The following is a 172,482-nucleotide window of genomic DNA, read 5'->3' as shown; positions in this document are numbered from 1 at the left end:
CCTGGTCCTCTCAATGGGCCAGAGCTTACTTCAAAATGGATTATTTCAACGGGGCAAGGTCACTGGAGACCACGTATGAGCTTCATTTGAATGCCCGCGACCTTAAAGGGGTTGGCGGTTTCCTTGGAGATGAGCGCGGCGCCAGTATGGATGCGACCACAGCCGTCCAAAAGGGGTTGCTCACCATCGCCTAATGTGAGGCTGCCTCATTGTTACCGTAGAGGTGATGCGGCCGGATCCTTCTCTTTTCACCAATCACCGATCGACTTCCCTATTCAGCGCCGTCTCCGTCGGATGTCTCGATTGCTAGATCGTGGAGCGCTTGGGCGTCCTCCGACGCATACTCAGCAGACAGGATGATGGTGAGAAACGCCGCTCGAGCGATTTCTTTTTTCGAAGCACTTGGATGTCTGGCCTTGACGGCTTCGATCAGCGCTTTTGGCCTCATCCCCGGGACCGCCAATTCCCGGATCGTTTCGGAGATGGTTTCGGTCTCACGAAGCTTTTTCTCTCGCATTGCCACTCCAAATGCTGACGAGAAATATTCATATCGTAGCTACATAAGAGAATTGTGATTTCAGCCGGCTGGCTGTGCCAGAGCTAGCTAATCGTCTGGAAACCCTACCGTCGGTCTACGCCGCGCCCTGCGGCGGAACCAAATAGAACGGACATTTGCTGCCCGTCATCGCATCACCAGACATGCACAAGTATCGCATTTCTGCGTGAGCCAATTGAGCCGGCCAACCTTTCGCTTACGCCGCGAGGCCGTTTACTGTCGCTTCGGTCAATAAGAAACCCCTAAAATTACGGGGAACAAAGATAGTCAAGGACCAGAACGAAGGTGCAACCATGCCGACTACGACGAAGCAGGCCTCACAACAAAAAGTGGAGCTACTTCGGAAGGAAATCGTCGCTATCATGAGCCCCCATAGCGTGCGAGAGCCGCTTCATGGCGGCGCAATTTGCGAAAGCGCGGCAACCCCGTACCAAGGTCCTCAGCAGCCTTCGCCGCCGCTAACCGCGTCTAGTCCGCATGCCGTGCCGCCCACGGCCTCAGCAACAGTTCCCATCGCTGCAACCATTCCTTTCTGCGCCTGCATCTGAAGCGTTGGCGAGTACCACCCTTCCGAGCCAAGAATGAAAACCTCTTCCTGTCGCTTGGACCCGTTGCGCGTCATCATGTCGGCGGCTGAACTCATAACCTGGCCCTGTAGAGTATTGCCGAGCGCTGAGATCATCTCTTTCGAGCGACGGTAGGTCAAATCTGCCACGAAAGCGCATGTATAGCCTTGCCCGCCTTTGACGCAGCGTTCCTTGTGCATCCCGTTGATCTCAATTTCCCACGCCGTATCGGCGAACAGGCCATAGGTGAAACTGCGAAACCCAGTCTGCTTTCCGTATTGGGCATAGGCGCGCATGAAGGCTAGCCCGATCTCTCGCTCGTCCGGCTCCGTGTAGTCGGCTGGCACCACGATCGTCTTTCCATCAGCCATCAGGCTTCGCTCACGCCGCGAATGTGCGGCTGTCTCCAAATGCTCGGCCGCAGTCTTGCTGCCAAGTTCCGCGGCAATCTCAAACAGGCGGTCGGCCTCGTCCCTGTTCTCGGGTACACCCTTTCCGAGCTTGTAGTGCATTGCAATGCTGAAGTAGCCGGACGGGTCGTTCTGGTCGGCTGCCAGCTGATACCATTCCCGCGCCTTTTCGAATTCTCCACGCGCCTCAGCCTTCTGCCCCATCCACCATTGCGCCTTTGCATTCCCTTGCTCGGCGGCCGCCTTCATCCACTTGTGGCTTTTCGCTTCATCAAGAGCGCCGAAACGTGGCTCCTGATGAAGGAATGCAAGCACGAGCTGTGCTTCGACATCGCCGGCCTTTGCTGCTTTCTCATACGTGGCTGGCGTGACAGCGTTCCGGGCTGCCTGGCGATACCAGTCGGATACATCCTTGCCGATCGTCCCTTCGTTCCTTCTCGCCAGCCCACCAGCGTTTGAGAACGTATACAGCGCAAACCGGATATCCTGCTTTGGGCCTGGCGCCATGTAGGCGCGGGCTCGCCGAAATTCGCTTGCGTGGTCCTGCGGGTTTAAACGCGCCGCCTCGTCGCATGCTGTCGTCGCCGCGGACGTATCGATAAATGGAAGATCGACCCCGATCTGCTCTTTGTTGTTCGGCTCCTCGACAGATCCAGCCAATCGTCGACATTCATAAACCGGATCAGCCGCGTGAGCATCTGCGAAGGCAAGCCCTGCTAGCAGGCTCCACGCGGCAATCCTTGGAAAATCTACGACGTCCATTCGATTCCTCCATGAAAAAGGAGCGAGGCGAGTATCGCTTGTCGGACTGAACTGGCGCGATGCACAAAAGACGCTGGTCTAAGGGGTCAACAGATTTGGTCCGAGCTTCACATAGTGCCGCTTTTCCACGGAAGTTGAAGTAGACACTATGGGCTAGCTTCACAGCGGAAGCGCCGCGACCACTGTTGCGGGGGAAGGCGCCTTCATCTGGAAGCGGGAAAAAGATGGGGTTAGGCTGCGAGGTCGAGCTTTGATTGTTTGAGACAGCCGCCAGCGACGGCGGCTACGAGTTGTTATTATTTATAGTGTGAGGTTTGCTCAACCGCCCTCTGAATGCACTTGGCAACCGAAGGCCTTTGGCTCCATCCCCCCGCCCGGAGATCGCACCTTTCATTAAACTCGCCGCTCGGCGCGTGGCGTCGCGAAAACAGCTCCAGGCGCAACGTCAAGGCTACATCGAATAGGCGAATTGTTCAGCCCTTCGCCTCGGGTGATAATTTCCGAGCGTGCGAATGGAGCCGGGTTATGAAGATAATGCGTGCAATATCTTCGTTCGTGTTCCTCCGGCTCTTCGTTCTCTCTATTCCGCTCCTTTGCTGGCCAGCTGAGCAAGTGGAGGCTTCGGGCAGCCGGTTATGTATATCCAACATTGGGAACGCGACTGTGAAGGTCGCCGTGATCTACAGTGGCGCGTGGGGGGGCTGGCTGGCGGACGGGTGGTGGGAGATTAAGCCTCAAAGCGGCTTTCTTGAGGGTTGCACGCATGTGCCAGAGAACGACAATCAAGGAGCAGATTTTCATTACCTCGCATTCCGCCAGCAAGGTCCTGATGGGAGATGGTATGAGGCAGCCTTTGACGTCAAAGATGTAAGCTGGACGGAGGACGGATCAGATACCGTGGGAGGTAGCTATACGCTTGTTCCGAGGTCTACGCACGATAGTCGCCAACTGGACGGCCCATTCGGGAGGAGAGACCTCGGGGGAACCAAGTTCATAACGTGTGTTCCGAAACTGGGAACCAAAAAACTCTCGACGCTCAAAGACCATTGGTCCTGTTCCCCCTACGATATGCTCGCGTTATTCGGGACGCAGCTTTACACGCCTACTGACGGCGGCTTGCTGCAGATAAACGACTATGATGTTTACGTTCGGACAAGCGTGGACGCGAAACTCTTCGATATCAATCCATCTAGTTCTGGCAAAGCCAATGAGAAGAACCAGAAGGTGTCACCTGGACCTCCGGAATCTGGAGAACCAGATCTCCTCCTGGGGTCGCAGGGGTATGGCTTTTACTTCATGCTGGCTCATCTGCTATTGTTTTATCACCCACTCGGCGTAATCGTTCTCGTGGGTGCCTAGGAACGCGCCTCGGTCTATGGTGCCTACGAAGAGTGCAGTCCCAGAGAATCCATCCGGTTGTTCAGGCCAGGTCTTCCGCGAGCTACAAGACGGCCATATGATAAACTAATTCATGTCGGCCGCCTCGTGGCACCCTGCAGCAAGGACACCGTTGGGGGCTATGCGATTTTTCGCGTCCTGGTGCTGATCCTTGCTCTCATTGCATATCTGTTGCGAGCCGCCTCATTGCCTCCGGAAATAGAGTAGCTTCTATCACCACCAGCGCACACGCGCACCGTCTCACGAAGTCATAAACGTCGAGACTTCGGAGGTCGGCGCAGATGATTGAGCCCCCGCAGGGGGCGGAGGCTCAATCAAGGTGCGCGTTCGTAAATTGAGGAATTGCGCGGCAATAAAAACCAGCACGGATCTCATTTTTAACGTGTGCTTTGTGGGTGCGCAATTACAGGTATATTGTTGCAAGTGAGACGCTGAATAGCAATGAATTTATAGGGGCTCTGGCTAATCAATTCGAGTTACGCAGCAACCGCCGGGCTATTTCAAGGATCCTCGATTTCAACCGGCGTCCAGCGGAGGCGGGATCATCGGCGAACCCAGGGATGGAGAGGGGCCTCTGACTTCGGAGACATACACCTCGTGGCCGAAGTGGGGGTCCTGGCTCAGGTCCGGACCATCAAACCGATCTATAAATTCTTCAAGATCCGTCTGGTGCGAGAAGCCCATCGCAACGGCAGACATGCTTTCGACTTCGCCGCCCTGGTCCTCATAAGTCGCACTCATTTCGAGGACACCTAGCCGATCGAAGTTTGCTTGCATGTGAAATGAAAGCCAAACCAGATATTCTAGCGGATAGCCGGGATTGCCTGCATATGTCACGACATAGGGGTAAGCCAAACGAAATCGTTCGGCCAACGCTACGCCTTCGGAGGCAAAGACAAGAAGATCACTATCCTCCTCGACGTCGTGAAGTTCGATCGTCAGATCATGCTTGCGCAAAGCGACGTACGCGCCAAGTCGGTCGGATGGCAAGGATGCGAATATGATGTCGCGCCATCGTTGGATGGCTTCATCGAGATCGGTGCGGACCAAAAACATGAAGCATCCTCAGCAAAGCCATCCCATGATCAAAAGCTTGGAGCGGTGCACAGTGCAATTACAGCTAGTAGATATTAGGTGGAGCTAAATTTCAAGCTCGGCATAAGGTGTTTGCGGAGTGACATGCAACGGTCACTGGCAAGGTCGTGAAGCGTATAACCCGTTACGCCGCCATTAAGCCCGGATGGAGGATGAACTGCGCGAGCCATCTTCAGTCAGGCAAGAACAAGGCCCGGGCTCGCGCTACCTGCCCCGAGCGGTCAACGCCGGTGACCCAGGTGCGAAGGGCCATGGTTGACCTCTGTGCACCCTAGTTGCGGTACTCTTCACGTTCTGGGCTAAAATGTTTGCGTAAATATCGACTGGAAGAGGATAGCGCCCGGCATATCGTGAGGCTTGAAACTCACCATACGCCGCGCGTCTTTTGCGTCACTTGGTCATACGTCGAAAGTCCTTGCGGTCCCCTAAAACGCGGCCGATCAGACTTGGGCCTGGCCACCGTCGGCGAAGAGTTCGGAGCCGTTGACGAAGCTTGCGTCGTCGGAGGCAAGGAACAGGGTGGCCTTAGCGATCTCCTCGGACTCGCCGACCCGGCCGAGCGGGATACGCGAAGCGAGATAATCGAGGAGACCCTGCTGCTGTTCCTTGTCGTTGCCAGCCAGTTCAACGAGGCCGGGGGTGCGTGTGGCCCCCGGGGAAACCACGTTGACGCGAATGCCGGTACCCTTGAGGTCAAGCGCCCAGGAGCGAGCCAGGTTGCGGACTGCGGCCTTGGAAGCGGAATAGACCGAGAAGGCGGCGGTACCTTCGGTACCGGCGGTCGAACCGGTTAGCACGACCGACGAGCCGTGACCCAGCAGTGGAAGCGCTTTTTGCACGGTAAAGATGACGGCCTTCACGTTGCGACTGAAGGTATCGTCGACCTGCTCCTCGGTGATCTGCCCAAGCGGGAGCATGCTGCCTCCACCGGCGTTTACGACAAGGACGTCAAGGCGTCCGTGTTCCGACTTCACCTGGGCAAAAAGCTTGTCCAGGTCTTCGTTGCTCGATGAGTCGGCCTGCACGCCAACGGCAGCCTCGCCGATCTCCGCAATTACCTTGTCCAAGGAGTCCTTGCGGCGGCCCGTAATGTAGACGCGGGCGCCTTCGGCTGCAAAGAGCTTGGCAGTCGAAAGTCCGATGCCGCTGGTTGCTCCAGTTACCACGGCAATCTTGTTTGCAAGTCTGTTCGTCATCTTATTCTCCTAATGCTGCACGCGCGAAAGGATCCAGTCCGAATGCGCGGCCTGTGGAAGTTTTTGAAATGTTCGTAGGGGGCTTTGGCCTTCGCCCGCGTCGCCTTCCGATGGGACGAACGTAGTTGGTCTCCCCGTCGGCGAGAAGCCGCTCGGGATGGAGACATTATCCATCTGGATGAATGGTCTCGGTCGCAGAACTGCGCCTGGCATCGACGCGCTCGAAAACGCCCGTCACCCAATCGGCGAAGGCCCGCAGCCTCGGATTGGGAAACCTATCTCCCGGATAAACGAGATGCAGTGAGTGGTTTTCCGGCTTCCATCTGGGGAGGAGCTCGACGAGAGCGCCGCGCTCGATATGCGGCTTTGCCAGAAAGCCGAAGCTCTGACCGATGCCCAGCCCGGCCACGAGCGAATTTAAGTGAGCAGTGCTTTCGTTGACCGAAATGCCGTTGGATGTCGATACATATTCAGTTCGCTCATTTCCTCGCAGGAACCGCAACGGAAAACGCTTTCCTGACGATGCTGAGAAATAGCTGACGACTCGATGCGCCTCGATCTCGTCTGGACGCGTCGGTAGCTCTCGACCTTCCAGGTAGGTAGGTGCCGCGCAAAGAATGTAATCGAGTTCGCATAGTTTGCGGGCCTTTAGGCTTGAGTCTGCAAGAGAGCCGCCGCGGATTACACAATCTATCCCTTCCCCAATCAGATCGGCGGAGCGATCACTGACGCCGAGCATGAGATCGATGTCCGGGTATTGCCGTTGGAAATCCGAAAGAGAGGGTATGATAATGTGGTTCGCAAGCACAGAGCCGACGTCCACACGCAGTCTTCCCTTGGGGGTGCTGCGCGAGCCGGCGACAGTGCCGTCCATGTCATCGAGATCCGCGAGCAGGCGAAGTGCGCGCTCATGATAGGCGGCGCCTTCCGTGGTCACAGTCACAGTTCGGGTCGTTCGTTCTACGAGCTTCGTCCCGAGATGCGCTTCGAGATCCTGTACGAGTTTGCTGACGGAGGACCGGGGCAAGTTCAGCGTGTCTGCGGCTTTTGCGAAGGATCCCGCTTCGGCAACGCGGACGAAGGTTCGTATGGCGAGTATCTGATCCAATTTAATGGCCTTGGTGATCGGAACTTCGACAATATACCGAGGGCGACACTTGACGCCATGGATGTTTCTTCGACGGGCCTTGCTTCCGGTCTAAGGCGTTTGGAAGGGCTTCGAGGGTGACTGGAGCCGCCAAGTCCGCCTAGACCTCAGCTCCCTGCCAGGTGACAGCCGCCACCATTGATCGAGTCCTCGCCTCGGTGAACCGCACTCCCGCGCGCGTGCCAGCGCTGTGCGTCGCAAGTTCAAGGTTGGGTGTCTCGTTTGAAGCGGGCCCTAAGGCTAATCGACTTCGCTAGAGGCGTTCGTGGTTTCTGGGTATCGGCAACGCGGCTGAAGATCGTTATGATCTCATTTATTGCGGAACGGCCTGGATCGCGGGCGGCTTCCAATGCCCGTCCAACGCTGACGCCGTGGGCAGATAGAGCCTCATGACCGCATAGAAGGATTCGCTCGGCGCTGGGAGCCAATTTGATTCCAACGCTGCTCCTGGGCTTTCGTGCTGCAAATACAGAACGATCTTTCCGTCGGCGCTTTTCTGAAGGCTCGCGAGCATGGGCGAGTTGATCAGGTAGCGATCGACAGGGTTGTCGACAAGGAACTGCTTCGGTCTGTCATACATGGTCAGCGACCAAAAGGCCTCGACCGGTGGCAGCGTCTCAGGGGTCAAGGTGAGAGTGTATCTTGCTCTACGTCCGTCAAGTGGCGCCTCCTGTGCGTCGACGGCATAGATCACATAGAGTGCCTCTTGCACCGAGTTGCCGTAGATGCCGCCTTGCGCCGCCGCGGCGCGGACCATGAACCTGCCCTTCATGAATTCCGGCGTGCCGAATAACTTGGACGAATCTGTCAACCGCGCGGCCTCGTCTCGAATCTCCTTCTCGGTCGCGACCGCCACGGCATTCATGAGCTTCACTGTCTCTGGTGAAAGATCCGCCCCGGACCAGGTCGCTCCTTTTTGGACGCCAAGCTTGGCAAGGTTAGCCCGTGGCGTCTCGTCACCGGGATAAGGTGGTGCGAACTGCAGCAGGAATGCGGCAAGCGCCCAGTAGTTCGTAATCATCAAATCGTCTGAGATTGGAAGCCAGTCAACGGATGGCGGAGGAGCGGAAGCCGGCGTTTCCGCGTAGACTGACAGCAGCGTAGCCTTGTAGCCCGCCTGGATTTGCTCCACGTTCTCAAGATCGTCGGGCGAGAAAAGCTGCGTCCGGATAATGCCTATGGCAAGCGTGGTCGGCATTTCGACCACGCGCTTGATCCTCGTCGGTATATCGCCCTTCCAGCCTGGGCCGGTGATCAGAAAATCGCCGCCGTCGTTGCCGTCCACCCGCGTGCCTGGATAGTCGACGTTGTTCGTATAGAGGTCGATGAGTTGAAGCGAGTAGTAGCGGTCTTTCTCGATCGGTGGCATCGTCACGACGACAGGTTCAGCCCTAAGATCGAAGACAATGAAGGAATAGGGGGTGTCGGAATTCGGCGTGATGATTGCCGTATCTTCGGGCGTGTAAACCCTGGCGACGCTGACCAGTGTGTTGAGCGGCCCCTTATACTGGCCGCCACCCGGCTCCAGTGCGTACTGGTACATGGTGAGGTAGTTCTTCACCATCGGATAGGTGTAAATATACGCCTCTCTGGCGATGGCCCCGATGTCATCCTGCGCGAATGCCTCAAGAGGCGGCAGCAGCATTAGCGCAGTGGTTCCTTGCAAGAAGGTGCGGCGCTTCATTCCTTCACTTCCTCTGCGGCCGGAAACTTCCAGCTTCCCTCAAGAACTTGCATCTCGGGCCTATACAGGCGGACCATGTAGTTCCATCCCTCGGGTGTCGGCAGGCAGTTGGCCACCTTGCCATCGCAGCCTCCGAACTGGACTGTGACCGAGCCATCCTGGCTCTTCTGCGCGGTCACGTTATTCAGGGAATAGGCATTGAACGCGTTGGGCGTAAAAAAGCCTTCCTTGTTGTAGACCGTGACCGACCAGAAGTCTTTGACGGGGACATCCTTCACCGTGAGCCGGTAAACGCTGTCGCCGTCGTTCTTTTCCGGCGTCACGTTGAGGTAAAACGCTTCCTTGTCTGGGTTTCCGCCCCATCCAAGTGCTGCTCCAATCAGGTGCCGGACCGGATCGACTTCATCGCGCGGTCCAAACATTTTCGCGGTGTTTGGGAGCAAAGCTCCGAGATCGAGCAGCGCGCGGCGTGTGTTGTCACGACTTTTACTGTCCCACTCCGGGATCTCAAAACTACCCTGTGCTGACTGCTTGAACGTTACCGCATCTTGAAGCGCATGAACCTTCTTCATGTCCTCGGAGCTGTTGGGGTCAGCAAAAAAGCGAAAGGCCAGCACGACATAGCGGGTACCTATATCCTTGCGAGTCAACGTGTACGAGCCAGCCCCATAGAATACGCCATGGGCGTAGTGGTCCTGGTCGATCACCAGAAGCGACACGAAGCGGTCGTCGGTGTCCGGCACATTGATCGTCACCGGCCCCGCATCGAGATCGAACACGGCGGAAGAATAAAGCGTGTCACGGTTCAGGCGGAAGATAGTCTGCTTGTCGAGCGGTACCATTTCGCGCGTATGATCGAACTTGCCAAAGCCACCATTTCCGGCGATGCCGGAGAAATAAAGGTCGCTCTCAGCGCGCACGAAGTTGTCGCTGTTGACGAGGATCGGGTCGGCAAAAGCCGGCAGCGCAGCAAGCAGTGACACCGCAGCAATCGTCGAGCAGCTCAATTTTGCAAGAGACATGGAAGCCCACCAAGTTGAAATTAGAAAAGCGGATTGACCGGCGAACATTAAAAGCGAACGACGAGTCCAAGGATCGGACCTTGTTGCACGGCGTCGAAGATAAAGCCGTCGTGGCTGTAATCGACGCCGAGCGCGCGATAGCCAGCGATGGTTGAGATCCTGTCTCTGAACTCGTAACCGATTCCTATGGCGAGATCCCAATCAAGATCCGCCTGTCCTGCCCCGGCCAGGCCCCAGGCGCTCAGATAGAAGTGGTCCGTCAGGAAGTAACGACCGCGAACGCCCGCTATGGCGTCCACCCATGTGGCGCTGTCACGGCTCGAAACTCCACTCAGAAACCCGCCGGAAAAGGAGATCCGCGTACTCGCATGCCAGATACGTGCCCCGGCCACGACGTCGACGTTACTGCGGCCATCTTGAAAGATGGCATAGCCCATACCAACGAGACCAGCGAATGTCTCCGACGTGGTGTCGACCCCTCGGGCAACGACGCCGAGCGGCGTGGCAGTTTGCGACGAAACCTTGGTGTAGATCACGTCACCAAAGACGCTGAACCGATCGTGACGCGCTTCACCGATCGCCATGAAGCCAACGTCGAGATCCTTCAGGATATCGCCGAAATCGGACACAACATGAATTGCGGGTAGACCGAACTGTCCGAAATCACCAGAGATGCCGGCGACCCAAAAATAAGGGCTTGCGGTATAGCTCCAACCTTCGGCATTGGCTTCAGGGACAAGGAATGGCTGTTGAAGGTCCGCGCTGTTTGCGGACGAAGAATGCATCAAAGCGGTGAACAATGCTGCCGCCAAGAGAAAAGATTTCATCGCCTTGGCCCCACCATCGAGTGTGGCTGAACACTGGTTTGCGGTATCGTCAACTGGGACGGCAACCGACGCTGCCTGTTGTGGGCGAGGTGCCAGCATTGAAGGCTCACGATGACGACATCGCGGGGGCGCGGAATTTCCTTACGGCAGCAGTGTGAAGCTATTGAAGAGCTCAAGTTTTATGTAACCCATCGATCCTCGGCGATAAGCTCACATGTGCACATGTGTCGACCACAGATTGTCCGGATCCAGACAATTTACGAAATTTTGTGTTCGATCAGCGAAAAACGTTCTGTCCAGACCGTGCATGTGGAGGGATCCCGTTGGAGTTGACACGAGAGAAGGCAGAACATGTCCTGTGCCAGGGGCCTTGGCTCGCACATATGAGCGCGCAATTTCGGACGGAGCTGCTGCGCCAAGGGCATTTGCAGAAATTTTCTCCCGATCAAATCATCTATCGATATGGCGACGCGGCTGGTGGAATGTATGGCCTTGTCGCCGGTTCTCTCACCATCAACTCGGCGCCTCCCGACGCGATCCCGCGTCTAATCCATCTCGGAATGGCGGGCGCATGGACGGGGGAAGGGCCTTTCCTCACCGGCCAGCCCCGCAGGGTTGAGTTGAGAGCCCTTGGTGAGACCTGGATGATGCACGTGCCATTGGACGCATTGGAGCAGATGGCGGCACGGGATCCCGCCGTATGGCGTGCGGTGGGTTTGAACACCGTCTTAACCGTGGATGTCCTCGTCCGTATTATTCATGACCTACAAAAGCGCAATGTCGAATGCAGAATAGCCTCCGTGCTTCAGCGAGCGGGTTGGCTCGGTGACATGGCCATCCCGTTGTCCCAGAGCGCCCTTGGCGTCATGGCGAATGCATCACGACAGCAGGTCAATTCCGCAATGAAGAGTTTCGCAAGGGCAGGTTGGGTCAAATACACCTATCGTTCCGTAACGATCTTAGACACGCAAGCGCTGAGACGGTTCTCCGACGGAGATGGGTCGGAGTAGTAAAAACACGAAACCATCCCTCTTCTGGGTTCCGTTCTACTCAGGGCGATAGGTTTGAAGTTGGCTCTCGGGCTCCAAGCGTCCATCCTGCTCGCATTCCGGAATGATAGTCCGACGCCGGGTCGTCGGGGCGTGGCGTTCGCCGGTCGCGCCCCGTCACAAAGTTCGATCACCCCGCCGGAATTTGCTACAATGGTTCTTTGGGGTGGATGCCATGGGTATACTTGACCGCCTGCTTTCGTCGCCATACCCATTCATCAGCGATGGTGGCATGGAGACAGACCTTATCTTCCACGAAGGCGCCGAAATGCCGCTTTTCGCCTCCTTCGTCCTGCTCGACAGCCCAGAGGGGCGCGAGATGCTGCGGCGCTACGCGGTATCGTATTTCGAGTTGGCCCAGGCCGCGAGTCGCGGGTTTGTGATGGGCACGCCGACCTGGCGCGCCAATTGCGGCTGGGGGCCGAAGCTCGGGCTCGACGACGCAGGGATCCGGGACGTCAACCGGCGCGCTATTGCCTTCGCCCGCGATCTGCGGGGCGCCCATCCCTGGCGGGACCATATCCTGATCGAGGGGGTTCTCGGGCCGGCAGGGGATGGTTACGCACCCGACCAGCTCCTGACCCCGACAGAAGCGGCCCGCCTGCACAGCGCCCAGCTGGAGACCTTTGCCGAGGAAGGTGTGGACATTGCGTCGGCTTTCACAATCACCCATCCAGGTGAAGCCATCGGCATGGTCAACCGCGGGCGCGACCTTGGCCTGCCTTTAGCACTCTCATTCACGGTCGAGACCGACGGGCGGTTGCCGACCGGGCAGGACCTCGATTCAGCGCTCTGCGAGGTCGAAGCCGCGACTGGCGGCTACGTTTACTACTATGGGATCAACTGCGCCCATCCCGAGCATTTCTGCAAACAGTTGCCATCGCGCTGGCTCAACCGGATTGGCATGGTCCGACCAAACGCTTCTCACCGCAGCCATGCCGAACTGGACGAAGCCACCGAGCTCGATGACGGCGACCCGCAGCAGTTCGGCGTGCTTTGCGCCGACCTGGCAAAACGGCTCCCTAAACTGCGCGTCGTCGGCGGATGCTGCGGCTCGGACATGCGGCACATCAGGGCTCTAATCGCGGCGGGCATCTGAGCGCCGGGTGATGCATTGAAGAAAGAACGTGCCCGCTTCACCTTCACAGCGAGATCGACACTGGAGCGCTGAAGTGTGAGAAGATCCAGAACCTCTCTGCGAGCACTATTTCTCCGAGGTGTTCGATACCCATGGTCTGACCGGCAACATTGCCTAGCTGTGACGACACTTTCTCGTTGGTGTCGCTCGTCTCGACCGGCCTCGGCATCGGCTTTGTGCCGGAGTGGACAAGGGATTTGGCGAACCGCAACTTCGTGCTTTGTCCTGTAGGGCGTCGGTCCGGCCGCTGGCACGGTGGGTGTAGTCATCAGGCACAATGAACGAGCCGAGGACCTGATATAGCCTTTACGCTACATCCGTTTCATCGCGACGGTTCCTGAACAGCCGCGGCCTGCACCGGATCCCTTGAACCTGCCGGTCCCTTTGTCTCCCTTTATCACTCCCGTCAGGGTGTTGCCTCCTTTCCTTCCTTTATGGATGAAAGTGTTGGTCATGTTGACGGTTCCGTTTCGGGAGACTTTTCCCGAAAACCCAGTGCTAGACGACACGATACCGTTTCGTACGAAAATGAGTGTCGAGAGTTCGCGCCAGTCGCCGCAGTCTGTCTTTGCATACCGTGTTAAGTACCAAGCGCCGTCGTAAGCACTCAGGCCGGGCTCCACACAACGGTTGTCGCGGACCTCCATTCCTTTGCCGCAGATGAGTGGACAGACACGGTTGCCGATCGCTTTCAGGTCGTTCAGAAGCTCTTCGGTGGGGGCGAGCGAAGCCAGCTTGAGCCCCTTGCGCTCGGCATAGGCCTGCAGGGCCTCCCGACTGCTCTCACCCCACTTGCCGTCGATCTGGCTGAGGCATCCAATCCGCGCCAATTGACTTTGGGTGGCAAGCGCGAGGTCGGCGGCGGTCATGTGCCCGCCGGACGAACCTGATGCTTTGGCCATTGGGTAAAGCGACGTCGGTTTGGCCGGCGTCTCCCGGGTTTACGGCGCGCTCCGCGATTGCTGCGATCTTCAACCTCGCAAGCGTCCCGAACGCTCCATTTGGATATTCCTGTAGGTACGCTTCAAAGAAGCTGCTTGCGGTCAAATCCTTGATGGAGTTCCAGTAGGCAAGCTCCACGGTTCTGTCCGTAGCGGTCGTCGCCGCCGGGCTCGTCGTTGTGTCCGGAACTGGCGATAGATTGAGGACGACGGGGCCTGTCAGGGAAGAGCTGTCCCAGGGAACCTGTTTGCCATCTGTTGCCTGCAGAACGGTGCGACGCACTGCAATCAGGTCGTCGGTTATGCTTTGCCCGCGGGTGCCGAGGTGTTTCAGCAAGGCCGTCGTGAACGGGGAGTTCCTGCCGGCTCCGTCAAGGGCGACGTTTCCGGGCTGGGTTGCGAACGCAATCAGCGAGCCCACACCCGTATCGAGTTTCGCCAATCCCCGGCCGACGACCGAGGATCGGGTTCCCTTGGAACGGGCCAATGTCGCTGCAAGTGGATTGTCGCGGCATGCGTCCAGGAAGACCAAGTTGACCTTGGCGTTGCGCTCCATAGCGGATAGCACAAGCTCGATCGGCAACGCTTCAAAATCCAAATCGTTGTTTGAGCGAAGCTGCGCGTCGACAGGGATCAAGTAGTTGCCGCCGTTTACCTGAAGCCCGTGACCGGCATAGAAAAAGAGCGCCACGTCGGCGCCCTCGACTTTGCTGACGAACTCGCGGATCGACTGACGCAATCCCGTCAGGTCGAGGTCGCGGCCCGTGACCACCACGAACCCCAGTCCTGTCAATTTCGACGCCATGTCGCTGGCGTCATTTTGGGGATTGATAAGCTGCGGCGCATGCTGATAGGCCGAGTTTCCAATGACCAGCGCGACGCGCTTTTCGGCCCACGCGTAAGGGCTTAGGAAAATGAGCGAAAGCACAATGGCCGCACGAAGGTAGCGCATGGGAGCGAGCCCGCATTACCGCCACTTTGGTGTGCGCTGCGCGTTGTTCAGGAGTTCGCGGGCTGTTGCGAACAGTCCAAACAGCCTTGTGAGGCGGCGTTCCTCCTCCACACAAAGGCGGTGCCTTTTGCAGAAATCATGGACGGACCAGACCTTCGTGGCAGCGTCGGTTTCGAGCCTTTCGGCTTCCAAGCGTTCCATACTTGCCTCCTCCCTGCGCACTCTCATTCTACTAAAGTCTAATGTAGTTGAAAATAAACTAAGGCGTAGCCCGATCCGGTTAGAACCCGTTAGTGACCTCCCACCCCGTCAACCGAGCAGGAGATCTCGTGCGCCAAGACGCCTGCTGTCTAGGACAAAGGTTGAGCAGAGTGGCCACTTTACATTCTGTCGAATTTGACAGCTATCGATTGACGTATACGACGATTTCTAAAGTCATTGCGCTGTGGTCAAACGCACTCGTCAGCGCATTTCTAGTAACTGATCCCTTCGAAACGAGCGTCGATAGAGGCTCTCACGACCAAATTCGCCCTTTCGCGCGCGACTTGCCTCATTCCCTGGTTGTGGGGGCGCGAGCTTTACAGACGGCCCTATGAGCGGGCGAGAAGCTCAGTGCGTGCCATACCGATGGCAGCCGTGCGCACATGCGGGAGACGCAGCTCTGAAGCTGGTCGGGGCCGGTCGCGAGTTGCCTATATGCATAAACGAAAAGCGGCTAGCCGCGGTGATCCTTTCGCTGATCGAAACCGCCTGCCGCGCGTGGCATTAGGCGCCAAGCTCAATGACATCGATCCATAAGCGTGGCTCGCCGACGTGCTCGCTTGCATCGCCGACTGCGCGATCATCAGGCTGTCTAACCCGCCGCCTTGGCCGGATAGGGCTTTACCGGCATTTTGCGCGCGCTTGCGTGTTCCAGCGCCGATAGCGCAACGGCGTCCCATTGAGACAGGATGTGAGCCGCATCATAGCGCCGGACGTTGGCCTCGGCGTTCGCTGCAAGGCGGGCGCGCAAGGCCTCGTCGGCCATCAGGTTGGACAGCGCATCGGCGAGCGCAGCGATGTCACCGTTTGGCACGAGGATGCCATCCTCGCCGTTTGCGATCATGTCGGTCGGGCCCCAGTCGCAGGCAAACGAGACGACGGGGAGGCCGGCGGCCATGGCTTCGAGCAGGACGATGCCCCAGCCCTCGTAGCGGGATGAGAGAACGAAGGCGTCGGCGGTTTCGAGCCAGAGGCCGGGCCTTGGCGTGAGGCCCGGCATTTCCACCCGGTTGCTGAGGCCGAGCGCGTCGCGCTGGGCTTCCAGTTCCAGCCTTGCTTCGCCTTCCCCCCAGATGACGAGCTTCCAGTCGGGATGGGTTTTGGCGATCCTCGCGAAGGCCTCCAGCAGCAGATCAAAGCCTTTTTGTCGGGTTAGCCGGCCGACGGCCGTGAGCATCTTGTTGCCGCGTCTGTTTTCCCAGCCGGCGGGCAGGTTGATGGCGTTGGGGATTACTCTTCCGTGGCGGCGGACCTCAGGCGAGAAGTAGTCGAGCGCCCCTTTGGTCATCGTCACGAGAGCGAATGCGCGCGGATAAAGGCGAAGCTGCAGCCATTTCCAAAGGGGGCCGAAGGGCTGTACCGCCGGGTTGTTGCGCTCGGAGACGATTACGGGAAGCCCGAGGCCGCGTGTCGCGACCAGCGTCAGGACATTCGTCCGGGTCAGGAAGCTCAATACGAAGTCGGGACGGGAGCGGGTGATCGTCGAGCGCAGACGATAGAGCCGTCGTGCCACCAGCCATGCGGCACGCAACTTTGTGGCCTTCTCAGTCGGCACGTCGAGCCGCTCGATGGCGACGCGTGGATCGAACTTGTAGTAGGGTTCGGAGGCAGGCGCTTCGAGGGTAATTACGGTGACGGCGCAGCCGAGCCGCGCCCAGTGACTGGCGACAAGGCTGACGACGTGTTCAGTGCCGCCGGCGCCGAGTGCTGAAACAATGATGGTTATGCGCGCACCGGCGATGCCGGCTGCTCCGACGATGTCGGCACCCTTACCCGTATCCAATTTGGCTTGCCACCTCGCTTTCCCAGCTACTTTTGTTAACAACACCTTAAATTCGGGCGATCGGACTTTCGCAGCGTAGTAAACGCGCTACTGGAATAACCGGTCGCGACGGGTCAGTGCCCGGGAGAGACACCAAAACTATCCCGCGCGGGATAAGATAGATCGTGATGCGATATAAATAAAGCGGCGTTCGCTCCCTTGTATCCGTGGTCACGAGGCGGAACGGTCCAAATCAGGTCGCTGGAATGAGCAAGCTGTCGGCGGTCGAGCGGTCAAGCCTCGGAAAAAGGGTCTTTCGTCTGCAGATTGCCGAGCAACTCTATCAGGCGCGGGGCCATATGACGGATTTCGGTCAGATGAATGGCGCTCAATCGCGTGAGGACGTCTTCAGCCTTGACGGTAAGCGCCAACGTCTGGCGGCGCTTGTCGGACGGATCGGGCTCCCGCGTCACATAGCCTGCCCCCACGAGCCGCTCGACGAGTTCGGAAGCGGTGTGCCGGGCAACGACGAGGCGCTCGGACAAGACCCCGACTGTCATGGGCACTTCGCCGCGATGGCCTTTGATGGACAGCAGGGCCTGGTGTTGTTGACTGGGGAGCCCCTCCTGCTGCGCTGCGGACGTCGAGAAGTCCATAAAACGACGCAGGATGTAGCGCAGGTTAGCCAGCGCCTCGTAGTCGGCATCCGTAAGTGCGTCTTGTTTCTTGGCCACAGACTTTGACACCAGTACTGTTTCAGCTGGCTACGTCCATACCCGTCTAGGCACCGTCTGCCAACTCCGTCTTGATTTATATCGTATTACGACATATTAGCGCTGCGGTCGATCACACCCACCGTTCCGCCGGCTCAGCAGGTATACCGATGTCATCGAAATCTTCCCGTCCGCATCAGCACGATTTCATGGGCGGCCTTGCACGCCGCGAAGCCGGCGACTTCACCACCGATAGGCGCGTGCTCCTGTTGATCGGAATGGCGCTTATCGTCGGAACGGGCGGCGCGTTTGCGGCCTGGTTCCTCGTCAATCTGATTGCGCTTGTCACCAACATCGTCTGGTTTGGGCGGGTGAGCACGCAGGAGGCGCGGATAGCCGACGTGATCTTCTCACCCTGGATGGTTTTGATCCCGGTGGTGGGTGGGCTCGTCATCGGCCTGATGGCGCGCTTCGGCTCGGAGAAGATCCGCGGGCACGGTATACCGGAAGCGATAGAGGCCATCCTGATCGGCGGCAGCCGTATGTCGGCAAAGGTCGCCGTGCTGAAGCCGTTGTCGTCAGCCCTTTCGATCGGCACGGGAGGACCGTTCGGAGCAGAGGGGCCAATCATCATGACCGGTGGCGCCATCGGCTCGCTGTTTGCCCAGTTTTTCCACATGAGTGCGGCAGAGCGAAAGACGCTGTTGGTCGCAGGGGCGGCGGCAGGCATGACGACGATCTTCGCCTCTCCAATCGCTGCCGTGATGCTCGCGGTCGAGCTTCTCCTGTTTGAATGGAAACCCCGCAGCTTCATTCCCGTCGCGGTCTCGGCCTGCGTCGCCATCTCCTGGCGCCCGCTGCTGTTCGGAAGTGGACCGCTGTTCCCGACGCATTTCCAGATCGATTTTCCGTGGTGGGGTATTCTGCTTTGTGCCGGAGTGGGGATTATTGCCGGCCTTCAGTCCGGGGTGCTCACGACTCTCCTCTACAAGATTGAAGATCTGTTCGAGCGCCTGCCGATCCACTGGATGTGGTGGCCGGCGCTCGGGGGACTTGCCGTTGGGCTTGGTGGGCTGATCGAACCCCGTGCTCTTGGTGTCGGCTACGATGTCATTGAAGGGTTGCTGAAAAACAGCCTGCCGACATCGACTGTGGTCGCCATCCTCTTGGTGAAGGCCACGATCTGGCTGATCGCTCTCTCGTCCGGTACATCAGGAGGTGTGCTGGCTCCCTTACTGATCCTTGGAGGCGCCCTTGGATGGCTGACGGGCTTGGTGCTTCCCGGAGATCCGGGATTCTGGGCGTTGCTCGGCATGGCGGCGATGATGGGTGGCACCATGCGCGCGCCGTTGACGGGAACGTTTTTCGCGATCGAGATCACCGGTGATCTCAACACGCTCATTCCCTTGCTGGCCGCCACGGTTGCCGCTTATGCGGTGACTGTTCTTCTCCTGCGACGGTCAATCCTGACGGAGAAAATTGCGCGGAGAGGCCAGCACATCAGCCGAGAATATGGTGTCGATCCATTCGAATTCGCGCGCGCTCGCGACATTATGGTCAGCACCGTCGACACATTACCGGCGACAATGTCGGTGACCGAGGTCTGTGCGCATTTCGCCGCGGCGGACGATGCACACCGGACCTATCCGGTGGTTAACGAAGCCGGTGCGCTTGTCGGTATGGTTTCGCGTGCAGACGCGCTTCGGTGGCAGCGAGGTCCGGACATCGGGGCCGACATCCTGGCTGACAAGGTATCGGACGCCTCGATCCCGATCGGGCACCCCGATGATACCGTTGGTCACATCGCGGACATCATGATTGCGACTGATGTTGCGAGGATCCCCATCACCGATCCGCTATTGGGGACCTTGGTCGGTCTTGTCACCCGCAAGGACCTGCTTCGCCTGAGGCAATCCTATAAATCCACTGAGCTGGAACGGCGGCCCTATCTTGGAAGGGTGCGGGGTCGTTGACTGATGTGGTCCGGCGGGGCGCTTGCACCCTGCTTGCCTGCGGCTAGCGGAAGGCCCCGGCTTTTTTTGGTGACCGGTTTACGTATGAAACGCGGCCAGGTGCGCGGGCAGTTGCTCGCCCTCAATGCCGCGTTCCCAACTCCTTAGCGCGACGAAAGAGCTGGTCGGCGAGCTCCAAGTCGCCCTTGAGCTGCGCCAGCAAGCCGAGATTGTAGTTTGCTTCCGGATCGTCCGGGCGGAGGCGGAGGGCAGTCAGGTAGTGTTGCTCCGCAGCAGCAAGTTCTCCGTTTTCGTGCAGCAGAACGGCCAGATTGTTGTGTGCCTCGGCATACTCCGGACACGCACGAATAGCGGCGCGGTAATGCTCCTCGGCCTTGGCCCCGTCTTCGCGTTCAAGCAGCATCGCGTAGTTGTAATGCGCTTCGGCGTAGTCAGGACGTAAATTGAGTGCTTGGGTGTAGTGGCGCTCCGCGCCCGACGTGTCTCCGTGTTTCTCCAGAAAGATACCGTAATTGTTATGCGCCTCGGCAAAGCCAGGTCGAAGGCGGATGGATTCATTGTAGTGTTGTTCGGCTCCAAACCTGTCACCAGCGATATCGAGGAGGCCGGCATACCGCAGCAATGCATCCACATAGTCGGGACGAAGTTTGATCGCCTGACCGTAATGGTACGCAGCCTCGGCTCGGTTTCCCATGGTTTCAAGGAGAATGGCTAGATTGTAGTGTGCCTCGGGGTACTGCGACCAAAGGCGAAGCGCCTCGTGATAGTGCTGGATGGCCGCGTTTGGATCTCCGTTCGCCTTGAAGAGGATACCCAGATTGTTGTGAGCTTCCGGATAGTTGCTACGAAGCCGAAGGGCTTCTTGGTAGCATCGCAGTTCCTCTTGCGAAACGCTGCCATGTGGATCCGAAAGACCGACCCCTTTCAGAAACCAGTCCTCCGCCGTCAGCCTGTCTTCGGGCCGCGCTGCAAGCGCTGCCCTGTCAACTGATGACAGCCGATAGAGCAGTCTCGTCGGAAGAAAATCTCCTCTCAACTCAAAGTACCCAGCCTCGCTGAACTCGTAGATGGGAAGGTCGACGAGTTCGAGGATCGTCTGTGTGACGAAAAGCGAATCCGGCTCAGCGCTGGATTCCACACGCTTGGCGAGGTTGATCGCCCGTCCTACCCAGGCATCTTCTTCTTCCATCTGGGAGCATTCGCCGAAATGACAGCCAACTCTGACCGGCAGATCTTGCGCGCCCGGGACAGAGAACAGTGAGCGGCGGCGCTGCTTCCAGTAGGCGATGAGCTTCAACGCGAAATGGACGGCCACATCCGCAGACTCAAACAGATAGAGATGACCGTCACCGGTGAAGTTCTCGTGTCGGCGGCCATACTGGCCCGCGAGAGAGCGCGATAGATACCGATACTCGGTGATGACGTGGGTGACGGTGTCGCGAGATACCTTATTCCACACGGCGGAGTGTCGAACCAGGTCCGTGAATACAGCGGCGAAGTAAATACTCATACCGTTCACCAGCGGAGCGCGCTATTATTTAGAGGATGCGCATATTGACAAGGGTTTGACAACGCCTTCGCTGAAGCTGAAAGGGAGCCTCATCATGCCACAATATATGGTCGAGCGACACTTGCCGGGGATCACACCAGAGCAGCTCATGGCCGCCGCTGGGCGCGCAAAGGCGGTGACCGCCGAGATGACGCAGCAGGGAAAGCCCGTGCGCTATCTGCGCTCGACGTTCGTGCCGTCGGAGGAAAAGTCCTTCTGCCTCTTTGACGCGCCCTCAGCCGAGCGAGTGCAGGAGGCGAATGAGCTTGCGCAAATTCCGCTGTTGAAGATCACCGAAGTGGCGCACATCGCCTCAGAAGATTTGGCCTGAAACCGAGGTTGGCAGCGGGCGAGCATATGACGGTTTCTTCAACCGCACCAACTATGAAGCGCCAGTTGCCAAGGCAACGGCAGATTCAAGGCCGCCGCGATTGATCGCCGAGCGCAGAGTTCGTTTATCGAGGGCCGGTCGCAACCGCGACCGGCCCTTATAGTGACTGCTATGGCATCGGCATCAATGTCGCCGCAACACTCGAAGGCTGATCCGGGAGGCGTGGTCCTGAGGCTTTGTTTGGACACTCTCCCTACACAGCCGTAAAATGTGACAAGATATTTGGCGGAGAGCAGGCATCAGCCATGGACCTTCGGCGAAGATTAGCTGCCATCGTAGTGGCCGACGTGGCTGGTTATAGTCGGCTGACCGGCCAGAATGAAGAGCTTACCCTTGCCACGTTGAAGGCTTATCGTGAGATCATTGATGGCCTGATCGCACGTCATGAAGGCCGCGTCTTTGGCAGCGCTGGCGACAGTGTTCTCGCGGAGTTTGCGAGCCCTGTCGAGGCAGTGCGCTGTGCCACCGAAATCCAACTGGAGATCGACACCCGGAACACCAACCTGCCCGAGCCGAGCCGTATGCGATTTCGTATCGGCATCAACCTCGGTGACGTGGTGGCGGACGGCGACAATCTTCTGGGCGACGGAGTAAACGTCGCTGCACGCTTGGAGGCGCTTGCCCCGGCCGGCGGGATATGCGTCTCCGAGGCGATCCATGCCCAGGTTCGCGATCGGCTCGCCCTGGATTTTGTGGACCTTGGTGAGCACAAGGTGAAGAACATCGCTCGGCCTGTGCGTGCTTATCGTGTGCCTCTTGTGTCGGAGGAGCGTATCAATTCACCCTTCCGTGGCCTTGACGCCTTTGAGTTCGAACACGCCGATCTCTTCTTCGGCCGTACACACGCTATCTGCCTCTGCATCGACCGGCTGGAACAGCTAGCGGCGAACGGCAAGTCTTTCTTGCTGATCTATGGAATGAGCGGGTCAGGAAAATCCTCTCTCCTGCGTGCGGGGCTACTCCCTACGATCACACGACCTGGCGCGGTGGCGGGCATCGCTCTGTGGCGGCGTTGCCTGTTCCGGCCGTCAGAAGGAACCGACGCGATCGCGTCATTGGCCGCCGCATTGCTTCGTGAAGATGCTTTGCCGGAATTGGCGCAAGAGACAACGGTGACGGATTTGACGCAGTACCTTCGTAGCGCACCCGAGCGCGCCCTTGGGATGATCCGCGCCGCACTTGCCAAAGCTACTATGCCTGCGCACGCCAGTGCACAGGCGCGGTTGGTGGTCGCTTTAGATCAAATGGAGGAGTTGTTCACGACTGAGGCGGAGCCGATGTCCCACACGGAACTAGTGCGAGCGCTCGCGACGTTTGCAGGAAGCGGGTTCGTTTGGGTGATTGGCACGATCCGGTCTGATTTTTTTCACCGCTGCAGCGAGGTTCCCGGTTTCTGGACGCTGAAGGATGGGCTCAGCAGCTATGAACTGTTGCCCCCGACTGGCCCGGAAATCGCTCAGATCATCCGCGAGCCGGCACGCGCAGCCGGTTTGCGCTTTGAGGAGGACGCAGATCAGGGGCGGCTCGAGGACGTGCTGCAGGAGGCAGCGGTTGCAGATGCCAGATCATTGCCCCTTCTCGAATTCATGCTGGAAGCGCTCTTCCAGGCAGGCCGAGAGCGCCGTCTGCTCACATTCGCGGCGTATAGAGCGTTTGGCGGCCTTGAAGGCGCGATTGCACGTCGCGCCGACGAGGTAGTCGGGTCGCTTCCCCCTGACGTACAGGATGCCTTGCCGGCCGTGCTCACCGCTCTGACTACAGTACGCCTCGACGAAGAGGCGATCACGGCGCGTCCTGCCTCGCTCTCGCAATGGAGCGGCCGGCCGGCGCAAATCGTTCTCGTCAACGCCATGATGGCCGCCCGGCTCCTGGCCAGCGACGAAAATCCTGCGGGCGATGCAGTTGTGCGCGTAACACATGAAGCGCTTCTCACTCGCTGGCCGCGAGCGCGGGACATTGCGTATGCGAACCGGAATTTCCTCGAGACACGTGCGCGCGTGCAGGCGGATGCTCGCCTATGGCTTTTTGACAACAAGAACCCAGACCTTCTGCTGCCCCCCGGCAAGCGGTTAGCAGAGGGCGAAGAACTTCTGTCGAGACGTGACGAGGTCGAAGACGAGATCGTCGCCTACGTCGAAGCCTCGTTGCAGATGCACCAGACCAGGCTGGCGAAAGAGCGTCAAGTTGAGCGCATGCGCATAGAGGCGGAAGAGACCACGAAGCGAGAGCGTTTGGAAAGTGAGGCTGAACGCCGAAGCTTGGCGGCCGAGGCCGCGATACGCCTTGCGCGGCGCACGCGTTACGCAGCCATCATCGCGATAAGTTTGGGCGTCATCGCCGGTGCTGGTGCGATCGCCGGATTCCATGGGCAACACGAGGCGAGACGACAGGCTATGGTGGCGCAAGTCAATGCAGACCAAGCCCGTGCAGCGGAGCGGAAGGCCATTGAGGCGCGTAACCAGGCGCTCCGCAATCAATCCCTTTCCCTCTCGCTTCTTTCTCAGCAGACCGCTATGACCGGCGACACCGAAGCCGCCATTCTGTTGGCGTTGGAGGCGTTACCGAAGGACGTTGCTGCCCCGGAACGGCCCTATGTGAAAGAAGCGGAATTTGCCCTTTACCAGGCGCTGTTCCAGCACCATCAGACCATGATATTCCGCCATGATGCTGGCGTGACATATGCCGCTTTCAATGCAGGCGGAGACCGTATCGTAACGTCGTCTTACGACCGGACCGCGCGCATCTGGAACGTTGCAAACGGGACGGAAATGGCCGTCTTGAGGGGCCACCAGGGCGCGGTCGAAAGCACTTCCTTCAATCCGGACGGCAGTCGTGTCGTGACGGCCAGCCGCGACGGTACGGCGCGAATCTGGGACGTCGCGGCAGGCAAACAGATCTTCGTCCTTCCCCAGCCTGGCCACGTTCACACCGCGATGTTCAGCCCTGCCGGCACGCGGGTGCTCACCGGATCGGATCAAGGAGCTTTGACTATCTGGGATACAAAGACCGGCGGAAGAACTGAAATCGCTGAGAGCTTCGGGACAACGTCGGCTGCGTTCAGCCCTGATGGTCTGAGTGTCGCGGCCGGCAACGGGCATGAACGTTCTGTTCGCATCTGGAGGATTGAGAACCGTCAGTTAATCAGAAGCCTGGACAACCAGTTTTGGCCCGATGAGGTCGTATTCAGTCCCGATGGCAGCAAGATCCTGGCAGCCTCATGGGGCACAATAACATGGACCATGGCGTCCCGCCTTTGGGATGTGCCGAGCGGAACCCTGATTGCGTCACTCCTCGGTCACACCAGCGATATTCATGGTGGCACCTTCAGCCATGACGGCCGCTATATTGCGACGGTCTCCCTCGATGGCACGGCGCGTCTTTGGGATGGCATATCCGGCAATATGCGTCGCGCGCTGGGGCAGGAAACCGGTGGACTCAAGCTGTCTGCTTTCCAAGCCGCGGATGGCGACCAGAAAATGAATTGCGCATTCAGCCCTGACGACCGGCTCCTCGCCACCGCTGCAAAGGAGAATGCGGTCCGCATATGGGATGTTGAGAGTGGCACTGAATTCGCGACTATCAGAGGACATCGTGGGCCAGTCACACACGTGGCTTTCCGTCCCGACGGTAGTGGTCTCCTTACGGCCTCGTACGACGGTACGGCCCGACTGTGGGACATCGATGGCGTCCTGGCGACTACCTTACGACACCAACACCGACCGGCGTTTGCTGTATTCAGCCCGGATGGAAAGCGCGTCATGACCGGGGATACCATCGCCCGCATTTGGGATGTGGCGAGCGGCCGCGAGACTACGAGACTTGAAACCGATGGCGATGCGGTCGAGTACGGGACCTTCAGTCCGGATGGCCGCGTCGTTGCGACCGCTTCTTCGTACGGCCGTATTACGCTTTGGGACGCCGAGAGCGGGCGCGCGACACGTCGGTTGGCCGTCAACGGCACGGCAGTCGTCCATATTCAGTTCAGCCCTCGCGGCGACCTGCTGGCATCGGCGTCCGCGGATGGAACGGCGCAGCTATGGAACACGTCGACGGGTGCCAAAGTGGCCGTTCTGACGGCAAGCGCGAACTTGCGGAAGGTTCTGTTCAGCCCCGATGGCAAGCTTGTAATCACAGCGTTGACAGACGGCACGGCGCGGCTGTGGAGGACGGACGGAACCGAGGTGGAAATTCTGGCTGGGCATCAGAAGCGGATCACGGCGGCCGTCTTCAGTCCCGATGGAGGTCTGGCTGCGACCAGCTCGCTGGATGGGACCGCCCGCGTCTGGTCCACTACAGATGGCAGTGTCGTCGCCACGTTGAGAGGCCATGGCGATGGGTTGACAGATATCGCTTTCAGCCAGGATGGACGATCAATCGTGACCGCTTCGCGCGATGGTACGGCCCGCATTTGGAATGTTCCCGATGGAACGGAGCGGCAAATCCTCAGAGGGCACGATGGCGCGCTGAACTACGCCGCATTCAGCCGGAATGGCTCATTCGTTGCAACGGCATCTTTTGAAGACCACACGGTGAGACTGTGGGACGTGGATGCGGGCCGTCAGGTGATGCTCCTTGACAATCAGCGGGATGCAACGGACACGGAACCAAGTTCAATGAGGCCAGCCTTTAGCTCTGGTGGAACCGAGATCGCAGTCGCTTCCGCGTACCGAAAGGTACAGATCATTCGGGTTTTTCCGACAACTGGGGAGCTCATCGCTTTTGCCCACAGCATCGTACTGCGCGACCTGACCCCCTGCGAGCGAAAGCGCTTCTTCTTGCCGGTTGACGGTCAACGGGCAGAATGCCGGAGCTAGGAGAACCGGGAGCAATGCAAGAAAGTTTCCGGTCGGAAAACAGATCGCTGCCGCTCATTAAATCCGGAACGACGCTCGGCGCAGCTGCAAAGATATTGACGAATTCCACCTAAGACACGGCTTTCGCCACCGACACGAACGGTCGCCGCATCGGACTGGTGACACTTCGCCAGATCACGTCAGCTCTGTCATCCGCTGTCGAGGAGCCACAGGCGGCCGTTGCTTAAGGGGACGGCCGTTCGTTTCTTTGCAGATCCACAGGGCTGAAGCCTTGTGGATCTGCACATGACCAACTTCCGTAGTGCCCGGCACGCATACGCCCGACGCCAGCTTTCTGATGAGTTCCATAAACCGGAAAGCGGCCGCCCCGGTCGAATTGAGGGAACGTGTGAGTTGGTAACTCCGCGCACACCCTACATCGCCGTCTACACGTTGACAGTCGCCCGCGTTAAACTTGGGAAATGACTGCACGGGGACTATATTGCAGTCAATGAAGGCACCTGCGAGGGTCTGACTATGGCTATTCTGACAGCACGAAATGTACCTGATGAAGTGCACCGGGCTTTGCGCGTTCGGGCGGCGAATCACGGCCGTAGCACAGAGGCGGAAGTCCGCGAGATTCTGGAACGTGCGGTAAAGCCCGAACAGCGTATTCGCATCGGCGATACCTTGGCTGAGTTGAGCGGGCGGCTTGGCTTGACCAATGATGATTTTGAAGTGTTCGACCAGATGCGAGACAAAGCGCCGGCGGAGCCAATGAGGTTTGAATGATCGTCCTGGACACGAATGTCGTCTTGGAGGCGATGAAGCCGGCTCCGGATTTGGCTGCGCGCAATTGGTTGAATGACCAGGTAGCCGAAACCTTGTACCTGTCCAGCGTAACGCTGCGGAACTGCTGTTTGGCATCGGTGCGCTACCGGAGGCATCAAGTTTCTAGGGCAGCAAAACCGACAGATCAATCGCGCGGCGGCTGCATAGTGCCTTGGACCTTGACGCACCAAAGCGGTTCTCCCATAATCAAGGTGAACCAAGGAAAGTCAGGCCTCATGACAGCTGCGTTTACCGTTCGTGTAAAAGATGAAACCGCGAGCAAGCTGGATCAACTCGCTGAGAAGCTGGATCGGTCTCGCTCTTATATGGCTGCCGAAGCCATCGAAGCTTTCGTTGAGCAACAGGAATGGCAGCTTGCCGAGATTGAAGCCGGGTTGGCGGAGGCCGATCGGGGTGAGTTCGCCAGCGAAGAAGATGTGGCGAAAGTCGTCGCGAAGTACGTCAAGTCCGCTCGGCAATCATGAGTCGGAAGCGTATTCGCTGGACGATAAGGGCGTTGCGGCGAATTGATGAGATCGGTGCGTATATCGAAAAAGACGATCCGGATGCGGCAGCTCGCGTCGTGGCGCGGATTGTCACTGCCGTGGATGCGTTAGCGGAGTACCCTGCCAGTGGGCGGCCCGGTCGTATCAAGAGCACGCGCGAGCTCGTGTTAGCCGACATTCCCTACATCATTCCCTACCGCGTAAGTCGCGACGTCGAGATCCTCACCGTCATGCACGCCCATCAGCAATGGCCGCGGGTACTCTAGTCACGACCAACCGTGCCGGGTTCGCTGGTCCGCCTTCGTCAGCGCGAACCCGCGCGTCTCGTCGTCGAAAATCGACTCGACCAGGAAACGACTGTCCACCGGCATGGTATCCGACTTCCCAATGCCATGGACGGCGTGCCTGGCCTGACGCAGCCGCCGATCAGGCCGGGAGAAAGCTTCATCTACGAGTTCACGCCGCCTGATGCCGGAACATTCTGGTATCACCCGCACGCCAACAGCCTCGAGCAACTCGGCCGCGGCCTCACCGCAGCGGTGATCGTGGAGGCACGCCAACCCGTCGCCGTCGACAGCGACCTCGTCTGGATGCTTTCGGACTGGCGGCTGACCGAGGACGGCGGCAACCGGATGGAGGCCGGGGTGTCCGGCCGCGTCGGCAATACGGTGTCACTTAACGGCCGGGTGTCGGAGGCTGAAGCTTTCCGGTCGGGCGAGCGCGTCTGCAGCAGCGCTTCAAGGGAAGGAGTAGACACCGTGGTCGACGCAACGGGTGCTGCTCCTTGCTATCGAGACGGTAGATCGCTCCACTCTTTTGGAACCGGCTTGCAAATGTGCTCTCCGCACGTGGAGCCGTCTTGAATGGGCCGATGATCAGCCGCGCATTTCTCGTGCAACAGTTTTCAGGCGGCCAAGATCTTCAAGGTGACGCGCCATGTAGCGCGACGCTTCTTCGTTTTTCCCCGCAAGGATGAGATCCAGGAGCTCGATATGCTCGAGGCAGCGTTCGCGCGCGCTGTTGCGATCGAGCATCTGGCGGTAATCGATCAGCCGGCGTAGGCGGTCGAGCCTGTTCAGCGCATCGATGAAGAAGCTGTTCTGGCAGCATTCGATGATCGCCTCGTGCATGCCGCTGTTAAGCCCAAACAGCTTTGCATCCGAAACGGTCCAGATGCCGCCGTTGACCAGCCACTCCTGTTCCTCGCGGCAGCGCAGAAGTGCTGGGCGGTTCAGCTTGAAGGTCGGCTCCAACAGTGCGGCGGGTTCTATCAACAGGCGAAATCGGTAGCTGTCCTCGTAGGCCTGGAGTGAAGTGAGGACCGGCAGAAATGCCCAGCCGTGGCCTGGCAGTCGCTCGATCCAACCCTCATTGGCCATGCGCAAAAGGATTTTTGAGAGCTGGCCTTTCGTGAGATCGTAGCGACGAAGAAACTCGCTTTCCGTAATCTTTTCCGGAAGTCGGCCGTGCAGCCGGTCGTCGGCGATCGTCAGATAGATCTGTTCGTCATCCTCCGTTGAAGCCGATTCCCGAGACAGTTTCTCGGCCGCCCCGACATCGGCGATCATGTAGCCGCCGCCTTCGCCCTGTTTCAGGACACCTGCTTCGTGCAGGAGCTTCATGGCCTTTCGCACCGGCGAGCGTGATACGCGGAGCTGTTCGGCAAGCTTGCGTTCCACCAGGCGATCGCCCTCGGAAAGCTTGTCGGTGCGAATATGCGCGACGATCTGGTCGGCGAGGCTGACGATCAGCGGGGTGGTCTGCAAAGCTAAGCTCCCGATTTTGCTCATCTATGCCACAACGCCGCGGCGACGCCAAGAGTTTTTGGTTTTTCTCTATTGCAAAATACCAAGCGGGGGCGTATTTGGTATTTTAGAGGAGAAAAAGACCAAGGCGGTCTGGAGGACTCCAATTCGATTTTTGCTTGCTCGACGCCGACGCGAAGTCGGCGAACGATCTCGCGTGGCCTCCGCCATCTCCTGAACGGTGAGGAAGACATGACGATTAAACTTCTCGTACTGCCGGGTGATGGGATCGGTCCGGAGATCACGTCCGCGACCTTGGAGGTGCTGAAGGTCGCCGCGGCCGCAACGGGCGTGGGGCTCGACTTTGAGTTCAAAGACATTGGCCTCAAGTCCCTTGCCGAGCAGGGCACGACGCTTCCGGATGCGGTGATGAAGCGCGTGCCCGAGGTGGATGGGGTCATCCTTGGGCCGGTCTCGCATTACGAATATCCGTCGCGCGACAAAGGCGGAATCAATCCGTCTGGCGAGCTAAGAACCAAATTCGAGCTTTACGCCAACATTCGCCCCTGCCGCTCGCGTGATGGGTTGACGATCCTTCGTAAACCGATGGACCTCGTCCTGGTGCGCGAGAACACCGAAGGCTTCTACTCCGATCGCAATATGTATGCCGGTACAGGCGAATTCATGCCGGATCCGGATATGGCCTTTTCGATCCGCAAGGTGACTGCCAAGGCTTCCTCTCGTGTGGCCAAGGCGGCTTTCGAACTGGCACGCCACCGCCGCAAGAAGGTGACCGCGGTGCATAAGGCCAATGTGGTCAAGCTCTCCGACGGCCTGTTCCTGCGCGAAGTGCGGAAGGTCGCGGAAGCCTATCCGGATGTGCATTTGGAAGAGTTGATCGTCGATGCGGCGGCCGCCCATCTCATTCGCTCGCCGGATCGCTTCGACGTCATCGTCACCACCAACATGTTCGGCGATATCCTCTCGGATGAGGCATCGGAGCTTTCGGGAAGCCTTGGACTTGGTGGGTCCATCAACGCCGGTGACGACATTTGCGTCGCACAGGCACAGCATGGATCGGCGCCAGACATTGCCGGCACAAACGTGGCGAACCCGACCTCCCTCATTCTTTCGGCCGGCATGTTGCTTGATTGGCTCGCTCACCGTCGAAACGATCCGCGCCTCGCGCGCGCCGCGGCACTGATCGAAACAGCGACCGACGCCGTTTTGCGGGACCCGCATTCACGCACGCGCGACGTCGGGGGAGGCCTCGATACCGATGCCTTCACCGCGAAGGTGGTGGATGCCATTCGCGCCGCCGGTGCTTCGACATCGGTCGCCTGACGACACCTGAAATCCCCGCAAGGGCAAGCCGGGACTGTGTTCCGGCGATCCTGGAGGAGGGGGCCGAATGGCGGCCCCAGGGATCGAACAACACAGAGACATGGATGGAGGAGTTTCCATGAAGAAGATCACACGACGCGCCTTTTCAACGCTGCTTGCCGCTGCCGCGACAGTGGTTCTGGTCAACCAGGCGGCCGTTCCCGCCTTCGCGGACGAACAACTTAAATCCCTGCACATCATGGCACCGAGCAGCCCGGGAAGCGGCTACGACCAGTTGGCCAGAACAATTCAAACGATACTGCAGGAAGACAAGTTGACGGGGCCCGTTGAGGTCCAAAACGTGGCCGGTGGTGGCGGAACGGTCGGCCTTTCGCAGTTTGTCACCACCAAACCGCGGCATCCGTCGGCTATGGTCATTGGTTTTGCGCTGGTCGGCGGCGTGTTGACGACCAAGTCGCCCGTGACGCTCGACCAGACTGTTCCAGTCGCAAGACTCATGGGCGAGGCCGATGCCATCGTGGTGCCGGCGAACTCCGATATCAAGACGATGGATGACCTGGTTGCACGTCTGAAGACAGATCCGGCGAAGGTCTCCTGGGCCGGTGGTTCAATCGGCGGTATCGATCATGTCGCCGCAGGCTTGATCGCCAAGACCGTTGGCGTCGATCCGAAGAAGATCAACTACGTGGTGCATGCCGGTGGCGGCGAGGTGCTGGCCTCGACCCTTGGAGGCCATGCCACCGTTGGCATCAGCGGCTATGAGGAGTTCCGCGCGCAGGTCGAGGCCGGCCAACTTCGCGCCCTTGCCGTTACCGGTGACACTCGTATTCCGGGGCTCGAGGTGCCGACGCTGAAGGAGGCAGGCGTTGATCTCGCCGTCATGAACTGGCGCGGAATCATGGCGCACCCGAAGCTTTCCGACGAAGACCGCGAAGGGCTTGAGAAGGCGATTGCCGCCCTCGTCAAGACGCCCGAATGGAAGGCTGCTCTCGAGAAGCGCGGCTGGATCGACACCTATCTACCGGCAGACGCTTTTGCTGCGTTCCTCGCCGACGAGCAGAAGCGCGTCGAGGGCGCATTGAAGGAAGTCGGGCTGCTCTGACCGGCGTCCACCTTGGGAGGTGTCATCATGTTGAAATCGGCCAATTTCCGTATCGGGGAGACAATCCTCGGACTTGCGTCGCTCAGTCTCGGTCTTTTCATCGGTTTCGAGACATGGTCGACGCCTCCCATCGCAGCGCAGACGGTGATCGGGCCAGGTCTGTTTCCTGCCCTCATCGCCACGGGACTGATCCTCGTTGGCCTGCAGCTTCTCTACGAGGCTTTCCTTCATCGCTTGCAGGCGGAGGAATTTCCAGAGCTCGACTGGAAAGCCGTCATCCTGGTGGCTGCTGCCTTCGCGTCACAGCTCGTGTTGCTTGAGAGGCTCGGCTGGATCGTCTCCGGCACCTTCCTCTTCGTCGTCTCGGCAATGGCCTTCGGCAGCCGGACCCATCTGCGCAATCTCATGATCGGGCTGTTGCTGACCGCGCTGACGTATCTCGTGTTCGACTATGGGCTCGACCTCGATCTGCCGACTGGCAGCTACATCGAAGACCTGATCGATCTTGCCCGCGGCTCCGTTTGAAGTCGCGCTCGGTTCGAATGTTGAAACCATAGATCTAGCCGAAATTCTCATAGCCCAAGGGCGGAATGAACATGGATACCCTAGCAGCACTCTTCCACGGCTTTGCCGTTGCCGCCACGCCGTACAATCTGTTCTGGTCCCTCGTCGGCGTGACACTTGGAACGGCAATCGGCGTTCTTCCCGGCATCGGACCGGCGCTGACTGTCGCCTTGCTACTTCCCGTCACCTACGGGATGGAGCCGACGAGCGCCTTCATCATGTTTGCCGGCATCTACTATGGCGCCATGTACGGCGGATCGACCACCTCTATCCTGCTCAACACGCCGGGCGAGTCCGCGTCCATCGTCACGGCGCTCGACGGCCACGCCATGGCGCGCAAGGGCCGCGGTGCGCAGGCGCTGGCGACGGCCGCCATCGGCTCCTTCGTCGCCGGCACCATCGCGACGGTCGCGCTCACCTTCGTCGCGCCGCTGATGGTAAAGATGGCACTGCTTTTCGGCCCGACGGAATACTTCGCGCTGATGGTGCTTGCGCTCACCACGGTCACCGCGGTGCTCGGCGATTCGCTCTCTCGGGGTCTTGCGAGCCTGCTGTTCGGTCTCGCTCTCGGTCTTGTCGGGATCGATCTGCAGACGGGCCAGGCCCGCTTTACGCTCGGCATCTCGGAGCTGCTCGACGGCATCGACGTGGTTGTCGTCGCCGTCGGCCTCTTCGCGGTTGGCGAAACTCTCTTCACCGTTGCACGCCACTGTTTCGAGACCGAGGAACTCTATCAGCTCGAGGGCTCCAAGTGGATGAGCCGTGAGGACTGGCGTCGCTCCTGGAAGCCGTGGTTGCGTGGAACGGCGCTCGGTTTTCCGATCGGCGCGCTGCCGGCCGGCGGCAGCGAGATCCCGACCTTCCTGTCTTATCTGACGGAAAAACGCCTTTCGAAAAACCCGGAAGAGTTCGGTCATGGTGCGATCGAGGCGGTCGCCGGACCGGAAGCTGCCAACAACGCTTCAGCCGCAGGCGTGCTTGCGCCTCTTCTGGCGCTCGGTCTGCCGACGTCTGCGACCGCAGCGATCATGCTGGCTGCTTTCCAGCAGTACGGCATCCAGCCGGGTCCGCTGCTCTTTGATAACAATCCCGAGCTCGTCTGGGGACTGATTGCCAGCCTCTATATCGGCAACGTCATGCTGCTTTTGCTCAACCTGCCGCTTGCCGGGGTCTGGGTGAAGCTGCTCGCGATCCCGCGTCCGTGGCTTTACTCGGGCATCTTGCTGTTTGCGACGATGGGTGCCTATACGCTCAACAACAACATCGTCGATGTCGCGCTGCTCTGGATCATTGGCGTCATCGGCTTTGGCATGCGGGTGCTTAACGTCCCGGTCGCGCCTTGCATCGTTGGCCTGATCCTTGGACCGCTCGCCGAACAGCAGTTCCGTCGCGCCCTGACGATCAGTCAGGGGGATGCCAGCGTCTTCTTCACCCATCCGATCTCGCTCGCGCTGATTGTCATCGCTGTGACGCTTGTTCTCGTGCCCACCCTTTTGCGCTGGCGTGCTGCACGCCAGGCAGGCGAAGCCGCAAACCAAGCCTGAGCCTTGCCGTCGGTCACTGATCAACCAGGAACATCGCCATGTCGAAAGTCACATACTTCTCCGTCGACGAACTGTCTGCCTTCGCGACGAAGATATTCACCGGCACTGGAATGTCAGAGCCCGACGCAGCCACGATCGCCCGCGATCTGGTGAAGGCCAATCTGCGCGGTATCGACTCCCACGGGGTCTCGCGGATCCCGATGTATGTCGAGCGGCTGCAGCGCGGGCTTGTGAACCCAATACCCAAAATCGGTATCCGCAAGGTTGCCGGAGCCGTGTCCCTTGTCGATGGCGACAATGGCATGGGGTTCCTTGCCTCCCATAAGGCCACCGCAGAAGCCGTTGAACTCGCGAAAGCCAACGGCATCGGCCTGGTCGGGGTTCACCGCAGCACCCACTTTGGCATGGGTGCGCTTTACGCACTGCAGGCGATCGAGGCCGGCTATATCTCGATGATCTTCACGAATTCATCGCCGGCGATCCCAATGTGGGGCGGGCGTACCACCTTCCTCGGCGCAAGCCCGATCGCTGCGGGCATCCCGGGCGGTAAACACGCGCCCTATGTTATGGATATGGCGATGACCGTCATCGCCCGCGGCAAGATTCGACTTGCCGCAATGAAGGGCGAGGCCATTGCGGAAGGACTTGCACTCGACGTGGACGGCAATCCGACGACGGATGCGGCCAAGGCGTTCGAAGGCGTCTGCCTGCCGTTTGGCGGGGTCAAGGGATCCGTGCTTGCAACACTCATGGACCTCATGTCTGGCGTGCTCACCGGCGCGAACTTCGGCGGCGACGTAAAGAGCCTCTATTTCGATCACAGTGAGCCGCAAAACGTCGGCCACCTCTTCTTTGCCATCAAGCCTGATCTCTTCATGTCGCTGGAGAACTTCGACGCGCGCATGGACGCGTTCTACGAGCGCATCAAGTCGCTGCCGAAGGCAGCCGGTGTTGAGGAAATCATGATGCCCGGGGAACCGGAACAGCGCCGCGAGGACGAGCGGCTGAGGACTGGTATTCCGATCACCGACAACGTGGTGGCGGACCTGGCGAAGGAAGGTGAACGCATTGGCGTGCGTTTCCCGACCGGCCGGGCGCCCGGCGAGGCGGCCTGATGAACCGCTTGTCAGCCCATATCGGCTACTTGTTCACCGAACGTCCGCTTCCGGAAAGGATAGAAGCAGCGGCCGGCGCCGGCTTCACGGCGATCGAGCACCCCAGCCCATGGCATGTTCCCGCAACTGAAATGCGGTCACGTATGGTCGCAAACAGCCTCTCGTTCGCGCAGCTGTGTGCGGCTATCGGTGACGCCAGCAAAGGCGAAAAAGGCTTGGGCGCACTTCCTGGTCGCGAGATCGAGTTTCGCGAGCGTTTCAACCGGGCGCTCGATTATGCGGTCGCGGTCGATTGCCCCTTCGTGCATCCGATGGCTGGCGTTCCGGGCATTGCCGACATGTCGGCTGCGGCTGAAACCTATCACCGCAATCTCAGCTATGCCGTGGAGCGGACGACCGGCACCAAGGTCAAGATCCTTATCGAAGCGATCAGCGAGGCGGCGGTGCCAGGCTATTTCCTGTCCACGCTCGATCACGCCAGCCTTGTTCAGGACATCTTCGGTCCCGGCAACCTCGCGCTGCTGGTGGACACATTCCATGCCCGCGCGAACGGCGTTGATCTGGTGCCTTGGATAGAGGCCAACGCGCATCGGGTCGGGCATGTCCATGTCGCCGATCATCCGGGCCGGCACGAGCCCGGAACCGGTGCGATAGACTTCGAAGCGCTCCTCGAGGCCCTTGCCGACCAGGCCTACGAAGGCGCGATCGGCTTCGAATACATCCCTTCTAATACCACAATTGAAAGCGCCGCCTTCCTTCCCCGCTGGAAGCAGTTGATCGGCGCCAAGTTGCAGCAGAGGCAAGACAGGAGGCTCGCATGATCACAGCAATCAATCCGGCGACTGGCCAGGAACTCGGACGCTACGAAGGGCATGACGATGCCTTTGTCGATGCCGCCCTTTCTGCAGCCAGCGCCGCCCAGAAAGCATGGCGCAAGGTGCCCACCGAAGACCGGGTTCGTTTGCTTGCCGGCATGGCGGGGGTGCTGCGCGCCGGCAAGGCGCGATATGCCGAAATGATCACGCTTGAGATGGGCAAGCCGATCGTCGAGGCCGAAGCCGAAATCGAGAAATGCGCCTACAATTGCGACTTCTACGCCGAACATGCGCCGAAGTATCTTGCGGACGAACCGGTCGCGTCGAACGCGTCCGAGAGCGTCGTCGTGTTCGACCCGCTCGGCGTCGTTCTTGCCATCATGCCGTGGAACTATCCCTTCTGGCAGTTCTTCCGCTTCGCAGCACCTGCGTTTGCGGCTGGTAACGGCGCGATCCTCAAGCATGCCAACAACGTGCCGCAATGCGCGCTGGCGATCGAAGAGATCATGAAGGAAGCTGGCTGCCCGGAGGGGCTGTTCCGCACGCTGCTGATCGAGCCGCAAAAGGTCGCGGGTCTCATCGCTGACGACCGCATCGCTGCGGTGACGCTGACTGGCTCGACCGAGGTCGGTGCGATTGTCGCCGCGCAGGCCGGCAAGGCGCTGAAGAAGCAGGTGCTGGAACTCGGCGGCTCCGATCCGTTCATCGTGCTTGCCGACGCCGATCTCGAAGAAGCGGCCGCCGTTGCCGTCAAGGCGCGCTACATCAATGTCGGCCAATCCTGCGTTAACGCAAAGCGGTTCATCGTCGAGGACGCGGTTGCTGATCGTTTCGTCGAACTGTTCTGCTCGGGGGTTGCGAAGCTGAAGATCGGTGATCCCCTTGCGCGTGACACCAACATCGGACCGATGGCGCGCGCCAATCTCCTGAGCGGCCTGCATGCGCAGGTAGAAAAGACCATTGCCGCCGGCGCAACTCTGAAAATGGGCGGCAAGCCGATCGATGGCCACGGCTTTTATTATCCCCCAACGGTGCTCGATCATGTGACTGCGGAGATGACCGCCTTCCGCGAAGAAACCTTCGGCCCCGTTGCGGCGATCATCCGGGCAAGAGACGCAGAGGAAGCGATCCGCCTGGCGAACCAGACCGAATTCGGGCTCGGCTCGGCGATCTGGAGCCGCGACATCGAGCGGGCGCGCAAGCTCGCCCGCGACCTCGATGCCGGCGCCGTCTTCATCAACGGTATGGTCGCTTCCGACCCACGCTACCCATTCGGTGGCATCAAGCGTTCCGGCTATGGCCGGGAGCTCGGGGTCTACGGCATTCGCGAGTTCGTCAACATCAAGACCGTCTGGATCGGTCCAGCCGTCGCAGCAAAGTAAGGAATGCTTTGATGACGAAACCAGCAATACTCCGCCCGCGCGACCTGCCGACGAACGACCGCGGCGGTGGTGCGCGCACCACGCCGTTGGTCACGCGTAAATGCGGATCGACCAGCATGATCAACGGCATCACCGCCTTTGATCCGGGTGCAGCGATCGGGTTGCACAAGCACAATTGCGAAGAAAGCGTGATGGTCATCGAAGGCCGGGCGATCGCGGAGATCGACGGTGTCCAGCATCATCTCGACACGAATGACACGACATGGATTCCGGCAAATGTGCCGCATCGCTTCATCAATCCGACCGATAAGCCCATGCGCATTTTCTGGGTCTATGCGTCCGTCGATGCGACCCGCACGATGATCGCAACTGGCGAGGAACGGTCGATCGACGCCGAACACGGTCACAAGCCGGCATGAGGTTCCTATGATCTATGAGGTTGCTGAAATTGCAGTGAAGGCCGGTCAGGAAATAGATTTCGAAAAGGGGGTCGAGCAAGCGGCTCCGCTTTTCCTTCGTGCAAAAGGCTGTCACGGCCTTTCACTCCACAGGGTCCTGGAGAACCAGTCCGTGTACCGTCTCCTCGTGAAATGGGAGACCGTCGACAACCATCTCGTCGATTTTCGCGGTTCTGACGATTTCCAGGAGTGGCGCCGTCTCGTCGGTGACTTCTTCGACGGGCCACCGGTGGTGACCCATTCTTCGTCTACGGCGCGATACGGAGCCGAATGACCAGAATGAAGCTGCTGGCCATTGCGACGTTTCTGCTGACGCTTTCAATCGGAGGGGTCGGTGGATGGGTAATGTGGCATTTTCATATGCCACTCGCCTGGCTTCTCGGCGCGATGATATTCTGCGGGCTTGCGGCATTGGCGGGACTTCCCCTCGCCATGCCAAAGTTTGCGCGCCCTCCGATGACCGCTACGATCGGGGCAATGTTGGGGACGTCGTTCTCGCCGGCCGTCTTTGAACATGCCGTTGTGTGGCTCATGTCTCTTGCCGGACTCGTTTTCTTCATCGCTGCCGCAGCGTCGGTTGCCTACGTCTACTTCCGTAAGGTCGGGAAATTCGACCATCCGACGGCCTTTTTCTCAGCCATGCCCGGGGGACTGGTCGAAATGATCACACTCGGTGCCGAACGGGGCGGCGACGAGAGGATGATCTCGCTCATCCACGCGGCGCGCATCTTCCTCGTCGTCCTCTCGCTGCCATTTGTCATCCAACTGATATCGGGGGAAGAGATAGGTCGGAGCGGGTCAAGCTACGTTCCATTTTCAGCCGTTGAGGCCATGGACTTAGCTTGGTTTGCAGCCGCTATTGGGTTGGGAGTGGCGGCCGGCATTATCCTGCGTCTTCCCGCGCGATACCTGCTCGGGCCGATGATTGTAAGCGCGGGGCTGCATCTGTCGGGCGTTTCCGATTTCCAGCTTCCGAGCGTGTTTCTGGCGGCGGCGCAGGTGGTAATTGGAACCACGGTCGGCTGCCGTTTCGTCAACACCGCGCCTATGTTGATCCTGAGGGTGATCGGGCTATCCGTCGGTTCGACGGTGTTGCAGCTCTCCATGTCGCTTGGGTTCGCACTGCTTGTCTCGACCATGACCGGCGATCGTTTCGTCGGAACGGTCCTCGCGTACTCGCCGGGAGGGGTCGCCGAGATGAGCCTGATAGCTCTTTCTCTCGGGATAGAAGTTCCCTTCGTGGTGTTTCACCACATTATCCGGGTCTTGTTGGTGGTGGCCGGTTCCGCCACCGTTTTCCGCCTACGTATCGATCCGTTCGAAACCAAATAACACGCCTCTCGCTGGCGCTCTGCGCCACGATCACAATCTCGGAGCATCCAAATGGACATGTTCACAGCTGCTGGCCTGTCGGCACTGATGCAGGTCATCGCCATCGACCTTGTTCTTGCTGGCGACAACGCGGTGGTGATCGGCCTCGCTGCAGCCGGCCTAGAACCAACGCAACGTCGCAAGGCAATCATGGTGGGCATCTTCGCCGCCACCGTTCTGCGCATCGCATTCGCTACGGTCGCAGTGCATCTGCTGGCAATTATCGGGCTGCTGCTTGCAGGTGGCCTGTTGCTGCTTTGGGTCTGCTGGAAAATGTGGCGCGAGCTGCGGGCAGGCCACGGTGACGAAGAAGGCATGGCTAACGAGAATGCGCCCAGGAAGACATTCTTCCAGGCTGCGACACAGATTGTTGTCGCCGATGTCTCTATGTCGCTTGATAACGTACTCGCCGTCGCCGGCGCGGCGCGCGAACACCCAAGTGTTCTGATCGTGGGGCTCGGCCTTTCGATCGCCCTGATGGGGATTGCAGCGAACCTTATTGCCCGCCTGCTGACCAGGCACCGCTGGATCGCCTACGTCGGTCTGGCGATCATTCTCTATGTCTCACTGGATATGATCTATCGCGGCACGCTCGAGGTCGCGCCTTTTGTCCAGGCTGCCGTGCTCTGAAGATGCGCTAAGGGAGAGCTACCGGCGGAACCGTTGTTTGCCGGCGAACTACGGTCGCCGGATCGGACCCTTTCAAGGCGAGGGATAGCCGGCGTGCTGCCGACTTCCGGTCGTCGAGTGGAGAGTTTGCGTTGCTTCCAATGATCTGAACGCCCGAGGAGCTCAGGAGCGGACCTTGGCCCGCGTGATCCGAGCGTCTCAATTGGGGCCGGAAGCTGACTGTCCGCTGCTAAGTCGGTCATTGCAAAAAGCAGACATTCGAGGCGTCAGTGCGGAGGTCTGGGATCAGCCCATGCCCAACGCTCTCGGAATGCTGTGATGTCCGCCCGCCGCACACGACCTATGGCACGTGTTGCATTATGATTTGCGTGTGCAGCATCGGCGCCTCGCTGCCGAAATAGGTCTCCAGCAGCGGCAGGAAATCCTCCGAAAGGTAGAAGTCTGTCAGCGCGCGGTCTGCCAGCAGGCGGAAGTCGGCGTCGTTGCGACGCATCGCGATCGCATAGGGTTCATGCGTGATCAGGCGATCGCCGACCTCGAGCGAGGATGGATCGCGCGCCCGCTTGGCCAGGTTGATGAGCAGCACCTGATCGGCGATGTAGGCATCGATCCTGTGGTCCTCCAGTGCCTTGAGCCCGTCCTCATGCGTGTTGAAATCGGCAAGCTTTGTCTTCGATTCTTGGATTGCGAGTGCCTCGCGAAGCGTCCCTGCCGTCGTCGTGTTTGCGCGCATACCGATGACGTTTGTGGCAACGCGCTCGCTGACGGCGTGAACGGCCGGCCCGTTGAGAAAGAGCGCCTGCAGGTAGCTGGGCGAATCCTTGCGCAGCAGCGCGCTCGCCCCGGTGAGGAAGATCGGTTGTGAGAAATCGACGATTTCCCGCCTCTTCAAATTCACAGTGATGGAACCGCAAAGCAAGTCGATATCTTCATTCTCTACTGCATCGAAGCCATCGGCGAGCGTCACCTCAACAAATTCTCGTTTTAGTTGCGGAATTTGATCTTCGATCTCGTCAGCAATCTTGCGGCACAGGTCGATGGCATATCCCACCGGTTCGGCCCCTGGCTGGCGGGTGGAAAATGGTGCTTGATCGGAGATGTAACCGATACGCACGGTTCCGCTCTCCATAATGGAGTTTAGCGTTGCGGCGGCGGACGCCAAAGCCGAAAAGCAAAGGGCGAGGCTCACGAACAGAAACCGCCTCATGCGCTTGGCCATACTTGTCTGAGGGGCACCTGCATGATCCCTATCTCCGGAAAACGGTGTCGATCTCAAAGGCGTTGACCCAGCTTATGGGCTGCCCCTCATATGTCAACCAACGACGCATGGCGTCGCACGGCCGCTTTGTCACAATGGCAAGGTCGACCGGCCTCACGTCCGTCTTTTTTGCGCGAACATGCCGCCGCGCCCGATCCACCATGTATCTGCTATCGGAGATCGGCTAGCGGATGCCCAACGGCCGGGATTAAGGCGCCAAGCAGAAGGCGGAAGGGTAGACATGCCTATTTAGGCGCGACCTCGAGGCGCTGTTTTAGGAGCCAATTCCAAAGCTCCGGATCATTTAAGGCCGCCCACTCAACGCCCGAATGGTCAACGCCTTCCAAGACACTTAAACGGGCATTTCGCTTTAGACCGACAAGTCGTTCGTAAAGCACGACCGAATCCGACAAAGGAATGGTGTCGTCGCTGGTGCCGTGGAACACCCAAAAGGCTGCCTTTTCATTTGTCCTACTCAGGTAGTGACGATTCCCACCGCCAGCGATTGGAACGAAAGCCGCAAATTTATCGGGAAACTGTTCTGCCATGGCCCAAGTACCGAAACCGCCGCGGCTGAAGCCCACGACATAGACCCGCATGCGATCGACACGATACTTCAACATGACCTCCTCAAGAGCTGCCTCCACTTTCTCGATCGGGTAAAGGAGTTCGTCACTTGGATTCTGAGGCGAAAATACCAGGAACGGGAATGTCTTGCCCTCCTCGATCAACTTCGGAATTCCGCTCGATCTAACTTTCTCGATATCAGTCCCACCCTGATCGCCGCCGTGAAGCCACACGACGAGTGGGTACGTTTTGTCGGAAGACGCATAGTCGTCTGGCGTGTACATCAGATAGTTGAGATCATTCTTTATGTTGCTACGCGATGTCGCGGCCAACTGTTCGGCGTGGGTCACTCCCGCGCTGCACATTCCCCATACGGCCGCAAATATCAGCGCTATGTTGTATCGCGTCATTCGATCACCTCCTCCATGATGTTGAGCGTGTAGCCAAATCAACATGGAACCGAGGTAGCGAAACTCAAGCTTTGGCTGCCAAAATGTGTTCGCTAAGAGGTTTGACCTCAATGCGATGAAGACGCCTTCCAACGCCCTTGACCAGCGCGACGCATGGCAATCCGTTCGAATGGCACCATTGCTAAAATCCACCCGCACCATCGTCGAGCGGCTCGGCGATGTGGTCTTATCAGTTGAAAAACTTTAGCGCACTCATATTTACTTTTATAATTATATAATGCAAATTCCGCGCACGGCTCAGGAGGTGAGCCTTACCAGCAGGAGGAAATCGCTGTGCGCAATTTTTTTAAACTCGGGCTTCTCGCAGCCGTCGTCGGCAGCACATTGGGATTTGGAACGCTGCAGGCTTCTTCGCAGGATCTGGAGCTAACCATCATGGCGCCCGCCGGTGCTGGCGGCGGATGGGATTCGGCGTCCCGCTCGATGCAGGAAGCCATGATGGCCAGCGGCAACGCGAAGAGCGTGCAGGTCATCAACGTCCCCGGCGCAGGTGGCACAGTCGGTCTTGCCCAGTTCATCGGCTCCGCCAAGGGCAATCCCAGCCAACTTCTCGTCGCAGGCATCACGCTCGTCGGCGCCAGCATCTCCAACCAGTCCCCGGTCGATTTAACCCAGGTCACTCCGATCGCTCGTCTGACCGGCGATCCGCTGGTGATCGTCGTTCCGAAGGATTCGCCGATTCAATCCATGGACGATCTGCTTGCGACAATTAAGAAGGACGTCGCGACGACGATCTGGGTTGGCGGATCGGCTGGCGGTGCCGATCATATCCTCGCAGCGCTCGTTACCAAGGCAGCGGGTGCCGATTCCAGCAAGATCAACTACGTAGCGTATTCCGGCGGCGGCGAGTCGCTTGCAGCCATGCTCGGTGGTCAGGCGACCGCGGGCGTGTCGGGTTACGGCGAATGGGAAGGCCAGATCAAATCCGGCGACCTCAGAGCACTGGCGATCTCCTATCCGGAGCCGATCCAAGGCATCGAAGCAAAGCCGTTGAAAGCGCAGGGTCTTGATATCGAATTGGTAAACTGGCGCGGTATCTTTGCCGGTCCTGGCGTAGAAGGCGCTGATCTCGATGCGCTTAAGTCTGCAGTCGAGAAGACGGTTAAGTCTGCCGAGTGGCAGGCAATCCTGAAGGCTCGCGGCTGGACCGACTACTATGCTCCTTCCGACGAGTTCAAGGCTTTCATCGGTTCGGAAACGGAACGCGTGAAGACCATCCTTACGTCCATCGGTCTCGCAAACTAACCTGACGAAGCACGCGGAAGTCGGCAAGCGCCGCTTCCGCGTGCGACGAGGACACCATGACCCAGAAAACTCTTCGCATACCCAACCGTCCAACGGCGGTGATCGCTGTCGTCCTATTTGCAATTGCCTTCATTACGTATTGGGATGCCAGTCACATGAAGGTGCGGGCAACCTATGGGATGAGCGCGAGCGCGGCATCGTATTTCGTGGCGATCCTATTCGTAGCCCTTGCCATCGGTCACCTTGTCAGCGCTTTCAAGCCATCGGACATCGAAGTCGAGAGCGCCGACTGGTTGGCCGTCGGCTGGATCGGTTTTGCTCTTGCTGGGTTGATCGGATCGATCTGGATGGGGGGTGGCTTTATCCTTGGGTCCACGCTTCTTTTCGCGCTGACCGCACGGGCGTTCGGTCGCAAGGCCATACTTGTCGATCTCTGTCTCGGGGCCGTTATCGGGGTACTGGTTTTCCTTCTCTTCAATAAGCTCCTGACGCTCGCGCTGCCGCAAGGCCCGCTTGAGCGCCTCTTCTGAGGTCGCCTTGATGGATACTTTTTCCTTTTTGATCGATGGGTTCGCGCTGGCCATTCAGCCTGCGAACCTGATCTACGCCGCCATCGGCGTTCTGATTGGAACGGCCGTCGGTGTTCTGCCAGGTATCGGCCCGGCACTGACGGTGGCACTTCTGCTTCCCGTGACCTTTAAGCTGGATCCTGGCGGTTCGATCATCATGTTCGCCGGAATTTACTACGGCGGCATGTACGGTGGCTCAACAACCGCGATCCTGCTTAATACGCCTGGAGAAAGCGCATCGGTCGTCACCGCGCTCGAGGGCAACAAGATGGCACGGGCAGGACGCGGGGGACCGGCGCTCGCGACCGCGGCTATCGGTTCGTTCGTTGCCGCGCTGATCGCAACAGCCGGGTTGGCCGTCCTCGCACCCTATCTCGTGAAGATCGCCGTCAAGTTCGGTCCCTGGGATTACTTCGGCCTGATGCTGATTGCGTTCGTGACGGTATCGGCAACATTCGGGTCATCGCCGCTGAGGGGCCTGACAAGTCTGGCCTTTGGGCTCTGGCTCGGACTGATGGGCATCGACCAGTTGACGGGGCAGGCCCGCCTGACGTTCGGTGTTCCCGAACTGCTGGATGGCGTCGAGGTGACAACGCTTGCCGTTGGTCTGTTTGCGATCGGTGAAGCCTTCTTTGTCGCGTCTCGTCATCTCTACAAGCCCGAAAAGCCTATCCCGGTTAATGGGTCGATCTGGATGACCAGAGAAGACTGGAAGCGCTCCTGGAAGCCATGGCTTCGCGGAACGGTGATGGGCTTCCCGATCGGCGCACTTCCCGCCGGCGGCGCTGAAATTCCCACTTTCCTGAGCTATACAATCGAGCGCAAGCTGAGCAGGAAGCCGGAAGAATTCGGTCACGGAGCGATCGAAGGCGTTGCTGGTCCCGAGGCTGCAAACAATGCCTCGGCCGCGGGCACGCTGGTTCCGTTGCTGACGCTTGGACTACCGACTTCGGCCACCGCAGCCGTCATGCTTGCGGGCTTCCAGCAATACAACATCCAGCCGGGTCCCTTGCTGTTCACACAGCACGCCGACCTCGTCTGGGGACTGGTCGCCAGCCTGTTTATCGCCAACGTCATGCTGCTCGTTCTCAACCTGCCTTTGGTCGGGATGTGGGTGAAGCTTCTCAAAATTCCCCTACCGTGGCTCTACGCAGGCATTCTCGTGTTTGCATCGATGGGCACGATTGCGGCGAACCCCTCGGTGACGGAACTTCTGCTGCTGACGGGTTTCGGTGTCGTCGGATTTGTGATGCGCCGCTACGACTATCCCATCGCTCCGGCGGTTGTCGGTCTTATCCTTGGCCCGCTTGCAGACAGTGCCTTGCGTCGCTCTCTGCAGATGAGCCTTGGCGATCCGATGATCCTGCTCCAGCACCCGAGCTCAGCCATCATGATCGGCATTGCCCTTGTTGCCTTGTTCGCTCCATTTATGTTCAGAGGTCTCTCGAAGTTCCGTCAGGACGAGGATTGATGGCGCAAATCTGTTTGACTGCGCCGGGCGGCGCACATCACTGTGGCAATTCGAACTGAAAGAACAGGACGCACGGAAAAGGTATGGCCAGGAACAGTCTCTCACCCCGGATCAGCACGGACATTATCGAGTTCGTGAAGTCCAACGCGATGCGAAAGGGAGATCATCTGCCTCTACAGATGCTGGCCGACAATTTTCGTGTGTCCCGTGCTCCGATCATGAGCGCTCTTCAAAAGCTGGAAGAGAGGGGCATCGTACGAGCCGAGCCGAACCGCGGCTATTTTCTCGCGGTGAACGGCGAGGCAATCGACGATCTTGAGCCCGAAAATGGCAAAGCTACCAAAGGTGACGATGCGATCTATCTCAGGATCGCGGACGATCGTCTGTCCGGGAGGTTTGCCGAGCGCGTCAGTGAGAATGAATTGATGCGGATCTACGGGGTGCCAAGAACCAGACTTTTGAAGATCCTTCACCGGATCGCCGACGAAGGATGGATCGAGCGCCTTCCCGGCAACGGTTGGTCGTTCAAGCAGACCCTTATGTCGAAGAAGAGCTACGAGGAAGGATATGTGTTCCGTGCCGTGATTGAGCAGCAGGCGATGCTGCTGCCGACGTTCCAATCGGATGCGGACGGTTTTCGCAGGGCGCGAGAGACACAGACGGAACTTGGAAATGGCGGATACGAACATTGGTCGCGGGCCGAGATCTTCAAAGCCAACAATGACTTTCACGAAATGCTTGTCGCGTGCTCCGGAAACGAATTCTTCCTCGACGCGATAAAGCGCATCAACAGATTGCGACGCCTTCTGGAGTACCAGATCACCATTGATCGCAGCCGCCTGCCGAAACAGACGGCAGAGCATCTGCACATCCTTGATCTTCTCGAGAGTGATCGACGATCAGAAGCGGCCGCCTTCCTTTACACCCACATCATGGGCGCCAGCAGGATCAAGACACCGCAAGTGTAAAAACAGGGAATTCCAGGCGCGAAACAATGCGGTCACACTTGAATTACATTTTATTATCATAAGATGGAATTTTCTGGATCGACCTCGCTCCCGTGAGCCTGAAGTTTTTCGCTCCGAACACAGAAATGCGATGAGAGACTAAGGATGAGCACGATATCAAAATTCACGGTCAACGAAGTTGTATACGACATCATCGACCTGCCAGCAGAGGCTGGGCATCAGCTTCGGTCGCTTCCATACATCCATCGTATCCTGTTGGAGAATGTTCTGCGTACAGCAGGCAAAGATGATGCGCGGGCCAAGGCTGCGATCATCAACTGGCTCGCAAAGGGTTCGAGCGAGCTGGAGATCCCGTTTCTTCCCAATCGTGTCATGATGCACGATACCACTTGCGGTCCTGCACTCGTGGATATCGCGGGAATGCGCTCGGCTCTTGCGGAGGCGGGACATGATCCGGCGCTTCTCAATCCGGTTGTCCCGGTGGACGTCTCCACGGACCACTCCTTGGCTGTAGATGCCTTTGGTGGCTCTGCGTCGCTTGAACTCAACATGAAACGCGAGTTCGAGCGCAATGCCGAACGGTATCGCTTCATGAAGTGGGCGACGAATACGCTGACCGGGTTCCGCGTTCATCCGCCCGGTACCGGCATTATGCACACGCTCAATCTCGAGCGCCTCGCGACGGTCGTCTCGACGATCGAGAAAGACGGTTGTCGCTGGGCCGCGCCCGACACGTTGATCGGTACGGACAGTCATACGCCGATGATCAACGGCATTGGCGTCCTTGCATGGGGTGTCGGCGGCCTGGAAGCAGAAAGCGTCTTCTTTGGGATGCCTGTCTCGCTCCGGGTACCGGATGTGGTTGGGGTCCGGCTGACCGGTCATCTTGGCGATGGGGTGCTTGCGACGGATTTGGCGTTGACGGTGACGCATATCCTTCGAAAGATCGATCTTCAGGACAAATACGTAGAATTCTTCGGCCCCGGCGTGGCGGCACTGACGGCCGGCGATCGGTCTGTGGTCGCTAACATGACACCGGAGTTTGGCGGTAATTCCGGATACTTTCCGATCGACGACCGTACGCTTGATTATCTTCGGACAACTGGTCGGACTTCTGAGCAAGTGGAGCTGGTAGAAGCATATACCAAGCGCGTCGGGCTTTGGTTCAATCCGGACGACAATCCCCGCTACACACACGTCGTCGAGATCGACCTTTCGGCGATCGAACCCAGCCTTGCCGGTCCCACGCGCCCTCAGGACAGGATATCGGTTGGAGAAACGGTTGCCGCGATTTCTTCGATGAAGCGCGGAGCGGTCGCAAGTGCCGACCCCTCAGAACCAAACGATGGGGCGGTTGCCATCGCGGCCATTACAAGCTGTACCAACACGTCCGATCCGCGACTCGTGATCGCGGCAGGCTTGCTGGCACGAAAGGCGCGGTCGTTTGGTCTTCATCCGGCGCCTTGGGTGAAGACATCGCTCGCGCCGGGATCGCCCACGGCGGAACGATACCTCCAGCGGTCCGGGTTGTTAGAGGATCTCGAAGCGGTCGGTTTCGGAATCGTCGGTTACGGTTGCACGACCTGTATCGGCAATTCCGGACCATTGACCGAACCGATCGCCGTCGCGATGAAGGATCGAGGAATCCTTCCGGTCGCCATTCTCTCGGGCAATCGGAATTTCCCTGGTCGCGTGCACCCGCAGCTTGAGGCAGGTTTCCTCGCGTCTCCTCCACTTGTCGTCGCATTTGCGCTGGCTGGAACCGTCGAGCTGAATATTTTGAGGGATCCGATCGGATACACGGCCGATGGGCGGGCCGTGACACTGTCGATGTTGTGGCCGACGAGCAAGGAGATTGACGAAGCAGTTGCGCTTGCCTCCGATGCGGTTGATTTCAAGCCAGCTTATGACGAAGCGGAGGCCAGCAAGGCTTGGCGCGAACTCGAGGCGCCGGCGACGACATTGTTTCCATGGGACGAGACGTCGACCTACATCCGCAGGCCGCCGTTCGCAGGCTTCGGAAAAGGCAGCTTACTCGGCACGTATGATGCGCATCCGCTGATCGTTGTCGGTGACGACATCACGACGGACCATATCTCGCCAGCCGGGGCGATCCGGGCTCAGAGTGAAACCGGCCGATATCTCATCGAGCGAGGGGAAGTCCCGACCGACCTTAATGTTCATGCTTCGCGGCGGGGCAACTGGGAAGCGATGGTTCGGGGCTTGTATACAAACCGGACTGTTCAAAATCTTTTGGGCAGCGAGATCCCACCAGGATCGACGATCCATGCGCCCTCAGGTGAAGTCCTCCCGCTCTGGTGCGCCGCAAATCGCTATGCCGAGAGCAGGCAGTCCGTCGTGATTGTCGCTGGCGAGCGTTATGGAATGGGTTCCTCGCGAGATTGGGCAGCCAAGGGAGCATCCCTCCTCGGCGCCCGCGCGGTCTTGGCTGTAAGCTTCGAAAGGATTCACCGTTCCAATCTTATCGGGATGGGCATTCTGCCAATGAGACTGCCGGAGGGTTTGGGACCAGATGATCTCGCTCTAAAGTCAGGTGACCTCATCGAAATAAATGCCAACGCAGGCCTGATCTCGCCGCGTTGTCCGATCGACATTGCCATTAAACGGTACAGGGGCGAGGCTACCACGTTCAAAGCGGTCGCGGCGATCGAGACGGCCGCTGAGGTCGATACGTTGAAGGCGGGTGGAATTCTGCCGCTGATGCTGAAGAACTTGGTCGAATCCCAACGCGGTACGATCTAGGGCGCTAGAATCGACATTTGCGTTGTGCGGGCAGGTGTGCGTTGTCGGTTCCGGACGTTATTTGATGAGCAGACCGACCGCTTTCATAGGCTCGCGGAGCAATCAGCTTTTTGGCGGCGAGGTCGACGATATCCTTTCATGCGGCGATTTCACCGACATCTTAAGTGGCGGAGCCGGCGCAAATACGTTCGTCTGAGCTGGCCAAGCAGGCAAGCAGGTAACACGCAAGGCGTCGATCGTATCGTCGACTTCGATGTGCAGGGCCGCGACGTCCTCGAATTCACCGGCCATTCTCCAATCGTCGAATACACCTGTTGTTCAACCAGGTTGACGATGCAGGATCAGGAAGCCGTCGCTCAAAGAACTTTGCGTATCGGTGTGATCGTTGCGGTCGCGATCCTGCTTGCGGCGATCCAGTACGTGGTGTCTTCGCAAGGTCTCTACTCGGCCCTCTCAGAGAAAGCCGCGACTTCCTAAAACTTCCCGATCGGGGTGAATTTACGTTTCAGAGGCCGATACTTCCCGATCGGTAAGGATGACGTTGAAATTCCGAAAATCTTCCGACCTCGTCCGTCCGAAACATCGGGTCCTTGCGCGTCTTCTCGCTCGCGCATGGGCGCTATCTGCGCGGTCGCAACAGAGCCCGCCCGCCGGCGCTCCGAAACAAGATCGACATCAAGGACATTGGTCGCCGCCGTCAGGAGATCTCGACAAGTCTTTCGCGGCGCCCGAAGGAAAGCAGTTCGCGCGTATAGGGATCGGCCGAGGCCGCGATGACGTCCTTGGTTTTTCCGAACTCGATGACGTCGCCGCGCCGCATGACCAGAAGCGCGTCGGAGACATGTGCGACGACCTTCAGGTTATGGGTGACGAACAGCATCGACAGCCCGCGGCTTTCCTTGAGATCCGAAAGCAGATTGAGGATCTGTGCCTGTACCGAGACGTCGAGCGCCGATGTCGGTTCGTCGAGGATGAGAAGGCTCGGTTCCAGAGCCAGTGCGCGGGCGATCGCCACGCGCTGTGCCTGCCCACCGGAGAGTTCGCCTGCGCGGCGATCGAGAAAATCGGCCGGCAACCCGCAGTCTGACAAAAGGCCCGCGATCTTGTCGCGCATCGCGGCGTCCTGTCGGCCGCCTTGCGCCAGGATTGGCTCGGCCAGGATATCGGCGATCGCCAATCTCGGGCTCAGCGACAGGAACGGGTTCTGCAGCACGACCCCGATCTTCTGGCGTTCCCGACGCAGAGCGCTGCCCTTCAGCGCCAGCCAGTCCTGTCCTTCAAGCCGGATCTGCCCGCTTTCCACCGGAAGAAGCCGAAGGATGGCGCGCAGGAGGCTTGTCTTGCCAGATCCGCTTTCGCCGACGATCCCGAGGGTCTCGCCTCTGGCCAAACGGAAGCTCGCACCGTTGACCGCGGGTTTTGGCCGTGTCGCGAAGAGGCCGGCGTGGTAGCGGATGACGAGGTTGTCGACGTCGAGTATCGGGGCCGTGGTCATGCAGCGTCCTCCGGCAAATGGCATAGCCAGCGATGTGCGGCCCGGTTGCGCCCCGGCGGTGGCGTGGCTGCGCACTGCTGGAGTGCCTGGGGACAGCGCGAGGCGAAGGCGCAGCCGGCTATCGCCGAGCGCGGCGGCGGTATCGAGCCCTCGATGGCCGCCAGCCGTGCGCCAAGCGGCGCGGCGTCCGGAAGTGCGGCGAGCAAGGCCCGGGTGTAGGGATGCCCGGGACTTTGCAGCACGGCGTCGACCGGGCCGGTCTCGACCGAGCGACCTGCATAGAGCACGGTGGCGCGATCGCAGGCCTCTGCAATGACGTCCATGTCGTGGGTGATCATCAACACGGTGAGCCCGCGCTCCGTTACCAGCTTGCGTAGCAATGCCAGGACTTGAGCACCGACCGAGACGTCCAGCGCAGTGGTCGGCTCGTCGGCAATGAGGAACTCGGCGCCGGTCGCCAGCGCCTGCGCGATGACCACACGCTGCTGCATGCCGCCCGAAAGCTGGTGTGGATAGCTACGGAGCACTCTCTCCGGGTCAGGCAGCCCGGTTGCGGCCAGAAGTTCAATCGCCTCGGTGCGCCGGCCCCGATGCGACAGGTCCCGATGGGCGCGGATCACGTCGTCCATTTGCCTGGCGATGCTGAGCACGGGATTGAGGGCGGCTGCGGGATCCTGGGCGATCATGCCGATGCGCCGACCACGCAGTTGCGTGGCCCGCTCGCGAAGATCCTCGCCGTCGAAATGGAACCGATCGGCAACGATGAGGGCACCCTTCGGCGCAAGGCCAAGTGCGGCCATCCCGGTCATGGTCTTGCCGCAGCCGGACTCACCGATCACGCCGTGGATCTCGCCGCGCTCGATCTCGAGGCTGACGGCACGCACCGCGTGAACGTCACCTTCCGATGTCGGGATGCTGACCGAAAGATTGCGGATATCAAGCAGAGGCACGGCCAGTCCCTCCCTTGCGATCACGAAGCGCATCGCCGAGCACGCTGAAGGCGAGCGCGATAGCGAAGATGGTCAGGCCCGGCATCGCAGAATACCACCAGCGCGCGGGGAAGAACTTTCTTCCAGCGTCGACCATCTGGCCCCAGTCGGCAGTCGGCGGCAATACGCCAAGGCCGAGGAAGGAGAGAGCGGCGGCGGTCAGAAGCGCTGGTCCGACATCGAGGGCTGCCTGCACCGTCAGCGGCCTGCCGGTTGCCGGCAGGATGTGGCGCAGGATGATGCGCCAATGCGAGACGCCGGAGAGCTGTGCCGCCTCGACATAGGGCTGGCCACGCAACACCAACACCTCCGCACGGGCGAGTCGCGCATACCAGGGCCACCAGGTGACGGCGACGGCGATGACGCTGTTGAGAAAGCCTGGGCCGAGGGCTGCGGCCATCAGCACCGCCAGCAAGAGCGCCGGGAAGGCGAGGAAGACGTCGGTACCGCGCATCAGCGCTTCATCGATCCACCCGCCGAAGTAGCCGGCGGCAAGACCGATCGGCAGCCCGATCAGCAAGGAGAAGGCGACGATCAGCATGCCGTTCGTCAGGGATACCCGCGTCCCGTAGACGATGCGGCTCAGAATGTCCCGGCCGAGATGATCGGTCCCCAACCAGTAGTCGGCAGAGGGCGGTGAAAGCTTGGCGGCGACATTAGGCCCGCCGGCCCCCTGCAGGGGATAGGGCGCGATCCACGGTGCGAGGAGCGCAACGAGCACGAAGATGAGAATGACAGCCAGTGCGAAGGTGCCAGGCCAGCCGAGGCGTTTGACAAGCTTTTTCATGACAGCGCCACCCGCGGGTCGACAAGGGCCTGAGTGATGTCGATTAAAAGGTTCATCACGACGTAACAGATGGTCACGACCATGGTGACGGCGGCGATGACCGGAAAGTCCTTGGCAAGGATCGCTTCGGATACGTAACGGCCAAGACCCGGCCAGGCGAAGATAATCTCGATGAGCACCGCGCCGGTCAGGGCATAGGCGAAGGAAAGGCCGATCACCGTCAGTGCGGGGCCCATGGCATTCGGCAGCGCGTGACCGAAGAGGATGCGTGGTTCGGAAAGCCCAAGTGCGCGGGCAGCAACGATATGCCGGCGCTCGAGGATTTCGATCATGGCCGAGCGGGTCAATCGCATGGCGACGCCGGCAGGATAGGACGCGAGTGTCAATGCCGGCAGGATGAGGTGCGTCAGTGCGTTGCCGAATGCCTCAAGGCGCCCGGCGATGAGTGCGTCGATCAGGTTGAAGCCGGTCACCATCGGCAGCGGCGCCGAAATCGCGATCTCTCTGGAAAGTCGCCCGGAGAGCGGGAGGATGCCCAGCCATTGCGCAAAGATGAGCTGCAGGATCATCGCCAGGAAAAAGGTCGGCATTGCGACGGCGGCGATCGAGCCGAAACTGCAGAGCCGGTCTGCCCAGCCGCCTTGCCGCGCGGCAGCAATGACGCCGAACGGAATGCCAATCAGGAGCGCAAGGCCGGTCGAAAAGATGGCGAGCTCGAGAGTGGCCGGAAGATAGGCGCGGAGATCCTCCGCGATGAGACGCCTGGACTTGTAGGATATGCCGAAATCGGCGGACGCCATGGCGCCGGCGAACGTCGCGAAACGGGCAGGGAGAGGCGCGTCCAGATTGAGTTCCTGGCGCGCCTTTTCGATTTGCTCGGCCGTGGGACGCGGGCCCGCATAGAGCGATGCGGGGTCCGACGGAACGACCTGTGCCACCACGAAGACCAGGAAGGTCACGCCCACCAACACGAAGGCGGAGAGAAACGTGCGGCGCAGGATGTAGCGTAGAAGTTCCATCAGACCCCCCGCGTGCCCTACCGGCTCAGATCGTTGACGAAGGCGATGTGACCATAGGCCGGATTGTCGGCGTAGCCCTTGATGTCAGCGCGGATGATATGGACGTTCGGCTGGTCGAGCATGAAGATCGCTGCAGCATCCTCGATGATCTTGCGCTGCGCCTCGATAAACAGCGCCTCGGCGCGCGGGCGGTCCGTGCCCGAGAGCTTGGCCGCTTCATCGATCTTGGTGTCCACCTCGGCATTGGAATAGTAGCCGAGATTGAAGTTCGGCTTCTCTTCGCTGTGGAACAGGTTGAAGAGGTAGTCGTAGGGGGTGACGAAGGTCGGCCACCAGAACATGACGAAAATGTCCTGCGCCGCCTCGGGGTTCGATTTGCCGAGCTGCCATTGCGCTTCCCATGCCATCGGCTGGAGTTTCAGGGTGATGCCGAGCGTCTCCAGGTTGGCCTTCCAGAGCTCGCCTGCCACCGCCTCGATCGCCTGGGACGTGGAATAGGTCATGACCAGTTCCAGGCCCGGCTCGATGCCCTCTTCGGCAAGCAATGCCTTGGCTGCTTCCAGATCGGTCTTCGGGATCGGCGCGTTGGCATCGTGGCCCCAGATACCGGCCGGGACGACACCCTTGGCGCGGGTGCCGAAGCCGCTCGTGCCCGCCGAGATCACGTCGTCATAGGGAAAGGCGAGCGACAGGGCCTGACGCACCTTGACCTTGTCGAGCGGCGCACGCTTGACGTTGTAGAGGCCGAACAGCGTTTCGAAAGAAGGGTTCACGACCACGTTCAGGTCGGGATTGGACTTCAACGCCTCCAGATTCTCGTAAGGGAGGCTGTAGGTCCAGTCGGCCTGGCCGCTCTCGATCATGTTCTGGGCGAGCGTCGCATCCTCGACGATTTCGAAGGAGATCGTCTGGAAAGCGCCGTCCGGCACCTTGCCCCAATAACCTTCGACGCGGTCGAGGACAGCGCGCTGGCCGGGCTCGTAGCGCGAAATCTTGAACGCCCCGGTCCCTGCATCGTTGCCGGTGTTGAACCAGGACGCTTCCTTGTCGTGCGAGGAAGGCGCGTAGATCCAGGCGGCAAAGCCGGCCGACGCGATGAGGTCGAGTGGCTGCGGCTCGGAGAGCAGGAACACCACCTTTAGTGGCTCCGGTGTTTCGATGGACGCAACCGGCCCCCAGATGAAGGACGCGCCACCACCGATCTTCTTGGTCCGCTCGATCGAGCCCTTGACCGCCTGCGACGTCAGCGGGCTGCCGTCATGGAACTTCACGCCATCGCGCAGGGTGAACGTCCAGGTCTTGCCGTCTGCGCTCACGTCCCAGGAGGTTGCGAGCAGGGGCTCGATTTTGGCTTCGGCCTTGTCGGTCGCGGGAATGTAGCGCGTCAGCCCTTCGTAGACATTGGCAAGCACCGCGCCGTCGTTGGAAAACGAGGTAGCCGGGTCAAGGTCCGGAAAGCTCGTCGGATAGGCGAGCGTGAAGATGCTGCTGGTACCCTCGGCCATCGCAAAATTCCAATGCGATGCGGCGGCTGTGGCGAGAGCGGTGAGGGCGGCGGTTTTCAAGAAATTGCGGCGGTTCATGTCGGGCTCCCAATCGAGTTCTGGAGGGGCGGACGCTTAGGCGTCTTCTTTGTAATGGGGTACGGCAGGCGCATCCGCAGACACGCCCATCGGCACAAAGTCGAAATCGTAACCAAAGGCACGCGGGCCGACGGAGGCGAGCGCGATCTCGCTGCGCAGCAGCACCGGTGCAGGCATGGACAACACGTCGATGCGCAGGCCGTAGCGCAGCTCTTCCGTGCCGATCGCCCGGCCGGTTTCCGAATCCACGATGCAGATCAGGTCCGGCACCATGGTGATGATCTCTTCGCCTTCGCGCGCGATCAGATATTCGTTCTGGATGTCGACGGTGAGTGTCCGGCCTGCGTCGGCATCCAGGCCCGCAACCGTGAGCTTGCCGCGGGTGAAGCCCGCCATGACGCGGCGGCTGATATCGGTCACCTTGCCGCGCATCAGCCGTACACCACCGGACTGCTTCAATATGGCCTCGACCGGGTCCTCATTGGCCGCGCGCGCGTTCATGACGGCGTCTCCGAGGCTCCACGCCTGGCTGGTGGTGTGGGGCACGCCGAAACGGCGGACGAATTCACCGGACATCGGCGCAGTCGTCATCAGCGCGGTGCATCCCATGGCAATGGTGCTGGCGCGTAACAGCTTCTCCAGCATCTTCGGCGTCGTCGCGTCGGTGACGACGAGCACGTTGCCGTCGGCGTCGGCAAGGGCCGCCGGCTGCACCGCCTGGCCGTGGATGAAGAAGGTCGTCATTTGCACTTCGGGGAAGGCCCGGCCCATGCCGTCGGCATCGACGACAGGCAGATCGACCATCGCTGCCGTCAGCATCGGCGCAATGCCGTTGCCGCCACCGACCTCGTCACCGAGCACCGCATCGACCTTGCGGCCGAGATGCCGTTCGAGCGCGTTCAATAGCCGGACGCCCTCGCTGCCTTCCGGGATCTTTTCGATGCCCACCGTCGGGGCGCCGATGCCGCCGATACCCAGGATCTGCGCATCCGGTGCCATGTCGGCGGGGCGCACCATGCGAATGCGCTTGCCTTCGCGCAGGAGCGCCTTGGCGCGCAGAAGGCCATGGTAGGTGCTGCCGCCACCGCCGGTTCCGAGAATCCCGCAGCCGATGGCGATGCGATCGATATCCGCTTCGCTGAGCGTCCAGTACTTCATGCCCGCAACTCCCCTATCACTTTCGCGGCGACGCGAACGGCATTGCCGGGCAGGTACGCCAGCGGCGTTTCTTCGATTTCGGCAAGGGTGGTCGTCTCGGCGTCGGCGCCGGCCTCGACGGCGCGCGCCCGTGCCTCAGCGACGATGGATTCCAGTGCGCGTTCCCGGGTGGTGCCTTCCAGCGAAACCACGCTGTCCACCTCGCCGGAGACCTGGGCAATTGCCGCGCCGATGGCGTTGGCCGAGCCGAAATGATCCGGCTTCAGCGAAACGGAGGTTCCCTCCAGCAGGCCCTCGACCAGCACTGAGCCGCCGCCGACAAGAATGGCGGGGATCGGATCGGCGCTCGGCTTCATGCGGTCCAGCACCGTTTCGATGCTGGCTTTCATCTGCGCCAGCATCTGTTGGGCAAATTCCGGCGTGATGCGGCTGAGGCGGTCGCGCTCGCCAAGGTCGACATGGCCGGCAGCAACGGCGACGTCGGTGGCCGTCAGCGTGTCCCCGCCGAAGCAGAGAGCCTTTTCCGGCAAGCGAAATCCGACCGAATCCGGGCCGATCGTCGAAGACGAACCGGGGCGTATGATGCTGCCGCCGCCGAGCCCGAAAGAGTAGACGTCCGGAACACGGAAGTTAGTCGGCACGCCGCCGATCTCCGCGCCCTCGCTGCGGGTGCGCGGGAAACCGGCGACCAGCATGCCGATATCCGTGGTGGTGCCGCCGATGTCGATGACCGCTGCGTCGGATAGCCCGGTCAGGAAGGCCGCACCACGCATGGAGTTGGTCGGTCCGGACGCGATCGTGAAGACCGGATAGCGCTCGGCGAACTCGGCCGCCATCAGCGTGCCGTCGTTCTGCGTCAGGTAGAGCGGGCAGGTGAGGCCGAGCGCGGCAAATGCCGCGCGGAAGGCGCCGACCGTCTCGCGTCCGAGCGTATGGAGGCTCGCATTGAGGATGGTGGCATTTTCGCGGGGCAGGAGGCCGGTGCGACCGACGCGGTGCGACAGGCTGATTGCCACGCCGGGCATTTCCTCGGCAACGATTTCCGCCGCGTCGTTTTCCATTTTCGGATCGACCAGGGCAAAGACCGAGCAGATCGCGACGGCGGAGATGCCGCGCGCCCGCCAATCGCGGCATGCCGCGCGGATCGCCACGTCGTCGAGCGGGGCAATCTCAGAACCATCGTAATTGACGCCGCCGCCAACCAGAGCGGCACCCCCGTCGACGACGGGGCGAAGTGTATCCGGCCAGTCGATCATGGGTGGCAGGGAGCGCGTCGCCGCACCGCAAAGGCGCAGAATGCCCACCTTTTCAAGATGCCGACCCTCGACGATCGCATTGAGGAAGTGTGTGGTGCCGATCATTACCGCGTTGACCGCGCCGGCAGCAACGCCTGCTTCGGCCAGAACGGTGCGGATCGCCGCGCTGACGCCCGATGTCACGTCCGCGGTGGTAGAGGATTTCACCGTGGCCAGGACCTCGGCGCCGCGCAGCAGCGCCGCGTCCGTGTTGGTGCCGCCAACATCCACTCCGATACGAAGCATGGTCTATCCCTTTTTCTTGCCGCCGAGGTCCGTACCGCGGCTGATCGCGGTCGTCCTCGTGCCGAATACCTTGTAGAGGCGCAGCACGACCGAGCTCGTGACGCGCCTGATGCCAGGCAGTTTGCCCATTTCCTGATCGATGAATTCAAGCAATGCCGCGTGGTCGGCCACGAAGAGCGAAGCACTGAGGTTCGCCGTGCCGCTCGTGGCGGCGAGGTAGCCGATCTCGTCGTACTCTGCGAGCAGGATGGCGACGTCCTCCTGTTTGCCGGGCTCGACCTCGATCAGAAGTTCGACCTGGACATCGCGTCCGAGCGCGACCGGATCGGGAATAGCGCCGATGACGATCATCTTGGCCTGCAGCAGTCCGGCAATGCGGTTGCGGACTGTGCGCTCCGAGACGCTGCCGATCCGGCCGGCGATCTCGGCCGCCGAAAGGCGCCCGTCTTCGGAGAGATAACGGATAATCTCGCGGTCCAGATCATCGACGAGGTAGCGTTGGGTCATCACCGTTTCCATTTCGGCCTTGATAGGCAAAGTAAATTTCCGAAACGGAATTATGTCAAGAATATTTCAGTCGATACCGTCGAATCGTTTCAAAAATATCCCGATTTAGGCGGTATTCATGCAGAGTGTTACCGAATCGGCATCTGCAGTGGATCGCGGGCTTTGTCGGCGGCGACAATTTCAGCCAGCCTTGGCATCGCCTTTTTCCTGGAACGGGCGAGGGATCTGTCGAACCGCAGCTTCGAGCGCCGGCCCGAGCGCGGCGTCCGGTCTATTGGGACAGGCGACTGTTTGGCGCTTGATTGTCTGGCCGACGGTGCTACGGCGGTGCGACACCAGACAAATACACGGGCCGCTCGCCCCTGCTTTCGCTCCGCATCGTTGTAGTAGCGCGCCGCCTGCGTCACCGATTTTTGCAACGACTGCTGCATAGCTTCAGGCAGCGGTATGCCGCGATTGGCCGCCGCCTGAGGCGCATCGGGGCCTGTCTGTACTAGTACGGAAATGGCAATGCATAGCGCTCGCGAATGGTTTGTTCCTCGTAACGGTTACGATAAACACCGCGGTCCTGGAGGATCGGGACGACCTTCTTCACGAATTCTTCGATGTCATCAGGTGCCCGGGGCGGCTGAAGCGTGTAGCCGTCGACGGTGCCGTCCGCCCAAAGGTCGATAAGCGCATCGGCGACCTGTTCCGGCGTCCCGAGCAGCAGGCGGTGGTGCCCTTCCGAGCGGCGCACAGCCTGCCTGGCCGTCAACTTCTCATGTGTCAGCAGATCGGAGAGACCAAGGCCCATTCCGACCGCCTGAAGACGGTTGGGATCCGGAACGAAACGCTCGGCATCCAGAATGGCATCCGGATCGAAGCCGTTGGGATCAATACCGTTCTCCCTGACGAAGCGTGCGATCAGGCCGTCCTCCGAGCCCGCGCCGCTGAAGAGTTCGTGTTTTCGCAACGCCTCCTCTTTCGTCTCGCCAAGGATCACCACCACCCCGGGCACGATCTTAATGCCCTTCGGGTCGCGACCGATGGCTGCAGCGCGATCCCTGACCTTCTTGCCGAAGGCCTGGCCAGCAGGGCGGGAGAGGATGTTGCAATAAATGATCTCGCCATGGCGGGCGGCGAGCTCGATACCGCCTTCGGATGCGCCTGCCTGCGCGATCACCGGATGGCCTTGCGGGCCACGCGGCACGTTCAGCGGTCCCTTCACTGCGAAATGATCGCCTTCGTGGTCGATCGCATGCGCACTCGCCGCATCCCAGAACCGTTCGTCGGGCACATGGCCGTCGCGGGCGGGATCCCAGCTTGCCCAGAGTTTCTTGGCAACATCGAGAAATTCGGAAGCTTTGGCGTAGCGCTCGGCTCGTGGGGGCAGCGGCGCCGAGCCGAAGTTGGCTGCCACATTCGGATTGAAGGACGAGACGATGTTGATGATCAGCCGGCCACCGGCCACGATATCCGTCGACTGGGTGCGGCGGGCGAGATTATAGGGCGAATTGTATGTGGACGACATGGTTGCGACGAAGCCGATGTCGGGCACCTGTGCTGCAAGCGCCGTACAGAGGATGAGCGGGTCGATGGTATGGAATGGTCGGCTGTTCGGGTCGGTCATCAAGGCCGGATGATCGGAAAAGAACACGGCGTCGAACAGGCCTTTGCGGGCGAGTTCCGTCAGGCGTCTGTAGTATTGAGGGTCATAGATGTCGTGGCGGCTCCCGCTGCGATATTTCCAGGCGGCCGGCAGATAGCCTGTCGTGTTGATGCCGACATTGAGATTGAGCGTGCGGGGCATGCGAATTGAGGTCCTTCAATAGGCCGCGGTGAAGCGGCGGCGGATGAACTGTCCCTTGTCGAGTTCATCGAGAATGGCGACGGCGAAATCGGCTTCGGAAATCCGGCTTTCGCCCGTATCGTCTCGCAGAAGCGCATCCTCGCCGAGCCTGAAACGGCCGGTTCTTTCGCCGGCCTTGATCGAAAGAGGCGGGGATACATAGGTCCAGTCGAGATCGTGCTCGCCGCGTTTCAGACTGCGCAGGATCTCTCGGTTGCGCAGCGTGTGAGCCTTGTGGTCCGCCGGGTAGAAATCACTGTCGACCACGTCGACGCCGGGGCTTGCCTGGAGGCTTCCGACGCCGCCGACGATGATGATGCGGCGGACGCCGGCGCGCTTGACGCCTTCAAACAGGGAAGCATGTGCATTCTCGATGAGAACCGCGGCATCTTCCGCCGAATGGCGGCGCAGACCGGGACTATAGGCACTGATGACCGCATCGTGGCCGGCGGAGATCTTTGCCACTTCCTCCGGATCGGCAATGTCCGCCTTCAGTGCCGTGAGACGCTCGGCAGGCTCCAGGTTTGAAGAGCGCGTCACGGCTGTCACGCGGTGATTTCGCGAAAGAGCTTCCTTGCGGATGTTGCTGCCGATGTTTCCTGAGGCGCCGAAGACGACAATGGACATGATCGATTTTCCTGAGGCTAGAGGGCAGGTATCGCCTTGAGCGGTTGATTGGCGCCGACATTGCGCTGCATGGCGGAAAGCGACGACCGCACGGCCTCGTAGCCGTGTTCGCGCATGGCGTTTTCGTAGTCGTTTAGGGCCGCAAGCAGTGGCTTGCCGTGGCGCCTTGCGGCGACGAGTTCGCGTACGAGCAATCCGGAATCGTAGAGGGCGGTGTTGCCGCCAAGCGCGCGGAAATAGGTCATCGCGTGGATCGCGTCGCCGAGTAACGTCACCGGACCGCTTTGCCATATCGCGCCGGGCGTGGAGCTCTTGACCTTGAGGAAGGCGACCGTCGACGGGTCGCTGTGGCGAATGAGGTTCAGGATGCGCTCGTCCCAGCGACGGATACGGTGAAGCAGCGTTTCGATGAGGGCCGCGCCGTTGAGCCGTTCGAGCAGTTCGTCTGGCCCGAGTTCATCCGTGTCATAGGCCGTGTTCCACCAGGTGTAGCTGGTGGAGTTGTTGAAGTGGAAGCCAGGGATATCGGCATGGCCGGGATCTTCCCTGCCTATGAAATCGTGACGCGCATAGGCAGACGGATCCACCCGATGGCTGGTGATCATCAGACCACGACCGTCGCGCGGGCGGATGTTGGTATTGAACTCGGTCAGCAGCGGTGAAATGCCCTGTCGTTCCGCCTCGTCGATCGTGATCTTGCCGGCCAACCTGCGTACCCCAGTGTCGATGCTCTTGAGGTCAGGCAGGAGTTGGCGACGCACCGCCGATCCCGCCCCGTCGGCCCCGACCAGAAGATTGGCGTGTACGGCCGAGCCGTCGGAAAAATGCGCAAGCACGGTTCCGTCGGCAAGCTGCTCATAGCGTTCGAACCGGTTGCCTGTGTGAAAAAGGCCGTCGAGCCCGGACAGGAGGATCTGGCGCAGCGTGATGCGGCTGACCGATTTCTCGATATGCGTATCTTCGGGTTCGCCTGACCCCTGGCTCGTGTTTTCGAGCCTTTGGAATGTCTCATCGAGAACAAGGTTTTCCGTCGGCGCAAGCCCGAGCGTATCAAGGAAGGCTTGAAAGAGGTGCGCCGGAAGGTTCGCCTGAAGCGCGTCGATGCCCCGTTGCCGGATCCGCATGCGGAAACCCTGCACATAGTCCGACCGGACCTGGTCGCGCTCGAAGACGGCGGTGTCGATGCCGTTCTTCTTGAGGCCTTGCGCCAGGGCGAGCCCACCCGGTCCCCCACCGATGATGGCGACGTCGATGAAGGGTATGGTCATGGCTGGTACTCGGGGACTGCGGTTTCGGCGGTCACTTGTTCGAGGATGAAGTCGGCGACGGTACGGGGCGAACGGCCAAGCAGCGTTGGAACGACGTCGGTCGTCCTTGCTGCGCGGCCGGAAGCGATCAATCTTACGAATTGCGCAACGGCGCGATGTTCGAAGTCACCCTCTTTTGGAACCGTCTGGGGCGGCTTCTCGAGGGCAGCAACCGGCCGTTTCAATGCAGCCGTCAGCAGAGCGGCGACCTGCCGGAACGACACCACGTCCGGGCCGGTGAGGTTGAGCGTGCGCCCCCGAATGCGATCGGCCAGAAGTTGGTGCACTGCGACATCGGCAATATCGCGCGCGTCGATGTAACCGATGCCGGCGTCGAGGTTGGCTGCGACGACCTGACTGTTCGCGATCGCGTTCCGGATGGTGTTGGCGAGCGAGACCTGCATCCAGGCATTGGGACGAAGCGAAACAGCCTCGGTCGGAAGGCCATTCAAGTGCCGTTCCACGGCAGCGTGCGCTTCACCGGAGATAGAATTCCCTGGCGGCTCGATCGTCCAGTCGGAGCCCGAGATCTTGACGATGCGGGCAACATTTGCGGCGACGGCAGCATCGGCGACGGCGACCTGGTCCGTGACGAGCCTCGTGCTGATGGGGGATAACAGAAGAAGGCGTCCGACGCCTCGAACGGCGGTGTCGAGCGCGGCGCGGTCGCCAAAATCACCTGCGGCAATCTGCAGAGTTTCACCGAACAGGGCACGTGCCGTCTCCGGCCGTCGGGTAAAGACGCGAACCGGTTGTCCGCGTGCGAGAAGTCGTTCGACAACGAGGCGCCCAAGCTTGCCGGTGGCGCCGGTAACGAGGATCGGCCTCTCACTCATGCGGCGGCCCGCTGCAAGGCGGCCTCTAGCGGTCGGCGATCAATCCAACTGAAGACATTGAAATCGGCCGGAATGAACTGCCAATCGAGAAGGAAGCGCTTGAAGTGGTCGAACGCGGCAATCTGGTTTTCGTCCAACGCCAGACCGAGATGACGGTGGACGTCCGCGCCGTTCGCTGCCCAGACGGCGTCCTCGCCGACGCCGATCTCGTTGGCGATGAACCGAACTGCTGTGTCCGGGTTCGAGGCCGCCCAATCACCAACACTGGCGACGGTCGACACAAGATCGACGACGAGGTCGAAATGCTGGTCAAGAAAGCGGGCGTCGACTGTCAGCGGCCTTGGCGTGCCATTGTTGATGCGGATCTTTGGATCCGGATGGAAACCGAATTCCGCCACCACAACTGCACCGATCTGATTGGCGAGCACGATGCCTTCTGCACCTTTGACGAAGAAAGCGTCAATCTTGCCCGAGGCCAGGGCCAAGAGTTCCTCGCCATAGGGATATCGGCGCTTCAGGCCCAGGAAGGCGGCGTTGCCCCGTTCGATGAGGTTGCCCTCGTTGGTGTCGAGATAGACGAGTTCGACATCACCGTGATCAAGGCCGTCGAGCGAAAGCGCCGAGACGATGCCTTTCAAGGCGGTGGCCCGCTGGAAGTCGACGACGTCGGAACTGGGCTTGCGTGGTACACCGATGCGGCGGCCTTTCAAGTCCTTCGCGACAGCGATCCCGGAACCTGGAAGCGCGATAATCGCCTGGAACTCGTCTGTCGTGGTGATGCCGACAACGCGTGTGGCGCGGCCGCCGGACCGCGCCCAGATCGGCGGAATGTTGCCGCCCTGTCGGAACGAGTAATCGAGCGCATGGGTAAAATGGCTCTGGCGGACCGACGGATCCTTGCTGTCGCGGATCGAGCGGACGGCAACGCCGGCGTTCTCAAACTGTCTGTCGATCCAGCCGAGCTGATGGGCGATCGACAATGGTGTCGGGGCGGGGCAGCGCGTGTACCAGACGGAAGAGAGGGAAGACATCAGGGAACTCCTAGCGGCCGCCGACGACGGCAAGACGGGGTTGCTGGGGAGGTCGAACGGGGACCGGCTCGAGCGCAACCGCAGGTGTTGCGGCATGCCGGCTGAACGCCGCCTTGGCAAGCATCGTCCGGATCAAGTTGTTTTGCGGCGCGTGCGCTTTGCCGGAAAGCGCATCGCGATGATGGCGTTCCAAGGGATTGTCGCGACTGATGCCGGGGTTACCGCCCAGTTCGAGCGCAAGGGTCGTCACGGTGATCGCGTTGGCGATGACCGTGTGCTTGACCGCGGCGGCATCGGCGCCGAAGGGGCGCCCCGCATCGAAATCCTCGGCGATCGAGCGCAGGAGCCGGCGGTTGACCGTCAGCAAGACCTCGATCTCGCCAAGGCCATCCTGGATGCGGGGAACGGTGGAGAGCGGTGCGCCGAGGCTTGCCGGTGCGCGCGAGGTCGTAAACTCGATCAGCCAGTCGCGTGCCCCGCGGGCTGCACCGTCGTAAATCGCCGGCACGAGGCTGAAGTACCAGGCGCCCATGCGCTCGTCACGTTTCAGGCCTTCGCTCGCCGGCGCGATGTCGAGAACATCGGCGAGCGGGATCGCGACGTCGTCGAGGATCAGGTCGTCGCTGTTGGTTGCTCGCATGCCCGTTGCGTTCCAGGTTTTTTCGACGCGGATGCCATCGGCCGATGTCGGAACGAGGAATGAGCCCAGCCTCGGCTCAGGCTCGTCAGTAACCGCAAGCACAGCCACCCAGCGCAAGAGCGGGATGCCGGTGGCGTAGGTCTTGTGGCCCGTAATGCGCCACTGATCGCCAACGCGGCGGGCAATCGTCTCGGGCAAGGAACCATGCGATGGCGAACCGACGCGCGGCTCCACCTGTGCCGCATTGATGAGCGCGACACCCTCGCGATTGGCGCGGGTGACACGCTCGACAAGGTGGGGCGGCCACTTGCCTGAGGTTCGCACCGAAAAGTGCTGATTGTAGTGCATTGAAAGAACGAGAGCGGTCGATGGCTCTCCGCGCGCGATTGCCGAGACGGCCGCCAGCGCTTCCGTCAGTCCACCGCCGAGGCCCCCGTGTTCGAGCGCTGTGACCAGGCCAAGCAGCCCCGCCTCGTGCAGCGCGTCGAAATTGGCGAAGGGGAATTCGCCGGTTTCATCATAGTGGCGTGCTGTCAGAGCGAAGCGTTTTCCGAGTTCTTCGGCCTTGGCAATCACCGGTTCGAAACGTGTGTCGGTCATCGGTTTTACTCGTTCAGGCGACAGCGCGCGCGTCGAGTTCCGCCCAGGGGCGCTGGTCCACCCATTGGTCGATGTCGAAGTTGCTCGCGAGGAACCCCCATTCATGCAGGAAGTCCTTGTAGTGTCCGATTGCCGCGACGAGTTCCGGTTGGAGGCCGATGCCGAGATGTTTGTGGAGATCCGGGCCGTTAGCCGCAGCCACGACCTCTTCTGAGGCGCCGACTTCGCGGGCAACAAAGCGACGCACCTCGTCGGGGTGCTCTTCGGCCCATGAGCCGGCCTGCTTCAAGGTCGAGATCAGCTTGGCGACGAGATCGGGGCGATCTTCAGCGAGCCTTTCGTCGACGGTCAGCACCCGAGGGGAGCCGGAATTGATGCGGATCTTCGGGTCCGGGTGGAAACCGAATTCCGCGACCGTGTGAGCCGCAAAGAGATTGGCGACGGCAATACCGGGCGTGCCTTTGACATAAATCGCGTCCACCTCACCGCGCAGCAGTGCGGCCGCTTCCGGCCCGTAGGCCTGCCGGTTTCTGAGGCCGTGGAGCTGCGGGCCCTCCCTGCCATCAAGAACACTTTCGGAAAGCGGGATATCGACGATCTCGACATCGGAGGGCGTGAGCCCTTCGAGAGACAGAGCGGAAACCAGGCCCTTCAGCGCCGTTGCTGCCATGAAGTCGACGATACCGGGTGGTCGGCGCGCAATGCCGAAGCGCCGGCCGACAAGATCGCGCGTCGTTTTGATCCCGGTCTCGGGCAACGTGATGATGGCCTGGAATTCGTCGGTCCAGGTGATGCCGACGAGCCGCGTCGGGTTGCCTTCCGAGCGGGCGCGGATCGGCGGGACGTTGCCGCCATGGCGAAACGAATAATCGAGATGGTGATCGAAGTGGCTGGATCGGACGGAGCGGTCCTTGCTGTCGATGATCGAGTTGAGCGCAATGCCCTCCGCGGCAAACGCCTTGTCGAGCAGGCCGAGCTGGGTGGCGAGCCCCACGGGTGTCGGGACCGGGCAGCGCGTGTACCAGATTTGCGAGATGGCATTTTTTGTCACGAGGTTCTCCGCTGTCTTCGATGGGGTGTGCCGGGAAGCGTTTTTCGTTGGAGTGGCTCTTCCTAGTCGGCCATTGCTATTGGCTGTACTGATTTCGGATTGGATTTCCCAGACTGGCGCCGTTCACGACATATTGTAGGAATGACGTTCCTGCTAATGGTCACTCTCAGGGTGAAATTACTAAAACAGATTTGACAAAGCCTATGTAATTAGTCAACTATAAAAATCATCCGCGGCGACAAGGTCAGGCCGAGGTGAAGGTTCGCTGTTGGCGGACAGCCAAACGGAGAGGCGACATCGATGCCGGTGCTGATCAGAATTGCGCGAACGCTTCGACGAACGCTTCTGCAGGCAGTTCCAACGATCCTTGGAATTGTGATCCTGAACTTTTTCCTTTTGCAGCTGGCTCCCGGCGACGCGGCCGATGTGCTTGCCGGCGAGGCGGGTTCGGCGACCGAAGAAAGCGTTGCGGCACTGAGAGCCCGCTTCGGCCTGGATAGTCCGGTGCTCGAGCAATTGGCCACCTATCTCGGCAACCTCGCGCAATTCAGCCTTGGATTTTCCCCGCGCTACGGCATGCCGGTCGCCGACCTGATTGCGCAGCGCCTGCCCGGAACATTGACGCTGATGGCGGTGGCACTCGTCATCGCGATCGCTCTCGGTGTCATCCTCGGATCGCTGATGGCGACGTTTGCGGGGCGGATCCCCGATCGGCTTTTGTCGATCTTCTCGCTGCTCTTCTATTCGATCCCGAGTTTCTGGATCGGCCTGATGCTGATCGTGCTCTTCTCGGTCAAGCTCGGCTGGTTGCCGACCGGGGGTGCAGGCACGATCGGATCCCAGCTGAAAGGGTTCCCGGCGCTCTTCGACAAGGCCCGCTACATGGTGCTCCCGGCAACGTCGCTCGCGCTTTTCTACGTCGCGATCTATGCGCGGCTGACGCGCGCCGCCATGCTCGAAGTCAAAAACCAGGACTTTGTCCGCACCGCCTTTGCCAAAGGGCTGACGCCTTATGGCGTCACCGCGAGGCATATCTTGCGAAACGCGCTGATCCCGATCACGACCATGGCCGGCATGCACATCGGCGGCATGCTCGGCGGCGCCGTGGTGGTGGAAACCGTCTACAGCTGGCCGGGCCTTGGCAGGCTCGCCTTCGAGGCGGTCATGGGCCGGGATTTCACCGTGCTCCTCGGCATCCTGCTTCTGTCCTCACTTCTCGTCATCATTGCCAATGCCACGGTGGACCTTGTCCACGCCTGGCTCGACCCTCGAATTGGAGCGCGCTGATGTCCGCCACCGACTTCGGAGCTTTCCCAGCGGTTACGGGCGGCGCCTATGCCGCTCCTGCCACGAGCGAGCAGGCTACCGCGCCGGAGCGCCCGTCCTGGTCCAACGTAAAGGCGCCCGATGCGCGCTCCCAGCAGAGCACTGCGGTCGCCATTACCAATGGGCGAAGGGCCCTCAAGGTCTTTCTGGCCAACCCCAATGCCCTGTTCGGAACGGCCTTCCTTGCGCTTGTGATCGCCGTCGCGCTGCTGGCTCCAGTGCTTTATCCCGACGACCCGCTGTCGATGGTCGGAAAACCGTTCCTGTGGCCGGGCCAGGATCCGGCTTTCCCGCTCGGCACGGACGCGCTCGGCCGCGACGTGCTCGCTGGCATCCTGCATGGCTCGCGCATTTCCCTGTTCGTGGGGCTGATGGCAACAGCGCTCGGTCTCACCTTCGGCGTGATCGTCGGCGCGATCGCCGGTTACTTCGGCGGCTGGATCGACGATCTCCTGGTGCGGCTGATCGAGATCTTCCAGACCTTGCCGAGCTTCGTGCTGCTCGTCGTTCTGGTCGCGATCGTCCAACCCTCGGCATCAACGGTGACGCTTGCGATCGCGGTCATTTCCTGGCCGACGGTGGCAAGGCTGACCAGGGCCGAGTTTCGTGCGATCCGAGAGAAGGATTTCGTCATGGCCGCCCGCAGTCTCGGCTTTGGCCATGGACGGATCATCTTCCGCGAGATCCTGCCCAACGCGCTGCCGCCGATTATCGTGACGTCATCGGTCATGGTCGCCACCGCAATCCTGATGGAATCCGCACTTTCCTTCATGGGGCTCGGCGACCCCAATGTCGTGAGCTGGGGCTCGATGATCGGTACCGGTCGCGAACTGGTCCGGACCGCCTGGTACCTGACGGCCCTTCCGGGCCTCGCCATCGTCTTTACGGTGCTTGCGCTCAATCTCATCGGCGACGGGCTGAACGATGCCCTTAACCCCCGTTTCACTGGGGATCGCTGACGATGGCGCCGCTGCTCCAGGTCGAAGACCTCACCATCGGCTTTCCGCGTGCCGAGCCAGTCAGAAATCTCTCGTTCGAGGTGGGGGCGGGGGAGACGCTGGCGATCGTCGGCGAGTCCGGTTCGGGCAAATCGTTGACCGCGCTCGCGCTAATGCAGTTGCTGCCGCGCGCAGCACGGGTGACCAGCGGCCGCATCGTCTTTGACGACCGCGATCTTCTGGGGCTCGATGCGCGTGAGATGCGGCAGCTGCGCGGGCGCGACATCGCCATGATCTTTCAGGAGCCGATGACGAGCCTCAATCCGGTCATGTCGATCGGCCGGCAGATCGGCGAAGTGCTGAAGGTGCACGAGAAGCTTTCAGGTCGAGCGGCGCGGGAACGCGCGATCGAACTTTTGAAGCTCGTGCGTATTCCTGCCGCCGAAAAGCGGGTCGACGATTATCCGCATCAGTTGTCGGGCGGTATGCGCCAGCGGGTGATGATTGCCATGGCGGTTGCGTGCCGGCCAAAGTTGCTGATCGCCGACGAACCGACGACGGCGCTCGACGTGACGATCCAGGCGCAGGTGCTCGACCTGCTCGACACGCTCAGGCGCGAGCTTCAGATGGCTGTGGTGTTGATCACCCACGACCTCGGCGTCGTCGCGCAATGGGCCGACAAGGTCGTCGTCATGTATGCCGGCCGCAAGGTCGAGCAGGCCTTGCCCGGAGATCTCTTCAACGATCCGCTGCATCCCTATACGCGCGGGCTGCTTTCGGCCTCGCCACGGCTAAAGAACGACCTTCACTATCTGAGCGGCCGCTTGACCGAGATCCCCGGGTCGATCGTCTCGGCGGCCGGCGAGGCCGGCTGTCCCTTCAGGCCGCGCTGTCGCCAGGCGCGTGCGAGCTGCGGCCATCAGGTGCCGCCGCTGATTGCTCAGACGCCGGAGAGGCTCGTTGCCTGCCCGTTCACTTCGTCCCTCAAGGCCGTGCCCGATGCCGCTCATCTCAGCCTCTGATCTGAAGACACACTACAAGACGCGCGACGGTCTCTTGCGCTCCGTCGATGGCGTCGATCTCGTGGTCGAGCGCGGTGAAACCGTCGGGCTTGTCGGCGAAAGCGGCTGTGGCAAGTCGACGCTTGGCAAGACGCTTTTGCGCCTGGTCGATCCGACCGAGGGGCGGATCGAATTCAAGGGCGAAGACATCACGAGACTTGACCAGGGTCGGCTCAGGAACGTGCGCAAGTCGATCCAGATGATCTTTCAGGATCCCTTCGCGTCGCTCAATCCGCGCCACACGATCGGTGAAATCCTGGAGGCGCCTCTGATCGTGCACAGGGCCGGCAGCCGAGCGGAGCGGCGTGACACCGTTGCCGGCATCATCTCCAAGGTCGGGCTGCCCGCCGATGCCATCAATCGCTATCCGCACGAATTCTCGGGCGGCCAGCGGCAAAGGATCGGCATTGCCCGCGCGCTGCTGCTCAACCCGGACCTGATCGTTTGCGACGAGCCCGTATCGGCGCTCGACCTGTCGATCCAGGCGCAGATCCTGAACCTTTTGGTGGAGATGAAGAAGGAGTTCGGTCTTTCCTATCTTTTCATCAGCCATGACCTGTCTGTGGTGCGTTATTTCTGCGACCGGGTTCTGGTCATGTATCTCGGCCGGATCGTGGAAAGCGCCGACAATGAGACGCTCTGGTCGGACCCGCGCCATCCCTACACGCGCGCTTTGATGGCCGCGGTTCCCGATCCCTCGCGGCCGCGGCAGGCGGCTCCCCTTGGCGGCGATCTGCCGAGCCCGAGCGACATTCCGTCGGGCTGTCGGTTCCACACCCGCTGCCCGCTGGCGACGGACCTCTGCCGCGTCACCGAACCCGAATTCCGCACCATCAAACCGGGCCATCAGGTGGCCTGTCATGTCGCGGACCAGATCAACTGAAATGGAGAACTTGAATGGTTGAGTATCGCTATCTTGGGCGCAGCGCCCTCAAAGTGTCGCCGCTGACGCTCGGATCCATGATGTTCGGCAACCAGACGCCTGACGACGTTGCCTTCCGCATCATCGACAAGGCGCGCGAGCAGGGCATCAACTTCATCGACACGGCCGACGTCTACCACGACGGCAAGTCGGAAGAGGTGGTCGGGCGCGGCATCAAGGCCAACCGCGACCATTGGGTGGTGGCAACGAAGTTCGTCAATTCGCGTGCGAAGGGGCCGAACCTCGGGGGCTATTCGCGCAAATGGGTCTATCAGACTGTCGAAAACTCGCTGCGCAATCTCGGCACGGACTACATCGACATCCTCTACTTTCATCGCGCCGTCTTCGATGCGCCGCTCGAAGAGCCGGTGCGGGCGATCGCCGACCTGATCAAGGCCGGCAAGCTGCGCTATTTCGGGGTCTCAAACTTCCGGGGATGGCGCATTGCGGAAGTCGCCCATCTCGCCGACCAGCTCGGCATCGATCGGCCGATCGCAAGCCAGCCCCTCTATAACATCGTCAACCGCACCGCCGAGGCCGAGCAGCTGCCGGCGGCTGCAGCCTATGGACTGGGTGCTGTGTCCTACAGCCCGCTCGCCCGCGGCGTTCTGACGGGCAAGTACAATCCCGGCGAAGCGCCAGCTGCCGATACCCGCGCCGGACGCGGCGACAAGCGCATGCATGACGTGGAGTTTCGCGAAGAATCGGTGGCGATCGCCAAGGAGATTGCCGCACACGCGAAGGCCAAGGGAATTGCTGCCGCCGATTTCGCGCTCGCCTGGGTGCTGAACAACCGGCTGATCACCTCGACCATCGCAGGGCCCCGCACGGAAGAGCATTGGGATGGCTATATCCGCGCGCTGGACGTCAAGCTCGATGCGGAAGACGAGGCGCTGGTTGATCGCCTGGTCGCGCCCGGTCATCCGTCGACACCGGGCTTCACGGATCCGGGCCACCCGCTCGAAGGCCGTGAGCCGCGGTCCGGCGCGGGCGAAGCCGAGATCATCCCGCTCGCCCGCTCGCAGCGCGTCGCTTGAGAGGGTCCTGGCTGGGTACCTCCCGACCAGTGCCATCCTGTTGCAAAGAGCCCCGGATCATCGATCCGGGGCTTCGTTTTGCGCGTGACTATTCCGCAGCTACGGCCTGCTGGTGCCTGAGGCCGAGAAGGCGCCGGGCGTTGCCGCCAGCAACGAGACGTGCCTCCTGATCGCTTAGCCCGGCTTGCTCCAAGCTCTGCCGCAACGCGTCCGCATCGAGCGCAGGAAGAATTGGCCAGTCCGTGCCGGCAAGCACGCGGTCTGCGCCGAAAAAGCCTGTCAGCGTGCGTACGATGTCCGGATCATGCCCCATCGTGTCGAAGTAGATATTGGGCCGTCGCCCCGCTTCCCTGGCAGAGCGAGCATAGATGCCGGCGCGTGCCGCCTGGACAATTGCGCCCAGACCGAGCGTTGCAAAGACCAGATGCAGGTCTGGCAGTTCCTCGAGCAGCGGAGACTGGATGACCGACAGGAAGGCGACGCCGTTCATCAATCCACGCCCGAGCGAGTTGCCGAGATTGCCGGCGCCGTCGATCAGAACGCCGGCGTCCGGGTGGGCAACGGGATGCACGAAAACCGGAACCCTGTGGCGCGCCGCAACTTCGAGCGTGGGGCGGACGGCGGGATCGGCGATGAACTTGCTGGCGCGTGAACTGTCAATCACCAGTCCTGAAAGACCGAGCTCGACGATTGCCCGCTCGGCTTCGCGGGCCGCTTCGTCGCCGGCAAAGGCATCGACGACGGCAAATCCGGTGAGGGTAGAATGCTCGCGCGAAAGCGTCGCCAGCCAGTCGTTGGCCTCCCGGACGGCTTCAAGCGGTATGCTTGCCTCCAATCCGAAGAGGCTTTCGATCGTCGCCGTGACCACAGCGAGCGATACGCCGCTTTGTTCAAGTTCGTCGACCAGCGCCTGAGGCGTCGTGATTTTTCGATGTATCTCCGGCGAAAATGCGCCAGCGGGCTTTTCGTATTTGCCTCCGGGACGCCAGGCTGGCGGCCAGAGATGGGCATGGATGTCGACGATATCGAGCGGAGCGGTCATTCGGCGGCGACCTTTCTCGCTTCGCGTTCAGCAATGCCAGCTTTCACCAACGGCACGACATCACGCCCATAGGTGACGGTATCTTCTGTCGGGTAGAAGCCACGAACGAGGAAGTTGGAAACGCCCGCGTCGTAATAGTCGAGGATGGCGTCGGCGACCTGTTCGGGTGTCCCGACAAGAGCTGTCGAATTTCCGCCGGCGCCACTCGCTTCTGCGACTTCGGTCCAGAGCCGCTTGTCCAGCACCTTGCCGCGGCTGGCGGCCTGCCGCAGGCGAACAGAACCGACGTTAGATGGCAGCTTCTCGCCGTTGCCGCCGGCCGAGCGCGCGACCTGTGACTTGACCTTCTCGAGGATATCGGCCGCCTTTGCCCAGGCGGCGTCTTCGGTCTCAGCCACGACGGTGCGAAAGGCGAGGGTGAAGCGGATATCGTCTGCCGCGCGACCATTGGCAATCGCCGCTGTGCGTACCTTGCCGATGGTTTCCCGTGCGCCGTCGAGCGGTTCGCCCCAGAGCGCATAGATATCGGCGTGCTTACCGGCAACGGCGATCGCCGCATCGGACGAACCGCCGAAGGAAATCGGGATACGGGGCTTCTGGAACGGCTTTACCTGGCTATAGGCGCCCTTGAACCTGTAGAAGCGCCCCTCGTGATCGAAGGGCTGATCGCTCTCCCAGACTTTCCTCAGCACCTGCAGATACTCGTCGGTGCGGGCATAGCGGGTGTCGTGATCCTCGAAGTCGCCGTCGCGAGCCTGGTCCGTGTCGGATCCGCCGGTGATGATATGCACCCACAAGCGGCCCTCGGAGAACTGATCGAGGGTGGCAAGCTGGCGCGCGCCGAGTGTCGGGGCCATCAGGCCGGGCCGGTGGGCAAGCAGCGCCCCGATCCGGTCGGTCTGGCTGAAGACATAGGCGGCGATCTGGTTGTTGTCGGGCCATTGCGCGAACTGGCCGATCAGCAGACGATCGATGCCGGCGGCCTCCGCGGCCTGCACGTGATTGCGAATATAGGTCTTGTCGATGACCGGACCGGAGGCCGGCACGATGTCGGACCCTTCCCTGTTGGACGTATGGCCGATGAATTCGGGACGCATGGAGAACTCCTTCAGAATGCTGGGCGCGCAGATCGCAATAATCTATTTATCATATGTATTTTGTCGATTGCTTTTTGCCCGCCGATCTTGGGATGGATTGTCGTGCGATGGGCCCTTCGGGAACTTTTCCTCCACCAAGGCGGCTTTTACAGACACTCATCCTGTCTGCGTGCACATCGCCGGTCCGGCAAAGGCTTCGGCGTGAGTAGCTTTTTTCAGAAAAGCCCTGGACTTTAGAATTACACTATCTCGATAAATATAGTAGATTTTATAAAGTCTGGCTAACGCCCTGACAGGGGTGCTGGAGAAATCGGCGTTGCCTGTGCTTCGCCTGCTAGGGGATACTCAGATGACAGCAAGACACAACGGGACTTTCAAGCCGACGCGGCGCGCGTTCCTCCTTTCCTCCGTTGCGCTGGCGAGCGCGATTGCCGTTCCAATGCTGCCGGTGCCCTCGCTCGCGGCAGACGAGCCGCCGCGCGGCGGCAGCGTATCGATCAACATCGGCACCGAACCGCCAGTTCTCGTCCTTATCGCCCATAGCGCCGGCGCTGCCTACTACATCAGCGGCAAGGCGACCGAGAGCCTGCTCACCTATGACAAGGACTTCAATCCTCAGCCGCTGCTCGCCACCGAGTGGACGGTCAGCGAAGACGGCCTGCGCTACTGGTTCAAGCTGCGCCAGGGTGTCCGTTGGCACGACGGCAAGGATTTCACGGCCGAAGACGTCGCCTTTTCGATCCTGGCGCTTAAGGAAAACCACCCACGTGGCCGGGCGACCTTTGCCCATGTGAAGGAGGCCAATATTCTCAATTCGCATGAGGTCGAATTGATCCTTGCCAAGCCGGCTCCTTACCTTTTGACCGCCTTTGCAAGCTTCGAGGCGCCAATCGTCCCGAAGCACCTCTATGAAGGCACAAAGATTGCGGAAAACCCGCACAACGTCGCGCCTGTCGGCACCGGCCCCTACAAGTTCGTCGAATGGGTGCGCGGAAGCCATGCGCTTTTCGTGCGCAACGAGGACTATTGGGGTTCGCCCAAGCCCTACCTTGATCAGATCATCTTCCGCTTCATCATCGATCCGGCGGCAGCCGTCGCTGCGATCGAGACCGGCGAGGTGCAGGTCTCGACGGCCAACCTGCCGCTCACCGACATCGACCGGCTGAAGGCCAACCCGAACCTCGTCGTCGATACCGATCCGGCGCCCTATTCGCCGAGCATCGCCCGCGCCGAGTTCAATCTCGAAAACAAGTATCTTGCCGACATCAAGGTGCGCCATGCGATCGCGCACGCGGTCGACAAGGACTTCATCGTCAATACCGTCTACCTCGGCTATGCAACGCGGCTCGACGGGCCTGTCAGCCCGGATCTCGCGAAGTTCTACACTCCGGACCTTCCCAAATACGAGTTCGACCCGGCCAAGGCCGAAAAGCTCCTCGACGAGGCAGGTTATGCGCGGGGCGCCGACGGTTTCCGCTTCAAGCTGTTCATCGATCCGACCCAGCCTTCCGGTCCTCCCAAGCAGACCGCGGAATACATCGCCCAGGCCCTTGCCAAAGTGGGCATCAAGGTAGAGCTGCGAACCCAGGACTTTGCGACTTTCGTCAAGCGCGTCTTCACCGATCGCGACTTCGATATCGCGATTGAAGGCATGAGTAACCTCTACGACCCGACCGTCGGTGTTCAGCGGCTCTACTGGTCGAAGAACTTCAAGCCGGGCGTGCCCTTCACCAACGGCTCCAAGTATTCGAACCCGGACGTCGATCGACTGCTCGAAACGGCCGCCGTCGAGATCGATCCGAAGAAGCGCCTGCAGCTCTTCAACGAGTTCCAGAAACTGGTGGTTCAGGATCTGCCGACGCTCGACATCGTCACCCCGGCTGTCATCACCGTCTACGACAAGCGGGTAAAGAACCTGAAGCTCGGCGTCGAGCATCTCTGGAGCAATGGGGCAGGCATCTATCTCGACGGGCAATCGTAAATGATCTCGACGACGTAGTCGTCGAAGGCGCGAGTGCAGCCGGAGCGGACCCTGGCTGCACTCTCTTTTTCTTCAGTGTCGGAGTTGACGTGTGACGATAACCAAGGTGCTGACCGTTTCCCGCCCAACACGCGCGCAGCTTCTCGCGCGCATTCCCGGCTTCGTGGCCGAAGTCGCCAAGGGCGCGTCCGAACGAGACCTCTCGCGTCAACTTCCCTTCGAAGCCTTCAAGCTTTTCCGCGAGCTGGAACTTGGAACCCTGCGCATCCCGGCGGTGCTCGGCGGGCCGGGCGGTTCTGTTGCCGATTACATCGAGATGATCGCGGCGATCGGTGCTGCCGATTCCAACGTCGCCCACGCGCTCCGGTCTCATTTCAACTATGTCGAAAACGTTATCCTCAGCGAGCCTCGTGAGCGGGATGCCGGTGCAGTCGAGCTTATTCTGAGCGGCAAGCTTTTTGGCGGCGCCCATACAGAGCAAGGCACGGCTCGCCCCGGCCAGGTGACGACGACGATCGCCAGAAAGGGCGACACCTACAGGCTCAACGGCCGCAAATGGTATGCCACGGGAACAGCCTTTGCCGACTTCGCTTCGTTCAGCGCGCTGGACGAGGAGGGGCAGGCCGTTGGTGTTCTCCTGCCGGTCGACCGGCAGGGCATTACCATTCTTGACGATTGGGATGGCATGGGGCAGCGCCTGACCGCCAGCGGCGGCGTCATCCTCGACAATGTCGAGGTGTTTCCGCACGAATTGGCCCGGCGCGCCCTCGACAATCTCGTCGGTCGCCACTGCTCGACGCTGCGCCAGTTGCATCTGGCGGCAAGTGCTGCCGGCGCGGTGCGAAACGTCCTTTCGGACGGCCTTGCCTATGTTCGCAGCCAAGCGCGATCTGCCGCCCACAGCAGCGCCGAAACGGCCAATCAGGATCCGTTCGTGCAGCAGGTGATCGGCGAAATCGCCGCCAATTCCTTCGCGATCGACACGGCGGTTGCCGCCGCCGCGGTTGCGCTCGACCGGACGGTTGCCGCCTTGGGCAGTAGCAACGATGCCGCGATCGAGGACGCCTTGATCGAGAGCGCGCTGACGACAGCGCGAGCGCAGCTTGTCCTTGGCCAGCTCGGCTTGCGAAGCGCTGAGCGCATGTTCGAGCTCGGCGGCGGCTCGGCGACTTCGCGCGGCAACAACTTCGATCGGCACTGGCGCAACATCCGCACCGTTCTCAACCACAACCCGCTCCTGCATAAGTCGCGTGTGCTGGGCGACTACCTGCTGAACGGCACGACCACGCATCTGAGGGAAGGAAGGGTGTTTTGACTGCACACACCTGTCTGGCAGCGCCTGCGGTCTGGTCGGCTTGCTGACGGTCGCTTCGGCGCTCAACTGAGCCGATGGTTGGAAGCTCTATCGTCGCAAAGTCCCAGGCGTGAGGAGAAAAAACTACGCGCGGCGGTAAGCTTGGAAAGGGCGCTCTAGAATGAAGGTGAAATCTATCGATTATATGTGCTAATATACACCTTTCGCACAGGAGAACGTCATGATGATTTCCAGACGCCTTTTCTCGATAGCGCTTGCGGCCCTGTTTACGGTGCCGCTTCTTGAGGTCGCTCCCGCAGCAGCCTCCGACAAAGTGATCCGCATTGGCTACCAGAAATACGGCACGCTTGTGCTGCTCAAGGGAAAGGGTCTTCTGGAGAAGAAGCTGGAGAAGATCGGCTACACGGTCACATGGGCAGAATTCCCGGCGGGCCCGCAACTTCTCGAAGCCTTGAATGTCGGCGCAGTCGATTTCGGTACGACGGGAGAAACGCCGCCGATCTTCGCGCAGGCGGCCGGCGCGCCGCTGGTCTATATCGCCCATGAACCGCCAGCGCCGCGCGGCGAGGCGATCCTCGTGCCGAAGGGTAGCCCCATCCAGAAGGTTTCGGATCTGAAGGGTAAGACCGTCGCCCTTAACAAGGGTTCGAACGTGCACTTCCTCCTGGTGAAGGCGCTGGAGGAGGCTGGTCTCAACTATAGCGACATCAAGACCTCCTTCCTTCCGCCCGCCGACGCCCGCGCTGCCTTTGAACAGGGCGCCGTCGATGCCTGGGTGATCTGGGACCCGTTCCAGGCTGCAGCCGAGCTCGCGATCGAGGCACGCGAACTTCGAAACGGCGAAGGGATCGTACCCAACCACCAGTTCTACCTGGGCGCAAAGCCATTCGTGGACGGCCATCCCGAGGCCGTCGATACGGTGATCGAGGCCGTTGCAGAGATCGACGAATGGGCGAAGGCCAATCCGGCCGCCGCGGCCGCCGAACTTTCGCCTTCCGTTGGCATTCCCGCGGACGTGCTGGCCGTCGCGCTGCAGCGACAATCGTACGGCGTGAAGGCTCTCGATGAGGGCATCGTCAAACAGCAACAGACGATCGCCGATACCTTCTTCGAACTCGGCCTGATCCCGAACAAGATCTCGATCGCGGACGTCGTGCGCAAAGGCGGTGCCTGATGGTGGACGTGTCGGTAGCCGGTATTGCTACCGGCGAAGCCCGCAGGCCCAATCTGAAGAACCTGTGGAGCGGGCTGGCTCCATGGGCTCTTCCGCTTGCGCTTCTCGTCGTTTGGGAAATTGCGGCGCGCACGGGTCTCGTCACCGCCCGCCTCATGCCGGCGCCGACGACGATTGCTGCGGCCTTCTGGCGGTCGTTGCTTGATGGCTCGCTTCTTTTCCATACGCTCGCCTCCACCCGTCGGGCCTTCATAGGCCTTGCGATCGGCGGCGGGCTCGGCTTCGTCGCCGGCGTCGTTACCGGTCTGTGGAAACCGGCCGAAACCCTCCTCGACAGCACCGTCCAGATGGTGCGCAACATCCCGCATCTTGCCTTGATCCCGCTCGTGATCCTCTGGTTCGGTATCGATGAAACCGCCAAGATCTTTCTGGTTTCGATCGGCGTCTTTTTCCCGATCTACATCAACACCTTCTATGGCGTGCGAACCATCGACCCTCAGATCGTTGAAATGGCGTCCGTCTACGGGCTCGACCGCAGGGCGCTGATCCGCCGCATCATTCTTCCCGGCGCGCTGCCCTCCATCCTGGTCGGCCTGCGCTATGCTCTCGGTTTCATGTGGCTGACGCTGATCGTCGCTGAAACGATTTCATCGACGAACGGCATTGGATACATGACGATGAACGCGCGGGAGTTCCTGCAGACGGACGTCGTCCTGCTCGGCATTATCGTCTATGCGCTTCTCGGAAAATTCGCTGATGTTGTGACCCGTTCGATTGAGAAGCGCGTTCTCGTATGGCATCCGGCCTATCAGTTGAAGCAGGGGGGCCGACAATGAGTGCCCTGCAGGCCCATGTGAGGGATAGCGACGGCGGTCTCCCGATTTCGCTGTCGCGGGTCGAAAAGTCTTTCGGCCAGCTCAACGTCCTCGACAGTTTCAACCTGGAAGTTCCCGCGGGCCAGTTTCTTGCCGTCGTCGGAAGGTCGGGTGGCGGCAAATCAACCTTGTTGCGGCTGATCGCCGGTCTTGATGCGGCAACGGCGGGCCGCGTCAGTATCGCCGGGCAAAAGGTTGACCGCACCCTTGCGTCCGTGCGCCTGCTTTTCCAGGAGGCGCGCCTTGTTCCCTGGCAGCGGGTTATCGAGAACGTCGGCATCGCCCGCGGCCAGAACTGGCAAGAAACTGCCCGTCGAGCGCTCGCGGACGTGGGGTTGGGGGGACGTGAAAACGATTGGCCGAGTGTACTTTCCGGCGGCCAGCGTCAGCGCGTGGCTCTCGCCCGCGCCCTCGTCAGTGCGCCGCAGATCCTGTTGCTCGATGAACCTTTCGGCGCGCTCGATGCGCTCACGCGCATTGAAATGCATCGCCTGCTCGAGGGGATCTGGACGGGTCGAGGTTTTACCACCGTGCTGATCACCCACGACGTCGCAGAGGCGGTGGCGCTGGCCGACCGTGTGGTGGTGCTGCGGGAAGGGGCAATCGCGCTCGATATCGACATCGATCTCGAGCGTCCGCGGCGGGAGCTGGCTGACCCCCGTGCGGTCGATTTGCAGCGTCAGATACTTGAGGCCGTGTAGCGTTCGATTTGACTGCCGGCGAGAGCGTTGGGGTTTGCGACCACGATCGTGGGCGCCGGGTGCGGACGTGCGCTTCGTCGCCCGGCCTTACGGGCGTTGGCGCGCGTTCGTGGGGACCTCGTTCGGCTGCGACAGGGTCCCCATCGAAATGCCAAGGCAATTTATTGCGTGTGCGGGGCCCCCACCTTCCTAAAATGGTCGAACCATCAAGGAGCGCCCATGATCGCTATCAGTCTCAAGGTCAATGCTGCACGCAGCAGTCTCGCTGTCACGTGGGACGATGGGGCGGTTTCTCATATCCCGGCGACCGTGCTGCGGGCGCGCAGCCGCGCTGCCAGCCAGGTGCGCGCGGATATCGAAGGGCGCGCTGGTTCCTATGATGCCGTCACACTCAGCGGTGCAGAGCCAATCGGCACCTACGCGATCCGGCTGGTTTTTTCCGATGGCCATGATCGCGGCATCTACCCCTGGCCCTACCTGCGCGCGATCGCCGACTCTACGTTTTGAGGAAGAAGCATGGACGATTTTATTGACGGCCTGTCGGAAGTTGCCTGCGATGTCCTGGTGATCGGCGGCGGAACCGCCGGTCCGATGGCGGCCTTGAAGGCGAAGCAGAAGAACCCTGCGCTGAACGTCGTGTTGCTGGAAAAAGCCAACGTGAAACGATCCGGCGCAATCTCGATGGGCATGGACGGGCTGAACAACGCCGTCGTGCCGGGCTATGCGACACCGGAGCAGTACACGAAGGAAATCACGATCGCCAACGATGGCATCGTCGATCAGGCGCCGGTCTTCAACTACGCATCACGCTGCTACGACATCATCCAGGAACTGGATCGCTTCGGCATCCGCTTCCAGAGGAATGCCAACGGCGACTACGACCTGAAGAAGGTCCATCACCTCGGCACTTATGTGTTGCCGATGCCGAATGGCGAAACGGTCAAGAAGGCGCTCTATCGCCAGCTGAAACGCGAGCGCATCCTGATTTCCAACCGCTTCATGGCCACGCGGTTGCTGACGGCGAAGGATGGTCGCATCGCCGGTGCCGTTGCCGTCAACACCCGCACTGCGGAATTTCTCGTGCTTCGGGCCAAGGCGGTGATCCTGTGCATGGGAGCGGCCGGTAGGCTCGGCCTGCCGCATTCGGGCTATCTGTTCGGCACCTACGAGAATCCCACGAACTCCGGGGATGGCTATGCCATGGCCTATCATGCCGGGGCGGCGCTCGCGAACCTCGAATGCTACCAGATCAATCCGCTGATCAAGGACTATAACGGTCCCGCCTGCGCTTACGTCGCCGGTCCGTTCGGCGCCTACACCGCCAACAGCGAGGGCAAGCGGTTCATCGAAAGTGACTATTGGTCCGGGCAGATGATGCAGGAGTTTTACAATGAGCTGCAATCGGGAAAAGGCCCTGTCTTCCTGAAGCTCAACCATCTCCATCCCGACACGGTCGGCGAGATCGAAGACATCCTGCATCGGGTCGAGCGCCCCTCCCGTGGGCGGTTTCATGCGGCGCGTGGCACCGACTATCGCGACAAGATGATCGAGATGCACATTTCCGAGATCGGTTTCTGCTCCGGCCACAGCGCATCAGGCGTCTTCGTCGACGAATATGCGCGCACGACCGTGCCTGGCCTTTATGCTGCCGGCGACATGGCAAGCGTGCCGCACAACTACATGCTCGGAGCCTTCACAAACGGGGCGGTGGCTGGAGAGCATGCGGCAGAGGTGGCATTGGAAACCGACCTTCCGGACTACGATCCCGACTTCGTGCGGCTCGAGCGCGAGCGCGTTCTGGCGCCGACGCGTCGTGACGACGGAATTCCCCCCAACCAGCTCGAATACAAGGTGCGGCGCCTCGTCAACGACTACCTGCAGCCGCCCAAGGTGACGGTTCGGATGCAGATCGGCCAGGCGCGATTGGCCGAGGCCAGGGACGACCTTGAGACAGCCCTCGTCGCGCGCAACGCGCATGAGCTGATGCGGTCATTGGAGGTGTCGTCCATCCTCGATTGCGCGGACATGGCCGCCCATGCATCGCTCTATCGGACCGAAAGCCGCTGGGGCCTTTATCACAACCGGATCGATTATCCCGAAAAGGACGACGAGAACTGGTTCTGCCACACGCTGCTTCGCAAGATGAATGGCCGCATGAGCTCCGAGAAGCGCGCCATTGAGCCCTACATCGTTCCTATCGAGACCGAAGAGCGGGCGGCCTACGAGCGTCTGCGCGTTTCGAACCAAGCCTGATCGAGGAGAGCCATGCCGCTTGCACTTTCCCCCACCACAGTTCCCGTCGTCGTCGACGAAGCGAAATGCATCGCCGACAAGGGCTGCACCGTCTGCGTCGAGGTTTGCCCGCTCGATGTCTTGCGTATCAGCGACCTCACCGGCAAGGCCTACATGAAGTTCGACGAATGCTGGTATTGCATGCCGTGTGAGACGGATTGCCCGACGGGCGCCGTTACCGTCAACATCCCCTACCTGTTGCGCTGACATGGCGACGTTCGATCCATTCGAGGATTTCGGCAATGCCGATGAAATTGTCGGCCGTCTCGCTGATGCGGATCCCGCCGTTCGCCGCCTCGCCGTCATCGATCTTGCCGAGACGGCGATGCCGGACAGTCTCCTGCATCTGCTGGCGATGGTTGGAGACAACGATGCGACCGTGCGCCTTCAGGTGGCGATGGCACTCGGCGATTTCGACACGATCGATGCCGCCAGCGGGCTGGCGAAACTCCTGATTGATCTGGATAGACCGGTGGCTTCTGCTGCGGCGGACAGCCTTGCCGAGTTGAAGGATCCGTCTGCGGTTCCCGCGCTCCTTTCGTTGCCTACACATCCGGACCCTTTTGTGCGCGCGTCCGGTTTTCGCGGAATGAAGGGACTGCGCTCACGCGCAGCGCTTGGTCCCGCACTTAAAGCAATGTCGGACGAAAGCGCTCAGGTGCGGGCCGAGGCGCTGGGAGTGATCGCCTATCTCAAGCTCGAAGAAACGCTGCCATCATTGATCGCAGCCACGCGCGACGCCGACGCTTCTGTCCGTGCGGAGGCGGTCAACGCCTTGTCGTTCACAAAACAGGTCGCAGCGGCCACCGCAGTTGCTGCGGCGCTACGGGACGATGTCTGGCAGGTGAGGGCGGCCGCGGCGCAATCGCTCGGGAGGATCGGCCAGGCATTTGCCGTCGGCGGTCTCGTTGCGGGATTGGCGGACGACTACTGGCAGGTCCGCCAGAAGTGTCTTGGCGCGCTCGGGAGCCTGAAGGCGCAATCGGCCGTGGCCGATATAGCGGCGCAGCTTGCGAGCGACCTGCCGTCGCTCCGCAAGGAGGCCGCGGCAGCGCTCGGCGAGATTGCCGATCCATCGGCTCGCGAGCCGCTGATGGCCCATGCCTCCGACACGGATCCGGATGTGCGAAAAACGGTGCGCTGGGCGCTGACCCGGATTGGTTGATTGCGATCGAAGCGCAATCTCACGCGCCGCGCTTCGACACCATCTCCATCAAGGCATACGGGCGCTCGATGCGAATGTGGCGCGGCGACACGGATACAAGTCCGTCCTTCTGGAACCGCTTCATCATCATCGTCACCCATTGGCGGGTCGAACCGACCATGGCCGCGATCTGGTCATGGGTGACCTTCGCGTTGATGATGATGGCTCGCCCGTCCCGCACCCCGTGCAGATCGCCGAGATTGATCAGGAACTGGGCAAGGCGTTCGATGACGGAGCGGGTGCCCAGCATCTGCGCCATAGCCGAATAGCACCGTCCCTTGGCGGCCAGCCCCTGCAGGAGACAGAGCGCGAAATTTGGCATCTCGAGGACCAGCTTCTTCAGCGCTGGCGCGGGAAGGAAGAGGATACGACAGTCGCTAAGAGCTTCTCCCGACCAGATGTGCACCCCGCCGCCCGTCATTTCCGGGCCGCCGATAAAATGGCCCTTCGTCCAGTAGGCCAATGTGATCTCGCGCCCCGACGGTGCGGTATAAAAGACCCTGACGTCGCCGGCTTCGATGATGAAGATACCGCCGTGCCCGTCGCCCTGGTTGAAGATTGCTTCACCCGTTCGAAACGAGAGCTGGCGGCCCTGCGCTCTCAGCCTCGTCCATTCGTCGGGGGCGAGGGCATCGAGAAAATGCGCTCCTTCGTCGAGCCCGCCGATACCTTCACTCAAGAAGAGGGCCTGATCACCGGGAAGAATGGCCGGGGCCGGCAGATCAACCGAGGGGGTGTGTTTCGGGCGTGCATCCTGATTGGCGGTCACGCGGACGTCGAGGCTCACATCGCTCTCCTCCCACAGCGTAGATCGCCCTTAAATTATAGAAAATCTACCAATTAAGAAGAAAAATAATCGCGGTTTCGGAACTGGACGTGGAAGATTTTCGTCGAATAGATGTTTGAAGCGCCAGAGTCAGGAGGCCTTCCTGGGGCCCCGCACGCTCCCCCCCTGTGAAAGTCGCCACGCGTCTGCTCGTTTTGCGAAATGAGCCTGGCCGCGGGCGTGGTTCGCGCCTGGACCGATTGTTGTCCGCTCATGCGCCGTAGAATTTCGCGAGATCGACCGACGCGCGCGCTGCCAAAAGACCGCCACTCCGAAACGAGAATCCGAGCCTTGTGTCCTTGCGCAGCAAGATTATCTCCGCGGCCTGCAATCCGGAGAAAATTAATATCTATAAAATATATATGTTTTGTGAGGTAATATTTCTATTGGCTTGCCAGGAGGATACCATGCCCAAAACCGAATCCAATCCCATTACACTTGGAACCCGCGCGGCGGACTTCACGTTGCCCGATGCCGATGGCAACCTGTTCACGTTGGCCGAGTTCAAGGACAGCCCGGCGCTGCTCGTCGCCTTCATCTCCAACCGCTGCCCCTTCGTGGTGTTGATCCGCGAGGAACTGGCGAAATTTGCGCGCGACTATGCCACGCAGGGGCTTGCCGTCGTCGCGATCAACAGCAACGACGCCAAGGCGCATCCGGAAGAAACGCTGGAGCGGATTGGTGTAGAGGCAAAGACTCACGGCTATGGCTTCCCCTATCTGAAGGACGCGTCGCAAAGTGTCGCCAAGGCCTTTGGTGCGGCCTGCACTCCGGACTTTTTTCTCTATGACCGAGATCGCAAGCTTGCCTATCACGGCCAGTTCGATGAAGCCCGGCCCGGCAACGGCAAGGATGTGACGGGTGCGGATCTGCGCGCTGCGGTCGACGCGGTCCTGAAGGGCGAAGCTGTCGGCGCCGGCCAGGTGCCCTCGATCGGCTGCAACATCAAGTGGTCGGCTGGCAACGAACCGTCCTGGTTCTCCACCGCAGCCTGATCCGCAATCGTGAAACGGCCGGCCGTACAGCCGGCCAACGCTTCCTTTTCTATACCGGGACATCATGGCATCGCGTCGCAAGGAACAGCCCACCGAAGACGGGCGCCACATCGAAACGGACGTGCTGGTTGTCGGTGGGGGCCCCGCCGCCGCCTGGGCGGCGCTTTCCGCTGCCGAGACCGGCGCGCGCGTCGTCTTGGCTGACAAGGGCTACCACGGCACGAGCGGTGCCACGGCTCCGTCCAACACGGGAACGTGGTGTGTGCCGCCGGGAGAAGGGCGCGCAGCCTCGGTCGAGCAGCGTTTCAAGCGCACTGCCGGCCTTGCCGATCGTCGCTGGATGTTGCGCGCGGCTGACCGCGCCTACGAAAACCTCCTGAAGCTCGTCGAATGGGGCTATCCCTTTCCGAGCGAAGAGGATGGCAACCTCTATATCGCCAACCTGCGCGGTCCTGACTACATGCGCTTCATGCGCCAGCGTGTGCACAAGGCCGGTGTCACGATCCTTGACCACCATCCTATCCTGGAACTGCTTGGCGACGATCATCATGTCGGCGGGGCTGCGGGGCTTTCTCGCCGCAATGGCGCAAGCTTCTCCGTATCGGCCGGTGCCGTCGTGCTTGCCACCGGCGGCTGCGCCTTCTTCGAACGCATCCTCGGTGGCACGGGGCTCACCGGTGATGGCTATCTCTTCGCCGCAGAGGCCGGCGCGTCCCTTTCCGGCATGGAATTCACCGGCAAATACACGCTCGCCCCGCACGGTTCCTCGCTGAACAAGGGTTTGCCTTTTCGCTGGGCGACCTTCTACCGAGAGAACGGCGAGGTGCTGCGCGACGCCCGCGGTGAGCCGGTGACGAACGGTATCGGCGGCGGCGAGCGGCAAGTGGCCGAGGCCCTGCTGTCCGGCCCGGTCTATGCCCGGCTCGATCTTGCCGAACCCGCGATGCAGGACTGGCTGCGTCGTGGCCAGCCGAACTGTTTTCAGCCTTACGACCGGATGGGGATCAATCCCTTCGAGCACCTGTTCCGGGTCGACCTCAAATACGAGGGCACCGTGCGCGGCACCGGCGGTATCCGCATCGTCTCGTCCGACTGTGGCTCCGGCATTACCGGGCTTTACGCCGCCGGCGACGCGGCGAGCCGTGAAAACGTGACGGGTGGGGTTTCCGGTGGCGGGGCCATCAATGCCTCCTGGGCGATTGCCAGCGGCTGGTGGGCCGGTCACGGCGCCGCCCGGCATGCGAGCAGCAGAAAGTCCCGTGATGCGGCGCGCTTGCGGCCGCTCGGCGCGACGGGTTTGCGCGGCGCCGGCGAACGTGAAGACGTCAATCTCGCGGCCGCCGCCCGCGCGGTGCACGAGGAGATCGTGCCGCTCGACAGGAGTTATTGGCGCAAGGCCAGCGCCCTGGAGACAAGTCACCGCATTCTGGAAGGCGTGTGGGCCGGCCTCAACCAGGCAAAGCCCGCGGTCGGCATCGACCGACTTCGCGCACGAGAGGTGGCGTCGGTTACGGCGAGCGCCCGCTGGACGGTCGCGGCTGCGCTCTTGCGCACGGAAAGCCGGGGCGTGCACCGCCGGAGTGACTTTCCGACCGAGGACGACGGGCAGGCGAGCCGCATCGTCGTCTCCGGGCTCGATCAGGTGAGCGCCGTGCGTGAAGACCTCGCTTTCGAGACGGTTCGGGAGGGCTGAGCGATGATCGAGGTTATCTCCGTCGACCGCTGCATCCGCTGCGATATCTGCGAACGGATCTGTCCCGCCTTCGTCTTCGATCGCGACGAAACGGGTCTGCCGATCATTGCCCGGCAAGACGACTGCCAAACCTGTTTTCTCTGCGAAATCTATTGTCCGACGGATGCGCTCTATGTCGCCGAGGCGGCGCACGGACCAACAGGCATCGCGGAGGCCGAGGTGCTGGAACGCGACCTTTTTGGCGCCTACGCCCGCTCGCTCGGGTGGAACCGCGGCCGCGCCGGCGGCGCGCAAGATGATCCGACCCGTCACATCCGCGTGGCGCAGGTTTGAAGGGAGTTCGACCATGGAACGCATAGCCGTCAGCGCGCTGCGCAAGACCTTTACGCTCAAACAGGGCCAGACCGTAACGGTGGACGGTGTCGCCTCGAGCCGCATTGCGGTGCTGGATGGCGTCGACCTGACCATCAAACGCGGCGAATTCATCACGCTGGTCGGGCCGTCCGGCAGCGGCAAGTCGGTGCTGCTCGATGTCATTGCCGGATTGACCGAAGCGACCTCGGGCGTCGCTCGCATCGACGGCATCGAGGTCTCCAAACCGCATGCCCGCACCGCCTATGTCTTCCAGCAATATGCGCTTTTTCCCTGGCGAACAGCGCTGCAGAACATCGAATATGCCCTGGAGGTGCGTGGTGTGCCGGCGGCGGAGCGTCGCGAGAAGGCACGTCATTTCCTGCATCTCTTCGGCCTCAAGGGCTTCGAAGACCGCTTCCCCTCGCAGCTTTCCGGCGGCATGCAGCAGCGCGTGGCAATCGCCCGGGCGCTCTCCACCGATCCGCAGGTGCTGCTGATGGACGAGCCCTTCGCGGCTCTTGACGCCCAGACGCGCGACATCCTGCAAAGCGAACTGTTGCGCATTTGGGAACAGATCAAGACGACCGTCGTCTTTGTCACCCATTCGATCGACGAGGCGATCTACCTCGCCGACCGCGTGGTCGTGATGACAGCGCGCCCGGCGAGCGTCAAGGAAATCGTCGAGATTGACCTGCCGCGCCCGCGCGACCTCGATATCCGCAACAACGCGGCCTTCAATGCCTATCGGGGCCGCGTCTGGGAAAGCTTGCGTGACGAGGTCGTCAAGGCCCAGCGCGATTGGGCGCTCGCATCCAACTATACCAACTAAGGGAGGATCCGATGAGTCTGATCGCCGACCGCAACCTGCCGCTCCGCCGGACATTATCATCGCGCCGAAAGCGTGCCGCGGAGAAACCGCCGACGGTTCTCGGTGAAGCCTTCTCAACCATTACGCTGGGCCTGCCGGCGCTCGTCGCCTTCGCGCTTCTCTGGGAGATCGCGCCACGCGCCGGCTGGATCAACGCGCTGTTCTTCCCGCCACTCAGCCAGGTGCTCTCTGTCCTGTGGGAGATGATCGCCTCGGGTCAGCTTGCTGACCACATCGGCATCAGCCTGCAGCGCGCCGCGATCGGCTTTTCGCTTGCCGTTGTTGTCGCCGTACCGCTTGGTCTTTTGATGGGGCGCTATCCGCTCTTCGAAAAGGCCTCGGACTTTCTCGTCCAGACCCTGCGCAATACCTCGCAGTTCGCGCTGCTGCCGGTCTTCATCCTTTTGCTCGGCATCGGCGAGGCGTCAAAGATCGCCATCACATTCTACGCGGCCGTCTTCTTCCTGCTGATCAACACCATCGTCGGTGTGAAGTCGGTCGATCCACTGCTGGTGAAGGCAGCGCGTTCCATGGGAACGTCCGACTGGGATCTCTTCAAGAAGGTCATTCTGCCCTCGGCCGTTCCCTCGATTGTCGCGGGCGCTCGGCTTGGTGTGAAGACCTCGCTCTTTTCGGTCATCGCCGCGGAGATGCTCGCGGCCCAATCCGGCATCGGCTACCTCATCCAGAATTCGTCGCTGATGCTGGAAACAGACCGGATGTATGCCGGCATCCTGACGCTGACGATCATCGGCCTCCTGCTGAACTACTTGCTCGTCGCTGGGGAACGACGCGCCACCCGCTGGCGCGGCGACGGCGAAAGCGGCCCGAACTGAGCCCCAGCCTCTCTTCCAACGAACACGCGATTTCGAAAGGATCCATCCATGACAGCCAATCCACTCCGCCGCACATTGTTGAAGCTCGCCTTGGCGCTATCGGTCCTGCCGGTGGCGGGTGCCGCGCCGGCCTTTGCCGACGACGCGAAGCCCGAGGTCATCCGCATCGGCTCGACCGCGCCGGGCCACCTGAAATTCATCCTTTATCGCAACAAGAAACTGCTGGAAGACGAGTTCGCCAAGGACGGCATCAAGATCGAGCTGACGACATTCGATGGCGGTTCCGCTGCCACGGTTGCGCTCGGTTCGGGAGCGATCGACTTCACCTATATCGGCAACAACCCGTCGCTTCGTCTGGCGGCGACCGGGGCCGATGTGAAGCTCATCGGCCTTTCGAGCTGGAACCGTTCGAACGAGACGCAGATCGTCGTCAAGCCGGAGTCTGCGATCCAGAAGATTGAGGACCTGAAGGGCAAGAAGGTCGCCTATCTCTCAGGCACGGTGCGTCACTCGACCTTCGCCAAGGCCCTGCAGGCCGCAGGTCTTTCCCTCGCGGACGTGGAAAGCCTGAACCTCGGTATCGACAGTTCCGGCCCGGCGCTGGCCCGTGGTGACGTCGATGCCATCGTGGAAAGCACCGGCCCGGTGCAGACGCTTGTTGAAAAGGGCGGAGCGCGGGTGATCTTCGACGCCGGCGTGTCGGGCAGCCCCGATTGGGCGGTTCCACATCTCCTCAGCGTCAACGGTGAATTCGCCCGCAAGTATCCTGAAATCGTGACACGTCTGCTGGCTGTCGATATTGCGACTGCCCGCTGGGCCGACGCCAATCCGGAAGAGACGACTACGATCTTTGTCAAGGAGACAGGCAGCAGTGACAAGGCAGTCCGCGCCACCTACCCGGATGGAAAGTTCTTCCAGGACCCGGAAATCACGGATGCGGCAGTGAAAGCGCTTCAGGGGGAGGAGGCCTTCATGGCCGAAGCCGGGCTGCTGAAGGGTAAAGTCAATTATGAGAGCTGGATTGACCGCTCCTTCTACGACGCAGCTCTAAAAAGAGTTGCTGCCAGCAACTGATCCTGTAGGTTCGGGCGGCGGCGCACCTGCGTCTCCGCCCTCTCTTCTTCTTGAATGATGTCCTCCATTTCCTCTTCTCCACTTCCGTTTCACCGCACCCGCATCGTCCCGGCCGTCGTGGCGGTGGCCTTTTTCATGCAGATGCTCGACAGCACGATCATCGCAACCTCGCTGCCGGCCATGTCCAAGGCCTTCGCGACGGATGTGGTGACGCTCAACATTGGCTTCACCGCCTATCTTCTTGCGATGGCCGTGTTTATTCCGCCGGCCGGATGGCTCGCCGAGCGTTTTGGCGCGCGAGAGGTCTTTCTTGCCGCTATCGCGCTGTTCACGCTCGCCTCCGTTGCTTGCGGCTTCTCGGCGTCGCTTGGTCAATTCACCGTGGCTCGGCTCTTCCAAGGTGCGTCCGCAGCGCTGATGACGCCAGTTGGGCGTCAGCTCGTACTGCGCGATGCACCGAAGGCGGAATTGGTGCGGGCGATCGCCACCATCACCTGGCCGGCTCTGATTGCCCCCGTTATCGGCCCTCTGATCGGTGCCTGGATTACAACCCACGCCGGCTGGGAGTGGAACTTCTTCATCAATCTGCCTCTCGGCATATTCGGTGTCGTGATCGTTGCCTTTTTCGTGCCGCGCGTGCCTGCGGAGGGAGCGCGACCCTTTGATGTGACCGGCGTCTTGCTGACTGGAGGCGCGCTCGCACTCACCCTTGGCGGTTTGGAGCTTTCCAGTTCATCCTCGGGTGGGACCGCTTCACTTGGCCTTCTGGTCGCCGGTCTTTTCGCCGGCTTTTTTGCAGTCCGCCATCTGCGGCGCGCTGCGCATCCCCTGCTCGACATGACAGTGCTGAAGATCCCGACTTTCGCCTTCGCAACGCTTTCGGCGGGCACCGCCGGGCGGCTTGCCGTCAATGCGACGCCATTTCTGCTGCCGCTGCTCTTCCAGGTTGGTTTGGGTTTCAATGCGGTGGAGACGGGCTCGCTGGTCTTCGTCTACTTTCTCGGCAACCTTTTGATGAAGAGCGTCACCACACCGGCTCTGCGTCTTTTCGGCTTCCGCAGCCTTCTTGTCGTAAATGGCATGATCGCCGCCACGACGATCGGTGCCTTCGCATTCGTCGACGGAGAAACGCCGCGCATTGTCATGTGGGTGCTGCTGATTGCCTGCGGCCTTTCCCGCTCGATGCAGTTTACGGCGCTGACGACAATCGCCTTCGCGGATGTACCGCCTGCTCAGCGAAGCGCGGCGACGACGATTTCGGCGATGCTGCAGCAACTCTCCCAACTGCTTGGCATCGCCGTTGCCGCAGCCGTCATTCGCTTCGCATCCTATCTGGGCGGGGGAGGAGGCGATCATAATATGCTTCCGGATATTCGCGCCGCCTTCCTCTTTATCGCCGCCATAGGCTTCGTGTCGGCGCTTCGCTTTCTCGCACTGTCGTCCGACGCGGGTGCTGAGGTTTCCGGCCACCGTGGTCGCCCTGTCGTCGGATAAGGCGGCGTAACAGAAACCGCGAGCCACTGGCGACTTTTGAGCGGAGATCGCCGAAGAGCCGAGGAAAGACCGGCGGAGGCGCCGGGCGAAAACTTCCTTCCCATTTTCAAGGCTAGAAGTTTCGCCTGACCTCCCGGTCTGCGGTTCGTAAGCAGGGTACGACATAAATCGGCGGCCGGGGCGAAGCGCCGGCTTTGGTTCGCCTGCGAGGGTGAGTTCGCCTTCGATGCGATTCAGCCATCGTTTCGCTTCCGCCGCTGACACCCAAATAGACGGTGCTCTTTCATCGGTGCGACACAGTCGACGAACTCGACTTTTTATTTCCGCCTCTGATCGCGAAGAACGGGCAGATATGCCCTAGGTCGGGAGGGCGGAACCATTCGCTCGTAGCCTCATTTTACCGAGGTATCAGAGATGGAGCGGACCAACGGCACGCCCCAGATTGCGCCTAGTGTCGACCAGCCCCTCACGGCTGCGTCGCCTGTCTCGCGTCTCCACTGCGCATTGCGGTCGCGTGTCGAGTTGCAGTCGATGGTGGACGGGATGGGAGATGGAGTAGCAGCGACCGTTAAAGTCATGCGCTGGTTGGCAATTACGATGTTCTGTGCGTTCGGTGGAGCCTGCACCACGACATCTACGCCCGGCATGACCAGCCTGAACGCATTCTCCCGCCACGCTGCACCGTGTCTATGTCAAAATGCCAGATGCTTCCGGTAAAAGAACCTCGCAGCGTGTCGGCCATTATACTGTCGGCAAGCCTTACGTGGTCAAAGGCAAGCGTTACTATCCGAAGGAGGAACCGGGCTACGATCGAAGCGGCATTGCCTCCTGGTACGCTCGGGGGTTTCAAGGGCGGCGGACCGCAAATGGCGAGACTTACGATCCGGGCCGCCTCTCCGCCGCGCATCCGACACTTCCCTTGCCCAGCTACGTGCGGGTGACAAATCTCACAAACGGCTCGTCGGTCATTGTGCGCGTCAATGATCGTGGCCCTTACCACAAAGGGCGTTTGATCGATATTTCCAGCAAGGCAGCAGAGATGCTGGATACGACGCGCCGCGGGACAGCGTCCGTCCGGGTACAATATGTGGGGCGCGCCGCTCTAAACGGAGATGATATGGCGTTTCTCATGGCGTCACAAAGGAAGCGCCAAGGTCCCCTTGGCGTCAATCGGCCAATCGGCGCGCAGGTCGCCGGCAAACCGCTTACCAACTACGGTGAGCGCAGCACCCTGTTCGTCGGCTCGAAATCTGCCGGTAACTTTCTGGCTGCCTCTGGTTTGCGGGGACGGGCGGCGTCGTATGTACTCTGGGCTTCCCAGGCACACCACTTGGCACCCCTCGGCAAGGCAAGTATTGCAAGGGAAACCGCGATTTTTGCCGAATGCTGTTTGAACAAGGAGCGGGTGGGCGAGAAATCTGTGTTGCAGGCGTTTCTCCCGGCAGCTTTCGATCGCAAAAGCCACCGGACTGGAATGACTGGCCGACGATCGCCAGCAAGGCGACGACGGGGAGACCCGGAAACCGGCCATATCCGGTGGTGTGAACGTTGCCAGAGCGCGTGGCGTGCGTGTCGAGGGTGAGCCGGAAGCTTCAGAGAAGTTAGCCGGACCAGAATTATGCGCTCAGTTTCCGTTTTGTGCGTTGGGATCGCCTGCAAAAAAGGAGGACCCGACGGCCTCGCGAGACGACATCATAATATTTCCCGGCCGCTGGCGCGGCCGGGAAAGTGAGGGAATGCAATCAAGCGAATTCCCGAAGCTTGGTATCCGAAGTTCAGGCTGACCTGACGTTTTCGGCCTTCGATTTTCCGGTCTTGCGGTCCTGGCCAAGTTCATAGCTGACCTTTTGACCGTCGCGCAGTGACGTTGCGCCCTCAAGCGCCGACACATGGACAAAAACGTCCGGTCCGCCATTGTCAGGCGTGATGAAGCCAAAACCCTTGTCCTGGTTGAAAAACTTTACGGTACCGGTTGCCATAGTCATCCTCGTCAGCTGAGTGCTCTGCGTTTTGCCGGAGCACCATATCCAGCGCCTGCCTTAGCGGCAATCGCGCATGTTGGCAAAACTTAATTTGCTGAGCCGGACCTTCTTCCTTCATACCAGGGGCCGTTTAGACCCTGGATAAAGGCGGCAATGGCGACGGCGCGACAGTCACGACGTTAAACGCGGCCGCGCGGATGTCCGGCCATCGCGCTCTCGGCTTGAGCCTTCCTCAGATGGAATCGCACGAAATCATCGAAGAGGGGCGCAGGATCAGACCTGGTGGCGGGAGATCACTTGGTTCGACGTTCACCTGCTCCAATCGCGCCAAGAGCAGGTTGACTGCGGCTCCTGCCACCTCACCAAGGTGCAGATCAACTGCGGTCAGCGGAGGGGTGGCGAGTTTGGCGCGCATGCCGTCATAGCGGGTCGCGATCCGAAGGTCGTGCGGGATCTGGCGACCGGTGGCGCGGGCCGCGTTGAAAACGCCTGTCGCAAAGGCGTCGACCGGCACGCAAAGGGCCGAGATGGAGGGATTGGCGCGCAGCAAGCTTTCAGCAGCGATTGCTGCCGCTTCTTCGCCCCCCTGTTCGTCGATGCGGATGGCGCGTGGCGTAAAGCCGCTTCCGGCCATGCGCTGCGCATACACAGCCTCCATCTCGATATAGGAATTGCGCCTTTGTTCACCCGTTATCAAGCCGACCTGACCGTCGCCCGCAAGCAGGTGATCGAGCAGCAGATGCGCCGTTGCGGCGCTCTGCAAATCCACGAACGGAAGATCGTCCCGGCCGGGCGCACGCCCGATGCACACGACCTCGGTCCCGCGGGACGAAAAGAAATCCAGCACCGGGTCGTCTCGTTCCGGCTCCACGACGATGGCGCCGTCCACCTCAAGCGCGTCGAGGCGGTCGCGGGGCCCGAGTGGAGGAACGAGGCAAAGGGAAATACCCCTGGCAAAAGCCGTCACGGCGGCGGCAGCAGCAATTTCCATGAGGAAGCCCAGCCTCGACGGTCCGGCGGCCACCGCAAAGGGCATCGATGAAACCAGTGCGATAGATCCGGCTCTGCCGGTGCGCAAACGCTGCGCACGGTGATTGGGACGATAGCCCATTTCCTGCGCCAGCGTTTCGATGCGCTTGCGCGTTTCCGGCTCGACGTAACGTCGGCCGCTGAACGCGTGCGAAACAGTTGTGACCGAGACTCCAGCCGCCTTGGCAAGGTCGGCGATAGTAGGTTTTCCCATCAGCCCTCCGATGAACGTCTTTTATCACGCCGATCGCACCGAAGCAAAACGATTTGCAAAGGCGCGATTGTGTGTTAGTGGATGCGCATGCAAAACGATTTGCATAACGGCTTGAGGAGGCCGGGAGGAGGAAAACATGCAGAGTGAATTGAATGGAGTGGTCGAGCCGGTCGATGAGGGGCTGCCGCTTCGCAGCCTGTTCCTGTTTGGCCTTCAACACGTGCTGGTGATGGCCGCGTCTCCCATCACCGCCGTCTTTCTTGTCAGCAAGGCCCTTGGGTTTTCGGACGCGGTGACAGTCTCGCTCATCAGCGCAACCTTTTTCGTCTGTGGCCTTGGCTCGATGCTCCAGAGTTTCGGGCCAAAGGGGTTTGGTGCACGCCTGCCCTTCGTGATGGTGCCGGGAGGCGCGCCAATTGCCATCTTTCTGGCGATCGCCCAGCAGACGGACATCCAGACAGCCGTCGGTGCCGTCATCGTAACGGCTCTCTTTTACTTTCTGGCGCTGCCGGTCTTCCGCAGGCTGCTGCGTTACTTTCCGCCGATCGTCGTTGGAACGATGCTGTTGCTGGTCTCCGTCAATCTTGTGCGCATCTATGGCGTGACCATCACCGGAAAGCCCGGCAGCGAGGGCTTCGCAGCGCCCGTCGAGGTCGGACTGGCACTGATCACCATGATCCTTACAGTCGCTGCCGCGCGGGTCTTTTCTGGAACGCTCCAGCGGCTCGCCGTCATGCTCGGACTGGTCGGTGGTGCGCTCGTCGCGCTCGCCATCGGCCACATGGATCTGTCGGGTGTGTTCACCGGGCCGGTCATCGCCGTTCCGCAATTATTTCCCTTCGGCATGCCGAAGTTCGACCTCGTCGCAGCCATCCCGCTGATCGTGTTCTCGATCATTTCCATGGCGGAGGCGACCGGTCAGACGATCGCGACGGCTGAAATCGTCGGCCGCCGGGGAGATGCCCATGCGATCGTGCCTTCGACCATCCGCGGCGATGCACTGATGTCGCTCGTCGGTGGCCTGTTCGGCACATCGCTGATCATCACCAGCGGCGAGAACGTCGGTATCGTGCGCGCGACCGGCGTCAAGTCTCGCTATGTGACCGCGATGGCGGGCGCCATCCTCGTTCTCATCGCGCTCTTCGCCCCGATTGGCCGGATGGCCACGGCTTTGCCTGAGGCCGTCGTCGGCGGCACGGCAGTCATCGTCTTTTCGATTATTGGCGTCATCGGGATCGACCTCCTGCGTCGCGTCGATCTGCGCGAACATGGCCCCATGTTCACCCTCGCGGCCGCCCTCTCGATGGGTCTGCTGCCGATCCTGGTGCCCGGTGTCTACAGCCAGTTTCCGCAATGGACGCAGATGATCCTCGGCAACGGACTTGCCGCAGGCACGATCACCGCCGTCGTCGTCAACGCCATCTTTTCACATTGGGGCCAAGCCGGACGATCCGAAATTGCGGCGGCGCCCCTGCAATCCACCACTCAAGGAGCAAGCGAGTGAGCGCAATCCGCCAACAACTATCGACCGCCGGCGACCTCATGCTGCGCCCAGGACAAGTTCTTCTGCCGGATGGCCCGCGCACCGGAAAAGCCATCGTCGTGCGCGATGGCGTCTTTCAGCGGATCGATACCGTGGAAGCGATCGCCCGGGACTTCCCCGAGATTGTTCCGATCGACCTGCCCAACCATCTCCTGATGCCCGGTTTCGTCGATACCCATACGCACCTGACCCAGTCGCTTGGCAAGGCCCTCGTCTTTGGAGAACCGTCGGAAATCTTCCGGCGGATCTGGGTGCCGCTGGAAGGCAGTCTCAACGAGCGCATGGTCTATCTCTCGGCAAAGCTTGCCGCATTGGAAGCGCTGCGTGGGGGGTTCACGACCGCCGTCGATGCCGGCACCCGCTCAAAGGGTCATGTCGGCGCTCTGGTGCGGGCTGCAGGGGAGGTGGGGCTTCGCAGCGTCGTCGGCTTTATCTGCAACGATCTTTCGGGAAGTGCGCAGATCGCCGAACCCGGCATCATCCTGCGCCAGGCGGAAGAGCACGTCTCCACCTACAGGCAGGACCCGCTGATCCATCCCTCGCTGGCGATTTCGATCCCGGAGGCCGCAACTGACGGAATGCTCAAAGCGGTTTCCGAATTGGCAGCCGCGTCCGGGGTGGTGTTCCAGACCCATGTCAACGAACACCTTGTTGCCGTCGAACGCTCGTTGGCAGCGAAAGGATTGCGACCGATCGAGCACCTGGCGCATCTGGGCGTTCTTGGCCCTCAGGTCCTCCTCGCGCACGCGACGCTCGTCACGCCGCATGAACTCAATCTTTTGCGCGAGACAGGCACGGCTGTCGCTTACAATCCCGTCGCCACCCTGTGGAAGGGGAATGCCGTCGCACCAGCCCTGCAAATGGCAGCGCTCGGCATGCGGTTCGGGCTCGGAACGGACGGAACCCGCGCCGACGCGTTCCGTCTGATGGACGCAGCCGAGGGCCTCCAGCGCGCGGGGTTTGGTCTTGCAACGGGGGATTCTTCCTGCGGCGGCGGCTGGCTGTGGCTCGACCGGGCAACATCCGGCGCCGCAGACGCCGCAGGCCTGTCTCATGTGACCGGCTCGATCACCGAAGGTCTTGCCGCCGACTTCCTGCTCGTCGACCTCGATCGGCCCGAGTTCACGCCCTCGCACGATCTGACGTGGGAGCTTGTCCGCTACGGCAATCGCGATCAGATCGACGCGGTCTTTACCAGCGGCCAGCTTCGGCTTTGGCAAGGCTGGCCGATTGATTGGGACGCCCGGGCACTGCTCGAAGAGGTGAGAGGCGAAACGACGACCGCCATTGCCGAAGCGCCGATCCAGCGCATTCATCCGCTCTCCGAAGCACATCGCCGCCTTGGACAATACCGATGAGTTTTGGTCTTCTTGCCGTTCTGGCTGCCGTGACATTCGTTTCGGCCTTCATTCAAGGGGCGCTCGGCATTGGCTTCGCCCTGATCGTCGCGCCGATCGTCGGTATGCTGAAGCCCGATCTTCTGCCGGTGACCCTGCTTTTGCTGATGCTGCCGCTCAATCTACATGTGGCAGCGCGAGAGCGTGCCCATGTCGACTGGTCAGGCGCGACCTGGATCACGATCGGACGCTTCGCGGGAACGTTTGCTGGCCTTTGGCTGCTGGCAGCGCTTTCGATCGAACAACTGGATCTTGCCGTCGGTGTGTTCACGGTGGTCGCAGCCGTCACCGCGCTCATAGCCCCGCCGTTCACGCCGAACAGGCCGAGTGCGCTCGGGGTCGGATTGTTTACGGGCGTCACCGAAACTGCCACGGGTATCGGCGGCCCGCCGCTTGCGCTGCTCTACCAGCATGCCAAGGCGCCGGTGCTAAGGGCAACGGTGGCCCTTTGCTTCTTCGTCGGCGAGGTCATGTCCCTCGTCGTGCTGGCCATATCCGGGCGCGTTGGGTCAGAGCAACTGCTCGTCGCCCTCTACCTGACGCCGGCGGTTCTGCTCGGAAGTGCGGTCTCAAAGCACGTGCATGGCCGCATCGGCGGCCGCGGTCTTCGGATCGCCGTTCTGGGCTTTGCCATCGTCAGCGGGTTGTTCCTTATCGTCCGGTGAACGACGCTCTCTCGTTAACCGGCCGTTGGCAGACCACCGGAGCTAGAAACGTCCATAGGCGCCGCCGGCGCCGCTGATGGCCGTGAGGAAACTGGCAAGTCCGGCAGAGCGAAGCGGCAGGTATTGTTTTTGCTGCTCGCGGCAAAGGCGTTTGACCAGGCCCACCGCCGTGTGACTGATGTGATCGACCGGAAAGAGGATCGTCGCTGCCTGCCCGACGAGGGCGGGCAAGAGCGTCGTGCTGTCTTCCATGCCTCCGTCGTGGAGGAGGAGGTCGATGTTGCGCACTCTTGCGCAGGCTCGAAGATGATCAAACAGATTGCGTCGGCCGCCGACATAGAGCACGGGGCCGCTGAGCTGTGCGGGCGGCGCGCTGCCGTCGTCTCTGAGCTGAGCTGTGATTGCCGTCTCGAGGGCTTCGTTTTCGCGTAGGACCGCGTAACGCAGATCCTGCATCTGCTCCAGTTCCCGCTGAAGGGCATCGGATTTCTCCTCAGACGCGGCAAGGCGCTGGGCGAAGGCCTCGTTGCGCGTCACGTCCGCTTCGTTGCTTGCGGATAGACCCCTCGTGCTTTTTGCAATGCGCGCCAAGGGTGCGACCGACGCGGCGATTGCTTCGGCGTGGATCGCTCTCTCCTCCAATTGCCGGAGGCGCTGTTGCAAGGCGATACGCTCATCGGCGGCCGCCTTCAGACGCGTCTCCTGCCGGGCGGTTCGTTCGCGTTCCTGTTCGAGTTCCCTTTCCAGCTCTGTCAGCCGTGCGATGTCGAGCCGACTTGCGCTGCCGACAAGGTGCGACAGCATATGCACTTCTCCGAAGATCTCGCGCATTAGTGCTGGCGATGTTCCCGGATGGCTCATCAGTGCCCAATACGGGCCGGCGATGTCGCCGCGCTCGAAGGAATTGCGCCAGATGTTTCGGAGTTCGTCTTGATCGGCCTGCCGGGGAATGCGCTTGATGCTGCTCTCGTGGCGCTTGTCGAGCGCCTTGTTGAGCAACTTTGCCGCCTGATCCCGTTGACCAGCAAGCCACACGCCTTGACCGTGCAGGGTATGGTCCGTCGCAGTGCGCACATCGTCTTGTCCGGTCCTGATCAGGACCTGGCGCAATTCTCCCGCCGTCAGGCAGGTGCCGATGATCGAGCAATGAAATGTCGAGGCAATGTCCCAGGTCCGCAAGCGATGGGCATTGATCTTGGGTGTGTGGCCATCCGGGGATGCAGCGAAGGACAAGGCTGCGGCAGGCAGGGGGACACCGTGGGATTTGAGACGGGGCAACGTGGGCATGGGCGTTCCGGAGCTAGGGCAGTTGCTGGCACTTCGCGACGCGGCCGTCCGCATTGCACATCCGCGAACGGGCCTTTCATCACAGGTAAACCCAATTATCGTTATGTTTCAAGAAATATAACGATAATGGAAAACGCGCGCCCGAACGGGAACCACAGATGTCCCGTGCAGTTTTCGTCATTGCGTCGTTCAGCGAACAAACGTGCATGTCTGAAACGGAGCGCTGCCAAGAGGTTTCCCGCACAGCAATTGGTGTGAGTTCAAGCCTTTGCGTGTAGGAGAAAAGTGCCCGGACGGCGCTGGGCAGCGAGACGACCGGCCGTTTCCCAGGCCTCAGACCTGTTTCGCAACGCTGGCGATGAAGGCCGCTTTCAGATGCTCGGCGGCGGGCGAAAGGCTGTGGTGGCGCCGTTGAAGCAAAGAGACGTCACGCATGACAATGGGGTCAATGAGATCGACTGTCGTTACACCGACGGCCGAGGCGAGCTGTCCGGAGTTTTCCGGTAGCACCGAAACGCCCATTCCGGCGGCAATCATGCTGATCGCCGTTGTCGAAAAGCGTACCTCGTACTTTGGCCGGTAGTTCGGCACGACGCGAATGAGGTTGTGCTCGACGATGTTGCGCAAAGGGTTGGAGGCGGCAAGCGTGATTAGCGTTTCGTCCTTGAGCTCGGCCCAGCGCACGGATTTACGCTTGGCAAACCGGTGATCCTCGCGGCAGACGAGCATCAGTTTGTCGCGCAGCAGCGGGGTGGCGGCGATTTCGGGGTCTTCCTCCGAAAGGGTGCCGACGGCGATATCGACCTCGTGGCGCTTGAGCGCCGGGGTTATCTGCTCTTCCGGCATGTCGCGAATGTTGACGGAGATCTCCGGATACTTGTTCAGGAATCTGGCGATGATCGGCGGTACGACCGTTGCGGCAAGCACGATCGCCGCGGCGATCGTCACTTGCCCACGCTTCAGCGAAGCGTTGTCGCGCACGTCGCCAACGGCAAGCTCGAGGTCCTTCATGATCTTGCGCGCCTGGGGCAGGAATTCCTGGCCGACCAGGGTGAGGGAGACCATGCGCGTGTGCCGGTCGAACAGGCGCACGCCGATCTCCCGTTCCAGATCCCGGATGAGGATGCTGACCGCGGACTGGGTGAGATGGAGGTTGCGTGCGGCGATGTTGAACTGGCCGAGCTCGGCCACAGCAATGAAGGCCCTGAGTTGCCGCAGGGTTATGTTCATGTACGCGCGGCCTCCCGTTACATCGCTCCCATCAAAGCCTGCCAGACCTCGGCTTGTCTACCCCGCAAGTGCGGCTTGCTCTTTGTTGCCGGCCATGAGCAGGCCGAGTTCGTCGAGACGGGCGCGGTCGGGCGGTAGTTCGCCAAGGATTTCGCCGTGGAACATGACGACGATGCGGTCGCAGATTGCAAACAGCTCCTCGAGTTCCGTGGAGATCAGCAGAATGGCGCGGCCGCTGTCGCGCTGGCGCAGCATCTCCTCCATCACGAACTCCATCGCGCCGATATCGATGCCGCGCGCGAGCTGATTGACGAGGATGAAATCGGGATCGCGCGCCAGCTCCCGCGCGACGACGAGCTTTTGCTGGTTGCCGCCTGAAAGTGCTGCGATCGGCTGGTTCTCGTCCCGGCTCTTCACGCGAAACCGCTTGATCAGGTCGCGGGTGTGCTCGCCGATGACCTTGCGGTTGAGCATGCCCCCCGTCGCGAACGGTTTTTGGTCGTAACGCTGCAGAATGGTGTTTTCGCTGAGCGACAGCGGCAAGACGATGCCGTGCTTGTGGCGGTCTTCCGGAATGTGGGAAAAACGCCTGGCATTGATTTCTGCCGGGTCGAGCCCGGTTATATCGTTTCCGTTGAGAACGACGCGCCCGGAATCGACCGGCAGCAGGCCGGAGAGCGCGAGCGATAGTTCCGTCTGGCCGTTGCCGGATACGCCGGCAATGCCGACGATTTCGCCGGCGCGTACATCGAGGCTCACGCCGCGCACGGCCGGAAGGCCGGTCTCGGCGCGGCAGGTGAGGTTTTCCACCGAAAGCACGATACGACCTGGCGGTTTGGGGCTGCGCGGCAGCTCCATGCGCACCTCACGACCGACCATCATGCGCGCGAGCTCACGCGCATTTGTCTCCCCGACCCTGACCGTATTGACGACGCGGCCGTCACGCATGACGCTGACGCGATTGCTGACCCGCATCACTTCGTCCAGCTTGTGCGAAATGAAGACGACGGTCTTCCCATCCTTCACCAGATCACCCATCAGCGAAAGGAGGCGGTCGGTCTCTTGCGGGGTGAGAACGGCGGTCGGTTCGTCAAGGATGAGCAGGTCGATACCGTGGAATAGCACCTTCAGGATTTCCACCCGCTGCTGCTCGCCGACCGAGAGGTCTTCGACGATTGCGTCGGGACGCACGTCGAGGGCGTAGCGCTCGGAAAGCGCGCGGATCTTTCGGTGGACCTTGTCGATATCGGATATGACGCTGAGCGCCGAACCCTGGCCGAGGATGTAGTTTTCTGCCACGGTCAGGTTCGGTACCAGCATGAAGTGCTGGTGCACCATGCCGATCCGCTGGCGGATCGCGTCGCGTGGGCTTGTAAAGCGCACCGATTGTCCCTTGTAGACGATCTCGCCTTCATCCGGCCGGACCATGCCGCAGATCATGCTCATCAGCACGCTCTTGCCGGCGCCGTTTTCGCCGAGCAGCGAATGGATCTCGCCTTCCTCGATTTCAAGCGAAACGCCGTCGCTGGCGATGATAGGGCCGAAACGTTTGCGGATATTGTCGATGCGCAGGAACGGTTTTGCCGACATGTCGATCACCTCATCTCGTAGGGCTGGCCAAGCTTGCTGGGTGCGGCACCCTTGCCGCGGAAGGCGACGAGCGTGACGATCGTCATGATGTAGGGAAGCGCCTGCAGCACTTGGTAGGGCACGACGATCGATGCCTGCGCCTGGAGCATGAGCTGCAGGGCGTAAAAGAGGCCGAAGAGCAGCGAGACGAAGAAGGCGCCGATCGGCGACCAGCGGGCAAAGACCACGACGGCAAGGGCGATGAAGCCGCGGCCGGAGGTGATGCCTTCGACGAACTGGTTGGAATGGCCAAGCGTGAGGAACGCGCCACCGAGCCCTGCAAGCCCTGTACCGACGAGGACGGCGGCATAGCGGTAGCCAACGACACTGCGACCGGCGACGTCGACGGCCTTCGGGTGCTCGCCGACGGCGCGAAGCGTCAGCCCGAAGGAGGTGCGATAAAGCACCAGGGTGGCGAGTATGGCGACCAGCACGGTCGAATAGACGATGAGGTTCTGGCGGAAGAACGCTTCTCCGAGAAAGGGCAGATCGCTCAGCCAGGGTATGTGGACCGGCTGGGCGATCTCGATGCCCTTGCCGGTCGAAACGTAATAGGTGCGAAAGAGGAAGGCCGTCAGGCCCATGCCGAGCAGGTTGAGGGCCGCCCCCACCACGATCTGGTCCGCCTTGATGGTGATCGTGAAGACGGCGAAGACGAGCCCGAACAGCATGCCGCCGGCAACGCCGGCCAACAGCCCGAGCGGAATGTTGCCGGTGGCTGCGGCCGCAGCGAAGCCGCAGAAGGCGCCGACGAGCATCGTGCCTTCGAGCCCGATGTTGAGCACGCCGGCGCGCTCGGAAAAGACCTCGCCGATCGAGGCGAAGATCAGGGGGGTGGCAAGCCTCCAGGCGGCGCCGACGAGCGCTGCGAGAAAGGTGAGAGAAATCATGTCGTCCATGGGTTCGACCCTCCAGGAATATCGCCAAAGTTTTGTTTTCCCGCGGGCGGTCTACGGCGACGCGGGAGTTTCCATGCTTTCAAGCCGCAGTCCTGAGGATGTCGCGCAGCTTTGCGAAGGCGACGACCGAGAGGATGACGATGCCCTGAATGACCAACACCAGGACCTGCGGGACCTGTGAGGTGATCTGGAGGACTTCCGAGCCGGAGCGAAGCGTCGCAAAAAGCCCGCCCGACAGGATTGCCGCCAACGGATTGTTGCCGGCCAAGAGCGCCACCGCGATGCCCTCGAAGCCATAACCCGGCGAAATGTTCTGGTAGAGCCGACGTGTGACGCCCGCCACCTCGAAGGCGCCGGCAAGGCCTGCCATCGCGCCGCTGATGCACATCGCGATCATGACGTTCCTGGCGACGTTCATGCCGGCATAACGGGCGGCATGCGGGTTGAGACCGACGACGCGCAGCGCAAAGCCGCGGCTGCTTCTTCGCAGGAAGATGTACAGCGCAACCGCCAGAACCACCGCAACGAGGATGCCGATGTGAAGCCTAAGGTCGGTTACCAGGCGTGGCGTCCAGGCCTCGCGCACCAGCCTTGCCGATTGCGGATAGGCGGCACTCGCATCGCGCATCGGACCGGTGACGAGATAGCTCGTGAGGATGAGGGCGATGTAGTTGAGCATGATCGTGGTGACGATCTCGCTTGCCTGAAAGCGCACCTTCAGATAGCCGGCTATGCCAGCCCAGGCGGCGCCCGCAAGCGCCCCCGCCAACATCACAAGAGGCGCATGCACCCAGACGGATAGGCCGTCGATGCTGGTGCCGACAAGGGTTGCGGCGATCGCTCCGACATAGAGCTGGCCTTCGGCGCCGATGTTCCAGATCGAGCAGCGAAACGCGACGCACAGCCCTGCACCGATCAGGATCAGCGGCGTCGCCTTCAGGAGAATTTCTCCGACCGAGCGTATGTCCTGGAACGAGCCGAAGACCATGACGGTGACGACGTCGCTGCCGTTGAAGCCGTTGAGCCAGAGCAGCAGGGCGCCGAAGGCGAGTGCGACGAGAACTGCCGCGATGGGTGTCAGGGCGCTGATCGCAGCCTGCGAGAGTGTCCTGTAGAAAGCTTGGGCTGCTTGAGAATTCACGGTCTCACGCACTCCCTGGTTTATCTCAGCCATGGGTGTGTCCATTGGTGTGATGCGGGAAGTGGCTGCGGCTGGATATCCCGCCGCAGCATGGAGGCAGCTATTCTGCGCCGGTCTTGATCTCGCCGGCGGCGATCTTGGCGCTGATTGCCTTGACCTCGGCGCGGATATCCTCCGGCACGGAGACCGGACCGTCGTCGCGGAAGGTAAACGAGATGACCTTCGGGTCCTTCAGTCCGAAAACCACGTTCTCCGTTGGCGGGTGGCCTTCCTTGATCGCGCGAACCACTTCGACCACGCCTTGAGCATAGTCGGCGACGTAGAGCCCGAGAATGTTGTTAGGGGCAACCTCGGTAAAGTCGCTGAAGATCGAGAAGGAGCGCACGTCCGGGCCGGATTCGGCAATCGCCTGGTAGCCGCCGACGGTGGCGCCGGAAGCGTTCGGTACGACGAAGTCAGCGCCTTGCGAGATCATGCTGAGCGCCGCTTCCTTGGCGGCGGTCGTATCGGTGAAGTTGCCGATATAGGCTTCGCTGATCGGGAAGTCCGGATTGATGCTTTTTGCGCCGTTCTTGAAGCCGGCGAATGCCTGCTGGATCGGCGGGATTTCCATGCCGCCGACAAGGCCGGCCTTGCCGCCCATTTTCGCAGCGATCACACCCATCAGGTAAAAGGGCTGGCTGGTATCGGTATTGAGCCCGATGACGTTGCCTTCGTGGATCGCGCTCGACGAGATCAGGAAATAGGTGTCCGGATAATCGAGCGCGACATCGCGCGCGGCGTCCTGGAACTCAAAACCGTGGCCAAGGATGACCTTGTAGCCCTGGCTCGCATAATCTCGAAACGCCTTTTCGAAGGAGGCCGGGTTCTGCTGCAGCTCGACATAGCTGATCTTGGCGCCAAGCTGTTGCTCAACGCCCTTGAGCGCGTTGTAGCCGATCCGGTTCCATCCTTCTTCGGAAACGCTGCCGGGCACGAGAAGGCCCATCTTGAAGTCTTCGGCGTGCGCGAGGTCCTGCCAGAGTATTCCGGTCAGGGCCATTCCGAGAGTGGACGCAAGCAGCAAACGACGTGAAATTTCAGTTATCATTTCATTCCTCCCATTAGATTGAAGTCCCAATCCCCCCGGAGCAGCCGTTCCTTTTTATGCGTTCTCCTTCAGGCGGATGTTTTCAGTAGTGCTCTGCGAGACCAGGCGCCCGTTCGAAAAGACGAAAGCCCGATCTGGCCCGCCGGCAATCAGCGTGTCGGTATCGATGCAGTCGGTAATGACGAAGTCGGCGCGCGCGCCGGGTCTGAAACCGTAGTCCTTGCCAAGCCCCATCAGTCGGGCAGGGGCCGTCGTGATCATGCTGTGCGCGGCTGAGAGCTCGTCCCCGCGCAGATGGCCTGCAAGCAGTGTCCAGCGGGCGATTTCCAGCATGTCGCCCGAGCCGGTCGGAACGAACGGATCCTGGATATTGTCCGAGGCGGTGGCGATGGTGATGCCGGCGCGATGGAGTTCGGCGACACGCGTCAACCCGCGTGGCGGCAGCATCTCGTAGTCGCGGCCCTGTAGATAGAGATTTGCGGCCGGCAGTGTCACCACGCCGACATTCAGTTTGTCCAGGCGCTCGGCTATCCGCTGGAACTCCCGGCGCGGCAAGGCGCTCAACACCGAGACGTGGCTGAAGACGGTGCGCCCCTGCATGCCGAAGCGCTCGACGCGTTCGAGTGCGGCGTCGATGAGATGCACGCCGGCATTGAGGTGTTCGTCGAGGTGCAGGTCGATAGGCTTGCCGGATTTCACCGCGGCCGAAAACAGGATGTCGAGGTAGCGCGGCGGGTCCTCGGAAACGGCGGGCGTTCCGCCGACGGCATCGGCGAGCGCAACGGCGCCGTCGATGTTGTTGCCGAGCCACTCGAAGTCTTGGCCCGGATGCGGCGTCATGAAGGCGACGAGCTGAAGCGTGATGCGGTGCTTTTCGGCATCGCGAATGGCGGCCAGCGTCTCGATGCCATGGAAACCGGCATCCTTGTCGACGTTGATGTGGCTGCGGATCGCGGTCGTGCCGCGCGAAAGACATCGCCCGATCGTGCGCGTCGCGCGCTTGTGAATGTCGTCGGGGCCGGCGGTGCGGGCGTATTTCGCAAAGGCTTCGCGGGCGCCCTGGAGCGTGCCGGAGGGATTTGGCGTAAACCGCAGCACCCCCGTCTTGTCGAGATGCTGGTGCGCGTCGACGAAGCCCGGCGAAACGAGCATGCCGGAAATGTCTATGCAGGCGCCGCACGAACCGGTGTCGAGAAAGGGCTCGACGACCGTGATGCGCCCGTCGGCGCCGACGATAATGTCGCTTGCCGACTGCGAGCCGTCATCGTTTATGACGGTACCGCCCGTGAGGGCAAAGGACTGACCGGGGATCAGTCTTGCGAGCAACGCAGCTGGATTTTCACGTACCATGTCGTCCCCACCTTGTTGTTATGGCGGGAAACTAAGCACGCGCTTTTAATTCAAACAAATTCATTATTTCAATTATTTGATAAATGGATCGTATTAATTGCCGATCGCCAGGCACCGTTCGAGCGTGGCCAACGTCATGGAAAGAGACGCCTGATCAACTGGTTGACCGGCAATCTGGAACGGGCCGATGCGGTCGGCTTTTGGCATCGGCCCTGGTTCGCATTCAGTGCTTGTATTGCGGTTCCTCGGCGTCGAGTTGCCGGCGAATGGCGGCAAGATGGGCCCGTGCCGACTCCGGGTCACCCTCGCGCATCTGCCGGTAAGCGGCCTCAGCGATCTGTGGGGCGACGGGCAGGACTTCCCGTCCGGTGGACATCGCAAGCACCTGCACTTCGGCCGCCCGTTCCAGATAGTAGAGATCGTCCCAGGCATCGGCGATTGTCGGCGCCAGGACCAGCACGCCGTGGTGTTTCAGGAAGACGATATCGGCGTCGCCCGCTGCAGCAGCAATGCGAGCGCCTTCCCGATGGTCGAGGGCAAGGCCGTTGTAGTTTTCGTCGACAGCGGTGCGTCCGTAGAATTTCAGCGCAGTCTGGCCGGCCCAGATCAAGGGGGCGCCCTCGGTCATGGATAAGGCGGTCGCATACGGCATGTGCGTGTGGAAGGCGACTTTTGCGCGCGGCAGCCGGCGGTGGATTTCGGCATGGATGTAAAAAGCGGTTGCCTCCGGCTCACCGTCACCGTCGATGACGGTGCCGTTGAAATCGCATACCAGCAGCTTTGATGCCGTCAGCTCGCGAAAGGCATAGCCGTAGGGATTGACGATGAAGAGATCGTCATGGCCGGGTACGACAGCCGAAAAATGGTTGCAGATGCCCTCTTCGAAGCCGTTGCGCGCCGCCATGCGGAAGCAGGCCGCCAGATCTTCCTTGGTGCTGCGGATGGCATCTGTGGAAAGGTTGGGCCGGTTCGACCGTGCCGCTTCGGTGCTGCTTTTCAGGGAATGCGCCATGAGTTGCTCCTGGTTTGGCTTGAGCTGGGAGCGGCGGCCGGCCGAAAGCCCTCCGCGCGCAGCGAAGGCTGCGCCCTGCCTGCCCGCCGTTCCGCGGTCCAGCAGCGCGCCCAGATAACGCCGGAAATTGCGCGTGGTCAAACGCAAGGTCGCGTCTGAATACAAGACGTCTTTCCATGGAAACGTCAGTGCACGGATTTCAGCAGGAAGTCGCGAAACCGCCGGGCGGCGGGAGAGAGGGAGCGCGTGCGTTTCTGGATCAGGCTGACTTCGCGCTTGATGTGCGGCTCGGTCGGCGTGCGCACGACGAGGCCCATGGAGGTCGCAAGCCGTGTGACCGCCGATGTCATGATCGCCACCCCGAGCCCGCCTTCGACCATGCCGATAATCGTCAGCGGCAAGGCCACCTCCTGCATCGCCTTGTCGAAGGGCAGCACGATACCGTTGCGTGCCAGCTCGTTTTCGAGGCGGTCCCTGATCGGATTGCCGCGGTGCGGACCGATCAGCTTGCGGTCAACCAGGTCGGTCCAACGAATTTCACGCAGCCTGACCAGCGGGTCGTCCGCGTGAAGGACGATGAGGAATTCGTCGGTCGTCAGCCGGGTACCCATCAATTCGGTATCGTCCTCCGGCACGGTTCCGATCCCGAGGTCGACCGAGCTGTTGGTCACCTGTTCCAGGACGGCGATCTCCGCCACGTCATGGAGAGCGACGGTGATATCGGGGTAGAGCCGGGTGAAGGCGTTGACGAGCTGCGGCAGCATCAAAGCCGCCTGCACGGTGCCCGCTGCAATCGAAACCTTGCCACGTCTCAGCGCATTCAACTCGCGCGAGCTCTCCACCATGCCATCGATGTCGGCGACGGCACGTGCGGCAACCGGCAAGATGTCCATGCCGGCCTGCGTAAGCCGCAGAAGACGTGTATGCCTGTCGAAGAGACGCAGCTTCAAATTCTGCTCCAGCTGCCGAACCAGCGTGCTCACCGCCGACTGCGAGGAGCCGAGCCTGTCGGCGGCGAGGGTGAACTGCCCCAGATTGGCTACGGTGACGAAGGCTCGAAGCTGTTTCAGCGTGATGTCCATGCCGGTCCATTCATTCAATTACTATATGAATAAATATGATTGTGCCGATTGTTTGCTGATTTGGCCAGCCGCATGATCCGCTTTGTACGGCGTGCGGTGACCAGATCATGAGGCCGAAGTTGCCCTCCCACCGCGCCGGAAGCTGTTCGCTGGGAGGAAAGCGAATGCATAAATCCGATACGACTGATCCTGTCGAAAAAACCTACCCGATCCCAAGTTTGATGGCCCTTGGCCTACAGCATGTTCTCGTCATGTATGCCGGAGCGGTCGCCGTGCCGCTCATTGTCGGCAGCGCACTTCAATTGCCCAAGGAACAGATTGCGATGCTCGTCAGCGCGGATCTCTTCTGTTGTGGCATCGTCACCCTCATCCAGGCGCTCGGCATCTGGAACATCGGCATTCGCCTGCCGATCATGATGGGGATTTCGTTCACCGCCGTACCCTCGATTATCGCGACGGGTACCAATCCCGATCTCGGCATGCCGGGCGTCATCGGCGCGGTCATCGGCTCCGGGGTGTTCACGATCCTGGTCGCGCCGTTCTTCGGCCGCTGGGTACGGTTCTTCCCGCCTGTTGTCACCGGCACGGTGATGCTGGTGATCGGCCTTTCGCTGATGCGCGTCGGGGTAAACTGGGCGGCAGGCGGCCAGCCGATGATCAAGGGTCCGGACGGCATGATCCCGAACCCGGCCTACGGCGCGCCGTTCGCGCTCGCCGTGGCTGCCATCGTGCTCATGTCGATCCTGCTTCTCACCCGCGTTCTCAAGGGCTTCATGGCCAATCTTGCGGTCCTGATCGGGATCGGGATCGGCTTCGTGGTCGCGATCGCTGCCGGCAAGGTGGATTTCCACGGCGTTGCCGAGGCCGACTGGGTGCGCATCATTCACCCGCTCGCCTTCGGATGGCCGATCTTCGAGTTCTGGTCGATCCTGTCGCTCTGTGCGGTCATGACCGTCATGATGATCGAATCGACCGGCCAGTTCCTGGCTGTCGGCGACATGGCCGGACGCAAGATCACCGAGGCAGAACTGACCCGGGGTTTGAGAACCGACGGTGTCGGTAACATCATCGGCGGCCTGCTCAACACCTTCACCTATACGACCTATGCGCAGAACGTCGGACTGCTGCAGATCACCGGCGTGCTCAGCCGCTTCGTGGTGGCAGCGGGCGGCGCCATCCTGATCCTGCTCGGCTCGCTGCCGAAGGTTGCCTTCGTCAGCGCATCGATCCCGAGCTATGTCGTCGGCGGTGCGGCAATCGTGATGTTCGGCATGGTGTCGGCGACGGGGGTGAAGATCCTGTCGAAGGTGGATTTCGTGGCCAATCGCCGCAATCTCTACATCGTCGCCGTCAGCGTCGGCCTCGCCATGGTGCCGGTCGTTGCCGAAAACATCTTCGATCAGCTGCCGGCGGCGATCGAGAAGTTCCTGCACAGCGGCGTGCTCGTCGGCACCTTTGCGGCGGCACTGCTCAACATTCTCTTCAACGGCGTTCCGGCGAAAGAGCCGGAGGAGGCCGAACTCGCGGACGGAGCGCCGGCTGCCGACCCTGCCTAGAGAACAACACCATTAGTCCGGCGGCCGCGCGCCGCCGGAGCCCCCAACCCCAAGAGGATTCCATGAGACGCTTCGACTATCATCGGGCGGAAACGCTGGAGCATGCCTCCCGTCTTCTCACCGAGCTCGGCGACGACACATTCCTGTTCAACGGAGGCACGGACCTTTTGGTCGAGATCCGCGAACGGCTGCGCCGCGTGCGCAACGTCGTCGACATCAAGCAGATCCCTGGTTTGTCCGACATCACCTATGACGAGACGCGCGGACTGACCTTCGGTGCGCTGGTGACCGTCGGACGGCTGGAGAACCTGTCGCTGGTGCGCCAGCGATATCCGAACCTGCGTTCAGCACTCGCCTCGCTCGGCTCCATCCAGGTGCGCAACCGCGCGACCGTCGTTGGCAATATCTGTCGCGCCTCACCGTCGGCCGATACCATTCCGCCCTTGGTGGCGGACGGCGCCTTCGTGCACATCTACAGCCGCACCAACATGCGTGTGGTGCCGATCTGCGAGTTCTTCACCGGCCCCGGCAGGACCGTTCTCGCCAAGGGCGAAATCGTTACCGGCATCACCGTGCCGCCGGCGGGTGACAATACCGGCAAGGCCTATCTCAAGCACGGCCGTCGAAAGGCGATGGAGTTGTCCACCGTCGGCGTCGCCGTCAGCCTGGCGATGGACGATGGCGTCTGCAGCGACATCCGCATCGCGCTCGGTGCGGTCGGCGCCACTGTTCTGCGCGCGCCGCAAGCCGAAGCCATGCTGCGTGGCACGAGGCTCGATGCTGAGACGGTCAGGAGTGCGGCCGACAAGGCGATGGAGGAATGCACGCCGATCAGCAACGTGCGCGCCAGCGCAGACTACCGTCGCGACATGGTCGGCGTCCTGACCGGTCGCGCCATCAAACAGGCATTGGAGACTTTCGCATGAAACGGATGGTCGAATTCACCGTGAATGGCGAGGCGCGCGAGATGGCCGTCGATGGCTGCTGCTCCCTGCTCGATGCGCTGCGCAACGAGGTCGGCCTCACCGGCACCAAGAAGGGCTGCGATGTCGGCGACTGCGGCGCCTGCACCGTGCTCGTCGATGGCGAGCCGGTCAACGCCTGCCTGATGCTTGCCGTGGAAGCCGAAGGCCGTGCAGTCGAGACGGTCGAAGGGCTCCAGCCGGGTGTCGATCGACTGCATCCGCTGCAGGATGCCTTCATGCGGCACGGCGCCTCGCAATGCGGCTTCTGCACGCCCGGCATCCTGATGATGGCGAAGAAGCTCATCGACGACAATCCGCACCCGACTGACGAGGACATCCGCTTCGGGCTCTCCGGCAACATCTGCCGTTGCACGGGATACACCAAGATATTCGACGCGATCAAATCGGCCGCGCGCGAGATGGAGGCTGCAAGACCATGAACATGACCACCCCCATTGAACAGCGCGAGTTCAAGATCGTCGGCAAGAGCGTCAAGCGCGACGACGTGCTCGAAAAGGTCACGGGCGAGGCGCAGTATACCGGCGATATCAAGCTGCCCGGAATGCTGCACGGCAAGATCAAGCGCGCGGCGATCGCCCATGCGCGCATCAAGTCGATCGACGTCAGCAAGGCGCTCGCCTATCCGGGCGTCAAGGCTGTGCTGACCCACGAGACCGTGCCACGCGTGCTGCACTATGGGTCGCCGCATCCACGCTCGGCCTCCTGCACCAAGGACCAGTACATTCTCGACGACAAGGTGCGGTTCTGGGGCGAGGGCGTCGCCGCCGTCGCCGCCATCAGCGAAGAGATCGCCGACGAGGCGCTCGACCTGATCGAGGTGGAATACGAACCTTTGCCGGCCGTCTTCGAGCCGGAGGACGCCGCGCAGCCAGGCGCACCACTGATCCACGACGTTGGGCCGGGCGGCAATCTTGTACTCGACCCGGTGCGCGTCAACCGCGGCGACATCGATAAGGGTTTTGCCGAGGCGGACTTCGTTCTCGAGGGCACGTTTGCCGGCGGGCGGCCGCACCCGGCCTACATGGAGCCGAACGTCTGCATCGCCGACTGGGACGGTTCCAACAAGCTGACCTTCTGGACCTCGACCCAGACCTCTTTCATGGTGCGCGGCATCCTTGCAGAAGTGCTCGGCCTGCCGCTCACCAAGGTGCGCGTGCTCGTCGACCATATGGGCGGCGGCTTTGGGGCCAAGCAGGACCTGTTCCAGCACGAGTTTCTCTGTGCGCTTTTGGCGAAGGAAACCCGCCGGCCGGTGAAGATGGAGTTCACCCGCCATGAGACATTCGTGGCCGGTCGTTCCCGTCACCCTTGCCGGATCTGGCTGAAGCAGGGCTTCAAGAACGACGGCACGCTCGTCGCCCGCGACATGAAGCTGGTCTACGATTCCGGCGCCTACGGATCCCATGGCCCGGGCGTGACCATCGTTGGAACCACCGCCGCTACCTCGCTCTATCGCTGCGAGAACGTGCGGCTGGAGGGGCGGTGCGTCTACACCAACACCCCGATCAACGGCGCCTTCCGCGGCTACGGCGTGGTGCAGAGTTACTATGCGCTCGACATCCAGATGGACGAAGCGGCCGAACGGCTCGGCATGGATCCGGCCGAACTCAAGCTGAAGAACGTGGTGCGCGCCGGCGACATCGCGCCATCCGGCCATCCGATCCTCGGTCACGGGCTTGAAATCTGCCTCAAGCACGGCATCGACGTGCTCGACTGGAAGGCGCTTTGGAACCGCGACCGGGCTCCAGATCCGAAGCGCCCGCACATCCGCAAAGGGTGGGGCATCGGCTGCGAGATGCACGGCTCGTCTGCCTATCCCGGCATCAAGGAACAGGGCAACGCCACGGTGAAGGTCAACGAGGACGGCACGGTGACGCTGCTGACTGGCGCTGCCGGACTTGGCACCGGAGCCCATACGGCGCTGGCGCAGATCGTTGCCGAAGAGCTCGGGGTCCGCTTCGAGGACGTCGGCGTCATCCATGGCGACACGGACGTGGTTCCATGGGACATCGGGGCCTTTGCCAGCCACACGACCTACCTGGTCGGCACGGCCGCCAAGATGGCGGCCGGCAAGGTCCGCGCCGCCGTGCTCGAACGGGCAGCGATGAAACTTCAGGTCTCGCCCGACGAGATCGACCTTTCCGAAGGCAAGGTCTTCCTCATTGCCGAGCCAGATCGCTCTATGACGGTGTCGGAGGCCATGGGGCCCTCACGTGGCATTCCTGCCGCCAATATCGTTGCCAACGGCACTTACGAGCCGACGAAATCCTACTCCTTCGCCGCACATTTCACCGAGGTGGACGTCGACACGGAAACGGGCATCGTCGAGGTCAAGCGCGTCGTGCCTGTGCACGACGTTGGACGCGTCATTCACCCGATCGCGGCGCAAGGCCAGATCGAGGGTGGCATCCAGCAGGGCATCGGCCACACGCTGACCGAGGACTACGTCATCGACAAGAAGACCGGGCGCTCACTCAATGCGGGCCTGGTCGACTACAAGATGCCGCTGTCGATGGACATGCCCGACATCGAGACGATCATCCTCGAGGCAGCGCCCGACCCGGGTGGTCCCTGGGGTGCCAAGGGTGTGGGCGAAGATCCGATCATCGCCATCGGCCCTTCCATCGCCAATGCCATCCACGACGCCATCGGCGTTCGCTTCCACCACTATCCGATCACACCGGAAGACATCCTGAAAGCCTTGAGGGAGAAGGGCGCATGAACATGCATATCGAACCAGCGAGCCAGCAGAAACTCCCGATCACGATCCTCACCGGTTTCCTCGGATCAGGAAAGACGACACTGCTCAACTACATTCTCACCGAGCGTCACGGTCACCGTATCGCGGTGATCGAGAACGAATACGGCGAAGTGGACGTCGACAGCGACCTGGTACTCGCCTCGGACGAGGAAATCTTCCAGATGCAGAACGGCTGCATCTGCTGCTTCGTCGACGTGCGCAACGACCTGATCGACGTGATGAAGAAGCTCCTGAGCCACAAGGACAAGTTCGACCACATCATCGTCGAGACCTCGGGTCTTGCCGACCCGACGCCGGTCGCCACCGCCTTCTTCGTCGACCGTAGCGTGGCCGACGAGGTGGAGCTCGACGCCGTCGTCACGCTGGTGGACGCAATGCACATCGACCAGCATCTCTACGATCCGGTGCTCGACGGCAGCGACAACCAGGCGGTCAACCAGATCGTCGCGGCCGACCGCATCCTCGTCAACAAGATAGACCTTGCCGGGGAGGATGCCCTCGGTTCGCTGGAAACATCTCTGCGCAGGCTGAACCAGACAGCACCCATCCTCAGGTCCAGCTACGGCAAGGTGGATCTCTCCAACATTCTCGGTGTCAAGGGCTTCCGGCCGTCCTATGTGCGAGAGCGGGCGGAAATTCTCGACATCGACATGGATGACGATCGCGATGCCGAGCACCATCATCACCATGATTGCAAGGAGCCGTGTTGCGATCACGCCCATCACGACCATGGGCACCACCATCATCATGACCATGGACGCGAGCACGCAACCCCCCTTCGGCCGCACCAGCATGACGCGACGGTGAAATCCCACTCCTTCGTCTATCCCGAAGCCTTCGACGGCGAGAAGCTTGCAGGTTTCCTCAAGGGCTACCTCGGCGAGCACGGCGACGACATTTTCCGCACGAAGGGCATCGTTTCCGTTGCCGGCGACGACCGCTTCTTCGTGCTTCAGGCCGTGCACAAGCTCGTCGATTTCCGCCCGGACCACGCCTGGGGCGAAGACAAACGGAAGTCCAAGTTCGTGTTCATCGGCCGCAATCTCGACCGCGAAAGTATCGACAGAAACTTGCGTGCATGCCTGGTGCCTTAGCAGCGAATCTCCACGCCGGACGGCGCTTGCGTAAGCCTTTCTGTCTGAGCCGCCCGCGCCCCTCCAGCGCGGGCGGTTGCTGCTGCTTTCAAGGGCAAAAATCGTTTTAAAAACAATTGTTTAGCTCATTTTTTTGAGTTGACAAGAATCGCGCGAAGTGGTTCCTTTGAAGGCGAGTAGAAGCACCGACAATTGCTCACCGTCTGTTGGAAGATGAGGCTGCGATGTCGATGCTGATCACCAAAGGAACACCCGGTTGCCCCGCCCTGGGAGCTTATGCGCCGGCCTGTTCCCTCCGTCTTCGGCATTTCCTGAGATCGCGGATCCAGGCCTGGCTTTGGCCGGCATGGCGTTCATCGCGCGGCCCCGCATCGACCGGACCCTCTACGACAGGAGAAACCTATGATTATTGACCTGAGCTGCTATCCCACCGATCTGGTGGACCTGGCTTGGCGACACGACGGACCGCCGTTCACCGGCGACAAGCTGCTGAAGATGATGGATGGCCCCTACTATGTGAACGGCAAGCCGCGCCGGATCGACAAGGCCTTCATTCAGCCGCCGCAAGGCAACACCATCTACACCCACGAGGTGATGGATCTCGAGGGCAAGGCCGCCATCCGCCAGTACATGGCCTACACGGAAAAGATGGTGACCGAGCACCCCGACCGCTTCCTCGGCTGCTTCGTCTACAACCCGCGCTACGGCACCCAGAACGGCGCCGAAGAGATCGAACGCTACGCCAAGGAGTTCGATTTCAAGATGGTGCAGCTGCAGGCGAACATGCACGCCTACCGCCCGGACCGCGCGCTCGACTGGCTGCGACCGGCACTGAAGAAGTGCGCGGATCTCGGCCTGATGGTGAAGGTGCATACCGGTGACGGACCGTACTCGATCCCGACGGAGTTCTATCCGATCATCCGCGAGTTTCCGGAGGTCAACTTCATCCTGGCGCATTTCGGCGTTCAGACCGGCGGCGTCTACGTGTTTGAGCCGATGCAGATGGCACTCGACACACCGAGTGTCTACGTGGAATCCGGCTGGTGCCTGCAGTCGCGCATCGTTGAATTCGCCAAGGTTCTGCCCAAGCACAAGATCCTCTTCGGCTCGGATACGCCGCCGAACGAACCGGGTATGTGGATCAACCTCCTGGAGGTTCTCTGCCACGAGCCGCCGCAGGGCCTGAACCTCGATGAGGATACGCTCGAAGATTACCTCGGCAACAACGTCGCCCGGATGATCGGGCTGGAAGCGACGAAGCCACCGGCCACCGTCGAGGAAGCCGAGGCGTATCTGCGCCAGCACGGCGTCGCCCTTGCCGCGTAAATTTGAACGGAGTGAACAATGATCATTGATACCCATCTTCACCCGACCAACCTCGTCGACGAGGCGTGGCGTCACACGGGCGAGCCCTTCACCGGCGAGCGCATGCTGAAGCTGATGGACGGCCCCTACATGATCAACGGCAAGCCGCGCCGGATCGACATGGGCTTCATCCAGCCGCCGCCGGGCAACACCGGCTACCGCGACGGCAACCGCAAGGGTCGCGACGGCATTCGCGACTACATGGCCTATTGCGCCGAGCTTTGCCAGAAGTACCCGGACCGCTTCATCGGCAACTTCAACTACAACCCGCGCTGGGGACCTGAAAACGGCGCTGCGGAGCTGGAATTCCACGTCAAGGAATACGGTTTCAAGATGTTGAAGCTGCACGCCAACATGCACGGTTATCGCCCCGACCGCGCGCTTGATTGGCTGCGTCCGGCGATGAAGAAGTGTGCCGAACTCGGCGTCGTCGTGCTCATCCACACGGGCGACGGCCCGTACACCATCCCGACGATGTTTTATCCGATCATTCGCGAGTTCCCGATGGTGAACTTCATCATCGGTCACTTCGGCATCCAGACCGGCGGCAACTATTCGTTCGAGTCCTTCTGGATGGCGATGGATACCCCGAACGTCTATTGCGAGTCCGGCTGGTGCTTCCAGTCGCGCATCGTGGAGTTCGCCCAGCAGTTGCCGAAGAACAAGATCGTCTTCGGCACGGACAGCCCGCCGAACGATCCGGGCATGTGGCTGCGCGAACTGGAAGTGCTCTGCAAGGATCCGCCGCACGGCATCAATCTCTCCGAGGACGATCTCGAAGGCTATCTCGGCAACAACATCGCCAAGCTCGTCGGCATCGATCCGTCGCCGCCGCCGCGCGACCTGAGGGACGCTCAGGCGCGTCTGAAGGATAGCTATGCCGGTGTCGACCGGGCCACGGGCAAGCACAAGGAATTTGCCTGAGTAAAGACGACGGCGCCCATTCCGGGCGCCGTCACCCCCCAGTCGCGTCGAGGCTAAGATATGACCCAGTACCACAAGCAAGATGTCCGCAGCTTCCTCGCCGACTACAGGGCGGAGCACCCCGAAGATATCATCACCATCGACCAGCCGGTCTTAGACGATCAGGATGCGACAGCGCTGATCTGGAACCTGGCTGAGCGGGGGCGACATCCCATGCTGCACCTGAAAGATGTCAGCGGCGTCGGCAGCGAGGTCCTCTGCAACATCTTTGCCTCACGCGATCGTATCGCCCGTCTGCTCGGTTCGACCGCCGACAGGTTGCACGAGGCCTACCAGGCGCGCGCCAACCGGCCGTTCACGCCGGAAGTCCTGAAGGAAGGTCCGATCACCGAGGAGATCGTCTCGGGTGATGCCGTCGATCTCAACGCGTTGCCGATGCTCAAGCACTTCGACACGGACCGGGCGAAATACATCACCAGCGGCATCATCATCGGCGAACATCCCGAAACCGGCGCCGGCAATCTCAGCTACCACCGCGCGATGATCCATTCGAAGAATTCGCTCGCCACCTCGCTGCATTCGCGTGGCCATCTCTGGCGGCTGATGAACATGGCCAAGGAGAAGGGCAGGCCGATGCCGGTCGCGATGGTCATCGGCGGCCATCCGCTCTTCATGATCGCCGCCTCTGCCCGACTTGCCTTCGGTGAAGACGAACGCGATGTTGCCGGCGGCCTGATGGGCGAGCCGCTTCAGGTGGTGCGGACGCCAAAGCACGGCATTCGTGTTCCCGCCCATGCCGAGATCGTGCTCGAAGGTGTGCTGGATCCCGAGGCGCATGTGGAGGAGGGGCCGTTCGGCGAGTTCACAGGCTATTCCTCCGACCGCTCGACCAACAACCTTTTCACCGTCGAAACCGTCATGCGCCGGCGCAATGCCATCCTTGTCAGCGTGGCCGGCGGCAATTCGGCCGAACACCTCAATCTCGGCCGCGTGCCGCGCGAGGCCGAGGTGGTGGAGAAGCTGAAGGCGCGATTTCCTTCGATCACCGCGGTACACTACCCCTCGTCGGGCACGCATTTTCACGCCTACATCGCCATGAACCAGACGCGTGAGGGGGAGGCGCGGCAGGTCATGCTCGGCCTTCTCGGCTGGGACCAGTACCTGAAAACCGTGGTCGTGGCGGACGCGGATGTCGATATTACCCGCGACAGTGAGGTGCTCTGGGCGCTAGCCACTCATTTCCAGCCGCACAAGGACGTCGTCATCATCGAAGGCCTGCCAGGCAATGCGCTCGACCCCTCCGCCAGCGGCATCGGCACGACCTCGCGGATGGGGCTCGATGCGACGCGCGGCCCGAATTTCCATGGCGTGCGCGCCCGCATCAGCGACGAGGCCTGCGCGCGCGCCGCAGCACTCCTGAAAAGCGCGGGATAGGGCGATGACGCATCCAAGACGCATGATCGTTGGCATTTCGGGCGCGTCGGGCGTGGTCTACGGCAAGCGCATCCTCGAACTGCTGCGTGACCTCGAGATCGAGACACATCTGATCATGTCGCGTGCGGCCTGCATCACGCTTGCGGCCGAGGCGACGTTTTCCAGACAGGACCTCGAAGCGTTGGCGACGACCACCCATTCCAACAAGGATATCGGCGCCGTCTGTTCCTCTGGCTCCTACAAGACGCTCGGCATGATCGTCGCCCCCTGTTCGGTCAAGACGCTGGCCGAGATCGCCACGGGCACGACGGACAACCTCATTTCCCGTGCGGCCGACGTGGTGCTGAAAGAACGTCGTCGCCTCGTCCTGATGCTCAGAGAAACGCCGCTTCATCTCGGCCATATCCGTAACATGGCGCATGTGACCGAGATGGGCGGCATCATCTATCCGCCTGTCCCAGCCTTTTACGCGAAACCTCAGTGCATCGAAGACATGGTCGACCACACCGTCGGCCGCGTGCTCGATCTCTTTGATCTCGATCCGGGTATCGTGCGCCGCTGGCGGGGAACGCAGGGAGTGGAGTGAGATGACGATCCGCATCGCCGCCGATCCGGAAACGCTTTCGCCAGAACCGCGCGCTGCCTTCCTGTCGGACGATGCAATCGAAGTACTGTCTTTCGCCGCTCGATCGCTCGAAGAGGGGCAGTCAACGGCCCTCATCACGCTCGTCGAAATTCGGGGCGGCGCTGCGCGCGCCCTCGGCGCGCAAATGGTCGTGCGCAGTGACGGTCTCTATTGCGGTTTCGTCTCCGGTGGTTGCACCGAAGCGGCCGTGGCCGCCGAAACCATCACCGCTCTTGGAAAGGGCCTTGATCGCACGCTTCGACTTGGCGAAGGGTCCCCGTTCTTTGATATTGTCCTGCCCTGTGGCGGCGGCATTACCCTTGCGATCCATGTATTGGCGGATGCGGCAGTCTTGCGCCAGGCGCTTTCCACCCTCCAACATCGCTCGCCGGTGGGTCTACGCTATCATCCTGGCAAGCGCGCCCTTTCGCTGCAGCACGGCAGCGAGGCAAGCGGCTGGTACGGCGAGAGTTTTGTGCGCGCCTACCGGCCGAGGCCGCGGGTCATCCTCGCCGGCACTCCGCTCGAGATCGATGCGGTTGCCCGCGTTGCTGTTGCGGCCGGCTACGAGACAGTCGTGCTCGAGCGCGGGCAAGTGCCTTCGCCTGACGAACTAGACGGCGACACCGCAGTCGCGCTCCTCTTCCACGATGTTGATCGCGAGTTGCCGCTGCTCGATGTGGCGCTGACGTCGAATGCGTTCTACATCGGCGCCCTTGGCAGCCGCCGGACCCATGCGAAACGCTGCCAGCTCCTGCGTGATTGCGGGGGAGATGAGCGTCTGCTTTCTCGCATCAAGGCGCCGATCGGCCTGTTCGACAAGGCGAGGGATGCACGTTCACTCGCAGTCTCGGTCGTGGCCGATATCGCACACGCGCGCCTGCGGCTCGACTGGATGTAGGTCTCCCATCCGAGGATAAAGGGTGCCGATAACGTCGCTCAATATGTCCATCTAGGCGCGATCGACGAACCCGGCCAAGCGCTCAAGACCGAACATCATGGCGTCGACGATGCTCCTCGACTGGGGAACCGCATGACCAGCGGCTCGGCGATTGGGATACTTGTCTCCGCGTCACGACCATGACGCTCGATGGAGTTGGAGGTCGCCGGGGCGTTACCTCTTACCACTTGTTGACTCACTCGCGGTTGAACAATACCTTGCAAGTTCGGTCGTTAGGCTTCTCCTCTACATGACGGATCAATCTCTTCAGCGTCGCCTTGCTGCCATCGTCGTTGCCGACGTGGTGGGATATTCACGACTGATGGAGGCTGATGAAGTCGCAACGCTGGCGGACCTTAGGAAACTGCGTTCTGGCGTTATCGAGCCGGCTGCGATGCGTCACAAGGGTCGCATCTTCAAGGTCATGGGCGACGGATTTTTAATCGAATTCGGTAGCGCGGTGGACGCGGTCGCAGCAGCGTTGGAAATGCAACGGGCCACCACTCTTGTTGAAGCTTCCGCAGACCGGCGCCTGCTTTTGCGTGTAGGGGTCAACCTGGGAGATGTCATCGACGACGGTTCAGACGTTCTCGGCGACGGTGTCAATGTCGCGGCGCGCCTAGAGACGCTGGCCGCACCGGGAGGTATCTGCATTTCAGCCAAAGTTCACGGCGAGATCGTCGGCAAGATCGGCGACCGTTTCTTTGATGCAGGCGAACGCTACCTAAAGAACCTGGCTCGCCCGGTGCACGTGTGGCATTGGCCGGATGCGCTGCAGAGCATTTTGCCGCTGCCAGAATGTCCCTCGATCGCTGTATTGCCGTTCACGAATACGAGTGGGGATGAAGCGGACGCGCCTTTCGTCGACGGCTTGACCGAAGACCTGATCACCGACCTTTCCCGTACAGCTGGCCTGTTCGTCATCGCGCGCAATTCCGTCTACGGCTACAAGGGCAAGCCGGTCGACGTACGGCTCGTCGCCCAGGATCTCGGCGTCCGCTACGTCCTCGAGGGGAGCGCCAGACGCGCAATGGGTCGTGTCCGCATCAATGCACAATTGATCGACGCGCTTGGCGGCCAGCACTTGTGGGCCGACCGGTTTGACAGGACGGTGGAAGACGTTTTCGAATTGCAGGATGAAGTTAACGCCAAGATTGTTGAAGCCCTCATCGGCCGACTGACCATCCCGACGCAGCGCAATCGGCCGAAGAATTTTGAGGCGTACGATCTGTGTGTGCGCGCCCGCCTGCTGACGGAAGAGTCGCCGCAAACTGCGCGTGAGGCTTATGTGTTGCTTCAGCGCGCGGTTGAGCTTGAGCCATCATATGCCGAAGCGCTCGGTCTGCTCGCCTATAATCGTTGGCTGGCCTGGACTCACTTCGGCGAGCCCGAAGATCCTAACCGTCAGATGGCGGTGACGTTTGCGCAGAAGGCCGTCGACCTGGACCCCAACGATGCCGGCAGCCGTTACGTTCTGGGGACTATTTTGGCTTATGAACGGCGATGGGAGGAATCAGAAGCCGCCTTCGCCAAGGCCCTGGAGCTAGACCCCAACCACGCCGACACCTGGGCCGCCATGTCGGACATGTCCGTGCTGGACGGCAGGGTTGCCGACGGACTGGCACAGATTGAAAAAGCTCTGCGGCTCAATCCCTATCCAGCCTGCTGGTATCTTTGTCATCTTGGGCAGGCGCAATACGCCGCGCGTGACTATGAGGCGGCAACGGCTACACTGCGCAGGAAAGACACGTATCGTACCAACTCACGCAAATTCCTGGCTGCTACGCTTGCGCAAATGGGCCACCTTGAGGAGGCGCGGCGAGAATCAGAATTGTTCCTGATCGCCCACCCTCATTTCACGATCGGCCATTGGCTCAACTCCCAGCCGCTGCGCGATGCATTTGTACGAGACCACTTTGCAGACGGCTTCCGAAAGGCTGGCCTGCCGGAGATGTGACAGCGGGGAGTAAGGGCAATCGGCCTGCGGGCAGCCTCATCGTTTTGACTAGCGACGTTATCGATGCCTATCGCGCACGGCGGCGTATCCAATCAGGACACGACGGTCGCCTTGGCAGCTATTGGCCTTGCGCGGACAGCGGACTCCTTACCGCTACAGGAGTTGCATGCGAACGCTATCGGCTGGCGGTGGTGAAGAACCATAGCGCCATACGCGACCGAGATCGTTTTGCAGGTGGTCCTATGCGGCAATCGTCACGCCGTTAGATTGGCTTCAATCGGCAGTGTAAAAACAAACGTCGATCCTTGGAGCTCGTTCTTTTGTGCCCACAGGCGTCCGCCGTGGGACTCGACGATCGAACGGCAGATCGCCAATCCCATGCCCATGCCGTCGTTTTTCGTAGTGAAGAAAGGTTCGAATATCCTGTCGGGGTTTTTGACCCCCGTGCCGCAATCGCTCACGGCGATGCGGATTGCGTCTTCGATACGCGTCGCATGCAGGCTGACGATGCGCCGATCTGCCGTGGATGTCATCGCTTCTATGCCGTTTCGGATCAGGTTGACCAGAATCTGCTGAAGTTGCACGCGATCCATAGCGACCGGAGGAAGGTCGCTTTCGAGGTCAAGCTGGATGCGAACGCGGCGCCGCATAGCCTCCTCGGCCATAAGGCTGCGCACTTCGGCAACGACGCTGTCCACCGTTGTGCTCATCCCAGGTTCTACCGACCTCGTGAACAACGCACGGATGCGGCTCACGACGTCTGCGGCGGCGTTTGCATCGCGCGTAATGCGTTCCACGGTCCTTTGCGCTCGCGCAAGGTTTGGTGGCTCAACAGAAAGCCAACGTTGACACGCATGCGAATTTGTCACGATCGCTGCCAACGGCTGGTTCACCTCATGGGCGATCGAGGCGGAAAGCTCGGCGAGGCTGGCGGCCTGAGACGCACGCGCAAGACCATCGCGCGCGGCCCGCAAATCCTCCTGGGCTCGAACTTCGCTGTCGATGTCGATGCAAATGACGTTCCACTGGACGATCAGCCCATCGGCGTCCCTCATGGGCGCTGCCCGGGTCTCCACCCAGCGATACTCTCCGTCCGACCGGCGAAGCCGATGCTTCTGCGCATAGGGCGTACCGGTGGCCAGGGCATGGGCGCAGTTTTCATGGACCTGAGGCATATCGTCGGGATGGACGGCAGCACCAAGCGCGCCCGACGGTCGTGCTTCTCCCCACCCATCGGGCGCTTCCAACTTGTATCCCAGATACTCGCGAAGCTGTTCGCTGCGGTAGACAGGATCGCCGTTCGGGTCGGTGCATTCGACCATCGCAGGCAAGGTTTCAATGAGTTGTTGAAGCGAACGCTCACGCTCGCGCAAGACCTGTTCGACGCGGAGCTGATCGTCGATGTCGTGACAAATGCCGAACCATTGCAGGATCTGACCGTTGGCGTCCCGCAAGGGAGCGCCGCGGCCCGACATCCAGCGATAGACGCCGTCGGAACGGCGCAGCCGGTAGGTCAGGGAGAAGTTTTCGCCGGTGGCGAAGGCCTCTCTCAGCGTGGCATCCATCTTCGCTGCGTCGTCCGGGTGAAGCGCGGCTGTAATTGCAGCGGCGCGAACGCTGACCGATTCCTGATAGTCCTTCACGTCATGTCCGAGGAACTCGATCAGGCTCTTGCTGAAGAAGACCGGTTCCCCGTCCGTGTTTAAGCGCCAGAGTGGGCTGGGTACCATGTCGACCAGTTGCGAGAGTTCGCGCTCCCGATCGAAGAGCTGTTGTTGGACACGCACTTCATCGTCGACATCAATGGCAACGGCATACCACTGCACGATCGTCCCGTTTTGATCGCGCAATGGCTCGCAGCGCCCGTCGACCCAGCGGTACGCCCCATCAGCGCGCAGCATGCGATATCTGTTGGAGAAGGGTTCACCGGCGGCGAAGCCGTGCGTGGCGTTCTCCCGTACGGATGCGATATCGTCCGGATGGACGACAGAACGCATCATCGCGCCCGCGCGGGTCATGCCCGGCTTGTCCACGTCGATGGCATCGAATCCGAGGAAGTCTATCAACCGTTTGTTCAGAAAGCTGAGTTCACCGCTGGAGGTCTGCCGGGCTATGAAGGCCGGTACCATATCGACGAGCAGGGACAACTCGCGCTCGCGATCGTGCAATGCGTTTTGAGCGCGCATCTGATCGTCGATATCGAGCGAAACGCCATACCACTCCTCGATCTCTCCTTCCTGATTGAGGCGAGGTTCGACTCGGCATTCCACCCAGCGATATCCGCTTTCAATTTCAAGCCAACGAAAGCGCAACGTTGCGCTGCTACCGGTCTTGAAACATCTTTGCAGTGTGTCTCCGACGGCTGCGGCGTCGTCGGGATGGATCAGCTTCTTAAGCAGAGTTTCGATACTCTGCTCTCCGTGCGCTTCGAAGCTTGCGACAACCGAGCGGAAGCGGTCCCTGAACTGTTTGTTGAAGTATACCGAGCCGGTCGATGGCGTCGCGCTCCAAATGCGGACCGGCACTGCGTCGATCATCCGTTGTAGCTGCCTCTGACTGCGGCGCAATGCGTCCTCGGCGTGCGTCAGATCATCGATGTCATGGCACATGCCGTACCATTGGACGATTTTCCCGGAGTGATCCCGCATTGGCTCTGCCCGGCTCGACATCCAGCGAAAGACGCCGTCGGCCCGGCGCAGGCGATATCGCATGGCAAAGGCCTCACCGGTTTCGAGGCAATTGCGAAGCAGATCGACGAACGCGCCTGCCTCGGCGGGATGCACGGAGGCTTCGACCATGGCTGCCAGCCGGGTTTTTCCCGGCTTGTCCGTGTCACAGATGTCCAGGCCGAGAAAGTCGACCATGCGCTTGTTGAAGAAGGTGGGCTCGCCATCCGGCGTCAAGCGCCAGACGTGGCTTGGCACCATGTTGACAAGCTGCAGCAGCTCCTGCTCCCGTTCGCGCAGTGCAGCCTGAGCGCTCACTGCGTCTTCGATGTCGACGGAAACGCCGTACCACTGCAGAATCGTTCCGGCTTCGTCACGTAAAGGGGTTGCCCGGCTCTCGACCCATCGATGGGGACCGTTTGCCCGCCGCTGACGGTACCTTCCTGCAAAGGTCGTACCCGCTTCGAACGCGCGTTTCAGCGCTTCGTCGGTGGCAATGCGGTCATCCGGGTGAATGTCCGTCAGGGATCGCTTGCCATTGGCCGCAATCAGATCCGTCAACGCCAACCCGGTCGTGTCGGTGGCCCACTTGTTGAGGTAGCTCGGCGTTCCGTCAGGCGTGGCGCTCCAGATGAGAGCCGGAACGGCGTCGGCCAAGCGTTGCAGCCGCAGTTCACTTTGCCGGGCGGTGAGCAGCGCCAGCTGGTGTTGCCTGGAGATGGCTGCGACGACAAGCGCCGAGAATGCGGAAATCACGAGGAAGAGCTGCAGCATGACCTGCTGCTGCCTTTGCGATCCGGCGTCACCGATAAACTGGCTGTCTCCGGATATCGTGAGCGCCATCGTAATCAGTGTCAGGAGCGTCAAGGCGACAGCAGCGCCTCGAAATTCGAAACGTGCGGCGGCCCAAAGCAGAAGCGGCAAAATGATGTAGGGCGAGGGGAAGAAGTGAGCGCTCAAGGAAAGCACAGCAACGCCGAGGAAGATGAAACAGAGAACGGCGGCCTCCGTCCAGTGTGCCACGGACAGGCCGGTTTCACCGCGCCAGGAGCGGACGAGGACCAGCACCAGTGGCGCAACCAGCAGGATGCCCGTTGCATCTCCGATCCAGAATAGTGGCCACACCGATGCGAATGTCTGGGACTTCACGCCGAACCAGGCAAGGGTTGCACTCCCGACGGTCGCGCTTGCGAGGGGCGCTACTCCCGCACCCAAAACGACGAAAGCGAGGACCTGTTGAAGGGTTTCCAGCCGCACGGGACGGCCAATGGCGCTGCTGAGCAGCATCGCTCCGGCGGAGGCACAGAGCGCGTTGCCGACGAAGATCAAGAAACCTGCAGGAAGCGGGCTGTGAAACCACACGAGCTGGGCAAACATCTCGGCAAAGCAGCCGCTGATGATCCACCAGGGCCAGCTGTGAGGAGACGTGAGGATGAGTGTCGCCATGAACACGCCGCCGGGAGGCCAGATCGAGACGGTGATGCCCGGGACGATAGCAAGGACATTCGCAAATCCGCAGCCCAGCACGTAGGCGGCGAAAAACGCAACGAGATGCAAAACCTGCGGTCGGCTTGATCGGAACCGCCGCCAGTGGGAAGCTCGCTCGACGGATGGTCGTTCGGTCGGCGCCCACGGCAACGCGCTCCCCGCCGGCCCTGGCGACGTTCGCTCGAGCCCTTGCACCGGATGATCGACTGTTTCTGAATGGCTGTCGCTAATTGCTCTAGAAGCTGATTCCATCGGCTGCTCCGATCGGACAGAGAAAGCCTGGGCACCGTGGGGGGTCTACCAAGGCGCTGTAAACGAAGTCTGGCGGGGCGAACCAACCATTCCTCTAACCCTATCGCAATCACGGCCATACCGCAGCCTATGGAAGTCTATGAGAAGGCGTGCTGCCAGGCGAGTCCGGATGCTACTCTTCGCCTATGCTCAAGTACAGCTTAGAATAGACCGCTCAGTTGTCATAGATTTCCATAGGATGCAGGCGAGACGCGGCGAGAATAGGATGGCGGATAGTTTGCGCAGTCCGACTCTCGAGAACAACTGCTATGCAGAGCGCTGATAGTGGCTTTCCTCGTCCTGCAGGAGAAGGCAATGACGAAGGCGTTCGATTCACCTGACGAAATCGGGCTGAAAGCAATGCAGGCGGTGCGGATCATCGAAAGCGTGGTCGGCAACGCCTGGGCGGCGAATTCGGCCGGCGAGATCGTTTGCGTCAGCCCTGCGGTACTGTCGCGGCTGGACTTGACGCTTGAGGAGTTCGGCTACCAGTCGGATGGTGGTCCGCTGGGCTGGAGGCGAATGATCCATCCGGATGATTACGAGCGGTCTATGGCGCTCTGGCGCTGGTGCCTTGAAACTGGCCAGCACTTCAACATCGAACACCGAACTCTGCGCGCAAGCGGCGCTTACGGTTGGAGTCGAACGTCTGCTCAGCCCTTGCGTGATGGTGAGGATGATATCCTTGGCTGGTACGGCGCGATCATCGACATCGAAACGTCTGCCGCCGCCGCTCGTTTTGTCGATACCGCGGAGGCGGCCGTACAGGAATTGCCAAGCTCATTGAGCGCAATTCACCCCGACGACCGAACCGCAGCGGCGCATGCAGCCGCGCGTGCATTCTGGACGGGCGTTCCGCAGGTAACGAGGCACAGGAAGCGCCAGCCCGACGGCAAGTATCGGTGGACGGAAACACGCGCCGAGCCCGGATACAGCGTCAGCGTCGATATCGATGAGTTGGTGACGGATCGCGAGCCTCGCATGGTTGCGGCATCCGATAGCGCTGGCGAACCAGAACCACTGCGGTCTGCGAGAGCTGTCGAGAGCATATTCGGCAACGGCTGGGCCTTCGATGCGCGCGGACGATGGATTTACCTGCATCCATTTGCGCAGAACTCGCTCGGCGTCACGCCTGAGCAACTGAACATTTCCGTTGACGAAGGTCACACGGCCTGGAAGCAATTGCTGCATCCGGACGACTATGAGCGGACCGCAGCGGTATGGAATCGTTGCCTCGAAACGGGGGATGACTTCAATGTCGAGTTTCGCTTCCGCCGCGTATCGGGAAGTTATGTCTGGGCCAGAACTGCCGCCCGGGCCGCCCGCGACGCCCGAGGCCGCATCCTGGGTTGGTTCGGCATCGCGCTCGACATCGATGTTTACAAGAAGACCGTTGAAGCTTTGCGTGGCCGAGAGCTTGAACTCTCGCAACTTGTTGACATGGTCCCAGTTCACATCCGCCGACTGGGGCCCAACGGCGAACCGACCTTTTTCAACAAGCGCCTGCTTGATTTTTATGGGTGGAAAGATCTTGCACAGTTGGAAACAGCGGCTGGCAGCCGGCTGGCGACGGCGATGGAAATGCTCGTGCATCCGGACGACTCCGCGCGTCTCCTGGAAGCGGTCCGCCATTCCGTGGCGACAGGCGAATCCTACGGAATGAAGTATCGTTTGCGCCGCTCGGACGGCGTCTATCGTTGGGTCGAAGGACGCGCGGTGCCGCTGATCAACCAGGAAGGGGCGATCGTAAACTGGTATGCGATCTCGATCGACATCGATGACGAGATGCGTGCGCAGAACGCGTTGCGCGACCGAGAAAGGGAACTCTTACAGCTCGTCGACATCGTTCCCAGCCTGCTTTGGCGCCTGAACCGTCAGGGCGAGCCAACGTTTTTCAACAAGCGGCTGATGTGCTTTCTCGGTCTCGACGCTGCCAATTCCGAACAGCCAGACCCGGGCCGTCTGGCGTCCGCCTTCAGAGCGTCCGTGCACCCGGACGATGCTTCAGGCCTCGAGGAGGCACTGGGCCGGTCTGTCGCGACCGGCGAGAACTTCTCAAAACGGTTTCGCCTGCGCCGGTCGGATGGCGTCTATCGCTGGGTTGAAAGCAATGCAGAACCCTTGCGCGACGATAGCGGGCAGATCGTGCAATGGTACGGGCTGTCACATGATATCGACGACCAATTGCGCGTCGAAGATGCGCTGCGTGAACGGGAGCGGTCACTGTGGCAACTGGTTGAGACGTTGCCGGCGATGATCGACTGCGCCGCACCAAACGGCGAGCCGGTCTATCGCAGCCAACAGTTGCGGGAGTTTCTCGGGTATAATCTTGAGGACCTGGACGGAACGGCGAAGTCCCGGCTGGACGCAACGCTAGATGCCGGGGTGCATCCCGACGATGTCGCAGGCGTCAAGGAGAGGTATGCGCATTCCTTGGCCACGGGCGAACCCTATGCGCGCAAGCATCGCCTACGGAGGTTTGACGGCGTTTATCGGTGGGTCGAGACCAGAGCGGCTGCCATGCGCAATCTGGAGGGTGCGATCGTCCAATGGAACGTAATTTGCCTTGATATTGATGGCGAGGTTCAGGCTGAGGACGAATTGCGACTTGCGCAAGAGAGACTTTCCAGAGCCAGTCAATCGGCGAGCCTGGCCGAGCTTTCGGCGTCAATCGCCCACGAGGTGAACCAACCATTGGCAGCGATCGTGGCCAATTCCAATGCCTGTCACCGTTGGTTGCTGGCTGAACCACCCAATCTCGAGCGGGCAAAGATAACTGCCGAACGCATTATCCGTGATGCCAACTCCGCCTCGGAAGTCGTCAGCCGCATCCGCGCCCTGTTCAAGCAGCGTGTCGAGCCTCAGAGCGATAGCGATCTCGTGAGCGCAATCGCCGAAGCCGTTCATCTCATCGCGGAGGAGGCCATGCGCCGTCGCGTTCGGGTCGACGTCGATATCGAGAAAACCCTTCCCTATGTTGCGGTGGATCAGGTGCATATTCAACAGGTTCTGGTGAACCTCATTCGCAACGGCATGGATGCGATGGACGCTGTGGCCCGCGACCGCGTCGTTCGTGTCCAGGTCCGTCGCGTGGGGGATTTCGTCGCGACGGAGGTCAGCGACATTGGCACGGGGGTCGAGTTTCCGGAACGAATATTCGAATCCTTCTTTACGACGAAAGTGAACGGAATGGGGATGGGCCTGGCAATTTGTCGTTCGATCATCGAGTCGCACGGGGGGCGGCTGTGGGTGCAAAACAATGAAACAAATGGCGCAACCTTCACGTTTACCTTGCCGATCGAAGTGGAAGCAGCGGCATGACGAACGAGGAATACACAGTTTTCATCGTCGATGACGACAATCGGATCCGCGAGGCCCTGTGCGAGCTCTTGGCCTCACACGGTATCCAGGCGATCGCCTTCGGTTCGGCCGGAGACTATGTCAATTCGGAAAAACCGGATGCGCCTGCCTGCCTGCTTCTGGATATCGAATTGCCGGACATCAACGGTCTCGACCTTCAAAGCGAAATAGCCAAAGGGGAGCATCCGCCGATCGTATTCATAACCGGTCACGGAGACATCCGTTCGTCGGTGCGGGCCATAAAGGATGGCGCGGTCGATTTCTTGACCAAACCGTTTACCGACGCGGATTTGATGGCCGCCATTCATGCGGCCATAGCCGAGGATGAGAAAAGACGGGCCGAGCGCGCAGAGTTCGGAAAGCTGAGGCGACGCTACCTTGACCTGACACCGCGCGAGCGGGAGGTGCTGCCGCTGGTCATAAGCGGGCTGCTCAACAAGCAGGCGGCCGCAGAACTTGGCATCAGCGAGGTGACCCTGCAGATCCACCGGCGAAATGTGATGCAGAAGATGAAGGCAGACTCCTTTGCCGACCTCGTGCGCATCGCCGAACGTTTGAAGATACCCGTTACCCATGCCCGCAAGACAGGCGTGAAATCGATGGCTTTGCCGCATCGGCAGGTCGTCGCGATCGTTGACGACGATCCGAGATTGCTGGAGTCCCTGGAGGATCTGTTGGAGTCGGCCGGTTACTCGGCTCGCAGCTTCTCGTCTGGCCGATCGCTGCTTTCCGCTGGGCTCCCGGGTCTGGATGCGCTCATTACGGATATAGGGATGCCGGGAATGGACGGGTTCGAACTGAGGGACCTGGTCAAGACGAAAGAGCCGGGCCTTCCTGTTTTCCTGATGACTGGCCGGCACGAGATCGCCGATCAGTTGAGTGCGCGCGACCGGACGAGCTGCTTCAGAAAACCCTTCGACGCGCAGGTTCTGCTAGCGACGCTGGCCGCCGCATTGGGTGACCGGCACATGGAGGGAAACGATGAAACTTGAGATGCCGCTAGAGCCGACGGTCGTTTCGCAGGCACATTGTCAAAGCGAACGCCCGCCCGTCGTGATCGTCGACGATGCATGCGGGACGAAACAGAGGCCAATCTGATGCAACACGCTCAAACCAAGACGGAAGAGCCTGCGGAACCGATCGTCTACGTCGTCGACGACGACGAGGCCATGAGGGAAGCGCTGCTCGATTTGTTCATGGTGACCCAAAAGCGGGTGACTGCGTTCTCGAACGGGCCTGAGTTTTTGGAGACGGCAGACATCCGGGCGCCCGGTTGCCTTGTTCTTGATTTCAACATGCCAGGGGGCACGGGTCTGGACCTCCAGGAGCATCTTTCTCTTGCTGGTAGTCGCCTGCCGGTGATCTTTCTGACGGGGCATGCAGATGTCCCGACCAGCGTAAAGGCGATGAAGGCTGGCGCCATGGACTTCATCACCAAGCCGTTCGCCGATCACGATCTGCTCGAGGCGGTGGATCGTGCCATTAAGCTCGACGCCGAGCGCCGCAAGGTCGAGGCGGAACGCGACCGGATCCGGGCGCTGGCAGATACTCTTTCTCCTCGCGAGCAGGAAGTGATGTTTGCAGTCGTGAGTGGCCTGATGAACAAGCAGGTCGCCTACCAGCTCGGCATCAGCGAAATGACCGTGAAGCTCCATCGAATGAGCCTCATGCGCAAGATGCAGAGCCGTTCGCTGGCAGATCTCGTGCGAAAGACTGAACAGCTACGACGGAATTGAGCAACTCACAGGCCTGCAGGAATCCGGAGTTATGTAGCAACTGTCACCAATGGCCGCTTTTAGGCCCGAAGCGGACATCCGGCGACAATCGCTCGAGACTGGAGCTTGCATTCCACGAACACAGGAGTTCAACGTGCGGAACCGCGGCCAACAGTGTCGGGGTCCCGCACATGGATGCGTTCGCGCCGACCTAGAGCGTCATTCCACCGTCGATCGTCAGGCTTGATCCAGTCATGTAGGATGAAGCTGGGCTGGCGAGATATGACACCACGCCTGCTATCTCTTCTGGAGCGGCGACGCGCTTCAACGGGCTCCGGGCCGACAGCATTTCGATAGCGCCGGCATTCATGTCGGTTTCTGTTGGGCCTGGCTGGATGTTGTTAACCGTGATTCGCCGAGGCGCAAGATCGAGCGCAAGGCCTTTGACCATGGCCGCGACGGCGGCCTTGGTGAGCTGGTAGACACTCGCTCCGGGCGAGCCAGTGCTGATGGCCACATTGGAGCCAATCGTGATGACGCGGCCGCCATCCTTAAGATACGGCACGGCGGCCTGTATCGACAGATAGACACCCCGAACGTTGATGTTGAGCATCATGTCTAGTTCTTCCAGGCTTACAGAATCGACGGTGTTGATACGCAATATGCCTGCATTGACCACCACAGCATCAATTGGTCCAAGGAGGTCCACAGTCTTTGCCACGGCCGCGCGAATAGCCTCGGGGTCACCGCTGTCGGCTTGGATGGCGATAGCTCGGCCGCCGATGGACCCAATGTTCGCGACCAGTGCATTGGCACTGTCCGGACGCGACACGTAGGTGAAGGCCGTGTCGAAGCCGTCCTTCACCAGTTGTTCGACGGCTGCCCCGCCGATACCACGTGAACCACCGAAGACGAGTGCGGTTTTACGCTGATTGATCGTCATGCCATTCTCCTTTATTGACTGATTAGTCCATTATTGGGCAAAAGAAAGCCTCTTCGTTTGAAGAGGCAAACTCACGGTTTCAGTCTGTGGATCGCGAAGCGCCCCATCGACTTGAGGTCTGAAGCCGCAGCACCGCTGCGTGCTGCCACTTGAAGTCCCGCCATCACCATCTGAACGAATGCCGACGCCTCTACCGGGTCAAGCCCGGGATCGACCTCTCCCAACCGTTGGCCTTCCTCGATCCGTTCGACGATACGTCGACCAAGCAGGGCGCTCGCCTTCTCTCGGCGCAAATTCAGTTCTTCATCCGTAATGCCGAACTCGCCAACGGAACCGACGCCCATACAACCAAGGGCGCGCTCGCAATCGTCATCAGACACCAGGCCAGTGAGCAGGTCCTCGATGCCTTTCAGTGGCGAGGTCGGCTCGCCGAGCCTCTTGAGGTGGCCCGAGTTGGTTCGCCGCTGATATGTGTCGAGCGCCTCGATATATAGGGTACGCTTGTCGCCGAATGCGCCGTATAGACTTTGCCTGCCGATGCCCATCGCCTCGCGCAAATCGTCGGTTGACGTCGCTGCAAATCCCTTCGCCCAGAACAGCCGTAAGGCCTTGTCTAAAGCCGTGTCGCGGTCAAACTCTCTTGGTCTTGCCATGGGAAAGGGTAGTAGCTGTTATTGACTGATCTGTCAATAACCTTGTCTAAAAGCCGGATGACCGCTCCTGGCGCAAAGCTGACAACGCCTCATCGTTTTCGGTTGGTGGTATTTGCTACATAATTCCGCAGGTGACGACCCTTGCCAGGGAAAGGGAGGCCGCCTGCCCATGGGCAAACGGCCCCTAGGTGTGCCGGCCTTTGGCAGTCGTGCCGCGGGGAGGGGGCTGCGACACTTAGATCATCACCTCCTAAAGAAGGTGCCGGCGAAGGATGATGATGAAAGCTTACGGTCTTTCACGCATCCGCATCACTATACATTCGTTTAGCGGGCCGTTCGCGGCGCGGAGCCGGTTGTCGTTCAGGACAGGCGATGCATGCATCCTAACCACGGCGGCCGGAAAAGAGGCGTGGTCGATCATTTCCGTCTTTTAGCTCCCGCCGAGACCTCACTGCAGAAGTTCCGACTTCCTTACGAGGTCGCTGAAGGTCCGGGCCTGCATCTTCTTCATAGCGCTTGCGCGATGAAGCTTGACCATGATTTCGCTGATTCCCAGTTCGTATGCCGCCTGTTTGTTCATGAGACCTTCGGTGACGAGCTTCATGACCTGCCTCTCACGTGGGGTGAGACTGGCCGCGCACTGGCGGGCATGCTTTCTCCTTAGAGCCATATCCCGCTGCTTTTTTCCTTCCTCCATGGCTGCGGCGACCGCACAAAGTAGGTCGTCCACCACGAAGGGTTTCAACAGGAAATCGACGGCTCCCGCCTTCATGGCGGTGACGCTCGTCGGGACGTCTCCATCGCCGGTCATGAAAACGATTGGAAGTTCGAAGCCTGCATCCGACAGTTTCCTTTGATACTCGATACCGCTCATGCCTGGCATTTTCACATCGAGCAACAGGCACCCTACGGCCTCTGGATCGCCCCTTTCGTCGAAATCCGCAGTGTCGACGAACGCTTCGGCCGGTATTCCGGAAGAGCCAAAGAGTTCAAGCAGCGCCGAGCGAATTCTCTCATCGTCGTCGATGATGTGGACCACGTTGACGTCGGTGGCGGTTTCGATGGGGTTTGAACGTTCGGGCATCGCTTAGCTCCCTTGATCGTCAAGAACCAACATCCGCCCATTTTATCCGCCGTGGTTTTGCTGGCTATAAAACGAAGGTTTGCCCTCCCGTGGGTTCGAAGACCGTTCCGTATGTTCCGTCAGCACTCGATGGTTTGCAGTCAGACGCTACAAAGCGAAACACACGGTGCGATCGCCCGAAAGGTGACCTCGATCAGCTGTTCGGGAAATGCCAGGCGGGAAACACCAATCAGGTTGCTCGCACACTCCGGAATCTCCGCTCCATACATTTCCTTGCGGACCCTGCCAGCGGCCGCAAACGCGGCGTCCACATCGAGTACGTAGAGTGTCTCTTCGACCACGTCGTCGAGTGAAGCGCCGAATTCGGCAAGGACAGTGACGGCATTGGCGTAGGTCTGCCGCATCTGCTCTTCCATGCTCGAAAAATCGACTGGTCTTCCGGCAGGGTCCAGCCTTGCCGGGGCCACGAGGTTGCCGGCCCTGTCGTGGCTTAGCTGTCCGGAGACATAGATGATGCCTTTAACCTGCACGGCCTGGGAATAGCCGTAGGCTTTTTCCCATGGCACACCGAAGTTTGCGGTCCGTTTGATCGGGGAACACATGAAATCCTCCATTCCTTCCGGGCGGGCGGTGGCCTCAACCGCTCATTTCCGTTTCAAAGTCCGGTCGGTTAGACCTCTCATGACGTCGCTCTACCAATACGGCTGGGCCGGCCTTGCCGAAAGTAAACTGAAGTTTGGCTATCCAAATGCACTTGGCATCGAGGAGCAGTTCGCCGGAAAAATGCTCCCGGCGGCCGGCGGCGGATTTGCGGGCACTTCTGAGTGTGACGAACCCCCACCGTCTAGTGGAAAAAGGGCGCCTGAGGCGCCCTTTGACACGCTACTTGGTGATGAAGCTGAGGATGTCCTGGTTGATGACGTCCGCGTGTGTGGTCGCCATGCCGTGAGGGAAGCCCTTGTAAATCTTGAGGGTGGAGTTCTTCAGGAGCTGAGCTGAACGGGGGGCGGAAATCGCGAGCGGAACAACCTGGTCGTCATCGCCATGCAGCACCAGCGCCGGCACATCGATCATCTTCAGGTCTTCGGTAAAGTCGGTCTCCGAGAAGGCCTTGACGCCAAGGTAATGGGCGTTGGCGGCTCCCATCATCCCCTGTCGCCACCAATTGTGGCTGACCGCTGCGGACGGCGTGGCGCCTGGCCGGTTGAAGCCGTAAAAAGGGCCGTTTGCGATGTCGTGATAGAGCTGCGCCCTGTTGGCCGCAAGGGCCTCGCGATAGCCGTCGAGCGCCTCGATCGGAAGCCCCTCGGGATTGTTCGGCGTCTTCAGCATAAGCGGTGGCACGGCGCCGATCAGGACGAGCTTGGCCACACGCCCCTTGCCGTGACGGGCGACGTACCGGGTCGCTTCGCCTCCGCCCGTCGAATGCCCGATATGGATCGCGTTGCGCAGATCCAATTGCCGCACGAGAGAGGCCACGTCGGAGGCGTAGTGATCCATGTCATGGCCACCGCTCACCTGCTCCGATCGCCCGTGGCCACGACGGTCGTGGGCAATGACGCGATAGCCTTTTGCGAGGAAGAAGAGCATCTGGTTGTCCCAGTCATCTCCGCTCAATGGCCAGCCGTGATGAAACACGATCGGCTGCGCGTCGCGCGGACCCCAATCCTTGTAAAAAATCCTGGTCGAGTCTTCTGTCGTTACGTATCCGTGACCGGGTTGCTCGGCTGTCATGGCCATTCCTTTCTGTGCTGGTCGTGCCGCATCAAATGGTGGTTTCGGGCCGCGATGCTGAGCTCTCGAAGCGCGGTCCTGCGGTGGGCGCCGTCGTTAACGGAGGACCGTTTCGACGCCCTGCGGGACCCTGTTTCTCCGGGAGTAACGGCCGGCATGCGACGTGAAGACGCTAGCAGTTGGCGTATGGCGGGAAAGGTATACCTTGGTTTCGGCGACCATTCGCGGCCGTTCAAGGGCCTGAACGTCAACGCGATGTCTCGGGACTTTAAAGTCGCAGGGCATGGACCTCAACGGCAGTTTCTATGCCCTCGAGCACGTGTCGCCCGAGGTGTTCGGTCTGCTCGTGGCAGGCTGCCGCGTCCACGAATTCTCCCGAAAGAAGGACGGGACGGCGCAGGCGTTTGGTCAGCGCCTCGAGCTTGAAGGCCCTGTTGACGGCTGACCCGATCACGGTGAAGTCGAGACGGTGTCTTGAACCGATGTTGCCATAATTGACCTTGCCGAGGTGGACGCCCATGCCGAAGCGCATTCGGTCGTCCTGCGGCCAAAGCCGGGATGCCGCCTGATACCCCTCCTGGACCGCCGCGATGAGGTGCATGCAGGCCTGCGGCCGGTCCATGGGAAAAACGGCGAGCAGACCGTCTCCGATGAACTTCAGGATTTCTCCGCCATGCTGTTCGATCGGCTCTCCGACAGCGTCGAAGAAGCCGTTCAAGATTTCGATCAGCTCGTCACGCGGCAATCGGTCCGACAGACGGGTGAAGTCCCTCAGATCACAGACGAGAATTGCTGCATTGATCGTGGCGCCCGTCCCTCGTCTGGTTGCGCCACGCAACACTTCTGCAGAGGCATGCGAGCCGACATAGGTGTCCAGTAACGTGCGAGCCAGCTGGCTCTTGACGCGGATTTCGGTGACGAGGGACAGCCAGGGCAAAAGCGCGTCGAACAGTTCCAGTTCCTCTGCGCAAAAGCCACCATGCCGGTCCGTCGCAAAGGTGAGGAGGTGGCGGCGGCCCTGCGTATGATCGAGAGGCCACGCGGCGTAGTCCGTGTGGCCGGCGTGCTTCAGTTCTTCGTAGACCGCAAAACGATGTGGACCGACGATCTGCAAATTCTGCCGAACCCGCAGCCCGCTGACGATCGCCAGTTGAAAGGGGCTGCGAAGGAAGGCGTCGGTTGCCTCGACGTCATAAGCGATGGTCTGGATGTTGGCGGTCGATTGTCCGCGCACCCATGTCATGCGCGTACCCAGCCATTGTGGATGGTGCACGCGCAGATGAAGCGTTGCTCTGCTCAGCGCGACGCGGCAGCGCACGAGCCGACCGCAGAGCTCGGCAAAAACCTTCTCTGCCAAGGGCTCGTCGCGGATCCCGGTCGCGAGCCAGTGCAAAATCTGCTCGCGCATTTCAGTTTTTAGCTCCAATCCCATGGCCTCAACATACGCGCTGATGTGACCGCGAGAGACGTATACGAGCGTTTGAGGAGGGCAGGCGCGGTGCAGAGTGCGAACCCCGAGATGTTTGCCCAATACGCCTCTGTTTGCGGTCCGGCCTGATCTGCTTGGCGATCAGCAGATCAGGTCGCTGTATTCCGGATGCTGAACGGCATAGTTGGCCATGAACACGCATCGGGGCGCGACCTTCTGTTGCCGCTCGCGCAAGATGGCAAAGAGGCCGTTCGCGAGCTTCGTGGCAAATCCTGCTCCAGAGTATTCGAACGGCACCTCCGTGTGGATCAGCACCAGCACGCCTGCCTCCATGCGATAGTAGGCGGCTGCAATCGCATCCGCGTCGATGGAGAGTTCGAAGCGGCAATTTTGGGGATTATCGAGTACACGATGCGGCAAGTTTAATCTCCTCGCTGCTGTTGCAGCCATCGACCCGCAGGCCCCTTCAGGCTGGACCGTGGTCTTGTGCCGACGTTGCAATCCAACCAGGTCAACGGCCGATTGATGCCTCACGGCGCGCCGTGGGCAGCAATCGACCGGTTGTTATTAATTAGAGCAGTCGTCTGGTTCGCTCCCGACGGAAGCCTTCCGTCAGTAGTCCCACCAGGCCGGAACGAAGCGGTAAAGGTCGCCGGCGGTCGCTACACGACCGACCGATGGGAACGGCATGTGCGTGGAAACCAGCCAGGAGCCGGTCTCTGCAAGTTCTTTCATGAGCCGCAGTCGAACGCGGGTCGCTTCTTCGGGGTCGTGTTCGAAGCCGTTGTGCCACTCGGGGTGGTCGAAGGAGACGGGGAACAGGGCGTCGCCGCCGAATATCAGCCGCTCGCCGCCGGACGAAATCCGCACCACGCTGTGCCCGGGGGTGTGACCACCGGTACGGGTGACCACCACTCCCGGCGCCACTTGCGCCTGCTGGTCAAAAGTCCGCAGATGGCTGCGATAGGCATTCAGAAACTCAAGCGACGCTTTGCGCGCGAGATCCGCGAGCGCCGGTGGCATGGCGGTAAGCGAGAAGTCGGGCGCCTGCCAGAACTTGGTCTCGGCGGCGCACACATGGACGCGAAGATCCGGGCGCATCCGTTCCTTGACGCCTTCGACGAGGAGCCCGCCGACATGGTCGAAGTGCATGTGCGTCAGCACCACGTCGGTCACGGCGGCGAGATCAACGCCGGCGGCCTCCAATCGATGGACAAACTGTCCTGCCCGCGGGAAATCGGGATACTCCTCGCCCAGACCGCTGTCGATGAGGATCGTCTGGTCGCCGCTGCGCACGACAACGGCGTTCAGCGCCCAATCGAAGGCAACCTTTGAAAGAAACCTGTCGTCGAGCCAGGCGCCCCGCACCTTGGGGTCGGCGTTGGTGGCCATCGACTCGGCCGGCGGGGTCAAGATGCCATCGCTAATGACCAAGACGTCGATGTCACCAACCCGTACCGCATAGCGTGAAGGAACCAGCTCATCCGGTGCGGCTCTTTCCTGCGGAATAATCTTTAGGGAACTCGTTTGAACATTCGACATGATGTGCTCCTGTCGTCGCGGTTGAAATATGTCGGTCAGGATTACATCGCGGAGTCTAGATTCCGGTCTTTTGGCGGTCGAGCTACACCTGAGTATGGGACCACTGCCCGTCCCCGGGCGCCGTGAAGCGAGTCCAGCTCTTTCAGCAGCGCGTCATGCGCGCGTGTTGCCCCGGTCAGCGGTGGGTGGAGTGGGTCTCCCCAAACCTGCGTATAGTTTCAGCGGTCCAGTCAATTGCCTAGGCTAGGTCCGGTATGGGCAGGCGGCCGTTGCTCGGCCCGAGACATCGCGAACGCGATGATTGGCGCACCCGCAGGCGGATTGCACTCCATGACAGCCAAAGAGGTTAAATTGATCGCCCTGTCCGGTGCGCAGCCACTGTTGGACGTATCGGAATACTGCCGGCGCGCGGGCATCTGCGAAGCCGAAGAGCGGAGACTGCTTTTGCTCCTTGGGCGACAGGCGTCCTGCCACGAACTCCAGATGAATATCGTAGAGCGGCGAATGCGTGCACGCTAGCGACCCGTCACAGTTGCCGTGCCGAACACACGCCCCAGAACCTGTGGTGGTCCAGGCGCTGGACAATTGCACGGCGCGCGCTCGTCCATTGCGCGCCGCGAGCGGCCCTGGTCACTCCGGCAAGCCTGCAAACCGCAAGCCGACGGCAAACCGCTTGAAATCGTCTGGTCGATGGATCGGCAGCCAATCGCGCAGATTGGAAACACACAAGGCCGGATCAAGTTGCCGCAGGCGCTCCATGTACCGCCTTGCCTCGTCGGGACGACCGGCAAGCGCATGGCTGGCTGCGGCAAGTGCGACCGCGGCCAGCAGGCTCGGCAGGTTCGCAAGTGCCTTCTCGGCCCAGACCACCGCATCGTCGTAATTTCCGGAAAAGAAATGCGCGATCGCCGTTCCCGTCTGCATTCGGAACATCTCCGGATCGAGTGGGCTCAGGCGAACGGCATGGGTCAGATCCTTGATCGCGCTCTCCGTCTCTCCCCGAAAGACGCGCAGCACGCCACCCAGAAACCACGCGAGCGCGAAATTCGGATTGAGCAGCCGGGCCCTGTCGATCAAAGCGATGCCGGCGTCGAGATCGTCGGCGAGATGGCCGAGCGCATGCCCGCCTCTCGTGAGCGCCACGGCGTCGTCCCGGCCAAGCTCGACCGCGAGCCGCGCCAGTCGTGTGCCTTCCGCGATCTCTGCCGTGCGGTCGACCATCCAGCCGTTGAGCTTGCGCCAGAAGAAGCACCAGGCGGCGCCGCCATAGGCTGCGGCGAATTCATCGTCGAGCGCAATCGACTTGTAAAAGAGAGGCAGTGCCGCCTCGAGCGCCTCGCGGGTGCCGCTGTGCAGTTTTGCCATGCCGCGAAGATAGTAGTCGTAGGCGTCGAGGCTTTCGGTCGGCTTGCGCTTGGCGCGTTCGATCTCGATCCGTTCGAGTTGCGGCGCGATCGCGCCGACAACGCTTTCGGCTATCCCATCCTGCAACTCGAAGATGTCGTCGAACGTGCCTTCGAAGCGCTCGGCCCAGAGATGCGCTCCGGTCGTGGCGTCGACGAGCTGGCCGGTGATGCGGACCTTGTTTCCCGATTTGCGCACGCTCCCTTCCAGTACGTAACGCACGCCAAGTTCGCGACCGACCTCGGCCGCCTCCACGGTCCGGTCCTTGTAGGTGAAGCTCGAATTGCGTGCGATGACGAACAGCCACCGAATGCGCGAGAGTGCGGTGATGATGTCCTCCACCACCCCGTCCGTAAAATACTCCTGCTCCGGATCGCCGCTGAGGTTCTGAAAAGGCAAGACGGTTATCGAGGGTTTTTCGGGCAAGGGGAGCGCCGGCGCCGGCACGCGTGCCTCTCCATCATTGTGATCGGCGACGCTCAAACCTCGCGCAGGGGCCTCGTTTCCAACGTCGACAAGGTTGACATCGCCGACGAAGCGGAAGCCCTTGCGGGGGATGGTGCGCACCAGATGCTGGTCTTCGCCGTTGTCGCCGATCGCCTTGCGAACCGCGTTTATGTGGCTGGTGATCGTCGATTCCGACACGATCCGACCGCCCCAGACGGCGAGCAGAAGATCATCCTTGCCGACGACTCTTTCTCGATTTTCGATGAGATGCACCAACAGGTCGAAGACCTGCGGACCGACGGCGACAACCTGCCCGCTGAGCGTCAATTCCCGGCGTTCCGGATCGAGCCGATAATCTGCGAACTTGAATTGCACCTTGAGGTCTCCTGGACGACTTCCCCGGCTGGCGATTGCCATCCGCGGATAACCAACACGCCATTGCGTCGTTAGAACATCCCGCCACGATCACACAATCGCTTGGACGGACAATCAAGCTATCCACAAGGGTAATTCAAGACAGGCCCAAGGACTTCCCTGGAGCATAGGGGCACTCTCAGCGCAGATCGACAGCAATGGTGCGGTCGAGAAAAGCAGAGTGAACCCATGAAGATCGTCGTCATCGGAGGCACCGGCCTTATCGGATCGAAACTTGTGAAGAGCCTGCGCGAGCGCGGACACGACGTGCTCGCTGCCGCACCAAATACTGGCGTCAACACGATCACGCGTGAAGGTCTGGCCGCGGCGATGGATCGGGCAGATGTCGTCGTCGATGTCGCCAACGCGCCGGTTTGGGACGACAAGGCTGTTCTCGAATTCTTCGAGACGTCGGGGCGCAATCTTTTGGCAGCGGAAGCTGCAGCCGGCGTTCGCCACCACGTCGCGCTGTCGATCGTCGGCAGCGAACGGTTGCCCGACAACGGCTATTTTCGAGCGAAGATCGCCCAGGAAAGCCTCATCAAGGCATCCGGTATTCCCTATACCATCCTGCGGGCCACGCAGTTTTTTGAGTTCGTCGGCGGCATTGCGCAATCGGCGACGGTCGACGGCGAGGTTCGCCTTTCGCCGGCGCTGTTCCAGCCTATTGCTTCAGACGACGTTGCCGCGGCACTTGCCGATGTTGCGCTCGCAGCACCGGTCAATGGAACGATCGAAGTTGCCGGACCGGAAGCCATGCCGCTCGATGAGGTCGTCAGGCAATTTTTGCGGGCAACAAAGGATGACCGAAAGGTCGTTCCCGACGTTCACGCTCGCTATTTCGGCGCGCTGCTGGATGACCAGTCGCTGACCCCCGGCAAGAACCCGCGGCTCGGTGCAATCCGCTTCGACGATTGGGTCGGCCAACAGGTCGGGCTTTGAAGTCGCAAGGACCGATATCCGCAAGGTGGTGGCGTCCGAGCGGCGCGCGGCCCTGACATCCTCCTGGCAGCGCGGCCGCTTCGCAGCCAACCTATTTCAACGGGAACCGAGACAATGGATACGCTCGAGCACAAGATTGCCACCGCCACGGGACGCGCCTCGACCGGCGTTGCCGAAAAGCGATCCAGCAAACGAAAGAAGATTGGCATGCTCCTATGCCTTAGCGCCGCGGTGGCCATTGCCGGCGGCTGGGCCTGGGCCCGTCCAGGCGACGAAGTATCGACGGATAACGCCTATGTCCGTGGGGACGTGACGTCGTTGGCGCCGAAGATCGCCGGCTATGTCGTGGCCGTCGAGGTTCAGGACAATCAAAGTGTTCGGGCGGGACATGTGCTTTTCCGGATCGATGACAGGGACTATCGGGCTCGTCTTGCTCAGGCGGCGGCCAATGTCGAAGCTGCCAGGGCCCGGCTCGTCAATGTCGATGCCGAGACAGAGCTTCAGCACGCCCTTATTCGCCAGGCCGAAGCCCAGAAGCTGTCGGCCGTCGCAGAGATGAATCTCGCCGCCAAGGCATATGAGCGCCGGCGCGAACTGATCCGCAGCAATACCATCAGCCAGGCGCATGTCGACGAAAGTGATGCGGCGCGGTCGAAAACGCAGGCAGGCGTATCTGCGGCCTTGGCAACGATCGAGGCCCAGAAGCAACGCATTGCCGTCCTTGCGGCGCAGCGTGAGGCCGCCGTCGCAGCCGTGGCCCAGGCCGAGGCTGCGCGCGACCTTTCCCAGATCGACCTCGAGAGCACGGTCGTGCGTGCCCCGGTTGGTGGCGTCATCGGCAACCGCCAGGTTCGTGTCGGCCGTTTCGTCGCCCCCGGCACTTCCCTGCTCGACATCGTTCCGGTCGACGACGTGTGGGTTGTCGCCAATTTCAAGGAAACGCAACTCGAGCACCTCCAGCCGGGTCAGCGTGTGCGGATCCGGATCGACGGGTATCCGGGGCAAGTCCTTGAAGGCACGGTTGACAGCTTTGCGCCCGGGAGCGGTTCAGCCTTCAGCCTGCTGCCGTCGGACAATGCAACCGGCAACTTCGTTCGCGTCGTCCAGCGGGTGCCGGTCAAGATCCGATTTGGCCGCAGCCCCTTGACTGGACGTCTCGTGCCCGGACTGTCCGCAAGGGTCGACGTGGATCTCGGGAGAGGGTCATGACCACGCACCTGCCCGCCACGATAAATCGCGAGGCGTCTGCACCAGGCACGTTGCTTGTCGCCGGCATCGTGCTCGCGGCGTTGACGGAGGCGATCGCCAGCACTGTTCTTTCGCTCGGCCGCGGCGACATCATCGGCGACATCTATGCGACGCCCGACGAATTCGCCTGGCTCGACGTCGGCTACACCGCCTTCAAGCTCATCGGCTTCATGGTCGCCGCTTCGATGCTCAACCGCATCCGGCCGCTCAGTCTCATTATCGGTTCGACGCTCATCATGGGGCTCGCGTCCGGGATGGCGTCCGCGACGACGTCGCTCAATCTCTTGATTGCCCTGCGGGTCATTCAGGGGCTTGCCGGCGGTGTCCTTCTCGTTGCGGGGCAGACCACCATCTTCTTTGCCTTTCGGAGCGCCCATCAGCCAATCCTTCAGGCGCTGTTTGCCATGGGCGCGGTGGTCGCACCCGCCACGCTCGCCCCCGCGCTTCAGGGGTGGCTGCTCGACAGCCAGTCCTGGACCTGGATCTTCTACTGCAACGTCATTCTGTCTCTCGGCGCCGCCGGACTTCTCTTGATGGTCGAAGATCCGGCACCCGCCACGACGAGGCAACGTCCCGTTGACTGGGTCGGTCTCTCACTGATTTCGGTCGCGCTTTTCTGCTTCAGCTATGTCTTCAGCCAGGGAAGCCGCTGGGACTGGTTCGAAGAGCCGCGCATTCTTTGGCTCTCGGTGGCTGGCGTGGCCTCGATGTTCCTGTTTCTCGGGCAGCAGGTGCTGCGCAAGGGCACCGGCCTCCTCGACTTCACCCTGTTCAGATCGGACGATTTCGCCTTCGCCTTTATCGTCAGTTTCGTCGCCGGCGCGGCACTTTTTGGCAGCGCGTTCCTGATCCCGTCCTTCGCCGTATCCGTTCTGGCCTTCACGCCGACCGATGCGGGCCTGCTTCTTCTGCCGAGCGGCGCTCTCTTCGTCGGGGCCCTCATCCTGGCTGCCTTCCTCATGCAGGTCCGTCGGCTTCCTCCATTCGCAACCGTTCCCTTCGGTATCCTGCTGATCATGCTTGCCATGTGGATGCTGTCCGGTTCGACGAGTGAAAGCGGTGCCGCCGACATGATGGCCGCAATCCTTTTGCGCGGCCTTGGCCTCGGTTTCCTGTTCCTGTCGATCACGCTGATTGCCTTTACCAATCTCGACAAACGAAACCTCGCCTCCGGGATCGGGCTGTTCAACACCGGTCGCCAGCTCGGCGGCCTTGTTGGCGTTGCCGGGCTTCAGACGCTTATCGACCACAACGTCGCTGCAAATGTCGCGGTCCTGGGCGCGAGCGTCAATGCGGGAGGTCAAGCCGTCATCGAGCGTCTGGCCGCAACGACCGCCATGCTCGCGGCACGGGGCATGGATGCCGTTCCCGCCAGCCGGGCCGCGATGGCGCTTCTCGGCCGGACCGTTGCCGGGCAGTCTATCGTGATCGCCTTCGACACGGCGTTCAATGCCGTGGCACTGCTCTTCGTCGTCGCCGCGCCCATGCTCGTGGCCATCAAGGTCGGGTTGGCCCGGCGCGCCAAAGCTCGCCAGACACCCGCCGACCGTTGACCGAACGGGCCACCTAAACCGAGGTATAGCTCGACCCTCGATATCGCTCGAACCTAGAGTCCAGGCCGTGAACTGTGAAAAAAGCATTCTTCGATCAGGCAAACAGGAGGGCGTCATGTCGCCGCTAGAAGCAAGATCTCTTACGAACACGACCTTGGAGCCTGCCCCGCCCGGTCGATCGGCTCCGGAAGAGCTGGTTCCATCGCGCTATGCCGTGCGGGTCGGTGACATTGAGGTGCTGGTGGTCAGCGATGGCGTGCTGCCATTGCCAACCACGATGTTGGGACACAATGCCGACGCCGCCGATCGGGCAGCCTGGCTCGACGGCATGTTCCTGCCGACAGACGCCTTCGACTGGTCGCTGAACGTGGTCGTGGTGCGAAGCGGCGCACAGACCATTCTCATCGACGCCGGGCTTGGCCTGGATCCGGACCTGAACCTGCCGCGAGCAGGCCAATTGATCAGGCGGCTGACGGCTGCAGGCATCGATCTTGGGTCTGTGACCGATGTGGTTCTCACGCACATGCACATGGACCATATCGGCGGATTGCTCGTTGATGGCGTGAAGGAGCAATTGCGTCCGGACTTGCGGATCCACGTCGCCGCCGCCGAGATCAAGTTCTGGGAGGCGCCTGATTTCTCCCATGCGGTCATGCCGCAGGGTTTCCCGGATGCGCTGAGGGCAACTGCCAAGCGCTTTGCGAACGAGTACCGCGACCATCTTCGACCGTTTAAGGACGAGTGCGAGGTCGCGCCGGGCGTGGTCGCTGAGCGCACCGGCGGCCATACGCCCGGGCACTGCGTGGTCCGCGTGGCCTCGGGAGGCGACCGGCTGATGTTTGCCGGCGACGCCCTGTTCGCGGTCGCCTTCGACCACCCCGACTGGTACAACGGCTTTGAACACGACCCCGAGGAGGCGGCTCGCGTTCGGGTGCGTCTCATGAAGGAACTGGCCGAGACAGGATCGTCGCTGGTGGCCACGCACCTGCCTTTCCCGTCCGTTGGGCATGTGGCGATCGATGGCGATCGCTTCCGGTGGGTTCCGGTGTTCTGGGACTACTGACGTCTACAATTGCGCGCGTGGCGTGCAAGAACCATCGGTTCGGGGTGCAACAAGGGCGGGTTCGCCCTTGTCCTTATCAGAACAAGGCGCCACCAGCCGGCTGTAGCGGAGGGAGAAACGCCGCCTCGCCAGGGGAGTGGGAATGGACCAGAAAACGCAATTGTTCCCCGTCCTCGTTTGTGTTCTGGGCATTGCCGGAATTGTCGTCTGGCATCTGCAGGGCAGGGCGCGCCCCACGGCGCGGCTGATCGTGCAGATCGCCTTCTTCGCGTCGATGACGGCGGCGCTCGCCTACAGCGACCTCAACCCGTTTCGCTACGACCGGACCGATCTCGACGGTGCACAGACACTGCTCGTGGCGGCAAAGACCCTCTGGTGGGTTCATCTCTCCTGGGCGGTGATCGGGTTCGTCCGGCTTTATCTTGTCCTCGATGGCCGGCCGCGAGAAGCACGATTGATCCAGGACCTGGTCGTTGCCGTCGTCTACCTCGGCGTGCTGCTCTCGATCCTTTCATTCGTCTTCGGCGTGCCGATCGGGGGCTTGCTGGCGACTTCGGGCGTCATTGCGATCATTCTCGGTCTCGCATTGCAGAGCACGTTGGGTGATGTGTTCTCGGGCATAGCCCTGACCCTCGGCCGACCTTATGTCCTTGGTGACTGGATCTGCCTCAGTGACGGAACGGAAGGGCGGGTGGTCTCAAGCAACTGGCGTTCGACGCATCTACTGACCGCAGCGCACAATCTCGTGGTCCTGCCGAACAGTGTTCTGGCAAAGGTGGGGCTGACCAACATCAGCCAGCCGGACGAGAACCATCAGATCATTGTCTCGGTTCGCGTGGCTCCGACGCGTATGCCGCACATGATCGTCGACGTGATGCATGCTGTTCTCGACAGTTGCAATGCGATCGTGAAGCAGCCCGCTCCCATTGTCGGACTGGTGGGGATTGATGCCAGCGCGATCACCGTCGAACTCCAGTTTAGGGTCACCAGCCCGGCACAGCGCGGCGCGGCGCGCAACGAAGTCATCGACCTCGTCTATCGGCATTGCAGGGCGAACGGCGTGCAACTGGCTTTGCCTGCCGGGAGCCTGCTCATAAAGAACCCTGACAGGTCCGACCCGCAGCACGCCGTCGCACCGGCGCAGGACCTGATCGACGCGATCCCGATTTTCTCCAATCTCAGCCAGGAAGAGCGCGATACGCTTGCAGCCGCGGCGACGCCGCGCAGCTTTGCCGTCGGCGCCGAAATTGTCAGAGAAGGCAGGTCGTTCGAAAGCCTGATGATGATCAAGAACGGCGTGGTGGCGATGAAGAGCGGCGATGTGGAAATCGCGCGCCTCGCCCCCGGCGATTTTTTCGGCGAGGACGGCCTGCTGGCCGGAATAAAGGCGAAACACGACCTCCATGCCGTCACCCGCCTTACCGTCTATGAAGTCGATCAGGCAGCGTTCGCGCCGCTTTTGTCGAAGCGTCCGGAAATTGCGGAGGATCTGGCAATTCATCTGGCGCAACGCGAGGCGATCGGAGCAAGTTCGGAATTGCCTGCAAACCAGCGCGAGCGACGCAAGCTGGACCTGCTTCATGCCATCCGATCCATCTTTCGAAGCCAGCGTGAAAGCGCGAAGAGCTGAAGCGGTTGCGCGGTGGTTCGGACGCGGGCACGACATCTGCCGAGACAAAATCGCCGCTGCGGCAAACCTACGTATATCTGTTTCTCCCCGGAGGCCGGCCATAGGATCCCACCCGTTGCCAACAACGTGAATGGAGGAGAAATCCATGCGAACATTAGCGATTGGCTTGCTGTTTGCGACGCTGATCACCGGACCGGTAGCGGCCTCCGACGAGCCCTACAATGCCAAGGTGACAGTGGTGTTCGACCACGCGCTTCCGAATGTGCCGGGCAAGAGCATGCGCGGCGTTCTGGTCGAATACGGCCCCGGCGGGCACAACCCGTCACACACCCACCCCAAGAGCGCCTTTATCTATGCGACGGTGATCGAAGGCAGCATCAAGAGCCAGATCAACGACGGTGCCGTGAAAGTCTACAAGACCGGCGAGAACTGGATCGAAGTCCCGGGTGATCACCACCGCGTGAGCGCGAACGCAAGCGACAGCGAGCCGGCAAAGATCTTGGCCGTTTTCGTACTCGATACCACCGAAACGGAGATGGTGTTGCCCGCAAAGTGAAGCCCTTCTTCATGATCGGATGCGGTGATCCATCGACGAGCCCGCAAGGAGCAGAACCATGAAAATCGTTATTATCGGCGGCACGGGCCGCATCGGCTCTAAGGTCGCAGAGCACCTCAGAAATAAGGGCCACGACGTTGTGCAATCGGCGCCGTCCACCGGCGTTGATACGCTGACGGGCGAAGGGTTGGCCGATGTGCTGGCCGGTGCCGAGGTGGTGCTCGACGTCAGCAACTCGCCATCCTTCGAACCGAGTGCCGTACTTTCGTTCTTCGAACGATCGACCGCGAACCTGCTCGCGGCGGAGCGTGCAGCCGGTGTCAGCCACCACGTCGCCCTCTCCATCGTTGGCATCGAACGGTCGCCCGATAACGGCTATTTCCGCGCCAAAGTCGCGCAGGAGAGCCTGATCAAAAAGGGCGGCGTCCCGTACACCATCGTAAGGTCGACGCAGTTCCTGGAATTCCTCGGCGGCATAGCCGACGAGGCAACGGTCGACAGGACTGTCCGTGTCTCATCCGGCGCGTTCCAGCCAATCGCTGCAGACGACGTCGCAGCCTTCGTTGCAGAAGCGACGATCGGCAAACCCGAGAACCAGACGATCGAAATCGCCGGCCCTGAAAAGAAGCCCATGAGCGATTTCATTTCCGAGTATCTGGCAGCCGTCGGCGATAGCCGCAAGGTTGTTGCCGACCCGGACGCCAAGTACTTCGGCACGCGCGTTGATGATCAGGCACTGGTTCCTCTTGGATCCGCCAAACTGGGTAAGCTCGACTTCAGGACTTGGAATGCCAAACACCCTCAGGCCGCCGCTTGAGGTCTTTGCGGAGGGGGCGATGCGGCGACAAAACGCCCACCGTCCCCGACGCGCTTGTCTCTAGTGCGACCACGCACGATCGGATGTTCCGCCCACCGCAGGGCTGACGTCCCGTCGAGGATTTGCGCTTGAAGGGAAGAGGTAAGCCAAGTTTACGGTCCACACCTTCATCGATCATGATAGAAATGGCAGTCGGCGACCGTTCCGAAGCTCGTAAAGGACGGCTCGTGCAAACTTGATGTGCGACATACGGGACCGGCGTCGGCAAATCGCCGGCGCCCATGTTGTGAAATGCAAAGGTGATTTTCAACAAACAGGAATCGGTCGGGAAACCGGGCCATGGCCAATCCTTCAACAGCCTCTGTCGCGTCTGGCGATCCGCTTTCACTTGTGATCGGCGCAACGGCCTGTCAGGTGATTGGTGGCCTCGTTCCGCAGATGTCGCCCTTCGTGGTCGCGGGATTGATTGATGGTCTTGCACTGTCGGAGCGTGACGCCGGTATCGTAGCGTCGGTCGAATTGCTTGCCTTGGCCGTATCGGCGATCCTCATTGCGCCAGTGCTACCGCGGCTATCCTACCGACGTGCCGGGATGTCTGCGCTGGTATTGACCGTGGCGGCTCAAGCCGCCTCTATCGTATCTGATGGATGGACGTCGCTGGTCTTGTCGCGCGGCGCTGCAGGCATCGGCGAGGGAGCGCTCTATGCCATGTCGCTCAGCCTTGTCGCGTCTCATTGCTGCAATCCGGTAAAAACTTTTGGTTTGTTCCAGCTCGTCTGGGCAATCGGCAGCGTGGTGCTGTTCGGCATCGGCGGCGAGGTGACCGCAGCCTATGGCCACAGAGGGATTTTTGCGCTGTTGGCGGGTTTGACGCTGGCCCTATCTCCGTTTCTTCTTCTCATACCGGATCTTCGAGCTCTGAAGCGGACCGCCACCCGGACGCCACCTTCTGTGCCTCTGCTTGGAAGCCTGCTGTTTGCTGCCATTGTTCTTTACGTCGCGGTCTCCGCCGGTCTATTTGCCTTCAGCGGACCGATGGGCGAGCGCATCGGTCTAGACACGGCCGCGGTAGGGTACATTCTCACCTTGTCGACGGTCGTCGGGCTTGCCGGCGCCGGCGCCGCCACGGCACTGAATGTTCGCTGGGGCAGGGCGGTCCCGATCTCCGCATTCTGCCTTGGCTACGTCGTGGTGGCACTCGTCCTTTGCCTCTGGACGAGCCCGGTGGCCTACAGTGTTGCCGTCATCCTGTCCGCCGTCCTTTACTATTTTTCACTTCCGTATCTTTTTGGCCTGGCCGCAGCACTGGACCAGAGCGGGCGCTGGGCGGCAGCAGCGGGGTCGGCTTACCTGCTCGGATTTGCTGCCGGGCCAGTCTTTACCGGCGCAGTGATAGCAGCTTCGGGATACGCAAGCCTTGCAACCGTATGCGTCACCATGACCATCGTCGCCTGGGCCCTTGCCGTTTCCATCGTCGCACGCGCTTTTCACGGAGACCGCTTGGCCGACCGGCTCCGAAATTCGGCAACTTAGGCTGACACCCCTAGTCGGTCGAGGCGACAGGCAAAGTGAATGCCACCGTCGCGCCTAACGCCTCGTTGTTTGCGACCCACAGGCGGCCGCCGTGGGCTTCAACGATCGATCGGCAGATCGGCAAACCCATTCCCATGCCGTTGCTTTTCGTCGTAAAAAACGGTTCGAACACGCGCTCGGGATCCTTGAAACCGCTTCCGGTGTCCTCAACCGAGATCCTGACGGTGTCGGGGTGATCGTGGCTGGACATGATCTTCAGCGAACGCAGTGGGTTCGTCGTGTCCATGGCCTGCATGCCGTTGCGGATCAAGTTTACCAGGACCTGCTGGACCTGAACCCTATCGAGCGAAACTCTGGGAAGATGCTGGTCCAGGGCCAGGTCGATGCGCGTCGTCGTTGCCGCGATTTCATCTGACATCAGATCAAGAACCTCATGGACAAGCCGGTTTACATCCTCGATCGCCCGTTCCTGCGGCTGATGTTTGAAAAGGGCGCGCATGCGGCTGATGACCTCGACGGTCGCCGCGACGTCCAGGGTAATTCGCTCTGCCGCACGCTTGCCTCGATTAACGTTCGGAGGATCGGCCGAAAGCCAGCGCAGGCACGCGTCAGCGTCCGCGGCGATCGCCGCCAGCGGCTGGTTGACTTCGTGCGCAATCGAGGCGGAAAGCTGCGAAAGATTGGCCGCCTGGGTCGCGCGCGCAAGCTTTTCGGCCGAACGGCGCAAGGCAGCCGTTGTTTGCACTTGATCCTCTATGTCGTGGCAAAGGCCGAACCACTGGACGATGTTGCCGTCCTGGTCGCGCAGGGGCTCCGCGCGGCCAGACATCCAGCGATAGGCGCCGTCCGCTCGAAGCAATCGATATCGCATCGAAAATCGCTCCCCGGTCGCAAGACAGCGGGTTAGCTCGGCATAAACGGCGTCGGCGTCGTCCGGATGGAAAATCGTGTCCATGACGGATGCAATGTCACTGACGTTTGACAGGTCAAGACCCAGATAGTCGGCCATGCGCCTGTTAACGAGCGTCGTTGTGCCGTCGGGTGTCAGGCGCCATAGATTGCTTGGAACCATATCGACCAGCAGGGATAGTTCGACGGAACGGGCACGAAGGCTCTCCTCAGCCTTCTTCTGGTGTTCGATGTCGATGGTTTGCCCATGCCAGACGGCGACACGGCCCTGGGCGTCCCTTGAAGGCCTCCCCGATGCGCGAAACCAGCGAAACTCGCCGTCCGCGCCACGCAGCCGGTGAGCGCTGTCGAGCGGCTCGCCCGTTTCCACGCTCCGCCGCCAGGTCGTCGCCACAAAACGTTGATCGTCTTTGTGAATGCGTTCAAGCCATGCGCCGTGGTCTTTCAGGCTGCTGCCGAAGTAGGCGTCCATGCTCCGGTTGCGATAGATGAACCGGCCGGTAGTATCCATCGACCACATGTGGCCGGGTGTGTTGTCGAGAAGATCAAGCGCGAGCTCGGCGATATCGCGAGTATGCTCACGAAAGTGGGCATCTTTCCTCAGTCCATCGTCGTTCGACATCTGTCGCTCCGCAGAAGACGACGGTCAACAAAATGACTGACGCCGAAGCTCGGCGGTGGACCGGCAGCCTTGGTGAAAGAATGGCCGCATTATATCCCGAAGGCCTTCGTTTTCAATCTGACCCACCGTTGGCCGGCGGCCCGTGGTCGAGCGGCGCATAAACGGATGTATAGCTGCCGCACTCGATGCGTTTCCGGCACGATAACAGGCGACCATGTCGGTCAAGAGTGCCAGGCGGAGGATGGAACATCGATGACCCCGCGGTTCAACTACTCCAAGCTTTCTCCCGGCATGGTCAAAGCCATGATGGTGCTCGGCAACGAGATCAAGAATGGCGCGATTGAAGAGAGTATACTGATCCTCGTCGACATGCGGGCGTCCCAGATGAACGGGTGCGCGTTCTGCATCGACATGCACGCCAAGGAAGCGATTATCCACGGCGAGCGGCCGTTGCGCCTCTTCCATATCTCAGCCTGGCGTGAGTCCACGTTGTTCTCGCCACGTGAGCGGGCCGCACTTGCCTGGACGGAAGCGTTGACGAAGCTCGCAGACGGCGGTGTTCCCGATGCAATCTACGACAGCGTGCGGGGTGAACTATCCGAGCAGGAGATTTCCGATCTCACGTTCCGGATCATGGCGATCAATGCCTGGAACCGCATCAGTGTCGCTGCCCGCACCGTTCCTGGTTTCGCCGACAAGGTCTACGGGTTGGACAAGGCCGGTCTCTAGATGGATTTTTATCGGGCAATGGCAGGGCTCCTCATGCTTGTCTGCCTTGTCGGCTGTGCCACGCAGCGTGCCGAGCTCTCACCGCAGACCATCACCACGTCGCCGGCGCCGCAAAGCTCGCAGGCTGCTCGAACGCCACAAGCTTTAGGGGCTCCCGATCTCCTCTACATCACGAACCGAGAGCCGACAGTCGCGTCCGGCAACAGGCTGTCGTACGGTGCCAAGCGTGCCATATTCCTGAGCTTCGGTTCGGTATCGATCCTCCCAAAAGGCAACTCTTCCGCCGGCACGAGCGAATTTCGCGTCGACGCCGTTTCCGAGACTGGCCGGTTTCCGGCAACGCCTTACGGCGTCGTAACGACTGCGAGCGGGCTACGCCGCACGCCTGAGGCCGTCGCGGCACATGAACAGGCTGTCGCATCGCTGCAGGCTGAAATTGCTCGGCGTCTCGCGGCAGCCGGACGCAAGGAAGTCGTCGTCTTCGTTCACGGGTACAACAACAGCTTCGACGATGCCGCACTCGCCACGGACGAGATTTGCCGATCGCTGCAAAACCAGTTTGTCTGCATTATCCTGACTTGGCCCGCCGGAGGCACTGGCGGCTCGTTCTTTGGCTACAACATTGACCGCGAGTCGAGCGAGTTTGCGGTTGCGGACTTCAAGAAGGCCGTTCGCGCCATTGCCGAAACGAAGGGTGTAGAGAGGCTGCACCTGCTGGCGCATAGCCGTGGAACCGATGTGCTCGCAAGCGTCATGCAGCAGCTTGCCATCGAAGCCTATGTCAGTCGATCCTCGCTTTGGCAGCGTTACAAGATCGCGAACGCTGTGTTTTTCGCTCCCGATATCGATCTCGATGTAGCGTCGTCCAAATTGTTCGCCTGGGTCTCGGACCCGGACCTTGCCTTCGGGAGCAAATCGAGGCCAAGCACCTTGCCCTCTCAAGGCTCCCTGCACCTTACGGTCTATTCGTCTCCCAGGGACGAGGCGTTGAAAGCGTCAACGATAATCTCTGGCAGCGTCTTGCGGCTTGGACAGCTTGCCGTCGGCAATCTTCCCAGGGGCAGGAATGAGGCGGCGTCCAAATGGGAAGGGTCGCATATGGGCGGGCTGGTCGATTTCGTCGAATTTTCGGGTGGCGGCGGCTTCATCGGGCACAGCTACTTCTTGTCCGACGCCACCATCAAGACAGACTTGGTTGCGCTCATTCGCGACAGAGCCAAAGCCGGCGATCCACGACGCCAGCTGGTCGAAATCAAGCGCCCCTTCTGGCGAACGTCGGACGCCTCACAGGCAACGCCATAATTGTCTCAGGAGTTTGGCGGGTTTCCGTCAAGCTGCGTTGCATCGCTCCTTTGCCAACCCCGAAGGCACTGGGTACCTTGTGCTACCGCTGATGCATTCATTCAGCCGTCGCCGAAGATTAGCCTGTGGTGCGGATTCCGGCCGGGTGAGCGGCGCCCGAGCGATCTTGGGGCAAGGGGCTCATGTCCGTCTTCGTCAAAAGATTGAGCCGTGTTCTGAAAACCAGTTATCCGAAACTGAGCCTTTAGCGCCGCTTACCTGAACGCGCGATTTCTATGGCGCTCTTGTGTTGGGCATGGCGCGACAAAATTGCCCATTGATGTGCTTGCACGAAAGGGCGATGTGAGGGGTATGCATACGGAAACTTTCATCAGGATATCGCGGCTCATCGAGCAAGCACGCTCCCTTACCCGGAGCCGGCTACCCTGATCCTGTAACGCCGCCATAGCCCCCGCCGCTCCGGGAATCCACTGACCAACAGTGCGGTTCATTATTGACGGAGTGTATCTATGCCCGCGTCTCCAGCCCGCCCCGTTTGCATCGCTTGCAACCGGCACCTTCCCCGTTCTGCTCGCCGTTGCCCGTGGTGCAAGACGCACTGCGCTGCCACCTGCCGCAACTCGTGCGTCGTGCGCGAACGGAGCGCGCATCCGCCAGTTCTCTGCGCGTTTGGCAGGGGGAGCGGAAAATGAAGGACACCAATAAGAACTGTTGCGCCGCTGAGGACGCTGCCCCGGAAGAGATGCAGCAGGTCGGAGCTCTTCCCTGGCGCATCGCCAAGAATGGTGAGGCAAGGATTTTGCTCGTTACGTCGCGGAGCCGCTGGCGGTGGATCGTGCCCAAGGGATGGCCAATGAAGGGTTTTGCGCCCCGCCAGACCGCGTCGCGGGAAGCGTTGGAGGAGGGCGGTGTCATTGGCGTCCTCTCTAAGGCGCCGGTGACGACCTATCGCTACATGAAACGCCTGGATAACGGCGCAAACGTTGCCTGCCGCGTGGCTGTGTTTGGGCTGAACGTGCGCGGGACACTGGTTGATTGGCGGGAAAAAGCACAAAGGCAGCGGCGTTGGTTTTCGCTCGCCGCGGCGGCGGACAAGCTTGATGACCGCGAACTTTCGGAGTTCGTGCGCACCCTGGATGCCGCGTCTGAATGTTTGGAGCCACCGACCGGCGCAACCGGGAAAAAATCGGCGCTCGACGAGATCCTCATGTTGAGGCGCTAGACAAGTGTCGACGTTCCCGCACCTCGAAAAGTATCGGCGGCCAGTTAAGTCCGTCTGCAGCCATAGGGTCAGTCGCGCACGATGAATGCCTGGCGCCACTACCTGCGACGGCAAGAGCGGCGCCAGGAGCCTCCCGGGGTTGATCCCTCAAATGCCGACCTGTCCGGCCAAATCCGCATACAGAGAGAATAAGCAATGAGCTTCAGATACAGTCATACTTTGCCGATCAGCGGCGCAAACAAGCTGCCCCGATTCAAGCAGTGGGCCGCCGAGAACATCCCAGGTATCGCCTTGTCCCTGCCTCCGCAGGTCCCGGTCAAGAGTACCGCCTTGACCGTCCGCCTCAGGTCAGTCGAGGATCGCGCTACACTGATGGCGAGGCTTGAAGGCGTGGATCTCGATGACAGGAAGACCCGCTAGTATCCCCTGTTGTCCACCGCGCGACCGGTGAGACGGTCGAACCGGCGATTGGGACACTGATCGCCGGTTCTGTTCGTTGCATGAAAGTGGTAGCGGTGGTCGACCGCGAAAGGCTGTGCAAACAAAGCCGAAGGAAAAAGCTTCGGTTCCCCCTCACGTCATCGCCCGGAGACGACGTCATCGATATGGCCGGTCTCTGGCGACGCCCCGCAGCTGAGAGGCGCAGACCAGATGCGCTTGCGCGCAGGTTTGCCACGTTGAGGCGCACTTCTCGTCGATTGGCGCGCCTCGGTAACACTTGATCCTGCCGGTGTCCTTGCTTGCGACAAGCCGGAAGCACCATTCAGCTGTCCGCCAGGGCCGTCGGTGGCACGTTAAGCAGCGCGCCTAAGCCCCACGCCTGCCGCCAGTCGCCTGGCTTGCTCCAGGCACGCCAGCTGCTGATCGGCAAAGCGCTCGGCGCTGATTTCCATGATCAGCGTCGTATCGGGAAGGAAGGTCAGCTCAGAGAAGATGTCATCCCAAGCAATGTCGCCCCAGCCGATCGGCAAATGCAGGTCCCCGATGCCGAGCGCGGTTGCTTCCGCCGGATGATAGAAGCGGTTCATGGTACAGGGCAGGCCGAAACTGTCGTGAACATGAAGGTGACCGGTCACCGGAGCCATGGCCCTGAGTTCATCACGGAAATCGAGCCCGCGATGCGTGGCCTCGATATAGGCATGCGAGAAGTCGATGAGTGCGACCACGTTGTCGGAACCGATCGCCCGCACCGTTTCGGCAACCTGGCTCGGGGATTGGCGGTACTGGCCGCTTTCCGTCGTGAAGATGTTCTCAAGCGCGATGCGAACGCCGTAGCCTTTGGCAATCTCGGCCATTTCTGCGAGCGCGTCACGTTCCATCTTGTCGAGGTCAGCGGCGTTCTCGCCGGCGGCAAGCTGTGCTGCACCGGAGTGGTGGACGAGGATCCCCGCGCCAAGCCGGTCGCACAACTCGAGCATCGCTCTTACGACCTTCTTCTGCAGATGATGGTGCTGGCGATCCATGAAGTTGGAGACGATCTGGCCGTGCAGCGATAGCTTGTTGAAAGTGTACCTCTTCGTGATCTCGGCGACGCGCTGGACGCGGTCTTCGATGATGCGGCCGCCGCTGACGATCTCTTCGCCATAGATCCCGATCTCGCAGGCGTCAGCGCCCGTCTCTGCAATCTCACGCAGGGAAGCATCAAGGGTCGAAAGGTCACCCTTGCCCGTCCGGTTGCAGAATCCTACGGCGGAAATGATGTCGTTCATCACGGTTCTCCTGATTTATGAAAACGATCAGACTGCTTGGAGTGTCGGTTGGCTAGCGGAATTGCGGATGGCACGCGGCTCCAGATCGACCTCGATCCTTCGGCCGGTCTCCTTGTCGAAGAGATGCAGGTGCGCGAGCGGCAGTTCCAGGGTGATCCTCTCGCCCGGCCGCACGCGCGTGTGCTCGTCGACTGTGGCCGCGAAGGGATAGCCGTTCAGTTCCGAGTGGATGACGCGGCCGGAGCCGAGCTCCTCGATGAAATCCACCTTGATCGAGACGCCTTCAGGCGCAACGACACATTGTTCGGGGCGGATGCCGACCGTGATCTGCCTTGCGCCCAGTCGGGTGGCCAGACCTCTTTCGATCGGCATCTTCGTACCGCCGAATGTGAGGCAGGCGTTGTCGACGTCGACCACGGCATCGAAAAGGTTCATTGCCGGAGAGCCGATGAAGGATGCGACGAAGATGCTTGCCGGACGGTGATAGATGTCGAGCGGCTGGCCCACCTGTTCGACCACACCCCTGTTCATCACGACCAGCTTGTCGGCCAGCGTCATTGCTTCGACCTGGTCATGCGTGACGAAGATGGACGTTGCCTGGAGGCGCTGATGCAGTTTGCGGATCTCGGCCCGCATGGTGACGCGGAGTTTGGCGTCCAGGTTCGAAAGCGGTTCGTCGAACAGGAACACGTTCGGCTCGCGAATGATCGCGCGTGCCATCGCGACGCGCTGCCGCTGACCGCCGGAAAGCGCCGCCGGTTTGCGATCGAGATAATCGGAAAGCCCCACGATCTTTGCGGTCTCCTCAATCCGGCGCAGGCGCTCCGCCTTTGCGACGCCCGCCACCTTCAAGGCGTAGCCAATGTTTCCCGCAACGGTCATGTGCGGATAGAGAGCGTAGTTCTGGAACACCATGGCGCAGCCGCGTTCGCGCGGTTCGAGCCGGTTCACGACCTTCCCGTTGATCGCGATCTCGCCTGAGGTGATCTCCTCCAGCCCGGCGATCATCCGCAGAAGCGTCGATTTCCCGCAGCCGGACGGGCCGAGGATCACGACGAATTCTCCCGACGCAAAGGCGAGGTCGATGCCATGCAGGGTGGGGTTCTTGCCGTAGGATTTACGCACGGCGCGGATTGCGATGTCAGCCATGAGCGCGGACCTCTCTGTTTCTTCTGTTTGGGGAAAGCGGGGTCATTTTTCCGTGGCTACGAGGCCGCGCACGAACCACCGCTGCAGCACGGCGACGACGATGAGCGGTGGCAGCATGATGATCAGCGATCCGGCAAGCGTCACGTTCCAGTCCGGCGTGCCGTTGTCAGCTGGCAGGAGTGCAACCAGCGACATCATCGTGGTCTTGTATTGCGGGTCCGTCACCATCAGGAGGGGCCAGAGATACTGGTTCCAACCGTAGACGAACATGATCGTGGTCAGCGCGAGCATGTTGGTGCGCGACAGCGGCAGCAGCATATCGATGAAGAAGCGGATTGCGCCTGACCCGTCCATGCGCGCAGCCTCCGCCAGTTCGTCCGGCAGGGTCAGATAGAACTGGCGGTAGAGAAAGGTCCCAGTCGCCGTGGCGATCAGCGGCAATGTGAGGCCGGCATAGGAATTGAGAAGGTTCCAGTCGACGGAGACCTCGAAGCCGGTGACGGCGGAAATCAGCAAGCGGATCGGCTGGAACAGGTCGGCGGCGACGGCATAGGTGGGCACCACGCGCACTTCGAGCGGCAGCATCAGGGTGATGAACACCATCCAGAAGAAAAAGCCTTTCAGAGGTGTTCGGAAGAACACGATGGCAAAGGCCGTCAGCGCCGACAGCGCTACCTTGCCGACCGTGACCAGGCTCGCCATGACGAAGCTGTTGAGCATCGCCGTGCCGAGGCTGGCGCGCGACCAGGCAGCACCCATATTCTCGAAGAGGCGATCCTGCGGCACGAAACTGAAGGGTATGGCGTTGACCTTTTGGAAGGTCTGGCTGGCGCCCGACACGATGACGATGAAGGGGCCGATCAAAAGCAGGAAGCCGAAGATCATCACACCATAGGTCAGCGCGTTGGCAAAGGGTGTCCGCTGGATCATGGAAGCCTCACTTGTAATGGACCTGGCGCTCGATGAAGCGAAACTGGATGAAGGTGAAAATCATGATGAGGCCGATGAGCACGAGGCTCTGGGCCGAGGCACCCGAGTAGTTCAGGCCTCGGAACGCCTCCTCGACGATGCGGTAGACCATCACGTCGGTGCCGTGGTTCGGGCCCCCATCGGTCGTGCGTGCGACGATGCCATAGGTATCGGCGCCGACGAAACCCTCGGTCATCATGATCACCAGCAGGAAGAAGAGCGTTGGCGCCAGCAACGGGATCTGGATATCGACCGCGCGGCGGATCGGGCCGCAGCCGTCCATCGCGGCTGCCTCGATCAGGGAGCGCGGGACCGACTGCAGGCCGGCGAGCAGGAAGATGAAGGTGTAGCCCGCCCACTTCCAGGCAAAGACGACGATGACGAGGATGAGTGCGTGGCTGCCGTATTTGGCCGGGTTCCAGAAGTCCGGAAAGGCCGCGTTGACCGAGGCCATCAGCCCGCGCTCGGGCGACAGGATGAAACGGAAGGCCATACCGGCCGCCGGTCCCGCAATCGCATAGGGCAGAATGTAGAGGAACCGGAACGGCGCGGAGCCCGGCAATTGCCGGTCGACAGCAAGGGCAAGAACAAGACCGATGAAAATGGTGGCAAGCGTTCCACAAAGCGCAAATGCCAGGCTGACGCCAACGGAGTTCCAATAGAGCGGATCGGCAAAGACTTCCTGGAAGTTGGCAAGGCCGACGAACTCGGCAGCACCGCCGAATGGGGGCTCCAACGTGAAGGCCCATCGCAAAACGGCGACAGCGGGCCAATAAAAAAAGAGCAGGATCAAAATGATCTGCGGCAGGGCGAATAGGCTGGGCAGCCACCAGCTGCGAAAGGCCGCGCGCTTGTCCATATGTCGAAATTCCAATGCGCAAGAAGAGCGATCGGAGCCCACCGATATTGTGGCAGGCTCCGGGCGGATCAGATTTTAGTTCAGCGTCTGTCCGGCGTAGGTCTTTTCGAAGCGGCGCAGAACTGCGTTGCCGCGTTCCACCGTCTTGTCGAGTTCGCCCTGTACGTCTGCGTTCTGCATGAAGATTGCTTCAAGGGCGGTTGCGAACTCCTTGCGGATCTGCGTGAAGCCGCCTAGCCGAATACCGCGGGTGTTTTCCGAGGTCGGGGTGAAGGACAGGCTCTGGATGGCGAGTTCGCGGCCCTTATAGGGAGCCTTGTCGTAGAAGCCATTGGCCTTCATGGCGTCGAAGCCGGTCTTGGTCACCGGGATGTAGCCCGTCACCGTCGACCACCACTCGGCCATTTCCGGAGTTGCAAGATAGTTGAGGAAGGCGGCTGCACCCTTGTATTCGGCTTCCGGACGACCGGCGAGCACCCAGAGCGATGCGCCGCCGACCAGCGAGTTCTGACGCTCGGTGCCCTTCCAGACCGGCAACATGGCGACTTCCCATTTCACATTCTCAGGAAGGGTCTTGCCGATCGTGCCGTGGTCGGCGACCGAGGTCTGGATCATCTGGCAGGTCTGGGACGTGAAGGCTGGGACGATGTCCATGCCGAGCTGCTTGGTTTTGACCACGAAGAGCTTCTCGTCAGCCATCTTCTTGAAGAACTTCACGTGGTCGACGAACTTGGTCTTGTTGACGACAAGCTCGGCGTCCAGTCCGTTATAGCCGTTCGCCTTGGTTGCGATCGGCTGGTTGTGGATCGCCGAGAACTGCTCCATCAGCGGCCAAGTGTCGAAGTTGAATGCGAGCGGGCATTCGAAGCCGGCCGTCTTCAGCTTGCGGGCTGCTTCCTCGACCTGCTCCCAGGTGTCCGGCTTGAAGTCGATGCCGGCCTTCTGGAAGGCGTCGACGTTGTAGTAGAACATCGCGGTCGAGGAGTTGAACGGGAAGGAGTTCAGCTCGCCCTTCGCCGTTGCGTAGTAGTTGGCGATGCCGCCGAAATAGTTGTTCCAGTCGATGGTGTAGCCATTGTCGGCCATCAGCTTCTTTGCAGGCAGGAAGGCGCCGGACAGCATCATGTCGAGCGTGCCGGCATCATAGATCTGGGTGATCGCCGGCTGCTTCTTGGCGCGGTAGGCGGCAATCGTGTTTTGCAGGGTGGTGTCGTAACCGTTTTGCGAGGTGCAGACGATCTCGAATTCTGACTGGCTCTCGTTGAACTTCTTGCAGGCATCCTGGACGCGTTCGCCAAGATCGCCCGAAAGGCCGTACCAGAACTCGAATTTCGTCTTTTCGGCGGCTGCGGCTGGCGCGCCAAACGCGACGCTAGCCATCAGGCCGAGGCATACGGAGGTAGTGACGGAGACTCTCATTTGCAAAACGCTCCTTGCAGGATGGCAGACACCAGGATCGGTGGCACGATGAAGCCGGGGCGCTTGCTAACAGTTGCGTGTGACAGTCCGTGACAATCTGCATGATGATAAAATGAAAGTTTCGTAACGCAGGCGCGAGACAGGCAGGCTAACCAATCTCCCCGTTTTGCCCTTGATGGTGCAAAGTTGGGCAACCTCAGGAAGTGCGTGCGCCTCCGACGAGCCCCATTGTGGTCCCCAGGAGCGAAAATGCACCCCCGAATTAAGGGCCATGAAAAGGAATGGCCCCGTCGGGCGGCGACGAGGCCATTGGCTTATCGGGGCTTCACTTCCGGAGGGATGGTGAAGGCGTCACCCTGATCGGGGGCTCAGGGTTCCACGAAACGAAAACGCAGATGCCTCGAACAGGTTCCATCTTCTCTTCCGAAAAGTTGGACCAGACCATTGCTATCCCGGAGGAGGAAAGTCGTCGTCGGGGTCGTATCTGTCCGGATCAAAGATGCTTTCGAGCTCTATTTCCTCGATCTCGTCGAGATCGTCTTCGTCATCGGGTTCGTCAAATTCCGGCACTGGCTCGCGCGGTTCGCGCAAATCGCCCTTGCCGAGCGGGCTATCGTCGGGGAAATCGGTCGGTTCGCGTCCGTGTGCTGTCAGCCTATTCGCGAGGCTCTCGCTATTACCGCCTGTGTTAGGCATCACCGTTCTCCTTGCGTATGCTTTCGCCGATCGTCGAAAGTCCGTTGCTTCGAGGACAACCGACGCGCACGAGGACCCGGTCAGCCCCGGCAATATCCTCGGCAATACGGCGGACAAAATCGTCACCACTGCTATGGCTGACCTGACCCTCGATGACGACGGATGTTCCGAGCACTCTGAAGCAGAGATTTTGCGTATCGAAGGGCGCTTCGGAAGCCAGAGCGTATTTGATCGAGGCGATCAGCCCTGAGACGTCAGCCCCTCCGCCGCCCCGGCAATCGAATTCAGGTCGTATAAAAATCATAAGCAAACTCCTTCTCGGAGTCTCAACTCACCGATGCAGACCTTGTTCCTTGTCGGGTTGCTAATTTATTGATGCCAAAAGAAATCGCCCCGAAAGGCGCCTGAGGGCGATGAGAGTGCGTTGTCTGCGTGGGCCGGCAGGATGGAATACAGCGGCCCGCCCTAGAAACCGCCCGCGATGAAATCGGTCCCGTTCCCGCTTAATTTTCTCCTCGTCGCCAAGATGGAGGCCGAGTAGCTCAGTGGAGTGGGGAGGTCCTATCCTTGCGAATGATGACGCCGGCCCCTTCCTCGAACATCTTCTCCTTGGCATCCAGCATGAACCACCGGTTATGCGCCAGTTCAATCAACGCGTCGGCGACCTCGCGCTCGCTCCAGCCGGCCGCCTCGCCATATTCGGCGACCGATTGGAAAACATCTTCCATTGCCATCTGACAGTCCAGATCTCGATCCGGGTACAAGCCCGTCTGTTTCGGCGATACGTATCTTGGATGCTTTGCCATAACGGACCTCCTTGGATCCGCAGTAGAGCGCATCAAGCTATCCTCAAGCTTTCGCTAAAACGCGTGCGACTTTCCTGTTGTTCCCGGCTCCGCGCCATCATCGTTGAAGGGTGCGCGCGAGACGGCTGGGCCATCCGACGCGTTTGAAATCACGGGAGCCTTCAAAGCGCGAAGGGACGCAGTCCCATCTACGACTTTCCTCGGGGCCTCCGGCGGGCAGCGGGAGAGCTTTGCCTGAATTTGGTGAGCGAGCGCCTGAGTTTCGCGATGTTCTTGGTGACGTGCTCGATGATGAGCAAATGCTTCCGTCGGCCCAGCGCGATGGCGCTTCCGCACCTTTCACAGGGGACGTGCTCGTCGTCCCTCACTCGGTCGACCGGTGTCCCGTTTTCGTGGCCGCACTCGGGGCACTCGATTTCGATCTCATCGTCAAACATAACGCTCCCTCGATTGAGAGCGGATACCAACACGTCTGAAATTGGGGATCAATGCTTAGGCGCTTACTCAAATGGGGCTACAATTCCGCCGCGAGCCGCGCATCATCACCCCGACCATTGCCACTCGGGTGAGCCGGTGTCGACAGGTCCTGCAACGTTCCAGGCCAGGTTGGCCGTTGGCATCGGGACCTCGCCGTCTGGCTTATTTTTGCGTCCGTTCTAATATTATCAGTTTGGTTGGTGCTGATCGGCAGTGCCTATGGATGGATGACGCCTGCCCGTAGCTTGAGAACCACCGGGCCGGAGGGTTCGCAATTGGAGACCAGAAGGGGTACGCCTGGAAGGCCCGGGAGGTTCGATGCTGAGATTTTCGCGCAAGAGTGGGAAAGAACCGGTCAATATGGCCGTCGAATTGCATCCGCTGACCTTGTCGCGGGCAGCTGCTGAGACTTCGAAACTGCCAACGCTTGCAGCAATTGCTGCAACGGTGGCGGTGCTCTACATTGCCAGGGATGTCTTCCTTCCCCTGGCGATTGCCATCCTTTTGACGTTTGCTCTTGCACCCGTTGTCTCAAGGCTGCGCCGCGCCGGCTGCCCTCGCTCGGTCGCGGTTATCGGAACCGTGACGATGGCTTTCCTGTTCCTCAGCGCATTTGGCGCCATGGTGGCGCTGCAAATCAGCGAGGTCGCGCGGGATGTGCCGAGATACCAGTCAAATATCGTCGAGAAGGTCCGCTCCCTAAAAGAAGCTGGGTCGGACAGCCAGATACTCGATCGATTGAGCCGGGTGATGGAGCGGATCAGCATCGAGCTCAGCCGACCTGAAAAAGATGTGGCTGTGTCGCCCGCGACCGCGCCTGAACCGAAGCCGCTTCTGGTAGAGATATTTTCGCCGCAGCGCCCGATCGAAATCCTGATGAGCGTCATCAATCCGCTCCTAGGTCCCTTGGCAACCGCTGGCCTCGTCATCGTTGTCGTCATCTTCATGCTGTTCGAGCGAGAGGATCTGCGCGACCGATTCATTCGGCTTGTCGGGTATGGCGATCTTCATCGAACGACCGAGGCACTCCAAGATGCGGGCGCTCGTGTGGGCCAGTATTTGCTCATGCAACTTGTCGTCAACATCACCTATGGGGTGCCGCTCGCGATTGGCCTTTGGTTTTTAGGGATTCCAAACGCACTTTTGTGGGGGATGCTCGCGATCATGCTGCGCTTCGTGCCCTATATCGGCCCGGTGATTGCTGCTGCGTTGCCCCTGTTTCTCGCGTTCGCAGCAGCTCCGGGCTGGAGCTTGGTGGTTCTGACGCTTGGGCTCTTCATTGCTCTTGAACTGTTAAGCAACAACGTTGTCGAGCCCTTGCTATATGGGTCTCGCACAGGACTGTCTCCCCTTGCGATCATTGTTGCTGCCATCTTCTGGGCCTGGCTCTGGGGCCCGGTTGGACTGGTACTGTCGACCCCGCTCACCGTCTGCCTGGTTGTGCTTGGCCGTCACGTCCGGCAGTTCGAATTCCTCGAAATTCTGTTGGGCAATGAGCCCGTCCTCAATCCGAAAGAGCGCCTTTACCAACGGTTGCTGGCGGGAGACCCGGACGAAGCAACGGATAATGCAGAGGAGATGCTTGAGGAAATGTACCTCGTCGAATTTTACGACACGGTTGCCATTCCCGCGCTGCTTCTGGCCGAAAGTGACCGTATGCGTGGTGCCTTGACGGAAGAGCAAGGAGCACGGGTTGCCGAAAGTGCAGGTACACTGGTTGCCAACCTCGAGGAGATCGCGGTTGAAGAGGAAGACGAAGACAAAGACAAAGACAAAGACAAAAGCGAAGATCCCGACCGCGATACCGATGAAAAAGAGAACGATTATGAACTCCCTCCTGGTGAAGGGCGATCCGTGCTTTGCCTAGGAGGGCGAAGTGCGCTCGATGATGTCACGGCGATGATGCTCCTGCAGGTTCTGCGGGTACAAGGCGCGGACGTCAATTACTTCAGCCATGAAGCTCTCAGGCCGCAAAAAATCAAGGAGCTGCCGACAGAAGGTCGGCATGCCATCGTTCTCACTGTTCTCGATCGAGAATCCATGCGCCACGCCAAATTCCTTGTCCGTCGCCTGAAGCGACTGGCTCCTGGGGCGCGGGTCGGCATCGTCCTATGGCAGGACGTGGACGAACACGAAGCCGGGAAGTTCCTCGTTGAGGAAACGCAGGCGGACTTTGTCGTTTCTGCGATCACGGACGCCATCCGGGAGGCGCTGTCGACGGAACCACCGCAACCCTTCAAGTCGGCACATCCGGGGAGCGCCGGTCGTGCGGCGGTGCGAGGGCCGGCCCATGGCGGATAGGGCAGCTCTGGTGAGCCAATTCGTCGGACGGATCAAAGTCGAGTGCTATTTGTCTGGAAATGCTTCCCCCGAAAGGCGACGAAGCACGTGGAAGTGCTAAACAGATTGTTCAGCCGGCACCTTGAGAGACACTAGGCAGCCAAAGTCGTTCAGCCCCTGGCCACCCGACTGCTGGAATGTCGCATTTTCTACCGAACTCGCCCGCGGGCGCCTTTCGTACGCACTTCTTCAGCGCGCGGAATTGTAATCCACCGGCCTGTGCACGGTCAGTTTCATCATCAGCGATTGCGACCAACGGGACGGCCAGCGCTGTAAGCAGGAGAAAGATCCTCACCATGTTCGCTCCTTCGAAATTAAGTAGATTCTAAATCGACAGTAGTGGGAGCCACTCGTTCTTTAGTAATTCTGAACTAGTACCGATGGATATTTATGAGCAGTCAGGATTATCCATTTTTCCATGCGGGCAGTTTGGAGTAACCACACGATCAGGAGGCTCTTTTTTAGACCAGCAACCGTCGATTGTTGATCTCATCTGCTTTCCGACGTCGATTGACTACATGCTCCGGCAGGATCATTCTTGATGTTCCCGTCGCGGCCTTTTGGGGCCGCTCCGATGAAGTGACGGCAACGGTTGCGCGCTGTGGCTGTCAAACGCTCGGCTCGGGATCGGAGTGGTGGAGCTGCTTCATGAATTCCCTTCGTGCCGCTGTCTTGCTCTTGCTCTTTTTTGTGGGCTCCCCCGTCTGGGCCGAAAAGCGCGTCGCGCTGGTCATTGGGAACTCCGCCTATAGACACGCACCTCAGCTCGCGAACCCGCAAAATGATGCCGGCGACATGGCGTCGAAATTGACAGCACTGGGCTTCGTGGTGGTAACGGGTCGGGACCTCGATTTGACAGGAATGCGGGGAGTGATCCGAGAGTTCGTCGGCAAGGTCGAAGGCGCAGACGTGGCGCTTTTTTTCTATGCCGGGCACGGGCTGCAGGTGAACGGTGGCAATTATATCATCCCGATCGACGCGCAGCTGAAATCGAACAATGATCTAGACTTCGAGGCGCTGCCGATCGAACTCGTGCTTGCTGCCATGGAGCGCAACGCCAAGGTCAATCTGGTTTTCCTCGACGCTTGCCGTGACAATCCGCTCGCTACGAATTTGGCCCGGTCGCTCGGAACACGGTCTGTAGTCGTCGGTCGAGGCCTGGCCAAACTCGATACAGGTGTGGGGTCGCTGATTGCGTTCGCCACGCAGCCGGGAAACGTTGCGCTCGACGGGGCCGGTCGAAACTCCCCGTTTACGTCGGCCTTGCTTCAACACCTCGGCACACCCGGGCAGAGCATAACGGATGACCTGATTGCTGTGCGTCGCGCCGTTTTGCAGGTCACCGGCGGTAAGCAGATTCCCTGGGATAGTTCCTCACTGACGGGCCCGGTTGTGCTGAACCCGGCGAAAATCCCCGAGACGCCAACGAACTCGGCGGTGGTCACATCGGACACCGACAGAAGTGTGGAGCTTTCCTTTTGGAATTCCATCAAGGACGCGACCGAGAGGAACTTTTTTGAAGCCTACCTTCAGCAATACCCAAGCGGCGCCTTCGTCACGCTTGCGAAACTGAAAATCGCAGCGATTGAAGCGCGGGATAAGGAACGGGAGACGGCTGAACTGGGGCAGGGCGACCTCAAGCGTGCCGCCCTGCCGAAGGTCACCGGCGTGCCACCCGAACTTGCTAAACTTGAGCAGACCACACCAGGCTTGAAGGGATCAAGCGATCCGACCAGCCAAATGAGTGCCGGTGAGCTCACACTGATCACCCAAAGGGAACTGGTGCGTGTCGGATGCCTTGAGCAGGTGGACGGCAAATGGGGTAGCGGCAGTCAGAAGGCGCTGCAAGCCTATGCCGAACGCAAGGGGATCACGCTTGCCTCGCTCACCCCCACCGAGGAGCTCGTGAATAGTCTGAAGGCGGCCGGTGGCCGTGTCTGCCCCCTCGTCTGTGGCAACGGACTGGAAGCCCGCCGAAATCGTTGCGTGGCGGCTGGTTTGAGCGTGTTCAATGGCGTGTGGAAGCTAACGAGGCACGCGACGACGGACTGCGGTGATTGGCGTGAGCTTTCAACGTCCATCCTGGTAAATGACGGCGTTGTATCCTCCAGCTCGGGGCTTGCGGGGAAAGTCGCGAGGAATGGGACTATTAATATGACCCTCACATTCGTCCATAAAGGCCGCAAGGGCGGCAACATCCTCACCGGCATGATAAAGAACGACAAAGGGAAAGGCAGGTTCAAGGGGACCGGGGCGGGCAGCGGTTGCTCAGGAACTGTCACGATGAGCAGGATGTAGTCTGAAACTCCCCGGCATGGGCTCTTGCGATCGATCGCCCTCAGGTGCTTCCGTCGACGCCGTGGACATGAATGCCTGGAGATCGACGGCTTGCTTATTCACGGTGGAATGCCCACGGACAACTTGTCTGCGCTCTGAACCAACGCTGCAGCTCCTGTCAGCCAATGTGCTCGATACCAAGCGTAATGTGGGGCATCATCAACTGCAACGGGTTCGATCTAAGCTCGCGCCACTCGTCTTTCCAATAGATGCCGATAGATAAGCGGCTTGACCAAATCTCCTTGACGGCCTATTAGGGAACGATCGTTTCCTAATAGGCCGTCAGATGAATTCCGAAAGAAACTCCCATCGCTCCGTCGGGCGCCCCCGCGAGTTCGACATGACCCAAGCTCTGGATGCGGCGATCCGCATATTTTCGGAGAGGGGCTATCACGGAACCTCCATCGCAGAACTGAAAGCCGAAATGGGACTGACTGCCGGCAGCCTATACAAGGCGTTTCAGGACAAGCGTGACGTCTTCGTCGCTGCCTACGACCGCTATAAGCAGGTCCGAGCTGACCTTCTGGAACAGGCATTGTCTTCAGCCTCCACCGGTCGCGAAAAGGTTGCCTGCGTCGTCAGTTTCTATGCAATGTCCGCCTGTGGTGAGACCGGCAGGCGTGGATGCCTGGCCATCGGTGCCGCCGTGGAACTGGTTCTGTCCGATGCCGAGATCGCCGCCAGGGTCGCAGGACACAATCGCAAGCTCGTCACGCGGCTCGAAGGTTTCATTCGCGATGGCCAGTTAGATGGTTCAATTCGCCATGACGCCGATCCCGCGAGTACCGCGCTTGCGCTATTTTCCTATCTGCAGGGCGTGCGTATCGCCGGCAAGACCGGAGAGCTGGAGAACCAGCTGCTCCCTTCCGGTGAAGCAATCTTGCGCATTCTCGACTGATCAACCCGCCCGTCTCCTTTCTCCCAAGGCACATTCCATGACAACTCCAGCTTCCCTCGCCCAGTCGCAGCGCCCGGCCGGTCTCTCCGCCGGCATGACTTTTCTGATGGCCGCCGCCTGCGGCCTGATTGCCGCCAACCTCTATTATACGCAGCCACTCGCCGGGCCGATCGCACTCGACATCGGCCTACCGGCTGAGGCAACAGGCTTGATCGTGACCGTGACCCAGATCGGCTACGGCCTTGGGTTGCTGCTCCTCGTGCCACTGGGTGATCTCCTCGAAAATCGTCGGTTGATTGTGACCATGATCAGCCTGGTTACTCTTGCCCTGATCGCGGCCGGGCTCTCCACCACACCTGGACCCTTTCTCACCGCTTCGCTCGCCATCGGGCTTGGCTCGGTTGCTGTCCAGATGATCGTGCCGTTCGCGGCCAACCTTGCACCGGATGCCGTTCGGGGTCGCGTCGTTGGCAATATCATGAGCGGTTTGATGGTTGGGATCATGATGGCGCGGCCGATTGCCGGATTAATTGCCGGCGTCAGCTCCTGGCATACCGTGTTTTATGTTTCCGCGATCGTCATGGTCGGGCTTGGAGCCCTTCTATGGACGCAATTGCCGACCCGCATGCCTGCGGCGGGTCGATTGAGCTACGGCCAGCTGCTCAAGTCGATGGCCCAGCTTCTCGCGACGCAGCCGGTCCTGCAGCGGCGCGCCGCCTATCAGGCCTGTCAGTTCGCCGCATTTAGCCTCTTCTGGACCGTGACGCCGCTTTATCTTGCCGGGCCCAGCTTTGGGTTGGGTCATAATGGCATTGCGCTTTTCGCCCTGGCCGGTGTTGCGGGCGCAATTGCTTCGCCCATCGCTGGGCGCCTTTCTGACAAGGGATTGGTGCGGCCGGCAACGGCATTCGGCCTTGTCAGTGTCGCGGCCGCTTTTCTGATGACGCAAATCTCTGAAGGTTCGACCTTTGCGCTCACATTTTTAACGCTTGCTGCAATCCTGCTCGACTTCGGCGTCACCATGACGTTGGTGACGGGGCAGCGCTCGATTTACGAACTCGGCGCGGACTTGCGCAGCCGGCTCAACGGCTTGTTCATGGCAATCTTCTTCACTGGCGGCGCCATTGGCTCTGCCCTGGGTGCCTGGGCATTTGCCTCTGGTGGATGGTGGCTCGCCTCCATGATCGGCCTCGCACTGCCCGCCACAGCGTTCGCCATCTTCCTGACCGAGACCCGGTCAGAACGATGCTCGGAGAGTTGAGCGAGTTCGGCATCGCATCCGTCATCGATGTACGCCTCCGCGCGATGTGACGGGTAGGCGGTCTCTTCCTGGTGCGGCCCACAGTCTTCTTTCGAGGTCTCTGTGCCCCGACCCTGTTGGTCATAAGCGCGCGGATAAAGCATCTGTCCGCCCATGTGGCTCAGCGATGATCGTCAACGATCGCCGCTGAGCCGGCCAATGGCGCTGTACGGAGAGCGGAGATCTCGAAACAGACCGCTCGTTCGAGCTGCCAAGGTCCGCCTAGATATCTCCAAAGATCCAGGCCCTCCAGCGTCAACGATCGTGGTTTGAAATCGTGTGTCAGTTGCCGGTGCAAGGTGTCTGCGGCTGACCGCGAAACCCTGTTCTGGACGGTGATATGCGGCTGCCACCTCTGCATGTCCTGACCGCCCAGCCATGGCATGAAAGCGCGCTTTAGTTCTGCATAAAGGTCTTCAAGCTCAAGACTTCTGATCGTGAACGCCACACCCGCGCCGAGATGGCGAACACTGGCTGCCTGCGCGCGGATCTGGTCACGCTTGGTGGCCGCGGCCTGCAATTCTCCAACGATCCGCTCGAGGTGTTCGCCCGGTAAACGATGAAACATCGTGAGGTGAGCGCGGAGGAAGTTTCGCTCCGACGGGAAATGCGCGTTTCGAAGGCGATCGAAGATCTCAAGATCGATCTCCGCGATCCGGGCTGTGAGGATAAGCGGTTTGCGTGTCTTCAAGGCAATTCCTGTCGATGCTGAGTAGAGTACTTCACCAAGGCAGATCACCGCGTTCGCCGAGCGCCACCCTGGTGCCGCCCTTCATTCGGCGCATGCGCGACGCACAGTTCCAGTCATAGCAAGGTTTGCTGCACTGGCTCGTCGGCAGCGGTAGGTTCGAATTCACCGCGCCTTTGCAACTCGGTCTGGGCGCTGAAGCGGATGTCGCTATCTCTATCGCGAAGAAATTCGGTGAGCGTCTCCGTACTAAGGCGATCCCAGCCCTTCCCACGATCAGGCCCGGAGGGCACGCGCGGCAACAAGCCCGGCTCGGCACTCCACGCCAGCAACTGATCGAGCGATGCAGCGTTCAACAGATCGCGCAGATGATGGGCCGTCACGTAGGCATCCGGCATGCCTCGATGGGCCGGAAGACCTATCTCGTGAACGAGCCCTTCCGGCATACGCTGGTAGCGGAGCATCTGGTTGGAAAATCGTGGCAGATCGGGCCAAATCCGTAGGGCGCACTTCCAGGTACAGATCCAGGGCAAGCCGCCGGTGAGACGAGGCGTGCAATACCGTTGTTCGAAGGCTGCACGATGTGCGGCCAACGCGTCGATCCCGCCGTGCGGATGCAACACTTCTGGCGCCACATTTTTCCAGTAGGGCGCGCCGGCGACTTGCTCGTCGAGAATATGATGGATGGCCATCGTGTCGGGCGAAATCGGCCGCCCCGGATTGACCATCAATGCGCCGCGTTCGTCGTTGACGACCCACCGTCCATTGTCTTCAAGGACCACGTCCTGCCACCCGATTTCGCAGACGTCGTTCGGTCCGTTGCCGGCCGTTTCCAGATCGATGACGCGAACGCGGGATGTCGACAATGCCTGCTGTCCTTCGTCCTACTGCGGCAACCATGCTTTCGATGCGAGCCGGCCACTACGGCTTTCTCTCCTCCACCATCAAGGCAGCGATGCTCAATTATCTAGTGCCGCAAGGTCATGCCTGCCACTTCGAATGACGTTGTGCAAAGTCGAACTTCTATCCCTCACGAGCCATACCTCGTTGTCCAAGGACTGAAACCGTCAGGGTTGTGGAAAATTCGCCACTGTATCCACGGAAGACCGCAAGAGGACGTCGCTCCTCAGACCACGTTTCACCTGCTGCGGCGTCAGACGCTCTTTCGCGTGACGAAGCGTGTTTCCAGATAGGCCTCGATCGCTTCGGAACCGCCCTCGGTGCCGTAGCCGGAATCCTTGATGCCGCCGAAGGGGACTTCGGGGAGCGCCAGGCCCAGATGGTTGATCGAAATCATTCCGCTTTCGACCTCGCTTGCCAGGCGGTGGGCGCTGCGC

The 172,482-nt window shown here is 60.8% G+C and carries 150 protein-coding genes and 5 pseudogenes; 86 read left to right on the top strand and 69 right to left on the bottom strand.

The window, feature by feature from the left end; translation table 11 throughout:
- Positions 1–194, top strand: a 194-nt coding sequence (locus tag ASE71_RS36060) for a hypothetical protein (RefSeq protein ID WP_210178866.1), incomplete at its 5' end; no start/stop codon positions are given.
- Between the two features lie 77 nt (positions 195–271).
- On the opposite strand, the gene ASE71_RS28560 is transcribed toward ASE71_RS36060, so the two are convergent.
- Both ASE71_RS28560 and ASE71_RS28555 read right to left on the bottom strand, forming a co-directional pair.
- Positions 272–517 carry a hypothetical protein gene (locus tag ASE71_RS28560; protein ID WP_060521307.1) on the bottom strand — a complete coding sequence of 82 codons (246 nt, stop codon included), beginning with the start codon at positions 515–517 and terminating at the stop codon, positions 272–274.
- Between the two features lie 478 nt (positions 518–995).
- Positions 996–2,294 carry a tetratricopeptide repeat protein gene (locus ASE71_RS28555; protein ID WP_060521306.1) on the bottom strand — a complete coding sequence of 433 codons (1,299 nt, stop codon included), beginning with the start codon at positions 2,292–2,294 and terminating at the stop codon, positions 996–998.
- Positions 2,295–2,819: 525 nt separating this feature from the next.
- Here ASE71_RS28555 and ASE71_RS28550 point away from each other — a divergent pair.
- Entirely contained in the window at positions 2,820–3,653 is an 834-nt protein-coding gene (locus ASE71_RS28550; protein WP_060521305.1) for a hypothetical protein, read from the top strand.
- 555 nt (positions 3,654–4,208) lie between these two features.
- On the opposite strand, the gene ASE71_RS28545 is transcribed toward ASE71_RS28550, so the two are convergent.
- The 6 genes from ASE71_RS28545 to ASE71_RS28520 form a co-directional block, all read right to left on the bottom strand.
- Positions 4,209–4,748, bottom strand: coding sequence for a hypothetical protein (locus ASE71_RS28545; RefSeq protein WP_060521304.1), 540 nt, complete (start codon positions 4,746–4,748; stop codon positions 4,209–4,211).
- Positions 4,749–5,227: 479 nt separating this feature from the next.
- Positions 5,228–5,983 carry an SDR family NAD(P)-dependent oxidoreductase gene (locus tag ASE71_RS28540; protein WP_060521303.1) on the bottom strand — a complete coding sequence of 252 codons (756 nt, stop codon included), beginning with the start codon at positions 5,981–5,983 and terminating at the stop codon, positions 5,228–5,230.
- A 166-nt stretch (positions 5,984–6,149) separates the two neighbouring features.
- On the bottom strand, positions 6,150–7,091 hold the full coding sequence (locus tag ASE71_RS28535; RefSeq protein WP_060521302.1) for a LysR family transcriptional regulator: 942 nt from the start codon (positions 7,089–7,091) through the stop codon (positions 6,150–6,152).
- Positions 7,092–7,443: 352 nt separating this feature from the next.
- Positions 7,444–8,814, bottom strand: a complete 1,371-nt coding sequence (locus ASE71_RS28530) for a DUF1254 domain-containing protein (RefSeq protein ID WP_060521301.1) — start codon at positions 8,812–8,814, stop codon at positions 7,444–7,446.
- Positions 8,811–9,836, bottom strand: coding sequence for a DUF1214 domain-containing protein (locus ASE71_RS28525; protein ID WP_060521300.1), 1,026 nt, complete (start codon positions 9,834–9,836; stop codon positions 8,811–8,813). The genes ASE71_RS28530 and ASE71_RS28525 overlap by 4 nt, the downstream gene beginning before the upstream one ends.
- 47 nt (positions 9,837–9,883) lie before the next feature.
- Entirely contained in the window at positions 9,884–10,663 is a 780-nt protein-coding gene (locus ASE71_RS28520; RefSeq protein WP_060521299.1) for a hypothetical protein, read from the bottom strand.
- 383 nt (positions 10,664–11,046) lie between these two features.
- On the opposite strand from ASE71_RS28520, the gene ASE71_RS28515 reads away from it, so the two are divergent.
- From ASE71_RS28515 to ASE71_RS37205, 3 genes and pseudogenes are all read left to right on the top strand, one after another.
- Positions 11,047–11,673, top strand: coding sequence for a Crp/Fnr family transcriptional regulator (locus ASE71_RS28515; RefSeq protein WP_082566518.1), 627 nt, complete (start codon positions 11,047–11,049; stop codon positions 11,671–11,673).
- 214 nt (positions 11,674–11,887) lie between these two features.
- A complete protein-coding gene (locus ASE71_RS28510; protein WP_060521298.1) occupies positions 11,888–12,811 on the top strand; it encodes a homocysteine S-methyltransferase family protein in 924 nt (307 codons plus the stop codon).
- A 100-nt stretch (positions 12,812–12,911) separates the two neighbouring features.
- Positions 12,912–13,071 (top strand): annotated as a pseudogene (locus ASE71_RS37205) (LysR substrate-binding domain-containing protein); the annotation flags it as partial.
- A 90-nt stretch (positions 13,072–13,161) separates the two neighbouring features.
- Here ASE71_RS37205 and ASE71_RS28505 read toward each other — a convergent pair.
- From ASE71_RS28505 to ASE71_RS28485, 5 genes are all read right to left on the bottom strand, one after another.
- Positions 13,162–13,719 (bottom strand): hypothetical protein, encoded by a 558-nt coding sequence (locus ASE71_RS28505; RefSeq protein WP_146243008.1) that lies wholly within the window; start codon positions 13,717–13,719, stop codon positions 13,162–13,164.
- The gene (locus ASE71_RS28500; RefSeq protein WP_060521295.1) at positions 13,634–14,743 is read right to left on the bottom strand and encodes a caspase family protein; all 1,110 of its coding nucleotides are present in this window, start codon (positions 14,741–14,743) and stop codon (positions 13,634–13,636) included. The genes ASE71_RS28505 and ASE71_RS28500 overlap by 86 nt, the downstream gene beginning before the upstream one ends.
- Positions 14,744–14,758: 15 nt before the next feature.
- Positions 14,759–14,944 (bottom strand): hypothetical protein, encoded by a 186-nt coding sequence (locus tag ASE71_RS28495; RefSeq protein ID WP_060521294.1) that lies wholly within the window; start codon positions 14,942–14,944, stop codon positions 14,759–14,761.
- Between the two features lie 652 nt (positions 14,945–15,596).
- A complete protein-coding gene (locus ASE71_RS28490) occupies positions 15,597–16,787 on the bottom strand; it encodes a glycosyltransferase family 4 protein (protein WP_060521293.1) in 1,191 nt (396 codons plus the stop codon).
- Between the two features lie 272 nt (positions 16,788–17,059).
- On the bottom strand, positions 17,060–17,500 hold the full coding sequence (locus tag ASE71_RS28485) for a MarR family winged helix-turn-helix transcriptional regulator (RefSeq protein WP_060521341.1): 441 nt from the start codon (positions 17,498–17,500) through the stop codon (positions 17,060–17,062).
- A 149-nt stretch (positions 17,501–17,649) separates the two neighbouring features.
- On the opposite strand from ASE71_RS28485, the gene ASE71_RS28480 reads away from it, so the two are divergent.
- The gene (locus ASE71_RS28480; RefSeq protein WP_060521292.1) at positions 17,650–19,452 is read left to right on the top strand and encodes a chloride channel protein; all 1,803 of its coding nucleotides are present in this window, start codon (positions 17,650–17,652) and stop codon (positions 19,450–19,452) included.
- A gap of 121 nt (positions 19,453–19,573) precedes the next feature.
- Here the strand turns inward: ASE71_RS28480 and ASE71_RS28475 are convergent, their stop codons facing one another.
- On the bottom strand, positions 19,574–20,962 hold the full coding sequence (locus ASE71_RS28475) for a tetratricopeptide repeat protein (RefSeq protein WP_060521291.1): 1,389 nt from the start codon (positions 20,960–20,962) through the stop codon (positions 19,574–19,576).
- Positions 20,963–21,056: 94 nt separating this feature from the next.
- On the opposite strand from ASE71_RS28475, the gene ASE71_RS28470 reads away from it, so the two are divergent.
- The 7 genes and pseudogenes from ASE71_RS28470 to ASE71_RS28445 all read left to right on the top strand — a co-directional run.
- Entirely contained in the window at positions 21,057–21,332 is a 276-nt protein-coding gene (locus ASE71_RS28470) for a DUF4242 domain-containing protein (RefSeq protein ID WP_060521340.1), read from the top strand.
- A gap of 305 nt (positions 21,333–21,637) precedes the next feature.
- Complete coding sequence (locus ASE71_RS28465) at positions 21,638–26,206, top strand: adenylate/guanylate cyclase domain-containing protein (protein WP_060521290.1); 4,569 nt, start codon at positions 21,638–21,640, stop codon at positions 26,204–26,206.
- A 516-nt stretch (positions 26,207–26,722) separates the two neighbouring features.
- A complete protein-coding gene (locus ASE71_RS28460; RefSeq protein WP_060521289.1) occupies positions 26,723–26,977 on the top strand; it encodes a FitA-like ribbon-helix-helix domain-containing protein in 255 nt (84 codons plus the stop codon).
- A pseudogene (locus tag ASE71_RS35350) lies at positions 26,974–27,128 on the top strand (PIN domain-containing protein); the annotation flags it as partial. The gene ASE71_RS28460 and the pseudogene ASE71_RS35350, both read left to right, overlap by 4 nt.
- A gap of 124 nt (positions 27,129–27,252) precedes the next feature.
- Positions 27,253–27,501, top strand: coding sequence for a CopG family ribbon-helix-helix protein (locus ASE71_RS28455; protein WP_060521339.1), 249 nt, complete (start codon positions 27,253–27,255; stop codon positions 27,499–27,501).
- A complete protein-coding gene (locus ASE71_RS28450) occupies positions 27,498–27,788 on the top strand; it encodes a type II toxin-antitoxin system RelE/ParE family toxin (RefSeq protein ID WP_060521288.1) in 291 nt (96 codons plus the stop codon). The genes ASE71_RS28455 and ASE71_RS28450 overlap by 4 nt, the downstream gene beginning before the upstream one ends.
- A 9-nt stretch (positions 27,789–27,797) precedes the next feature.
- A pseudogene (locus ASE71_RS28445) lies at positions 27,798–28,247 on the top strand (multicopper oxidase domain-containing protein); the annotation flags it as partial.
- Positions 28,248–28,397: 150 nt separating this feature from the next.
- Here the strand turns inward: ASE71_RS28445 and ASE71_RS28440 are convergent.
- Positions 28,398–29,288 (bottom strand): GntR family transcriptional regulator, encoded by an 891-nt coding sequence (locus ASE71_RS28440; RefSeq protein WP_244496944.1) that lies wholly within the window; start codon positions 29,286–29,288, stop codon positions 28,398–28,400.
- Between the two features lie 231 nt (positions 29,289–29,519).
- On the opposite strand from ASE71_RS28440, the gene ASE71_RS28435 reads away from it, so the two are divergent.
- From ASE71_RS28435 to ASE71_RS28385, 11 genes are all read left to right on the top strand, one after another.
- Positions 29,520–30,611, top strand: coding sequence for an isocitrate/isopropylmalate dehydrogenase family protein (locus tag ASE71_RS28435; RefSeq protein WP_110819016.1), 1,092 nt, complete (start codon positions 29,520–29,522; stop codon positions 30,609–30,611).
- Positions 30,612–30,729: 118 nt separating this feature from the next.
- The gene (locus ASE71_RS28430; protein ID WP_060521286.1) at positions 30,730–31,713 is read left to right on the top strand and encodes a Bug family tripartite tricarboxylate transporter substrate binding protein; all 984 of its coding nucleotides are present in this window, start codon (positions 30,730–30,732) and stop codon (positions 31,711–31,713) included.
- 27 nt (positions 31,714–31,740) lie between these two features.
- Positions 31,741–32,238 (top strand): tripartite tricarboxylate transporter TctB family protein, encoded by a 498-nt coding sequence (locus tag ASE71_RS28425; RefSeq protein ID WP_060521337.1) that lies wholly within the window; start codon positions 31,741–31,743, stop codon positions 32,236–32,238.
- A gap of 71 nt (positions 32,239–32,309) precedes the next feature.
- A complete protein-coding gene (locus ASE71_RS28420) occupies positions 32,310–33,821 on the top strand; it encodes a tripartite tricarboxylate transporter permease (RefSeq protein WP_060521285.1) in 1,512 nt (503 codons plus the stop codon).
- A gap of 38 nt (positions 33,822–33,859) precedes the next feature.
- Complete coding sequence (locus ASE71_RS28415; RefSeq protein ID WP_060521284.1) at positions 33,860–34,936, top strand: Ldh family oxidoreductase; 1,077 nt, start codon at positions 33,860–33,862, stop codon at positions 34,934–34,936.
- The gene (locus ASE71_RS28410; RefSeq protein ID WP_060521283.1) at positions 34,936–35,757 is read left to right on the top strand and encodes a hydroxypyruvate isomerase family protein; all 822 of its coding nucleotides are present in this window, start codon (positions 34,936–34,938) and stop codon (positions 35,755–35,757) included. Before ASE71_RS28415 ends, ASE71_RS28410 begins: the two co-directional genes overlap by 1 nt.
- Positions 35,754–37,133 (top strand): NAD-dependent succinate-semialdehyde dehydrogenase, encoded by a 1,380-nt coding sequence (locus ASE71_RS28405; RefSeq protein ID WP_060521282.1) that lies wholly within the window; start codon positions 35,754–35,756, stop codon positions 37,131–37,133. The genes ASE71_RS28410 and ASE71_RS28405 overlap by 4 nt, the downstream gene beginning before the upstream one ends.
- An 11-nt stretch (positions 37,134–37,144) precedes the next feature.
- The gene (locus tag ASE71_RS28400) at positions 37,145–37,552 is read left to right on the top strand and encodes a cupin domain-containing protein (RefSeq protein WP_060521281.1); all 408 of its coding nucleotides are present in this window, start codon (positions 37,145–37,147) and stop codon (positions 37,550–37,552) included.
- Positions 37,553–37,559: 7 nt separating this feature from the next.
- Positions 37,560–37,865: an antibiotic biosynthesis monooxygenase family protein gene (locus ASE71_RS28395; RefSeq protein WP_060521280.1), complete on the top strand. Its 306-nt coding sequence runs from the start codon at positions 37,560–37,562 to the stop codon at positions 37,863–37,865.
- Positions 37,862–38,923 carry an AbrB family transcriptional regulator gene (locus tag ASE71_RS28390; RefSeq protein ID WP_060521279.1) on the top strand — a complete coding sequence of 354 codons (1,062 nt, stop codon included), beginning with the start codon at positions 37,862–37,864 and terminating at the stop codon, positions 38,921–38,923. Before ASE71_RS28395 ends, ASE71_RS28390 begins: the two co-directional genes overlap by 4 nt.
- A gap of 51 nt (positions 38,924–38,974) precedes the next feature.
- Complete coding sequence (locus ASE71_RS28385) at positions 38,975–39,592, top strand: TerC family protein (RefSeq protein WP_060521278.1); 618 nt, start codon at positions 38,975–38,977, stop codon at positions 39,590–39,592.
- Positions 39,593–39,932: 340 nt separating this feature from the next.
- Here the strand turns inward: ASE71_RS28385 and ASE71_RS28380 are convergent, their stop codons facing one another.
- Both ASE71_RS28380 and ASE71_RS28375 read right to left on the bottom strand, forming a co-directional pair.
- Positions 39,933–40,811: an amino acid ABC transporter substrate-binding protein gene (locus ASE71_RS28380; RefSeq protein ID WP_060521277.1), complete on the bottom strand. Its 879-nt coding sequence runs from the start codon at positions 40,809–40,811 to the stop codon at positions 39,933–39,935.
- Between the two features lie 284 nt (positions 40,812–41,095).
- A complete protein-coding gene (locus tag ASE71_RS28375; RefSeq protein ID WP_060521336.1) occupies positions 41,096–41,782 on the bottom strand; it encodes a dienelactone hydrolase family protein in 687 nt (228 codons plus the stop codon).
- Between the two features lie 378 nt (positions 41,783–42,160).
- Here ASE71_RS28375 and ASE71_RS28370 point away from each other — a divergent pair, with 378 nt between their 5' ends.
- The 6 genes from ASE71_RS28370 (at position 42,161) to ASE71_RS36055 (ending at position 49,380) form a co-directional block, all read left to right on the top strand.
- Positions 42,161–43,132, top strand: coding sequence for a Bug family tripartite tricarboxylate transporter substrate binding protein (locus ASE71_RS28370; RefSeq protein ID WP_060521276.1), 972 nt, complete (start codon positions 42,161–42,163; stop codon positions 43,130–43,132).
- 56 nt (positions 43,133–43,188) lie between these two features.
- Positions 43,189–43,662, top strand: a complete 474-nt coding sequence (locus ASE71_RS28365; protein WP_060521275.1) for a tripartite tricarboxylate transporter TctB family protein — start codon at positions 43,189–43,191, stop codon at positions 43,660–43,662.
- Between the two features lie 10 nt (positions 43,663–43,672).
- The gene (locus tag ASE71_RS28360) at positions 43,673–45,172 is read left to right on the top strand and encodes a tripartite tricarboxylate transporter permease (RefSeq protein ID WP_060521274.1); all 1,500 of its coding nucleotides are present in this window, start codon (positions 43,673–43,675) and stop codon (positions 45,170–45,172) included.
- An 83-nt stretch (positions 45,173–45,255) separates the two neighbouring features.
- Complete coding sequence (locus ASE71_RS28355; RefSeq protein ID WP_060521273.1) at positions 45,256–46,140, top strand: GntR family transcriptional regulator; 885 nt, start codon at positions 45,256–45,258, stop codon at positions 46,138–46,140.
- Between the two features lie 144 nt (positions 46,141–46,284).
- A complete protein-coding gene (gene acnA / locus ASE71_RS28350; protein ID WP_060521272.1) occupies positions 46,285–48,903 on the top strand; it encodes an aconitate hydratase AcnA in 2,619 nt (872 codons plus the stop codon).
- Positions 48,904–49,041: 138 nt separating this feature from the next.
- The gene (locus ASE71_RS36055; RefSeq protein ID WP_146243009.1) at positions 49,042–49,380 is read left to right on the top strand and encodes a hypothetical protein; all 339 of its coding nucleotides are present in this window, start codon (positions 49,042–49,044) and stop codon (positions 49,378–49,380) included.
- 220 nt (positions 49,381–49,600) lie between these two features.
- On the opposite strand, the gene ASE71_RS28340 is transcribed toward ASE71_RS36055, so the two are convergent.
- The 16 genes and pseudogenes from ASE71_RS28340 to ASE71_RS28265 all read right to left on the bottom strand — a co-directional run bounded on the left by ASE71_RS28340 (position 49,601) and on the right by ASE71_RS28265 (position 65,905).
- The gene (locus ASE71_RS28340; RefSeq protein ID WP_060521270.1) at positions 49,601–50,398 is read right to left on the bottom strand and encodes an ABC transporter ATP-binding protein; all 798 of its coding nucleotides are present in this window, start codon (positions 50,396–50,398) and stop codon (positions 49,601–49,603) included.
- Positions 50,395–51,348, bottom strand: coding sequence for an ABC transporter ATP-binding protein (locus ASE71_RS36050; protein ID WP_060521269.1), 954 nt, complete (start codon positions 51,346–51,348; stop codon positions 50,395–50,397). Before ASE71_RS36050 ends, ASE71_RS28340 begins: the two co-directional genes overlap by 4 nt.
- Positions 51,335–52,174 (bottom strand): ABC transporter permease, encoded by an 840-nt coding sequence (locus ASE71_RS28330; protein WP_060521268.1) that lies wholly within the window; start codon positions 52,172–52,174, stop codon positions 51,335–51,337. The genes ASE71_RS36050 and ASE71_RS28330 overlap by 14 nt, the downstream gene beginning before the upstream one ends.
- Positions 52,171–53,193 (bottom strand): ABC transporter permease, encoded by a 1,023-nt coding sequence (locus tag ASE71_RS28325; protein ID WP_060521267.1) that lies wholly within the window; start codon positions 53,191–53,193, stop codon positions 52,171–52,173. Before ASE71_RS28325 ends, ASE71_RS28330 begins: the two co-directional genes overlap by 4 nt.
- A gap of 17 nt (positions 53,194–53,210) precedes the next feature.
- On the bottom strand, positions 53,211–54,776 hold the full coding sequence (locus tag ASE71_RS28320) for an ABC transporter substrate-binding protein (protein WP_060521266.1): 1,566 nt from the start codon (positions 54,774–54,776) through the stop codon (positions 53,211–53,213).
- A gap of 36 nt (positions 54,777–54,812) precedes the next feature.
- Positions 54,813–55,934, bottom strand: coding sequence for a DUF917 domain-containing protein (locus ASE71_RS28315; protein WP_060521265.1), 1,122 nt, complete (start codon positions 55,932–55,934; stop codon positions 54,813–54,815).
- Positions 55,931–57,475, bottom strand: a complete 1,545-nt coding sequence (locus tag ASE71_RS28310; protein ID WP_060521264.1) for a hydantoinase/oxoprolinase N-terminal domain-containing protein — start codon at positions 57,473–57,475, stop codon at positions 55,931–55,933. Before ASE71_RS28310 ends, ASE71_RS28315 begins: the two co-directional genes overlap by 4 nt.
- A 3-nt stretch (positions 57,476–57,478) precedes the next feature.
- Positions 57,479–57,982 (bottom strand): Lrp/AsnC family transcriptional regulator, encoded by a 504-nt coding sequence (locus ASE71_RS28305; protein ID WP_162251910.1) that lies wholly within the window; start codon positions 57,980–57,982, stop codon positions 57,479–57,481.
- A 338-nt stretch (positions 57,983–58,320) separates the two neighbouring features.
- A pseudogene (locus tag ASE71_RS37195) lies at positions 58,321–58,446 on the bottom strand (integrase); the annotation flags it as partial.
- 29 nt (positions 58,447–58,475) lie between these two features.
- On the bottom strand, positions 58,476–59,774 hold the full coding sequence (locus tag ASE71_RS28295; RefSeq protein WP_060521262.1) for an NtaA/DmoA family FMN-dependent monooxygenase: 1,299 nt from the start codon (positions 59,772–59,774) through the stop codon (positions 58,476–58,478).
- A 15-nt stretch (positions 59,775–59,789) separates the two neighbouring features.
- Positions 59,790–60,440, bottom strand: coding sequence for an NAD(P)-dependent oxidoreductase (locus ASE71_RS28290; RefSeq protein WP_034791565.1), 651 nt, complete (start codon positions 60,438–60,440; stop codon positions 59,790–59,792).
- A gap of 17 nt (positions 60,441–60,457) precedes the next feature.
- Positions 60,458–61,708, bottom strand: a complete 1,251-nt coding sequence (locus ASE71_RS28285; protein WP_060521261.1) for an FAD-dependent oxidoreductase — start codon at positions 61,706–61,708, stop codon at positions 60,458–60,460.
- A complete protein-coding gene (locus ASE71_RS28280; RefSeq protein WP_060521260.1) occupies positions 61,705–62,583 on the bottom strand; it encodes an NmrA family NAD(P)-binding protein in 879 nt (292 codons plus the stop codon). Before ASE71_RS28280 ends, ASE71_RS28285 begins: the two co-directional genes overlap by 4 nt.
- A complete protein-coding gene (locus tag ASE71_RS28275; RefSeq protein ID WP_060521259.1) occupies positions 62,580–63,614 on the bottom strand; it encodes an ABC transporter substrate-binding protein in 1,035 nt (344 codons plus the stop codon). Before ASE71_RS28275 ends, ASE71_RS28280 begins: the two co-directional genes overlap by 4 nt.
- A 10-nt stretch (positions 63,615–63,624) precedes the next feature.
- Positions 63,625–64,854, bottom strand: a complete 1,230-nt coding sequence (locus tag ASE71_RS28270; RefSeq protein ID WP_060521258.1) for an acyl-CoA dehydrogenase family protein — start codon at positions 64,852–64,854, stop codon at positions 63,625–63,627.
- Between the two features lie 13 nt (positions 64,855–64,867).
- Entirely contained in the window at positions 64,868–65,905 is a 1,038-nt protein-coding gene (locus tag ASE71_RS28265) for an ABC transporter substrate-binding protein (protein WP_060521257.1), read from the bottom strand.
- A 300-nt stretch (positions 65,906–66,205) separates the two neighbouring features.
- On the opposite strand from ASE71_RS28265, the gene ASE71_RS28260 reads away from it, so the two are divergent.
- The 5 genes from ASE71_RS28260 to ASE71_RS28240 are packed head-to-tail and all read left to right on the top strand — an operon-like array spanning position 66,206 to position 71,189.
- Positions 66,206–67,192, top strand: coding sequence for an ABC transporter permease (locus tag ASE71_RS28260; protein ID WP_060521256.1), 987 nt, complete (start codon positions 66,206–66,208; stop codon positions 67,190–67,192).
- Complete coding sequence (locus tag ASE71_RS28255; RefSeq protein ID WP_060521255.1) at positions 67,192–68,190, top strand: ABC transporter permease; 999 nt, start codon at positions 67,192–67,194, stop codon at positions 68,188–68,190. Before ASE71_RS28260 ends, ASE71_RS28255 begins: the two co-directional genes overlap by 1 nt.
- 2 nt (positions 68,191–68,192) lie before the next feature.
- A complete protein-coding gene (locus ASE71_RS28250; RefSeq protein ID WP_060521254.1) occupies positions 68,193–69,191 on the top strand; it encodes an ABC transporter ATP-binding protein in 999 nt (332 codons plus the stop codon).
- A complete protein-coding gene (locus ASE71_RS28245) occupies positions 69,169–70,113 on the top strand; it encodes an ABC transporter ATP-binding protein (protein ID WP_060521253.1) in 945 nt (314 codons plus the stop codon). The genes ASE71_RS28250 and ASE71_RS28245 overlap by 23 nt, the downstream gene beginning before the upstream one ends.
- A 14-nt stretch (positions 70,114–70,127) precedes the next feature.
- Positions 70,128–71,189: an aldo/keto reductase gene (locus ASE71_RS28240; RefSeq protein ID WP_034791585.1), complete on the top strand. Its 1,062-nt coding sequence runs from the start codon at positions 70,128–70,130 to the stop codon at positions 71,187–71,189.
- 88 nt (positions 71,190–71,277) lie between these two features.
- Here ASE71_RS28240 and ASE71_RS28235 read toward each other — a convergent pair whose 3' ends face one another.
- A complete protein-coding gene (locus ASE71_RS28235; protein WP_060521252.1) occupies positions 71,278–72,231 on the bottom strand; it encodes an amidohydrolase family protein in 954 nt (317 codons plus the stop codon).
- The gene (locus ASE71_RS28230; protein ID WP_060521251.1) at positions 72,228–73,328 is read right to left on the bottom strand and encodes an LLM class flavin-dependent oxidoreductase; all 1,101 of its coding nucleotides are present in this window, start codon (positions 73,326–73,328) and stop codon (positions 72,228–72,230) included. The genes ASE71_RS28235 and ASE71_RS28230 overlap by 4 nt, the downstream gene beginning before the upstream one ends.
- A 349-nt stretch (positions 73,329–73,677) precedes the next feature.
- Between ASE71_RS28230 and ASE71_RS28225 the strand changes: the two genes are divergently transcribed.
- From ASE71_RS28225 to ASE71_RS28185, 9 genes are all read left to right on the top strand, one after another.
- Entirely contained in the window at positions 73,678–75,309 is a 1,632-nt protein-coding gene (locus tag ASE71_RS28225) for an ABC transporter substrate-binding protein (RefSeq protein ID WP_034791602.1), read from the top strand.
- A gap of 91 nt (positions 75,310–75,400) precedes the next feature.
- Positions 75,401–76,624: an acyl-CoA dehydrogenase family protein gene (locus ASE71_RS28220; RefSeq protein ID WP_060521250.1), complete on the top strand. Its 1,224-nt coding sequence runs from the start codon at positions 75,401–75,403 to the stop codon at positions 76,622–76,624.
- 220 nt (positions 76,625–76,844) lie between these two features.
- Positions 76,845–77,798: a sulfonate ABC transporter substrate-binding protein gene (locus ASE71_RS28215; protein ID WP_060521249.1), complete on the top strand. Its 954-nt coding sequence runs from the start codon at positions 76,845–76,847 to the stop codon at positions 77,796–77,798.
- On the top strand, positions 77,798–78,634 hold the full coding sequence (locus ASE71_RS28210) for an ABC transporter permease subunit (RefSeq protein WP_051659223.1): 837 nt from the start codon (positions 77,798–77,800) through the stop codon (positions 78,632–78,634). The genes ASE71_RS28215 and ASE71_RS28210 overlap by 1 nt, the downstream gene beginning before the upstream one ends.
- Positions 78,631–79,374, top strand: coding sequence for an ABC transporter ATP-binding protein (locus ASE71_RS28205; protein ID WP_060521248.1), 744 nt, complete (start codon positions 78,631–78,633; stop codon positions 79,372–79,374). The genes ASE71_RS28210 and ASE71_RS28205 overlap by 4 nt, the downstream gene beginning before the upstream one ends.
- A 219-nt stretch (positions 79,375–79,593) precedes the next feature.
- A complete protein-coding gene (locus ASE71_RS28200; protein ID WP_034791608.1) occupies positions 79,594–79,881 on the top strand; it encodes a DUF971 domain-containing protein in 288 nt (95 codons plus the stop codon).
- A 9-nt stretch (positions 79,882–79,890) separates the two neighbouring features.
- Positions 79,891–81,627, top strand: a complete 1,737-nt coding sequence (locus ASE71_RS28195) for a fumarate reductase/succinate dehydrogenase flavoprotein subunit (protein ID WP_060521247.1) — start codon at positions 79,891–79,893, stop codon at positions 81,625–81,627.
- Positions 81,628–81,639: 12 nt separating this feature from the next.
- Positions 81,640–81,873 carry a ferredoxin family protein gene (locus ASE71_RS28190; RefSeq protein WP_034791614.1) on the top strand — a complete coding sequence of 78 codons (234 nt, stop codon included), beginning with the start codon at positions 81,640–81,642 and terminating at the stop codon, positions 81,871–81,873.
- Position 81,874: 1 nt separating this feature from the next.
- A complete protein-coding gene (locus ASE71_RS28185) occupies positions 81,875–82,831 on the top strand; it encodes a HEAT repeat domain-containing protein (protein ID WP_060521246.1) in 957 nt (318 codons plus the stop codon).
- 19 nt (positions 82,832–82,850) lie between these two features.
- Here the strand turns inward: ASE71_RS28185 and ASE71_RS28180 are convergent, their stop codons facing one another.
- Entirely contained in the window at positions 82,851–83,591 is a 741-nt protein-coding gene (locus ASE71_RS28180; RefSeq protein WP_200949967.1) for a Crp/Fnr family transcriptional regulator, read from the bottom strand.
- Positions 83,592–84,103: 512 nt separating this feature from the next.
- Between ASE71_RS28180 and ASE71_RS28175 the strand changes: the two genes are divergently transcribed.
- The 8 genes from ASE71_RS28175 (at position 84,104) to ASE71_RS37680 (ending at position 92,592) form a co-directional block, all read left to right on the top strand.
- Positions 84,104–84,691: a thioredoxin family protein gene (locus ASE71_RS28175; RefSeq protein WP_060521245.1), complete on the top strand. Its 588-nt coding sequence runs from the start codon at positions 84,104–84,106 to the stop codon at positions 84,689–84,691.
- Positions 84,692–84,755: 64 nt separating this feature from the next.
- Positions 84,756–86,384 carry an FAD-binding protein gene (locus ASE71_RS28170; RefSeq protein ID WP_060521244.1) on the top strand — a complete coding sequence of 543 codons (1,629 nt, stop codon included), beginning with the start codon at positions 84,756–84,758 and terminating at the stop codon, positions 86,382–86,384.
- Between the two features lie 3 nt (positions 86,385–86,387).
- Positions 86,388–86,717 carry a ferredoxin family protein gene (locus ASE71_RS28165; protein ID WP_034791661.1) on the top strand — a complete coding sequence of 110 codons (330 nt, stop codon included), beginning with the start codon at positions 86,388–86,390 and terminating at the stop codon, positions 86,715–86,717.
- A 13-nt stretch (positions 86,718–86,730) separates the two neighbouring features.
- Positions 86,731–87,567 (top strand): ABC transporter ATP-binding protein, encoded by an 837-nt coding sequence (locus ASE71_RS28160; RefSeq protein WP_060521243.1) that lies wholly within the window; start codon positions 86,731–86,733, stop codon positions 87,565–87,567.
- An 11-nt stretch (positions 87,568–87,578) separates the two neighbouring features.
- On the top strand, positions 87,579–88,442 hold the full coding sequence (locus ASE71_RS28155; protein WP_060521242.1) for an ABC transporter permease: 864 nt from the start codon (positions 87,579–87,581) through the stop codon (positions 88,440–88,442).
- Positions 88,443–88,490: 48 nt separating this feature from the next.
- A complete protein-coding gene (locus tag ASE71_RS28150; RefSeq protein ID WP_060521241.1) occupies positions 88,491–89,516 on the top strand; it encodes an aliphatic sulfonate ABC transporter substrate-binding protein in 1,026 nt (341 codons plus the stop codon).
- Positions 89,517–89,570: 54 nt separating this feature from the next.
- Positions 89,571–91,010 carry an MFS transporter gene (locus ASE71_RS28145; RefSeq protein ID WP_060521240.1) on the top strand — a complete coding sequence of 480 codons (1,440 nt, stop codon included), beginning with the start codon at positions 89,571–89,573 and terminating at the stop codon, positions 91,008–91,010.
- A gap of 763 nt (positions 91,011–91,773) precedes the next feature.
- Positions 91,774–92,592: a septal ring lytic transglycosylase RlpA family protein gene (locus tag ASE71_RS37680; RefSeq protein ID WP_413814656.1), complete on the top strand. Its 819-nt coding sequence runs from the start codon at positions 91,774–91,776 to the stop codon at positions 92,590–92,592.
- 193 nt (positions 92,593–92,785) lie between these two features.
- Here ASE71_RS37680 and ASE71_RS28140 read toward each other — a convergent pair whose 3' ends face one another.
- Complete coding sequence (locus ASE71_RS28140; RefSeq protein WP_034791723.1) at positions 92,786–92,989, bottom strand: cold-shock protein; 204 nt, start codon at positions 92,987–92,989, stop codon at positions 92,786–92,788.
- 235 nt (positions 92,990–93,224) lie between these two features.
- Positions 93,225–94,235: a substrate-binding domain-containing protein gene (locus ASE71_RS28135; RefSeq protein WP_060521239.1), complete on the bottom strand. Its 1,011-nt coding sequence runs from the start codon at positions 94,233–94,235 to the stop codon at positions 93,225–93,227.
- Positions 94,236–94,371: 136 nt separating this feature from the next.
- On the opposite strand from ASE71_RS28135, the gene ASE71_RS28130 reads away from it, so the two are divergent.
- The 3 genes from ASE71_RS28130 to ASE71_RS28120 are packed head-to-tail and all read left to right on the top strand — an operon-like array spanning position 94,372 to position 97,840.
- The gene (locus tag ASE71_RS28130; RefSeq protein WP_060521238.1) at positions 94,372–95,739 is read left to right on the top strand and encodes a uracil-xanthine permease family protein; all 1,368 of its coding nucleotides are present in this window, start codon (positions 94,372–94,374) and stop codon (positions 95,737–95,739) included.
- Entirely contained in the window at positions 95,736–97,136 is a 1,401-nt protein-coding gene (locus ASE71_RS28125; protein WP_060521237.1) for an amidohydrolase, read from the top strand. Before ASE71_RS28130 ends, ASE71_RS28125 begins: the two co-directional genes overlap by 4 nt.
- Positions 97,133–97,840, top strand: coding sequence for a sulfite exporter TauE/SafE family protein (locus ASE71_RS28120; protein WP_060521236.1), 708 nt, complete (start codon positions 97,133–97,135; stop codon positions 97,838–97,840). The genes ASE71_RS28125 and ASE71_RS28120 overlap by 4 nt, the downstream gene beginning before the upstream one ends.
- 42 nt (positions 97,841–97,882) lie before the next feature.
- Here the strand turns inward: ASE71_RS28120 and ASE71_RS28115 are convergent, their stop codons facing one another.
- The 9 genes from ASE71_RS28115 to ASE71_RS28075 all read right to left on the bottom strand — a co-directional run bounded on the left by ASE71_RS28115 (position 97,883) and on the right by ASE71_RS28075 (position 108,560).
- Positions 97,883–99,127: a DUF2325 domain-containing protein gene (locus ASE71_RS28115; protein ID WP_060521235.1), complete on the bottom strand. Its 1,245-nt coding sequence runs from the start codon at positions 99,125–99,127 to the stop codon at positions 97,883–97,885.
- A 333-nt stretch (positions 99,128–99,460) separates the two neighbouring features.
- Entirely contained in the window at positions 99,461–100,357 is an 897-nt protein-coding gene (locus ASE71_RS28110) for a LysR family transcriptional regulator (protein ID WP_034791732.1), read from the bottom strand.
- A gap of 57 nt (positions 100,358–100,414) precedes the next feature.
- Positions 100,415–101,947, bottom strand: a complete 1,533-nt coding sequence (locus ASE71_RS28105; RefSeq protein ID WP_060521334.1) for an ABC transporter ATP-binding protein — start codon at positions 101,945–101,947, stop codon at positions 100,415–100,417.
- A gap of 5 nt (positions 101,948–101,952) precedes the next feature.
- Positions 101,953–102,885, bottom strand: a complete 933-nt coding sequence (locus ASE71_RS28100; protein WP_060521234.1) for an ABC transporter permease — start codon at positions 102,883–102,885, stop codon at positions 101,953–101,955.
- Positions 102,886–102,964: 79 nt separating this feature from the next.
- Positions 102,965–104,059: an ABC transporter permease gene (locus tag ASE71_RS28095; RefSeq protein ID WP_060521233.1), complete on the bottom strand. Its 1,095-nt coding sequence runs from the start codon at positions 104,057–104,059 to the stop codon at positions 102,965–102,967.
- Positions 104,060–104,126: 67 nt separating this feature from the next.
- On the bottom strand, positions 104,127–105,116 hold the full coding sequence (locus ASE71_RS28090; RefSeq protein WP_162250988.1) for a BMP family protein: 990 nt from the start codon (positions 105,114–105,116) through the stop codon (positions 104,127–104,129).
- Between the two features lie 54 nt (positions 105,117–105,170).
- Positions 105,171–106,466, bottom strand: coding sequence for an amidohydrolase family protein (locus ASE71_RS28085; protein ID WP_034791735.1), 1,296 nt, complete (start codon positions 106,464–106,466; stop codon positions 105,171–105,173).
- A 223-nt stretch (positions 106,467–106,689) separates the two neighbouring features.
- A complete protein-coding gene (locus tag ASE71_RS28080; protein WP_060521333.1) occupies positions 106,690–107,478 on the bottom strand; it encodes an aldolase in 789 nt (262 codons plus the stop codon).
- A 185-nt stretch (positions 107,479–107,663) separates the two neighbouring features.
- Positions 107,664–108,560 carry a LysR substrate-binding domain-containing protein gene (locus tag ASE71_RS28075; protein ID WP_060521232.1) on the bottom strand — a complete coding sequence of 299 codons (897 nt, stop codon included), beginning with the start codon at positions 108,558–108,560 and terminating at the stop codon, positions 107,664–107,666.
- A 164-nt stretch (positions 108,561–108,724) separates the two neighbouring features.
- Here ASE71_RS28075 and ASE71_RS28070 point away from each other — a divergent pair, with 164 nt between their 5' ends.
- The 11 genes from ASE71_RS28070 (at position 108,725) to ASE71_RS28020 (ending at position 122,202) form a co-directional block, all read left to right on the top strand.
- Positions 108,725–110,116 (top strand): nucleobase:cation symporter-2 family protein, encoded by a 1,392-nt coding sequence (locus ASE71_RS28070; protein ID WP_060521231.1) that lies wholly within the window; start codon positions 108,725–108,727, stop codon positions 110,114–110,116.
- A 62-nt stretch (positions 110,117–110,178) separates the two neighbouring features.
- A complete protein-coding gene (locus tag ASE71_RS28065) occupies positions 110,179–111,042 on the top strand; it encodes an FAD binding domain-containing protein (protein ID WP_060521230.1) in 864 nt (287 codons plus the stop codon).
- Positions 111,039–111,521 (top strand): (2Fe-2S)-binding protein, encoded by a 483-nt coding sequence (locus tag ASE71_RS28060; protein ID WP_060521229.1) that lies wholly within the window; start codon positions 111,039–111,041, stop codon positions 111,519–111,521. The genes ASE71_RS28065 and ASE71_RS28060 overlap by 4 nt, the downstream gene beginning before the upstream one ends.
- Positions 111,518–113,824, top strand: coding sequence for a xanthine dehydrogenase family protein molybdopterin-binding subunit (locus ASE71_RS28055; protein ID WP_060521228.1), 2,307 nt, complete (start codon positions 111,518–111,520; stop codon positions 113,822–113,824). Before ASE71_RS28060 ends, ASE71_RS28055 begins: the two co-directional genes overlap by 4 nt.
- A 2-nt stretch (positions 113,825–113,826) precedes the next feature.
- Positions 113,827–114,957, top strand: a complete 1,131-nt coding sequence (locus ASE71_RS28050) for a CobW family GTP-binding protein (protein ID WP_060521332.1) — start codon at positions 113,827–113,829, stop codon at positions 114,955–114,957.
- 402 nt (positions 114,958–115,359) lie between these two features.
- On the top strand, positions 115,360–116,283 hold the full coding sequence (locus tag ASE71_RS28045; RefSeq protein ID WP_034791747.1) for an amidohydrolase family protein: 924 nt from the start codon (positions 115,360–115,362) through the stop codon (positions 116,281–116,283).
- Positions 116,284–116,301: 18 nt separating this feature from the next.
- Entirely contained in the window at positions 116,302–117,246 is a 945-nt protein-coding gene (locus ASE71_RS28040; protein WP_034791749.1) for an amidohydrolase family protein, read from the top strand.
- Positions 117,247–117,306: 60 nt separating this feature from the next.
- Positions 117,307–118,680 (top strand): UbiD family decarboxylase, encoded by a 1,374-nt coding sequence (locus ASE71_RS28035; protein ID WP_060521227.1) that lies wholly within the window; start codon positions 117,307–117,309, stop codon positions 118,678–118,680.
- Positions 118,681–118,684: 4 nt separating this feature from the next.
- Positions 118,685–119,266 (top strand): UbiX family flavin prenyltransferase, encoded by a 582-nt coding sequence (locus tag ASE71_RS28030; RefSeq protein ID WP_060521226.1) that lies wholly within the window; start codon positions 118,685–118,687, stop codon positions 119,264–119,266.
- Position 119,267: 1 nt separating this feature from the next.
- Positions 119,268–120,206: an XdhC family protein gene (locus ASE71_RS28025; RefSeq protein ID WP_060521225.1), complete on the top strand. Its 939-nt coding sequence runs from the start codon at positions 119,268–119,270 to the stop codon at positions 120,204–120,206.
- Positions 120,207–120,495: 289 nt separating this feature from the next.
- On the top strand, positions 120,496–122,202 hold the full coding sequence (locus ASE71_RS28020) for an adenylate/guanylate cyclase domain-containing protein (RefSeq protein ID WP_060521224.1): 1,707 nt from the start codon (positions 120,496–120,498) through the stop codon (positions 122,200–122,202).
- Positions 122,203–122,456: 254 nt separating this feature from the next.
- Here the strand turns inward: ASE71_RS28020 and ASE71_RS28015 are convergent, their stop codons facing one another.
- Complete coding sequence (locus tag ASE71_RS28015) at positions 122,457–126,608, bottom strand: PAS domain-containing protein (protein WP_082566513.1); 4,152 nt, start codon at positions 126,606–126,608, stop codon at positions 122,457–122,459.
- 354 nt (positions 126,609–126,962) lie between these two features.
- Here ASE71_RS28015 and ASE71_RS28010 point away from each other — a divergent pair, with 354 nt between their 5' ends.
- The 4 genes and pseudogenes from ASE71_RS28010 to ASE71_RS28000 all read left to right on the top strand — a co-directional run bounded on the left by ASE71_RS28010 (position 126,963) and on the right by ASE71_RS28000 (position 131,743).
- Complete coding sequence (locus tag ASE71_RS28010) at positions 126,963–129,968, top strand: PAS domain-containing protein (RefSeq protein WP_060521222.1); 3,006 nt, start codon at positions 126,963–126,965, stop codon at positions 129,966–129,968.
- Positions 129,965–130,597: pseudogene (locus tag ASE71_RS37185) on the top strand (response regulator transcription factor); the annotation flags it as partial. The gene ASE71_RS28010 and the pseudogene ASE71_RS37185, both read left to right, overlap by 4 nt.
- A 9-nt stretch (positions 130,598–130,606) precedes the next feature.
- Positions 130,607–130,999 (top strand): response regulator, encoded by a 393-nt coding sequence (locus tag ASE71_RS37180; protein WP_244495237.1) that lies wholly within the window; start codon positions 130,607–130,609, stop codon positions 130,997–130,999.
- A gap of 105 nt (positions 131,000–131,104) precedes the next feature.
- Positions 131,105–131,743 (top strand): response regulator transcription factor, encoded by a 639-nt coding sequence (locus tag ASE71_RS28000; protein WP_060521331.1) that lies wholly within the window; start codon positions 131,105–131,107, stop codon positions 131,741–131,743.
- Between the two features lie 190 nt (positions 131,744–131,933).
- On the opposite strand, the gene ASE71_RS27995 is transcribed toward ASE71_RS28000, so the two are convergent.
- The 9 genes from ASE71_RS27995 to ASE71_RS27950 form a co-directional block, all read right to left on the bottom strand.
- Positions 131,934–132,665 carry an SDR family NAD(P)-dependent oxidoreductase gene (locus tag ASE71_RS27995; RefSeq protein ID WP_060521221.1) on the bottom strand — a complete coding sequence of 244 codons (732 nt, stop codon included), beginning with the start codon at positions 132,663–132,665 and terminating at the stop codon, positions 131,934–131,936.
- Between the two features lie 71 nt (positions 132,666–132,736).
- The gene (locus ASE71_RS27990) at positions 132,737–133,318 is read right to left on the bottom strand and encodes a TetR/AcrR family transcriptional regulator (protein ID WP_060521220.1); all 582 of its coding nucleotides are present in this window, start codon (positions 133,316–133,318) and stop codon (positions 132,737–132,739) included.
- A 448-nt stretch (positions 133,319–133,766) separates the two neighbouring features.
- Positions 133,767–134,402 (bottom strand): response regulator transcription factor, encoded by a 636-nt coding sequence (locus ASE71_RS27985; protein ID WP_060521219.1) that lies wholly within the window; start codon positions 134,400–134,402, stop codon positions 133,767–133,769.
- Between the two features lie 140 nt (positions 134,403–134,542).
- On the bottom strand, positions 134,543–135,004 hold the full coding sequence (locus ASE71_RS27980) for a RidA family protein (RefSeq protein WP_090427905.1): 462 nt from the start codon (positions 135,002–135,004) through the stop codon (positions 134,543–134,545).
- A gap of 280 nt (positions 135,005–135,284) precedes the next feature.
- Positions 135,285–136,136, bottom strand: coding sequence for an alpha/beta fold hydrolase (locus tag ASE71_RS27975; protein WP_034791903.1), 852 nt, complete (start codon positions 136,134–136,136; stop codon positions 135,285–135,287).
- 268 nt (positions 136,137–136,404) lie between these two features.
- Positions 136,405–137,667, bottom strand: a complete 1,263-nt coding sequence (locus tag ASE71_RS27970; protein ID WP_244496943.1) for an adenylate/guanylate cyclase domain-containing protein — start codon at positions 137,665–137,667, stop codon at positions 136,405–136,407.
- Positions 137,668–137,706: 39 nt separating this feature from the next.
- Positions 137,707–137,985, bottom strand: coding sequence for a GNAT family N-acetyltransferase (locus ASE71_RS27965; protein WP_234852802.1), 279 nt, complete (start codon positions 137,983–137,985; stop codon positions 137,707–137,709).
- Positions 137,986–138,177: 192 nt separating this feature from the next.
- Positions 138,178–139,107 (bottom strand): MBL fold metallo-hydrolase, encoded by a 930-nt coding sequence (locus ASE71_RS27960; RefSeq protein WP_060521216.1) that lies wholly within the window; start codon positions 139,105–139,107, stop codon positions 138,178–138,180.
- 630 nt (positions 139,108–139,737) lie between these two features.
- Positions 139,738–141,333 (bottom strand): winged helix-turn-helix domain-containing tetratricopeptide repeat protein, encoded by a 1,596-nt coding sequence (locus ASE71_RS27950; protein WP_060521215.1) that lies wholly within the window; start codon positions 141,331–141,333, stop codon positions 139,738–139,740.
- 228 nt (positions 141,334–141,561) lie between these two features.
- On the opposite strand from ASE71_RS27950, the gene ASE71_RS27945 reads away from it, so the two are divergent.
- The 8 genes from ASE71_RS27945 (at position 141,562) to ASE71_RS27910 (ending at position 150,714) form a co-directional block, all read left to right on the top strand.
- Entirely contained in the window at positions 141,562–142,314 is a 753-nt protein-coding gene (locus ASE71_RS27945) for an SDR family oxidoreductase (protein WP_060521214.1), read from the top strand.
- 114 nt (positions 142,315–142,428) lie between these two features.
- On the top strand, positions 142,429–143,523 hold the full coding sequence (locus tag ASE71_RS27940) for an HlyD family secretion protein (protein ID WP_060521213.1): 1,095 nt from the start codon (positions 142,429–142,431) through the stop codon (positions 143,521–143,523).
- Positions 143,520–145,115 carry an MFS transporter gene (locus ASE71_RS27935; RefSeq protein ID WP_060521212.1) on the top strand — a complete coding sequence of 532 codons (1,596 nt, stop codon included), beginning with the start codon at positions 143,520–143,522 and terminating at the stop codon, positions 145,113–145,115. Before ASE71_RS27940 ends, ASE71_RS27935 begins: the two co-directional genes overlap by 4 nt.
- A 115-nt stretch (positions 145,116–145,230) precedes the next feature.
- On the top strand, positions 145,231–146,178 hold the full coding sequence (locus tag ASE71_RS27930; RefSeq protein WP_060521211.1) for an MBL fold metallo-hydrolase: 948 nt from the start codon (positions 145,231–145,233) through the stop codon (positions 146,176–146,178).
- Between the two features lie 142 nt (positions 146,179–146,320).
- On the top strand, positions 146,321–147,808 hold the full coding sequence (locus ASE71_RS27925) for a cyclic nucleotide-binding domain-containing protein (RefSeq protein ID WP_060521210.1): 1,488 nt from the start codon (positions 146,321–146,323) through the stop codon (positions 147,806–147,808).
- 145 nt (positions 147,809–147,953) lie between these two features.
- Positions 147,954–148,364: a cupin domain-containing protein gene (locus ASE71_RS27920; RefSeq protein WP_060521209.1), complete on the top strand. Its 411-nt coding sequence runs from the start codon at positions 147,954–147,956 to the stop codon at positions 148,362–148,364.
- Positions 148,365–148,422: 58 nt separating this feature from the next.
- A complete protein-coding gene (locus ASE71_RS27915) occupies positions 148,423–149,181 on the top strand; it encodes an SDR family oxidoreductase (protein WP_060521208.1) in 759 nt (252 codons plus the stop codon).
- Between the two features lie 339 nt (positions 149,182–149,520).
- A complete protein-coding gene (locus ASE71_RS27910; RefSeq protein WP_060521207.1) occupies positions 149,521–150,714 on the top strand; it encodes an MFS transporter in 1,194 nt (397 codons plus the stop codon).
- 10 nt (positions 150,715–150,724) lie between these two features.
- On the opposite strand, the gene ASE71_RS27905 is transcribed toward ASE71_RS27910, so the two are convergent.
- Positions 150,725–152,245 (bottom strand): PAS domain-containing sensor histidine kinase, encoded by a 1,521-nt coding sequence (locus ASE71_RS27905; RefSeq protein WP_060521206.1) that lies wholly within the window; start codon positions 152,243–152,245, stop codon positions 150,725–150,727.
- Positions 152,246–152,497: 252 nt separating this feature from the next.
- Between ASE71_RS27905 and ASE71_RS36290 the strand changes: the two genes are divergently transcribed.
- From ASE71_RS36290 to ASE71_RS27890, 3 genes are all read left to right on the top strand, one after another.
- A complete protein-coding gene (locus ASE71_RS36290) occupies positions 152,498–152,974 on the top strand; it encodes a carboxymuconolactone decarboxylase family protein (RefSeq protein ID WP_060521205.1) in 477 nt (158 codons plus the stop codon).
- Between the two features lie 18 nt (positions 152,975–152,992).
- Positions 152,993–154,276: an alpha/beta hydrolase gene (locus ASE71_RS27895; RefSeq protein WP_244497393.1), complete on the top strand. Its 1,284-nt coding sequence runs from the start codon at positions 152,993–152,995 to the stop codon at positions 154,274–154,276.
- Between the two features lie 688 nt (positions 154,277–154,964).
- The gene (locus tag ASE71_RS27890) at positions 154,965–155,498 is read left to right on the top strand and encodes an NUDIX hydrolase (protein ID WP_082566511.1); all 534 of its coding nucleotides are present in this window, start codon (positions 154,965–154,967) and stop codon (positions 155,496–155,498) included.
- Between the two features lie 794 nt (positions 155,499–156,292).
- Here the strand turns inward: ASE71_RS27890 and ASE71_RS27880 are convergent.
- From ASE71_RS27880 to ASE71_RS27845, 8 genes are all read right to left on the bottom strand, one after another.
- Positions 156,293–157,207, bottom strand: a complete 915-nt coding sequence (locus ASE71_RS27880; RefSeq protein ID WP_060521202.1) for a sugar phosphate isomerase/epimerase family protein — start codon at positions 157,205–157,207, stop codon at positions 156,293–156,295.
- Positions 157,208–157,234: 27 nt separating this feature from the next.
- On the bottom strand, positions 157,235–158,356 hold the full coding sequence (locus tag ASE71_RS27875) for a sn-glycerol-3-phosphate import ATP-binding protein UgpC (protein WP_060521201.1): 1,122 nt from the start codon (positions 158,354–158,356) through the stop codon (positions 157,235–157,237).
- Between the two features lie 42 nt (positions 158,357–158,398).
- A complete protein-coding gene (locus ASE71_RS27870; protein WP_060521200.1) occupies positions 158,399–159,286 on the bottom strand; it encodes an ABC transporter permease subunit in 888 nt (295 codons plus the stop codon).
- 7 nt (positions 159,287–159,293) lie between these two features.
- Positions 159,294–160,184 (bottom strand): carbohydrate ABC transporter permease, encoded by an 891-nt coding sequence (locus tag ASE71_RS27865; RefSeq protein WP_060521199.1) that lies wholly within the window; start codon positions 160,182–160,184, stop codon positions 159,294–159,296.
- A gap of 75 nt (positions 160,185–160,259) precedes the next feature.
- Positions 160,260–161,603 (bottom strand): extracellular solute-binding protein, encoded by a 1,344-nt coding sequence (locus tag ASE71_RS27860; protein WP_060521198.1) that lies wholly within the window; start codon positions 161,601–161,603, stop codon positions 160,260–160,262.
- Between the two features lie 447 nt (positions 161,604–162,050).
- Positions 162,051–162,299, bottom strand: coding sequence for a hypothetical protein (locus tag ASE71_RS27855; RefSeq protein ID WP_060521197.1), 249 nt, complete (start codon positions 162,297–162,299; stop codon positions 162,051–162,053).
- Positions 162,292–162,603 (bottom strand): hypothetical protein, encoded by a 312-nt coding sequence (locus ASE71_RS27850; protein ID WP_051659234.1) that lies wholly within the window; start codon positions 162,601–162,603, stop codon positions 162,292–162,294. The genes ASE71_RS27855 and ASE71_RS27850 overlap by 8 nt, the downstream gene beginning before the upstream one ends.
- Positions 162,604–162,841: 238 nt before the next feature.
- On the bottom strand, positions 162,842–163,105 hold the full coding sequence (locus ASE71_RS27845; protein ID WP_034791842.1) for a hypothetical protein: 264 nt from the start codon (positions 163,103–163,105) through the stop codon (positions 162,842–162,844).
- Positions 163,106–163,900: 795 nt separating this feature from the next.
- Between ASE71_RS27845 and ASE71_RS27835 the strand changes: the two genes are divergently transcribed.
- From ASE71_RS27835 to ASE71_RS27820, 4 genes are all read left to right on the top strand, one after another.
- Positions 163,901–165,883, top strand: coding sequence for an AI-2E family transporter (locus ASE71_RS27835; RefSeq protein WP_060521196.1), 1,983 nt, complete (start codon positions 163,901–163,903; stop codon positions 165,881–165,883).
- A 687-nt stretch (positions 165,884–166,570) separates the two neighbouring features.
- On the top strand, positions 166,571–168,220 hold the full coding sequence (locus ASE71_RS27830) for a caspase family protein (protein ID WP_060521194.1): 1,650 nt from the start codon (positions 166,571–166,573) through the stop codon (positions 168,218–168,220).
- Between the two features lie 325 nt (positions 168,221–168,545).
- Positions 168,546–169,157: a TetR/AcrR family transcriptional regulator gene (locus tag ASE71_RS27825; protein WP_060521193.1), complete on the top strand. Its 612-nt coding sequence runs from the start codon at positions 168,546–168,548 to the stop codon at positions 169,155–169,157.
- A gap of 37 nt (positions 169,158–169,194) precedes the next feature.
- Positions 169,195–170,418: an MFS transporter gene (locus tag ASE71_RS27820; RefSeq protein WP_034791853.1), complete on the top strand. Its 1,224-nt coding sequence runs from the start codon at positions 169,195–169,197 to the stop codon at positions 170,416–170,418.
- A 160-nt stretch (positions 170,419–170,578) separates the two neighbouring features.
- On the opposite strand, the gene ASE71_RS27815 is transcribed toward ASE71_RS27820, so the two are convergent.
- Positions 170,579–171,148, bottom strand: coding sequence for a 2'-5' RNA ligase family protein (locus ASE71_RS27815; RefSeq protein ID WP_063891283.1), 570 nt, complete (start codon positions 171,146–171,148; stop codon positions 170,579–170,581).
- Between the two features lie 113 nt (positions 171,149–171,261).
- Entirely contained in the window at positions 171,262–172,011 is a 750-nt protein-coding gene (locus ASE71_RS27810; RefSeq protein WP_060521192.1) for an exonuclease domain-containing protein, read from the bottom strand.
- On the opposite strand from ASE71_RS27810, the gene ASE71_RS36045 reads away from it, so the two are divergent.
- Positions 172,011–172,148, top strand: a complete 138-nt coding sequence (locus tag ASE71_RS36045) for a hypothetical protein (protein WP_156400760.1) — start codon at positions 172,011–172,013, stop codon at positions 172,146–172,148. The two genes, ASE71_RS27810 and ASE71_RS36045, sit on opposite strands and share 1 nt — an antisense overlap.
- A gap of 150 nt (positions 172,149–172,298) precedes the next feature.
- Here ASE71_RS36045 and ASE71_RS27805 read toward each other — a convergent pair.
- On the bottom strand, positions 172,299–172,482 hold a 184-nt coding region (locus tag ASE71_RS27805), incomplete at its 5' end, for an aldehyde dehydrogenase family protein (protein ID WP_156411761.1).

The sequence above is a fragment of the Ensifer sp. Root954 genome (assembly GCF_001429005.1).
Lineage (GTDB): Bacteria > Pseudomonadota > Alphaproteobacteria > Rhizobiales > Rhizobiaceae > Ensifer > Ensifer adhaerens.
The sequence above is the reverse complement of the archived record's forward strand: the minus strand, read 5'-3'. Positions and strand labels throughout refer to the sequence as shown.

Excerpts from the sequence above, each read along its gene's own strand:
- ASE71_RS28560 (WP_060521307.1), bottom strand. The coding sequence starts at position 517 with ATGCGAGAGAAAAAGCTTCGTGAGACCGAAACCATCTCCGAAACGATC.
- ASE71_RS28555 (WP_060521306.1), bottom strand. The coding sequence starts at position 2,294 with ATGGACGTCGTAGATTTTCCAAGGATTGCCGCGTGGAGCCTGCTAGCA.
- ASE71_RS28550 (WP_060521305.1), top strand. The coding sequence starts at position 2,820 with ATGAAGATAATGCGTGCAATATCTTCGTTCGTGTTCCTCCGGCTCTTC.
- ASE71_RS28545 (WP_060521304.1), bottom strand. The coding sequence starts at position 4,748 with ATGTTTTTGGTCCGCACCGATCTCGATGAAGCCATCCAACGATGGCGC.
- ASE71_RS28540 (WP_060521303.1), bottom strand. The coding sequence starts at position 5,983 with ATGACGAACAGACTTGCAAACAAGATTGCCGTGGTAACTGGAGCAACC.
- ASE71_RS28530 (WP_060521301.1), bottom strand. The coding sequence starts at position 8,814 with ATGAAGCGCCGCACCTTCTTGCAAGGAACCACTGCGCTAATGCTGCTG.
- ASE71_RS28525 (WP_060521300.1), bottom strand. The coding sequence starts at position 9,836 with ATGTCTCTTGCAAAATTGAGCTGCTCGACGATTGCTGCGGTGTCACTG.
- ASE71_RS28520 (WP_060521299.1), bottom strand. The coding sequence starts at position 10,663 with ATGAAATCTTTTCTCTTGGCGGCAGCATTGTTCACCGCTTTGATGCAT.
- ASE71_RS28515 (WP_082566518.1), top strand. The coding sequence starts at position 11,047 with ATGAGCGCGCAATTTCGGACGGAGCTGCTGCGCCAAGGGCATTTGCAG.
- ASE71_RS28510 (WP_060521298.1), top strand. The coding sequence starts at position 11,888 with ATGGGTATACTTGACCGCCTGCTTTCGTCGCCATACCCATTCATCAGC.
- ASE71_RS28505 (WP_146243008.1), bottom strand. The coding sequence starts at position 13,719 with ATGACCGCCGCCGACCTCGCGCTTGCCACCCAAAGTCAATTGGCGCGG.
- ASE71_RS28500 (WP_060521295.1), bottom strand. The coding sequence starts at position 14,743 with ATGCGCTACCTTCGTGCGGCCATTGTGCTTTCGCTCATTTTCCTAAGC.
- ASE71_RS28495 (WP_060521294.1), bottom strand. The coding sequence starts at position 14,944 with ATGGAACGCTTGGAAGCCGAAAGGCTCGAAACCGACGCTGCCACGAAG.
- ASE71_RS28480 (WP_060521292.1), top strand. The coding sequence starts at position 17,650 with ATGTCATCGAAATCTTCCCGTCCGCATCAGCACGATTTCATGGGCGGC.
- ASE71_RS28475 (WP_060521291.1), bottom strand. The coding sequence starts at position 20,962 with ATGAGTATTTACTTCGCCGCTGTATTCACGGACCTGGTTCGACACTCC.
- ASE71_RS28470 (WP_060521340.1), top strand. The coding sequence starts at position 21,057 with ATGCCACAATATATGGTCGAGCGACACTTGCCGGGGATCACACCAGAG.
- ASE71_RS28465 (WP_060521290.1), top strand. The coding sequence starts at position 21,638 with ATGGACCTTCGGCGAAGATTAGCTGCCATCGTAGTGGCCGACGTGGCT.
- ASE71_RS28460 (WP_060521289.1), top strand. The coding sequence starts at position 26,723 with ATGGCTATTCTGACAGCACGAAATGTACCTGATGAAGTGCACCGGGCT.
- ASE71_RS28455 (WP_060521339.1), top strand. The coding sequence starts at position 27,253 with ATGACAGCTGCGTTTACCGTTCGTGTAAAAGATGAAACCGCGAGCAAG.
- ASE71_RS28450 (WP_060521288.1), top strand. The coding sequence starts at position 27,498 with ATGAGTCGGAAGCGTATTCGCTGGACGATAAGGGCGTTGCGGCGAATT.
- ASE71_RS28435 (WP_110819016.1), top strand. The coding sequence starts at position 29,520 with ATGACGATTAAACTTCTCGTACTGCCGGGTGATGGGATCGGTCCGGAG.
- ASE71_RS28430 (WP_060521286.1), top strand. The coding sequence starts at position 30,730 with ATGAAGAAGATCACACGACGCGCCTTTTCAACGCTGCTTGCCGCTGCC.
- ASE71_RS28425 (WP_060521337.1), top strand. The coding sequence starts at position 31,741 with ATGTTGAAATCGGCCAATTTCCGTATCGGGGAGACAATCCTCGGACTT.
- ASE71_RS28420 (WP_060521285.1), top strand. The coding sequence starts at position 32,310 with ATGGATACCCTAGCAGCACTCTTCCACGGCTTTGCCGTTGCCGCCACG.
- ASE71_RS28415 (WP_060521284.1), top strand. The coding sequence starts at position 33,860 with ATGTCGAAAGTCACATACTTCTCCGTCGACGAACTGTCTGCCTTCGCG.
- ASE71_RS28410 (WP_060521283.1), top strand. The coding sequence starts at position 34,936 with ATGAACCGCTTGTCAGCCCATATCGGCTACTTGTTCACCGAACGTCCG.
- ASE71_RS28405 (WP_060521282.1), top strand. The coding sequence starts at position 35,754 with ATGATCACAGCAATCAATCCGGCGACTGGCCAGGAACTCGGACGCTAC.
- ASE71_RS28400 (WP_060521281.1), top strand. The coding sequence starts at position 37,145 with ATGACGAAACCAGCAATACTCCGCCCGCGCGACCTGCCGACGAACGAC.
- ASE71_RS28395 (WP_060521280.1), top strand. The coding sequence starts at position 37,560 with ATGATCTATGAGGTTGCTGAAATTGCAGTGAAGGCCGGTCAGGAAATA.
- ASE71_RS28390 (WP_060521279.1), top strand. The coding sequence starts at position 37,862 with ATGACCAGAATGAAGCTGCTGGCCATTGCGACGTTTCTGCTGACGCTT.
- ASE71_RS28385 (WP_060521278.1), top strand. The coding sequence starts at position 38,975 with ATGGACATGTTCACAGCTGCTGGCCTGTCGGCACTGATGCAGGTCATC.
- ASE71_RS28380 (WP_060521277.1), bottom strand. The coding sequence starts at position 40,811 with ATGGCCAAGCGCATGAGGCGGTTTCTGTTCGTGAGCCTCGCCCTTTGC.
- ASE71_RS28375 (WP_060521336.1), bottom strand. The coding sequence starts at position 41,782 with ATGTGCAGCGCGGGAGTGACCCACGCCGAACAGTTGGCCGCGACATCG.
- ASE71_RS28365 (WP_060521275.1), top strand. The coding sequence starts at position 43,189 with ATGACCCAGAAAACTCTTCGCATACCCAACCGTCCAACGGCGGTGATC.
- ASE71_RS28360 (WP_060521274.1), top strand. The coding sequence starts at position 43,673 with ATGGATACTTTTTCCTTTTTGATCGATGGGTTCGCGCTGGCCATTCAG.
- ASE71_RS28355 (WP_060521273.1), top strand. The coding sequence starts at position 45,256 with ATGGCCAGGAACAGTCTCTCACCCCGGATCAGCACGGACATTATCGAG.
- acnA (WP_060521272.1), top strand. The coding sequence starts at position 46,285 with ATGAGCACGATATCAAAATTCACGGTCAACGAAGTTGTATACGACATC.
- ASE71_RS36055 (WP_146243009.1), top strand. The coding sequence starts at position 49,042 with ATGCGGCGATTTCACCGACATCTTAAGTGGCGGAGCCGGCGCAAATAC.
- ASE71_RS28340 (WP_060521270.1), bottom strand. The coding sequence starts at position 50,398 with ATGACCACGGCCCCGATACTCGACGTCGACAACCTCGTCATCCGCTAC.
- ASE71_RS28330 (WP_060521268.1), bottom strand. The coding sequence starts at position 52,174 with ATGAAAAAGCTTGTCAAACGCCTCGGCTGGCCTGGCACCTTCGCACTG.
- ASE71_RS28325 (WP_060521267.1), bottom strand. The coding sequence starts at position 53,193 with ATGGAACTTCTACGCTACATCCTGCGCCGCACGTTTCTCTCCGCCTTC.
- ASE71_RS28320 (WP_060521266.1), bottom strand. The coding sequence starts at position 54,776 with ATGAACCGCCGCAATTTCTTGAAAACCGCCGCCCTCACCGCTCTCGCC.
- ASE71_RS28315 (WP_060521265.1), bottom strand. The coding sequence starts at position 55,934 with ATGAAGTACTGGACGCTCAGCGAAGCGGATATCGATCGCATCGCCATC.
- ASE71_RS28310 (WP_060521264.1), bottom strand. The coding sequence starts at position 57,475 with ATGCTTCGTATCGGAGTGGATGTTGGCGGCACCAACACGGACGCGGCG.
- ASE71_RS28305 (WP_162251910.1), bottom strand. The coding sequence starts at position 57,982 with ATGACCCAACGCTACCTCGTCGATGATCTGGACCGCGAGATTATCCGT.
- ASE71_RS28295 (WP_060521262.1), bottom strand. The coding sequence starts at position 59,774 with ATGCCCCGCACGCTCAATCTCAATGTCGGCATCAACACGACAGGCTAT.
- ASE71_RS28290 (WP_034791565.1), bottom strand. The coding sequence starts at position 60,440 with ATGTCCATTGTCGTCTTCGGCGCCTCAGGAAACATCGGCAGCAACATC.
- ASE71_RS28285 (WP_060521261.1), bottom strand. The coding sequence starts at position 61,708 with ATGACCATACCCTTCATCGACGTCGCCATCATCGGTGGGGGACCGGGT.
- ASE71_RS28280 (WP_060521260.1), bottom strand. The coding sequence starts at position 62,583 with ATGAGTGAGAGGCCGATCCTCGTTACCGGCGCCACCGGCAAGCTTGGG.
- ASE71_RS28275 (WP_060521259.1), bottom strand. The coding sequence starts at position 63,614 with ATGTCTTCCCTCTCTTCCGTCTGGTACACGCGCTGCCCCGCCCCGACA.
- ASE71_RS28270 (WP_060521258.1), bottom strand. The coding sequence starts at position 64,854 with ATGACCGACACACGTTTCGAACCGGTGATTGCCAAGGCCGAAGAACTC.
- ASE71_RS28260 (WP_060521256.1), top strand. The coding sequence starts at position 66,206 with ATGCCGGTGCTGATCAGAATTGCGCGAACGCTTCGACGAACGCTTCTG.
- ASE71_RS28255 (WP_060521255.1), top strand. The coding sequence starts at position 67,192 with ATGTCCGCCACCGACTTCGGAGCTTTCCCAGCGGTTACGGGCGGCGCC.
- ASE71_RS28250 (WP_060521254.1), top strand. The coding sequence starts at position 68,193 with ATGGCGCCGCTGCTCCAGGTCGAAGACCTCACCATCGGCTTTCCGCGT.
- ASE71_RS28245 (WP_060521253.1), top strand. The coding sequence starts at position 69,169 with ATGCCGCTCATCTCAGCCTCTGATCTGAAGACACACTACAAGACGCGC.
- ASE71_RS28240 (WP_034791585.1), top strand. The coding sequence starts at position 70,128 with ATGGTTGAGTATCGCTATCTTGGGCGCAGCGCCCTCAAAGTGTCGCCG.
- ASE71_RS28235 (WP_060521252.1), bottom strand. The coding sequence starts at position 72,231 with ATGACCGCTCCGCTCGATATCGTCGACATCCATGCCCATCTCTGGCCG.
- ASE71_RS28230 (WP_060521251.1), bottom strand. The coding sequence starts at position 73,328 with ATGCGTCCCGAATTCATCGGCCATACGTCCAACAGGGAAGGGTCCGAC.
- ASE71_RS28225 (WP_034791602.1), top strand. The coding sequence starts at position 73,678 with ATGACAGCAAGACACAACGGGACTTTCAAGCCGACGCGGCGCGCGTTC.
- ASE71_RS28215 (WP_060521249.1), top strand. The coding sequence starts at position 76,845 with ATGATGATTTCCAGACGCCTTTTCTCGATAGCGCTTGCGGCCCTGTTT.
- ASE71_RS28210 (WP_051659223.1), top strand. The coding sequence starts at position 77,798 with ATGGTGGACGTGTCGGTAGCCGGTATTGCTACCGGCGAAGCCCGCAGG.
- ASE71_RS28205 (WP_060521248.1), top strand. The coding sequence starts at position 78,631 with ATGAGTGCCCTGCAGGCCCATGTGAGGGATAGCGACGGCGGTCTCCCG.
- ASE71_RS28200 (WP_034791608.1), top strand. The coding sequence starts at position 79,594 with ATGATCGCTATCAGTCTCAAGGTCAATGCTGCACGCAGCAGTCTCGCT.
- ASE71_RS28195 (WP_060521247.1), top strand. The coding sequence starts at position 79,891 with ATGGACGATTTTATTGACGGCCTGTCGGAAGTTGCCTGCGATGTCCTG.
- ASE71_RS28190 (WP_034791614.1), top strand. The coding sequence starts at position 81,640 with ATGCCGCTTGCACTTTCCCCCACCACAGTTCCCGTCGTCGTCGACGAA.
- ASE71_RS28185 (WP_060521246.1), top strand. The coding sequence starts at position 81,875 with ATGGCGACGTTCGATCCATTCGAGGATTTCGGCAATGCCGATGAAATT.
- ASE71_RS28175 (WP_060521245.1), top strand. The coding sequence starts at position 84,104 with ATGCCCAAAACCGAATCCAATCCCATTACACTTGGAACCCGCGCGGCG.
- ASE71_RS28170 (WP_060521244.1), top strand. The coding sequence starts at position 84,756 with ATGGCATCGCGTCGCAAGGAACAGCCCACCGAAGACGGGCGCCACATC.
- ASE71_RS28165 (WP_034791661.1), top strand. The coding sequence starts at position 86,388 with ATGATCGAGGTTATCTCCGTCGACCGCTGCATCCGCTGCGATATCTGC.
- ASE71_RS28160 (WP_060521243.1), top strand. The coding sequence starts at position 86,731 with ATGGAACGCATAGCCGTCAGCGCGCTGCGCAAGACCTTTACGCTCAAA.
- ASE71_RS28155 (WP_060521242.1), top strand. The coding sequence starts at position 87,579 with ATGAGTCTGATCGCCGACCGCAACCTGCCGCTCCGCCGGACATTATCA.
- ASE71_RS28150 (WP_060521241.1), top strand. The coding sequence starts at position 88,491 with ATGACAGCCAATCCACTCCGCCGCACATTGTTGAAGCTCGCCTTGGCG.
- ASE71_RS28145 (WP_060521240.1), top strand. The coding sequence starts at position 89,571 with ATGATGTCCTCCATTTCCTCTTCTCCACTTCCGTTTCACCGCACCCGC.
- ASE71_RS28140 (WP_034791723.1), bottom strand. The coding sequence starts at position 92,989 with ATGGCAACCGGTACCGTAAAGTTTTTCAACCAGGACAAGGGTTTTGGC.
- ASE71_RS28135 (WP_060521239.1), bottom strand. The coding sequence starts at position 94,235 with ATGGGAAAACCTACTATCGCCGACCTTGCCAAGGCGGCTGGAGTCTCG.
- ASE71_RS28130 (WP_060521238.1), top strand. The coding sequence starts at position 94,372 with ATGCAGAGTGAATTGAATGGAGTGGTCGAGCCGGTCGATGAGGGGCTG.
- ASE71_RS28120 (WP_060521236.1), top strand. The coding sequence starts at position 97,133 with ATGAGTTTTGGTCTTCTTGCCGTTCTGGCTGCCGTGACATTCGTTTCG.
- ASE71_RS28115 (WP_060521235.1), bottom strand. The coding sequence starts at position 99,127 with ATGCCCACGTTGCCCCGTCTCAAATCCCACGGTGTCCCCCTGCCTGCC.
- ASE71_RS28110 (WP_034791732.1), bottom strand. The coding sequence starts at position 100,357 with ATGAACATAACCCTGCGGCAACTCAGGGCCTTCATTGCTGTGGCCGAG.
- ASE71_RS28105 (WP_060521334.1), bottom strand. The coding sequence starts at position 101,947 with ATGTCGGCAAAACCGTTCCTGCGCATCGACAATATCCGCAAACGTTTC.
- ASE71_RS28100 (WP_060521234.1), bottom strand. The coding sequence starts at position 102,885 with ATGGACGACATGATTTCTCTCACCTTTCTCGCAGCGCTCGTCGGCGCC.
- ASE71_RS28095 (WP_060521233.1), bottom strand. The coding sequence starts at position 104,059 with ATGGCTGAGATAAACCAGGGAGTGCGTGAGACCGTGAATTCTCAAGCA.
- ASE71_RS28090 (WP_162250988.1), bottom strand. The coding sequence starts at position 105,116 with ATGATAACTGAAATTTCACGTCGTTTGCTGCTTGCGTCCACTCTCGGA.
- ASE71_RS28085 (WP_034791735.1), bottom strand. The coding sequence starts at position 106,466 with ATGGTACGTGAAAATCCAGCTGCGTTGCTCGCAAGACTGATCCCCGGT.
- ASE71_RS28080 (WP_060521333.1), bottom strand. The coding sequence starts at position 107,478 with ATGGCGCATTCCCTGAAAAGCAGCACCGAAGCGGCACGGTCGAACCGG.
- ASE71_RS28075 (WP_060521232.1), bottom strand. The coding sequence starts at position 108,560 with ATGGACATCACGCTGAAACAGCTTCGAGCCTTCGTCACCGTAGCCAAT.
- ASE71_RS28070 (WP_060521231.1), top strand. The coding sequence starts at position 108,725 with ATGCATAAATCCGATACGACTGATCCTGTCGAAAAAACCTACCCGATC.
- ASE71_RS28065 (WP_060521230.1), top strand. The coding sequence starts at position 110,179 with ATGAGACGCTTCGACTATCATCGGGCGGAAACGCTGGAGCATGCCTCC.
- ASE71_RS28060 (WP_060521229.1), top strand. The coding sequence starts at position 111,039 with ATGAAACGGATGGTCGAATTCACCGTGAATGGCGAGGCGCGCGAGATG.
- ASE71_RS28055 (WP_060521228.1), top strand. The coding sequence starts at position 111,518 with ATGAACATGACCACCCCCATTGAACAGCGCGAGTTCAAGATCGTCGGC.
- ASE71_RS28050 (WP_060521332.1), top strand. The coding sequence starts at position 113,827 with ATGCATATCGAACCAGCGAGCCAGCAGAAACTCCCGATCACGATCCTC.
- ASE71_RS28045 (WP_034791747.1), top strand. The coding sequence starts at position 115,360 with ATGATTATTGACCTGAGCTGCTATCCCACCGATCTGGTGGACCTGGCT.
- ASE71_RS28040 (WP_034791749.1), top strand. The coding sequence starts at position 116,302 with ATGATCATTGATACCCATCTTCACCCGACCAACCTCGTCGACGAGGCG.
- ASE71_RS28035 (WP_060521227.1), top strand. The coding sequence starts at position 117,307 with ATGACCCAGTACCACAAGCAAGATGTCCGCAGCTTCCTCGCCGACTAC.
- ASE71_RS28030 (WP_060521226.1), top strand. The coding sequence starts at position 118,685 with ATGACGCATCCAAGACGCATGATCGTTGGCATTTCGGGCGCGTCGGGC.
- ASE71_RS28025 (WP_060521225.1), top strand. The coding sequence starts at position 119,268 with ATGACGATCCGCATCGCCGCCGATCCGGAAACGCTTTCGCCAGAACCG.
- ASE71_RS28020 (WP_060521224.1), top strand. The coding sequence starts at position 120,496 with ATGACGGATCAATCTCTTCAGCGTCGCCTTGCTGCCATCGTCGTTGCC.
- ASE71_RS28015 (WP_082566513.1), bottom strand. The coding sequence starts at position 126,608 with ATGGAATCAGCTTCTAGAGCAATTAGCGACAGCCATTCAGAAACAGTC.
- ASE71_RS28010 (WP_060521222.1), top strand. The coding sequence starts at position 126,963 with ATGACGAAGGCGTTCGATTCACCTGACGAAATCGGGCTGAAAGCAATG.
- ASE71_RS37180 (WP_244495237.1), top strand. The coding sequence starts at position 130,607 with ATGGCTTTGCCGCATCGGCAGGTCGTCGCGATCGTTGACGACGATCCG.
- ASE71_RS28000 (WP_060521331.1), top strand. The coding sequence starts at position 131,105 with ATGCAACACGCTCAAACCAAGACGGAAGAGCCTGCGGAACCGATCGTC.
- ASE71_RS27995 (WP_060521221.1), bottom strand. The coding sequence starts at position 132,665 with ATGACGATCAATCAGCGTAAAACCGCACTCGTCTTCGGTGGTTCACGT.
- ASE71_RS27990 (WP_060521220.1), bottom strand. The coding sequence starts at position 133,318 with ATGGCAAGACCAAGAGAGTTTGACCGCGACACGGCTTTAGACAAGGCC.
- ASE71_RS27985 (WP_060521219.1), bottom strand. The coding sequence starts at position 134,402 with ATGCCCGAACGTTCAAACCCCATCGAAACCGCCACCGACGTCAACGTG.
- ASE71_RS27980 (WP_090427905.1), bottom strand. The coding sequence starts at position 135,004 with ATGTGTTCCCCGATCAAACGGACCGCAAACTTCGGTGTGCCATGGGAA.
- ASE71_RS27975 (WP_034791903.1), bottom strand. The coding sequence starts at position 136,136 with ATGACAGCCGAGCAACCCGGTCACGGATACGTAACGACAGAAGACTCG.
- ASE71_RS27960 (WP_060521216.1), bottom strand. The coding sequence starts at position 139,107 with ATGTCGAATGTTCAAACGAGTTCCCTAAAGATTATTCCGCAGGAAAGA.
- ASE71_RS27945 (WP_060521214.1), top strand. The coding sequence starts at position 141,562 with ATGAAGATCGTCGTCATCGGAGGCACCGGCCTTATCGGATCGAAACTT.
- ASE71_RS27940 (WP_060521213.1), top strand. The coding sequence starts at position 142,429 with ATGGATACGCTCGAGCACAAGATTGCCACCGCCACGGGACGCGCCTCG.
- ASE71_RS27935 (WP_060521212.1), top strand. The coding sequence starts at position 143,520 with ATGACCACGCACCTGCCCGCCACGATAAATCGCGAGGCGTCTGCACCA.
- ASE71_RS27930 (WP_060521211.1), top strand. The coding sequence starts at position 145,231 with ATGTCGCCGCTAGAAGCAAGATCTCTTACGAACACGACCTTGGAGCCT.
- ASE71_RS27925 (WP_060521210.1), top strand. The coding sequence starts at position 146,321 with ATGGACCAGAAAACGCAATTGTTCCCCGTCCTCGTTTGTGTTCTGGGC.
- ASE71_RS27920 (WP_060521209.1), top strand. The coding sequence starts at position 147,954 with ATGCGAACATTAGCGATTGGCTTGCTGTTTGCGACGCTGATCACCGGA.
- ASE71_RS27915 (WP_060521208.1), top strand. The coding sequence starts at position 148,423 with ATGAAAATCGTTATTATCGGCGGCACGGGCCGCATCGGCTCTAAGGTC.
- ASE71_RS27910 (WP_060521207.1), top strand. The coding sequence starts at position 149,521 with ATGGCCAATCCTTCAACAGCCTCTGTCGCGTCTGGCGATCCGCTTTCA.
- ASE71_RS27905 (WP_060521206.1), bottom strand. The coding sequence starts at position 152,245 with ATGTCGAACGACGATGGACTGAGGAAAGATGCCCACTTTCGTGAGCAT.
- ASE71_RS36290 (WP_060521205.1), top strand. The coding sequence starts at position 152,498 with ATGACCCCGCGGTTCAACTACTCCAAGCTTTCTCCCGGCATGGTCAAA.
- ASE71_RS27895 (WP_244497393.1), top strand. The coding sequence starts at position 152,993 with ATGGCAGGGCTCCTCATGCTTGTCTGCCTTGTCGGCTGTGCCACGCAG.
- ASE71_RS27890 (WP_082566511.1), top strand. The coding sequence starts at position 154,965 with ATGAAGGACACCAATAAGAACTGTTGCGCCGCTGAGGACGCTGCCCCG.
- ASE71_RS27880 (WP_060521202.1), bottom strand. The coding sequence starts at position 157,207 with ATGAACGACATCATTTCCGCCGTAGGATTCTGCAACCGGACGGGCAAG.
- ASE71_RS27875 (WP_060521201.1), bottom strand. The coding sequence starts at position 158,356 with ATGGCTGACATCGCAATCCGCGCCGTGCGTAAATCCTACGGCAAGAAC.
- ASE71_RS27870 (WP_060521200.1), bottom strand. The coding sequence starts at position 159,286 with ATGATCCAGCGGACACCCTTTGCCAACGCGCTGACCTATGGTGTGATG.
- ASE71_RS27865 (WP_060521199.1), bottom strand. The coding sequence starts at position 160,184 with ATGGACAAGCGCGCGGCCTTTCGCAGCTGGTGGCTGCCCAGCCTATTC.
- ASE71_RS27860 (WP_060521198.1), bottom strand. The coding sequence starts at position 161,603 with ATGAGAGTCTCCGTCACTACCTCCGTATGCCTCGGCCTGATGGCTAGC.
- ASE71_RS27855 (WP_060521197.1), bottom strand. The coding sequence starts at position 162,299 with ATGCCTAACACAGGCGGTAATAGCGAGAGCCTCGCGAATAGGCTGACA.
- ASE71_RS27850 (WP_051659234.1), bottom strand. The coding sequence starts at position 162,603 with ATGATTTTTATACGACCTGAATTCGATTGCCGGGGCGGCGGAGGGGCT.
- ASE71_RS27845 (WP_034791842.1), bottom strand. The coding sequence starts at position 163,105 with ATGGCAAAGCATCCAAGATACGTATCGCCGAAACAGACGGGCTTGTAC.
- ASE71_RS27835 (WP_060521196.1), top strand. The coding sequence starts at position 163,901 with ATGCTGAGATTTTCGCGCAAGAGTGGGAAAGAACCGGTCAATATGGCC.
- ASE71_RS27830 (WP_060521194.1), top strand. The coding sequence starts at position 166,571 with ATGAATTCCCTTCGTGCCGCTGTCTTGCTCTTGCTCTTTTTTGTGGGC.
- ASE71_RS27825 (WP_060521193.1), top strand. The coding sequence starts at position 168,546 with ATGAATTCCGAAAGAAACTCCCATCGCTCCGTCGGGCGCCCCCGCGAG.
- ASE71_RS27820 (WP_034791853.1), top strand. The coding sequence starts at position 169,195 with ATGACAACTCCAGCTTCCCTCGCCCAGTCGCAGCGCCCGGCCGGTCTC.
- ASE71_RS36045 (WP_156400760.1), top strand. The coding sequence starts at position 172,011 with ATGCCTGCTGTCCTTCGTCCTACTGCGGCAACCATGCTTTCGATGCGA.